Below are 201,135 nucleotides of genomic sequence, written 5' to 3'. Positions count from 1 at the left end.
GGCGCCCACCAAGGCACCAACACCCTCACCATCCACGACCTCGCCGGCAACACCACCACCTACACCTTCACCCTCAACTGACCCACCACCACACCCACACCGGGGCCCGGCCTGAACCACAGGCCGGGCCCCGGTGTCGATCGGCAACCGCTCGTCAGCGGGCCGGGCCGAACCGACCGAACCGGTCGGGGAGCCCGGGCCGACGCCCGGCTCAGCTAGGGCGGTGCGGGAGGTAGATCTCCTCGTACATCCGCTTCGCGTACGCGTCGACGTCGAGTGGCTCATCGCCGAGTTCTGCGGCCATCTCGTTCCAATCCGCATAGTCCCTGTAGCCCTCGTCCTCGGCGATCCCGGTCCACTTCTCGATCGCGGCATCGAGATCCTCACCCGTCGCCTGCGGGTCGAGGACATTGAGGGCCCCGGGTTCGCGCAGTCCGTCGATGACCTCTTGGAGCTTCTCCTCGGCCGCCGGGTCGATCCGGTGGAACCCACCGCCGAACTGATGCACCGCGTCGGTCGCGTCGACGGTCCAGGCCGCGGTCGAACTGATGTGGTCGCGGACGTACCCCTCGAGCATGTCCCAGATCAGCTGGCGGGCCGCAAGGGGCAGCTGGCTGACCTTCGCGCCCGCGACCAGGGCGGTGGAGCTGCGGCCCCAGGACACATCGGTCGGGAACGTCACCTCGGGCGCCACCTCCAGAAGACCCTGGGAGGCGGCGATCTTGAGCGAGATGATCGCGCAGTCGATGACGTGACGCTGCAGGGCGTCGTACACCTCACCCAGCTGGAGCGAGACCCCCGAGGCGCCGAGCGCCTCGGCCAGAGCGAAGTCGGTGGCCGACCCCGCGCGGATCTGCTTGCCCTTGAAGTCCTTCAGTGAGGTCACCGGCTCGGAGCAGATCAGAGAGTTCGAGAACTCGAACTCCGCCGGCACCAGCACCTCGACACCCTTGTCACGAACGTCGTCGAGGACCGGCGCGGTGTCCCATGCCACCTCCTGTCCGGCGGCGATGTGCACCATCTCGGGAAGCAGTGGACCCGGTGCGGGAGCCGCCGAGAGGGCGCTCAGGTCGGTGATCGCCGGGTACTTGGCGGGGTTGTAGATCGGGATCTCCATGCCGAGGTCGATGCGACCATCGGCCACAGCTTCGACCACCTCGTCGTAGGGCGCGATGCTCTGCCCGAAGATGACCTCGACGCTGATCTTCCCTCCCGACCACTCCTCGATCGACTTCGCGAAGGCGCGTTCCCGATCAGCTGTGTGTCCGGTGCCCGTGGAGCCGCCCTGGTAGACCAACTCGACCGGGTCCATGTCCGCCAGGGCCTCCTGATACTCCGCCTTGGAGGCGCCGTACTCCACGCCCTCACCGGCGGAGCCATCCGCCTCCGCCTGCCCGACCGAGCCTGCACATCCGGACAGCACGGCCATACCGAGGGCCGTCGTCATCGCAGTCGCGATGGTGAATCTCTTCATGGGGCGCCGTTCTCCTTCGAGTCCTGGGGGCTCAGGGTGCTGAGGTCTTCTGATGTGCGCGCCTTCCGGACCGCCCACAGCGCCACCCGACCCGGGCCGGCAGGGCCGGATTCCGCGATTCGTTGTGCGGCCTTCACAAGGCGGTGAGGCGTGTCACATAATCTGGCACCGTAGCAACGAACGTTCGTTAAGGACAGGGTGGCCGACGGGGCTTCTCGTACGACGAAAGTGTGGCGATGGCGTTTCTCTCCGGGTACCGAGTGCTCGACCTGACCGACGAGCGCGGCCTCCTGGCCGGACGGCTCCTGGCCGACCTCGGTGCCGATGTGGTGCAGGTCGAACCCCCGGAGGGAAGCACGGCACGCCGCCGCGCGCCTCGGCCGTCGGATGGTGGTGATTCCTTCGTCTGGGACACCTATGCGGCGAACAAGCGCGGCGCCATCGCCGACCGCGACTCCGCGGAGGGCCGGCAGCTGATCCGCCGCCTCGCCACCGTGGCCGATGTGGTGATCGAGTCGGCAGGGCCGAGCACGATGGGCCCGCTGGGACTCGACTACGCGGACCTCCGGGAACTCAACCCGGGCCTGGTCTACGTCTCCATCACACCCTTCGGCCGGACCGGCCCGAAGGCGGACCTGCCGGCCTCCGACCTCACCGTCTGGGCGGCCGGTGGGCCGCTCGATGAGCACCGTCCCGACGGCGGATCCCCGCTGCGGATCTCCCTTCCGCAGGCCTTCCTCCATGCCGCCGGGGATGCGGCAGCCGGTGCCCAACTCGCCCTGCTCGCGCGCGCCGAGTCGGGTCGGGGCCAGCTCGTCGACGTCTCCGCGCAGACGAGCATGGGCGCCTCGACCCTGGCCCGCATCCTCACCCACGCCGCGGGCGACACCCCGCGGGAGATGTTCGCCGGGCTGCGCCTCGAGGAGAAGCGGGTCGACCAGTCCGGCAGCGGAAGCGCCACCCCACCAGGCCTGAAGAAGTGGGAGTGCAAGGACGGACTCGTCGAGTTCCATCTGAGCATCGGCCCGGCCAGTGGTGGGTTCACCACCCGGTTCATCGCCTGGCTCGCCGCCGAGGGGGTCGATCTGGGGCGGTACGCCGAGATCGACTACCGCCTCGCGCCCCAACTCATCGCCGACGGTGAGCTCACCCAGGACGACATCGTCGATCTCCGCTCCAGAGTGCGGGCGTTCTTCACCACGAAGACCAAGGCCGAGGTGCTCGCCGCCGCCGTCGAGCACAAGCTCCTGTGCGTCCCGATCCTCGACTCCTCCGACATCCTGGCCTCCGAGCAGCTGCGGCACCGCGACTTCTGGGTGACCCTCGGCTCGGGCGAACGTCGGCGGACCATGCCGGGACCGTTCGCTGCGATCGAGGGGGAGGCGCTGAGCATCTCGCGGCCGGCCCCGACGCCCGGCGAACACACCGCCGAGGTGCTCGCGGAGTGGCTCGAGCCCACCGCGGCAGGCCCCTCCGTGGGCGAGCGAGCCGCCTCGGAGGGCGCGGCCGAGCAGGTGCCTCGCCTGCCCCTCGAGGGTCTCAAGGTGCTCGACTTCAGCTGGGTCGTCGCCGGACCCTCGATCACCCGCGCCCTCGCCGACTTCGGCGCGACCGTCGTACGGGTCGAGTCGCCGGCGACCCCCGAGACCGCCCGGCTGATGCAGCCGTACTACGGCGCAGTCCAGGATCCGGAGAACTCGGCGCTCTACGGCACATGGAACGCGGGCAAGCTCGGGATCACCCTGGACCTGAGCACCGCGGACGGGCAGCGGACGGCAGCCGACCTCGCCGCGTGGGCAGACGTCGTCGTCGAGTCGTTCTCCCCCGGCCTGTTGGCGAGGTGGCACCTCGACTATCCGACGCTCAGTGCCGACCATCCCGACCTGATCATGCTCAGCGCCTCCCTGAACGGGCAGAGCGGACCGCTGGCCAAGATGGCCGGATACGGCAACATCGGCGCGGCGTTGTCCGGGTTCCAGACACTCGCCGGACGCAACGATGGTCCTCCGCTGGGCCCCTTCGGGCCGTACACCGACTTCATCGCCCCGCGCTTCGGACTCGCCGCACTCCTGGGGGCCGTGGAGAACCGGCGGCGGACCGGCCGCGGCTGCTACATCGACCTGTCGCAGGTCGAGGCAGGGGTGTGGATGCAGGCTCCGGAGATGGCCCAGTTCGCCTACGACGGCACCATCGCCGAGCGGCTCGGCAATGCCGACCGCGAATTCGCACCACACGGCGTCTTCCCGACCAAGCCACCGGCGGGCACGGACCGGCACACCTACATCGCCGTCGCAGTGACCCAGGACGAGCAGTGGCCCGCGCTCGCCGAACTCATCGGGCGACCCGACCTGGGTGTGGATCCCGGACTTCGCCACGCGGAGGGCAGGCGCGCTCGAGCAGCCGACCTCGAGGACGCGGTCGCCGCCTGGACCGCGCAGCTCACCGGAGCCCAGGCGCAGGCCCACCTGCACAACGCCGGCGTGCCCGCGCACATCTCTGCCGACAGCAGCGACATCAGCGCGGATCCTCAGGTCGTCCACCGCGGCCATCTCGTCACGCTGCCGCACGCCCGGCTCGGTTCGGTGACCGTGGAGGGTCCGCGATATCTGCTCTCCGAGACCCCCGGTCGCGTCGCCGGACCGGCACCGCACAAGGGTGAGCACAACGACGTCGTCCTGACCGAACTCCTCGGGCGCGAGACCCAGCTACTCGCGGCGCAGCAGGGCCGGTAGGTTCGCGCCGCACACCATCACAGAAAGGCGAGGATGAACACCGATCCCGAATACCGAGCCCTGGTCTGCCGCGAGTTCGGCGACTGGCGCGACCTGGAGCTGACGACCCTGGGCCGCGCGGAACTCTCCGCCGGTCAGGTCCGGATCCGGGTGCGCCACGTCGGCATCGGGTTCGCGCTCAAGCTCTTCGTCGCCGGCACCTACCAGCGCCGACCAGCGCTCCCGTTCACCCCCGGCACCGAGATCAGCGGCGAGGTGCTCGAGGTGGGCGACGGGGTCGATGGCCTCACCGTGGGGCAGCGCGTGGTGGCGGCCCTGGACTGGGGCGGTCTGGCCGAGGAGGTGGTGACCACCGCGGACACGGTCTACCCGCTGCCGGACGGCGCCGATCCCGGGCCGGCGGCCGCTCTCCCGATCACCTACCCGACCGTGTGGTCGGCGCTCGCCTGGCGGGCCCGACTCGAGCCCGGCGAGACCGTCCTCGTCCATGGTGCCGCCGGGGCGGTGGGCACCGCAGCGGTCCAGATCTCCCGGCTGATGGGTGCGCGCGTGATCGCGACCGCGAGTACGCCGGAGAAGCGGGCCGCCGTCGCGGCCGAGGGCGCCGACGCCGTACTGCCCTCCACGCCCGACACCCTCCGCGAGGCGGTTCGCGACCTGACCCGGGGCCGAGGCGCCGATGTGGTGATCGACCCGGTGGGCGGCGCGTTGTTCGACGAGTCCGTGCGGAGTACGGCTCCTGGCGGGCGGCTGGTCACCCTGGGGTTCGCCTCCGGCAGCGTGCCCCGGGCCGCCGCCAACCACCTGCTGGTCAAGGACATCGCGGTGATCGGCCACAACTACGGCCGTTACATCGGTTGGGGCCGCATCGACGAGCGACGCGAGCACGCTCCCGCCGTTCGCCGGATGGTCGACACGATCCTCGCGGCGTACGCCCGGGGCGACAGGATCCGTCCGCGCACCGACCACCTTCCGCTGGAAGATTGGGAGAAGGCCCTCGAGATCCAGCTCTCCGGACGGGCCACCGGCAAGATGGTCGTCGATCTCTGACCCGATCCCGGCAGTCGGATCCCGGGCGCTCCGCTCGTCGCGGTCACCGTCGTGTCGGCACAGCAGACCCGGAGTCTCCTGATCGGGCGAGCCGGCCCGCGGGGACGGACACGTTCCGCATGGAACCGCCCCCGACGGGTACGTCGAGATCGGCAGCTACGGCCGACGCCAGGAGGAGACATGCCACAACAGGCCTGGAGCAGGAAGCGCGAGCGTCAGTACGAGAAGGTCAAGGCCAGCCAGCTCGACCAGGGGCGCAGCGAGGACCGCGCCGAGGAGATCGCCGCGCGCACGGTCAACAAGGAGCGCGCCCAGAAGGGCGAGTCGAAGCAGCGCAGTCGCACCTCCACCGACGATGTGTCCCCCGGCCACCGCGGCGGCAAGCGATCCGGGCACGGAGCTCAGGGACGAACCAAGGCGCAGTTGTACGCCGATGCCAAGCGACAGGGCGTCAAGGGCCGTTCGAAGATGAGCAAGGCGGATCTGGAGAAGGCCGTGGGGCGCTGAAGCTCTTACCGAACTGACGCCATCATTTTTTGATCTGTTCAAGAATTGGTGGCACGATCGGGGCATGCCAGAGCAGCCCGATTTCACGCAGATGCTGCGCGATGTGGGCCTGCGTGTGACCCGACCCCGGCTGGCCGTCATGGACGCCCTGCACCGGCACGCGCATGCCGACACCGACACGGTGATCGGCGTCGTCCGGCAGGGCCTGCCGGAGGTCTCGCACCAGGCGATCTACGACACCCTGCGTGCCCTGACCTCCACCGGCCTGGTCCGCAAGATCCAGCCGCTGGGCTCAGTGGCCCGCTACGAGACCCGGGTCGCCGACAACCATCACCACGTCGTGTGCCGCACCTGCGGCTCGATCAGCGACGTCGACTGCACCATCGGTGCCGCACCCTGCCTGCAGGCCTCCGACGACCACGGCTTCCACATCGACGAGGCGGAAGTCATCTTCTGGGGCCAGTGCCCCGACTGCATCGCCGCCAGCGCCTGACTCACCCTCGATCCCCCATCCGACTTCCATCACCGCCCCAATGGAGAGGAACCATGTCCGAGAACCACGAGACCGAGCTCGCCGACCTGAACGAAACCCAGGCCGGCAAGTGCCCGGTGATGCACGACGCATTGGTCCACCCCACTCAGGGATCTCCCAACCACGAGTGGTGGCCGAACAAGCTGAATCTCAAGATCCTCGCGAAGAACCCCGCCGTGGGTGACCCGTACGGCGCGGACTTCGACTACCGCAGCGCCTTCCTCTCCCTCGACCTCGCCGAGGTCAAGGACGCGATCAAGGCCGTCCTGACCGACTCGAAGGACTTCTGGCCGGCCGACTTCGGCCACTACGGCCCCCTCTTCATCCGGATGGCCTGGCACTCCGCCGGCACCTACCGGGTCTTCGACGGCCGCGGCGGCGGCGGCACCGGTCAGCAGCGCTTCGCCCCGCTCAACTCCTGGCCCGACAACGGCAACCTGGACAAGGCCCGCCGCGTGCTGTGGCCGGTCAAGAAGCAGTTCGGCCGTGCCCTCTCGTGGGGCGACCTGATGATCCTGGCCGGCAACGTCGCGATGGAGGACATGGGCTTCCCGACGTTCGGCTTCGGTGGGGGCCGTCCCGACGTCTGGGAGGCCGACGACGACATCTACTGGGGCCCCGAGACCGAGTGGCTCGGCGGTGAGGAGGGCGGCACGAAGCGCTACTCCGGCGAGCGGGATCTGGAGGACCCCCTGGCGGCGGTCCAGATGGGCCTGATCTACGTCAACCCGGAGGGCCCGGAGGGTCAGCCCGACCCGCTCGCCTCCGCGGTCGACATCAAGGACACCTTCACCAAGATGGGGATGAGCAACGAGGAGACCGTCGCGCTGATCGCCGGCGGCCACACCTTCGGCAAGACCCACGGTGCCGGTGACGCCGACCTGGTCGGTGCGGAGCCGGAGGCCGGCGGCATCGAGCAGATGGGTCTGGGCTGGGCCTCCACCCACAACTCCGGTAAGGGCATCGACGCGATCACCTCCGGACTCGAGGTCACCTGGACCTACCACCCCACCCGTTGGGACAACGAGTTCTTCCACATCCTGTTCGCCTACGAGTGGGAGCTGTTCCAGTCGCCCGCGGGCGCCTACCAGTGGCGTCCGAAGGACAACGGCGGCGACGGCCTGGTGCCGGAGTCCTTCGGGGACGGCAAGCGCGAGCCCCGGATGCTGACCTCCGACCTCGCCCTGCGCGTCGACCCGGAGTTCGAGGCCATCTCCCGGAGGTTCAAGGAGGACCAGGCGGCCTTCACCGACGCGTTCGCGCGGGCCTGGTTCAAGCTGACCCACCGCGACATGGGCCCCAAGGCCCGGTACCTGGGCGCCGAGGTCCCCGCCGAGGACCTGATCTGGCAGGACCCGGTGCCTGCCGGCACCGAGCTCAGCGAGGCTCAGGTCGCCGCGCTCAAGCAGGCCATCGCCGACTCCGGCCTGACCGTCTCCCAGCTGGTCTCCACCGCCTGGGCCTCCGCGTCGACGTACCGCAGCTCCGACAAGCGCGGTGGCGCGAACGGCGCGCGGATCGCCCTCGAGCCCCAGCGCTCCTGGGCGATCAACCGGCCTGCGGAGCTCGCGCCGGTGCTGACCCAGCTCGGCGAGATCGCCGCCGCCCAGGGCGTCTCCCTGGCCGACGCGATCGTCGTCGGCGGTTCGGTCGGCGTGGAGAAGGCCGCCTCCGCCGCCGGTGTCGACGTCACCGTCACCACCACCACCGGCCGGGGCGATGCCACCCAGGAGACGACCGACGTCGAGTCCTTCGGCTACATGGAGCCCAAGGCGGACGGCTTCCGCAACTTCCTGGCCAAGACCAGCAAGTTCCCGGCCGAGTTCACCCTGGTCGACCGGGCCAACCTGCTCGGCGTCAGCGCCCCCGAGCTGACCGTGCTGATCGGCGGCCTGCGGGTGCTCGGCACCAACTGGGACGGCTCCGACCACGGCGTGTTCACCGACGCGCCCGGCACGCTGAGCAACGACTTCTTCGTCAACCTGCTCGAGCTCGACACCACCTGGACCGCGACCGACGCCTCCCAGGAGGTCTTCACCGGTACGACGGGCGACGGCCGCACCTGGACCGGCACCCGCAACGACCTGGTGTTCGGCTCCAACTCAGAGCTGCGTGCCCTCGCCGAGGTCTACGCCAGCGACGACGCGAAGGAGAAGTTCGTCAATGACTTCGTCGCGGCCTGGGTCAAGGTCATGGACGCGGACCGGTTCGACCTGGTCTGAACTGAATGGCGCGAGCGTGTCGTGCTCGCCTGACTGACTAGCTCCGTACCCGTCGCCCGGGTCGGTCCCGCCGGACCGGCCCGGGCGTCGACCTATCGAGCCACCCCGGCGAAGGCCTCGACCATCGCCTCGGTGAACGCCGGCAGGTCGTCGGGGCGGCGACTGGTCACCAGCGTCCAGTCGTTGGTCCCACACACCTGCACCTCGGCGTCGCGCCAACTGCCCCCGGCGTTGCGTACGTCGGTGCGCAGGCTGGGGTAGCTGGTGAGCGTCTTCCCGCGTAGTACGTCGGCCTCGACCAGCATCCAGGGGCCGTGACAGATCGCGGCCACCGGGGTGCCGGCGTCCGTGAAACCCCGGACGAAGTCGGCCGCCTCCGGGAGGAGTCGCAGCCGGTCCGGGTTGGTCGTGCCCCCCGGGAGGATCAGTCCGTCGAAGTCGGCGGCGTCGCAGTTGGCGAGATCCCGGTCGGCCTCGAAGGTCTCCCCCGGCTCGACGTCGTGGTGGTACGCCTGGATCCGGGACCCCCCGGGGACGACGAGCACCGCTCGGCCGCCCGCGTCCTCCACCGCCTCGCGGGGAGCGGTGAGCTCCACCTGCTCCACCCCGTCGGTGGCCAGGATCGCGATGGTCCTCTCGGTGAGTTCATCGCTCACGGCCCTAACCCCCTTTCAGCCGGCGCGGTGGGCGGCGTCCTGCTCGCCCACGGCACCCTTGGTGCTGAGCCGGCCGGTGGAGTCCTCCAGGTGCGCGCGCACGAACCAGTGGAACAGCTCCAACTGTTCGGTGTTCCCGATCAGCAGGTCCTGGGTCACCAGGTCGAGCTCGTCGAGCTCCGTGATCGCCTCACGCTGACTGGTGATCACGCCCTGGTAGGCGATGTCCAGGGCTCCCAGGTGCTCCTGCGTCGGCGCGCGGCCGATGCTGTAGTCGCTCCAGCCGCGTCGCTCGACCAGGCCGCCCGGCGTACCCTGCGGCGAGCCGCCAAGCGTCGCGATCCGCTCCGCCACCGCATCGGTCATCGCCCGGACCGCGTCGACCTGCGGGTCGAGCATCTCGTGGACGGCGATGAAGTGGGGACCGACGACGTTCCAGTGGACGTGCTTGAGGGTCAGATGCAGGTCGTTGAGCGCGTCCAGCCGCTCCTGCAGCAGCTCGATCACCCGTGCCGCCGCCTTGTCACTCATGCCGGGAACAGTGTAGCGAAGCTCTTCACTCATCTCCCGCCGGTACCCACGCCGGCCGTGTCCATGCGTGTAGGGGTGAGCCTCACTCCGCCCCGGGAACGACGTGAGGCGTCGCCGGTCGGCCCGACCGGCGACGCCTCGTGCCCTATGGAATAGGAACTTCTCAGCGGTTGGCGGAGGTCGCCTCGAGAGCGGCCAACTCCTGCTCCACCCGACGGGTGTGCTCCTCAGCGTCCCGCTTGGCGGCCCGCGGGCTCCACCTGCCCTTGAGCAGAGGCACGCACCCTACGAAGAAGATGGCGCCACCGAAGCAGACCCAGTACCACGTCTGCCACTGGCCGGGTGCCTCGGCAGCGGCGTTCTCCACGGAGTCCCCGTGCTCCGCGAGGAAGCTCATCGCCTCCGGCGGGACCTGGCCGAGAGCGGTGAGCTCCGCGACCGCCTCCTCCTGGCTCACCCCCTGGGCGTCGACGATCTGCCCGACCGCGGCGGCCTGCGCGGTGGTGTCGGTCGGGTCGGCCGAAATCGCGGCCATGGTCTCGGGCTCGATCACCGCGGCCGTGGCCAGTTCGGCCTGGTACTCGGTCGCGATCTCCGCGGTCTGGGCGCCGTAGTTCACCAGCGGGGTCATCGCAGTGACCACCAGCGGCACCAGCAGGAACGATGCGAAGACGGTGAGCCGCTGGATCCAGCCCCAGATGGCCAGGCCGGTGGCGATCAGGGCGGGGTTCTGCGCCTCGACGGTCTCGGTGAAGCTCGCCATCCAGGGCGCGTAACCGAAGGCGCACACCGCCGACATCAACGCGATGATGGTGGTGAGGGTGCCGAAGCTCGGATTGCCGCCGAACTGCTGGAGCAGCAGCACGATCATGAGCGCGGTGCCGAGGCCACCGACCACCATGAAGGGCTTGCGGACGCGGAGCCGGTCGGAGAGGAGCCCCGCGGCGATCAGGGCGACGACGTTGACGCCCCACTGCCAGGTGGCCACGCTGTTGGCCTGGTCGAGGGCGAACCCGAAGATGGTCGTGTAGATCACCGTGCCGAACGCGATCGCGGTGTAGTAGGAGAACAGCAGCACCGAGACGGCCAGCGAGGAAAGGATGATGGGAGCGGTGAGCAGCTGACGGATGGGGTTCTTCAACGCCGCTTCGACGTCGATGCCCTGCGCTCGGGCCTCGACCAGGGCGCGATCCTGCTCGCTGACCATCAGCTGGTTGCGGATCGAAGGGGAGAGCTCACGCAGGAAGAGGAAGGCGATCACGAAGACCACCAGACCGACGAAGCCGCAGATCCGGAACTGCGATTGCCACTGGCTGTTCTCGTCGATGGTCATCGAGCCGACCACCCCGACGATGAGGCTGCCGAGCACCGGCCCGATCGTCCAGAACCCCATCGCGGTGGCCCGGCCGACCTGCGGAGAGAAGTCCCGGATGAGGGCGGGGGTCGCGACCAGGATCATGCCCTCCACGACCCCGACCAGCGTGGTGGCGATGATGAAGGGCCACTTGGCGTCCATCGCGGGGATGACGAACGCGGTCAGGAGACTGGTGAGCAGCAGGCCGTAGACGACGAGGTGGGTACGACCGATCTTGTCGGCCACACCTCCGGCCAATGCTCCGAACGCCCCTGCGAGGTTGCCGAAGGCGAGTGCCCAGACATAGAACTTGAAGCTCATCCCGAACTCGACCAGGAGCAGGGTCGAGACCGCCCCTCCGACGTACAGGGTGTAATAGAGCATCACGGTGATGGCGACGACGAGCACCAGGTAGCCGATCCGCGGACCGGTGCTCGGGTAATGCTCCAGGTGACGATTGCGAATGCCTGCCCAGAAGCCAGGCCCTGGCGGGCGATCGAGGGTGATGGTGCTCTCTTGACTCTCCGTTGTCACGTTGATTCCTCCTGGACGCGACCACCAAGCGGTCCCAGCGACCGCGCGTGGCCCACGTCACACCGAGCAGGAGTGTGACATTTCCCGGAAGTGTTGCAAATACCCCTTTTGGAGAGCCTCGCGGAGGTCCGGTGTGATGAGCGCCGGATTCAGGTCAGCAGTGCCTCGAACAGTGCGCGCTGGACCCGGTCGGCGGTGGCGAGGTCAGGGTGGCGATCGGCCAGAACGTCGGCGTACAGGAACGACTCCCCCAGTCGTACGAGTGCGTAGGCCAGATCGCCCGGATCGATGGCCGGCCGAAGACCGAACTCCTCCATGTCCCGGCGTACCAACTGCTCGACGAACGAGGTGACCCCCGGTTGGATCCGCCCGTGCGGATCGGTGACCAGGCGCAGGGTGAGGGTCGGCTCCTCGTTGAGGAGACGTCGCACTCCCGGGGACTTGGCGATCATCTCGTTGATGTAATGCCCGGTCCCGAAGTAATGGAACTGGTCCGGGCGCCGCTCCCCCTCCCAGCGCTTCTCCGCGATCTTGAGCATGGACTCCGTGAGCATCCACAGGGCCTCGGCGAGGAGATCCTCGCGCCCCCCGACATGACGGAACAGAGTCGCCCGGGAGACGCCGATCTCATCGGCGAGCCCCTGCATGTCCAGCCGCTGTCCCCTGACCACCCAACGCGAAGCCGCGGCGATGATGGTCTCGGCCCGGCTCGCGGCGGGTGCGGCGCTCATGGGGACATCATGCCTGTCCCTCGGTCCCCGCGCGCCGGTGCCGGAGTCTCGTTCGTAACTGGGGGCATCCGCCTAATGTCTTGGACCAGCAGGTTGATTCGCTTGAGGACCCTTCGGTCCAGAGCCTGCCACCATACGCAGTCCTCCAAGGCGTTCCGGTATACGGTGCCGCGCCGGCCAGCAGGTGAAGGAGGTCGAGCATAGGGCTGTCCAGCGGCGGTGGCGAGTACGGGTCGCGTCGGCTGCTTCGCAACTCCGCATCGCCTCCGATGCAAAGCTGCGATGATCTCGCTGTGAGCCCCCACGAGCGACTGCGGGAACTGGCGATCAGGCATGCCGCCTTCGCCTGGCTCGACCGCGAGCGCGCGGTGGGGAACGAGACCTTCACGCAGGCGAGCACAAGCAACCTCACCCTCCTCGAGGAGAACATTCGCCTGATGCCGACTCAACAGGGCATCTGGAAGCCTGGCCAACTCTCCGCGGCATTGTCGATGCGGACCGTGTACCGACCCGAGGGCTCCGATCGGCCGTACGACGATGCCGTCGGCGCCGATGGTCTCTACCGCTACAAGATGCGGGGCGACGATCCGTACCACTACCAGAACCGGGCACTTCGCGAGGCCATGGTCGAGCGACTCCCGCTCATCTGGTGGCTCGGGGTCCAGGGCGGCGGATACAGCGCCCTCTACCCGATCTATCTCGTCGGCGAAGAGCCCGCGCAGCAGCAGTTCGTCGTCGACATCGACGCGGTCCCTCAGCCCGACATCACCTGGCCATCGGTCGAGTTCGAGCTGGACCCGTCGTACCGGCGGCAACTGACCAAGATCCGCCTCCATCAGCGCCCATTCCGCGCCGCGGTGCTGCGCGCTTACAACACCTCGTGCGCGGTGTGCTCCTTCCGCCACAGCGACCTCCTCGACGCCGCGCATATCCAGGAGGACAGCGGCGGCGGACGGCCGATCGTGACCAACGGCCTGACCCTGTGCAAGATGCACCATGCAGCGTACGACCGACAGATCCTCGGGATCACGCCCCGCTACGAGGTGCGGATCAACGACGAGGTCCTACACGAGGTGGATGGCCCGATGCTGCGGCACGGGATCCAGGAGTTCCACGGCAAGGAGTTGATGGTGCTCCCGCAGCGGCGGGCAGAGCGGCCAGACTCATCGCTCCTCGAGGAACGCTTTCAGGCCTTCTTGGACGCTAGCTGATGACGAGCTTCACCCGTCAGTCGCCCGCAGCGGATCCATCTGGAGCAGGGGATACGCCTGGGAATGAGAGAAACCGCAGGATGACCCGCGGTTTCTCGTGGTGGAGCCTAGGGGACTCGAACCCCTAACCCCCTGCTTGCAAAGCAGGTGCGCTACCAATTGCGCCAAGGCCCCGCTCGTTGCGGTCAGGCGCCTTCGATGGGGTCGGTGGCGGCTGCCCACTGGGCCTGCTCGGCCTTGCTGCGGTCGAGGAGCTTCTTGCTGACGAGCGCGCCGACGAGGGCGACGACGGCGATGACGAGGAGCTTCTTCACCTTATTCCTCCAGAGGATGGGTCAGGTAGGACTGCGGGCAGCCTACCGAACGCCCGGTGGCGCCGGTGAATCGATGCCAGCACCTGCCGCGACAGGGCCGCCCTCTACCAGCCGGACATCAGTCAACGCCACCACCCTTAGTCGGTTGACGCCGCGTCAGGAACAACCAATAGGTTCGAGGAGGCAGAACAACCGGCCGCTGACTCGGCAGTGGTGGATGACGTGCTGCATGCCGTGCAGTGGCCTGACCGCATCGGGAGGCCTGCATGTCCATATCCAAGTCATCGCGCTCGAAGTCTCGACTACGGCGGCGAGGCGTCGCACTCGCTGGCGCCGCGACACTGGTCGCGGCCGGTCTGGTGGGGTCGGGGGCGACGTCCGCCACCGCGGAGCCGGACGACCAGCTGATGACCGCCCTGGAGGCGGCACCGGACACGCTTCAGACGCCGTTCGAGCAGAGCAACGGCGCGACCTGGACCACCTTCGATGAGTCGAAGCGGTTCTGGCGCCAGCTCGACGAGAGCACCGAGCGGGTCGCGGTGGAGCGGATCGGTACGACGGTCCAAGGCCGGCCGCTGCAGCTGGTCAAGGTGGGCGCACCGGCGCCGAGGTCGGTCGATGCCGCGGCGCAAGGTTCGGTGCTGATGTACAACTGCTCGATCCACGGCAACGAGAACTCGGGGCGCGAGGCCTGCATGCAGCTGGCCCGCGACCTGGCCACCTCGCCCGACCCGGCGGTCGAACGTCTTCTCCAGCGCACCACCGTGCTCTTCCTCAACTCCAACCCGGACGGCTGGGTCGCCGACACCCGGGGCAACGCCGACGGCGTCGACGTCAACCGCGACCTGATGGAGCTCGCCACCCCGGAGGGCAGGGCGATCGCCACCACGATCCGCGACTGGAAGCCCGACGTACTCAACGACCTGCACGAGTACGGCGCAGGCGAGTTCTACAACACCGACCTGCTCCACCTGTGGCCGCGCAACCGCAACGTCGACCCGGCGATCCACCGGCTCGCGCAGAGGATGAACAACGACTATTCGGCCCCGCAGGTCGAGAGCCTCGGCTACACCGCCGGCATCTACGGCCTCCTGGTCAAGGACGGCCAGCCCTTCCAGCAGGTGGCCGGCGACGGGCAGGGCCGCATCCTGCGCAACTACTCCGGCCTCCAGCACGTGGTCGGCATGCTGAGCGAGACGGCGGGCAACGCCCTCAACCCGGAGGAGGAGGCCGACGAGGCTCTGCTGAACCGGCGTCGCGTCGAGGTCAACTACAACAGTGCGGTGGGCAGCGCCGACTTCATCGCCGAGAACCGCACCCAGGTGCAGCGCCAAACGGCGGCCGCGGCCGAGCGAGCCACGCAGAAGGGGGCCGACCAGGCGAGCGTCGTCTACTTCGCCGGTCAGGACGATATGGTCCCGACCACCCAGGACGGCGCGGACCCGACCCCCATGTGCGCCTACCAGCTGGACGCCGAGCAGTTCGACAGCCTACGCAGCACCCTGCGGATCCACGGCATCACCTGGGAGCGCACCGGAGGTGGCGGGGTTCGGGTGAGCATGGCCCAGGAGGACCAGGGCCTGATCCCGCTGCTGCTCGACGAGCGTTCGGAGTACCGCCTCACCGAGGCCGCACCGATCGACGAGTGCTGAGCCAGCCACACCTCAGGGGGTACGACGGGCCGACCGGCTGACCCCGACCGGCCCGTCGTACCCCCAGCCCGGCAAGGCACCCGCCTGCGCCGTACCCCCGCCCGGGGGACGGCCACATCACCGGAAAGAGAGACACCACATGCGTCAGAAATCTCGGGTACGACGCGCCGGGCGGGCCACCGCCGCGGCGTTGTTCGCAGGCTCCCTCGCCATGGGCCTGCTGGTCTCCGCCAACCCCGCAGTCGAGGCCGCGCCGGCCGCCAAGCGCGACCGCCCCGGTTGTCAGACGACCGACGACCCGCCCACCAACAAGTGGACCTTCCACAACGAACTCGGCCGCGAGCTCACCGCCATCCAGCGCAAGAGCCTCGGACGGGTCAAGGTGAGCAAGGTCGGCGAGAGCATCGAGGGTCGCGCCATGTGGGCGGCGCGCGTCGGCTTCGGCGACCAGGTGCTGATGGTGCAGAGCGCCATCCACGGCAACGAGCGCACCGGCACCGAGGCGCTGCTCAACCTCCTCCGCGAGCTGGGCACCAAGAACGACCGCGCCACCAAGGAGATCCTGCGCAACGTCACCCTGGTGGCGATGCCGATGGTCAACCCGGATGGCGGCGAGCTCAACCGCCGGCAGAACGCGATCACCTGGGACCAGGTCGTCGAGCAGTACCCGCAGCTCGAGGGCGCCCCTCCGGCCTGGTACTTCTCCCAGACCCAGGACCAAACCGGCTTCGACCTCAACCGCGACTTCCACCCGCAGCTCGACTACCAGCCGCGGCCGCAGGATCTCCCCGGCCGACAGGTCGATGCCGGCTTCTACCTCTCCCCCGAGTCGCAGGCGATCCGCGACATGTACGTCGACCTCCGCGAGGAGTTCGACACCCCGCCGGCGGTCGTCGACCTACACCACGCCGGGCCCTGCGGCCGCCTCGAGGGTGGTCCGCAGGACGGCAAGCTGGTCTCGGTCGAACTCGACTACCCGCCGCTGGGCGTCAACGACGGCGCGGCGTACGAGCAGGAGTGGCCGCTGCTCGACCAGGACCTCTCCCGCCGCTACGCCCTCGCCGCCGCCAACGGCATGCAGGACGCCGTCGTCGACGACCAGTCCCCGCTCGCAGCCGTCGGTCGCTACGTGCACTTCGACGAGCGTGAGTACGAGGGCCAGGGCCGGTCGGCGTTCGCCCTCAACGGCTCTCCGACCGTGCTCTTCGAGGTCCGCGGCCAGGCCGACGACTTCGGCCAGAAGGGCATGAAGATGTTCGTCACCGCCGTCCAGAACGGGCTCGACGGCATCATCGAGTCGATGGCCACCGACGAGATCGAGGACCTCGACGGCGACGACTTCTTCGACCTCGCCCACACCGGTTGGGAGACCCAGGCCGACCGGGACGCACGGGACGAGTGGCTCGCGGACGCTCCGAACTGACGACGCCCCCTCGGGTCGGTGAAGCCAACCCTTCGAGCGGGCCCCGACGTGCGCGTCGGGGCCCGTTCCGTCAGAACCCAGAGAAGGTGATGCGTACCGCCCCGGACCGGCCAGACTCAGAGCGTGACCACTCGTGCGCTGCCTTCCTCCTGGGATAGGTCCACCGATCGACCCGAGAAGGGTGCGATGAAGTGGGACGGCGATCAGTGGCGTCGATGGAACGGCCGGAAGTGGGTCACCGCGGCGTACTCCGCCGATCCGGAGCGCCTCAAGGATCCCGGCCTGATGCGGACACGGGAGGGCGGGCAGGTCCTGCGCCCCACTCCCGGCCAATGCAAGCACCTGCTCACCTTGGCCGTCGAGGACCAGGTCGTCGACAACCGTGCTCGAGTGGTGTTCGAGGGCCCGCACGGGACCGTGCTCGCCTATCCGACCCCGATCCATCACGGCCTCCACGCCGTCCTGTCGGTGTTGACCGGCGGACTGTGGTTGGCCATCTGGCTCTTCCGCGTGTTCGCCGTCTCGGCGCAACGGGTGCGGCCCGAGGTGGACGAGTGGGGCGATGTCTGGGCGACCGCCCTGCGCCGCCGCTGACCGACCCCTGCCGGCGCCAGCGAACGACAAAGCCCCCGCCTGAGGAGCGGGGCTTTACCGGTGGTGGGCCTAACAGGACTTGAACCTGTGACCTCTTCCTTATCAGGGAAGCGCTCTAACCGTCTGAGCTATAGGCCCGGGTGGACGAACCTCGACGTGGAAGCCGTCTCGGTCCGACCGAGGTGGAACATTACCGGACCGTGTCCGGGGCACCAAAACGGGGGGCTGCTCTGCACATTCCCGCGCCGAGGTGGGCTGCGCGGCGGCCAGCGTGCCGCCGCGCCCTCAGCCCGGATCAGGGCTGAGGTACGCCGGCACGGACCCGCTCGCGCGAGTGGGGGTCAGTCGTTGTCCTCGGTGAGGGTGACCTCGACACCGCCGAGCAGGGCCGCAGCCATGTTGTACAGGAACGCGCTCAGGGTGCCGATCGCCGTGAGCAGGACGACGTCGACGACCGCGACCACCATGGTGAAGCCCATCACCCGTGAGGTGCCGAGGTAGGCCTCGATGTCGAAGGAGGCGGCGTCCTCACCGCCCACGATCTCCTGGACGGTCTGGTTGATCGAGGCCCAGACGCCGGCGGCGTCGAGCACCGACCAGACGATGAACACCGAGACCAGGGTCACGACGCCGATCGCGATCGAGAGCAGGAACGAGGTCTTCATCACCGACCAGGGGTCGACCCGGGTCAGACGCAGCTGGGCACGGCGGGGCGACCGGCTGGGGGAGGTTCGCTTCTGCTTGGTCGGCTTCTGCTTCGCGGGCTCGGGGTCGGCAGCGGGCGGGGGGCTGGCGGCGCCACCCTCGGTGTCCTTCTCCGGGGAGGCTCCGAAGGATGTCCGGATCCGCTCGGTGAGCGGCCGGACCGCCGTGTCCTCGGCACCCGGGGTGACGGCGGGCCGCGGGGCGGTCCGCTCCACGGGGCGTTCGGTCATCAGAGGTCATCTCCATCGCTAGCGGTCTCGTCGCCGGCACCCTCGCTCGAGGAAGGGGCCGCCTCGATTGTGGCATCCCGGTCCACATCATCCGATTCTTCGACGCCCTCGCCGTCGGCCTCGACCTCCGCCAACTCGTCCTCGTCGTCCTGACGCGCCTCGACGCTGCGGGCCACGACGGCGACGGCATCGCCCTTCTTCGGCGTGACGAACTTGACACCCATCGCGGAGCGGCCGGTCGGCCGGAAATCCTCGTTGATCGGGCTGCGCACGACCTGTCCGGACTGGGTGATGGAGAGGATCTCGTCGCCGTCCTGGACGATGAAGCCGCCCACCAGATGCCCGCGGTCCTCGTTGGCCAGGCCCATCGCCTTGATCCCCAGACCGCCGCGGCCCTGGAGCCGGTAGTCGCTGATCTTGGTGCGCTTGGCGAAACCGCCGTCGGTGATGGTGAAGACGTACTGCTCCATCACCTCGGCCACCTGCTCACTGGTCGCGGCCACGTCGGCGGTGTCCTCGTTCGCCTCGGAGAGACCGGCCGCCACCTCGGCGGCCACCTGCTCCGCTCGGATCACCGAGAGCGAGAGCAGCGAGTCGCCGTCCCGGAACTTCATGCCGGTGACACCGGAGGTGGCCCGGCCCATCGGGCGGAGCTGCTCGTCGTCGGCACGGAACCGGATCGCCTGTCCCTTGCGGGAGACCAGCAGGATGTCGTCGTCGGAGCCGGTCAGCTGGGCACCGATGAGCTCGTCGTCGTCCTCGCGGAAGTTGATCGCGATGACACCGGCCTGACGGGGGCTGTTGTAGTCGGTCAGGCGGGTCTTCTTGACCAGTCCGCTGCGGGTGCCGAGCACGAGGTACGGCGCCTGCTCGTAGTCGCGGATCGCCAGGACCTGGGCGATCTGCTCGTCGGGCTGGAAGCTGAGCAGCCCGGCGACGTGTCCGCCCTTGGCGTCCCGGGTGGCCTCGGGCAGGTTGTAGACCTTGGTGCGGTAGACCCGTCCCGCGGTGGTGAAGAACAGCAACCAGTGGTGGTTGGTGGTCGCGATGAAGTGCTCGACCACGTCGTCGCCCTTGAGCGCGGCGCCGCGCACGCCCTTGCCGCCGCGCTTCTGGGTGCGGTAGGCGTCGGCGCGGGTGCGCTTGGCGTACCCGCCGCGGGTGATCGATACCACCAGGTCCTCATCGGGGATGAGGTCCTCCATCGACAGGTCGCCGTCAGCGGCGATGATCTGGGTCTTGCGGTCGTCGCCGTACTTCTCGACGATCGCGGTGAGCTCCTCACCGACGATGGATCGCTGCCGCTCGGGGGTGGCCAGGATGTCCTTGAGGTCGGCGATGATGATCTCGAGCTCGGCCAGCCGGTCGATGATCTTCTGCCGCTCGAGGGCGGCCAGCCGGCGCAGCTGCATGTCCAGGATGGCGTTGGCCTGCAGCTCGTCGATGTCGAGCAGCTCGATCAGGCCCTGCCGAGCCTGCTCGACCTCGGGGGAGCGGCGGATCAGCGCGATGACCTCGTCGAGCATGTCGAGGGCCTTGACCAGGCCCCGGAAGATGTGGGCCTCCTCCTCGCGCTTGCGCAGGCGGAACTCGGTACGCCGTCGGATGACCTCGATCTGGTGGGTCACCCAGTGGCTGATGAACTGGTCGATGCTCAGCGTGCGCGGCACGCCGTCGACCAGCGCCAGCATGTTGGCACTGAAGTTGGTCTGCAGCTCGGTGTGCTTGAGCAGGTTGTTGAGCACGACCCGGGCGATGGCGTCCCGCTTGAGGACGACGACCAGCCGCTGACCGGTGCGCGAGGAGGTGTCGTCGCGTACGTCGGAGATGCCTTGGACCCGGCCGGTGTCGGCGAGCTCGGCGATCTTGAGGGCGAGGTTGTCCGGGTTGACCATGTAGGGCAACTCGGTGACGACCAGGCAGGTGCGGCCCTTGGCGTCCTCGTCGACCTCGATGACGGCACGCTGGGTGATCGACCCGCGGCCGGTGCGGTAGGCCTGCTCGATGCCCTCCCGACCCACGATCATGGCGCCGAAGGGGAAGTCGGGGCCCTTGATCCGCTCGATCAGCGCTTCCTGCAACTCCTCGCGGGTGGCGTCGGGGTGTTCGAGCGCCCAGAGCGCGCCGGCGGAGACCTCGCGCAGGTTGTGCGGCGGGATGTTGGTGGCCATGCCGACCGCGATACCGGCTGAGCCGTTGACCAGCAGGTTGGGGAACCGACTGGGCAGGATGGTCGGCTCGGAGGAGCGACCGTCGTAGTTGGGCTGGAAGTCGACGGTGTCCTCGTCGATCTCCCGCACCATCTCCATCGCCAGCGGCGCCATCCGGCACTCGGTGTACCGCATCGCCGCGGCGGGGTCGTTGCCCGGCGACCCGAAGTTGCCCTGGCCGTTGACCAGCGGAGCCCGCATCACCCACGGCTGCGCGAGCCGCACCAGGGTGTCGTAGATCGCGGAGTCGCCGTGCGGGTGGTACTGACCCATCACGTCGCCGACGACGCGGCTGCACTTGGAGAAGCCGCGGTCGGGGCGGTAGCCGCCGTCGTACATCGCATAGAGCACCCGGCGGTGCACCGGCTTGAGGCCATCGCGTACGTCGGGCAGCGCCCGGCCCACGATGACCGCCATCGCGTAGTCGATGTAGGAACGCTGCATCGAGGTCTGCAGCTCGATCGGGCGGATCCGCTCGCTGGGGTCGGGCGGGGGAGTGGTGCCGTCGGTGGGGGTCTCGGTCACGATCGCTCTCTCTGAATGCTTCTATCGATGTCTAAGCCGTGCTCTAGATACTCAGATATCGAGGAATCGGACGTCCTTCGCATTGCGCTGGATGAAGGAACGGCGCTGCTCGACGTCCTCACCCATGAGGATCGAGAAGATCTCGTCGGCCTGCGCCGCGTCCTCCAGGGTGACCTGGAGCAGCAGCCGGTGGTCGGGGTCCATCGTGGTCTCCCAGAGTTCGTCGGCGTTCATCTCGCCGAGACCCTTGTAACGCTGGACCGGGTTGTCCTTGGGCAGCTTCTTCCCCTGGGCCTGACCGTCGGCCATCAGTGCGTCCCGCTCCGCGTCGGAGTAGACGAACTCGTGGACGTGCGGCTTGTTCCACCGCAGTCGGTAGAGCGGCGGTTGGGCCAGGTAGACGTAACCGTGCTCGATCAGCGGCTTCATGAAGCGGAACAGCAGGGTGAGCAGCAGGGTGTTGATGTGGTGGCCGTCGACGTCGGCGTCGGCCATCAGCACGACCTTGTGGTAGCGCAGCTTCTCGAGGTTGAACTCCTCGTGCACACCGGTGCCCAGCGCGGAGATGATCGCCTGGACCTCCTGGTTGGCGAGCACCTTGTCCAGCCGGGCCTTCTCGACGTTGAGGATCTTGCCGCGGATCGGCAGGATCGCCTGGATCCGCGGGTTGCGGCCGGACTTGGCCGAACCGCCGGCTGAGTCGCCCTCGACGATGAAGACCTCGCACTCCTCCGGGTCGGTGGACTGACAGTCGGCGAGCTTGCCCGGCAGACCGCCGCCGCCGAGCAGACCCTTGCGGTTGCGGGCCAGGTCGCGGGCCTTGCGGGCGGCCACACGTGCGGTCGCCGCGGCCTGCGCCTTGCGGATGATCTCCTTGCCCTCGCCGGGATTCTGCTCGAGCCAGACGCCGAGCTGCTCGTGCACGATGCTCTGGGTGAACCGCTTCGCCTCGGTGTTGCCCAGCTTGTCCTTGGTCTGACCCTCGAACTGCGGCTCAGCGAGCTTGATCGAGATGATCGCGGTCAGCCCCTCCCGGATGTCGTCACCGGTGAGGCGGTCCTCCTTCTTCTTGATCAGGCCCCACTCCTCGCCCCAGCGGTTCATCAGGCTGGTCAGGGAGGTCCGGAAGCCCTCCTCGTGGGTGCCGCCGCCCGGGGTGTTGATGTTGTTGGCGAAGGTGTGGACAGACTCGTTGTACGTCGAGTTCTGCCACTGCATCGCGACCTCGACCGACATCATGTTGTCGGCCTCGGCGCTGGTGGCGGCTTCGAAGGAGATCACCGAGGTGTTGGCGACCGCCTTGGAGCGGTTGAGGTATTCGACGTAGTCGACCAGGCCCCGCTGGAAGAGGAAGACCTTCTCGTAGGCGCCGCCCTCGCTGCGCTCGGTGCCCATCTCGGCGTCGGCGGCCTCTTCGCCCTCGACGGCACCGGCGGACTCGCCGTCCGGCTCGGCGTCGACGGCCTCGGCCACCTCCACCATCTTGGGGCGCTCGTCGCGCAGCACGATCTCCAGGCCCTTGTTGAGGAAGGCCATCTCACGCAGCCGGGACGCGATGGTCTCGAGGCTGTAGTCGAGGGACTCGAAGATGTCGGCGGAGGCGTACCACTGCACCGACGTGCCGGGCCGCTCGCCGGGCTCGAGCTCCCGGACGGCCTCGAGGGGTCCGTCGGGGACACCGAGGGAGAAGGTCTGCTCCCACAGGTGGCCACGGTTCTTGACCCTCAGGATCAGCTTGCTGGACAGCGCGTTGACCACCGAGACGCCGACGCCGTGCAGGCCGCCGGAGACCTTGTAGCCGCCGCCGCCGAACTTGCCGCCCGCGTGCAGCACGGTCAGTGCCAACGTGGCGGCCGGGACGTCCTGGCCGGGCGCGGTGTCGGTCGGGATGCCGCGGCCGTTGTCGACCACCTTGATCGAGCCGTCGGCCTTGAGCGCGACCACGATCCGGTCGCAGTGGCCGGCGAGCGCCTCGTCGACGGAGTTGTCGACGATCTCCCAGATCAGATGGTGCAGGCCGCGCTCACCGGTGGACCCGATGTACATACCGGGCCGCTTGCGCACCGCCTCCAGGCCCTCCAGGACCTGGATCGCCGAGGCGTCGTAGTCACCGGCTGCGGCGGTGGTGTCCGAGATGCCTTCTGCGTACCCCTCTTCGGTAGGAGCGGGAGTCAGGTCTGCGGGGGTCTCGTCGGACACATCCACCTCTTGTCGTGGTGAGCGCTGGGGCCCGGGACCTGATGGTGACCTCGGCCACAGCCCCGGGATCGGCATGGAGAGGGTCGACCGGCGTGCACCTGGGTCGACCCGGGTGACAGTCTACCTGTCAACGAGCCCTGAGCCACGCTTTGCGCCTCCTGGACACCCGATCTGTGCAGAAATCACCCTCACAGCGCGATGGGAAGCCACTCAGGAGCGCCGCGCAGGGCATCGGACGGGGGCCGGTACGTGCGGACGGCTCTCAGGCGTTCCTCGGCAACAGCACGGTCCGGACCTGATGGCGCACCATCGCCACGAACACGGTCACCCCGGCGGCCAGGGCGATCCACAGTTCGGTCTGCCCGATCCGGCCCACGATCGGGAGCTGGTCGGCCTCGCCGAGGTAGAGCCCGGCGACGCCGTACATGCCGAGCGGGAAGATGATGCTCCACAGGGTCGCCTCGTAGCGGAGCGGCACCCGGCGCGCCCAGTGCCGCCACACGCCGGCCGCCACCAGTACCGGGATCAGCCAGGTCGCGAACGCCCAGAACACGACTCCGAGCCCGGCGATCAGGTCGCGGGTCACGTTGACCATCGGGGCATCGGCCATCTCCACGATCCGGGCGGCCGAGAGCACCGTGATCGCCGCGGCACCCATCGCCACCCAGTACGGCGGGTCGAGCTCCTCGGGGCCGAAGTCGTAGAGCATCAGCCGTAGGGCCACCAGGATTCCGGCCGCGGCGTACAGGAAGACCCCGATCGACCACGAGGTGACCGCCAGCAGCGCCAGCCACTGCCTCGCTCCGGTGAACACGGGCTCGATGCTGGCCGCCGAGATCGCCACCGACTGGCTGGCCACCACCCAGATGAACCAGGTGCCGTTCGCGGTCGCGACCACCGGGCGCTCCTGCCGCCCCAGGACCGCGGTCCACGGGATCACGTAGCCGAGCACCAGCCAGCCGGCACCCGAGAGCACCAGGAGGGCGGCGGTGAGTTCGGGCAGACCGGCCGCGGCCAGCCTGGTGCCGAGCACATTGGTCCCGGCGATCAGCGTGAAGAAGCCGAACGCGCGCCGCGGGTCGTGGAAGTCGGCACCCATCGCGGAGGGGTAGGCGACCAGGCGGTAGAGGGTGAGCCCGCCGAGCAGCAGGTACGCCGCGGCACAGATCGCGAGCAGGACGCCGGACAGGACGGCGTACCCCTGGAGCTCGAAGCCGACCGAGAGGATCCCGCTCGCCATCACCAGCGCGAAGTAGCCCGGGGTCAACCCCTGGGCCGCTCGGCGGAACCGGTCCAGGATGCCTTCGCCCACGGGTTCAGGGTAGGGGAGCGGCCGCCGCTCAGCCGTAGGTGTCCCGCGGCCCGCGGGCGCCCCGGATCGACCGGCGCCCCTTCTTCCACGACGGGCCGTGTGGACCCAGCACCTCGATCAGGGTGACGGTGCCGTGCCCGAGGTCCTCGTTGAGCCGGCGTACCAAGGTGGGTGCGAGCAGGGTGAGCTGAGTGGCCCAGGCGGTGGAGTCGGTGCGGACCACGAGCCTGCCCTCGGTGAAGGTCTCCGGGGTGCAGTGGTCGGCGATCTCGGCGCCCACGATCTCGGCCCACCGGCCGAAGACGCCATGCACCCGCAGGGAGAGGTCCCAGCCGTGGTCGTCGACGAGCCGGGACAGGGTGGCATCGAGCAACTGGGGATCGCGGTCGTCGGGGTGGGCACCGCTGAGCCGGGCGCCGGTCGGGCGGTCCCGCCGAGGTCCGCGGCGGCGGGTGGATGCCTTCGGAGCGGGTGTCTTGGCGGTGGCGTGCATCAGTGCTCGGGCCAGGTCCAGACCGTCGGCGCGGTGCTCATCGGTGCCCTCCTCCGGATCGGCGGGTACGCCGGATCCGGCCGAGGCGTCCGGCCGGGACTCGGGTCCGTCCCGGGAGTCGTCGCGATCCTCCGCCGGTGCAGGGGAGGGGAAGAGGGGGTCGTCGTTCACGGCGCTTCCTCCTCCCGATCGGCGATGGGTGTCCCGACACCAGTGTGCTCCAGGGTCACCTCGCCGGCGGCGACCCGATACCGGGCGCCGCGCAGAGCAGCCGGTACGTCCTCGGCCACGGCCGCGGTGACCAGCACCTGCTCCGCGTCGGCGACGAGCTCGGCCAGTTGGGTACGCCGCTCGGTGTCCAGCTCGGCGAACACGTCGTCGAGCACCAGGATCGGGTCATCGCCGTCGGCCCGGAGCAGGTCGTAGGAGGCCAGCCGCAGGGCGAGCGCGAACGACCAGGACTCGCCATGACTGGCGTAGCCCTTGACGGGGAGCCGGTCGGCACCGCCATGGCCGAGCTCGAGGACCAGCTCGTCACGATGCGGTCCGACGAGGGAGATCCCCCGATCCAGCTCGTCGCCCCGTCGGCGCTCCACCTCGGCGAGCAGGGCCTGACCCAGCGACTCCGGGGTGGTCGCGTCCTCGGTGTCGAGGGAACAGCGGTAGGAGATGGCCGCATCGTCGCGGCCGGCGCCCCGGGCCACGGTGGCATACGCCTTCCCGACGTAGGGATGGAGGGCGTCGACCAGAGCCAGTCGGGCCGCCAGGAGTTCCCCGCCGACCCGAGCCAGGTGGTCGTCCCACACCGAGAGCGTGGCCAGGGCTGCGTCCCGGGCGCCCCCGCGGGCGAAGCCGGCGGTCTTGAGCAGCGAATTGCGCTGCTTGAGCACCCGGTCGTAGTCGCTCCTGGTGCCGGCCAGGCGCGGCGTACGCAGGACGAGCAGGTCGTCGAGGAACCGGCGCCGGTCCGACGGGTCCCCCTTGACCAGGGTCAGATCCTCGGGGGAGAAGACGACGGTGCGGACGAGGCCGACCAGATCCCGGGTACGGGGGAGGACCGACCGGTTGACGCGGGCGCGGTTGGCCCGCCCGGCGTTCAGCTCCGCTTCGAGGACCGCGGTCCGGCCATCGCGGACCACCGCCGCGCGCACCACGGCCTGGGACGCTCCGGCCCGGATCAGCGGTGCGTCCGTGGCAACCCGGTGGGACTGGAGCCTGGAGAGGTAGTCGATCGCCTCGACGAGGTTGGTCTTGCCCTGGCCGTTGCGGCCGACGAAGGCGGTCACTCCTGCCTCGAGGGGCACCTCGACGGCGGCATAGGACCTGAAGTCGTGCAGGGAGAGATGGGAGACGTACACCCTGTCCCTTTCTGCCGTGGACCGATCCCCGACGCGCCGCCCAGCGCCGGTGTGGCGACTCCAGACTCTCACCTGTGGAGCGGACAGCTTAGAGGGCCGGTCCATCTCCTAGGGTGCAGGCATGACTCAACCACCTTCCTCCGACGACCCGTTCGGTCAGGGCGCCCAGCCCGAGGGGTCCGGCCAGTCTCCCGAGGGCCAGTCGCCGTACGGCCAGTCCCCCTACGGGCAACAGGCCTACGGCCAGCAGCAGCCCTATGGCCAGCCGTACGGGCAGCCCTACGGCCAGCAGCCGCCGGCCGGGCCACCAGGGGGCCAGCAGTACGCAGCCCAGCAGCCCCCCGGCGGGCCCTTCTACATCTCGGTGATGGGGCAGACCCAGGGCCCCGTCGACTACGCCGGGCTCCAGCAACTGGCCCGGGTCGGGCGGATCAAGGGCGACACACCCGTCAGCAGCGGCGGGTCGCAGTGGTTCCCCGCCTCGCAGGTGCCCGGCGTCTTCTCCAAGTCGGAGTGGCTGATCACCCTGCTGATCTCGCTGTTCCTCGGAGGCTTCGGCGTCGACCGGTTCATGCTCGGTTACGTCGGTCTCGGCGTCCTCAAGCTGATCACCTGCGGCGGGCTCGGGATCTGGACCCTCATCGACCTGATCCTGATCGCCATGCGCAAGCTCCCCGACGCCCAGGGGCGCCCGCTCGCCTGAGCACCCTTGTCGCCGGGACCCCACCCGGCGACGCTCGACGTCCGCCGAGTCTGTCGAGGTGTCCCGACCGGCTCGGGGACGTGGTGCCGCGTCCTGCGCTCCCCGCACGGCCCCGGCGGCCGGAGAGCCCGACGTGGAGTCGGTCAGTCCTTCCGGACCATGTGACCGCCGAATCCGTTGCGCATCGCGGCGATCGCCTTCATCGCGACGTCGTCGTCCTGGCGGGAGACGAACCGCTGGAAGAGCGCGGCCGAGATCGCAGGCATCGGAACGGCGTGCTCGATCGCGGCCTCGACCGTCCAGCGCCCCTCGCCGGAGTCCTCGGCGTAGCCGCGGATCTGGTCGAGATGTACGTCGGCGCGCAACTGCTCCACCAGCAGGTCCAGCAGCCAGGAACGCACCACGGTGCCGGTGCGCCAGGAGGCGAAGATCTCCGGCACGTTCTCGACGATGTCGGCCTTCTCGAGCAGTTCCCAGCCCTCGGCGTAGGACTGCATCATGGCGTACTCGATGCCGTTGTGGACCATCTTCGCGAAGTGGCCGGCTCCCGGGGTGGTGCCGCAGTGGACCGAGCCGTCCTCGGTGCCGGTGGGCTTGAGCGCGTCGAAGATCGGGGTGGCCTTGGCGACATCGGCCGCCGCTCCGCCGTACATCAGGGCGTAGCCGTTCTCCAGGCCCCACACCCCACCGGAGACACCACAGTCCAGGAACCCGATGCCACGCTCGGCGAGGAGCTCGGCGTGGACGGCCGCGTCGGTGTACTTGCTGTTGCCTCCGTCGATGACCAGGTCGCCCTCACCGAGCAGCCCGGCGAGCTCCCGAATGGTGGCCCGGGTCGGCTCGCCCGCGGGGACCATCACCCACACCGCCTTAGGGGCGGGCAGCTGCGCCACCATGTCCGCGAGGTCCTGGGCGTCGGAAAGCGCCGGATCGCGGTCGTAGCCGACGACGGTGTGCCCGGCGTTACGCAGCCGGGCACGCATGTTCCCGCCCATCTTGCCGAGCCCGACCAGTCCGATGTCCATCGAGGTTCCTCCCATGAGGGTGTCGTCCGTGCGTGTAGCGACCACGGTGCCGAAGAATCAGGAGAGCAGCCGGCGAGGCATCAGCAGGTAGCGGAACCCCGGCTCGTCCTCGCCGGGTTCGACGACACCGCTGATCACGACCGGCTTGGTCGGCTGGGTGAAGGACAGGTCGACCTTCGCCTGGGCGATCGCGCCCAGTCCGTCCAGCAGGAACTGGGGGTTGAAGCCCGTGGTGAGTTCATCACCCTCGATCGCGGCCTCCAGCCCCTCCGTCGCCTGGGCACCCTCGTCACCGGAGCCGGCGTCCAGCACGAGCTGGCCGTCCTGGAAGGCGAGCTGGACCGCGGTGTTGCGTTCGGCGACCAGCGAGACCCGCTTGACCGACTCGATCAGTTCCTTGCGATCGACGCGGGCGACGGTCAGGTGCTCGTTGGGGAACAGGCTGCGGACCTTGGGGAACTCACCGTCGAGCAGGCGGGTGGTGGTGCGACGTACGCCGCCGTCGACCTCGCCCTCGAATCCGATGATGCCTTCGCCCGCGCCCCCGGCGGAGAGGGCGATCTTGACGTCGCTGCCGCTGGTGAGGGACTTCGCGGTGTCGCTGAGCACCTTGGCCGGCACCAGGGCCGCAAGGGACTCATCGGGGCTGTTGGGCTGCCACTCGAGCTCGCGCAAGGAGAGCCGGAACCGGTCGGTGGCCAGCAGCGAGATGGTGGGACCGTCGATCTCCACGCGCACACCGGTGAGCACGGGGAGCATGTCGTCGCGGCCGGCGGCGGTGACCGACTGGGAGACCGCGTGTGCGAAGTCCTCGCTGGACACGGTGCCGGTGGCGGTGGGCATCTCCGGCAGGGTCGGGTAGTCCTCGACCGGCATCGTCTGCAGGCTGAACCGCGCCGAACCGCAGGTGAGGCTGACCCGGGCGCCGTCGATCACCATCTCGACGTCCTTGGGCGGAAGGCTGCGGCAGATGTCGGCGAGCAGTCGCCCGCTGACCAGTGCGGTGCCCTCGTCGCTGACCGTGGCCCGGGGGAGTGTGGCCCGCGCCGAGGTCTCGTAGTCGAACGTCGACAGGACCAGTCCCTCGTCACTCGCCTCGATGAGGAGGCCGGAGAGCACGGGGGTGCTGGGCCGGACCGGGAGGCTGCGGGCAGCCCAGGCGACGGCATCCGCGAACAGGTCGCGGTCGACGCGGAACTTCACGATGACTTGTCCTTCTCGGCAGCGGGAACAGGGCACACCTGTGGGACTTGAATCCTGCCATGGACGCCCAGCCGGCACGAGGGCGCCCGGGATCCTGCCGCAGAACATGTGGTTCGTCCCCAGGTCGAGGGCCGGGAGAAGTTCCACGAGTCACCGGCATGGTTGTAGTTCCGTAGATATAGGAGGGTCGGTGGAAACTGTGGAGAAGTCCCGTTTCTGCAGGTCAGACCGGATTTCAGCGTTCACACCCCCTGTGCACGGAGATGTGATTCCGCGGTACGAGGTTGTGGGGCAGGAGATCTCGTCGCTCGCGGATCAGCGGGTTGTCCACAGATCCTCACCATGTAATTCGTAGGCGTCGCCCGGAGTTCTCCACAACAGTGGAAGCACAAGTTCCCCGACTCCACGTGCGCCTGGGCCTGCTCGATGGCGTGGTGGGTGTCAGCCCTGGCGAGCCTGGAGCTTGACCCGGTTGGTGAGCTCGCTGACCTGATTGAAGACGGCGCGACGCTCGGCGAGCAGTTGGTTGATCTTGCGCTCGGCGTACATCACCGTCGTGTGGTCGCGGTTGCCGAACTGCGCTCCGATCTTGGGCAGCGACAGCTCGGTGAGCTCACGGCACAGGTACATCGCGATCTGCCGGGCCATCACCAGGTGCCGGCCGCGGGAGGGCCCGGTGAGCTCCTCGATGGTCAGCCCGAAGTACGCCGCAGTCTGGGCGATGATCAGGCCCGCTGTGATCTCCGGCTCACCGCCCTCGGGGATCAGGTCCTTCAGGACGATCTCCGCGAGGGTGAGGTCGACCTCCTGCTTGTTGAGGTTGGCGAAGGCCGTCACCCGGATCAGCGCGCCCTCGAGCTCGCGGATGTTGGTCTGGATCTTGGTGGCGATGAACTCCAGCACGTCCGGCGGTGCGGTGAGCCGGTCCATCGCCGCCTTCTTGCGCAGGATCGCGATCCGGGTCTCGACGTCGGGCGGCTGTACATCGGTGATCAGGCCCCATTCGAACCGGTTGCGCAACCGGTCCTCGAGCGCCTCGAGCCGCTTGGGGGCGCGGTCGGAGGTGAGCACGATCTGCTTGTTGGCGTTGTGGAGGGTGTTGAACGTGTGGAAGAACTCCTCCTGCGTCTGGGTCTTCCCCTCCAGGAACTGGATGTCGTCGATCAGGAGTACGTCGACGTCTCGGTAGCGCCGCTTGAAGCGATCCTGGCGGTCGTCGCGGATCGCGTTGATGAACTCGTTGGTGAACTCTTCCGAGCTGACGTAGCGGACCTTGGCACCGGCGTACAGGCTGCGCACGTAGTGGCCGATCGCGTGCAGCAGGTGGGTCTTGCCGAGGCCGGACTCGCCGTAGACCAGCAGCGGGTTGTAGGCCTTGCCGGGCGCCTCGGACACCGCGACCGCAGCGGCGTGCGGGAAGCGGTTGGACGAGCCGATCACGAAGGTCTCGAAGGTGTACTTGGGGTTGAGCCGGGTCTCGAGGGCACTGGGGGTCTCGGGAGCCGAACGGGAGATCTGGCTCAGGTACGTGGGGTTCTCGGCGATCCGGTGTTCCGAGGAGGAGTACCCGGACTCGTCGTCGATCTGCCTCTTTGTCGATATATCGATCGTCGAACGGACGTCGGTGGCGCGCTCGGACGAGCTGACACTGCCGAAGCCATCCGCACGGCTGGCTCCGCCGACCGTGCGGGATACGGAGTCGTCGTCGGTGGAGACCTCGAGCTCGGGATTGACGATGACCTCGATCCGCATCGGCCGTCCGAAACCGGCGGTGAGGGACTCCTCCAACTGATGCCGGAGCCGCCCCTCGATCTGATTGCGGGTGAAGTCGTTGGGCACGGCGATGATGGCGGTGCTCGCATGTACGGTGACCGGTTCGCTGGCATTTAGCCAAGCCTTCTGCGCCGGCTGGAGATCGGTGACGACGTCCTGCCAGGCCTTGGCCAGGTCGTCAGATCCGAGGGCGGGGGGTGGGGTGTCCAAGGAGATGACTGCCTTCCCTGTGGGGTCTCGGACGGATGGTGCCGGTGTGTCGACCCCCGGATGGGTTCCGGCAGCGGGTGACACGCTTCCACAGGTTTGTCCACAGGCTGTGAACCCGGCCCACTGGCTGTGGATGGAACCGGACCGAGACGCATCGCACATCTCTTCTGTCGGCTGTTTCAGCAGGTCAGAGCGCCAGTGCGGTCATTTCGCCCGGTGCTCACCCCGGTGGTGCGGCCGATAGAGTTATGCGACGGCAGGGAACCTCGGTAGGCCACGAACCTAACCGGTGGGGGTGGCTCGGGCAAGCCGTCATCCACAGCCTTGGGGGCACTTGTGCACAGAGGTTCAACACCCGCTTGGAGCAGCGGCCCGGCTCGGAGCGTCCGTGGTTTGACCCTGTTCCGCTCGCGCGCGTACCGTTGTTCGGTCATCCGACTGGCGCTGAGGGCTCAGCGACCGGTGCCGCATGTCCACGGGAGGGATACTCGACCGCGGATGGGCGGTGCCAGCCGACGTCCTGACGGGCTTGGCAAGACACTGCCGGACCAGTGGGGTTGACACCCCTCCGAGGTGCCCTGGAAGCGCGGCACCTGAACCACCACCGTAAGGAACGAGCTCGTGAGCAAGCGTACGTACCAGCCGAACAACCGTCGTCGCCACAAGGTGCACGGTTTCCGTCTGCGCATGCGCACCCGTGCGGGTCGCGCGATCATCTCTGCGCGCCGCCGCAAGGGCCGCAAGAGCCTGACCGTCTGAGCCGTCGACGGCTTGGCGTCGCCGTGCTGCCCGCGTCTCGACGGTTGAGGGAATCCGAGACTTTTCGAGCTGCAGTTCGACGGGGCCGGCGGGCAGGAGCTCGGACCCTGGTGGTCCATCTGGCCCGTGACGAGGAACCCGGCCCGACGAGGGTCGGGTTCGTCGTCAGTAAGGCCGTCGGCACCGCAGTGGTCCGCAATCACGTGAAGCGCCGCCTTCGTCACCTCGCCCGGGAGCGTCTGGACACGCTCCCGGGCTCTGCTGTGCTCGTGGTGCGGGCCCTTCCTCCGGCGTCCGAGGCGTCCTACGCGGAACTCGGCTCCGACCTCGACCGTTGCCTCGATCGTGTGGCGCGCTGAGCGCCGGCGGCCCCGGTCAGGGGTCGCGGGCCTGATCATCGGAGGCTTCTTGTGAAGTACCTCCTGATCGCGCTCCTGCGCGCCTACCGCACGCTGATCAGTCCGCTCTACGGGCAGGTGTGTCGCTACCACCCCTCCTGCTCGGCGTACGCCCTCGAGGCGGTCAGCCGACATGGCAGCCTGCGTGGGACCTGGCTGGCGGTCCGTCGGCTCGCGCGTTGCCATCCGTGGGCACCGGGCGGCTACGACCCGGTGCCGGACACACGCGAGCGACCATCGAGGAGTTCCGACTCCCGACAACGTTCCTCCGCCGGCGGATCTTCCCCCTCGATCACCGGCGCCACGCAACCTAGGCAAGGAGCCTGAACCCCGTGGACCTTCTGAGTGACCTCGGCAACCTGATCATGACACCGCTGTACTACGCGGTGTCCGGGATCATGCTCGCCTGGCACAACCTGTTCAGCCTGTTCCTCGACCCTGCCGGAGGCTGGTCGTGGGTGCTCTCCATCGTCGGTCTGACCGTGGTGATCCGAGCGCTGCTGATCCCGATCTTCGTCAAGCAGATCAAGTCCAGTCGCAACATGCAGCTCATCCAGCCGAAGGTGAAGGAGCTGCAGAAGAAGTACGGCCACGACCGGGAGCGTCTCGCCCAGGAGACGATGAAGCTCTACAAGGAGACGGGCACCAACCCGTTTGCCTCGTGTCTCCCGCTGCTGCTGCAGATGCCGATCTTCTTCGCGCTGTTCCGACTGATCAATCACGCCGCGAACGACGAGGCGAAGGGCTTCCTGAGTCAGACCGACGTCAACCAGTTCAGCCACGGAGAGATCTTCGGCGCCCCGATCTCGGCGACTCTGACCGACTCGATCTCTGGTCCCGATCAGGACCTCGCGGTCGTCATCGTCGCGGTCTTCCTGGTCATCTCGATGACCGCGACGACGTTCTTCACCCAGCGTCAGCTGATGGCGAAGAACATGCCCAAGGACGCGATGAGCGGCCCGTACGCCCAGCAGCAGAAGCTGCTGCTCTACGTGCTCCCGGTGGTCTTCGCCGTCTCGGGTATCGCCTTCCCGATCGGCGTGATGATCTACTGGACCACTTCGAATCTGTGGACCATGGGTCAGCAGTTCTACATCATCCGTAACAACCCCGCTCCGGGCACGGACGCGTTCAAGGCGAAGCAGGAGCGTGACCGCCTCAAGGCGGACAAGAAGGGCGGCGTCGCGCTCGCGGAGAGCGAGGTGGACGTCGAGGTTGAGCCTGAGACGCGTCGTCCGGCCCAGCGGCAGCAACCGAAGCGACAGACCCGCGAACAGCGTAAGAAGGGCGGCCCCGGGTCATCCGGGACCCAGAACCAGGGGAAGAACAAGTGACCGAGGAATCCGTGCACAGCCACGAGGCCATTGACTCCGGCTCGGCCCGCATCAAGCAACTCGAGGCGGAGGGCGATATCGCCGCCGACTATCTCGAGGAACTGCTCGACATCGCCGATCTCGACGGCGACCTGGACATGGATGTGGAGGGCGACCGGGCCGCGGTTTCGATCGTCGGTGCCGATCTGGCCCAGCTGATCGGCCGTGACGGCGAGGTCCTCGACGCCCTGCAGGAGCTCACCCGCCTGGCGGTCTACCGTGAGACAGGCGAGCGATCGAGGCTCATGCTGGATGTGTCTGGCTACCGCGCGGGCCGGCGGGCCGAACTCACCACTCTGGCGGAAGAGACGGTGGCGAAGGTGAAGGAGACCGGCTCCCCCGTCTCGTTGACCCCGATGTCGCCGTTCGAGCGCAAGGTGGTTCACGACGCCGTCGCGGCCGCGGGTCTGACGTCGTCCTCAGAGGGAGTCGAACCGCGTCGTTATGTGGTCGTAGAACCCGTGTGAAAGACGGCGTTTCACGTGAAACCACTGATACTGGTGGAGTGAACGAACGCAGTGACCTGACACCCTCCGTGCCTGACTCGGCACGGAGGGTGTTTGCATCTGACCGGTTGGAGTTGGCCGAGCGGTACGCCGAGTGGCTGGCCGATGCGGGCGTGGTGCGCGGGCTGATCGGTCCGCGCGAGGTTCCGCGCCTATGGGATCGCCACATCTTGAACTGCGCACTCCTGGGTGAAGTCCTTCCGGAGGGCGCGTCGGTCGCGGACATAGGCTCCGGAGCGGGCCTGCCCGGTCTGGTGCTGGCCATCGCTCGGCCCGACCTGTCCTTGGTGCTGGTGGAGCCACTGCTCCGCCGGACGGTCTTCCTCAGTGAAGTGGTTGCTGACCTCGGCCTGGAGAACGTCGAGGTCGTGCGGGGACGCGCGGATGAACTGGCCGGCGTACGTACCTTCGACGTCGTGACCTCCCGGGCGGTCGCTCCGTTGGAGCGGCTGCTGCGTTGGTCGATGCCGCTCGTCGCCCCCACCGGAGCGATGGTGGCAATGAAGGGACAGTCGGCAGTCGCTGAGATCGAGGGCGCGGCAGGGGTGCTTGCCAAGCTCGGTTGTGCCACGCCGGAGATCCTCGAACTCGGGGACGCTGAGGTGTCCACAACCGGGGCGGTCCGGGTGGTCTGGGCCGATCCAGCACAGGTATCTTGGCCACCGGCCAAGGGCGAGTCGAAGGCCACACGGAGTACGAGGTCAGATCGAAAGCGGTCGAGTGGATCGCGACGTCGGGATTGACGTGACGAGTTATCCACTGGATCGGAAGGGGTGCTGAGCGTGGATTTCCACAGAATTCGGCCGCTCATCCACAGATCGCAGGATCGGACAGTCGTCATGTTTCACGTGAAACGAGGAGTTGGGTCGTGACCGGATACCAGGTGAGAACCGCGGAGCAGATGGCCGGCCTAGGGTCCTCGAGTCTCGCAGACGAGGGCACTCCACTGGCCCGCGCCGCGGAGCACACGCTGTTGGCGCGACAGGGTGCTGCGATGCGGCCTCCGCTCCCCCGACCGTCCACGACCCGGGTGATGGTGGTCGCGAACCAGAAGGGCGGGGTCGGGAAGACCACCTCCACAGTCAACGTCGCGGCAGCCCTGGCCCAGCTGGGTCAACGGGTGCTCGTCATCGACCTCGATCCCCAGGGAAACGCCTCGACGGCCCTATCTGTCGAACATCATCAGGGCACCCCGGGTACGTATGAGGTGCTGGTCGAGGGAGCCGCGCTTGACGACGTGCTGGTGCCCAGTCCGGAGGTGCCCGGTCTCGACGTCGTACCCGCGACGATCGATCTGGCCGGCGCGGAGATCGAGCTGGTCAGCGTCGTTGCGCGGGAGAGCAGGCTGCAGAAGGCCCTTGCCGCCGACCCACGGGTGGGCGAGACCGGCTCCGGTGAGGACCGCTGGGACTATGTCCTTGTCGACTGCCCTCCGTCGCTCGGTCTGCTGACCATCAACGCCCTCGTTGCGGGTGCTGAGGTGCTGATTCCGATCCAGGCGGAGTACTACGCCCTGGAGGGACTCGGTCAGCTGCTGAAGACGGTGGAGATGGTCCAGGCACACCTCAATCCCACGATCTCGGTCTCGACCATCCTGATCACGATGTACGACGCTCGTACGCGCCTCGCGGCGGGGGTGGCGGAAGAGGTCAAGGCCCACTTCGGGGATCAGGTGCTGCGGACCCACATTCCGCGCTCTGTGCGGGTTTCTGAGGCGCCGTCGTACGGTCAGACGGTGATGACCTACGATCCGGGCTCCCCGGGCGCCCTGAGCTATCTTCAGGCGGCTCAGGAGATCGTTCGGCACGGCACCTTCGGTGTGCCGGCGGTGAAGGGAACTGAGGCGTGAGCAACTCCCGACCTGCACCCAGACGCGGTCTCGGTCGAGGCCTGGGTTCGTTGATCCCAACGGCTCCCCCGCCCACGCCGACCGTTCCGGCACCCGCGTCCGGCGAGCCAGAGGCAGTTGGTGCCTCGTCCGGGTCAGGTGCGGGGGCACGTTTCACGTGGAACGATCCTGCGCGGGACGCTGACTCCGCACCCCTCGGCGCCTCGCACCGCCACCAAGAGGTGGCGGCGGTCCCCGGGCCGGAGCCCACGGGTGGGGACGGCCTGGCGCCGGTGAACGGTGCCTACTTCACAGAGATCCCGGTCGGTCAGATCCGCCCGAACTCGGCACAGCCGCGTCAGGTCTTCGACGAGGAGGCGATGTCGGAGCTGGTCAGCTCGATCCGTGAGGTGGGTCTTCTCCAGCCGGTTGTCGTTCGGCCCACCGGTGGGGACACCTATCAGTTGGTGATGGGTGAGCGGCGTTGGCGCGCCACTCAGGAGGCCGGATTGGAGGTTATCCCGGCGATCGTCCGGGAGACCGACGACACCGCCATGCTGCGCGACGCGTTGCTGGAGAATCTCCACCGCAGTCAGCTGAACCCTCTCGAGGAGGCCTCGGCCTATCAGCAGCTCCTGGAGGACTTCGAGTGCACCCACGAGGAGCTCGCCACCAGGATCGGGCGGTCACGCCCCCAGATCAGCAACATGATCCGGCTGCTCCGCCTCAGTGCTCCGGTGCAGCGACGGGTCGCTGCCGGCGTGTTGTCGGCCGGCCATGCGAGGTCTCTGCTCGCGATCGCCGACCCCGAGAGGCAGGAGCACCTGGCCCAGCGGGTGGTGAACGAGGGCATCAGCGTCCGCGCCCTGGAGGAGATCGTGGCGCTGGGGGAGGACGAGCGCGAGGAGAAGCCGCGGCGGGCCCCTGCCGCCCGCCAGGCCGCGTCTGGTCTGGGTGAGTTCTCGGAGCGTCTCAGTGATCGTCTGGACACCCGGGTAAAGGTGGACATGGGCCGCTCCAAGGGCAGGATCACCGTGGACTTCGCGACCCTGGAGGATCTCCAGAGGATCGTCGACATCATGGACCCGCGGAACCGGCACGACCGCCCGATCTGAGACAGCGACAAGTCATTAGGTCGCTTTGTCGACTTTTAACGGACTTGTGCGAGGCTAGCGCGCACCTCGGGTGACGACTTCCACCGGCGCGGCCCCGGTTGGAGACTGACAACGTTCCTGTGGCGGTGTCGAGAATCGGTCGTGTACTGGCGCCGAGAGCCGGCGTGCGGCACACCTTCTGAAACAGAACGAGATTCGATTTATTCGTCAGGAGACGTTCTGAGCGTTTCGTAGCGCATGGCATGAAGTCCGGTTCGCTTCAATTTCACGCTCCGAGCAGGCCGCGTGTGCGGGATTCGGGCAGACCGAGGATCCGAATCTTCTCCGGATCTACGGTCGGGCGGTTGTGGTTGCGCGACTGGTCGCGGGGGGCTGAGCGCAGCGGCCCTGTCATTCGGCGCAGCGGGTGGGCCGAGGATTCACGTGAAACAGGACGGGCCCCGACCGTGATGGTCGGGGCCCGTCCTGCTCGTCGTGGAGGACAGTCAGCGCACGTCCGTGCCCGGCCCGTCGTAGTCCTTGGTCCGGATGACCGGGATGGAGGCGGTGTCGGTGCCGAAGGTCTGGTGCAGCTCCATCTCGGCCTCGATGACGCCGGCGAGCCGTCGTACTCCCTCGCGGATGTTTTCCGGGGTGGGGTAGCAGAAGGAGAGGCGCATTGAGGAGGTGCCGTAGCCGTCGGCGAAGAAGGCGGTGCCAGGCACGTAGGCCACTCGCGCGGTGACCGCACGCGGCAGCATCGCCTTGGCGTTGATGCCAGGGGGGAGGGTGAGCCAGACGTAGAAGCCACCGGTGGGCACGTTCCACTGGCACGCCGCCGGCATCAGGTCGTCCAGGGCGCCGATCATGGCGTCGCGCCGCTCGCGGTACATCTCTCGGAAGGCCTTGATCTGACCCTCCCAATCGTGATTGGAGAGGTACGCCGAGATGGCCATCTGGCTGAACTGCGGCGGACACAGCGTGGCCGACTCCTGGGCGAGCACCAGCTTCTCCCGGACCGACGCCGGAGCCAGCGCCCAGCCGACACGGAAGCCCGGCGCGAAGGTCTTGGAGAACGAACCCAGGTAGATGACTCCGTCGGGGGAGTCGGCACGCAGGGCGCGCGGCGGCTCGCTGTCGAAGCCCAGCAGGCCGTAGGGGTCGTCCTCGAGGATCAGGATCCCCTCACGGCGACAGATCTCCAGGATCCGCGGGCGCCGCTCGGCGGAGAGCGTGATGCCGGCGGGGTTGTGGAAGTTGGGGATCGTGTAGAGGAACTTGATGGTGCGCCCGGCCGCCTTCGTGGCGGTGATCGCCTGCTCGAGCATCTCCGGGATCAGGCCGTCGGAGTCCATCTCCACGTGCACAACGTCCGCCTGGTAGCTGCGGAACACACCCAGCGCACCGACGTAGGACGGCGCCTCACAGAGCACGACGTCGCCGGGGTCGCAGAAGATCCGGGTGACCAGGTCGACGGCCTGCTGTGAGCCGACCGTGACGACGACGTCGGCGGCGTCCGCTTCGATCCCCTGCAACCGCATTACGTCGGTGATCTGCTCACGGAGCTCGGGGACACCTTGGCCGGAGCCGTACTGCATGGCGACCGGCCCATGCTCGTGCACGAGGTCGCTGATCGCACCCCCCACCACGTCGAGGGGGAGACCGGAGATGTTGGGCATGCCGCCGGCCAGGGAGACCACCTCGGGGCGAGAGGCGACGGCGAAGAGCGCTCGGATCTCGGAGGCGGTCATCCCGGCCGTGCGCGCAGCGTAACGGTCGACGTAGGGATCGAGACGACTTGTGCTGCGAGCGGGCTGCTTCTCCATGATCCCTCTAGCATGAATGATGAGGACCGATGACGCACACCCGGGGGCCATCAGGTGGGCGCCTGGTGAGCGAGTGGTGCGGCACAGGAGCGTGGCGATGTCCCGACGTGTGGTGGCTCTCACACTGGACCGGCTGGCCGAGGTGGAGGCGCCGTGCCGTACCTGCCTGTTCTGGGAGCTCGACCCGGTACGCCGAGCTGCGGTCGAGCCGGCGGATCGGACGGAGGTCAAGGAGGCCTGGATCGGACACGTCCTACGCGAGTGGGGCTCGTGTGGCCGGGTCGTCCGGGTCGACGACCGACCGGTCGGTTTCGTGCTGTACGCGCCGGAGTCGTTCGTGGCGGGCGCGGCGGCGTACCCGACATATCCGGTCTCACCGGATGCGGTCCTCCTGACCACGATCTGGGTGGCGCCGGCCCATACCGGAGGTGGACTCGGCCGGTTGCTGATCCAGGGGATGGCCAGCGACCTCATCCAGCGCGGCTTCCGCGCGGTCGAGGCCTACGGCGACCAGGGACCGATCAGCGCCGTGCATGGGTCGCGCTGCGGTGCCCCGGCGGAATTCCTGGCGCATGTCGGGTTCAAGACCCACCGTGCACATCCGACGGCCCCACGGATGCGGATGGATCTGCGCGGCACGGCACGCTGGCGGGACGAGGTGGAGGCGGCCGTGGAGCGTCTGCTGGGGGCGGTGCGGCCGCGTAAGGTGCCCGCCACCCCGGACACCACCCGCTCGCCCCGGAGCGGGGGGATGTGACAGGGCCCCGATCCATGCGGATCGGGGCCCCGTCGTACAGGCTCGGCGCGCCGCGAGGGCGGCAGGAGACCTCAGCCGATGAAGTCGGCGAGCTCCTTGAGCAGGGTCGCCTTCGGGCGGGCACCGACGATGGTCTTCACGACCTCGCCGCCCTGGTAGACGTTGATCGTCGGGATGCCGGTGACCTTGTAGGAGGCCGGGGTGACGGGGTTCTCGTCGACGTTCATCTTCACGAAGGTGATCTGGTCGCCGTGCTGGCCGGCGATCTCGTCGAGGATCGGAGCGACCTGCTTGCACGGGCCGCACCACTCGGCCCAGAAGTCCACCAGGACCGGCTTGTCGGACTTGAGCACAGTGGACTCGAACTCGGAGTCGGTGACGGCGGAGATGTTGTCAGCCACGGATCAGCCTTTCATCGGGAGGGACTGGGGTGTGAACGCCGCAGGGGGGCGTTCTGTTCCCCGCGGACGGGTGGAGATCAGACGCCGGTGAGGGCGGCCTGGGCCCGGTCGTGGGCACGCTGAGCCAGGAAGCGCTCGGTGTCGATGGCGGCCTCGCACCCGCTGCCGGCGGCGGTGATCGCCTGCCGATAGGTGTGGTCGACCAGATCGCCGGCAGCGAACACGCCGGCCAGGTTGGTGGCGGTGGAACCGGGCTGGGTGAGCACGTAGCCCTCGGGGTCGAGATCGACCTGACCGCCCAGGAGCTCGGAGCGGGGCTCGTGGCCGATCGCCACGAACAGACCGGTGGCGGGCATCTCACGGGTCTCCCCGGTGATGGTGTCCTGGAGCGTGAGACTCTCGAGCTTCTCCCCACCGTTGATCGAGTTGACCACGGTGTTCCACTCGATCTCCAGCTTGGGCTCGGCGAGGGCGCGCTGCTGCATGATCTTGGAGGCGCGCATCTCGTCCCGACGGACGAGCAGGGAGACCTTGGAGCCGAACTTGGTGAGGAACAGGGCCTCCTCGACCGCCGAGTCGCCGCCACCGACGACGGCGATGTGCTGGTCGCGGAAGAAGAACCCGTCGCAGGTCGCGCAGTAGGAGACACCGCGCCCGGACAGGGTGTCCTCGCCCTCGAGCCCGATCTTGCGGTAGCCCGAACCGGTGGCGAGGATGACCGCCTGGGCGGTGTAGGTGTCGGTGACGGTCTTGACCACCTTGATCTCGCCGGTGAGGTCGACCTCGACGATGTCGTCGGCGACCAGCTCGGCACCGAAACGCTCCGCCTGGGCGCGCATCTCGTCCATCAGGGCCGGACCCATGATGCCGTCGCGGAAGCCCGGGAAGTTCTCCACCTCGGTGGTGTTCATCAGGGCACCGCCGGCGGTGACCGAGCCCTCGAAGACGAGCGGCTTCAGGTCGGCGCGCGCGGCGTAGACGGCGGCGGTGTACCCCGAGGGGCCAGAGCCGATGATGATGACGTTGCGGGGCTCGGTCGTGGCCTCGGACATGCGCTGCTTCTCCTCGGGTCGGTCAGATGAGGTGCCAGGCGGGTCGAGCCGGCACCGACCCAACCGATCTTAGGTGACCGACATTCCCGGGCCCGTCTTCGCGAGCATCGCTGGACGGGCCTGCCGCCCGGCACGGCCGTGGCGGCCACGGCGTCACTCCGTTCCCCGTGGCGGTCCCAGGGGGACGGCTCCTTGGGCGGTTCCAGGGGGCCGCTACATGGGGCCGCTACATGGGGCCGCTACATGGGGCGGCTGCCTGGGCGATTCCAGGCGTGGTTCCACAGGATGGCTCACCGGGGTGTTTCCACGGGGTGGCTCACGGGGCGGGGAAAGTCGTCTCCTGAAGTACCTCGGCCGTGCCACAGGCCAGGAGCTGGATCGAGCGGGTGCCGTCCTGTGGAGGCCGGAGGACGAGCACCGCAGGTGCTCCCTGGTAGCTGACCGGCTGGAGCGTGCCCGTGCCCCAGTCAGCGGGCGCGCAGGGGAAGGTCGCGCCGAACTCGGCCCCACCGCCGGTGCCCGGTTTGGTGCGGAGCTCAGCCACGCGGGCGGCGTCCGCCGCGAGGGTGTCGGCGGCCACGGTGGGGGCGCCGTAGGAGGCGTAGGCGGCGTCGAGGTCGCTGGTGCCACCGGAGTCGGCCGGATCCTTGCCCCGCTCCGCCCGGTTCTCGGCGGCGGGACCCTGCTCGTCGGGGACGGATTCGACGGAGCCGGCGCCGTCCGACCCGCTGTCGACCGGACCGAGCTGGTCGATCACGGCGGTGCCGCCGACCCCCACCGCCACGACAGCGGCAGCCGCGGCCAGCCAGGTGCGCGTACGCCGACGACGGCGCAGCGCCAGTTCGTCGATGCCGTTCCTGCCGTCGGGATCGACCTCGGACCCGTTGCGGTCGTCCTGGCCGCTGCTCCACCCGGTGTCCGGGTCGGCGTCCCGTCCGGTGACTGGGTCCGTGTCCCGTCGGGCGGCTGGGGCGGTGGCTGGGTCGGTGTGTGCTGCGGTGTCTGGGTCGGTGGGTGTGCCGGCATCCCCTGCGGCCTCCCGCTCGGCCTGGAGCCGGGCGAGGGTGTCCTCGATCCGCGCCACGACGTCCTCGGGCATGGGGTCGTCGTGGCGCGCGTCGGCGAGGAGACGGCGGATCTGTTCCTCGGCTGGATCCTGCGGCATCTCTCCTCCTCCGGTGTCTGCGGTGATGGGTGGTCGGTTCTCGAGGTGGGGTGGCGCGGTGGCCGGCGCGGGCGGAACCCGCCCACCGTGCTCAGCCGGTCGGCGGTGGTCCGCGGGCGGGGTCCGTGGGTGGGACGCGGCGCGGGGCCGGCGGGTTCCGGGCGGCGTCCGGGGCGCCCGGCGCGGTGCCGACCAGCAGGTCGGCGAGCAGGTCGGCGAGGCGCCGGCGGCCGCGGGCGCAGCGGGACTTCACCGTTCCCTCGGCACAGTCCAGGATGGCCGCGGTCTCGGCCACGGAGTAGCCCTCCATGTCGACCAGCACCAGGGCGGCTCGCTGGTCGACGGGGAGCTGCTCCAGCGCCGTGAGCACGCGGGTACGCCGCTCGACCATCTCCGCGTGCGCCTGCGGCGAGTCCTGCTCCGTAACCGGGGAGGGGCGGCCGTAGCTGCCGGGGCGGTCGGGGTCCTCGGGCAGCGGCTCGGTACGTCGGACGCCGGCCGCCCGGGCGCGATCGAGGCAGGCGTTGACGACCACCCGGTGCAGCCAGGTGGTCACCGCCGACTCCCCGCGATAGGTGCCGGCGCGCCGGAACGCGGCGATCAGGCCGTCCTGGAGGCCGTCGGCGGCGTCCTCGGGGTTGCCGAGGGTGCGCAGCGCCACCGCCCACAGGCGGTTGCGGTGCCGAGCGACGAGGACACCGAAGGCGTCCCGGTCACCGGCGACGTGGGCGGCCAACAGCTCCTTGTCGTCGGGTTCCTCGGACCGGGCCGTCATCCGCGTACGTTCCCGGTCCGGTCAGCTGCGGACCCCGAGGACCCGGACCTCGGCGATCTCGGCCCGGTACCCGTCGCTGACCTGCGGCAGGCTGGTCAGCCACACGGTGACGTAGCGACCCTGGGCGCCCCCCAGATCGACGGAGGCCTGGGCACCGGCCCGGGTGGTGGCCGCGGGGGTCAGCCCTTCGACGTCGTCCGGCTTGTCGGGCGTGACGTAGACCTCCAGCCCGTTGGGTTCGCCGTCGAAGGTCACCTCGACGGTGGCGACGTCGTAGACCTGGCGCAGGTCGATGACCAGACCGACCCCGAACTTGAGGCCTCCCGGGCCGAACTGCTGGAGGTAGGTCTGGGTGCGCCAACTGGTGTTGGGGTCGCCGTCGACGGCCAGCCCGACGATGTCGCCGCTCTCCGAGGGCGGGTCACCCTCGGGGTCGAGGTCGTCGGCGACGGTACGCCGCACCACCTGCGGCTTCGCCTCGGCCGAGGGTGAGGCCGCGTCGTCGGGGTCGTCGTCGCGACCGAGCAGACCCTGACCGCGCCCGATGTTGTAGGCCATCACGACCCCGACCAGCAAGATCACGACCGCCGCGATCCCGATGGCCAGGGTGAGCCAGCCCCGCCCGGGCTTCCCGGACGGCTCGGGCGGCGGCGCGGCCGCGGGCAGCACGGGAGGCACCGCCCCGGTCGACCCGGTGACGGCCTCCTGGGAGCCGGTGCGGCTGCGGCGTACGGGCTCGCCCTTCGGAGGATCGGGGGCGAACAGCGGCTTCTCCGGCGGCGGTTCCAGCGGCGGGGGCGGCGGCGCCTTCTCCGAGCGGGGGCTGAACCACGGGACGCCGTCCTCGCCGGTGTCATCGACCGCGGGCATGCCGGCCTGGGTGGGGATGTCGGCCTGGGTGGGCGGCGGAGGTTCTTCGACCGCCGGGACCGCCATCGTCTCGGCCGCCCACGACCCGCCGTCGAGGGGCAGTGGGATCGCCTGGGTGGCCGACCCGCTGGTGTCGTCGTCATGGCGCAACAGCGCGTCGGGCATGCCGGTGGGGTCGCCGACGAACCCGGTGAGCACCTGGTGGATCTCCCGAGCGGGCGGCGAACTCGCACCGGACGCCGGCCGGAGGACGCTCATGCACAGGTCGTCGAGCGCACCGGGTACGCCGGCGCGGACCTGGCGCGGGCGCATCAGGTGGCCGTGGTGTTCGGGGGGCCGGGGCACGCCCGACTCGGAGCGTCCGGTCCAGCGCCCGGTGAGGGCGCAGTAGAGGATGCCGCCGAGGTCGGCGAGATCGTGGTCGAGATCGTCGTCGGGCAGTTCGTAGAGGGCCGCGTCCACGGCGAAGCCGATCAGCCGGACCGCGCCCGACTCGTCGACCATGACGTTCTCCGGGATCAGCCGGCCGTGGGCGAGGTTGCGGGAGTGGGCGGCGGCGAGGACCTCGGCGACCTCCGCGGCGAGGTAGGCGGCCCGGCGTGGGGAGAGCGGGCCGCGCGCGGCGACCAGATCGTCGAGGGAGATGCCACGGCTCCACTCGTTGACGACGTAGCTGATCTCCTCGTCGGTGACCGCGTCGAGCACCCGCAGGATCCGCGCATCCGGCACCGTCGCGGAACGTCGGGCGGCCGCCATCAGGGCGGGCGCCCGGGCGTCGTCGGAGCCGATCACGTGGATCGCCACGGGGCGGGAGAGCACGAGGTCCTGGCCGCGCCAGAAGCGTCCGGGCGCGGTGCCGCCGGCGGTGAACTCGTGCAACAGGTCGTCGAGACGGTAGCGCTGGTTCAAGACGTCACCTGGCCGGTTCGAATCCATACTGCGCGCCACCTCCATCCCCGGGACATGCTAGCCAGCCGACGTGAGCGCCGGCGGAGCCGTGGTGATGTGGACTCGAGCCGCTCATCGGCGTACCCGGGAGGTGACCAGCGCCAGCACCTCGGTCACCTCGCGCAGCCGCAGCAGGGCCGCCATCGCGAGGAAGACGACCACGTCCACCACCCCGATGGTGAGCACCTGGGTGAAGGCGCCGGCAACACCGGTGTGGTCGTCCGCCCACGGCGCCAGCAGCCTGGCGACGAGGTACGCCGCCGCGGTCGAGACCGCCACCGCGACCAGCAGCCTCCCCAGGAAGCCGAGCGTGGCGGGGATCTGGAGGCCGCCGAGGCGGGCGCGGAGGACTGCGCTGGAGAGCAGGGCCCCCACCGCATAGGCGAGGGTGTAGCCGATCACCAGCGCCGGCGCGGTCATCTTGTCGTCGGTGGCCCGTACCAGGGCGGTGGCGGCCACGATGTTGGTGACCGCGACCGCGACCTGGATGAAGAACACGGTGCGGTTCTGCTCCAGCGCATAGAAGCCGCGGAGCATCAGGTAATGGATGGTGAACAGCACCAGCGCCGGTCCGAAGAGGGACAGCGTCGGTACGTAGTTGTCATAGGTGTCCTGGGCCGCGCCGTACCCCCACAGCAGCCGGGCGAGCGGATGGGCGAAGACCGGCAGCAGGGCGGCGAACGGCACGATCACCGCGAGGGCGGTCCGCAGAGTGGGCGCGAGGGTCGCCGCCATCGCCGGTCGATTGCCGTCGGCGGCCTGGGCGGAGAGCCGGGGCAGGATCGCGGTGGCCAGGCTGACGGTCACCACCGCGTGCGGGACCATGATGATCAGGAAGGCCTGGGAGTAGATGGTGTAGCCGGTGCCGTCCGGCGATCCTGCGGCGGTGCCGCTGGAGGAGAGCCGCACGATCACGGCGTAGGCGACCTGGTTGGCGATCACGAACAGGAGGGTCCACACCCCCAGCCGCAGGGTGTGGCCCAGACCGGCGTCCCGGAAGTCGAACCGGGGCCGGTAGATCACGCCGGCGGCGCGCAGATAAGGCACCAGGACCAGGAACTGCGCGACGATGCCGAGGGTCGAGCCGATACCGAGCAGGAGCTCCTGATCGGTGGTGTAGCCCACCGCACCCGAGTCGGCGGGGCCGAACACGACCAGGTAGAGGACCAGGACGCCGATCGAGATGACGTTGTTCGCGATCGGTGCCCACATCATCGGGCCGAACCGGCCGCGCGCGTTGAGCACCTGCCCGACCAGCACGAACATGCCGTAGAAGAACACCTGCGGGAGGCAGAAGCGGGCGAGGTCGACCGCCGAGTCACGGGCCTGCGCCGGCCAGTTCGGGTCGAGGAAGATCCCCATCACCTGGGGCGCGAACACGACCAGGAGCACCGTCACCAGCAGCAGGAAGCCGCCCACCAGGGTGATCACCCGGCTGGTGTACGCATCGCCACCGTCGACGTCCGCCTTGGCGGCGCGCACCAGTTGCGGGACCAGGACGGCGTTGACCACACCGCCGGCCAGCAGGATGTAGAGCATGTTGGGGATCGTGTTGGCGATCGTGAACACGTCGGCGTGGATCGCATTGCCCAGCGCCGCGGCCAGCAGGATGCCGCGGAAGTAGCCGCTGAAGCGGGACACGAGCGTGCCAGCGGCCATCACGGCGCTGGAGTTGAGGACCGAGCGTCGCCCGTGCTGATCGGGGGAGGTGGCCGGCTCGGACGGGGTCATACGGGGCCTTCTGCTCGGGGGTGTTCCTGGTCTGGCTTGGTCTCCGCGGGATCCGGATCATCGGGTACGGCGGAGGTGTCGACCGGCTCGACCGGCTGGGGGTCGCTGCCGGGGGCGGCCCCGGCGTGAGCCTCGGGCGGCGTGTCGCTGCTCCGGCGGCGCACCCGGCGGACCAGGCGGACCGCGATCGCACCGAACAGGAGGGCGGCGCCGACCCCGAGGAAGACCCAGATCACCGCGCTCACCTCGGCGGCCCGGATGGCGACCGTCGTCGTCGAGCCGAGTTGGACGCCCTCGGTGTCGGTGACCGCGACCGACACCGTGTGCAGGCCGTTGCGCTCGGCATGGGCCTCGAGCAGCACGGTGGTGCGTCCCCGCCCGGGCACCTCCACCGGATCGGTCGGGGCGACGCTGATCCCGGTGTCGGAACTGGTCTCGAGCGTGACCGTCACCGGCTGATCGAGGTCGTTCATCACCGTCACCGGGAAGGCGCCGGAGGCGCTGGACAGGGTCACCCGGTTGGCGGCGACGACGATCGAGCCGAGCTGGTCCTCGACGTACTCGAGACTGCGACGAGTGGGCCCACCGCGACCATCGCGAGCCTGGTACGACGCCCCGGTGAGCGCCTCGTCCCGCACCCGGGTGGCGATCTGCTCATGCGAGAGCACCCGCTGGAGGGTGGGCCCGGTCGTGTCGAGGTCCACCACGTCGCGGAGTTGGCCGGTGGAGAGCTCGGCCTCCTTCTCGGAGTCGGGGTAGGCCGGCTGACTCGGAGCGGTCTCGGCCGGGAGCAGACTGAGTGCCCCGCCGACGGCGGACACGGTGAGCCAGGGTTGTTCCAGGCCGGCGAACAGACCCGAACTCTCCGCAGGGTCCCAGTCCGCCGGCATGCTCACCAGCAGCGGCTGCACCGGGTCGCCACCCTGCGCGGCGGTGATCGCCCGGACGCCGGCCTCGGCGATGATCCGCTGCCGCAACGGCACCCCCGTGTCGGTCGGCTCCGGCTCCGGCCCGCCCGCGGCCGCGCCGGAGGAGCTGGTCAGCACCCGGCGGCTGTCGGTCTGCACCGCCGCGGGCACGACGCTGCCGAACGCGCTGGCGAAGGCCCGATCGGACAGGATCATGGGGGTGTCCGGTGAGCCCAGCTCCAGGGCCGCCTTGTCGGCGTACCCGCCCAGCGGCGCATCCACCGGGGTGGCGGTGATGCCCCACTCGGCGAGCAGGGCCGCGCCCCGCTCCCGCGCCTCGTCGTACAGCTCGGACTCGTGCGCTGCCACGGCCGGCAGATCGGGGTCGCCGTAGGGCAGCGCGAGCACTCCGTTGCCGGCGCGGGCGGTGTCGAAAAGGTCGAGCCAGTCGGTGGCCGCCTCGGCGGCTTGGGCCAGTGCCTCCGCCTCCTCGGGGTCCTCGGGCGTGGCGGCCGCCGAGGGTGAGGGTGCGGTGCTGGTGCCGTCTGTGGAGTCGTCGGGTGGGTCCTCGCCGTCCTCGTCCGTCGCGGGTACGGCGTCACGCGGGGGGTTGCCGGCGGCGAGCTGGTGGACGGCGTCCAGGACGGCGGGATCGACCAGCCAGTCGACCGGGAGGGTGCCCGCGGCCAGCGCGGTGTCGACCAGTTCGCGCAGCCTGCCGCCCGCGCTGAGCGAGCGCGTCCACCCGGAGACCTGGCCGACCCGGCCGTCCTCGGCCCGGACCACCCGGCGCCGGAGGGGGATGACGAAGGAGGTCGGCACGTCCTCGCGTGCCGCGGGGCGGTCGATCACGGTCAGGAAGGTGCGGGCGCGTCCGTCGGCGCGGGGCCCGAGCTCCGGGTCGTCGTTGTCGCCCAGGGCGTGGGTGCCGAACCAGTAGACGCCCTCGGTCGTGGGGAGATCGCGGTGCGGGATGGAGAGGTGGTAGTTCACCGTCGCACCGGGCTCGATGCGCGGGAGCGTGGCGTAGGTGCCCTCGCTGGTGATCCGGTCGGCGACGTACGCCTCGGGGTCGGTGGCCGCCGCCTCGGCGAGCTCGGCGGAGCTGGTCATGGGGGTGTCGCCGACGAAGGCGTAGACCCGGACGTCCTCCCAGGCCTCCTCGTCGGTGTTGGTCACCGTCCCGGTCAGGCTGAGCGGACCGCTCTGGGGAACGCTGCTCGGGCTGATCGAGCCGATCGTGACCGAGAGCGGGGTGGCCTCCTCCTGCTGGGCGGAGTTCCCGGCCGGTGCGCCGGACGCCGTGCTCGCCGCTCTTGTCGGTGCGGCGGTCGGTGCGGCGGCCGATCCGGCGGAGGATGCGGTCGTCGAGGCGGTCCCGGTCGCCCGGGCCGGCGCGGGGACGGCGAGGAACGACGCGGCCACCAGCAGCGCCAGCACGAGCGCCACGGCCGATCTTCCGGCCGGTCGCACGAGGGCGCGCGACAGCGACCGGGGAGAAGGCATGGCGATGAGGATATCGGTCGGGGTGGTCCCGCCCGTGGACCAGGACCTGCCCGCCGGGAGGCGATCCGCCCTCGCCCGCTCGATGACGACCGACCCGCTCGGCCGGCCCGAGCCCGGATCTCCCGATCGTCGCCGACCGCGCGGCTCATCCGGGTGCGTCGGCGGCGCTGGGCTCTAGGCCCGCCGACCTGCCGGCCCGGTGCCGCTCACGACGCCGCCGTTCGGCAGGTCCAGGCTTAGACTGTCCCACCGTGTCAGACGCCCCCAGCACCGAGCCCGCACCCGCCGCGCCGCAGCCCCGCATCGTGGAGGTGCAGCAGGCGGTGACCCGGGAACTGGACAGGATCGCGCCGGTGATCGACGAGCTCGGTGCCCTGTTCGAAGCGGCCGGGCACGAGCTCTGCCTGGTGGGTGGTCCGGTGCGGGACGCGATGCTCGGGCGGCGGCACAACGACCTGGACTTCACCACCTCCGCCCGACCCGACGACACCGAGGCGATCCTCGCCCGGTGGGGTGAGGCGACCTGGGACATGGGGCGCGCCTTCGGCACGATCGGCTGCCGGAAGGGGCCCTGGCAGGTCGAGGTGACGACGTACCGTTCCGAGACCTACGACCCCGCCTCCCGCAAGCCCGATGTCGACTTCGGCGACTCCCTGGCCGGCGACCTCGGCCGTCGCGACTTCACCGTCAACGCGATGGCTGTACGGGTCCCCGGCCGTCAGGTCGAGGATCCGTACGGCGGGGTGGTCGACCTGGCCCAGCAGGTGCTGCGCACCCCCGGAGCACCGGAGGACTCCTTCTCCGACGACCCGCTCCGGATGATGCGTGCCGCGCGGTTCGCCGCTCAGCTCGGCTTCGACGTCGCTCCCGAGGTGGTCGCCGCGATGACCGCGATGGCCGACCGGATCGAGATCATCTCCGCCGAGCGCGTCCGTGACGAGCTGGTCAAGCTGGTCTGCGCGCCGTACCCCCGGCGCGGGCTCACCCTGCTGGTCGAGACCGGGCTGGCCGATCGGGTCCTGCCAGAACTCTCACGTCTGGTCGCCGAGCGCGACGAGCATCACCGACACAAGGACGTCTACCAGCACACGCTCACCGTCCTGGAGCAGGCGATCGACCTGGAGGATCGTCTGGAGGGCGGCGGCCCCGACTTCGTTGCTCGCTTCGCCGCGCTGATGCACGACGTGGGCAAGCCCAAGACCAGGCGTTTCCTCGACGACGGCAGCGTCACCTTCCACCACCACGACGTGGTCGGCGCCAAGCTCACCCGTAAGCGGATGAAGGCGCTCAAGTTCAGCAACGACGAGATCGACGCGGTGGCGCACCTCGTGGAGCTGCACCTCCGCTTCCACGGCTACGGCACCGGCGAGTGGACCGACTCCGCCGTACGACGCTACGTCCGCGACGCCGGTGACCAGCTGGACCGACTCCACATCCTCACCCGCGCGGATTGCACCACCCGCAACAAGCGCAAGGCCGCCCGCCTGGCCGCCACCTACGACGCCCTCGAGGAGCGGATCGGGCGGCTCTCCGAGGAGGAGGAGCTCGCCTCGCTCCGCCCCGCGCTGGACGGCAATCAGATCATGGAGGTGCTCGAGCTCCCGCCGGGTCGCGAGGTCGGGGCGGCGTACAAGCACCTTCTCGAGCTGCGGATCGACAAGGGCCCGATGAGCGAGGACGAGGCCCGCACCGCCCTGCTCGCGTGGTGGGCCGAGCGCCGGGGCTGAGACCTCCTCGGCCCACCTTGGGATCTGACGGCCTCCGACCCTGCCCGGGTCGGAGGACCGGGGGAGGTGCGATCGATCGACCCGGCCGCAGACCGGTGGGTAGGTTCCTCGCATGAGCGAGAAGAACGACGCGACCGGCTCCCTGCTCGAGGCGAGCATCGAGATCGAGGCTCCCCAGGACGCAGTGTGGGCGATGATCACCGACGTCACCAGGATGTCGTCGTGGAGCCCCCAGGTCGTGAGGACGGTGGTGTTCGGCGGCCCGCTGCGGCGCGGCACCCGGTTCCTCAACCTCAATCGCCAGGGCTGGAAGCACTGGCCGACCAACGCCCGGGTGGTGCGCTTCACCCCTCACCGCGACTTCGCCTTCCGGATCGCCGAGAACCACTCGATCTGGTCCTTCGAGCTGACCCCCACCGAGACCGGCACCCGGGTCACCCAGCGGCGGGAGACCCCTGAGGGCACCTCGCTGGTCTCCCGCACCCTGGTCAGGATCGCTCTGGGCGGTCAGGAACCCTTCTCCGCCGAGATGCTCGCGGGCATGCGGGAAACCCTCGGCCGGCTCAAGGTCGAGGCGGAGGGCGGCGTGTCCGGCAACCGCGCGGCCTGACCCCGCTGGGTCCGGCGAGTCTCGCGGCTCGGTGCTACTCGGCGTCGAGCACCGTCCCCACGTTCGCGACGATCTCGCTGTCGGAGGCGCCGAGGAGCCGGGCCCGCTCGACGTACGCCGCAGCCTCGGCGAGCAGTTGTCCGGCCCGTCGCTGGAGAGGGCCGGCCACGAGGGTGCCGGCGCGGCCGCGGGTCTCGATCAGCCCGGCCTGCTCCAGTTCGCGGTAGGCGCGAGCCACGGTGCCGTTGGCCACGGCGAGAGTGTCGGCGAGCCGGCGTACCGGCGGGAGTCGCTCCCCGACGGGAAGGTCGCCCGAGGTGATCCGGGCCTCGATCTGGCGACGGATCTGCTCATACGGCGGCGCGCCGTCCTCGGGGTCGATGCTCACGTCCACGACCAGCAGCCAACCACACCCGCGCGGCCGAGGAAGGTGACGTGGGGTGGGGACGCCGAGGGCCGGCCCCCGTCAGGGAGGCCGGCCCCAGGTGTGGTCGGTGCTGCGGTCGGGTCGAGGACCCGGGGGTCACTCTCCGGCGATGAACTGCTCCAGGAGCCGACGGCCCTCGGTGTCCTCGATCTGCACCGGCGGGGACTTCATGAGGTAGGCCGAGGCGGGGATGATCGGGCCGCTGATGCCGCGGTCCTTGGCGATCTTGGCGGCGCGGACGGCGTCGATGATGATGCCGGCGCTGTTGGGGGAGTCCCAGACCTCGAGCTTGTATTCGAGATTGAGGGGCACGTCGCCGAACGCGCGACCCTCCAGGCGCACGTAGGCCCACTTGCGGTCGTCGAGCCACTGGACGTAGTCCGAGGGGCCGATGTGGACGTTCTTGTCGTCGATCTTGTCGGCCAGCTCACCGCGCAGGTTGGAGGTGACAGCCTGGGTCTTGGAGACCTTCTTGGACTCGAGCCGGTCGCGCTCCAGCATGTTCTTGAAGTCCATGTTGCCGCCGACGTTGAGCTGGTAGGTGCGGTCGAGGGCCACGCCGCGGTCCTCGAAGAGCTTCGCCATCACGCGGTGGGTGATGGTGGCACCGACCTGGCTCTTGATGTCGTCGCCGATGATCGGGACGCCGGCGTCCTCGAACTTCTTGGCCCACTCGGGGTCGGAGGCGATGAAGACCGGAAGCGCGTTGACGAAGGCGACGCCCGCGTCGATCGCGCACTGGGCGTAGAACTTGTCGGCCTCCTCCGAGCCCACCGGGAGGTAGGAGACCAGGACGTCGACCTGGCGCTCCTTGAGCACCGAGACGACGTCGACCGGGTCGGCGGCGGACTCGTTGATCGTCTCGCGGTAGTAGCGGCCCAGCCCGTCGTGGGTGGGGCCACGCTGCACCTCGACGCCGAGCGTGGGCACGTCGGCGATCTTGATGGTGTTGTTCTCCGAGGCGTTGATGGCCTCGGAGAGGTCCTTGCCGACCTTCTGGTCGTCGACGTCGAAGGCGGCGACGAACTCGACGTCGCCGACGTGGTAGTCACCGAAGGTGACGTGCATCAGACCGGGCACCGTGGTGGCCGGGTCAGCGTCCCGGTAGTACTCGACGCCCTGAACAAGGGAGCTGGCGCAGTTGCCGACTCCCGCAATCGCTACGCGAACCGAACCCATCAGGGCTCCTCTCCTCGGGTCACTGGTGATGACTGATCTGTATGAAGTCGCGGACTCACGGCTCCCTGGGTGTGAGCGCGGTCCCGCTCGGCGTCGATGAGCTCGGAGAGCCATCGGACCTCCCGCTCCACCGACTCCACGCCGTGGCGCTGGAGCTCGGCGGCGTACTGGTCGACCTCGGCCTGGGTCATCTCGAGCTGCTGCTGCACGCGGGCGAGCCGCTCCTGCAGCCGGCTGCGCCGCCCTTCGAGCACCCGGAGCCGGATCTCCATGTCGGTGCGACCGAAGAAGGCGAATCGGATGCCGAAGTTGTCGTCCTCCCAGGCGGTCGGACCCACTTCGGTCATCAGGCGTTCGAACTCGAGATCACCGACGTCGGTCAGCTGATAGACGATGCGGTGCCGTTTGCTCACCGAGGCGACCGGGGCGGTCGACTCCTCGATGAGGTGGGTGCGCAGCATCTTCTTCAGCGTGGGGTAGAGCGAGCCGTAGGAAAGCACCCGCCCCCAGCCGAGCATGAGGTTGAGCCGCTTGCGCAGCTCGTAGCCGTGCATGGGCCCCTCGTGCAGCAGCCCCAGGACCGCCAGCTCGATGGTCTCCCCGCGTCGTGCCATGAGACATATCGTAGCGATATATCCGGGCGTTGCGAATCGTGGATGGATCGGTCCTGGCCCAATCGCCCCTCAGACGTCTCTCAGCGCCCCTTGTGACCACCCTCAGGAACACCCGGAACGCGGCAGGGCGGGGGTCGCCGAGGAATCGGTGACACCCCCTCGGGTTGCGTACTCTCGTGGGCGGCCTTCCCCCGAGTGACGGAGTCCGATACGTGAGTGGTACGTCGAGCAGAGGCAAACGCCGGGCGAGCAACCCGAGGAAGCAGCCTGCCCAGAAGGCGCCGAAGACCTTCGGCCGCCGGGTGCGTGGTCTGTTCAAATGGGGCACCCTGGTCGGCCTCGTGCTGGCACTCGTCGGGGTCGCGCTGGTGGCGGTCGCCTACCAGCGGACCGAGATCCCTGACCCCAACAAGGACTTCGAGACCCAGACCACGTTCGTCTACTACGACAACGGCAAGGAGGAGGTCGGTCACTTCGCGGAGCAGAACCGGGAGTCGATCCCGCTCTCCGAGATGCCCGACACCCTGACCGATGCGGTGGTCTCGGCCGAGGACCGCACCTTCTGGACCAACAAGGGAATCGACCCCAAGGGGATCGCGCGGGCGGCGTTCTCCAACGCCAGCGGCAACTCGACCCAGGGCGCCTCGACCATCACCCAGCAGTACGTCAAGATCTTCTACCTCACCCAGGAGCAGAGCTACAAGCGCAAGGCCAAGGAGGCCCTGCTCTCGCTCAAACTGCAGAGCAGCAAGAGCAAGGACGAGATCCTGGAGGGGTACCTCAACACGATCTACTTCGGGCGGGGCGCGTACGGCGTCCAGGCGGCCTCGCAGGCCTACTTCGGCAAGGACGCCGCCGACCTCGACCTGCGCGAGAGCGCAGCGCTGGCCTCGGTGATCAACAACCCGACCAGGTTCGACCCGGGCAACGGCAAGGACAACCGGAAGGCGCTCAAGGGGCGCTACCAGTACACCCTGGACGGCATGGCCGACCTCGGCTACGTGAGCGAGGAGAAGGCGGCCAAGGCGTCCAAGAAGCTGCCCGTGTTCCCCGCGGAGAAGACGGAGAACTCCCTCGGTGGTCAGACCGGTCACATGCTGGCCATGGTCGAGGACGAGCTGAAGGACCTGGGCTTCTCCGAGGAGGAGATCCAAGGCGGGGGCCTGCGGGTCACCACCACCTTCGACAAGTCGGTGATGAAGGCGGCCGAGGAGGGTGTGCTCGAGGAGCGCCCCGAGGGCTTCGGCGACAAGAACCTGCACATCGGCGTGGCCAGCGTCGAGCCCGGCACCGGCGCCCTGCGCGGTTTCTACGCCGGCCAGGACTACGTCGACTCCCAGATCAACTGGGCCGTGGCCGGCGGCATGGTCGGTTCGACGATGAAGCCGTTCACCCTGGCCGCGGCCCTGGAGCAGGGCTTCTCCCTCAAGGACACCTTCGAGGGCAACTCGCCCTTCGAGATCGGCGGGGTCACCGTCGAGAACCAGGGCGAGGGGCTCGGGTCCGACTACGGCTCCCAGGTCACCCCGATCACCTCGATGGAGAACTCCATCAACACCGCGTTCGTCGACATGACCGACGCGATGGACGACGGCCCGCAGGCGATCTACGACGCCGCCCGGGCCGCGGGGATCCCCGGCGCCAAGGAGAACAAGCGGTACGGCGGCATCCCGGCGACCTCCAACGCCGACTTCAACCCCGACAACTTCCTGCTGACCCTCGGCAACGCCGTGATCAGCCCGATCAACCTGGCCAACGCCTACGCCACCATCGCCAACGACGGCGAGCGCGCCGACGTGCACGTGATCGAGAAGGTCACCGGTGCCGACGGCGAGGTGAAGTACGCCCACAAGGACACCACCACCCCCGCCTTCGGCGAGGAGAGCACCGACGTCGCGGCGGACGTCTCCTACGCGCTGCAGCAGACCGCCACCGAGGGCACCGGCAGCCCGGCCACCGAGATCGGGCGACCGGTCGCCGCCAAGACCGGGACCGCGACCAACGACAACGGCGATGTCTCCTCGGCCTGGTTCGCCGGGTACACCCCGCAGTTGGCCACCACGGTCATGTACGTGCGCGGCAAGGGTTCGGAGGCGCTGGACGGCTGGCTGCCGTCGTACTACGGCTCGGGGTACCCCGGGTCCACCTGGGCCGCGGTGATGGGCCGGGCGATGGACGGTGTCGAGGTCGAGGACTTCCCCGAGCCTGCCTGGATGGACGGCGAGCCGCCCTCCGACGGGCACGCCCCGCTCCCGACGTACACGCCGAAGCCGGAGCCGGAGAAGAAGAAGGAGCCGAAGGTCGAGGAGCCGAAGCAGTCCAAGCAGGACAAGCCGTCCCCGACTCCCACCCCGGACCCGACGCCCACGGCGCCGGAGCCCACTCCGACTCCCACCCCGACTCCGACGCCGACTCCCACCCCGACTCCGACGCCGACTCCGACCCCGACTCCGACCCCGACCACGCCGAGCGTTCCGGCCTGGCCGGACGGCAACAACGGCAACGGCAACGACCAGTAGGAGGTCGCCCGACGCCCCGCGCGGCAGGCCACTCGCCCTGGTGCCGCGGGGGATGATCCAGGGGTGACCCGAGGACCTGTCGAGCCGGAGCAGATCGTCGCGCCCTCGCGCGAGGATCCGGTGGTCGCGGCGCTGAGCCCGGCGGTCGGCGGGCAGTTCGGCACCCACGCCGGGCGGCATCCGTGGTGGACGCCGGTACGCGTGCTGCTCGCGATGACCGCGGTGGTCTTCGCGCTCGGGATGGTGCAGAAGTCCGGGTGCTACGCCACCAACTGGACCGACGAGAAGGTCCGTTACGCCCAGATGTGCTACTCGGACCTGCCCTACCTCTACGTCGGGCGGGGCCTCGCCGAGGGGGCCTGGCCGTACAGCCCGGAGACGGCCGAGCGGTATCAGGTGATGGAGTACCCGGTCGGCATCTCCTACTGGGCATGGGGCACCGCGGCGATCACCCACCTGATCAGCGGGGCCGATACCGAGACCCGGTCCGGCCTCCCACCCGATCAGCTGTGGAGCGCCGACGGCGTCCGGGACGAGGTCCTCGTCTTCGTCGTCGTCAATGTGCTCGGGTTCGCCGCGCTGGCGCTGCTCTCGGTCTGGCTCCTCGCCCGGGTCGATCCGCGCCGGCCCTGGGACGCTGCGGCGTTCGCGCTCTCCCCGGCGCTGGCGATGACCGCGATGGTCAACTGGGACATCCTCGCCGTCGTGCTGGTCGCGGGCGCACTGTGGGCCTGGGCGCGCGACAGACCGCTGCTCACCGGCATCCTGATCGGGTTGGGGGTGGCCACCAAGCTCTACCCGCTGTTCCTGCTCGGCGGGATCCTGGTGATCTGTATGCGCGAACGTCGCTGGAGGGATCTGGCGCTGAGCGCTGTCGCCGCGGCCCTGGCCTGGCTGGTCGTCGATCTGCCCGCGATGCTGACCGGTTGGGAGGAATGGCAGGTCTTCTGGACCTTCAACTCCGACCGCGGACCCGACCTCGGCTCGATCTGGCTGGTCCTCGCCCAGGCCGGCGATCTCACCATCAGCGCCCACACCGTCAACCAGGTGTCCTGGCTCTTCTTCGTCTGCTGGTGCCTCGGCGTGGCCGCGGTGGGTCTCCGCGCGCCCGAGACTCCACGGCTGGCCCAGCTGGGATTCCTGATCGTCGCCGGGTTCCTGCTGGTCAACAAGGTGTACTCGCCGCAGTATGTGCTCTGGCTGCTCCCCCTCGCCGTCCTCGCCCGGCCACGCTGGCGCGACCAGCTGATCTGGCAGGGCGCCGAACTGGTCTACCTCGCGGCGGTGTGGTGGTACCTCGGCGGTTTCCTCACCGCCGGTGCCGGCGATGACCAACCGTTCTACTGGTACGCCATCCTGATCCGCCTGGCCGGCGAGCTCTACCTCATCGCCCTCGTCGTCCGCGACGTCCTGTTCCCGCACCACGACCCCACCCGAGCCCTGGTCACACCACCCCTCGAACCCGAACCCGCTCTCCGGACCCGTTGAGAGGCCCGACTCGACGGTCCGGGAGCCCCGACTCGACTGTCCGGGAGGGCCGACTCGACGGTCCGGGAGGCCCGACTCGACGGTCCGGGAGGCCCGACTCGACGGTCCGGGAGGCCCGACTCGACGGTCCGGGAGGGCCGACTCGACGGGTGGTTCGGGGAGAGCGGGGTCAGGTGAGGACGATGCGGTCCGGTGAGGTGGCGGTGAAGCGGACGCGGACGTCGAGCTCGTCGCCGACGTTCGGCACGGGTCCGTTGCCGGAGAGGTAGAGCATCGAGGCCTGCATGTGCGGGGGTTCGGCGAACCAGAGATGCCGCCCGTCGAAGCTGTACGGCGAGCGGGTGAGCCCGAGGCTGGCCAGGCCGCCCTTGGCGAGAGTGCCAGCCCGCTGACGGAGGCCGGAGACGCTCGCCGGGGCGGACAGGCCGATGCCGTGCGCGGTGCCTCCGCTGGCGACCACCAGGTGGCCGTCCTTCGGGGCGGTGCGTCCGCGGTAGCCGAAGGGTTCCCCGCGCGCGATCCGGTGCACGTCCTGCACGGTCGCGGTCACCCGGAGCGCGCCCCGGTCGCCGAGCCACAGGGCGGTGCCGATCCGGGGGCGGAGCCGCAGGTCGGCGTAGGAGCGGGAGAGTTCGGCGCGTTCGGCGGCGGTCAGGTGGCTGACCCAGGCCGTGCCCACCTCGGCGCCGACGACGTCGTCCATCAGCGCACGGGCCTCGGGGAGGTTGCCCCCCTCGAGGGGGAGGTGGATCGAGACGCCCTCCACGACCGCGCCGGTACGCCGGGCGGCGGCCGCGGTCTCCCAGAGGTCGGTGGCGCTCATGCCGTGCCGGCGCATGCTGGTCATCCGTTCGAGCAGGACCCGGGCGCGTGGCTGGCGGGCCAGCAGGGCGGGAAGGTCCTCGGGCCGGGAGACGGTGTGGATGACCCGGTCGGCCAGGTCCGGTTCCAGGGCGGGTGCCCAGGGGCGCCAGGGCGTGAGCACCACCAGCGAGCCGGGATAGCGGGTGGCGACATGGGGGAGTTCGTCGTAGGTGCCGACGGCGAGGGTGTCGAAGCCGCCCACGGTGTCGTCGAGCCAGCCGGTCCGACGGGCGAGCCGGCCGAGGGTGAGGCCGTAGCCGTTGCCCTTGGCGACGGGGACCAGGCCGGGGGTCTGCTCGGCGAACGAGCGGAGGTGGGAGCGCCAGCGCTCGCCGTCGACGGTGAGGGTCAGGGTCATGGTGCGTCGGTCACTTCCCGCGTCGTTTCATGTACAGGTCGAAGGCCGCATACAGCGGCCGGAACAGGGGGAGATCCCACTCGCCGGCGTACTCGACCGCCCGGCCGCCGGTGCCGACCTTGAACTGGATCAGTCCGACGTGGGAGTCCTCCGCGGACAGGGTGGGCGTGATGCCTCGCAGGTCGTAGACGTCGCAGCCGCTGGCGAGGGCGGAGCGGATCATCGCCCACTGGAGCGCGTTGGAGCCGCGGACCTCCCGCTTCTCGGTGGAGGAGGCGCCGTAGGAGTACCACGCGTGGGCTCCGACGCGGACCATGATCGTGGCCGCGACCAGGTCACCGTCGTGCCGGGCGAGGAAGAGCTGGAAGCGGTCCGGTCCCTCCGAGCGCATCGCCTCCGCCATCACCTCGAAGTAGCGCAGCGGTCGCGGGGTGAAGTGGTCGCGCTCGGCGGTGTGGACGTAGAGGTCGTGGAAGGCTCGCAGCTCCTCGGTGAACTCCTGCTCACCCGCGACGGTGACCTCGACGCCGCTCTTGTCTGCCTTCTTGATGTTGCGGCGCCACAGCTGGTTCATCCCCTTGAGCACCTCGTCCTCGGTGAGGGCGGTGCCTTCGGTACGCCGCAGCGGGACCTCGTAGGTGTACTGCGGCTGGCCCGCGCCGAACCCGTCCTCCGGGCTCTGCAGCCGCCAGCCCAGGGCCCGCAGCCGGCTCACGACCCGGGCGCCGGCGGGATCACGCTCGCTGGGCGGCAGCTCGGTGAGCCGGTGGACGGCCTCGTCGGCGATCCCCGCCTTGACCTGGGCGGCCGACCAGCCGGCGGTCCTGACCGGGGGGCCCATCCGGATGCCGAAGGCACCGTTCTTCCGCAGGTACGCCGCCAACGGGCTCAGCCAGTCGGCCAGGTCTCCGGACCAGTCGATCGCCGGCCCCTCGGGGAGATAGGCGAGCGTGTAGCGCTTCAGCCTGGGCACCGGCCGATGCAGCACCAGCGTGGCGCCGACCAGGTCCTCGTCGGCGTACCAGCCGACCGACTCGCTGCGCCACTCGGTCTTCACCCGTCCCCACGCCGGGGTCTGCAGGAAACTCACCGATCGCTGCCGGGCGATGAAGGCGAGGTGCTCGTCGGCGGGGAGGGGTCGCACGCTCAGATTCACCCCGCGAAGGCTACCGGCGACGCGGATTCGGCTCACGTCGGCGGCCGAACGCACTAGTCTGAGTCGTTGACCCGAGGTGATGGCAGCACCGGGGGACAGGGGGATCGGGTCGTGAGGTATCTGGAGGAGACCGCACCGCTCCTGAGGGAGCATGACCGTGATGACCACACGGGGAGGTGGGACCATGGCCACCGCCGACCCCAGCGCTGACGTCGACGCGTCGGCGCAGGGGACTCGTGAGGTCGCGGATGCGCCGGGGAGCGTCTGGGAGCGGGCGACCGCCGCCTTCGACCGGTGGCTCGCCGATGACGAGGAGGGGCTCAGCGAACTGGTGGGTGTGATGACCCCCGTGCTGTGGCAGGTGGTCCGCGCCTACGGCCTCTCCCACGAGCTCGCCGAGGACGTCGTCCAGAGCACCTGGCTGGCTCTGGTGCGCCGTCAGTCCTCGATCATCGACTCGGCCGCGATCGGCGGCTGGCTCACCATCACCGCCCGCCGCGAGGCCTGGCGCACCGCGCAGGTGCAGCATCGCGCGGATCCGACCCAGGACGAGGACCTCGCCGTCCACCTGCCGCAGCAGCGCTCCGCGGAGAGCGCCGCGGTGGAGCGTGACGGCCAGGACCGGCTCTGGGCCGCGGTCAACGCGCTCCCCGAGCGGTGCCGGCGACTGCTGCGCGTGGTCGCCTTCGAACATCGACCCGATTACGCCACGCTCGCCGTGGACCTCGGGATGCCCGTCGGCAGTATCGGCCCCACCCGCGGTCGCTGCCTGGCGAAGCTGCGGGTCGCTCTGATCGAGGCAGGAGACGTGGATGAGTGAGATGAGTCGTGAGCGGCTGTTGGAGGTCGTGCGCCACGTGTACGACGCCCGCGACCCCATGCCCGAGGGCCTGGTGGAGCGGATGCAGGACGCCGCGGCGGCAGAGGTGTCCGGGCTGGGCCTGGACCTCGAACTGATGCTGCTGGTCGAGCAGCTCGAGGGGGCGAGTGTCCGGGGAGAGTCGGCGACCCGGCGAGCGGCCGGCACGGCGTACACCCTGCGGTTCACCCTCGGCGAGGTCGACCTGCTGGTGCGGGTCGCGCCGGGCGAGGGCGACGGGTCGCGGGTGGACGGCTGGATCGCGCCCGCCGAAGAGATGACCGTGCGCGTGCTCGCCGCGGACCAGCCCTCGCGAGCGACCGCGGTGGCCGAGACCGGCCGGTTCGAGTTCGCCGGCCTGCCCCAGGGCCTGCTGCGACTGCGGTTCGAGCCGCAGGACCTCAGCCGCCCCCCGTTCGCCACCCCCACCTTCGAGATCTGAGCGGCCGACACCCCACACCCGAAAGGCACTCCACCATGTCCGTTGCCGAGTCCGACGCCGAGTCCGCCGAGTCCGCAACCGAGGGCGGGCAGGTGGAGCAGACCGAAGAGCAGACCGAGGAGCAGGGGGAGAAGGAGGGGCGCTGTGCGTGGCGCCGGGCCCGCTACTCCCGTCGTGTGCTCGACCCCACCAAGGCGGTCGTCCCCGGCGTCAACGCGCTCCCCACGGCCTACGTCGGGGTCCACCTCACCGTGGCGCGTTCCGATGCCCGCCCCGGGCGCCACACCAAGGTGATCGACCAGCTGGTCAAGGCCGGCGAAGCGCTCGAGTGGACGGTCACCGCGCACCCGGAGGATGTCCGTACCGCCTCGCTGCGCAATGGCGTGATCACGGTCGGGGTGGACGCCAAGCCCGGTCAGGCGCAGCCCGACGCCTGGCGTCTGCTCCAGCTCGCCCGGGCGATGGGAGGGGAGGCGACCTCGAAGGATGAGTACGAGCCACTGAAGGCGGCGTTCCTCAGCCACCTGCTGTCCCCGGTCTCACCGCGTGGCTTCGCCCCGAACACCTTCCATGAGCCGAACACGTTCCACGAGCCCAACACCTTCCATGAGCCGAACACGTTCCACGAACCCAACACCTTCCACGAACCCAACCCGGTCGTGTCGGGAGCCACCTCGGTGGCGGTGGCCAGCTACCTCAGCGCCGGGCACGGCGGACGACAGCCGATCGCGTACGTCGGCCCGGAGCCGGCCCGCCTGCCGGACGCCGAGTTCCAGGAGCGGTACCGCTGCCGCCGTCCGGTGGTCGCCGTCCTCGACACCGGTTGCTGGACCCGGCACCCGTGGTTCCGCCGTACCGTCGGGGGGCGGGCGCAGACCCCCGTCGTACGCACGGATGTGAAGGTGCGTACCCAGACCCCGGACGGGCCGCGGTGGCTGCCGATCGGCTACGCCCGGGACCGCTGGGAGGCCGAGGACCAGCTGCCCGAGCCGGGCGCCGACAGCCGGCCGCTGGACGGCTCGTTGAGCGGCATCGCCGGCCACGGCACCTTCGTCGCCGGCCTGATCCACCAGGCCTGCCCGGACGCCGACATCCTCTCCTGGCGGATCATGCCGCCCGAGGGGGAGAGCGAGGAGGCCGAGCTCCTCACCGCGTTGTGCCAGATCATCGAGTTGGTCGAGCAGAACCGGGAGGACCCCGCCAAGGGGCAGGCCATCGACGTCCTCAACCTGTCGCTGGGCTACTACCACGAGACACCGGAGAACACCGACCTGATCGACGCCTCCCTGCGCGACCTGCTGCGCCAACTCGGCGAGCTGGGCGTGACCGTGGTGTGCTCGGCGGGCAACGACGCCACCCAGCGCCCTTCCTTCCCGGCGGCCTTCGGTCCGTGGCGCGGCGGCAGCCCGTTCGGGGCCGATCCGGCGGTCGCGCCGATCGTGTCGGTCGGAGCGCTCAACCCCGACGGCAAGATCGACGCGCTGTTCAGCAACGTCGGCCCCTGGGTGCGGCACTACGAGCGCGGTGCCGTCCTGATGAGCACGTTCCCGAAGCTCCGGGGTGGCTACGAGCCGATCGCGCGCACCTGGGTCTGGGACGGCAAGGAGCGCAGGGAGCGCACCTCGATGGATCCCGACGACTTCCGCAGCGGGTTCGCGGTGTGGAGCGGGACCTCGTTCAGCGCGCCGCTCACCTCCGGCAAGCTCGCCAGCGAACTGCTCCAGCTCCTGCAGGGCCAGGGCGAGCGCCACATCACTCCCGGCCAGGCGTGGACCGCGGTCCAGGTGGTGACCGGGATGAAACCCGACGACGACTGACCGGACCCATGCCGAGGAGACTGCTGAACAGTCCGCGCGGCCGCCCGAGGACCGGGCGGGGCGCCGAGAGCGTTCGCCCGTCCTGCTCAGCTCCCTCCTAAGCCATGATGAGCCCGTGCGTTCCCGCGAACAGCTCCACGAGGCCGGCGTAGCCGCCAGCACCCGGGGCCGCCATGCTCGGGCCCGTCAGCTGCTGGAGCAGGCCCGGGACGGGCTCGAGCCGGGTGATCTGCTCGCTCGGATCGAGGCCAGTCTCGCCTACGTCTGGCAGGAGACCGGGGTGGAGAACGACGGGGTGGCGCTATGTCGCGTGGCCCTCGACTACCCCGGACTGACCCGGGCCACCCGCGGCACGCTGCACAGTCAGGTCGGCCTGCTGCGCATGCTGCGCGGCGAGAAGGACGACGCCCTCGAGGCGTTCGGCGAGGCCGTCGCCCTGCTGGAGGACCAACGGCTGCTCGGCCGTGCCTACCTCAATCGCGGCAGCGTCTACACCCAGCGCGACCTGCCGCTCCCTGCGCGGGAGGACTTCGCCCTCGCAGCCCAGTGCTTCAGCGCGGTCGGCGACACCCTCGCGGCCGCCAAGGCTCGCCACAACCTGGGCTATGTCCACCTGCTCACCGGCGACCTGGTCGGAGCGCTGGGGGCGATGGACGCGGCGGCGCCGGTCTTCGCCGAGGCCGGGCCGGTCCTGGTCGCGACCGCAGCGATGGATCGGGCCGAGGCCCTGGTCGCCGCCGGGTTGGTCGACGAGGGACGTACGGCGCTGCGCGAGGCCTCCGCGGCGTACGTCGGACGCCGGCTCTACCAGCGCCGCGGTGAGACCGAACTGACCTTCGCCCGCTCGCTGGTGCACGTCGTACCGGCCGAGGCGCTGGCCGCCGCCCGGAGGTCCCGCGCCCAGTTCGTGCGCAGTGGCGCGCCGGTGTGGCAGTTACGGGCCGAGCACGCCATCCACGCCGCCGAGGTCGAGCTCGGCCGCCGCGGGGCCGCCCTGATCACCCGTGGCGACCGGCTCGCGGCCGACCTGGAGGCGCTCGGCCAGCCGCATGCCGGGGCCACCGCCCGGTTGAACGCCGCGCGGGTCGCCGGTCGGCGGGGCGACCTGGAGGGGATGCGGGAGCGGCTGGCCGGCGTACGCATGCGGGCCTCGACGCCGCTGCCGGTGCGGCTGCTCGCGGATGAGGTGCGGGCCGATCTGGCGGCCGGCCGAGGACGCCCGGGCGAGGCACTGCGGCGCCTCCGGACCGGCCTGGACGAACTGCACGAGTGGCAGAGCTCCTTCGGCAGCCTGGACCTGCAGACCAACGTGATCGGCCAGGGGGTCCACCTCGCGGTGCGCGCGCTCGAACTGGCGGTCGCCTCGCCCTCGGACACGGTGCTCTTCGAATGGTCGGAGCGGGCGCGGATGCTGGCCGCCCGGATCCAGCCGGTCCAGGCCCCCGCCGACCCGCACCTCGCCGCCGACCTGGCCGAACTCAGATCGGATCCCGCGCCCGCCCGCGAGGCCGAGCTGCGCCGCCGGATCCGGGAGCAGGCCTGGCAGAAGGAGGGTTCCGGCCGGGTCACCGACCCCTGCACACTCGACCAGGTCCGGGCGGCGCTGGGGGAGCGGGCCCTGGTGAGCCTGGTGGTCGGTGGGGGAGCCGTGGTGGCGCTCGTGGTCACCGCGGAGAAGGTACGCCGGGTGCCGCTCGGTCCGATCGAGGGTCTCCGGGCCGACCTGGGTGGCCTGCTGCCCGACCTCGACGTCGCCGCCGAACGGCTCGACGGTGCCCTCGGCGTCGCCGTCCGTGGCGAACTCATCACCCGGCTCGACCGCCTGGCCGCCACCCTGGTCACTCCGCTGCTCCCGCTGCTCGGCGACCGGCCGGTGCTGTTGACCCCCTCCGGCCGCCTCGCGGGGGTGCCGTGGACGCTGCTACCAGGGTTCTCGGGCCGCCCGGTCACGGTGGCCCAGTCCGCCACCTCCTGGCTCGCGCGCAACCGCACACCCCTGCGGACCGGCCGCGCCGGGTTCGTCGCCGGCCCGCGGGTCGCCCGCGCGGAGGAGGAGATCGCGGCGACCGCCAAGGAGTGGGCCGACTCCAGCATCCTGACCGGGCCGGACGCGACCGCTGCCGCTGCCTCCGCGCTCGCCGCCGCGGTCGATGTCCTGCACGTCGCGGCGCACGGCCGGCACTCGGCCCAGAACCCGTTGTTCTCCGGGGTCGGACTGGCCGACGGCACCTGGTACGGCTACGACGTCGACCAGTTGCCCCGGGTGCCCGACATCGTGTTGCTCTCCGCCTGCGAGGTCGGCCGCTCCACGGTCCGCTGGGGGGAGGAGTTGATCGGCATGACCGCGGCCTGGCTGCACGCCGGTGCCCGGTGCGTGATCGCCTCGCCGGCCTCGGTCGCCGACGACGCGGCGTACGACGCGCTGGTGGCCCTCCACCGCGGCCTCGCGGCCGGCCAGGCTCCGGACGTGGCCCTCGCCGCCGCCGTGCCCGCCCCCACCTGCGACCGCCCGCCGGCGCCGTTCCTCTGCTTCGCCTGATCGGCCCGACCAGCCCCCGCCCGTCCCTGCGGAAAAGATCCTCGCCGGGATGTATCAGCGGCCTCTGGGGTGACTCCTGACCTTCGACAGCGCCTCTTCTGCACTCGAGGGGAGTGCAGAAGGGTGTTCGCCGGCCATGGGGGTGTCCGGCGTGTCAGGGGCGGAGCCGCGGTGGGGGCGGCTCCGCCCCTTCGCATTGAGTGGCGCGAGCGCGTCGCCGCTCGACGGTGCGTTCAAAGGACAGGGTGCACCGTCGGCGGCGCCGCGCTGCCGCGCGGGTTGAATGGCGCGAGCATGTCTTCACTCCTGCCGGAAGATAGAAGCGTGGCACGGCGGTTCACGCCACGCTGCCGCGTGGGTTGAAACGGCGCGGGCGGGTCGCCGCAGCGGCGCCGGGAGATAGCGCGGCGTTCGATCTCGGCTCAGAGACGCTCGCGGAGCCAGGCGAAGTCGGCGACGTGCTCCTCGGCGCCGCCTGGGGTCTCGCAGATCACCGGCGCATCGGCCGAGCGGATCACCCCGGCGAGCAGGTCGGGATCGATCTGGCCGGTGCCGAAGTTGGTGTGCCGGTCGGCTCCGGAGTCGAAGGCGTCCCGGGAGTCGTTGGCGTGGACGAGGTCGATCCGGCCGGTGATCGCCCGGAGCCGTTCCACGACGGTCTCCAACTCGTTCCCGCCAGCGTGCGCGTGGCAGGTGTCGAGGCAGAAGCCCACCTGCTCGGAGCCCTCGGCCGCGCTGATCGCCTCCCACACCCGGGCGATGCGGTCCAGGTGGCGGGTCATGGCGTTCTCGCCGCCCGCGGTGTTCTCGATCAGCACCGGCACCTTGAGGTCGGTGGCCTCGATCGCCTTGCGCCAGTTGTCGAAGCCCTTCTCCGGGTCGTCGGCCTTGTTGACGTGGCCGCCGTGCACGATCAGCCCCTTGGCGCCCACCTCCGCCGCCGCGTCGACGTGCTGCTGGAGCAGCTTGCGACTGGGGATCCGGATGCGGTTGTTGGTCGTGGCGACGTTGATGATGTACGGCGCGTGCACGAACAGGTCGATCCCGGCAGCCTCCGCGTCCGCCCTGAGCGCAGTAGGCCCGCCCGCGTAGGCCACCACGGGCCCCTTGTAGCTCTGCGGGTCGCCCAGGAAGAACTGGACCACACCCGCCTCCCGGGCGCGGGCCTCGGCGAGCGGGTCGGTCTGGTCGACGTGGGCTCCGATCTGCATGATCCACAGCCTAGGAGAGAGCCCGCAGCGCACCGGCAACCGCGGCACTAGGGTGGCCGGGGTGACCTCGTTGCTGCTCGGTCTGGCCGCTGCCCTGACGCTGCTCGGAGGGGCCCTGCTCGCCCGAGACGCGCGCCAGCGCCACCAAGCAGAGCAGGATCGCGGTCACGAAGCAGACCAGCGCACCCGCCACCGCTGACGGCGAGCCGGCGCGACGCCGAGGAGCAGCCGGCCGGGGCAGGGCCAGCGCGTCCGCGACCGGGACGACGGCTTCCGGCAGGCGGTCGGGCAGGGCCAGCCAGTGTCGAGGTGCCGGGATGTCCAGCGCCCGAAGTTCGCACAGGGCCTGCGCGGCGGAGGAGGGCCGCCGATCGGGGTCGTGCGCGGTGAGTCGAGCGATCAGGTCGTCGAGCCGCCCCCGGGGCGGCTCCGGGTGATCGCCGAGCAGGGCGCGTCCGACCCGGCCGGCGGCGTACAGGTCCTGACGGAAGTCGGGGGCCGCGCCGGCCTCCTGCTCTGGGGCCATGTACCCCGGAGTGCCCACCCCGCCGGGAGCGAGGGTGAGCCGGGCGTCGGTGAGGACCGCGGCCACCCCGAAGTCGGCCAGCCGCAGATGCGGGCGGGCGGTGCCGGTGGCCTCCAGGAGCAGGTTGCCTGGCTTGACGTCGCGGTGGACCACGCCGTGGGCGTGCACGGCCCTGAGTGCCTGGAGGAGCTGGTCGAGCAGGACGGCGATGTACCCCTCGGTCAGCGGAACAGGCAGATCGGCGACCGCCCCGCCGCGCACCAGATCCATGGTGAGCACGACCAGATCGTCCTCGGCTGCCCAGCCGGTCGGTGCGACGACGTGCCGATGGTCGATCCGCAGCGACTGCTCGCGCACGAACCGGATCAATTGCGGGCTCCGGGCCGGTCCCAGCACCTTGGCGGCACAGAAGGACTGGCGGCGCAGATCCCAGGCCCGCCAGACGGTCCCGGACGCGCCAGCGCCCAGCTCGTCGACCAGCAGATAGCGGCCCGCCAGGGGAGGTCGGCGGGGCACTGGGTGGGTCGGTGGCATCCCCCGATCGTGCCGGGCTCGCGCCGGTGCCCACCAGCCCCGGATCGCCGGCTGTGGATGACGGTTCTGGATTCGGATCGGGTGTGACCGGCTTGGTACGCTTCAGCGTCCGTGTGCCCGCCTCCGTCCGGTGGTCGGCGCAGGGACACCCCGCCAGCCGACGTACGCCGGGACGTGCCGGTCGTGCCCGCTGGTGGGGACGCACAGCCCTCCTGCCACGGAGAGACCGTGGCCGCTGAGTCCGCAGGAGGTGGAATGCTATGCGTGCCTACGAACTGATGATCATCGTCGATCCCAGCATCGACGAGCGCCAGGTCGGTCCCCAGCTCGAGAAGGCCCTCACCGTCGTCAGCAAGGACGGCGGCTCGGTCGAGTCGCTCGAGGTGTGGGGTCGTCGTCGGCTGGCCTACGAGGTCAAGAAGAACGCCGAGGGTATCTACGCCGTCGTCACCCTGAACGCCGAGCCGGCGACCGTCAAGGAGCTCGACCGTCAGCTCACGCTGAACGAGTCGATCCTCCGTACCAAGGTCATCCGCCCGACCGTCTGAGTCAGGCGGTTGCGCAGCCCCCGTTCCGGGTCGGCTGTGGATGACCTCCCCGGATCGTCGGTACCGTCCGTCAGGATCGGTGGCGACACCGGAAACCAGCACCCAGGCTTCGAGGAGACCTCATGGCAGGCGACACCATCATCACCGTGGTCGGCAACCTCACCGACGACCCCGAGCTCCGCTTCACTCCGTCCGGGGCGGCGGTCGCCAACTTCACGGTGGCGTCGACGCCGCGCAGCTTCAACCGACAGACGAGCTCATGGGATGACGGGGAGACCCTCTTCCTGCGCTGCTCGATCTGGCGGCAGGCCGCGGAGAACGTCGCGGAGTCACTGACCCGGGGCACCCGGGTCATCGTGCAGGGGCGTCTCAAGTCTCGTTCGTTCGAGACCCGTGAGGGTGAGAAGCGCACCGTCATGGAGCTCGAGGCCGACGAGATCGGCCCCGCGCTCACCTGGGCCACGGCCAAGGTGAGCAAGGTCAGCCGTCAGGGCGGCCAGTCCGGCGGCTACGGCGGTGGTCAGCAGCAAGGTGGTGGCGGCTACGGCGGCCAGCCGCAGGCTGCACCGGCCAACGACCCGTGGGCCACCCCCGCCCCCCAGGGCGGTCAGCAGGGCGGCTACGGCGGTCGTCCCGGCGGTCAGCAGGGTGGCGGGGCTCCCGCCAACGACCCCTGGGCCGCGCCGGGCGTCGGCTCCGAAGAGCCTCCGTTCTGACAAGCACCACCAGTTCAATCCGAATCCCTCAACCATTCCGACGTCTGTCGGGCTTCTAGAAAGGAAGCACCACAATGGCCAAGGCAGTGATTCGCAAGCCCAAGAAGAAGGTTTGCCAGTTCTGCAAGGAGAAGGCGAAGGGTGTCGACTACAAGGACACCACCCTGCTCCGCAAGTTCATCTCCGACCGCGGCAAGATCCGCGCGCGTCGGGTCACCGGCAACTGCGTCCAGCACCAGCGTGACGTGGCCATCGCCGTGAAGAACGCCCGTGAGGTGGCTCTGCTGCCCTACACCTCGACCGGTCGCTGAGAGGAGTCCAGGCAATGAAGATCATCCTGACCCAGGAAGTCACTGGCCTCGGTTCCCCCGGCGACATCGTCGAGGTGAAGGACGGCTACGCCCGTAACTACCTGCTGCCCCGCAACGTCGCGGTCCGTTGGACCCGCGGTGGCGCCAAGCAGGTCGAGCAGATCCAGGCCGCCCGCAAGGCTCGCGCCGTCCGCGACCTCGACCACGCGGTCGAGATCAAGGGCAAGCTCGAGGCCGCGCCGGTGCAGGTCAAGGTCCGGGCCGGCGAGGGCGGTCGCCTCTTCGGCGCCGTCACGATCGCCGACATCGCCGGTGCGCTCAACGCCGCCGTCGGTGAGAACGTCGACAAGCGCACCATCGCGCTCGGCAACCCCATCAAGGCGCTCGGCGCCCACGAGGTGTCGGTCAAGCTGCACGACGAGGTGTCGGCCAAGGTCGCCCTCTCCGTGGTGCCTGCCTGAGCATGCTCACCCTGACCTGATCCGTCAGGTCGCTCCGGGGCCGTCCTTCCTTCGGGAGGGGCGGCCCCGTGTGCGTTGCGTAGCACGCACAGCCTGTGGGGCGCTCAGAACTCCTCCGCGATCGCGGTCAGTTTGGCGACGTACGCCGGCCAGTCCGTCCCGTCGGGGAGGTTGGTGGACGCCGGCCGCATGCCTGCTGCCCCGTCGATGCCTTCGCGCAGGATGTCCGCATGGCCGGCGTGCCGGGTGAGGTCGGTGAGCAGGTGCACCGTGATGTGGTGGAGGGTCGGGGCGTTGCCCGGGTCCCACCAGGGAACATGGCCGGTTGCGTCTAGGGGCAGCTCGGCGAGGGTCCTCGCGGAGAAGGCCCACACCCGGTGGGCCAGGGCGATCTGGTCCGCGCTGTTCTCCTCCGCGGTGAGGTACCAGTCGGCCTGTGGGTCCTTGTCGTAGTCGTCGGGCTCCAGGAGACCCGCGGGGTTCTCCATCATCCGGCCGAAGACGGGCCCCAGGTAGCCGAACTCGACATTGACACAGTGCCGGAGGATGCCCAGCAGGTTGGTGCCGGTGGGAGTGCGGGGAAGTCGCAGATCACGTTCGGAGAGCCCCTCGAGCTTCCACAGCAAGGCCTGGTGGACGTTGTCGAGGTAGCGCTGGAGGGTCGCCTTCTCGTCGGTCATCCTGCCAGTGTGCTGGTGCCGCCCGGGGCTGTCATCCGAGCGGATGGTGCGGACCGTCCGGTTGTTTCACGTGGAACCTGTCCGGTGCCCCGGCCGGCTGCTCCCGTCACCAGCCATCGATCGCCACGCGCGCGATGGACCAGGACGACGAACCGAGCCCCCATGAAGACCACCGTGAACAGGATCCAGATCCACACCAGCCCGGCGTCGAGCGTGACCGCGAGGGCGATCGCCGGGGCGTAGGCGACCAGCGTCCAGATGCCGCCCCAGGCCAGGTAGCGACCGTCCCCGGCCCCGATCAGCACCCCGTCGAGTACGAACACGACACCGGCCATCGGTTGGGCGATCGCGGCGACGATCAGCACCGGGATCAGCAGGGCGTGCACGTCTTCATCGGGGGTGAACAGCGGGCCGAGCAGAGGACTCGCGAGGGCCAGCAGGACGCCGACGGCGATGCCGGCCATCACCCCCCACCAGACCATCCGCGCCGTCACCGCGCGGGTGCCCGGGACGTCGCCGGCACCCAGATAGCGTCCGGTGATCGCCTGCGCGGCGATCGCGAGGGCATCGAGCACGAACGCGAGGAAGCCCCACAGCGTGAACGCGATCTGGTGGGCGGCCAGGTCCACCGCCTGGGAGCCGGAGTCCCCGATCGCGGCCTGGGTCACGGCGAACGTCGTCATCAGCAGGGCCGCCCGCAGGGTGAGGGTGCGGACCACCAGCGGCACCCCGGCCCGCATCGCGGTACGGATGCCGGGCAGGTCGGGCCGCAGGCTGGCGTCGTACCGGCGGGCCCCTCTGGCGACCACGCCGACCAGGACGACCGCGGAGAGCACCTGGGCGATGACCGATCCGATCGCCGCGCCTTCGATCCCCAGGCCCACTCCGTAGACCAGGGTGAGGTTCAGGACCACGTTGAGCAGGTTGCCGAGCACGGCCACGTAGAGCGGGGTGCGAGTGTCCTGCAGCCCCCGCAGGACGCCGGTGGCGGCGAGCATGAGGAGCAGCGGCGTCACCCCGAGCAGGGCGATGCGCAGGTACGCCGTCCCGGGCCCGGCCACGTCCTCGCCGGCACCTACCAGCCGCACCAGCGGACCGGCCAGCAGCACGCCCGGGATCGTGACCAGGATGCCGATGATGGTGGCCAGCCAGAGCCCGTCGATCCCCTGCGCCAGCGCGCCGCGGGTGTCCCCGGCACCGATCCGGCGGGCGACCGACGCGGTGGTGCCGTAGGCCAGGAAGACGCACAGTCCGACGACGGTCTGCAGGACCACCCCGGCCACCCCCAGGCCGGCGAGTTCGGTGGTGCCCAGGTGCCCCACGACCGCGGAGTCGGCGAGCAGGAAGAGGGGCTCGGCGACAAGGGCGAGGAAGGCCGGGATCGCCAATCGCCAGATCTCCCGGTCATGACTGCGATCCATGTCGGCAGGTTAAGGGTCCTCGGCTCCTCCGGCCGCGCCCGGGCCGCTCCGCACGTGGGATGTGTGGTGGATAACTTGTGGATTCCGCATCAGTCGGGTGTTTTGTCGACAAACCCCCATCCCGACGCAGGTAAAGAAGGTGTGAACTGGGTCTCAGTATGGATCTGATTTCTATTCACAATCCACAGGACTTGTTTTCCCAGGTCAGAGGCACTTTTGCGCGGATCCCGGGTGTGTCGTGCACAGCCTTCTCCCCAGCTTGTGCAGGTCATCCCAAGGGTCGTCCACGGGTAGTCACCGGTTATCCCCACCCGCCTGTGGATAACTCGTGCGACCGGACTCGCACCACCCCTTCCAGCGGACGTAGAGTCCCGCGCAGCGGTGGGCCAGATCCCCGGAATTGTCGGTGGTCCCTCCTAGCGTGGTGATCCAGACCGGTGCCCCGACAGCGGGTCGCCGGAGCAGGCACCAAGCCAGACTCGGGCGAGATTGAGGAGGAGCAGTGAGCGTCACCGAGCACGACGTCGCCGACCACCTCCCGGAGCCACCGTCGTTCGAGGAGTGGGGCGACGGGCCGGCGGCCTACGAGCCCGGTCAGCGGCCGACGTCCCCCGGAGACCGCACGCCCCCGCAGGATCAGGCCGCGGAGCAGTCGGTGCTCGGCTCGATGCTCATCTCCAAGGACGCCATCGCGGACGTCACCGAGGTGCTTCGCGGGACCGACTTCTACCGGCCGACCCACGAGACGATCTTCGACACGATCATCGATCTCTACGGCCGCAACGAGCCGGTCGACATGGTCACCGTCGCTGCCGAGCTACAGCGCCGCGGCGACCTGCCGAGGATCGGCGGTGCCCCGTATCTCCACACCATCTCGGCCATCCCGCCGACGGCGGCCAACGCCGGCTACTACGCCGAGATCGTCCGGGAGAAGGCCGTGCTCCGCCGCCTGGTCGACGCGGGCACCCGGATCGTCCAGATCGGCTACGCCGGCGAGGGCGATGTCGACGACATCGTCGACGAGGCCCAGGCCGAGGTCTTCAAGATCACCGAGAAGCGGTCCTCGGAGGACTACGCCCCTCTGAGCGACATCATGGACGGCGTTCTCGACGAGATCGAGGCGATCTCCAACCGGGAGGCCGGCATCTACGGCGTCCCCACCGGCTTCGCCGATTTCGACGATCTGACCAACGGTTTCCACGGCGGCCAGATGATCGTGGTCGCGGCGCGTCCGGCCATGGGCAAGTCGACCCTCGCCCTGGACTTCTGTCGGGCGGCCTCGATCCGCAACGGTCTGGGCAGCGTCTTCTTCAGCCTGGAGATGTCGCGCTCGGAGATCACCATGCGGCTGCTCTCGGCCGAGGCGAAGGTGCCGCTCAACCACATCCGCAACGGCAACATGACCGACGACGACTGGGCCAAGCTGGCCCGCAAGATGGGCGAGGTCTCCTCGGCGCCGATGTTCATCGACGACAGTCCCAACATGACGATGATGGAGATCCGCTCCAAGGCCCGTCGGCTCAAGCAGCGCCACGACCTCCGTCTGGTCGTGATCGACTATCTGCAGCTGATGAGCTCGGGCAAGAAGGTCGAGTCCCGTCAGCTCGAGGTCTCCGAGTTCTCCCGCCAGATCAAGCTGCTGGCCAAGGAGCTCCAGGTGCCGATCATCGCGCTCTCCCAGCTCAACCGTGGTGCCGAGCAGCGCTCCGACAAGCGGCCCCAGGTCTCCGACCTCCGCGAGTCCGGCTCGATCGAGCAGGACGCCGACATGGTCGTCCTCCTCCACCGCGACGACGTCTACGAGAAGGAGTCGGCCCGCCCCGGCGAGGCCGACCTGATCGTCGCCAAGCACCGTAACGGCCCCACCAAGGACCTCGTCGTCGCCTTCCAGGGCCACTACTCCCGCTTCGTCGACATGGCGCACTGACACACGGGTCTGCTCGCCTCGAGATGTAGGCGAGGCCCGAAGGGTCAACGGTGTCCATACCCCCGTCCGGGTGGTCGGAGCGAGCCAGCGCCGACCTTGACGACGAATCCGGCGATGCAGTGGAGTGGCCGGCAGTCAGCGACATCTCGGGAGGACAAGTGCTGCGAAAGATCGCCGGACCCGCGAGCCGGATCGTCGAACGATGGCTGCCAGGAGCGTTCGTCTTCGCGGTGGCGTTGACGTTCCTCGTCGCAGCGCTGTCGCTGATCTTCACCGACGTCGGTGCGCGCGACCTCACCCGCGCCTGGGGTGACGGCCTGATCGGGCTGCTCGCGTTCATGACCCAGGTCGCGCTCGTGCTTCTGCTCGGCTACACCCTCGCCAACCTGCCGCCGGTGCATCGGCTGCTCACCAAGGTGGCAGGTGTCCCGCGCAGTCCGCGGGCGGCGTACGCGTTCGTCGCCGTGGTGGCCGGCCTGGCCTCGTTGCTCAGCTTCGGGCTCGGGCTGATCGTCGGCGGGGTGGTGGCGGTCGAGGTCGCCCGCCGGTTCAAGGAGCGCGGGGTCCCGCTGCACTACCCGCTGCTGGTCGCGTCGGCGTACGCCGGATTCGTGGTGTGGCACATGGGCTACTCGGGCTCGGGACCGCTCAACGCGGCCACCGAGAGCGGGGTCTATGCCACCACGCTGGAGATGGGGACCATCCCGGTCTCGGAGACCATCTTCGCCTGGTGGAACATCGCGGCGGTCGTCGTGGTGCTGGTGCTGGTGGCGGTCATCATGCCGCTGATGGCGCCCGGTCCGGACGATGAGGTGCGCGAGGCTCCCGACGCGGCGCTGGACGGGAAGGAGTCCAGTGAGAGCGGGGAGGCGGTGGCCCAGGAGGCCGGCTCGCCGGCCGACCGATTGGAGACCTCGCGCCTGGTGACCACGGTGCTCGGGGTGCTGCTCGGCCTCTACCTGGTCATCTACTTCATGGACGAGGGCTTCGACCTGACCCTCGACATCGTCAACTGGACCTTCCTGTGCCTGATCCTGCTGATCGTGGCCAACGCCCGCCAGCTCGGCACCCTGGTGGCCCGGGGCGGCCGCACCGTCGTCGACGTGCTCCTCCAGTACCCGTTGTACGCCGGCATCGCGGCGATGATGAGCACCGGACTGGCCGAGAAGCTCAGCAACTGGGTGGTCGACGCGGCCTCGCCCGGGACACTCGGGCTGTTCGCGTTCCTGTCCGCCGGCCTGCTCAACATCTTCGTGCCCTCCGGCGGCGGGCAGTTCGCGCTGCAGGCCCCGATCTTCGCCACGGCCGCCCAGTCGCTGGACGTGGCCCAGCCCGTGGTGATCATGGCGATCGCGTACGGCGACCAGTGGACGAACATGATCCAGCCGTTCTGGGCGGTGCCGCTGCTGGCCGTCGCCGGCCTGCGGGTGCGCGACATCCTCGGCTACACCAGCATCGTCCTCGTCTTCACCGGAGTGGTCTTCGGCGGGACGCTACTGCTGGTCGGGGCCGGCTGACCTGATCCGACGCGCCGCGGACGCCGTCCGCGCCGCGACTGTACGCAGGCCGGAGGTTCGGAACCCGAGGTCGGTTCCGGGACGCCGGCGGGCGGCCAGCCTCAGTAGGGTGGGCCGGTCGAGGAGGTCGCAGTGGTCGCGGTGCGGAAGAGTCCCCAGCAGCAGCGTTCGCGGGAGATGGTCACGCGGATCCTCGACGCGGCCCAGGTGGTGCTGGTGGAGTCCGGGTTCGACGGTGCCTCCACGAACCGGATCGCCAGGCAGGCGGGAGTCAGTGCGGGCTCGATCTACCAGTACTTCCCGAACAAGGAGGCCGTGGTCCAGGCGGTCGTCCAGCGCTTCTCCGAACGGCTCGCCCACCGGATCGAGGAGCACCTGGAGGTCCGCGAGGACGAGTCGCTCGCCGACAACCTCGGGCGTGCGATCCGCGCTCTGCTCGACGCGCTGGACTTCGATCCGGCGTTCCTGCGAGCCGTGATCGACACGACCCCTGAACTGGGCGAGGCCAGCAAGTTCGCAGAGTTGGAGCAGCGCATCCACGCGATGATCGTGGAGCGTTGGCGCACGCAGGCTGTGCACCTCCGCCCCGGCATGCGGCCGGACACGGCGGCCTGGATGCTGATCCGCACGATCCGCCACCTCGCGGTGGACTACATGCTGGACCAGCCCGACATCGGCCGGGACGAGTTCGTCGAGGAGCTGGTCACCATGATGATCAGCTACCTCTCACCCGTCCCCGCCCCGATGCGGAGGGCCTGACCTCACGGTCGGTTGGTGCCGGTCTCAGCCCGCCTTCGTGCCGTGATGTGCGTACGACGACGCGTCGGTCTCGAACTCGGCGCCGCTGTAGCGCCGAAGCACCTTCTCCACCGTGCGGACCATCTGCCGATCCGCGAGCACGCGGAGCCCAGGGACCCGCCGGGCCCATCCGAACGGGATCACGCGGGCGGCGATGTAGCCGAAGGTCACCGCGGCCCGGAGCCTGTCGGCGCGGGTGATCGGCACGCCCATCGCCTCGGCCCTGGCCTCCTCGCCGTCGAGATAGTTCTTGACCAGGAAGATCTTGGACGCGCTTCGTTCGAACGGCGTCCGGAACCGGGTCATCCGGCTCTGGTCCCGCTCGATCTCGGCGCTCATGGTGGCGCGCACCAGCCGACCGCAGGTGTCGTCGTCGAAGTCCTGGCGCAGGGTGGCGCTTCGGGTCGCCATCGTCTCCAGGATGGCCCGCGGCTCGGTGGGGAGCAGGTCCTCAGGGACGCCGAGGAGGTAGCAGCGGTAGCGGGAGAACTCGACCCGGGCGCGCTCGTCCTCGGTGAAGGGCCGCTCCTCCTGCAGCGCCTTCACCGCCAGCAGGAAGGCCGGCATGAAACCGGCCGGCATCTGGTCCGCCTGCGGGATCGGGACGCCGTACACGCTGCTGTCCCACTTGCTGCGCTTCATGATGTTGAAGCGGACCATCGAGTGCATGAGCCGCACCATCGCCGCGGATCTGAAGGCGGCACCGTCCCGCTCGAGTGCGCCGGGCAGCACCGAGGAGATGAAGAAGGCGGCGGTCTCGTTGGCCCGCTTGCCCGCCGTACGCTCCGAGAGTGCACCGGTGATCGCCATCGGCAGCGCGGCGTAGGTGTTCATGAACGTGCCGAGCAGGGCACCGCGGATCACGAAGGGGAGGATGAACGCCGACTCCAACCGGTCCAGCTCGGCTCCCCGGCGTACCAGACCCAGGTCGATCCACGCGGGCACGTGCTCCATGTCGTGGATCAGGTCGACGAGTTCCTGCGGCGCGTCCTCGACCGAGGCGAGACCGTGGTCGCAGGCCTGGACCAGCATGTCGACCAGCGGCTTGAAGCCGCGCTCACCCATCAGCGCCGCATAGGCGTCGCCGTAGCGGTCGCCGAGCATCGTGTAGCCGGCGATGCGGGCGACGAGCTCCTCGTTGGCCAGCAGCCGGGCGCGCATCGACTCCAGCTCCGGCCGCATCTGCGCCGGAACGTCGAGGTCGGTGGTGAACCGGAACGGCAGGGTGTCGAAGTCGATGCTGCCGTAGATCTGCGGCAGGTCGATCTTCTGGGCCGAGGTGCGTCGGTGGAGCTCGGGCGTGGTGATGGTCATCGGGTCCCTTTCGGCGTGAGGGTCGGTCCCGGCACGGCCACCGAGTGGCCAGGATCACACCAGCAGAACCTAAGCGATCGCACGCATTCGGGCAATGGCCCGGAGCGCGGGCCCGCGCGCTCCCACCCGTCTGGTTCGGCGTCCCCGAGGCCGGCCGGGCAGCCGTGGCGGCCGCAGACCGACCCGGCCGGGGGCGTGCCGTCCCGATCCGACGGATCAGGACCGCTTGTTGTTGCCCTTCGCGCGTGCCTTCAGATGCGCCTTCTTGTGGGCCTTCACGTGGGCCTTCTTGTGAGCCTTCTTGTGGGCCCTGCCGGCGTGCTTGCCCTGGTCCTTCCCGAGCAGTTCGTCGCCCATGTCCAGGGCGCGGTGCCACCGGGCGACGCGGTCCTCGAGGCCATTGGTGCCACCGTTGACGGCCTCGGTCGCGCCGACGATGTCCTTGTCATCGGCGTAGGAGTTCATGTCACGGGCCTGGGTCCAGTACCAGACCACGCCCTTGAACCCCTGGCGGTCCGAGGCCAACCGACCGGGATGCTCGACGAAGTAGTCACGCGTGGGAACGAGGCCCTGGCGGTAGGCCCACCGGCTGACCTCGCGGTAGTTGTGTCGCCCGGTGACCTGGATCGGGCCACGGCCCTTGAACCGCTCCCCGTCGCCGGGATGGGTGTTGCCCAGGTCGACACGGCCGTTGTAGTCCGCGCCGGAGGCGATCTCCTCCATGTACTTCAGCCCCACCGACTCGTGGCCGACCTGGGCGGTGAACATGGCGACCCGTCGCACGGTGTTGGCGTGGGCGGCGGCGAGGGCCTTGTTGAACGCGGGCACCAGCTCCTGGTAGCGGTGCAGCGACACGGTGCCACCCATCGCCTTGCTCAGCGTGCGGGCATCCATCTGGACCGTCGGGCGCTGGGCCGGGCGCTTGGCCAGTCGCTTGACCCGAGCCGTACGAGCGCGCGAGCCGGCCGCTCCCACGGACTTGCCGGCAGCGGCGCGTGCGGGCACAGCGGCCACATCCAGGCCGCCCCCACGCTTCAGTCGGACGATCGGCGGGCCGACCCGGGTCCGGGCCGGGGCGGTGGACTCCTCCAGGTCGACCCCGGGGATCTGCGGCAATGGGCGGACGTCGGCGACGGCGTCCGGTTCGGCGGCTTGGGCGGCGGGTGTCGCTCCGGGCAGACCGACGACCGAGAGCAGGACGCCGGAGGTGGCGAAGCCGGCCAGGCCGATCCGAACCGCGGTGGGCATGGCAAAGCGGCGTGATGGGTTGGGCATGCGTGGTGTTCCTCCCCACGCCTGCGAGGTGAGCTGTCGGATTCGGGCAGAAAGGTTGCCCGGCCCACGATGTGTGGGCTTCACCCCGAGCGGCCTCGGAAGGCCGCGAAGATTGGTTCCCCCGCTCTTGTCCCATGTGGTGTCGCTGGCTACATCGGGAGCCGATACCCGGAGGGGACAAGACTCGGCGTCTCCGGGATCGACCGGTCGCTTCTGCGCGACCGCCGGAACCATAGGCAGACCGACCTGGGCTTAACCAAAGTGAGCCTCGCTGTCAAGCGCGACTCCCCGCGTGAATCGCCGTACGCGTATGAGTGACCTCACAACGTGGCCGTGGATCCGGGGCTCGGTCTTTACCGAGGGGGCGGTGGATGGATCCGGGATGCGAGGTGGTAAAGGACCCGGTCTCCGATCCCCTTCGACCCGATCGGACCGGGCCAGCCCGAAGCACCCGAACGGATCGGTGCCGCTCACCGCGGGAGGTTCTCGGTCGAGGGCCGAAGACTCACCGGGCCGGTCGGCGGGAATCTGGGCCACCCGCAGCGGACCCAAGACGGTTGCGCCGGCTGAAAATGTGAGAAGGCTCATCGGAATCCGGGGAACTCCAGCCAGGTTCCCGCGGCGAGACCGCGGAATCGGCGTGATGTGGGGGCCGGAGGATTCGGGGTGTCTCCGGAGATCACCTACCGTCGATGCCGACGTGCACCGCACCGAGGCGGGCCCCGAGGGCCATCGACCGGTGCGACGCCGCCGCCGCGCCGAGGGTGCGGCCCGGGTGGTGGCACGTGCCCTGGGGCTGGTGCGGCGCGGACGCCGGTGCGGCCCCGCGGGCGGTCCATGTCCTGACCTGGTGGTTCGCTGCCGGGCGAACTTGTTGAGTGAAGGGAAGACGCATGTCCATGCGTTCCGTCACCCGCGCCGTGCGAGGCGGCGCTTGTGTGGTCCTGGCCGGTGCTGTGCTCGCCGGCATCGGAGTGGGGCCGGCCGACGCCGCCCCAGTCGCCTCCTCGGCCGGCAAGGCCGGCTCCGCCGCGGCGCCGAAGACCGTGCTGTTGAAGGTCGGGGGGAAGCCGGTACGCCGCGAGGCCACCCGGGCGGGCTTCGCGACCGGGCTGCTCGCCCAGGAGCACATCGGGCTCGACCACAATGACTCCGTACAGATCTTCCGTGGGGGCCGTGAGGTCACCTCGGCGAAGCACAAGGCACTGCGTTCCGGTGACCGGGTCAAGGTCAACGTCGTCACGGTCAGGGTGCGGACCCACCGCAACCGGGTGAAGCCGCGCACGGTGATCCGCAAGGTGTCCTCGCTCCCGGCCGGCAAGCGCAAGGTCGTCGACCGCGGGCGCGCCGGCGTCCGTCAGGCCCGGGTCCGCCTGGAGTGGCGCAACGGCCACCGCGTCGACCGCGACGTCCGCAAGCGCTGGGTGCGGAAGCCCCACGCTCGGGTGGTCCACGTCGGCCGGAAGGCGGGCTCGGTGCCCGGCACCAACAACCTCAACTGGGGTGCCCTCGCGCGCTGCGAGTCGGGCGGCAACCCGCGGGCGGTCAACTCCGCCGGCTACTACGGCCTCTACCAGTTCAGCGTGGGCACCTGGCACAGCGTCGGCGGCAAGGGCATGCCCCACAACGCCTCCCGCGGCGAGCAGACCTACCGCGCGAAGAAGCTCTACGCCTCCCGCGGCCGGTCGCCCTGGCCGAACTGCGGCCGGCTCCTCTGATTCCGAGCTGGTGAGCTCGAGGTCGTGACCCCGAGCTCCTGACGCAGGGCCCGTTGACGCTGCCGGCGTCGGCGGGCCCTGCTGCCGTCGTCCGACCCTGCCAAGACTCGGGCGACTGACGGGTCAGCGGTCGCCGCCGGTGCGTGCCCGCTCCGCGATCGCGTAGGCGCGGTTGAGCGAGTCGCCCAGGACCGGGGTCTCGAGGACGACGTTCTCCTCGCCCAGCACGGCCAGGGTGCCGGCCCTGCTGAGCAGGTCGCGCAGCTGTGGTGGTACGCCGCAGAGGACGAACCGGACATTGCGCTCGCCCAGTCTGTGTGCGGCCTGTTCGAAGGCCTTGAGGAAGGTCGCGGAGGGGATGCCGGCGGAGCCGCGGAGGGAGAGGACCACGGAGGCGTCGACGGTCTCGCTGGCGTCGGGCCACTCGTCCTCGAGCCGGTTGATCTCGGCGAAGAAGCCGCCGCCGACGTAGTGCAGGACGGTGGTGCGGCCGCTCGGGAGCACCGCCGGCGGATCGCCCAGGACCCAGTTGCCGGCACCGTCGGGGCTCAGTTCGACGATCCGACCGCGGCGGGACGCCGAGACGGCGTAGGTCAGGATGGCGATCCCGGCGCCGAGGAAGATCGCATCCTGGAGCGGCAGGGCGGTGGTGGCCAGGAAGGTGATGATCATGGCCGCTGCGGAGAACGCCGAGGTGCGGAGCACGAGCAGGATGTCGGAGAACCGGCCGGTGATGAGTTCCCCGCCGATCACCAGCAGCAGGCCGCCGATCACGGCCATCGGGATCTGACCCGCCCAGGGTCCGACGGCCAGGACGATCAGGGCGAGCCAGACGCCGGCGAAGATGCCGGACCATCGCGTCTGCGCGCCGGCGCTGGTGCCCACTCCGGTGCGGGACAGCGACCCTCCGGTGGGCAGCGCGGAGAAGAACCCACCGGCGATGTTGGCCAGACCCTGCGCGCGGAAGTCGACGGTGGCGTTGGGCCGCGATCCATCGGGGTTGGCGACCGCGGCGCCGATGCCGGTCGCCTGGGCGAGCGCGACCAGGGCGATCGCGACCGCCCCGGGAGCCAGGTCTGCGACCGCGGAGAGATCGGGGAGCGAGAAGGGCGGCAGCGAGCGCGGGATCTCGGCGATGTCCTCGACCAGTTCGACGTGGGGCCCGATGAACACGCACGGCACGGTGACCAGGACCAGTGCGATCAGGATGGCGAAGGACTCGAGCCGACGGATCATCTTGAAACAGGCCCAGACGACGACCGTGGCGAGCGAGATCAGCACGGTCGCGGTCTGCCAGTCCCCGATGTGGGCGAAGGCGTCGATGACCTTCGCCAAGGTGTTGTGCGGGGTCGGGTCGTAGCCCGTCGCGTCCCCGATCACCCCGGTGATGATCTGTAGGGCGATGCCCGTGGTGAACCCGGTCATGACCGCGGTGGACACGAAGGACATCACCGAGCCGAGCCTCAGCAGGGCCATCGCGACCATCACGACGCCGACCAGCACGGTCAGGGTGGCCACCGCCCCGAGATCGCCAGGATCCAGACCCGCCTGGGAGAGCACGCTCTGGGATGACAGGGCGATGGCGCTGGTCAGGGTGGTGACCATCAGCACGGTCCGGGCGAAGACCGACCCGATGATGGTCGGCACCACGCCCGACCACAGCCCCAGCGGTGCCGCGAACCCACCGATGCTGGCGTAGGCCATGCCCTCGGGGATGGAGAACAGCCCGGTCACGAACCCCGAGACGGCGTCCTGGCGGGTGGGCCGGCCGAATCTCGGTCCCTTCCGGGGCGAGTCCTTGCCAGCCGATCCCTGATCGGCCGACTCGCTCCGGCTCGGGTCGTTCGGGGTCGGGCCGGTCGGTGCGCCAGTGGAGGCGTCGTCGGTCACGACGGTGTCCTTCCGTGCTCGGGGCCGGAGGCCCGGGTGTCGGTGGCTGGCTGGTGCATCGCCCCGCGGTCCGCGGCGCCGGCGGGGAGTGGGCTACGGTGCGACGACGGAGGGCGCCCGGTGGTCCGGGTGCCGCGGCCGACCAGCGACGGTTGTGCCGATGGCTGCGGGGCCCGCGAACTGCCACCGTGCACGGAGTGTGTTCCGGGGTCGGGACGCAGCGGAGGATGCCGGCTTCGAGATCGTGGGCATGCACAGACCTTCCCACCAACACCCGACCGGCGGAAGCCGGGTGCCGGCTGGCGACGCGTCGCGCCGACCGACCCGACCGACCCGACCGAAAGCCGTCGCGGAGCTGGTGCTCGACGCCGGCCTTCCCTCCGGAGGGCTGATCCCCTTGACTGGACCGACAAGGCGGCGTGTCGTTCGCCCGCGGTGGTCGGTATCCCGGAGCGGCGCGTCACACGGGCAGACACCGGAGTGAGAGGACCTGTAGATGACGGACAACCCGAGCGAGACCGGCGGTGTGGCGAACATCGGGGTGATCGGGCTGGCGGTGATGGGGTCGAACCTGGCGCGCAACCTCGCCTCCCGGGAGGGCAACACGGTGGCGGTCTACAACCGCACCCAGGCCCGCACCCAGGAGCTGATCGCCGAGCACGGCGACCTGGGCTTCGTCGCGGCGGAGTCGATCGACGAGTTCGTCTCCTCGCTCAGCACGCCGCGGACGGCGATCATCATGGTGCAGGCGGGCAAGGGCACCGACGCGGTGATCGAGCAGTTGGCCGAGCGGTTCGAGGCGGGCGACATCATCGTCGACGGCGGCAACGCCAACTTCCACGACACCATCCGCCGGGAGCGGGACCTGCGCGAGCGCGGGCTCAACTTCGTCGGAGCCGGGATCTCCGGTGGCGAGGAGGGGGCGCTGCGCGGACCCTCGATCATGCCCGGCGGGTCGGCCGAGGCGTGGGCGACCCTCGAGCCGATCCTGCGGAGCATCGCCGCCGTGGCCGAGGGCGAGCCCTGCGTGACCCACATCGGCACCGACGGTGCCGGCCACTTCGTGAAGATGGTGCACAACGGCATCGAGTACGCCGACATGCAACTGATCGCCGAGGCCTATGACCTGCTCCGCCGGGTCGGCGGGCATCGGGTGGAGGACCTGGTCGAGCTCTTCCGGTCGTGGAACGAGGGCGACCTGCAGTCCTACCTGATCGAGATCACCGCCGAAGTGCTCGCGCAGCGCGACGCCGACACCGGCCGGCCACTGGTCGACGTCATCCTGGACGAGGCGGGGTCCAAGGGCACCGGCGTGTGGACGGTGCAGAACGCCCTCGGGCTGGGGGTGCCGGTCTCCGGCATCGGCGAGGCGGTCTTCGCCCGGGCGGTCTCCAGCAAGCCCACCCAGCGCGCCGCCGTACAGCGGGTCCTCCGACGCCGCCCGGACCCGGTCGAGACGCCCGAGGGCTTCGAGGACGACGTCCGGGCCGCTCTGTATGCCTCCAAGGTGGTCGCCTACGCCCAGGGATTCGACCTGATCGTGGCCGGGGCACGCGAGTACGGCTGGGACGTCGACCTGGGCGCGATCGCCCGGATCTGGCGGGCCGGCTGCATCATCCGGGCCCAGTTCCTGAACCGGATCGTGGATGCGTACCAGAACGACCCGGAGCTCGAGTCCCTGCTGGTCGACCCCTACTTCGCGGACGCCGTCGCCCACGGCGAGGCGGCCTGGCGCCGCATCGTCGCGCTCGCGGCCGCCTCCGGCGTACCCGCTCCGGGCTTCTCCTCCGCACTGTCCTACTTCGACTCGCTGGCCTCCGAGCGGTTGCCCGCGGCCCTGATCCAGGGACAGCGCGACTTCTTCGGGGCCCACACCTATCGCCGGACCGACAAGGAGGGCACCTTCCACACCAGGTGGGCCCAGGACCGTCGCGAGGTCGAGACGGAGCCCTCCACCCACTGAGCCTTCGGGCCGATCACGCCGGGACAGGGTGGGACATCCGTGTCCCGCCCCGGGGCGCCGACCCTGCCCCGTTGTCCCTCGCTGCCGGGACACCGGGCCCGGCACCGTCAGGTCATCGCACCGACACCCGAGGAAGGACACCGCGATGACTGCAGACACCACCAACTCCCACGTCGCCCGGACCGACGTTGCCACCCGGACGACCTCGACCGAGGCTCCGCCCGACGTACGGCGCCGGCCGCGGGCCTGGGCCCTGGCCGGGCTGCTTGCCGGGCTGACCGGGGTCGGCACCGTCGTCACCTCGATGAGCGTGGACGCCGTCTACGACCCCGCGCTGGACGCCGATCCGGCCAAGATCAGCGAGGCGCTCGGCGGGATGGCACCGCAGATCGTCACCTTCCACGTGCTGGGGATGATCACCGCCGTCCTACTGCTGGTCTTCGGGGCCGGCCTCTACCGACGACTTCGGGCCACGGCCCCGGTCGAGAGTCTGGCACCGGCACTGGCTGCGCTCGGGGTGTTCGCCACCTCCTTCGTGCTCCTCCTCGGCACCGGCCTGGACACCGAGTTCGTGTTCGGTGCCGGCACCGATGAGGCGGTCGCGGAGAGCGTGGTCTTCTACAACCACTGGATCGGCACCATCCCGTGGTGCTGGGGGCTGCTCGGCCTCTCCGGACTGGCGCTGTTCGCGCTCTCCCGGAGTGGTTCGGTCACCCGCTGGCTCGGTCTGGTCGGCCTGATCGGTGGCGGGATCACCCTGCTGCTGGGCATCTCGCCGCTGCAGTACATGGCGGGCATGACCGCACCGATCGGCCTGATCGTGGTCGCCCTCGGCTTCCTGCTGGGCGACCGGGCCTTCCGCGGAACCGCCCGCGACTGAGCGGCCGGGATGCACCCGATACTGGGCAAGTTCGCCGGTCCGGCCCCGTTGGGGCCGGGCCGGCGGCATCATGTGGCGGTGCATGTCGAGCGCCGGCGCCGGGACCCGATCAGGACCGCCGCCGTACTCTCGCTGCCGGTCCTGTGCGTGCTGACCGTGCCGGTGGCCGCCTGGATCGACACGCTCGCCCCGGCGTCGGGGCCGGGGGTCCGGATCGCCGGCGGCGACGGGTGGCCGTGGGCGCTGATCGGCGCCCTGCTGGGCGTGCTCGCCGGCATCATCCTGCTCTACGACCGCCGCCAGGTCTTCGGCTGGCTGCTGGCCGGCTTCGGGCTGTTCTGGGCGCTGGACGGGCTCGCCCAGAGCTATATCCAGGCCGGTCTCACCGAGCACGACGCCTGGCCGGGCATGACCCTGGCGCTGTGGTTCCTGAACCGGTTCGGGGCCTACCTGACCGTGGTCAGCGCGATCCTGCTGATGGTCTTCCCCACCGGTCGGTTCCTCCCCGGCCGCTGGACCACGGCCTGCTGGACCGCGCTGGGGCTGATGGTCACAGGCGCCCTGACCTTCCTGGTCATCCCGTCCGAGGGGCGGATCGAGGAGGATCTGCCCGCCGGCGTCGACCCGGATCCCACCTCGATCGACGCGCTGGGCGGCATCGTCGACCCGCTCGTCCAGGTCGCCCTGGCGACCATGGTGACGTGCCTGGCCTTCGCCCTGGTCACCGTCGTGGTGCGCCACCGGCGCAGCGAGGGCGGCGCCCGCGACCAGATGAGGTGGCTGGCCTGGAGCGCCGTGGTGCTGCTGGCGACGTTCCCGCTGAGCCTCGTCATCGAGGTGCCGCACAGCGACTACCTGACCCTGCTGCTGATCACCGTGCTGCCCCCGGCCGCGATGACGGTGGCGATCGTGCGCCCGACCCTCGTGTCGGTGCAGGACCTGCTGGGCCGCACCATCGTGCTGGCCGCCATCCTCGCCGCCCTCGTGATCGCGGACGTCGCCGTCCTCGCGCTCCTCACCCTCGCCCTGGACGACACCCTCAGTCAGGCCCAGGTGGTCACCGTCGTCCTGGTCGTGGCGGTTCTCCTCTACGGACCGCTGCGCCACCGTCTCTCCCTGGCCGTACGACGCGCGATGCTCGGTCGGCGCAGCGGCCGCTACGACGTCGTCGCGGGCCTGGCCGCCACCCTGGAGAACACCGACGACCCGGCCGAACAGTTGGCCGCCGCCGTCCGGGCGGTGGTCGCCGCGTTCGGCGTACGGTTCGTCAGCCTCGAGGTCGATCACGGTGGCGGGGAGAGGATGGTGACCAGTCACGGCGAGCGGCCGGCCGCGGTGCGCACCCTGCCGATCACCTACCGCGGCAGCACGGTCGGGGTCCTGGTGCTCCCCGCCCGCGGCCTGCGCAGCAGGCTCGGTCCGCGGGACGAGGCACTGGTCGGCGACCTGGTCCGACAGGCGGTCGCCGCGGCCCGCACGAGTCGGCTCGCCGAGGAGGTCCAGGAGAGTCGCCATCGGCTGGTCACCGCACGGGAGGAGGAACGCCGCCGGATCCGCCGCGACCTGCACGACGGGTTGGGGCCGGCCCTGAGCGGGATGGTGTTCGGCCTCGAGGCCGCGCGGATGCGGATCGCCGAGGACCCCGACGGGGCCTCGGCGCAGCTGGCGACGATCAGCGCCCAGGCACAGGCGATCGTGGGCGACGTACGCCGGCTGGTGCACGACCTGCGGCCGCCGGCCCTGGACGACCGTGGGTTGGTCGGCGCGCTCCGGCAGCAGGCCGATGCCCTCGGGCTGGTGCTCGACACTCGGCTGGAAGGGGAGGATCTGGCGCTGCCCGCGGCCGTCGAGGTGGCGGCCTTCCGGATCGCCGGTGAGGCACTGACCAACGTCGCGCGGCACGCCGGGACCGACCGGGCCGAACTGAGCCTGGAGGTGAGGGAGGGCGCCCTCCTCCTCACGGTGGCCGACGACGGGACCGGCATCCCCGCCGACAGGGAGATCGGGGTCGGACTGCTCAGCCTGCACGAGCGTGCCGCCGAGCTCGGTGGCGAGGTGGAGATCGACTGCCCGGGTGGCGGCACCCGGGTCCGGGCGCGGCTGCCGCTGGCCAGTGGGACACCGGAGGCGGCCGGGACGGCAGGACCAGCCGGGACCGAAGAGGCAACCGGGACCGCACACGGAGCGAGGAGCCCAGCATGAGCGTCGGACCGCCGAGCGCGGAACCGGAGATCACCGTGGTCGTCGTCGACGACCACCAGATCGTGCGGGAGGGGCTGGCCGCGCTGCTCGCCGCACTGCCCGGGATCCGGGTCGTGGGCAGCGCCGCCGACGGCCGGGAGGCACTGCACGTGGTCGGCGAGGCGCATCCCGATGTCGTCGTGATGGACATCGCGATGCCGGAGCTGGACGGGATCGAGGCGACCCGGTTCCTGGTCGGCCGGCGCCCCGAGCTGCGGGTGGTGATGCTCACCATGAACGAGGACGACGAGACCATCCTCAGCGCCATCCGGGCCGGCGCCAGGGGCTACCTGCTCAAGGGGTCCGGTGCCCTCGAGGTGGAGCACGCGATCCGGGCCGCCGCCGAGGGCGGGATGGTCTTCGGGGCCGCGCTGGCGGGGCGGGTGGCTGCCTTCTTCGCCGGCGCCGTCGCCGTACCCGCCCCCCGGGAGGAACCGTTCGGCGAGCTCACCGAGCGCGAGCGCACGGTGCTCGAGCTGATCGCCGAGGGCCGCAGCAACGACGACATCGCCGGCCGGCTCTACGTGTCGAACAAGACCGTCCGCAACGCCGTCTCCGGCATCTACGCCAAGCTCCACGCCAGCGGCCGGGCGGAGGCCATCGTGAAGGCACGGGAGGCGGGGTACGGCGGCAACTGACCCCGCCGTCCGCGCCTGCACAGCCGGCGGGAACTGCTCGCCAGACTCAACGGGGCGGATATCGGCTGAGACGCCTGCGGGATTGCCGTGAGGGGCTCGGCCCGGACGCGCAGGGGTCAGGACTCGGGTACGGCGGAAGCGGGTTCGCCGGCAGTTCCGGCGCTGCCCGCCCGGGCCGGTAGGACGGCCGGAACGGCCCTGCCCGCGGGCGCGGTGGCGAGCACGACGAGGACCACGCCGAGGATCGCCAGGCCGACCCAGCCGAGGGGGGCAAGGCGTTCCCCGACGATCAGGACCGCGAGGACGGCGGCGACCGCCGGCTCGGTGAGGGTGAGCGTGGTCGCCGTACTCGCCGGGACCCGGGTCAGGCCGAAGCCGAAGAGCAGGTAGCCGAGGAACATCGGGATCAGGGCCATGTAGGCCGCGACCAGGAAGGCCTCGGGAGAGGCCACCAGCGGCGCACCGGTGAGGAACAGGACCGGCAGCAGCAGCGCGCCGCCACCACCGAAGACCGCGCCCATCGACGCGGCCCGGCCCAGGCCGCGGCCGATCAGGCCCTGCACGGCCCAGGAGTAGGTGGCGTAGGTGCTTCCCGCTGCCAGGCCGAGGGCGACCCCGGCGATGGTGGAGCCCGGCGAGGCGGCCGAACCCTCGAACGTGGAGGCGCAGAGCAGCACGCTGCCGACCACACCGAGACCGGCGGCCAACGCCCACCGACGGCCGAGTCCGGATGCGCGCCGGTCGACGAACCGTTCGAGCACCGCCGAGGCCAACGGCGCGGAGGCGAGCGAGACCACCGATCCGACCGCGACCCCGGCCAGATGCATCGAGCTGTAGAAGGCCAGCGGGTACACCGCGACCGACACCGCACCCACCACGATGAGCGGCAGGTGATCCCTCAGCGCGGCGCGGGAGTCCCGCAGCGCGGGTACGGCGACCGCGGCCTGGAGCAGACCGCCGATCCCGAGCGCGGCCGCGCCGATGGCCAGCGGCCCGGCGGCGGGCGCGAACGTCGCGGCCGTGCCCGTCGTACCCCACAGACAGGAGGTGATCAGGATCGCCGTCAGCCCGGCGATGCGTCCCTCGGTCACAGCGCGCCGACCAGGGACTCGGCTGGGTCACGGGTCTGGACCGGCCGGTCGTGCCCGCAGCCGCGGAAGCCGTGCATGTGGCCCGCACCTCCCACCCGGTAGATCAGTCCAGCCGGCCTGGTCAAGCCTAGGCGAAGACGATCGGCAGGCGCCACCGGAGTGGACAGCAGGACGCGCCCCCGGACTGACACCGCCCCGGTCGACCCCGCGCGGAGACCGTCCGGGGCCCCCGGTGGAGGAGAGGTCAATCGCTCGGGGGCCGAGCATGCGCGCCGGCGGCCGCGGCGACCAGTCGGGCGACGGGGACCTTGCGGATGTCGGAGTGCGCACCGGAGAAGGCGGACTGCTCCACATTGTTGATGACCGTTTCCGCGTCGACCCGGTAGAAGGTGCCGGGCGCGAGCGCGAACGGGGTGGGCTCCTGCGCCAGCAGAGCGAATCTCTCGAGGGGCTCGACCGCCCGGAAGCCGTCACCGCCCAGACCGTCCCAGCGGGAGGCGTCGGAGGTGTCCTGGGTGTCGTCGCGGGAGAGGAAGGACGCCTTCGGATACCACCGGCCGACCGCGTAGTCGTGGGGACTGTAGGTGGCCACCAGTGGGCCGTGGACGCGGTCGGCGTATTCGTGCAGGGCGCCGGCCTTGCCGAAGGGGTTGTCCTCGGCGGTGGAGAAGGCGAAGTGCGAGAAGGCGCCCTGAAGGAGGGTCAGGGAGCAGACCGGACTCGACTCGGGGGTGCCCACCGTCGAGAGGGCGAAGGAGACCAGGCGGGCGCCGAAGCTGTGGCCGACCAGATGCACCCGCAGGTGCGGAGAACCGCCCGCGAGATCCACCAACAGGGGCCCGAGGCCGGTTGCGCCGACCGTGCCGGCGCGGGCCTTCATGATCGTGAAGGACAGCACCCGGACCATGTCCTTGGAGCCGTCCAGTGCCTTGCCGAACCAGTCGCCGACCCCCTGGACGGAGGCCACCTGCGGGGTGGAGCCGAAGACCTCGGCCAAGCCCTGATAGGCCACCGTGGGCGAGCCGGCCGCGAACAGCGCGCTCTCGCCGGCGTCCTCGACCGCCACCTCCGATGCGGCCGGGGCCAACGATCGCGCCACGGCGTGGAGGTCACGGATCAACTGCTCCTCCTCCGCCTCGGTGGCGACGCCAGCCCGGAGCATCTCCTGCCCCCGGTCGATGAGGGCCCCGATCTCGCGGACCGCCTGCTGTTCGCCCGCGTCGGTGAAGGAGGGCAGCAGCGAGTCGGCGATCTCGGCACCGGAGAGCACATGGGCGCCGGAGGCCGCTTCGGTCGCTGCTCCCGCGGAGGACTGGCCCGAGCCCCCCGGTGCCGGCACGTGAGCGGGTGTCTCGGGGAACCACACCGAGGGCCACAGAACGCCGGCGAACCCGACGGGGCCGAGGGTGCCGACCCCGCCGCAGGCCTCCAGGACGAGCGGGAAGAGGTCGTCGTACAGGCGGCGGGCCGCGGCGGCGTCCTGGTTCCAGCCGTGACTGAGGACGAAGAGGTCCGCGACACCGGAGCCGGCCACCTGCGTGACCAGCTCTTCCCGGTCCGGCCCGAGGAGCCGGCCGTGCTCGTCGAAGACCAGCTCCCAGCAGGGTTCCCCGGTCACCAGTGCGTCCATGATCTCCCCCTCAGACGTTCGACAGCATCCTCATCAGGTCCACCAGCCCGGCGCCCTGTGCGTAACGCTCGCGGCCCAGGTCGGTGGCGTTGTCCATCAGCAGCTGCTTGACCCGGCGCGGGCGGCCGATGAACTCCGGCCGGGCGGAGAGGAAGGCCGCGATCACGCCGGAGACGTGCGGTGCGGCCATCGAGGTGCCCGACTGCTCGGCGTAGCAGGGTGGGCAGGTCGCCGACCCCGGCTCGGGCCCCGCCGGCAGCCCTGCCTGTGCCCGGATCCGGCCAGTGGCCGCCGAGGTGATCCACTCGCCCGGCGCGATCACGTCGGGCTTCATCCGGCCGTCCAGGGTGGGGCCCTTGCTGGAGGTCCAGGTCACCCCGAACGAGTACGGCGCATCGCGGTGCGTCGACCCGACCGCGATGCAGTCCTCGGCGTGGGCGGGCTCGGTGATCGATCCCAGGGCCGCGGAGGTGCTCACCGTGTCACCGGCCGAGGAGCGGGCGCCGAGGTTGCCTGCCGAGACCACCACGACGACGCCGGCGGCGACGAGCTGGTTGACCGCCTGACACAGGGGCGACTGGCCCGAGGCGTAATCCCTCGGGCTCCACTCGCAGCCGAGGCTCAGATTGACCCCGTGCACGCGCAGCACCGCCGGGTCGACGTTGACCTCGTTGCGCAGATAGTTCAGGGCGCGGATGACCGCGGCCGAGGAGGTCACGAAGTTGCCGCGCGGGTCGAGGCGCATCACCTTGATGCTGACGAGCTCGCACTCCGGAGCCATCCCGGAGAGGGTGCCGACGCGCTGGCGGGTCACGAACCCGCCGTCCCCCTGTTCCTTGGAGACGGCCACCGCCGGTGTGCTGCCGTCGGGCGCCCGACCCGCGATGATCCCGGCCACGTGGGTGCCGTGTCCGCTGTCGTCGATCAGTGCGGTGGGCCGGGGGACAGCGGGCCCGGGCTGCACCGGTGACGGGTCCGGTGGTCCTTCGTCGCCCAGCTGGACCAGATAGGTGAAGTCCCGGTGCAGATTGGCGGTCAAACCGTCCGCCGGCGGAGCACCGGCTGCCTCCGCGGCGACCTCGAGCCGGGAGAAGTGCGGATGCGACCCGTCCAGGCCGCTGTCCACCACCGCCCAGACGATCCCCCGGCCGCGGGCGCCGTACGACGCCCACGCGGCGTCCGCCTTGACGGTCGGGGCGGAGCGGTCGATCTGCTGCTCGAGCTGGTAGTCGGGCCACACCCGGAAGATCGCCGGGGGGCGGTCCTCATCGCGGGCGCGGGCCTGGTCGCGGTCGACCATGTGGCGCAGGGTGCGTCGGGAGAGCACGCACTGATACAGCTTGGGGCCGACCAGGGCCAGCCCTGCGGGGATCGCGGGCTCGGTGGTGCTCGGCTGCCGGGGGTAGGAGCCGCCCGAGAGGTCGGCGAATCCGTGCCACAGGTCGTAGAAGGCGCTCCGGACGGCGTCGAGGCCACCGGGGTAGAGCACGTTCAACTCGACCAGCATCGGCACCCGCGCCTCAGGATCCGGGCCGGGGCCGGTCGGGCCGTCGTGCTCCCCGCCGTCGGGCAGGTTGAGGTCCCCGACGATCGAGGACCGGAATCGGCCTGCGGACTCGTCGGACATGTCGTCCTCCTCTGGCTCCCCTGCACTCCCGTCTCGGGAGGTGATCCTCCGGGGCGGCCCGAAGATCGGGTCGTCTCGCCGTGCGACAGCTTTCGGGCGGCGCCCCAGGTGCATGGCAGCGGAGGTCGCCCGAGTAAGTCGAGTATGCGCCGGTCGGCGTCCGAGCGCCCAGGGGGTGGGGGCCCGGATGAGCCAACTTGGGTAGGCCGGCGCGGCTCACGCCGCCCACAGTGCGGCGACGTGTCGATCATCGGTGCCGCAGCAGCCGCCGACGACGCGGAGTGAGGGCAGGTGGGGTCGGAGGGCGTCATAGGAGCTGTGCAGCAGGCCGAGATCGCCGGCGTCCAGCTCCTCGGCTGCGTCGAGCTCGGCGTGGCTGAGGGTGGAGGCGTTGGGGCTGACCCCGACGATCCGGGCGCACCAGTCTCCACCCTCCGCGAGGGCGGGTGCGATGTGGATCGGGTGGGCGCAGTTGAGGATGAAGCCCTCCGGTGGGTCGACCGCGTCGACGGCCGCCACGGCCTCCCGCAGGGTGGACCCGTCGGGGAGCGTGCCGTCCGTCTCGACGGTGAACCCGACCAGCACGGGCACCTGGACGCCGCGGGCAGCGCGGACCACTCCGATCGCCTCCTCGGCGCCGGTCAGGGTGTAGGCGGCGACCAGGTCGGCTCCGGCGGAGGCCAGTGCTGCGATCTGGGGGCGGTGATAGCCCGCGGCCTCGTCGGGGTCGGGCGCTGCCCCGGCGACGTAGCCGTCCCCGCGTGGCCCGACCACACCGATGATCCGGACGTCGAGATCACCCCAGTCGGTGCGCAGGCCGTGCAGGAAGGCGACCGCCGCCCGGTTGACCCGGTCCAGGGAAGCGGCGTCGTACCCGACCCTGGCTCCCCAGTCGGGATTGGCCCGCCAGGTCGGCGACTCCAGGGTCAGTGCGGCCCCGGCGCGACGAGCCACGTCGGCGTACCCGTCGTAGTAGTCGCGCAGCAGCGCGCGCCCCTGCTCGCTCTCGACGAGCGGGAACGATGCGAACTCGGGCAGCTCCTGCCCGCGGTTGAAGATCAGGTCGGTCTCCAGACCACCGTCGCTGACGTAGCCGGCCGCCGGGAGGACGCTGTCGATGGTGTGCATGGTGACTCCGATCACGGAAACAGACTGATCAGTCTGTTTTAGCAGACCGTTCAGTCTGGTATCAAGGGATCATGCCGAGAAATGGGGCCCCCAACCGCGAGCGCATCCTCGACGTCGCCACCGGCCTGGTGATCGAGTACGGCTTCGCGGCCACCTCCGTCGACCGGGTCCTCGCCGCGGCCGGCACCTCCAAGGGCGCGTTCTTCCACCACTTCGACTCCAAGAGCGACCTCGCCCGAGCCATCACGGAGAGGTACGCCGCCGGCGACATCGCGCAGTTGCACGAGGCGCTCGAGGCCACCTCGGCGATCCACGACCCGGTCGACCGGCTGATCGCGTTCGTGCGGTTCTTCGAGGAGCGCGGCGACGAACTGATGGCGGAGCAGAGCAGCTGCCTCTACATCTCGGTCCTGACCGAGCAGCAGCTGATCGGGCTCGGCACCGCCGAGCTCATCACCGCCGCGATCGAGGCCTGGCGTGCCGAGATCGCGGCGCTGCTCGAGGCGGCGACCTCGGCCCGCGGTGTCGACCTCGGCGACCCGGCCGTCCTGGCCGACCATGTCTTCGTCACCTTCGAGGGTGCGTTCCTGCTCTGCCGCTCGACGGGATCGCCCACCCACATGCGGGCCCAGCTCGGTGTGTTGCGACGACTCCTGGAGGCCGCGCTCGGCTGAGGACTCCGCCTCCGACCAAACCTGCTGCCGTTGGCCGTTACAGCACGCGGCGTCGGGCCAGCAGCACCGCCGCGAGCCCGCCCGGCGAGGCGACCACCCAGGGGCCACGCCGCGGGGAGGAGTGATCCGCGCGGCGTGACCCAAGCCCCCGGGACACCCCAAAATCGATGATCGCTGTGTGTCGATGTCCGGTGGGTTTCGCGCGACCTCCTAGTAAGGGAGAGCAACCGAGGAGGCCGCCATGTGGGACACCGTTCAGATCAGCACCGAGCACATGTCGCACGACCTGCCCTGCCCCCACTGCGGGCACGCGTTGCACACCTTCCTGCCGTGCAGTGACACCTGCGCCTGTGTGCCGCGGCCGATGCCTGGTGCGGCCGCCGCGGTGGCGTGAAACCCGCGCCGGGGAGGCGTCCGGTGCGAAGACGGGGAAGCCGGCTTTGAGATCACTGCTGGATCGTGGGCTCGGCAGGCGGTAGAACAGCCGATGTCGTGCTGGTCACCCCAGGAGGAGCCTCATGTTCGGTCCGGTCCCGGTGGGTCGCGACGACTTCCGCGCCTGCATCGAGGAGATCCGCGCCTCGGTCGACGACCCGAAGGTGGGCCTCTTCGGACCGGACTCGCTGATGTGGGAGGTCAACCGGCGTACGGTGCCGTACCTGCTGGCGACCTCGCAGGCGGCCTTCCTCGACGTGGCCCATCCGTGGATCGCACAGGGGGTGGCCGAGCACTCGACCCTGTTCACCGACCCGCGGATGCGTGCTCGCAAGACCTACAACATGCTCACCTCCGTGGTCTTCGCCGACCTGCCGACCGTGGTCCGGGTGAGCCGCGCCGTCCACTCGCTGCACACCCGGGTCGAGGGCGAGGTGCACGCCGACAGCGGCGAGTTCGCCCGCCCCACGGCGTACGCCGCCAACGAGCTGAACGCGCTGGTCTGGGTGCACGGCGCCTCGTGGTACGCCCGGCTGGGGATGTACGAGCGTGTGGTGCAGCCGCTGACGCCCGCCGAGCGCGACCGGTTCTGGCAGGAGACCAAGCGCTATGCCCTCTGTTTCGGCATCCCGAGTGACCGGCTGCCTGCGACGTACGCGGACTTCGAGGCGTACGTCGCCGACATGCTCACCAACGGGCAGCTCGCGCCGTCGGACGCGAGTCGGCGGGTGATGGCGTTCCTGGCGACCCGGATCCCGGAGCGCTCACGCGAACGCCTGCTCGCCTTCAACAGCCTCTGCCTGCCCGAGCGGGTCCGGGAGATCCTGGAGCTGCCGGAGGAGAGCGACGCGACCCGGGCGCACTACCGACGTGTCCTCCGGATGCTCAGGGCCACCCGCGCGCTGCCGCCCGCCATTCGCGACCTCCCGCCCTATCGCGAGGCGAGGGCGCGTCTGCGCGGTCGCGAGATCGGGCCGATCACTCGGCGGATGAAGGTGAAGATCGGCGGCGACGCCGCCGCCCGTGCTCCGCGCGAGGTGCCGGCCTGAGGGTGCCGATGCGGGACAGTGGGTCGGGAGGAGTCGGACGGGCCGACCCCACCCCGCCCGATGGGAGCACTGGCAGCCGATGGAGGAGTCGATGGAGCACGAGCCGAGCGCACCGATGGCCGCTGCCTTCGAGGAGCTGACGCCGGTGGGCTTCCTGCGCCGTGCGGCCGAGGTCTTCGGCGATCGCACCGCCATCCTCGACGGCGACTTCACCTGCACCTACGCCGAGTTCCACACCCGGGCCGGGCAGTCGGCCCGGCTGCTCGCGGATCGAGGGGTGAGTCCCGGTGACCGGGTGGCGGTCCTGGCGCCGAACAGCCATCTGCTCCTGGAGGCCCACTACAGCGTGCCCCTGTGCGGTGCCGTGCTGGTCGCCCTCAACACCCGGCTCGCCGCCGTCGAGGTGGCCCACATCCTCGATCACAGTGGCGCGACCGTGCTGCTGGTGGACAGCGAACTCACCGAGCTCGCCGCGAACGCCGTCGCCCTCGCCCGCTCCGAGCCGCTCGTGATCACCGATGTCGAACACGAGGCGTCGCTGGCCGGCCGGGAGCCGCTCGCGGTGCCCGTCACCGATGAGCGCGGCCTGCTGAGCATCAACTACACCAGCGGCACCACCGGCGACCCCAAGGGCGTGATGTACCACCATCGCGGCGCCTATCTCCAAGCACTGGCGATGGCCTACCACGCCCGACTGGCGGTGGGATCGGTCTACCTGTGGACGCTGCCGATGTTCCACACCAACGGCTGGTGCTTCCCGTGGGCGGTCACCGCTGCCGGTGCCACCCACCGCTGTCTGCGCAGGATCGACCCCACCGCGATCTGGCAGGCGATGGCCGAGGGGGTCACGCATTTCTGTGCGGCGCCCACCGTGCTCGCGATGCTGCTCGCCGAGCAGTCCGCCGTACCCCTCGAGCTGCCGCTGGAGACGGAGGTGCGGGTCTTCGCGGGCGGTGCCCCGCCGTGGCCCGCCCTGATCGCCAAGCTCGATGCGGTCGGCATCAGCGTCGAGCATCTCTACGGTCTCACCGAGACCTTCGGCCCTGCGGTGGTCTGCATCCCGAAGCCGGAGTGGAGCACCGAACCGCTCGCGAGGCGTGCCGCCCTGATCGCCCGCCAGGGGGTCACCAACATCTCCGGCCACCGGGTGCGCGTCGTCGACGCCGACGGTGCGGACGTCGTGGCGGACGGAGCGCACAGCGGTGAGATCATCCTCCGGGGCAACACCGTGATGCTCGGCTACTACCGCGACCCCGCTGCCACCGCGCGGGCCACGACCGCGGACGGCTGGTTCCGCACCGGCGATGTGGGAGTCATGCATCCCGACGGCTATGTCGAGATCCGCGACCGGATCAAGGACGTGATCATCTCCGGCGGCGAGAACATCTCCTCGGTGGAGGTCGAGCGCGCCCTGACCGAGCACCCGGAGGTCAACGAGGCCGCCGTGGTCGGCCGCCCCCACCCCACCTGGGGCGAGGTCCCGGTGGCGTTCGTCCAGGTGGCCCCGGACTCCTCGGTGACCGTGGAGGGCCTGATCGAGTTCGCCCGTGGCCGACTGGCGGGGTTCAAGATCCCCCGCGAGATCGTCTTCGGCGCCCTGCCCAAGACCTCGACCGGCAAGGTGCAGAAGAACGTCCTGCGCGAGCGGGACTGAGCGCTCTCCGTCCGTCCTGTGTCCGGGTTTGCGACACGAGCGGGCCACGTCGCCGCGTTGGGCGTGGTGAGACCACGGGCCGCGCTGGGGCTCGCGGTTCAGGTGCTGGTCGTCACGCGCTGCGGCGTACGGCGATGTTCGGCCGTTGCGGCCAACCAGCGGGTCACCGCCGGCTGGTACATCAGGACGGTCGCTGCCACGACCGCCGCGACGTGGGTGCCTCGCGCCGCGAAGAACAACGCCCCCTTGTCGTCGCTGACGGTGGCATAGAACCCGCCACCCGCCGCCAGCTCGACCGCGACCGGGACCACCATCGCCGCCAGTCCGATCACGCTCAGCAGGGCGGTGATCATCGGGCGTGCGTGTCGACGGCCGACGGCGAGTCGATGGACCAATAGCGCCGCGACGGCGTAGATGGCCAATCGAACTGCGGCCTGTGCGACAAGACCGGCATCGCCGGCGCCGCTACGGAGGGCATCGCTCATCGCGACGCCGAATTCCACGAGTCCCGCCCCGATGGCCGCCCCCCACAGCACCACCGATGCCACGAGCACGCCAGGTGCGACCGGAGCGGCGTCGCTCTTCGTATCGCGGCGACCGTCGCGGGTCTCGTCGTGCTCGCCGCCAACGCGACGAGGCTCGGAGTCCCCGACGCTACGCGGATGATCCTGTCGTCGATCTCCGCGCCACCGCGGCTTCACCTCGTTCTCAAGCGCGAGGATGACCTCCGATACCGGCCCTCAGACGCCCTTGTATGCGCGTCTGCCAGGTGCTTATCGCTTGATGATTCCCGCGAACGTGGTGAGACTTGGCGGGGCCTCGCCGTATCGTGCGGACATGGCGGAGGAAACGTGGCACGCTGCTCGCCTTATCCCGACTTCGGGGATCTCCGGGGCGGAGGAGCAGGAACGGCGAGCAACTTCGGCACTCCTTGCGGTTCTGGCCGCTGTCCGGGAATTCAGCCGCTCGACGTTGGCGCCACTAGGTGCTCCGGCCGGCAACGTCGAGACCTTTATCGAGGTGCCATTCAAGCTCGGCGAGCGGGACTTCCGACCCGATGGCCTGATCAAGGTCTCGCGTGGCACACGTTCGTGGGTGGCGCTGGTGGAGGTGAAGACGGGTAAGAACGAGCTGTCGGGTGACCAGCTCGAGGCCTATCTGGACATCGCGCGGGAGCAGGGTTTCGACGCCTTGTTGACGATCTCGAACGAGATCCCGCCCAGCCCAGTGCAGCACCCGACGAACGTGGACAAGCGGAAGCTCCGCAAGGTCTCCCTGCATCACCTGTCCTGGGCGGACATCCTCAGCACCGCCGTCCTCCAGAAGGAGCACCGCGGAGTCTCCGACCCTGACCAGGCATGGATCCTCGGCGAACTGATCCGCTATCTAGAGCACCCGAAGTCGGGTGCGCTCGAGTTCGACGACATGGGTGGCGACTGGGTCCCGCTGCGCGAGGCCGTCGGCCAAGGCACCCTCCGAGGGAACGACAAGACGATCCCAGAAGTCGTTGCACGGTTCGACGCACTGCTGCGCTATGCCTCACTCCACCTGGGCCGTCGCCTGGGCACAGACGTGACGCACCAGTTGAGCAGGAAGGAACGATCAGACCCGTCGCTGCGCGCGCTGGCGCTGAAGACGTTGCTCGTCGACACGGGCACCCTGTCCGGGAGTCTTCGGATCCCGGACACGGTCGGTGACATCAAGGTCACTGCAGACCTCCGCGCCGCGAAGGTGACATGCGAACTCGTCGTCGACGCCCCGAAGACCGGTCGACCCACGACGCGGGTCAACTGGCTAGTTCGGCAGCTGAAGGAAGCCCCCGGAGCATTGCGGATCGAGGCCGCGGTGCTCAACCAACGGGGAGCCGGAGCAGCCGAACTGCTCAGCGTCGTCCGAGACGACCCCGCTGTGTTGATTCAGGATCCAACCCGGGACTTCAAGTCCTTCACCATCGCCCAGTCCGTGCCCATGGGAGCCAAGCGTGGCCGCGGTAGAGGGGCCTTCATCGACTCCGTCGTCGAGGCGCTCGACGTCTTCTACGAGGGAGTCGTCCAGAACGTGAAGGCATGGGCCGCAGCGCCACCCAAGCTCCGCGACGAAGTCGAACCGCCGCGCGAGCAACGCTCGGCATTGAGTTCTACTGCGCTGTCGTCGCAAGACGGGGCCGAGCCTCCAGCTGCACCGAAGCCCCAGCCGCCTGAAGCTGCCCCAGAGGTCCACGGCACGGAGGTGCACGCCGGCTCGGATGCATCGGAGGCCACAGCCGAGCGCAGTTCAATCCACCTAGATCCCCAAGTGGATGCGCCGCACCCGACGGGGGATACCTCTGATCGGGCGTAGCCGAGATCGCTCGGGTCGGTGGCGAGTGCCACCACCGTCGTGTCGTCGCGACCCAGCTCGAACGGTACGACGACCCGGCCGTGGTGGACCTGGTAGTCCGCGATCGGGGTGATCCTGCCCGACGCGCTGGGTCCGGCCGGGTCCTACCGCGGTGCCGAGTACCATGGCGAGGCTCTCAGCTCCGGGCGTCGCGTCGGTTCTGGAGACGTTCGCGGGCTTCGGGCAGGTAGTTCAGGCACGGGGCGGCGGCGTCGGGGTGCTTGGAGGTGAGGTGGAGGATCCATCGATCCATCGCGGCCATGTAGCCGTTGTCCTCGCCGGGACGGCGGGTGCTCCAGGCGCGAGTGCCGGTCCCTGGGCGCGGGACCTCACACTGCGTGCACGAGATCTTGTAGGCAAAGGAGTTGTCGGGGCTCACGTCGATGCGGACCACTGCCAGTGCTCCTGCTTCGGCGCTGGCCTTCCTCTGTCGGGCGGAACGGCTGGCGGGCACGCGGGCACCTCGGTTCGTGGTGGGGGACGACTCTCCCAGCCTAAGCACCCGATTGCGACCCGGGTTCTCCCCACGGCCGGCGGCAGCCTGCGCCGGCATCCCGAATGCGGTCAGGAGTACCAGGCAGGCGGCGGCCGCTGGCTGGGCGTCACCCACCTGTCCTCAAGACACTCTTGTCGAACGACCGCGGTCGGTGCTGCCCGAGTTGTTCGCCGACTACTCGTCCTCGACATCGACGACGTCGACGATCAGGCGGGAGGGGTGGGTGAGGGCGAAGACCCGGAACGGGGCAGCGCCGCCGTCGACGCCGAGGAACAGTTGGCTGTACCCCTCGAACACCCCGAGGACATTGACGTCCTCGATGGCTCCGCCTCGCTCGGGTGAGAAGTGCCGGACGCCGCGGAAGAGATCCGCCGGGGTGTCGGGATAGGCCTGGCGGAAGGTGACACCGGAGATGCTGACCGCGAGGACATCGTCCCCGCGGACCTCCACGATCTCGCCACTGCCCTCGGCTCGTGGCGTCCTTACGTAGTGGGCGGCCCAGCCGGGGACGCCGGTGCCCCGGAACTCGGCCACCACCCGGTCGAAGCCGTCGTGCCTGCCGACCCGGACATCGCGCAGCACGAGATCCCAGGCACCCTTCTGCTGCGCGAACTGCTCGGCGGTGACGGACGAGAACCGAGGGAGCTCCCCGCCGGCCGCTCCGACGGGTGTCGGTGTCCCGGTCCGTCGTGCGGGGGGCGACCCGGAGGTGGGGGCGGTTGTCGCACCGGCGCTGCGCGTGCCCGGATCTGCGCCTGGAGCGGAGCCTGAAGCGGGGCCTGAAACTGGGCCCGGCGCGGGGCCTGCATCGCCGCCGGTACCGGAACCGCAGGCCGTCAGCAGGGTCGTCGCGGCGACGAGCCCGAGCACGGCGCGGCATCTGCGTCTGCCTCGCATGATCGCTCCTCGGACGGGTGGGCCGGGTGGTCAGACACGAGGAAGACGCGCAGGTGGCCGATCCGGTTGACGGCGGCCCGCTCAGTGCTGGGTGGATCCGCTCAGGGCGGTGAGATCGCGCTCGGCGATGAGGCGGTGTTCCCAGAACTCGAGGGTGACCGCGCTGAGGCAGCGGACCATGGGGTACTCCCCGGCCATGGGATACCCGTCGCCGGTGACCGTCGTACTGCCGCCCAGTTGGTCGGGGGTGAGAGCGGCGAAGGTCTCCGACACCAAGGTCATCCGCTCGGCCAGCCGGCTCCACAGTTCGTCCAGCGAGGGGGCCACGTCCGGCGGCTCCGGGACGCCGGCGACCTCGCCCATCTCCGCGAAGGTCATCAGCCACGGGTCGTACGGCGCGGGGTCGTGCAGGACGGCGCGCTTGAGCCAGGCGTCGACCACAAACAGCAGGTGACGCAGGGTCTCGCTGAAGGACCACTCCTCGCGCACCCGGACGTGCAGGGTCTGCGGCGGGAGCGTCCGGGCGCGGCCGATGGTCTCCTCCCAGCGTGCCTCGATCGCGGCCCAGGCCGTCCGGAACGCCTCTGGGGTGGACTGGTCGCGGATCAGCGGACGATCCGGGTAGCGCCGGTCGAGCTCGGCCTCGACCAGCGGTGCGACGTCGACGCCGTTCACCAGGAGGGCTCCCTCGATCAGACCGTCCAGCTCGACGCCTCGCAGCAGGGCGCCGCGGGCGGTGAATCCGCCCAGGTCGGCGTTGCGCACGAACACCTCGCTCAGGTCGACCTCCTCGAGCCGCGACCCTGTCAGTGACACGTCGCGGAAGGTCGAGCCACGCATGTCCACCTGCTCGAAGTCCGCCATGTCTGGACGTTACGACGCCCGTCCGGACCCGGGTAGCTCTCCACTGGAATCAGTCACGGTGATGGGCGAGATCCGGTCGCGGCCGGGCGTGGCGTCGTGACCGGGCGCGACGAGGAGCCGGTGCCGCGGGCCGATTCCCACCTCCCCGTGCAGGCCGAATGGGCCGTCTCGGAGAACCCGGCGGGAGACCGAGCCGACGGTCAGGTCGAGCCGACCAGGCCGGTCTCGTAGGCGAGTACGACGAGTTGGGGGCGGTCGCGGGCGTCCAGCTTGAGCAGCAGGTGGGAGACATGCGTCTTGACGGTCAGCGGGCTGAGGACGAGGCGGCCGGCGATCTCCCGGTTGGACAGGCCCGTGCCGACGAGGGCGAGGATCTCTCGCTCGCGGGGGGTCAGGGCGTCGAGCTGGTGGGCGGTGCTCTCCCGAGCGACCTCGACCTGCGAGGCACCGGACGGGGGTGTCGCGCCGGCGGGCGGCGAGGCGACGAACGCCTCGATGAGGACCTTCGTCACCGAGGGTGCCAGCAGTGAGTGGCCCTCGGCGACGACGCGGACGGCGTCGATGAGGGCCTGCGGTTCGATGTCCTTGAGGAGGAACCCGGATGCCCCGGCGCGCAGGGCGCCGAAGACGTACTCGTCGAGTTCGAAGGTCGTCAGCACGACGACCCGGGTGCCGTTCAGGTCGGGGTCGGCGAGGATCCGGGCGGTGGCCTCGAGACCGTTGAGCCGAGGCATCCGGACATCCATGAAGATGACGTCGGGGTGGGTGGCGGCGGCCAGTTCGACGGCTTCCAGACCGTCGGCGGCGGTGCCGATGACCTCGATGTCCTCCTCGGAGTCGAGGAGGGCACGGAAACCGGCCCGCACCATCGGCTGGTCGTCGGCGATCAGGACCGAGATCATGTCCGCTCCGCGTGGGGGAGGGGGGTTCCGGACCGGTGCCGGCTCGGCATCGGCAGCCGCGCCCGGACCAGCCATCCTCCGTCCGGTCGCGGACCGGCATCGAGGGCGCCGCCGAGGGCGCGCACCCGTTCGCGCATCCCACGCAGGCCCACCCCGCTGCCGTTGGGGACGGCGTCGGGAACAGCGTCGGGCACGGTGCCGGGGACCTCCCCGGGACGCTCACCGCCCCGGTCCGCGATCTCGATGGTCAGGCCCTCACCGGCCCGAGTGAGGGACACCCGGGCCGGGCTGCCGGGGGCGTGCCGCAGCACGTTGGTCAACCCCTCCTGTACGACGCGGTACGCCGTACCGGCCACCCCGGCCGGTAGCGGTTGCCCGTCCAACTCGATCCGCAGATCCAGGTCGAGCCCCGCGGCGCGCCAGGTCGACTCCAGGTCGCGGAGCGAGTCGAGGGTGAGCGTCGGCTCGGTGGGTGCGGCCCCGCCCTCCTCACGGAGGAGACCCAGGATGCCGCGCAGGTCGGCGAGCGTCTCGGCGCTGATCCGGCGGATGTCGAGCAGGGTCTGCCGTGCGGTGGCCGGATCCTGATCGATCAGGTGGGAGCCGACGCCGGCCTGCACGTTGATCGCCACCATCGAGTGCGAGACCGCGTCGTGGACCTCGCGGGCGATCCGCAGCCGCTCCTCACCCACCCGGCGCAGAGCCTCCTGTTCCCGGTTGCGTTCGGCGTGCTCGGCCCGGTCGACCAGGGCCTGGTGCGACTGCTCGCGGTAGCGGGACGCGAGACCGAGCACGACGGGCAGCGCGATGAGGGCGAGGTTCTTCGGGGTCTCGAGGCTGAACAGTTTCTCGGTGCCGCCGTGGCCCAGCAGGAACAGCACCCACGGCACCATCGCGAGCACGGTGATGCCGGCGGCGCGGCGACCGCGGGTGCGGGCGAGCCAGTAGCCGGCGACCATCGCGGCGAACGGCGAGGTCTGCACGATCGGGCACAGGTGGGTGGTGGGCCACAGCATCAGGGAACTGGCGATCAGGGCCGCCACCGGATGGGTCCGGCTGACCAGGGCCGGGAGCGCGGTGGCGACGACGAGCACCCAGGTCAGCCAGGTGAGCTGCTGGTCGTCGTAAGGGAACCAGAACGCCTCCGCCACCATCGCCCCGATCAGAGCGAGGACGACGGCGACGTCGCGGAGCGCGATGCCGGGCGTCACCTCTGAACCGTAGGCCGTGGCTCGGTGTCTGTCATCGTCTCCTGGGAGTAGTCCACCGGGCCCGGCTCCGCGAGGCCGATCCGGTCGTGCAGCCGCCGCAGCGGCATCGGTGCCCACCAGTTCCACCGGCCCAGCAGCCCCATCAGGGACGGCACCAGGAAGGTCCGCACCACGAAGGCGTCGATCAGTACGCCGAACGCGACCGCCACGCCGATCTGCTGGATGAACGAGATCGAACTGGTGCTGAAGACGCCGATCGCCACCGCCAGCAGGATCGCCGCGGCGGTGACGACGTGACCGGTGCGCTGGACGCCGACCGCGACCGCCTCCCGCTCACCGAGGCCGGCGTCGCGCAACTCCTTGATCCGGCCGAGCAGGAAGACGCCGTAGTCGGTGGAGAGGGCGAACACGACGGCCGCGGAGACGACGAAGTCGGTCGGCTCGACGCCACCGTTGGGCGTGTAGTCCAGCAGCGAGGTCAGGCGGCCGTCCTGATAGATCAGGGTCAGCAGGCCGAGCGCGCTGCCGACGGTGAGGACGTTCATCAGCACGGCCTTGATCGGGAGGATCACCGACCCGGTCATCAGCCAGAGCACCAGCATGGTCAGGGCGACCAGCAGGCCGAGCGCGAGCGGCATCGCCCGGGCCAGGGCCTCCTGCTGATCGATGAAGGCGGCCGCCGGACCGCCCACCCGTGCGTCCACCTGGCTGTCGACGGCGCGGAGGTCCTGGACCAGCTGCTGGGCCGCGTCGTCCTCGGGCGCACCCTCGACGGGGAGTTCCAGCAGCCAGGTGTGGGGCCCGACCTGCTCGGCCGTCGCCGGGGCGCCGGCCAGCGTGCCCGCCTGTTCGGCGTACGCCGCCACGTCGGCCGATGCCTCCGATCCGGTGGCCTCGATCGCGACGGTCACCGAGGTGGTGCCGCTGCCGGAGTAGTCGGCCTCCAGCGCGTCGGAGACGGTGCGCGCACTCTGCGAGGGAGGGATGACCGACCCGTCGATCGGCGTCCAGTGCGCGCGGAGGGCGGGCGCGGCCAGGGCGATCATCACCAGCGCCGTGGTCACGGCCACCAGACCGGGCCGCCGCATCACGGCCGTGGCGAGGCGGTACCAGCCGCCGGTATCGGACGTCGCCCGTGGGCGGCGGTGGGCCAGCCGCCGACCGAACAGGGCCAGCAGCGCGGGGCCGAGCACCATCGTCGACAGGGCCGCGACCAGCGACACGACCGCGCCGGCGATCCCCATCGACTTCACGAAGCCCTGGGGGAACAGGGTCAGGGTGATCATCGCGGCCGACACCGTCGCGGCCGAGAACAGCACGGTCCGGCCGGCGGTCCGCATCGTCACCGCGATCGCGCCGCCCGGGTCGGCGCCGGCGTCCAGTTCGTCGCGGAAACGGGTGAGTACGAACAGGGTGTAGTCGATCGCCAGGCCCAGCCCGAGTCCCATGATCAGGTTGAGCGCGAACACGCTCATCGGGTACGCCTGATTGATCCCGGCGATCACCAGGAAGGTGCCCAGCACGGTCGAGGCGCCCACCGCGAGCGGTAGCAGCGCGCCGCGCAGGCCGAAGAAGAGCAGGCACAGCAGCACCAGGATCGGCATCGCGATGAGTTCGGCGCGGGCGAGGTCCTCCCCGACCTGTGCGCCGATCTGCTCGTTGGCGACCAGTGGCCCGCCGACGGAGACATCCGGTTCGTCCTCGAAGGCGGCCAGCACGTCCTCGGTCACCGCGCCGTCGTCCGCCTCGGCGGTCAGGGTGCCCGCGACGATCGCGCTGTCCCCGTCGGGCGCCGCCAGTCCGCTGCCCGGGGCCGAGACCGGGGACGCCGTCCGCGCGATCCCGTGGATGGCGGCGAGTTCGGCCTCGACCGCGGAGATCTCGGCCGCTCCCGCCGGGGTGTCGGTGCTGGTGTCGGTGCTGGTGTCGACGAGGAGCACGATCCCCGCGTCCGGGGCGAGCCCGGTGGCCTCGGCGAGCCGTTCCTCGGCCTGCGCGGACGGCGAGTCCTCCAGCACGAAGCCGTCGTCGGTCAGGGACGCGGCCACACCGCCCCCGACGAACCCGGCGACGAGAAGGAAGAGCAGGGCGCCCACCAGGGTCGTGCGCGGTCGTGCGGTGATCCGTCGGACGAGTGCGTTGGTCATGGGACGAGGCTGCCGCTCGGGGCACCGCCCGGGCATCCGACTGAGGGTGTCATCGCAGCGCCGCGGCACTCCCGTGGGACTACTCCTCCGGTAGGACGGCGCCCGCTCATCGATGGCTGCTCGACGACCCTCGACGTTCGAGGGGTACCGACTCGAGCCGGACACCGCGCCGTTCGACCCGGCCTTCGCCGTCCGGGTTGGTGCCTCGACGGATGCCGCTGTCAGCCGGCGTCGATCGTGCTTCGGGGTCGAGACCCACTGCGGGTGAGAGCGATCGCCTGAAGGTCATCGATGATGCGGCGCAGTCCGACGTCTGCACGGCGAGGCTCCCGGTACGCGAGGGCGAGATGACGTCGAAGCTCAGTGGTGGGTGAGACCAGGCGGACACCCGCGGGAACCGCGGCAACGGTCAGCTCTGGGACGAGACACACGCCAACACCGGCATCGACGAGCTGGAGTTGCACGTCGAAGTCGGCGGATTCGGCCACGACTCTGGGCCGGAAGCCTGCCAGTCCGCAGGCGCGGTCGACCATCTCGAAGCAGGTGAGGTCGCGGGTCGGCGTGATCCAGTCGCGGTCGGCGAGGTCTGCCAGACTGATGCGGTCACCGACGAGAGGATCATCCTCGCTGATCGCGACCCACACCGGTTCGGTGACCAGGTGCTCGCTCACCATGGATTCCGGCAACTCGCGCGCCACGTTGGAGTACGAGTGGACGATCGCCAGGTCTGCGCCACCGCTGAGGACAGCGGCCAACGCGGCGTCCGGCTCCAGCGTCTGCAGGCCGATTCCGATGCCGGCATCATCGCGGATCAGGCCCCGCCAGAGGTCGGCGACGAAGGTGCGCGCAGCCGAGGGGAACGCGGCCAGGCGGTAGGTGCCGATCGCTCCGCGTCGTAATGCGTCGACCTCCATGTCGACGAGCGACAGCCGGTCCATCAGGTCACGTGCGTGGGCCGCGAGCGCAGTGCCCGCGGGGGTCAGCGCGAGTCGCCGACCTCGCCGCTCGGTGAGGACGATGCCGAGCTCACGTTCGAGCGCGCCGAGCTGCATCGACACACCCGGCGCGGTCAGATGCAGCTCCGCGGCAACGGCAGCGACGCTGCCGAGCCGCTCGAGCCCGGCCAGCATCTGCAGCTTGCGTACATCCAACACAGGTTCGAGTAAACCAGGATGACGTGATGGATAACAACTATTCACTTGTGCTTACGTCAGTCAGTGCTGAGAGTAGAACTCGTGAAGGTGGATCGGGGAGTCCTGGCCGGCGTCGGTGTCGTGGTCCTGTGGGCGAGCGCGTTTCCCGCCATCCAGGTCGCCGCTCCGACTCTGGGCGTCATCGGGCTGTCGTTCGTCCGCCTGCTGGTCGCGACCGTCGTGCTGCTCGCCGTGGGCGCCAAGCTGGGCGTGCGCGTGCCGCACCGCCGCGATCTGCCCTGGATCGCCGTCGCCGGCTTCTTCGGCATGTTCGCCTACCAGCTCCTGCTCAACGCGAGCGAGCTGTTCGTGCCGTCCGGCACCGCGAGCATCATCGTGGCAGCGGCACCTCTCGTCTCCGTGGCTGTTGCGCGGATGCTGTTCCGAGAGCCGATCTCGAGATTCACCATCCTCGGCAGCGTCCTCGCCCTGTCCGGCGTCACCGCTGTCTGCCTCGCCCGGGCAACGGTCGCGGCCTCCATGACGGTGCTGATCGTCGTCGCCGCGATGGTGGTGCAGGGCATCTACCATCCGCTCCAGCGCCCGTTGACGGTCACGTACAGCGGGCTGGAGATCGCCACCTACTGCATGGTCGTCGGCACGCTGCTCACCGCGCCGCTCGTCCCCTTCGGCTGGCACCAGCTCAACACCGCACCTCTGGACGCATGGATCTGCGCCGTCTACCTCGGTCTCCTACCCTCCGCTCTCGGATTCGTCCTCTGGGCCGTCGCGGTCGGCCGATTACCCATCGCCACCTCCACGTCCCTGCTCTATCTCGTTCCCCCCGTGACGGTGCTCATCGCCTGGGTCTGGCTCGGGGAGGCACCGCTGGTCAGCGAGATCGTCGGCGGCGTGATCGTCATCGGAGGGGTGACCGTCATCGCGCAGGGATCGCGCATCCGGTCACGGATCTGCGCGCTCCGTACCGCTCGCTCGCGGCAGCGCTCCGCCCCGTCGCCGGTCGCGGCAGGACACTCCTCGGGTCCGACGCACGAGCAGCGATGAGCCGGGGACTCGGATCCCGCAACCCGAACGGTCACCGGCGTCCCACGGCGCTCTCGGACACGGAGGCATCCTCACCGATCGCCGATTCAGCTGGCGGGGATGAGTGAGTGGTCCGCGGAGGCCCGGAGGCTCTGTCGGCGTACGACGAGCCAGGCCGCGGCGAGGGTGAGCAGGCCGATCACCCACAGGTTCAGTTCGGTCCACATCCAGGAGGGAGCGGCCGGCTCCAGCGAGGCGGCGATCGTGCCGACGAGCACCGTGATGGCGAGCGCCCCACCGATGAGGGCCACGACGAGCAGGGCTCGCTGCGCCGGGTGACGCCCCGTGGACAGGGCCAGGCCGAGGCTGACCACGGCGGTGACGTGGCACAGGAGTCCAGCGAAGTAGAGAGGATTCTCCCAGGGGCTGATGCCCAGTCCGCCGGCAGTGCCGATCGCGACGGACTTGGCGGCCCAGAAGGCCACGCTCAGGGTGGCGGCGGTCAGGGCGATACGGGATGACGTGGTGGTGGTGTTCATGTGACCACGCTCCGGCTCCGGTGGGCTCGGCGTCGTCCCTCCGGGGAGTGAACCCGGCCTCGATCGGATACCTCCGAAGAGTGACGCGCCGGCGAGCCTGGCAGACCTAGCCTGACCAGGTGAGCACCACCGTGGGCGTTCAGCGCGCGGGCGGGGTCCTGCGCCGCCCGGTCATGGTGCTGAGCCTGGCGGCGCTGCTGTGCCTGCTGCCGCTCCTGGACGCCGCGGCAGGACCAGGCTGGTATGTCGCCGGCCCGATGGTCCTGGGCGCCGCCGTCTCCGGGTGCGCCGTGGGAGCGTGCACCTCGACGCGCACGGCCGTGCTGGCCGTGGCCGGGATGGTGGTGCTGCTGACCCTCGCCAACCAGCTGGCCGGCGACGAGTACCACTGGCTCGACGATGCCGCGTTCTTCCTGTTCGTGGCGGGCGGGCCCGCGGTGGCGGGAGCGCTGGTGAGCGCTCGTGCGCGACAGGTGCGCGAGCTCACCCGCCTGGTCGCCGCGCTGCGCGACCAGCGGCTGGTCGAGGTCGAGGCCGCCCGGCTCGCCGAGCAGACCCGGGTGGAGCAAGAGGTGCACCGAGGGATCTCGCAGCGGGTCGGGGCGATCGCTCTGCGGGCCGAGGGGGCCCGACGCAGCGGGTCCCCCGAGGACGCCGTGGCGGCGCTGGCGGAGGTCGAGGGCGTCGCGCGCGGGGCCCTGGACCAGCTCAGGGAGGTGCTGGGCACGCTGCGGACCTCGCCGCTGCCCGCCGACGAGTCCGCCGATCCTGCGGAGGAGATACCGTCACCGCGGCCGACGGTCGGCGCGCTCGACCTGGCGATCGCGGTCGCCTGCGGTGCCGGCCTCGCCGTGGAGACGCTCCTGGTCCCGCCGGACGCCGAACCGGGGTGGGCCGTCGCGATGTCCTTCCTGGTGGCGGCGCCGTTGGCCTGGCGCCGCCCGCACCCGCTGCTGGCCACCGCGGGCGTCGGGGTGCTCGGTACGGCGATGAGCCTGTGGCTCGCCCCGCTCACGGACCTGGTCACCCCGGTAGCGCTGATGCTGCTCGCCTCCTACGCGGTGGGGGCGTGGTGCCGCGGCCGGTGGTGGCTGGTGGGGCTGCTGGTTCCGTGGACCGCCCTGCTGGCGTTCCTCGCGGGAGGCGATCCGGGCTGGGCGGACGTCCTTCCGGTGGTCGCCTTCGCCACCGCCGCCGTCGCGCTGGGTCGGGTCGTGGCCAGCTGGCGGGGGCGGGGGCAGCGGATCGCCGGGACCGTGGCCGCCTTGGAGCGTGGCCGCGGGGCCGACCTGCGCTGGGCCGTCGCTCGCCAGCGGCAGTCGATGGCGAGCGCGTTGCACGACTCGGTCGCCCACGCGATGACCGTGGTGTGCGTGCAGGCGGGGGCCGGTCAGCGGGTGCCCGACCCCGCCGTGGTCGACCAGGCACTCGGGAGGATCGCGGCCACCGCGCGCTCCGGGCTCACCGAGCTGCGCACCGGCCTGGCGGAACTGGAGGGCAGCGCCGGCGTACTGGACCGTGACACGATCTCTGCCCTGGCCGAGGAGATCGGCGTGGCGGCCGAGGTCCGGGCGAACGGCGAGCTGACGCTGGGCCGCCCCGGCGCGCGCCTGGTGCTCCGGGTCCTCCGCGAGGCACTGGTGAACGTCGCCCGGCACGCCCCGGGCGCGCCGGCCCGGGTCGTGCTCGAGCAGGTGGGGGACACCATCCGGCTCGAGGTGGGCGATCACGGGGAACACAGCGGACCCGGCACCGAGGGCACCGGTACCGGTCTGGTCGGTCTGGCCGCCGAACTGCGGGCCGGCGGAGGCACCCTGTCCTGGGGTACGACGGCCGCAGGCGGGTTCCGGGTCCGGGCAGAGGTGCCCCTGGAAGCGGTGGTGGATCGGCGTACGGCGGGGCTGCCCCGATGACGAGCGTCCTGATCGCCGACGACCAGGAACTGGTCCGCAGCGGCGTGCGCCTCATCGTCGACTCCGAACCCGACCTGGAGACCGTCGGCGAGGCCGAGAGCGGCGTGGCCGCGGTCGAGCAGGCGCGCCGGCTGCGGCCGGACGTGGTGCTGATGGATCTGAAGATGCCCGAGCTGGGCGGGATCGAGGCCACCGGCCGCATCGTCGGGGCGGTGCCCGGCACCCGCGTCGTCATCCTCACCACCTTCGACCGGTCCGAGCTGGTCTACGACGCGCTGGTCGCCGGGGCCAGCGGCTTCCTGCTCAAGGACCTCCCCAGCCGGCAGCTGGTGGCCGGCGTGCGCGCGGTGGCCCGGGGCGAGGAGCTGCTGGCCCCCTCGATCACCCGTCGGCTGATCGCCGAGTTCACCCGCACCGGACACCGGCCGCCGCCACCGGGGTACGACCTGCTCACCGAGCGCGAGGCCGAGGTGCTCATCCTGGTCGCCCGGGGGAGGTCGAACGCCGAGATCGCCGCCGAGCTCTACCTCAGTGTCCAGACGGTCAAGACGCACGTGGCCCGGATGCTCGGCAAGCTGGGCCTGCGCGACCGCGTCCAGGCCGTCGTCCTCGCCTACGAATGCGGCCTGGTGCGGCCGGGGGAGTGAGCGCTCCTCCTCGGGAGTGCCGCTGCTCGGACCGCGCGAGGCCGCCCGCGAGGCCGCCGCCTGATCGGCGCGGTTGGCGCGCCGGGGGAATGCCTGGACTCAGGGGCGCTGGTTAGTGTCGAAGGGTGAGCCACACACCCGACGAAGACCGCATCGCCAGCCGGGCCGAGCTGCTGCCCGAGGAGAACCGGATCGGCAGCGAGGATCCCGAGGCGCAGGCGGAGGCGATCCTGGAGGAGTCCGACGAGCGGGTCGAGGACCCCGAGGGCACCCGACGCGAGAGCACCCAGACCCCCGACTGATCCGAGGGGGTCCCGTCGACGCGGTCCCGCGCGGTCGGGCGAGCCATGCCGTTGACCCGTTCCGCTGGAGGCGGCAGCGTGGGGTGGTGACGGTGGGGAGCGTCCTCGACCGTAGGCACCCGAGGGAGAGCCCATGACCCCGACCAGTTTGCCCGGCCCGGCCCGGTGGGCGGCGCGCTTGGAGGAGGCGGAGACGCTAGACGGCCCGATCGAGACTCTGGAACCGCACATCCGCAAGGCGTTCGGCACGGGTACCAAGGGAAAGGTGCTGCGCGGGGAGTGGCTCGGGCACGCGCTCCACCCGGCCCTCACCGACGTCGTCCTCGGCACCTGGACCTCTGCGCTGGTCCTCGACCTGATCGGCGGCCGGGACTCCGCGCGCGCCGCACAGCGGCTGATCGGGGTCGGGCTGGTGGCGTTCGGCCCCACGGCGTGGAGCGGCTGGGCCGAGTGGGTGGAGGCGGGCCCCCGCGAGAAGCGGGTGGGTCTGGTGCACGCGGTGACCAACGCCGCCGCCGTCGGCGGTTTCGCCGCGTCCTGGCTCGCCCGAGCGCGGGGCCGGCACGGCGCTGGCGTCGTCCTGGGCATGGCGGGAGCCGGAGCGATGGCCGGGGCCGCCTACCTGGGCGGCCACCTCGCAACGGTACGCCGGGTGGGCAGCGTGCATCCGGCGTACGACGCAGATCCGGTCGGGCCGGCGTCCGCCCCGGAGAAATAGCAGATCCCGCAGGCGTCTCGGGTCACCTGCGGGATCTGAGAGCAATCATGTACCCGCCCATCGTGTCCTGTCCGGCGAATGCCCGAATGTCTCGAAAAAAATTCGCGGCGGGTCCTTCTCGTCCTGTCCCCGGCCCGATCGATCGCGCCGCGACGCTCGATGGCGCCCGGTCCAGACGCACTCCCGGGCCGCGCCGGACCGGCTGACCGCACCGGGCCCACTTGGCTGACTCGCCCGTGGTCAGTCGACGGCAGCCTCGCGCGACCCGCGGAGGGTGCCGCGCAGGAACAGCAGGCAGATGGCTCCCAGGGCGATCGGACCGCCGATGAAGAACACCCGCCACACGATCAGGCCGGCGACCGCCGCCGCCTCGACCTCCGGCCCACCCGCCTCGACCAGCGCGGCGATGATCAGCGCGTCGACGATGCCGAGGCCGGAGAAGAAGAACACGGTGAGCGGGTAGGCGAAGAAGTAGGCGATCGCCACGTCGGCCACCGAGATCTCGCTGGTGTCCAGACCCACGAAGCGCAGGCACAGCAGGAGCAGGGTCAGGTCGGCGACCAGCATCCCGACGGTCGCGGCCAGCGACCGTGGGAATCCCCAGGAGAAGCGCGCCGCGGCGTCCTCCCGGAACCTGACGCAGCCGTCTGCCCAGGCGGCGGGGTCGAGGTCGCGGCGGAACCGACGCATGATCCGACCGCTCCGATCCCCGACGGCCCGCGCGGTGCGTTCCGCCCGGATGACCAGCAGCAGGCCCGCCAGGATCGCGGCGGCGATGGCCACGCTGAGCAGGTCGAGCCAGCGGAGCCCGGCCTCGTGGCCGGTCGTCAGGAGAAGGACGAAGCCGATCAGGGGTGCGCCGAACCGGACGATGTAGAAGGTCAGCGTGTTCAGCGTGACACCGGCGATCGCTGGAGGGATCGGCACCCCCCAGGTGCGGAACAGAGCCACCCTCGCCGCGATGTCGCCTGGCGGGGGGACCACGGTCGCCATCATCGTGCCGACGAGGTCGTTGACCATGGCGCGGAACGGACCCACCCCCGGGATGTAGAAGGCGAGCGGCAGCGCGTTGAAGAACTGCCGTACGAGCAGGACCGCGGTCAGCACCACGGGCTGCCACCAGGTCAGGTGACCCAGGGCACCGCCGACCGCGGACCAGTCGACCGCGCCGACCAGCCGGATGATCGCGACGCCCACCAGGACGGCCAGGAGGCTGGCCACCAGGAAGATCAACCACTGTCGCCTCGAGGGCCCGCCGGGTCGGGGTGGCTCCGGATCCATCAGCCTGCGACCGGGGTGGACTTCGAGCACCCGGATCGCCCCTGGACAGCACTGGTCCTCGGACCCCGTGAGCGGAGGCGGATCCCGGCGTACGCCGTCATCCAGGTCATCCCGTCCACCCCCGAACCCCGGAACCTGCCGCTGGCGCCATCCAACCAGACCCGGGGCGCCCCGCGCGCGGGCTCGGGCGCGTGGGCGGTGGACCGGAACGCCGCCTCGGACCCTGGCCTGGGGCGGGAGGTCCTGCCACGATCACGGGTATGAATCCGATCCACCACGCCATCGACTACGTCGAGTTCGCCGCTCCGGACCTCGAGGCGTCCACGAGGTTCTACGCCGAGGTCTTCGGGTGGGCGTTCAACGACTACGGCCCCGACTATGCCGGCATCCGCGCCAGTGCGGGGGAGGGCGAGGTCGGCGGGCTGAACCCGCACGCGGTCGCCGGGTCCGGTACTCCCCTGGTCATCGTCTACTCCGAGGACCTCGACGCGACCCTGGCCGCGGTGCGCGCCGCCGGCGGGCGCATCACCGAGGAGCCGTACGCGTTCCCGGGTGGGCGGAGGTTCCACTTCGTCGATCCCGGTGGCAACGAGCTCGCCGTGTGGGCTGCCCAGTGACGGCCTGAGCGGGACGCTGACCAGCCGGTCGTTCTGCTTCCCGGACCCGTCGGCCAGAATGATCGACCATGACGATCGCGAAGTCGCTGATCCTGTTCGCCCTGGCCGCGTTCGCCGAGATCGGTGGAGCCTGGCTGGTCTGGCAGGGCGTCCGCGAACACCGCGGCTGGGCGTGGATCGGGGCCGGCGTGATTGCGCTGGGGCTCTACGGCTTCGTCGCGACCCTCCAGCCCGACGCCCATTTCGGCCGGATCCTGGCGGCGTACGGCGGTGTCTTCGTCGCGGGCTCCCTGCTGTGGGGGATGGCGGTGGACGGCTTCCGGCCCGACCGGTACGACGTGATCGGTGCCGTGATCTGCCTGGTCGGCGTCGCCGTGATCATGTACTCCCCACGCTCGGCCTGAGCCCGGGGATCCGGACCCGACGGACCGGACCGGGTGCTGCGTCGGTCACCGCGGCGCTGTGGCATGGTGCTGGCGACAGAGAGGACCACCGTGTCAGGAAACGCCCAGGCCCCGGCCGCCTTCTACCTGCCCGTCGGCGATGACGAGTTCGACTCCACGGTCGCGACCTCCAGCCCCTGGGACGACACCGCCCAGCACGGCGGTCCGCCCTCGGCCCTGCTCGCCCGGGCCGCCGAGCGCTGCCGCCCCGACGACGGGATGCAGCTCAGCCGGATCACCGTGGACATGCTGGGGGCGATTCCGCAGGGCCGGATCCGCACCGAGGCCGAGGTCGTCCGCCCGGGCCGTCGGATCGAACTGATCCACGCCCGGCTCTTCGCAGACGACCGCCTGGCCGCCACCGCGTTGGTCTGGCGGATCCGGAGCGCGGAGGGTTCCACCGCCGACCTCGCCGATGTGGCCACGCCGCCCGCGCTTCCGCCCGAGCAGCCGCAACGGTCCACGCCCGGTCTCGGGCGGTCCTGGGGGTACGCGAACGCCGTCGAGTGGCGCTTCGTCACCGGGGGTGCCGACGTCCTGGGTGCGACGTCGGCCTGGGGGCGGCCTCGCATCCCGCTCGTCGCGGGGGAGACCACCTCACCGGTGGAGCGGATGTTGGTCCTGGCCGACTCGGTCAACGGACTCTCGATCCGACTGCCGGTCGACGAGTGGCTCTCGATCCCACCGACCCTCACCGTGACCATCCTGCGACCGCCGGCCGGGGAGTGGCTGTTCCTCGACACCCGCACCCTCCTCGGACCGGCCGGTACCGGACTGGCCCGCGGCCATCTGTTCGACGCGGTCGGGCCGGTCGCGGACGTCGCCCAGCCGCTCCTCGTCGACCGGCGCTGAGGCACTGTCATGATGGACTCCCCGTCACCGGCCGGACCCCCGAAGGCACCCGCAATGATTCCCAGCGCGCAGCCGCGCCCCGACGGCAGCTACCTGATCGACGGCGGCGACCTCGGCTGCGCGCGCCTGTTGATCCTGCTGCGCGATGAGGCCGCCCGACTGCCCGACGGCGCCGTCGTCCACCTGCAGACCACCGACCCGGTCGCCCCGATCGACCTGCCCGCCTGGTGCCGGATGACCGGGCACACCTATCTCGGGCCGATGCCCGACGAGGGGGTGCCGCGGTACGGCGTACGCATCTCCGCCGCCGCCGCCCCCACCCGGCCCGACGCACCGTGGCACCGAGCCTGAGCTTGGGCATCATGGGGGCATGCCGATCGAGACCCTGACCCCCGTGCCCGCGCTGGACCGCCCCGACCTGGTGGCCGCACCGGTGCGCGCCGCCCTGGCGCAGTGGCAGCATGGCGCAGAGGTGTCGGTGGTCGAGATCGACCCCGACCTCGCCGACACGGCGGCGCTGGTGGCGGCCTACGACGGTCTGCACATGGAGGACTCCGTCAACTGCGTGCTCATCGGCGGCAAGCGGGCCGGCGAGGAGCGGATCGCCGCCTGCCTGGTGCGCGCCGACACCCGCGCCGACGTCAACCGCACCGTCAAGGGGTTGCTGGAGGTGCGGAAGTGCTCGTTCCTGCCCATGGGCCGGGCGGTCGAGGAGTCAGGGATGGAATACGGCGGCATCACCCCGGTTGGCCTCCCTGCCGGCTGGAGGCTGTTGCTGGACGACAGGGTGCCGGAGGTGGGGACGGCGGTGGTCGGCTCCGGCCTGCGTCGGTCGAAGCTCCTCCTACCGGGCCGCCTGCTCGCCGAACTGCCCGGTGCCGAGGTGGTCGAGGGTCTGGCCGGCTGACCGGGCCGTCACCCCAGGAACTGGCTCGCGGTGAAGACCGCGCCCTGGGGATCGCGGACCAGCGCAGTGCGGGCCCACTCGGTGTCGGTGCCGCCCAGGACGGTGCCGCCCAAGCGCTCGACCGCGGCGGCGCTCTCGTCCCGATCGGCCACGGCGAACGTCACGTGCCAGTGCGGCCGTTCATCGGGACCGACGCCGGCCAGCCAGGCCACGGCGTCGGCGAAGCCCGGTGGTGCCTCCATGTCCGACTGGCGCTGATGGATGCCGGGATCGATCGTGGCCGCCAGGTGGTTGCCGTAACCCGGCAGCTGGATCATCGCCGCGAACCCCACATCGCTCACCACCCAGCCGAAGAGATCGAGGTAGAAGGCGATCGCCCGCTCCGGATCCTCGGCGTGCAGGTCGCTGAAGTTCCACGAGCCCGGCTCGTTGGTGGCCTGGACGCCCGGACGCCGGTTGGCCTCCCAAAGCCGGAACCGCACCCCGTCGGGGTCCTCGCAGACCACCAGGCGACCGCCCTCGCCGGCTGCCGCTGGCTTGAGGACGACGCGTCCGCCCGCCTCGGTCACCCGACCCGCGGCTCGTTCGGCGTCATCGACGGCGACGTAGGTGTTCCACACCGGCGCCGCCTCGCCGGATCCCGGGCTGAACCCGGCGACGTCGCGCCCGTCGAGTTGGGCGACGACGTACGACGGCGGCTGTCCAGGTGGCCCCATCTCCTGGAAGGTCCATCCGAACAGCCGGCCGTAGAAGTCCAATGCGGCCGGCAGGTCGGCGGGCTCGAGGTCGACCCACGACGGGACGCCTTCGGGGTAGGTGCGCACGGTGGTCATGGTCCGACGTTACGGCGAGTCCAGGTCAGATACGGTCCGCGATCGCACGGCACGCCGCCGGTCGGCTGACAGCGTCGAGACGTGAGTGTCGGCGCGGACCATGGCCCGCGCCGGCACTCACAACTCCTCCGGTCAGGTCAGGCGTTCTCCTTCTTGAACACGTGGGTGCCCCACCACACCGCCAGCACGAAGATCACCGCCGACCAGGCGACACCGGGTGCCAGGGCGCCGAAGCTGAGGTCGCCCTCGAAGGCCGAGCGGACGGCGTCCACGATGTGCTTGGTCGGGATGACGTCGGCCAGCGACTGCAGCCACTGCGGACCGAAGTCCATCGGGAGGAAGATGCCGCTGAGCAGCAGGATCGGCATCAGCAGCATGTTCATCACCGGGGCCATCATGTCCTCGCTCTTCACCTGGAGGGCGAAGGCGTTGGAGGCCGCGGCGCAGGCGCCGCCGATCACCACGGTGATCGCGATCCCGACGGGGATGCCGATCGGCTCGAAACGCATGCCCGTCACCATCCCCAGCGCGACCAGGATCAGGGCCTGCACGAAGATCTGGAGGACGTCGCGGTAGAGCCGGCCGAAGAGCAGGGCCGTCCGGTTGGCGGGGGTGACCCGCTCCGCCTCGATGACCCCCTCGCGCCACTCGCCGATCAGGGAGAAGCCGGCGAACATCGCGCCGAAGATGCCCAGCTGCACCAGCATGCCGGGCACGAACCAGTTGAACTGGTTGCCGCCCAACTGCTCGATCAGCGGCTCCAGGAGCGGGCTGAACAGCAGCAGGTAGAGCACCGGCTGCATGATGCCGACGATCACCCAGATCGGGTTGCGCAGATTCATCCGGATCTGCCGGTTGAACACGATCCAGGACTCGCGGAAGAAGGTGCTCAACCGGCTCCCCTGCGCACCCCTCGAGGCGATGCGCGGCGGGGCCGAGGAGTCGAGGGCGTTCATCGGTGGGCTCCTTCGTGGTCGAGTTCGACGGCGGCGGGGTCCTCGGTGGCGGCCTCGGCATCGCGCAGCGAGCGACCGGTCAGCTCCAGGAAGACGTCGTCCAGGGTCGGCCGGGCCACCTCGATGGACTCCAGAGAGACGCCGCTCGACTCCAGATCCCGCAGCAGGCCCGGCACCGCCGTACCCGCTCGGGTGACCCGGCCACGGACCATCAGGCCCTCGACCTCGACCTGCCCGCTGATGGAGGCGAGCTTGTCGCGGGCGATCGCGGCCTGCTCAGCGCCGGCCACCTCGAGGCTGACCAGGTCGCCGGCGACCGCGGCCTTGAGGTTGTCGGCGGTATCACTGGCCACGATGTCGCCCTTGTCGATGATGATGATCCGGTCGGCCAGAGCGTCCGCCTCGTCGAGGTAGTGCGTGGTCAGGAAGACGGTGCTGCCCTGCTTCTGGCGCAGGTCACCGATGTGCTGCCACAGATTGATCCGGGCCTGCGGGTCCAGGCCGGTGGTCGGCTCGTCGAGGAACACCAGCCCGGGGCTGTGGATCAGTGCCATCGCGATGTCGAGGCGACGCTTCTGCCCCCCGGACATGTTCTTCGGCATCCGGCGCCACATCCCGCCGAGGTCCAGCCGCTCGAAGAGCTCCTGTCCCTTCGCGACCGCATCCTTCTTGGACATCCCGTAGAGCATCCCGTGGTCGGCCACCTCGTCACCGGCGTAGGCCCCGGAGAAGGTGGAGCCGACCTGGGAGCAGTAGCCGATGCTGCGGCGCACCTTCTCCGGCTGGGTGGCCACGTCGTACCCGGCCACGGTGGCGGTGCCGGCGGTGGGCTTGAGCAGGGTGGTCAGCATCCGCAGGGTGGTGGTCTTGCCCGCCCCGTTCGGACCGAGGAAGCCGACGACCTCGCCCTCCTCGACGTCGAGGTCGACCCCGTTGACGGCGTGGACCTCCTTCTTCTCCTTGCCCTTCCCGGTCTGGAAGGTCTGCACGAGTCCTCGTGCGTGAATCATGTGGTCCCCTGACGGTGGTCCGGTCGACAATCGGTCACCCCGTAGCGTGGCGTGCCTCCGGTGGGGTGCTCAACCGGATTCCGCACCGGACCTCAGGCCAGCGGCTGGACGCCGTCGCCGCCCGCACCCGCGGACCACTCGGGGAGCTGCTGGAGTGCCCAGCCGTTGCCGTCGGGGTCGGAGAAGTAGACGAACCGGCCCCACGGCTGGTCATCGACGTCACTCACCTCGACCCCGCGATCCAGCAGCTCGGCCCGACAGCTGTCGGCGTCCGCGATCACCATCTGCAGGTTGTCCAGCGACCCCGGCGTCATCTGGGTCAGGCCGCGGCCGAACGCGATCGAGCATGCCGACCCGGGTGGGGTCATCTGCACGAACCTGACCTCCTCGCTCACGGTGTGGTCGTGGTCGAGCACGAACCCCGCCCGCTCGTAGAACTCCTTGGCCCGGTCGACATCGGTCACCGGCACCCCCACCAGCTCCAGCTTCATCTCCATGCTCCGACGCTAGGCCACCAACCGGACAGATGGTGTCCGCTGACGCTGTTTTCGGGGGTGCGGGCCTCGGCTCGTACCCTCTTCCTGAAAGTGAGTGAATGCCTGATGCCTGTGGTTCCCCTGCCCGCCCGGATCGTCGTGACCTGGCTGGCGATCTTCCCCCTCGCGGCGTTGGTCCAGACGCTGCTGCACCCCCTCACCGCCGACTGGCCACCGCTGCTGGCCACCGCGGCGACCCTGACCCTCGTGGTGCCCAACGCGCTGATCTGGGCGGTGCCGCTGCTGACCAAGCTCTACCTGCGGGCGTTCGCCCGGGCGTGAGGATCAGACGTGGGTGTGCATCGGCCCGCCGAGCCACGCGGTGGCGTCGGTGAAGGCCGCGATCACGTCCAGGTCCGTGCCGTGGTGGTCGGCGTAGGCCCGGTGCAGGTTGAGCACCAGGCGCTCGGAGTCCGCCCATCCGGCGAACTCGCCCAGGTCGGCGGTGCGCGCGGCCTCCAGCGGTGAGAGGCCAGCGGCCAGCCCGCGCTCGGCAGTGGCCGCGACGAACCCGTAGTAGCGCCGATGCTCCGCCAGCACCCCGCCCAGCCCGGTGGCCTCCACCACCGGACCGTGGCCGGGGACCACGACGGCCGGGTCGAAGGCCGCGATCCAGTCGAGGGCCCGCATCGCCCCGGTCACCGACCCCATGAACACCAGCGGGGTGAGACCCGAGAAGAGCAGGTCGCCGGTGAAGAGCACGCGCCGGTCGGGCAGCCAGGCCACCAGGTCGCCGGGCGTGTGAGCCGGGCCACCCGGATGCAGCAGGTGTACGTCGAGCTCACCGAGGTGGACGACGACGGCGCCCTCCACCGCGAGATCCGGCAGTCGGCGTACGACCGGACCCCAGTCGGGCACCGGATCCCAGAACGGCGGGCACCCGTCGATGACCGGGTCCTCGCTCAGCCCCGCGCGCATCAGGGTGTGCCCGATGATCGTCGTGGACGCCGGCAACAGGCTGTTGCCGTAGGTGTGGTCGCCGTGCTGATGGGTGTTGAGGGCCCAACGGATCGGCGTACCGCCGGCGGCGTCCGCGGCCGCGGCCAGGAAGAGCTCGGTACGTCGGGCGGTCGCGCAGGTGTCGACCACCAGGGCGGCGTCCCGGCCCCTGACCAGGCCGGCGTTGTTGACCCACCAGGATCCGTCGGGCTGCACCCAGGCGTGGACGCCGGGGACGAGTTCGTGGAGGCGGCCGTCGGCCGTGGTGCGCGCGCTCATGGGGCAACCCTGGCCGAGGGAGGCCTGCCCCACAACCCGTACCTCCTCGGTGCCGGGTGGCATGCCGAGCACGTCTGTAGCGTGGCGAGGTCTGCCGTGCCCTCGTCCAGAGGAAGGACCCCATGATCTCACCGACCCCCTCCCGGATCCTGGCTTCGCTCGGTGCGGCCTCGGCGGCCGTGGCGGCCTACGACCTGCTCCAACGTCGGCACTCGGTGCTGCGCAACTATCCGGCGGTCGGCCACCTCCGCTATCTGCTGGAGGGGATCAGACCGGAGATCCAGCAGTACTTCGTCGAGCGGGACTGGGACGGTCGCCCCTACGACCGGGCCACCCGCTCGATCATCTACGAGCGCGCCAAGGGCATCCACGGTGAGCAGGCATTCGGGACCGAGCGTGACGTCGAGCAGGTCGGCTACGAGTGGTTGGTCCACTCGGCGCTCCCGGTGACGGCGCCCGAGCAGCCGCCCAGGGTGATGGTGGGCGGTCCCGACTGTCGACGGCCGTACTCGATGTCGCTGCTCAACATCTCCGCGATGAGTTTCGGTGCCCTGTCCGGCAACGCCATCCGGGCGCTCAACCTCGGGGCGCAGCAGGGCGGGTTCGCGCACGACACCGGAGAGGGCGGCATCTCGCCGTACCACCAGGAGCATGGCGGCGACCTCATCTGGGAGCTCGGCACCGGATACTTCGGAGCCCGCACCTCTGCGGGAGACTTCGATCCCGACGAGTTCGCGGACAAGGCGGGGCAGGACCAGGTCAAGGCCGTCTCACTGAAGCTCAGCCAGGGGGCGAAGCCGGGGATCGGGGGCGTGCTGCCCGCGGCGAAGGTCACCGAGGAGATCGCCCGGATCCGCGATGTGCCGGTCGGGGAGAAGTGCGTCAGCCCCCCGGCCCATCGAGCCTTCGGTACGCCGGTCGAGCTGGTCGGGTTCCTCGCCCGGATGCGCGATCTCGCCGGCGGGAAGCCGGTCGGGCTCAAGTTGTGCGTCGGCTCGCGGGTCGAGGTGTTGGCCTTGTGCAAGGCGATGCTCGCGGTCGGGACGGGCCCCGACTTCATCGTCGTCGACGGGTCCGAGGGCGGCACCGGTGCCGCTCCGCTGGAGTACGAGGACCACGTGGGGATGCCGCTGACCGAGGGCCTGATGACGGTGCACAACGCGTTGGTGGGAGCGGGTCTGCGTGATCGGATCCGGGTGGGCGCCAGCGGCAAGGTGGCGGCCGGCAACGACATCGTCAAGCGTCTGATCCAGGGAGCCGACTACACCAACGCCGCCCGGGCGATGATGATGGCCACCGGCTGCATCCAGTCGCAGCGCTGCCACACCGGACGATGCCCGGTCGGCGTGGCAACGCAGTCACCACGTCGGGCGCGCGCCCTCGACGTGCCCGACAAGAGCGAGCGCGTACGCCGCTACCAGCACTCGACGGTGGAGGAGGCGGTCCGCATCATGGCCTCGATGGGGGTGCGGGATCCGGCCGAACTCACCCCCCATCACCTGCGTCGCAACGTCACCGGCATGCGGAGCCGCTCCTATGCCGACCTGCATGAGTGGCTGGCTCCCGGGGAACTGGTGGACCAGGCTCCACCCGGGTGGGCCGAGGACTGGCGGGCGGCGAGTCCGGACACGTTCCGGCCGTCCTCCTAGATGGCGGTAGGGAGAGAGGTACGGCGGATGAGCGCAGGCGCGGAGAGTCGGGCGGTGCGGGTGGAACGGAACGGCGACGTACCCGAGGGTGTCGACCCGCCGGTCCGTCCGTTGTCGAGCTCGGTCACAGCCGTCCTCCGGGACGACCGCTGAAGTCCCTGCACGGCTCCCTCCGACCGACCGCGATGACCGGGTCGGCACGGGCCTGGCTGGGCCGGTACGAGGTCCAGACCGACCTGGCCCAGGTGGTCAAGACGGTGCTCGCCACCATGATCGCGTGGCTGCTCGCCGTGCGGGTCTTCGACCTGGAACAGGGGTTCCTGGCTCCTTGGGCCGCCCTGCTGACCATCCACGCGACCGTCTACCGCACCTTCTGGCGCGGAGCGCAGGCGATCGTGGCCACGGTGCTCGGCATCGTGCTCTCCTACCTGGCCGTCCTGGTGCTCGGATACGGCGCGGCGAGCCTGGGCGTCGCCGTGCTGCTCGGCCTGTTGATCGCGCGGACACCGCTGATCCGCGAGGAGGGGATCGCGGTGGCCACCACCGCGCTGTTCGTGATCACCTCCGGCTACGGGAGCCAGGAGCAGCTCCTGCTCGATCGGTTCCTCGACACGCTCATCGGCGTCGCGGTCGGGATCGTGGTCAACGTCGTCATCGTCCCCCCGCTCGACGACCGGATCGCGGAGAAGGCACTGGACGCCGTCACGACCGACATCGGCCGACTCCTGGAGCGGATGGCCGAGGAGCTTCGCGAGGGCCTCGGTGAGGAGCGGGCGCAGGGGTGGGTCGAGGAGACCCGTCGAATCGACGCCCACCTGGACCAGGCGCAGGACCACCTGAGCTTCACCCAGGAGAGTCAGTGGGCCAACCTGCGGGGTCGCAGATCCCGGCGTACCGCCGACGTCGGGCTGGAGACCGGGTTGCTCCTCCGCCTGGAGGAGGGGGTGGCGCAGGCCCGGAACCTGGCGCGGGTGGTCGACGACTCGGTGGTGGGGGAACGCACCTGGGATCCCGGGTTCCGCGAGCGGTGGATCGATCTCCTGGCCCGCACCGGGCGAAGGGTGGAGGATCCCGATCTCGAGGTGGAGCACTTGCGGCACGAACTGGACGAGCTCACCAGGGAACTCTCGCGCGACGATCTGCCGCAGCTGCACTGGCCGGTCTACGGTGCGCTGATCACCTCGCTGTACAACATCGTGGTCATCGTCGATGACGTCGCCTCGCACCGCGACGGGCTCCGGCCGCGCCCGTCGTCCTCGGAGCGCTGAGGGGGCGTCAGCTCCTCCGGGATGGGCGCCGGGGTGCGACCTGGGTCACAGCTCGGTCGGTGGTCGACCGTAGGGTCCGGCCATGGACTTCGAGTTGACTCAGGACCAGCAGGATCTACGGACGGCCGTGCGTGACCTGGCGCGGAGCTTCGGCGACGACTACTGGGCGCAGCGCGACGAGCGGGGCGAGTTCCCCTGGGACTTCTACAACGCCTTCGCCGACGCGGGCTGGCTCGGCATCGCCATTCCCGAGGAGTACGGCGGCGGCGGGCTCGGCATCACCGAGGCCTCGCTGCTGGTGGAGGAGATCGCCGCGTCCGGGGCCGGGATGAACGGCTGCTCGACGATGCATCTGACCATCTTCGGGCTCAACACCATCGTCAAGCACGGAAGCCCCGAACTGCGCCGCGAGATCCTTCCCCGCGCGGCCGACGGAAGCCTGCATGTCTGCTTCGGGGTGACGGAACCCGACGCCGGCACCGACACCACCCGGATCTCGACGACCGCGCGACGAGAGGGCACCGACTACCTGATCAACGGCCGCAAGGTCTGGATCACCAAGGCGGGCGACTCGGAGAAGATCGTGCTGATCACCCGCAGCACCCCCCGCGACGAGGTCGCCAAGCCGACCGACGGGATGTCCCTGTTCCTGGTCGACCTGGACACGCCAGGCATCGAGCTCAGCCCGATCCCGAAGCTCGGTCGCAACGCGGTGGCCTCCTACGAGATCGTCTTCGACGACGTCCGGGTGCCCGCGACGGCCCGGATCGGGGAGGAGGGCAAGGGCTTCCGCTATCTGCTCGACGGTCTCAACCCCGAGCGGATCCTGCTGGCGCACGAGGCCCTCGGCATCGGCCGCGCGGCACTGGAGAAGGCGACGGCGTACGCCGGCGAACGGGTCGTCTTCGATCGCCCGATCGGGCAGAACCAGGGCGTCGCCTTCCCCCTCGCCGAATCCCTGATGCGGCTAGACGCCGCCGAACTGGTCGCCCGCCAGGCCGCGTGGCGCTACGACCAGGGCCTCCCCTGCGGACGCGAGGCCAACAGCGCGAAGTTTCTGTGCGCCGACGCCGGCTTCACCGCCGCCGACCAGGCGATCCAGACCCACGGCGGGATGGGGTATGCGAAGGAGTACCACGTCGAGCGCTACTTCCGGGAGGCGCGCATCCTGCGCCTCGCCCCCGTGAGCCAGGAGATGGTGCTCAACTACATCTCCCAGCACGTCCTCGGCCTGCCCAAGTCGTACTGATGCCCGGAGCGGACGCTGCACCGCGCGGCGTCGTTCTCGATGACGTTCCCGGTTGGGCGGTGCGCGGAGTCGGCAGCGCCGATGGCGGATTCAGCAGACCGAGGAGTCGCTTCGGCCGCGGCGGGCTCAGCTGGGCGAGGCCTTGCCGCGGCGCCAGTAGCCGGAGAAGGTGACATGCGTCTTGGGGAGCCCGCGCTCCTGGACCAGGTGGCGGCGTACGCCGGCGGCGAGGGCCTGCTCGCCGACGACGAAGGCGTACGGCGCGCCGTCCGGGAAGTCGAGCTCGTGCACGGCCCGGAGCGCGAGGGTGCCGGGATCCTCGTGTGCCTGGCGGGTCAGCCAGTGCACGTTCACCCCGGCGGGGGCCTGACAGTCCTGGCGGTCGGCGTCGTCGAAGAGTTCGATGAAGGCGTGGCCGGTGGTCTCGCGCGGCAGGTCGCGCAGGATCCCGGCGATCGCGGGAAGGCCGCTCTCGTCGGCGACCAGCAGTTGCCAGGGGGCGGGCACAGGGGCCCAGCCGCAGCCCTGGTCGATCATCGCGACCTCGGCGCCCGGGCCGACCTCGCGGGCCCAGGGCCCGGCGAACCCCTCGTCGCCGTGGCACACGAAGTCGATGTCGACCTCGGGGAGGTCCGGTCGCACCTCGCGGATGGTGTAGTTGCGGATCACCGGCCGGGTCGCCTTCGGCAGGGTGAGGAAGCGGACGTAGCCCTTGACCCCGAAGCTGTCGGCCAGGTTGTCGAATCGAGTCTCGGACGACTTGGGCAGCGCGAGCCGCACCCACTGGTCGAAGCCGCGTGCGGTGAGCCGCTTCAGATCCGGTCCGCCGAGGGTCACCCTGCGCATGTGTGGTGTGACCTGCTCGCTGTGTACGACCCGTGCCCGGATCAGACCGGAATCGGCGTGGGTCACCTTGATGTTGCTCATCCGCACCCCCAAAGAATCAGATGAGCCTAACCTAACCCAGGCCCGCGGTGGGTGTGCCGGAGCGGCCCCAGCAGCGGCCACGACAGTGGCCCGGACAGGGTTCAGCCCAGCCGCCTCCGTGCAGAGTCGCGGATGGCGGCCGAGGGGCCCGCGCGCAGGTCTCACCCGCCCCGAGCGTCACGCCACCCAGGGGAAAGGTGCGCTACCCGGCCGAAATTTCGGCCAGGTAGTCCCACTTTCCCCGGTGAACCGGGGATCCGTACGGGGCTCAGACAGGCCGCACCGTGAGGCTCTGCGCGAGCGTGCCGAAGGGGCCCTCGGTGTCGTGGAGGATGCTCGCGGTGAGGCCCAGGCCACCCGCGCCGAACGAGACGGAGGTGTCGAAGCCGACCCACTCGCCGACGGGAGCGCGGAACAGGTGGGCGGTGAGGTCGAGGTTGGGGAAGGCCACCTTGCGCGGGTCCTCCCGGACGGTCATCCCGTTGGCGATGTCGAAGAGTCGGGCGGCGTACGCCGTGGGCCCGACCGGCTCGTCGAGCAGGTCCACGTCGCTGCGTACCCAGAACCTCGCCCGGCCGGGGCGTTCCTGCGCACGGCGTACCTCCGCCGAGGCGATGAACCCGCCGGGCCAGACCTCGTCCGCCGGCCAGGCCGGAAGTTCCTCGGGCCCCGGGATCGGGGCGTGCACGGTGCCGGCCACCTGAGCCGTCTCCCCGGACCGCATCAGCCAGGCGCGCAGCAGTACGGCGGGCCGCCCGGAGTGGCTCAGGGTGGCCTCGACCAGTTCGATGGAGCGGCCGGGACGGCGCACCTCCACCCGTACGTCGACCTCCTCGAGCGGGAGCGTGCCGAGGATGTCGTAGGAGAGCCTCGCCAGCACCAGACCGTCGTCACGGCGTCGGTCGCGGTCGGCCTCGACGAGATGGGCCATCAGGCCCAGCGCCGGGGCGATGTGTTGTTCGGCGGTGTTCCAGGCGCCCCCGACGTGCGGGGTGGGCATATAGGTGGACGCACCGGTGCGGACGAAGTAGGTCGTGCTCATCGGGACGAGTCTGCATCAGGGCCGCGATGGTCTCCCCAGAGGACGGGGCGGATCAGGTAAGGGAGCTCGGGCGGCCCGCTCAGCGGCTCATCCTGGCACCGACTCGTCTACCCTCGGAGGATGGCGTCGCGATCCGCCCCCCGGGGTGCGCCGCCCGAGCCGGTGCCGCTGGCACTGCCGTTCACCGGCCGGTGGCGCGCGCAGAACAGCCCGGCCCGCCGAGTGCCCAGTCACGGATCCGACCTGTTCGGGGAGACCTACGCGATCGACCTGATCGGGGTGGACGAGCGCGGCCGCACCGCGCGCCGCGTGGACTGGCGTACGGCGTTGGCCACGGAGCCGCCGGAGCGGTTCTGGTCCTACGGTCGGCCGGTGCTGGCTCCTGCGGCCGGTGTGGTGGTGGCCGCTCACGGCGGCGAGCCCGACCACGCCGCCCGGCGTACGCCGGTGACCCTGGTCCCGTACGCCGTCGGCCAGGCGGCGCGTGCCCGGCGGGGGGTCTCAGGAGTGGCGGGCAACCACCTGGTCATCCGGCTAGCAGAGGACACCTACCTGGCGCTGGTGCATCTGCAGCGCGGATCCCTCCGGGTGGCTCGCGGCGACCCGGTGATCACGGGTGAGTTGCTCGCGGCCTGCGGCAACTCCGGCAACTCCACCCAGCCCCACCTCCACCTCCAGGTGATGGACAGCGCCGACCTGGCCGTCGCCCGCGGCCTCCCGATCGCCTTCGCCGACTTCGTCGAGCATCCGCGCTCGGGCACGCCCCTGACCCACCGGCTCGGCCTCCCGCAGGAGCACTCGATCCTCGAGCCGCTCGAGCCCGTCGACGAGCAGGAGACGGAGCGGTGAGGGAGCTGTGCGAGATCCTCGAGCGGGCGTGCAGCGAGACCCACCTGCCCGGGGCGGTCGCACTGGTCGCGGGACCGGAGGGGGAGGAGGTCGCCGAGGTCGGGTGCCGCTCGGTCGGCGGTGCGCCGATGACCCGCGACACGATCGTCCGGATCGCCTCGATCACCAAGCCGTTGGTCGCGGCCGCGACGATGGTGCTCCGAGACCGCGGCCGGCTCCGCTTCGAGGACGAGATTCGACGCTGGGTGCCCGAACTCGCCACGCCCAGCGTGCTGCGGACGCCGTCGTCTCCCCTCGATGACGTCGTGCCCCTGCGCCGCCCGATCACCGTGCGTGACCTGCTCACCTTCCAGGGCGGGTACGGCATGCCGGAGGACTTCGAGGCGCCGATCATGGCGGCCCTCGGGGACGGGCTCGGCCAAGCGGCACCATCGCCGAGGTCGTGGCCGGCCCCCGATGAGTGGGCGCGGCGCCTGGGCGAGCTGCCGCTGGTACATCAGCCGGGCGAGGGGTGGACCTACAACACCGGTGCGGACGTGCTGGGGCTGTTGCTCGCACGGGCCGAGCAGCGCCCGCTCGGCGACGTGCTCGAGGAAACTCTGCTCGGGCCGCTCGGCATGCACGACACCGGCTTCTGGAACTCCACCACCGAGCGGCTGGCGACGTACTACCGGCGCGGAGAACGGCCGGACGAGCTCGTGGTGGTCGATCCGGCGGAGGGCGAGTGGTCCGCTCCACCACCCTTCGAATCGGGAGCGGGCGGGCTGCTCTCGACCCTCGACGACTGGGCGGCGTTCGGCCGGATGCTGCTGGCCGGTGGCAACACGCCGGATGCGGCCACCGGCACCCGCGCCGGCACCCGGGTGTTGTCGGAGGAGGCCGTGCGGTTGATGACCACCGCACACGTCGACGGCGGTCCGGAGCATGTGTTCCTCGACGGCCAGGGCTGGGGCTTCGGTGGTTCGGTCGACCTGCGCAGGGTGGAGCCCTGGAACGTCCTCGGGCGCTACGGCTGGGCCGGCGGCACCGGCACGGCGGCGTACGTCATCCCGTCGCTGGGAAGAGTGGTCGTCTTCCTCAGCCAGGTGGAGTTGCGCGGCCCGCAGGACTTCGAGGCCGCCGGACGGGTGCTCGCCTATGCCGCCGATGCCTCGTGGCCCCGCGGCGGAAAGGGCCTGTGAGGTGGACGACAGCGACGAGAGCAGGAAGTTAGGTTAGGCTCACCGTTTTGTGACGGTCAGCAGCGCGCTCGCGGGTCAGGACCTCGTCCTCGGATACCAGCGCACCACGGTGGTGCACGGGGTCTCGGTGACGTTGACCTCGGGCGCGGTCACCACCCTCATCGGGCCCAACGGCAGCGGCAAGTCGACTGTGCTGCGCTCCCTGGCGCGGCTGCACCGGGTCGAATCGGGCAGCGTCGAGGTCGACGACGCGGATGCGTCGCTGCTGAGCTCCCGCCAGTTCGCACGCAAGGTCACGCTGCTCTCGCAGTCCAGGCCGCACCCGTCCGGACTCGAGGTGCGCGACGTGGTCGCCTTCGGTCGGCACCCGCACCGGCGCCGGTTCGCGCCGCTGGCCGGTTCGGATCGTGCTGCGATCGATACGGCGATGGCGGTCACCGGCATCACCGACATGGCCGGCCGAGCCGTCGACGAGCTCTCCGGCGGGGAGCTCCAACGGGTGTGGCTGGCCACCTGCCTCGCCCAGGACACGGGCGTGGTGCTGCTGGACGAGCCGACCAACCACCTCGACCTGCGCTACCAGGTCGAGACCCTCGACCTGGTCCGCGACCTCGCCGATGAGCACGGCACCGCCGTCGGCGTCGTTCTGCACGACCTCGACCACGCCGCCGCGGTGGCCGACCAGGTCGTCCTGCTCGATCACGGCCGGGTGGTGGTGACCGGTGGACCACGCGAGGTCCTCACCGCCGAGCACCTCTCCGATGTCTACGGCCTGCCGATCCACACCACGGTCGATCCCGAGACCGGACGGGTGCGCGTCGAGCCCCTCGGCCGACACCATCCGCGCCGTACCAGCTAGCCCCCACCACGCAACCCCCGAGAAGGACACGATGAAGACCCGTCGCCTCGCCCTCACCCTGGGTGCACTCCTCGCCACGCCCCTGCTGTTGACCGCCTGCGGCACGACGTCCTCGGACTCCGACTCGGGCGGCGAGGACACCGCGGCCGCCGAGCCCGTCTCCGCGGACTGCGCCGAGGACACCACCGAGACCAGCACCGATCCCGTCAGCCTCACCGACGCCTACGGTCGCAAGGTCGAGCTCGACCAGCCCGCCCAGAGCGTGGCCGTCCTCGAATGGCAGCAGACCGAGGACCTGCTCTCGCTGTGCGTCACGCCGGTCGCGGTGGCCGACACTGAGGGCTTCGGTGTGTGGGACACCGCCGAGGAACTGCCCTCCGAGGGCGTGACCGACGTCGGCACCCGCGGCGAGCCGAACCTGGAGAAGCTGTTCGGCACGAACCCGGACCTGGTGATCGTCGAGGCCTACACGGCCGAGGACGAGATCATCAAGCAGCTGGAGAAGTACGACGTGCCGGTGCTGGCGACCAAGGGCGCGGACGCCAAGGACCCGGTCGGCCAGATGAAGGACACCTTCAACCTGATCGCGGAGGCGACCGGCCGGCAGGATCAGGCCGAGGCGGTGCTCGCCGAGTTCGACCAGACCCTCGCCGACGGCAAGGAGGCGCTCGCCGACACCGAACTGCCCACCACCGACTTCATCTTCTACGACGGCTGGGTGCAGGGCGGCAACGTCTCGATCCGTCCCTTCGGCCAGGGCTCCCTGATCGGTGAGCTCGGCGAGGAGCTGGGCATGACCAACGCCTGGACCGGCGAGGTCGACCCGGCCTACGGACTGGGTCAGACCGACATCGAAGGCATGACCGAACTCGGCGACGCGACCTTCTTCCACACCGGCACCACCGACCCCGCCGGGGACATCAACGCCGAGCTGGAGAAGAACGCCGCCTGGCAGAAGATCCCTGCCGTCGCCGAGGGGCGCGACTACGCCTTCCCCGCCGGGATCTGGACCTTCGGCGGGCCGCGGTCCTCCGAGCAGGTCGTCGACGCCTACGTCGACCTGCTCACCGGCGACGCCGCCCAGTGATCCCGGCCCAGTGATCCCGGCCCAGTGATCCGGCAGTGACCCCGGCAGCGTTCCCGTCCCAGCAGTGATGATCCAGAAGCGATGACCGAGCAACCGTGAAGACCGAGCAGCAAGCCCCCGGCCGCACCGCGGCACCCCCAACCGTGGAGACCGAACTCGCACCGATCGGCACCAAGGGTGTGATCGGCGGCGCGGGGGCGCTGCTGCTGCTCACCGTCGCGGTGGTGCTGGTCGCGGGCTGGCATCTCACCCAGGGCACCTCCTCGGTCGGGTTCGGCGACCTCGTCCAACTGGCCCTGGGGCAGGGCAGCGACCATGCCGGCGAAGTTCTGGTCGGCTCGCGCATCCCGCGCCTGGCCGCCGGCATCGCGGTGGGCTTCGCGCTCGGTGTGGCTGGGGCGCTGTTCCAGTCTCTGTCCCGCAACGCCCTGGCCTCACCCGACACGCTCGCGGTCACCGGCGGCGCCTATCTCGCGGTGACGGTGGTAGCGGCGTTCGGTTTCTCGGTGCCGATCTGGGCCTCGGGCATCACGGCGTTCGTCGGCGGGCTGCTGGCCGCGGTCGTGGTGCTGGGCCTTGCCGGAGGCGCCGGTACGACGACCACCCGGCTCGTCCTGGCCGGCACCGCGATGGCGCTCGCCCTGCAGGCGGCCACCTCTGCGCTGCTGCTGCTCTTCGAGGAGGAGACGACCAGCCTGTTCGCCTGGGGCAGCGGCTCGTTGAGCCAGCTCGGTCTGGGCGGGTTCTGGATGGCGCTGCCGGTGGTGATCCTGGCGACCGGGGCTGCCCTGCTGCTCGGCCGCCGCCTGGATCTGCTCGGGCTCGGCGACGACAGCGCCGGTGTCCTCGGGGTCCCGGTCCGCTCGACCCGGGCTTTCGGCACGCTGCTGGCCGTCTTCCTCACCGCGGCCGCGGTGACCCTGGCGGGGCCGATCGGTTTCGTCGGCCTGTTCGCACCGGTCGTCGTACGCCTGTGCGGCCGGTTCGTCCCCGCCGTACACCGGCACCACGTCCTGCTCCCCGCCGCGGGACTGTTCGGTGCGCTCTCCGTGGTGCTGGCGGACGCGCTACTGCGCGCCGCGATGGGTGCCGACGCCGCCATCTCGATCCCCACCGGGGTCACCACGACCCTGGCCGGCGCCGTGGTGATGATCGTCCTGGCCCGGCGCGGCCGCGACTCCGGGCCGGCCAAGCAGCCGCGTGCGGCGCGGATCGGTGCGCGCAGCCGGCTCAGGTTCGCGGTCGTCCTGGTGATCGTGACCGTGCTCGCGGGGTCCGCCGTGGTCGTCGGCCTGTTGGGCGGCGACACCTGGCTCCGCACCGGCGACATCGCGTTGTGGCTGAGCGGCGACGCACCGGCGTTCGTGCAGTTCGCCCTCGACGAGCGTGCCCCCCGGGTGGGTGCGGCGGTGATCGCCGGCGCGGCCCTGGCCCTCTCCGGCGCGCTGGTCCAGGCGACGTGTCGCAATCCCCTGGCCGAGCCCGGCATCCTCGGCATCACCGGCGGCGCCGGGGTCGGCGCGGTCCTGGTGGTCACCAGCGGTGCGACCGCCGCCGCCTCCAACACCACGATCCTCATCGCTGCCGTGATCGGCGCGCTGGTCGCCTTCGCGCTGGTCTACGGCCTGTCCTGGCGGCACGGCCTGAACGCCGACCGGCTCCTGCTGATCGGCATCGGGACCTGGTACGGCTCGATGGCACTCACCACGTTCATCCTGGTCCGCTCCAACCCCTGGGACACCCCGCGGATCTACACCTGGCTCTCCGGCACGACCTACGGACGCAGCTGGGAGCAGGTGCTGCCGGTCGCGGTCGTGCTGGTGCTGGCGGTCCCGGTGGCCCTCCTCGTCCGCCGCGAGCTCGACCTGCTCGCCCTCGACGAGGACACCCCGCGGTTGGTCGGGGTCGGGCTCGAGCGGGTCCGGCTGATGGTGCTCGTGGTAGCGGCCCTGCTGGCAGCCACCAGCGTCGCCGCCGTCGGCACGGTCGCCTTCGTCGGCCTGGTGGCCCCTCACATGGCCAGGGCCCTGGTCGGCGGTCGGCACATCCGCGTGGTGCCGGTGGCGATCCTGATCGGCGCCGTCCTCCTGGGCGTCGCGGATCTGGTGGGTCGCACCGTGATCGCGCCGGCCCAGCTGCCGGCCGGACTCTGCGTCGCCCTCATCGGCGCGCCGTACTTCGTCTACCTGCTGGCCCGCTCGCGCGCCTGACGTCGGGGACCACAGCCAGCGTGCGAACGGCCCTACGCGAGCGGGCCGTACGAACCGTGGCGTGCGTCCCGGAGACCTCGCCGACGTGGGGCCCGCCACGTGAAGGCCTGCTCCGGGGGGCCCGACCCGACCCCCGGCTCGGGTCGGACTCCGCGTTCGGGTGTGGCTCAGTCGCGGTGACTCAGCCGCGGCGGCTCACATGCACTTGGTGATCGCCTTGGTGAGCTCCGGGTCGTTCATCGCCGAGGAGACCGCGTTCGGATCGGTCATCGCCTCGAGGTCGATGTTGTCCATGAAGGCACTGGCCATGCAGGTGGACTGGTCCTTGGAGAGGCCGGCGTCCTGATACATCGTGGCGAGGTAGGACTCGAAGCCTTCCGGGTCATCCATCGGGTCGGGGATGTCGCCCGCGCTCGGCATGCTCGGCTCCTCAGCAGGAGTCTCGGCGGCCTCATCGGTAGCGTCGCTCGTCGCCTCCTCCGTAGCCTCCGTCGAGGCCTCGGCCGAGCTCGCGGAGTCCGAGTCATCCCCCTCGCCACCGCACGCGCTGACGCTGAGAAGGAGGAGGGGCAGGGCGGCCGCTGCAGCGGTACGACGTAGCGTGAGGTTCATGGGTCAAGTTGAACCGATAAGCCCCGCTATCGGGTAGCTGACGGGGGCTCTGCCGGAAATTCGCGGATTCGTCGGCTCTGGCCGGTTGGTTGCGGGGCACGCCCGCCCGGGAAGTCGTTGCTGGGCGATCGCTGCCCATCGACCCGGAGACACGACCTCGCGCTAGCTCAGCGGACACATCCTGTCCGTCACGGCACCTAACCTGACGACCATGGCTATCGCACGCTCACCCGAAACGGTGCTCGACTGTCCCGACGCCGCAGCCCTGGCGGGGTTCTACGGCGCCCTCCTCGACTGGCCGGTCTCCGTCGACGACGACGGCAGTTGGGCCGATGCCGGCCCCGAGGGAGGGCCGCGGCTCTGCTTCCAGCGGGTCGAGGACTATCGCCCGCCGCAGTGGCCCGGCCAGGAGGCGCCGCAGCAGTTCCATCTCGACGTCGAGGTCGACGATCTCGACGTCGCGGAGAAGGCGGTGCTCGCGCTCGGCGCGACCAAGACCGAGCACCAGCCCGGCACCACGTTCCGGGTCTTCCTCGACCCCGCCGGTCATCCGTTCTGTCTGTGCCAGGCGTAGCGAGACCGCCATCCGGACGACCTCGACGAGTCCTCGCCCGGTAAGAGTAGTCTCAAATCATGAGCAAAAACGTCTCATCAGACGGACGGTATACGCACGGTCACCCGGCCAGCACGCTCGCTTCGCACGCCACCCGCTCGGCGGCGTCCTCGGCCGCCTACCTGCTCCCGCTGCTGCGCCGCGGGATGCGGCTGCTTGACGTGGGCTGCGGTCCCGGCACGATCACCCTCGACCTGGCCGAGGCGGTCGCGCCCGGCCAGGTAGTGGGCATCGAACCGGTCGAGACCCCGCTCAGCGCCTCCCGGGCAGCCGCCTCCGAGCGGGGCGACGCGATCACGCAATTCGAGGTCGCCGATGTCATGGACCTGCCCTACGACGACGATTCGTTCGACGTGGTCCACGCCCACCAGGTGCTCCAGCACCTCACCGACCCCGTCGGCGCGCTGCGCGAGATGCGCCGCGTCTGCCGGCCCGGTGGCTGGATCGCGGCTCGCGACGCCGACTACGCCGCGATGTCCTGGCACCCCGACGTGCCCGAACTCTCGGAGTGGCGAGCGCTCTATCGTGCGGTCGCGAGGGCCAACGGAGCCGAGCCCGACGCGGCCCGCCGGCTGCGCTCCTGGGCGCTGGCGGCCGAACTGCCCGAGCCCAGGGTCTCCGGCTCCCTGTGGGTCTACTCCGACGAGGCGACCTGCCGCTGGTGGGGCGAGAGCCAGGCCGATCGGTACGCCGGCGAGGTGTTCGCGGCCCAGGCCGCCGAGCAGGGGGCGAGCGCCGACGACCTGGCCCGGATCGCCCAGGGCTGGCGGCGCTGGGGCAGCACGCCCGACGCGACCTTCCTGATGCCGCACGGCGAACTGCTGGTCCAGCTCCCCGGCTGAGTCTGGACCCGCCGATCCTGCGCCTGCTGAGCGCCGCCATCCGGCCGCGTTGCTGCACCTCGATGGGCCTCCGGCACCCCGCCTTGCCGGCCAACCCGTCCGGCGACGCTCGCGACGGCGACGATCGGTGGAACCAGGCTGAGCCATCGACCCGCGTTCGAGGGGGCGACGATCGGCGGGACCGGGCTCAACCGACCGGGTGCACGGCGACGTCCTCGCACAGCATCTGCGGCCAACGCGCCACGTCGGCCGGCGTCGCCGCCACCTCCAGCCTGGCCCGTGGCATCACGGCCACCAACGCCTCCGCGGTGGAGACCGGATGGGCGGCGTCCTCGGTCCACGCGAGCACCGTCACCGGTACGTCGACCCCGGCCACGTCCTCGGGAGCGGGCAGGTCGGTCAGCGCCGCACCGCGCAGCAGTGCCGGCAGCAGCCGCTCGGTGACGTCGGGCACCGTCTCGGGCGCCCCCAGGGTTGCCGGCGGGCGGGGCACCAGCCGACCCGCCTCGACGAACGCCGCCATCCCGACGGACTCCACGACCGCGGCGGCGCGCTCGTAGTCGGCGGCCTTGGCCGCCCGTGTCTCCCACGCGGTCGGCGGCACCAGCAGGGTCAGCCCGCAGAACCGGTCGGGGTCGCGGACCGCCGCGTGCAGCAGGGTGCCGGTGCCCATCGAGGGGCCGACCCCGTGCACCCGCTCGCCGGGGAAGAAGTGATCGAGCAGGCGGAGCAGGTCCTCGGCGAGCACCGGCCACCGGTAGTCCTCTGGGACCTCCCTGCCGGTGGAGCGACCGTGCCCGCGGGCGTCGTACCGGAGGAGGCGGGTGCCGCTGAGACCGCGGCCGAGGTCGAGGTCGAGCAGGCGGTCGCGGTAGCGACTGGAGGTGAGGCCGTGGAGTTGGACGACGGGACAACCGCCCTCGTCACTCAGCTCCACGTCGAGCTCGGCCCCGGGAACGGAGAAGGTGGGCACGTCGGCTCCTGGGGTCAACGATGAGAGGCCCTAGGGTAGCCGCATGCGGCTGACCAATGTCGTGCATCTGCGACTTCCGTTCGGCCGACTGTTCGGCTACGACGTGTCGACCGGAGCCCTCGGCAGCGAACTCCCGGTCTCCTTCGACCAGGCGCGGCACGTGGGTGCCGGTGACCGGCCGGGGTCGTGGATGGCGCTCTCCTTCCGGCTCTCCGACCCGGTCGAGCTCGACGACCTGGCCGCCGCCTGGTTGGCCGTGGTGGGGCGGCACGGCACGCTGCGCTCGGTCTTCTCCCGGGCCACCGATGGCGAGGTCCAGCTGCACGAGGTCGAGGTCGCGCCGGGTGACTGGGTGGAGCACCCGATCGCGCCCGGGCAGGCGGTCAACGAGGCGCTGCGCGACGTACTGGATGCCTCCTGCCGGCCCTACGCCGCACCGGACCGGCGTCCCTCGCACCGGCTCTGTGTCCTCCAGACCGCGGATGGTCCGACGGTGGTGGTCGCCGCCGATCACGCCCACGTGGACATGTGGTCGATGCTGGTGGTGGCGCGCGACCTGCTCACCGCCCTCGCGCACGTGCGAGCCGGGCGGGAGCCCGACCTCCCGCCGGTGCCCGCCTTCGCCGCGCACACCAGGTCGTTGGCCCAGCGGCCCCAGGCGCCGCCGGAGGTGCGCCGCCGCTGGGCGGAGGTGCTGACCGCCTCCGGCGAGGTGATGCCGCGGTTCCCGCTGCCGCTCGGCGCGGTCGAGGCGCCGCAGCGCGAACGCGTCGAGGTCCGTGACGTGCTCGACGTCGACGACAGCGCAGCCTTCGCCGCGGAGGCCCGTGAGCAGGGGGTCTCCACGCTGGCCCTGGTGGTCGCCGCGATGACCGGGGTGACCCGCGACCTGGCCGGTGTCGCGTTGCGTGCGGTCTTCCCGGTGCACAGCCGCTACGACGCGACCTGGCACGACTCGGTCGGCTGGTTCATCACCAATGCGGTGCTCGAGTCCGCAGACCCGGATCCGCGGGCCAGCGCCGCCGCGGTCAAGGAGGCGGTCCGGCTCGGTTCCTGGCCGTTGGAAGACGTGCTCGCGCCCTGGGGCGGGATGCCGGAGGCACCCGGGATGTTCGCCATCTCCTGGCTGGACCTGCGCCGGCTGCCGGTGCGTGTGGACGCCACCGGGCTGGAGGCGCAGTACGTCGGCGCCGCCGTCCTCACCGATGGCGTGATGCTCTGGTTCGTGCTCGACGAGTCGGGGTTGCACCTGCGCTGTCGGTATCCGGACACCTCCGAGGCCCGTCGCCACGTCGGTGGCTGGTTGGACGCCCTGGTGGCCCGGCTGCGTGCCGAGGCCCGGGCATCGATCGGTGGCCGGCTGAGCCTGGGGATGTCCGACGGAGAGCAGGTCTACCGGGTGCAGCGGGCCCGTCGCACCGACGTCGCGGCGCTGGTCGACCTGCTCGGGGACGACGAGCTCGGCCGCACCCGCGAGGGCGCGGAGCTGGTGCACTACGAGGCAGCCTTCGACGCGGTCGCGCGCGACGACGCGCACTACCTGGCGGTGGTCCGCGACCAGGCTGATCGGATCGTCGGCACCATGCAGCTGACCATCATCCCGGGCCTGTCCCGGGGAGGGACCACCCGGCTCCAGATCGAGGGGGTCCGGGTCGCGACCGGCGAACGCGGCCGCGGCCTGGGCACCGCCATGATCGAGTGGGCGCACGACCACGGCCGCGCCCGCGGAGCCACCCTCGCCCAGCTCACCACCGACAACGCGAGGGAGCGCGCTCACGCGTTCTATGCGCGGCTCGGCTACGGCAACTCCCACGTCGGCCTCAAGCGCCTCCTGTGAAGGCCGAGGTCGCCATCGCCGGTGAACTCCCGATGAACTTGTTACTCGAGGGCGAGCGATGGCCGATCGCGGCTAATGTCGGTGGAGGCAGTTCCCGTCCGTCGACCGAGAGCTCGACCAGGAGTCCGACATGACCACACCACAGGTCGCCGATCCGTCCGCAGACCTCACCGCCGACGTGGTCGTCCTCGGTCTCGGCGTCGCAGGTGAGTCGGTCGCCACCCAACTGGCCCGAGCGGGAGTCGACGTCCTCGGCATCGAGGCCGGGCTGGTGGGTGGGGAGTGCCCCTACTGGGGCTGCATCCCGAGCAAGATGATGCTGCGGGCCGCCCACCTGCTGACCGAGGCGGGGCGCGTCCCACGATTCGCCGGCCAGGCACGGGTGAGTCCCGACTGGGCGCCGGTGGCCCGGCGGATTCGGGAGGAGGCCACCACCGACTGGGACGACACCGTCGCGGTCCAGCGGTACGTCGGCGAGGGCGGTCGATTCCTCCGCGGCCGCGGGCGGATCCTCGGCCCCCGGCACGTGGAGGTGCCCGGCACCGGCGTGGTCGAGGCCCGGCGGGCACTGGTGATCACCACCGGCACCGAGGCCGCGGTCCCGCCGATCCCGGGACTGGCCGACACGCCGTACTGGACCAACCGGGAGGCGATCGAGACCGAGGCGGTGCCGGCGACCCTCGCGGTCCTCGGGGCCGGGGCGATCGGTTGCGAGCTGGGCCAGGTCTTCGCCCGGTTCGGCAGCGAGGTCACCTTGCTCGACGCCGCCGACCGGCCGATCCCGATGGAGGAGCCGGCGGCCGGTCGGCTCCTGGCCGATGCCCTGCGCGCGGATGGGATCACGCTGCGACTCGGCGACGGGGTGGACCGGGTCGATCATGTGGAGGGCCGCTTCCGGGTGGAGACCGCAGGCGGCAAGGTCGAGGCGGAGCGGCTGCTGATCGCCACCGGCCGGCGTCCCCGGATCGACGCCCAGGCCTGGGCGGCTCTGGGGCTGGAGGGACGACCTGGCGCGCTGCCCGTCGACGACCGGCTGCGGGTCACCGACGGTGTCTGGGCCGCGGGAGACATCGCCGGACAGGGCGGCTTCACCCACGTGGCGACGTACCACGCCGACATCGTCGCCAGGGAGATCCTGGGACGGGAGGGCCCCGCCGCGGACCATCGCGCGCTCCCGCGCGTGACCTTCACCGAGCCCGAGGTCGGTGCCGTCGGCCTCACCGAGGAGCAGGCCCGCGCCCGGGGCCTGGACGTGGCCGTGGGCTCCGCCGATGTCGCCGCGACCAGTCGGGGCTGGATCCACGGGGCCGGCAACGCCGGGCTGATCAAGCTCGTCGTCGACCGCAGCACCGATGAGCTGGTCGGGGCCACCTCGGCCGGCCCGGCCGGCGGCGAGATCCTCGGCGCCCTCGCGGTCGCGGTGCACGGTCGGGTCCCCGCCAGCACGCTGGAGCAGATGATCTGGGCCTACCCGACCTTCCACCGTGGCATCCAGGACGCCCTGCGCGACCTCCGGTCCTAGCGGACAGATGCGGTCCTGAGTGCTCTTCCGACAATCGATGCAGGATGTGAGTGTGAAGACATGAGTGTCACCGAGACCACGCCTGACGCACGAGACGACTGGGTCGCCGAACCCCAGAGCGTCCTCGATCGGTTCGACCGGGTCCGGGCCTACACCGAGCAGCTGGCGGCCCCCCTCTCGCCCGAGGACCAGACGGTCCAGTCGATGCCGGACGTCTCGCCCACCAAGTGGCATCGCGCGCACGTCACCTGGTTCTTCGAGACCTTCATCCTGGCCGAGCACGAGCGCGACTTCGCCCCCTTCCAGGATCAGTACTGGTTCCTGTTCAACAGCTACTACGAGCAGGTCGGCCCCCGCTATGCCCGCCCGATGCGCGGGGTGATCAGCCGTCCCGGCGCCCACGACGTCGGGCTCTACCGGGGCAACGTCGACGACCGGATGCGGGATCTGGTCGCCGGGGTCGACGAGGGCACCCTCGCCAAGCTGCTGCCCACCATCGAGTTGGGGTTCCACCACGAGCAGCAGCACCAGGAGCTGCTGCTGATGGACATCAAGCACGTGCTCTCGCTCAACCCGCTCCGCCCGGCGTACGCCGGGGCCCCGGCGCCGAGCGGCGCGGCCGGACCCTTGTCCTGGCGCGACTACGAGGGCGGCCTGGTCGAGATCGGTCACGAGGGTGGTGCCTTCTGCTTCGACAACGAGCTGCCCAGGCACCAGCAGTGGCTCGAGCCGTACCGGCTCGCCGACCGGTTGGTGACCAACGGCGAGTGGCAGGCGTTCATGGCCGACGGCGGCTACCGGCGTCCCGAGCTGTGGCTCTCCGACGGCTGGGCGAAGATCACCACCGAGGGCTGGCACGCCCCGTTCTACTGGGTCGAGGCCGACGGGGTGTGGCTGGAGCACACGCTGCACGGCACCCGGCCGGTCGACCCGGAGTTGCCGGTGTGCCACGTCAGCCACTACGAGGCGGATGCGTTCGCGACCTGGGCCGGGAAGCGGCTGCCCACCGAGGCCGAGTGGGAGCACGCCGCCCAGCTCGAGGAGGCCGGGCGCACCCCGGCGGGCAACCTCGCCGACACCATCAGCTGGCACCCGCGGCCCGCGGGCGGCCCGACCGGCGGTCTGCGGCAGCTCTTCGGCGACTGTTGGGAGTGGACCTCCAGCTCCTACCTGCCCTACCCGGGGTTCCACCCGCCGACCGGGGCGATCGGCGAGTACAACGGCAAGTTCATGTCCGCGCAGATGGTGCTGCGCGGCGGCTGCGCGCTCACTCCTCCCGGCCACGCGCGGGCGTCGTACCGCAATTTCTTCCCGGCCGGGGCCCGGTGGCCCCTCACCGGGCTGCGACTGGCGGACGGAGGCGCCCGTGTCTGATTCCGCCCACGCGCGCCGGTCCGCACGGCGTTATCACCTGCACGCGACCTCTGCCGTGAGCGCCCCCAGGCCCCGGCAGGCCTCCCCTGACGAGCTCGCCCAGGACCGGCTCGAGGTCCTCCTCGGTCCCGACGACCTGCGTCAGGGATTGGAGCGGGATGCCCTGATCGGGTTGAGCGCGAGTCCGAAATGGCTCCCGCCGAAGTACTTCTACGACGACCGCGGGAGCATCCTGTTCGAGCAGATCACCCGGCTGCCGGAGTATTACCAGACCCGCACCGAGCATGCGATCCTCACCGCCCACGCAGCCGACATCGCGGAGACATCCGGGGCACAGGTCGTCCTCGAGCTCGGCTCGGGGTCCTCGGCCAAGACCCGGCTGCTGCTGGACGCCTTCCTGGCCACCGGGCGGCTGAGCGGGTATGTCCCTGTCGACGTCTCGGCGGGGGCGCTCCGGGCGGCGATGACCGACCTGCGGCGCGACTATCCGGGTCTGGCGCTGCACGGCGCCGTCGCCGACTTCGATCGGCACCTCGACGAGCTCCCGGCCCCGGGCACGCGGATGGTGGTGTTCCTCGGGGGCACCCTGGGCAATCACCCTCCCGAGACGCGGGGCGAGTTCCTCGCCGCACTGTCCGCGGCGATGCGCCCCGGCGAGACCCTGCTGCTCGGCGTCGACCTGGTCAAGGATCCCGACCGGTTGATCGCCGCCTACGACGACTCGGCGGGCGTCACCGCCGCGTTCAACCGCAACGTGCTCGCCGTCCTGGATCGCGAACTCGGCGGCGATCTCGACCCCTCCGACTTCGCACACCGGGCGGTCTGGGAGCCCGACCGGGAGTGGATCGAGATGAGGCTGCGCGCCGTACGCCCGGTGCGGGCGCGGCTCGAGGGGCTCGACCTGGACCTGGCCTTCGCCGAGGGCGAGGAGTTGCGCACCGAGATCTCGGCGAAGTTCCGGCGGGAGGGCATCACGGCAGAGCTCGGCGCCGCCGGTCTCACCGTGGAGCACTGGTGGACCGACGACGCCGAGGACTTCGCTGTCTTGCTCGCGCGTCGATAGCGCGGTGTCAGGAGCAGGTCAGTGCTCCTCGGGCTCGAGGGGGGAGATCAGTGCCGCCGCCTCCGGGGAGTCCTGGCGCGGCTCCGGGACCACGGCGCGCCGGCCGCGCTTGATCGCGAGGGTGAGGCCGCCCAGCAGGATCAGGCTGACGGCGCCGCACACGCCGACCACCGCCATGCCGCTGGTGACATCGCCGGTCGCCTCCTCGGCGATACCGAAGAGCACCGGACCGACGAAGCCACCCAGGAGGGAGACGGTGTTCACGAACGCGAGCACACCGGCGGCCATCCGACCCGAGACCCTGGCCATCACGATCGACCAGAACATCGGCAGGACGCCGGCCGTCACCACCGTCATGGCGAAGAACAGGACAAGCTGGAGAACGGGGCTGGACACCATGAAGAACAGCGCCGCGACCGCCATGTTCACGACTCCGTAGAGCGCGATGATCGGGAGCTCGCTGCCGATCCGCTTCAGCAGCTTGGGGAAGATCAGCACACCGACGATGGCGCCGCAGGAGATGCCACCGGCGATGAGGCCGACCAGCAGGGAGTTCGACACTCCCATCGACTCGATCACGGCAGGGCCGAAGAAGGAGCCGCCGTAGATGATCACAGCGGCGGTGAAGTAGGTGAGCGCCACCATCAGGACCACGGGGTTCCTGAAGCCGACCCACAGGCTGCCCTTGATCTCGTCCTTGGCCGGTTCAGCGGCCGCCGCCACCAGGGCGTCGGCCTCCTCGGTGGTGAGGAACTTCGCGCCGTGCGGGTTGTTGGGGAGCTTGAACCAGATCAGCAGACCGATGATCACCGCCGGGATGCCCTCGATGAAGAACAGCCACTGCCAGCCCTGCAGGCCGAGGGTGCCGTCCATCAGCATCAGCGCGCCGCCGATCGGTCCGCCGACGACCCCGGCAAGGGAGGAGGAGACCAGGATGTAGCCGACCACGCGGGCCCGGTCCTCCTGGGCGAACCAGACGGTGACGACGTACATCAGCGCCGGGTACAGACCGGCCTCGGCGGCGCCGAGCAGGAACCTCAGGATGTAGAAGGTCGTCTCGGAGTTGACGAACATCATCGCCGAGGAGAGCAGGCCCCAGGTGATGGCGATCCGGGCGATCCACAGCCGCGGGCCGACCTTGTGCAGGATCAGGTTGCTCGGGATCTCCAGCAGCGCGTAGCTGATGAAGAAGATGCCCGCTCCCAGACCGTAGGCCGCGGCGCTGATGCCCACGTCGGCCTCGAGCTGGGTCTTCGCCAGACCGATGTTCATCCGGTCGACGTACGAGATGAAGTAGGCGAACAGCAGGAGGGGGATGAAGCTCCGGATCGCCTTCTTCGTGGCGAGGGCGTGCACCGCGTTCGACATGCGTGGGCTCTCTTCTTGGGAGGGTAGAACCGGTTCTACCGGCGACTGTGAAACCTGTCACAGGTTCTGACGGGCGTCAACGGCCAGATCAGCATGGAATGGTAAAGCTCGAACGCGGTGCCCCCGCGATGCTCAGCGCTCCTCGACGTCGACCTGTGTGGCAGGTACGTCGGAGGCCGGTGAGCTGGCGCGCGGCTCCGGAATCTCCGCGGTCAGGGCGCTGCTGCGGCGTACGGCCCGGACCAGGATGGGCGTGAGGGCGAGGCTGATCACGCTGGAGATCAGGACGACGACCAGGCCGGCGGCAGGATCCCCGCTGAGGTCCTCGGCGATGCCGAACAGATACGGGCCCACGAAGCCGCCGGTGAGGCCGATGGTGTTGATGAAGGCGAGCACGGCGGCCGCCATCTTGCCCGAGACCCGGGCCATCGCGATCGACCAGAACATCGGCAGGACGCCGGTGAACATGAAGGCCGAGAGCATCAGCATCAGGTACTGCAGAGCGGAGATCTGGACGAGCAGGAAGGTCGCGGAGAAGGCCACCGTGCTGGCCGAGGCCAGGGCGATGAGCGGCAGTTCGTTGCCGGTACGGCGGAGCCACCGGGGGAAGACGAGCACGCCGAGGATCGAGCCCACGCCGATGGCGCCGGCCAACACCCCGATCGTGAAGGAACCCTCAACGCCCATCGACTCCACCACGGAGGGCACGAAGAAGATCGACCCGTAGGTCACCACCTGGTTGAGGAAGTAGATCGTCGCGACCAGCAGGATGACCGGATTCCTGAATCCGGCCCCGAGGTTGCCGCGGATCTGCTCCTTGGCCGGTACGGCGGCCTTGCGGACCAGGGCGTCGGCCTCCTCGGCGGTCAGGAACTTCGCCTCGTGGGGGCTGTCGGGCAGCTTGAACCAGATCAGCAGGCCGATGATCACCGACGGGATGCCCTCGATGAGGAAGAGCCACTGCCAGCCGTGCAGGCCGAGCGTCCCGTCCAGGGTCATCAGTGCACCGCCGATCGGGCCGCCCAGGGCGTAGGCCAGGGAGGAGGCGATCAGGATGTACCCGACCACCCGCGCCCGGTCCTCCTGGGCGAACCAGACGGTGACGACATACATCAAGGCGGGATAGAGCCCGGCCTCGGCGGCACCGAGGAGGAATCGCAGGATGTAGAAGGTCGTCTCGGAGTTGACGAACATCAAGGCGGAGGACAACAGGCCCCAGGTGATGGCGATCCGGGTGATCCAGATCCGCGGGCCGACCCGGTGGAGGACCAGGTTGCTGGGGATCTCCAACAGCGCGTAGCTGAGGAAGAAGATCCCCGCTCCGAGGCCGTACGCCGTAGCGCTGATCCCCACATCGGCCTCGAGGGCGGTCTTCGCGAGGCCGACGTTGGAACGATCGACGAAGGCCATGAAGTAGGCCATCAGGAGCAGTGGCACGAAACTGCGGATCGCCTTGCTGGTTGCGATGCGGTGGGTTGCAGTCGTCACGAAGATCTCCGAAGATGAGGTCGGGTTCAACTTGCGTGTGAACGGTGTCACACGGTTGACGCGAAGGTCAACGGCCCGGGAGAAGCGGGAACCGTCCCGTCTCGGCGCAACCGGAGGAAGGTGAGGGGATGACGCAGTCCGCGGATGGGATGAAGAAGAGCCCGGTGACCAAGCGCGGCCACCGGACCCGGCAGAAGTTGGTCGAGGCCGCTCGGGTGGTCTTCGAGAGGGACGGTTACCTCGACGCCAGGCTCAGCGACATCACCGTCGAGGCGCAGTGCTCGACCGGCACCTTCTACACCTACTTCACCAGCAAGGACGAGATCTTCGAGGCCGTCCTCGAGGCAGCGCGCGAGGAGATGCTCCATCCCGGCGTGGCCCGGGTCGGGGATGCCGAGGATCCCGCGGTGATCATCGAGGCGAGCAACCGTGCCTACCTCGAGGCCTACCGGCGCAACGCCCGGCTGATGGCCCTCATGGAGCAGGTCGCGCACATCGACCCGCGTTTCATGGCACTGCGCCAGGCACGCTCGGCGATGTTCGTCGAGCGCAACGCGAAGAGCATCGCCGACCTCCAGGCCAGGGGGCTGGCCGACCCCGAGTTGGACCCGATGATGGCCTCCCGCGCGCTCTCCTCGATGCTCAGCAGGTTGGCGTACAGCGCCTTCATCGTCGGGGACGGCGACCTGGAGGCTCTGGTGCACACCGCCACCAGGATCTGGTGCCATGGCCTCCGGCTGGCGGCGCCGGGAGACTAGTGCCTCGACCCGTGACCGCTGACCCCGACCCCAGGCGGGCGGCTGTGGACGGGGCCCCTGCAGACGCCGCGGTGGCGCGGTCCAGGTGTGCCAGGATGGTGAGTCACTCGACCGTCCACGGGGAACTGGGTGCGAGCAGCCGACCAGGGCGGCGAGCGTGACTCGCACTGCTCAGGCACGCTGCCCGGAGGAGGACTCGAGGTATGTCTGCCCCACCATCCAACTCAGATCTCGGCACCACCGCGCCCCAGCAGCCCACCGGCTGGTCCGCGATCCTGAAGCCGGTCTTCATCCCGGCCTCGATCGCGATCATCGGACTGATCGCCTTCACCCTCGTCTTCAGTCAGGTGGCCGGTGACGCCCTCGACGAGGTGACCACCGAGTTGAACCGGGCCATCACCGACGGCGTCGGCTGGTGGTACGTCATCGCGGTCAACATCTTCTTGGCGTTCACGATCTTCTGCGCCCTCACCCGGATCGGCCGGATCCGGTTGGGGCGCGACGACGAGAGCCCCGAGTTCGGGGTCGTCTCCTGGTTCCTCATGTTGTTCAGCGCTGGGATGGGCATCGGGCTGGTCTTCTTCGGGGTCGCCGAGCCGTTGAGTGACTACGTGATGCCGCCCGAGGCGTTCGGCAACGCTCCCGAGTCCCTGGGGGCAGCCCAGGACTCGGTCGGCCTGATGATGCTGCAGTGGGGTCTGCACCCGTGGGGGATCTACGCCGTGGTGGGCCTGGGGCTGGCCTACATGTCGTTTCGCCGCGGACGCCCGCTGGCGGTGCGGTGGTTGCTGGAGCCGCTGCTCGGTCGCCAGCGGGTCGAGGGCTGGCTCGGTCACGCGGTCGACACCGTGGCCATCGTCGGGACCCTGTTCGGCGTCGCGACCTCGTTCGGCTTCGGCGTCAGCCAGATCATGGGCGGTCTGGACTTCCTCGGCTGGGCCGAGCCCACCGATGGCCTGGTCATCATGCTGATCGGAGCCATCACGTTGATCGCCACCTGGTCCGTGGTCTCTGGCGTCCACAAGGGATTGAAGTGGTTGTCCAACATCAACATGAGCGTGGCCGCGCTGCTCGCGCTGCTGGTCTTCCTGCTCGGTCCGAGCATCTTCCTGCTCCAGTCGCTGCCCGAGAACCTCGGCAGCTACCTCAGCCAGCTGCCCCAGACCATGTTCCACGTCGGGGCCTTCTCATCGGACGGCTGGGAGGGGATCTGGACCATCGCCTACTGGGGCTGGTGGACGAGCTGGGCGCCCTTCGTCGGCATGTTCATCGCCAGGATCTCCCGCGGACGGACCATCCGGGAGTTCGTCTTCGGCGTCCTGCTGGCACCGACCGCGGCGAGCCTGGTGTGGTTCACGATCTTCGGTAACTCCGCGATCCGGCTCCAGTCACAGGACGGCAGCCTGACCGTGGAGGATCCGGACACCGGCGAGGTGACGGTGGACAGCACCACGTCGCTGTTCCAGTTCTTCGAGTCCTTCCCGGGTGGACTGCCGGTGGTCTTCAGCGTGGTCGCCATGGTCGTGATCGTGCTCTTCTTCGTGACCTCCTCCGACTCCGGGTCCCTGGTGATCGACATGCTCGCCTCCGGTGGCAGCACCGAGACCCCGGTGGTCACGCGGGTCTACTGGGCGGTTCTGGAGGGGCTCGCCGCGGCCGTTCTGCTCGTCGTCGGCGGCGATGTCGCTCTGACCGCACTACAGACGCTGTCGATCTCGACGGCTGCGCCGTTCTCGGTGATCCTGGTGCTGGGCTGCGTGTCGCTGCTCAAGGCCTTCCGGCACGAGGTGGCCACGATGCCCAACTACATGCAGGTCATCCCGCCCGTCGCCGAGACCGTGCCGGCGGAGCCGTCCGCCGCCCATCATCATCACGAGGAGTTCCGGGGCTTCCGGGGTGTCTCCTCGACCATCATCGGGCTTCCCCCCGAGCACCCGCGGGAGATCGATGCGACGGACGGGCAGCCCGAACCCCACATCGTGTCCTTCCGGCACATCCATCCCAGCGACATGACCTTCCACCCCGAGACCGGCGACCCGCTCCTCGCCGAGCCGAGCGAGGATCCGCTGGCCGGCGAGGTGTTCGACACCCCGGAGTTCGAATCCTCCCAGGAGTACATCAACCAGGGCTTCCCCGACCCGGAGGCGCCGCCCGAGGACACCTCGGAGTCGGGCGGTCAGCCTCCGGACTGAGAGTGGGTCCCAGGTTCAGACCGCGAGGGCGTCCCGCATCCGGCGGAGCTCGACGCGGGCGATGGTGCGCTTGTGGACCTCGTCGGGGCCGTCGGCGAGACGCAGGGTGCGCTGGTGGGCGTAGAAGCTGGCGAGGGGGAAGTCGTCGGTGACGCCGCCGCCGCCGTGGACCTGGATGGCGCGGTCGATGATCTCCAGGGCCATGTTGGGGGCGAGCACCTTGATCGCGGCGATCTCGGTGCGGGCCTTCTCGTTGCCGACGGTGTCCATGAGCCAGGCGGTCTTGAGCACCAGCAGCCGGGTGGCCTCGATCTGGATGCGGGCCTCGGCGATCCAGTCCTGGATGTTGGAGCGGTTGGCGATCGGCTCGCCGAAGGTCTCACGGGTCTGAGCGCGCTTGATCATCAGGTCCAGGGCGCGCTCGGCCATGCCGATGGAGCGCATGCAGTGGTGGATCCGGCCGGGACCGAGGCGGGACTGGCTGATCATGAAGCCGTCGCCCTCACCGGCGAGCAGGGCGCTGGTGGGCACGCGGACGTCCTCGAAGAGGATCTCAGCGTGGCCCTCGCGGTCGAGGTAGCCGAAGACGGGGAGCCCTCGGAGGACGGTGACGCCGTGGGTGTCGATCGGCACGACCATCATCGACTGCTGCCGGTGGGTGGCGGCGTCCGGGTCGGTCTTGCCCATCACGATGAGCACCTTGCAGTTGGCGTGCAGGGCGTTGGAGGCGAACCACTTGCGTCCGTTGAGGACGTACTCGTCGCCGTCGCGCTCCATCCGGAGCTGGACGTTGGTGGCATCCGAGCTGGCCACCTCCGGCTCGGTCATGCAGAAGGCGGAGTTGATCTCGCCGGCGAGCAGCGGCTTGAGCCACTTCTCCTTGTGCTCGGGGGTGCCGAAGAGTTCGAAGACCTCCATGTTGCCGGTGTCGGGGGCGTTGCAGTTGGTGGCCTCGGGGGCGAGGTGGGGGCTGCGGCCCATGATCTCGGCGAGGGGGGCGTAGTCGAGGTTGCTCAGCCCGGGGGAGCCCCACTCCTCGTTCTTGTGGGGATGGAACAGGTTCCACAGGCCGCGCTTCTTGGCCTCGGTCTTGAGCTCCTCGAGGATCGGGGGGTGGAAGTTCGGGTCGCCCGACTCGATCATCTGGGCGGTGTAGACCGACTCTGCCGGGTAGACGTGCTCGTCCATGAAGGTGAGCAACTTGTCCTGGTACTCGCGGCAACGCTCGGAAGTCTGGAAATCCATGGTCACTCCTGGCTCGGTGATGGTGCGGTGGTCGGTGGTACGGCGGAAGGTCAGTCGCCGTCGTGCCAGCCGGTCGGGAAGGTGGGCGCCTGCTTCTCCACGAAGGCGCGTACGGCGGCGACGTGGTCTGCCGTCAGGCCGGTGCCCTTGTGCAGTGGCACCTCGGCGTGCATCGAGGCGTCGAGGTCCTCGTGGGCCGCGCGCAGGAGGTTCTGCTTCATGCCCTCCAGCGCGTGCGAGGGCCCGGCGGCCAGCCGCCCGGCGATCTCGGCGGTGCGGTCGGCCAGCTCGTCCTCGGGCACCGTCCAGTTGACCAGGCCCAGGCGCTGGCAGTCCTCGCCGCGGATCTTCGGGTTGAGGAACATCAGTTCCCTCGCCTTCGCCGGGCCGACCAGTCGCTCCAGCAGCCAGGCGACGCCGTAGTCGCCGGCCAGTCCGACCCCGCCGAAGGCGGTCGCGAAGACGGTGCGCGGCGTACCGATGCGGAGGTCGGCTGCGAGGGCGAGACCGATGCCGGCGCCGGCGACGGCGCCCGGGATGGCGGCGAGCACGGGCTTGCGGCACCGGTGGATCCGGCCGACGGTCTCCCCCTGGTGCTGGCGCTGGAGTTCGACGGCCTCCTGGTCGACCTCGTCGGAACCGCCGCCCTCCCCGCCGGACTCGTCGAAGCGCTGCACGTCGCCACCGGAGCAGAAGGCGCCGCCGGCGCCGGTGAGCACGATCGCCCCCACGGCACGGGAGCTCTCCATCGTCCGCAGGGCCTCGATCAGCCCCTCGATCATGGGCCGGGAGAGCGCGTTGCGGCGCTCGGGCCGGTTCAGGGTGATGGTGCCGACGCCGTCGGTGACGTCGGTGAGCAGGTCAGTGGTCATGCCGACTCCTCCACGGCCAGGACGAGCTTGCCGGTGTTGACCCCGCGGAACAGGCCCAGCAGCGCTTCGGGGAAGCCGGCCACCCCGCCCGGCAGCACGGTCTCGCGTGCCACCAGCCGGCCGGAGGTGATCAGCTCACCGATCGCGGCCACGGCCTCGGGGTAGCGGTCCTGGTAGTCGAAGACCACGAACCCGGTCATCGAGGCGCGGAAGACCAGCAGGGACATGTATCGCTTCGGCCCCGGCGGGAGGGACTCGGCGTTGTAACCGGAGATCGCACCGCACAGCACGACCCGGGCCCCGCGTCGCAGGTTGGCCAGGGCGGCGTCCAGGATGTCGCCTCCGACGTTGTCGAAGTAGACGTCGATGCCGTCCGGGGCGAGCTCGCGCAGCCGGCGGAGAACTTTCTCCTCGCGGTAGTCGATCGCCTCGTCGAAGCCGATCTCCCGCAGCCAGGCGCATTTGTCCGCACCACCCGCGATGCCGATGACCCGGGCCCCCTTGGCCTTGGCCAGTTGGCCCACCACGCTGCCCACGGCCCCAGCGGCGCCGGAGACCAGGACGGTGTCGCCCTCGCGGAGCCGGCCGACGTCGAGCAGACCGAAGTACGCCGTCATGCCGGGCATGCCGAGCGCCCCCAGCCAGGTCGGGGCGGGGGCGAGGCCGAGATCGATCCGGCTGACCCCCGAGCCGTCGCTGAGGGCGTGCTCGGTGACACCGAAGCCGCCGATCACGGCCGTGCCGACGGGGAAGTCGGCGTTCTCCGAGGCGGTGACGACGCCGGTGGCCTGCGCACGCATCACCTCGCCCAGTTGGACCGGCGGGACGTAGGAGCGGACGTCGTTGAGCCAGCCGCGCATCGCCGGGTCGAGGGAGATGTGGTCGGTCCGTACGACGAACTCGCCCGGGCCCGGGCTGGGCACCTCGGTTTCGACCTGCGACCAGGTCTCGTCGTCGGGGAAGCCCTGGGGGCGCTGGGCCAGGACGATCTGCCGGGTGGTGATGCTCAACTGTGCCTCCGGGTCGCTTGTGATGTCGGCCACGATAAGCAAACATGAGGTCAAGTTCAATTGTGGGCCTGGTCGCGCCACGTGGCGAGGAATGACCGGCGAACATGTCGTGACAGGGGAGAGAGCAGTGGCCAACGGAGTGGACGTCATCTGGCGGCACGCGGAGGAATCGCCGGAGCGGATCGCGCTGAGGGAAGGCGATCGCCGATGGTCCTACGGTGAGCTGGCGCGGTGCATCAGCACGGCCGCCGAGCGGCTCCGGGAGCGTGGGATCGGCCGCGGCGACCGTGTCCTGATGGTCCTGCCCACGAGTGCGGAGTTCGTGATCGCCTACCACGGGGTACTGGCTCTCGGCGCCACCGCGGTGACCGTCAACCCGCTGTGCGCGCCGCCCGAACTGGAGTACTTCATCGAGGACGCCGACTGCGTGCTCGCCATCGGCTGGGCCGGTGACGGACCCGGCGAAGCCGACGCGGTCACGGCCGCCGCCAAGGTCCGCGACGTCCCGCTGTGGAAACCCTCCCTGGCGGATCTCGGCCCGGCCGACGAACTCGGTGAGGTGGCCGTCGTCGACCTACTGGACGCCGCGACCCTGATCTACACCTCCGGTACCACCGGCCGGCCGAAGGGGGCCGTCCTGACCCACGCCAACCTGGTCGACACCGGCGAGATCTTCCAGCGGGCGCTCGCCATCTCGACGGAGGACCGGATGGGCACCGCCCTCCCGCTCTTCCACATCTTCGGGCAGGGCGCGGTGATGCGGCCGGTGTGGACGGCCGGGGCGAGCCTGTCCCTGCTGCGGCCCTTCAACGGTGCTGCTCTACTGGAGCTGGCGGCCGCGCACCGGCTCACCGCGGTGTCCGGCGTGCCGACCATGTGGAACGAGATGCTGCACGCCGAGACTGACCGGACCGCCGCCGACTTCACCGCGCTCCGGCTGGCCTGCTCCGGTGGGGCGGCGCTGCCGCTGGAGGTGGCGCGCGCCTTCAAAGCGCGCTTCGGCGCCGACGTCCTGGACGGTTACGGTCTGAGCGAGACCACTGGCGCAGCGACGTTCAACCGGCCCGACGGCGACCGCAAGCAGGGCAGCGTCGGTCGCTCGCTGCCGGGGGTGAAGGTCGCGATCGTGGACACCGACGGGATCGAGGTACGCCGGGGCGAGGTCGGGGAGGTGGCCATCGACGGGCCGGTCGTGATGCGGGAGTACTGGAACCGCCCCGAGGCCACCGCCGCTGTCCGCCGTGGCGCCTGGTTCCTCACCGGCGACCTGGGCCGGATGGACGAGGACGGCCACGTCTTCATCGTCGACCGACTCAAGGACCTCATCATCCGCGGCGGCTACAACGTCTACCCCCGCGAGGTCGAGGAGGTGCTCTTCAGCCATCCCGGGGTGCGCGAGGCAGCGGTGATCGGGGTGCCGGACGAGAGGCTCGGGGAGGAGATCGCCGCCGTCGTGGCGCCCATCCCGGGCGAGGTGATCGATCCGGCCGAGCTCCGCGCATGGCTGACCGAGCAGCTGGCGGCGTACAAGATCCCCCGGGTCTACGAGTTCGTCGAGGCCCTGCCCAAGGGTGCCACCGGCAAGATCCTCAAGCGCGGCATCGACCGCGACCGGCTGCTCGTCACGGGCGCACGCCCACCGCGACCGGCCTGAGCCCGGTCACCTCCCCTGGAAGGTGGTCTGCTCGGTGAGGATCTCGAAGCCTCGCCGGAGGTCCTCGAGGGTGGCCATCGTCCCCGACTCGTAGCCGATGAAGAGCAACATGGCGGTGGTGGCGTACTCGCGCGCGACCACCGCGTCCCCTCCGATGGACACGTAGGTGTCGGCGATGAAGTCGCGGCGCTGGGCGTCCACCTCGGTCTGGATCGCGGCCACCTCGGGGTCGTGGGCGGCCCACACCCGGATCGCCGCCTCGGAGGCGTGCGGCAGGGTCAGCGCGATCTCGGTGAGCGCCTCGACCCGGGCGGGCAGGTCGGTGATCTCGCGCGCGTGCCGGATCAGCTGGTCGCTGCGGGTGTCACGCCAGTACCTGATCAGCGCCGATCCGTAGGTCGCCCAGTTCGGGAAGGCGTGGTAGAAGCTTCCGGTCGTGGTGCCCAACTCGGCGCAGACGCGGGCGAGCTTGAATCCGGCGTACCCCTCCTCGGCCAAGACGCGGAGGCCGGCCTCGAGGTAGCGCTCCTGAGCCCTGGGGGTGGGGCCGTTGAGTGCGGTCACCGGGCCATCATCGCCCACGTCCGGGCCGGGGTGAGCGCCGCCGTACGCCGGAACTCGGCTGCCGGTGCGGATCCGTCGACCTGCTCGACTCCCACGAGGCCGGTCAGAGGGGCCCGCGGGGGACCGGTCGAGGACGACGAACTGAGCGAGTAAGGAAAAGTTCGGCCCGGGTGGCTGGTCCACGGTTCCGATGTGTTCTAAATTGGATCGTGCAAATTGACAGCCCGCCGCTGGTCTGCCTCGGTTGACCGGCCCATCCGAGGAGCCGAGCCGTTGACCCCTCTGCGTCCCCTCCACCCGACGGTGGCCCAGGTGACCGAGCGGATCGCTGCGCGCAGCAGTGCGTCGCGAGCCGCCTACCTGCGCCGTGTCCGTGCCGCCTCCGAGCGAGGGCCCGCCCGTGGCCGGCTCGCCTGCGCCAACCTCGCCCATGGCTTCGCCGCCGCCGAACCCGCCGCCAAGGCGGACCTGCGCGGCACGACCAAGCCCAACATCGCGATCGTGACGAGCTACAACGACATGCTCTCCGCGCACCAGCCCTACGTCGACTACCCGCCCGTCCTCAAGGACGCCGTCCTGCGCGCCGGGGGGATCGCCCAGGTGGCCGGGGGAGTCCCGGCGATGTGCGACGGCATCACCCAGGGGCGCGACGGGATGCAACTCTCGTTGTTCAGCCGCGACGTGATCGCCATGTCCGCAGGCATCGCGCTCTCCCATGAAATGTTCGACGGTGCGCTCATGCTCGGGGTGTGCGACAAGATCGTGCCGGGTCTGCTCATCGGTGCGCTCTCCTTCGGGCACCTGCCGACCGTCTTCGTGCCCGCCGGCCCGATGGCCTCGGGACTTCCCAACAAGGAGAAGGCGCACGTGCGCCAGCAGTACGCCGAGGGCAAGGTCGGCCGGGCCGAACTGCTGGCCGCCGAGGCCGCGTCGTACCACTCGCGGGGCACCTGCACCTTCTACGGCACCGCCAACTCCAATCAACTGCTGATGGAGGTGCTGGGCCTGCACCTGCCCGGCTCCTCCTTCGTCAATCCCGACAACCCGCTGCGGGACGCCCTGACCCGTGCCGCTGCGGCGCGGGTGACGAGCAACGCGATCGAAGGTGCGCCGGGGATCGGCGAGATCGTCGACGAGCGGGCCGTCGTCAACGCCACCATCGCCCTGCTCGCCAGCGGGGGATCGACCAACCACACCCTGCACCTGGTCGCGATCGCCCGGGCCGCGGGCATCGACCTGACCTGGGCGGACTTCGCCGAGCTCTCCACGGTGGTGCCGCTGCTGGCCCGGATCTACCCGAACGGTTCGGCCGACGTGAACCACTTCCACGCCGCCGGCGGGATCGGGTTCCTGGTGCGCACCCTGCTCGACGCCGGGCTGCTGCACGAGGACGTCCTGACCGTGACCGGCCCCGGATTGCGGCGCTACGTCGCCGAGGCCCGCCTGGACGCCGACGGCGCGGCCACCTGGGTGGAGGCGGCCGACAGTTCGGCCGACCGGGACGTGCTGCGACCCGTGGCGGAGCCCTTCGCCCCGGACGGTGGGCTGCGGATGCTCGACGGCGGACTCGGCCACGCCGTGATCAAGGTGTCGGCCGTGGCCGAGGAGCACCGCGCGGTCACCGCACCGGCCCGGGTCTTCGACGACCAGGCCGACTTCCTGGCGGCGTTCTCGGCGGGCGCCTTGGACGGGCAGGACTTCGTCGCCGTGCTCCGCTACCAGGGACCGGCGGCGACCGGGATGCCCGAACTGCACAAGCTCACCCCGGCACTCGGCGTCCTCCAGGACCGCGGCCAGCGGGTCGCTCTGGTCACCGACGGACGCATGTCTGGAGCCTCCGGCAAGATCCCCGCGGCCATCCACCTCACCCCCGAGGCGGCCCTCGGTGGGCCGCTCGCGCGAGTGCGCGACGGCGATCTGGTCGTGCTCGACTCCGCCGCCGGGCGGCTCGATCTCGGGGTGGACACCGAGGAGTTCGACCGCCGTGAGCCGACCGGTCGGGCACCGATGGAAGAGGAGTGGTCCGGCACCGGCCGAGAACTCTTCGCCGCCTTCCGCGCCAGCGTCGGCCGGGCCGACCAGGGGGCCTCGGTGTTCCCCGCCCTCGGCCACTCGACCCCGGAGGTCACCCGTGTCCCGGCCTGAATCCCTGCTCGCCCTCGCCCCCGTCATCCCGGTCGTGGTCGTCGACCGCGTCGACCAGGCGGTGCCCACCGCCCGGGCGCTGGCCGCCGGCGGCGTACCGGTCGTCGAGCTCACCCTCCGCACCGAGGCGGCCCTGGAGGCGATCGCGGCGATCGCGGAAGAGGTGCCCGAGGTGGTCGTCGGGGCCGGCACCGTCACGACCCCGAGCCTGGCCAAGGAGGCGGCCGATGCGGGCGCGGCCTTCCTGGTCAGTCCGGGAGCCACCCCGGGCCTGCTGGGCGCGCTGGCCGACACCGGCCTGCCGTTCCTGCCCGGCACGGCCACCGTCTCCGAGGTGCTGGCCGCACTGGAGGCGGGGTGCCGGGAGTTGAAGTTCTTCCCCGCCGAGGCCTCCGGCGGCATCGCCTTCTTGAAGTCGCTCACCACGGTGACCCCCGCGGCCCGGTTCTGCCCCACCGGTGGGATCACGCTCTCCTCCGCGCCCGACTACCTCGCGTTGTCCAATGTCGGCTGCGTCGGCGGCTCCTGGCTCACCCCCGCCGACGCGCTGCGCGACGGCGACTGGGACCGGGTCACCGCCCTCGCTGCGGAGGTCGCGACGCTGGGTGAGGGACGGGCCGGCTGAACGACGCCCACCGGCCACCGGGCGTCAGCGCCGCTTGGCCGCCTTCCGGCGAGCACGCTCACGCTTCTCCTCGCGGTCGATCCGCTCGGCCTCCTCGAGCGAGGGGGCGCTGCCGCCGTGGGTCTCGGGAAGCCACCAGGCGTCGGGCTCCTGCAGCGGGAACGCCCGGACGCACTCGTCGAGCAGGTCGCTGAGCCGGCGATGTAGTTCGGCGGTCTCCGCGACGAGATCCTCGCCGGTGGGGTACATCGGCTCGCCGACGCGCATCACCACCGGCTTGCCGCGGGAGAAGTCGCGGGGATGACCCTTGGTCTGGATCCGGTGCATGCCGAAGTGCGTCACCGGGATCAGCGGTACGCCGGCGTCCGCGGCGATGCGGACCGCACCCGACTTGAGCTCCTTGATCTGGAAGCTGCGTGAGATGGTCGCCTCGGGGTAGATCCCGACGACCTCCCCGCTGCGGCAGGCGGCCGTGGCCACCCGCAGCGCCTCCGCACCCTGGGAACGGTCGACGCTGAGGTGCTTGAAGCCGCGCATCACCGGACCGCCGACAGGGTGGTCGAAGACCTCCCGCTTGGCCATGAAACGGGTGAACCGGCCACGGCGCTCGCCCGGGTAGCCGGCGGCGATGAAGTCGAGGTGGGAGTTGTGGTTGACCGCGAGCACCGCGCCGCCCGAGGTCGGGATGTGCTCGGTGCCCTGGAGATCGATCTCGACCTTGCCGAGCGTGAACCACGTCTTCGCCGCGGCGAAGGTCAGTCGATAGAGAAGATCGGCCACGACGGCTCCTCGGTCAAGTGATGGGGCGGGCCCAACCTACCGCCGCACACTACGGTGGGACGGTGCCGCATCCAGTGATGTTCAGCGAGGACGATCCCGGGCTGGCCGAGCTGCGCGAGCTGTGCCTCGCCTTCCCCGGCGCCGAGGAGCAGATCGCGCACGGCCGACCGGTGTTCCGGGCCGGCAAGATCTTCGCCACCTTCGGCGGCACCGAGAAGCTGCGTCCCGGCGACCATCGTCCGTGGCCCAGCGCCTGCCTGGTCAAGATCGACCCGGCCGAACTGCCCGCGATCGACGGCGATGGCCGATTCTTCGTCCCCGCCTACTGGGGGCCGTCGGGCTGGCGGGGGATCGACCTGGCCGACACCGCGGTCGACTGGACCGAGGTCGGCGAGCTGGTCGACGCGTCGTACCGGCTGGTGGCGCCCAAGCGCCTGATCGCCGAGCTGGACGCGCGCGGCTGAGCCGGCGACCGGTGGCGTCCGGCATCGTGCGGGAGCGGCCGGCGGAGGATCGACGCACCTGTGGGTGGCGGCACGCTCGCGCCATGGAGAATGCACAGCCATGAACCTGTTCGAGTACGAGGGTGTCCGTCCGACCATCCACCCCGAGGCCTGGGTCGCGCCGACGGCGACCCTGATCGGCGACGTCCGGCTGGGGCCGGGGGTGAGCATCTGGTACGGCGCGGTGCTCCGCGGCGACGTCGGCCCGATCATCATCGAGGAGGGCACCAACGTGCAGGACAACTCGGTGCTCCACGTGATGACCGGCCACCGGTTGGAGATCGGGGCGCACAGCACGATCGCCCACGGGTGCGTCGTCCACGGCCGCCGGATCGGCAGCCGCACCCTGATCGGCAACGGCGCCACCGTCCTGGACCACAGCGTGATCGGCGACGGCTGCATGGTCGCGGCCGGCGCACTCGTCTCGCCGGGCATGGAGGTGCCGGACGGACAGCTCGTGGTCGGCGTACCCGCGAAGGTCAAGGGGCCGATCGAGGAGGGCAGCAACGCCTACGAGATCCTCCAACGGAATGCTCCCGGGTACGTCGAACTCGCCGCCCGGCACCGCGCCGGGACCCGCCGGGTGGACTGAACGACCGTCGTACCGCCCGTCCCTGATCGAGCGGTGGGTGAGAAGGGTCCGCACACTGGTTCGACCCGCCGCCACCGAAGTCGGGTTCGGCTGCGTGAATCCGGGGGACCCGGCGCCACCGGTCACGCTCTTCTATCTGCGTTCACCATCAGCTGCCAGGGTGCTGGGTGTGAACCCGCCACACGAAGGCATCGCCGACCTCGGAGCGGTGCTCCGGGAGTGGGGACGGATCGGCTGCCTCGGCTTCGGCGGCCCACCCGTGCACATCCGGATGTTGCACGAGGTGTGCGTGCAGCGGAGAGGGTGGATCGACGAGGTCGAGTTCGAGGATGCCGTGGCGACCTGCAACCTGCTCCCGGGCCCGTCCTCGACCCAGTTGGCCATCTTCACCGCCTGGCGGGTGCGCGGCCGCACCGGTGCGCTGCTCGGCGGCGCGGCCTTCATCCTCCCGGGCTTCGTCCTCATCCTCGCGCTCTCCGTCCTCTTCCTCGCCGGTGCGCCGCCCACCTGGGTGCTCGGGGCAGGCGCCGGTGCCGGATCGGCGGTGGCCGCCGTCGCCGTCTCGGCCGGGTGGGCGCTGCTGGTGCCCAGTTGGGAACGCCGAGCGCACCCGGCGAGATGGATCGGCTACGTGGTGGCCGGCGGCGTCTCCGCGGCCACGATCGGGCCGTGGCTGGTGCTGGTTCTCCTCGGCTGCGGTGGGGTCGAGCTGGTGGTCCGGCATCCGCGGAGTCCCCACCGCCCCCGGGAGGTGGGCGGGCACTACGCGCTGGTGTCTCCCGGGCTGGTGGCGGGGCTGCTCGGGACCGCCGGCTCCGGTGTCCTGCTCGCCCTGTCCTGGACCGCCCTCAAGGTGGGGGCGCTGTCCTACGGGGGCGGGTTCGTGATCATCCCGCTGATGCAGGGCGATGCCGTCGAGCAGCACGGTTGGATGAGCGACGCCGACTTCCTCAACGCGGTGGCCCTCGGCCAGATCACCCCCGGCCCGGTGGTGTTGACCGTTGCGGTGGTGGGGTACGCCGCCGCTGGGCTGCTCGGTGCGGTGCTCGCCACGGCCGTGGCGTTCCTGCCGTCCTTCGTCCTGGTGCTGGGGGGCGCGACCCACTTCGACCGGTGGCGCAACGGTCCCCGGATCCGTGCCTTCCTCGACGGCGCCGGCCCGGCGGCGATCGGCGCGATCCTGGGCTCGGCCCTTCCGCTGGCGGTCGCGCTCGCTGAGCCGTGGCAGTTCGCCGTGCTCCTGGGCGCTGCCGCCCTCCTCCTGGTCGCCCGCCGCGGCGTCGTCCTCACCCTCCTGTTGGCCGCAGCGGTCGGCGTGGTGGTCGCGCTCGCCGGTGGACCGCTGCCCTGAGCCCACGCCTCATTCGACGTCGCCGAGCTGGAGGGCGAGCTCCTCGGCGGCGTCCTCCAGGACGGTCCAGTCGGGGTCCTGAGCGGGCACCAGCCGGGTGGCCCCGTGGACCGCTGGAAGCGCCGCCGTACCACCGGGGAGCAGGCCCTCGGTGCTTCCGCGGAGTACGGCGAGCGCGGCGGCGCCCCGGCCACCCGCGAAGTCTCGTCGAGATCGTCGAGGGCCACATCCGCCCCACCTCCCTGATGGCAGGAACCCGATACTTCTGCGGTATCACCCCATCCACAAGGAGTGTTGGACGGGCATCGTGGCGGAGCTTATGGTCGAAGAGTCACGCCGTCATCCCAGGAGCTCACGATGTCCCAGCTGTCTCCCACCGAAGTCGCCGAGCGGCTCGGTTCCGGTCTGTTGTCCTTCCCGGTCACCGCCTTCACCTCCGAGGGCGACCTGGACCTCGCGACCTATCGCGAGCACATCTCCTGGCTCGCGCAGTACCCCGCCGCCGGCCTGTTCGCCGCGGGGGGCACCGGCGAGTTCTTCTCGCTGACCCCCGCCGAGGTCGAGCAGACCGTGCGGGCAGCCGTCGAGGAGGCTCCTGAGGGGCTGCCGATCCTGGCGCCCGCGGGGCACGGCACCGCCACCGCCGTGGAGTTGGCGCGGGCCGCCGCGCGGGCCGGTGCCTCTGGCATCCTGCTCTTCCCGCCCTACCTCACCGAGGCCAGCCAGGAGGGCCTGGCCGCGCACGTGCGCGCGGTCTGTGCCGCCACCGACCTCGGGGTGATCGTCTACAACCGCGCCAACGCGATCTACGACGAGCACACCGTCGCCGCGCTGGCCGACTCCTGCCCGACGCTGATCGGGTTCAAGGACGGCGTGGGCAACATCGAGCAGATGACGCGGATCTACAGCCGCCTCGGTGAGCGCCTGCTGTACGTCGGCGGCCTGCCCACCGCGGAGATGTTCGCGCTGCCCTACCTGAGCCTGGGCCTGACGACGTACTCCTCGGCGATCTTCAACTTCGTTCCCCAGTTCGCCCTCGACTTCTACGACGCCGTCCGGCGCCAGGACGGGGCGCACGTGATGGCGGCGCTCAACGACTTCGTGATCCCCTACTGCGACCTGCGCAACCGCACCCCTGGATACTCGGTGAGCATCATCAAGGCGGGCCTGCAGGTCATCGGCCGCCCTCAGGGGCCGGTGCGCGCCCCGCTGACCGACCTGTTGCCGCACGAGCTCGACGAGCTCGCGAACCTCGTGGACAAGGTGAGCTGACATGACAGACCTGACCGGTACCTCCCTGATCGGCGCCGCCGACGTCACCGGCACCGCCGGTGGCGTGTTCCGCGCCGTCGACCCCGCGACCGGTGAGCACACCGGTCCCGAGTACGCCGAGTGCGGCCCCGCCGAGGTGGCCCGCGCGACCGAGCTGGCCGCGACCGCCTTCGCGGCGTACCGCCGGACCTCGCCCGAGCAGCGGGCGGCGTTCCTGGAGTCCATCGCGGAGGAGATCGAGGCCCGCGCGGAGGCGATCGCCGAGCGCTACCTCGCCGAGACCGGACTGCCGGCCGGCCGGGCGACGGGCGAGACCGGTCGCACCACGGGTCAGCTGCGGATGTTCGCGGCGACCCTGCGTGAGGGCGGCTGGCTGCAGGTCCGGATCGACCCGGGCAACCCGCAGCGGACCCCGGCGCCCAAGCCCGACATCCGGCAGCGCTCCGTCCCGCTGGGGCCGGTGGCCGTCTTCGGTGCCAGCAACTTCCCACTGGCCTTCTCGGTGGCCGGCGGCGACACCGCCTCCGCCCTCGCCGCGGGTGCGCCCGTGGTCGTCAAGGCACACCCCTCCCACCCGGCCACCTCCGAGCTGGTCGGCCAGGCCATCCGTGCCGCCGTGCAGCGGCACGGTCTGCCCGAGGGCACCTTCTCGCTGCTCCAGGGCGCCTCCAACGAGCTCGGTGCCGCGCTCGTGACCGACCCGCGGATCGCCGCGGTCGGCTTCACCGGGTCCCGGGCCGGCGGGCTCGCCCTGGTGCGCCTCGCCCAGCAGCGCGAGGTCCCGATCCCCGTGTACGCCGAGATGTCGGCGGTCAACCCGGTCTTCCTGCTCCCCGGCGCGCTGGCCGAGAAGGGCGAGCAGCTGGGCGTCGAGTTCGTCACCTCGGTGACCGGCAGCGCGGGCCAGCTCTGTACCAAGCCAGGCCTGGCCTTCGTCATCGAGGGAGAGTCCGCGGACGCCTTCGTGGCCGCGGCCGGTCGCGCGCTCGGTGAGGTGGCCGCCGCGCCGATGCTCAACCCGGGCATCGCCCGCGCCTACCGCAGTGGCACCAGCGCGACCGAGTCCACCGACGGCGTACGTCGGGTGGCCGGCGGCGCCGCCGACGAGAGCATCGCCTGCCCTGGCGTGGCCGCGCTGTACGAGACCACCGGGGCCGAGTTCCTGGCCCAGCCCGCCCTTCAGGGCGAGGTGTTCGGGCCGGCGTCCCTGATCGTCCGGGTCGCCGACGAGAAGGAGCTGGCCGCCGTGGTCGCTGTCCTGGAGGGGCAGCTCACCGCGACCGTGCACGCGACCTCCGCCGACCACGACCTCGCCGGGGAGCTGCTCGGCGAGCTCGAGCTGATCGCCGGTCGGGTGCTGTTCGGTGGCTGGCCGACGGGTGTCGAGGTGGGGCACGCGATGGTCCACGGCGGGCCGTTCCCGTCGACCTCCGCCCCGTCGACGACCTCGGTGGGGATGCGCGCGATCGAGCGGTTCCTCCGCCCGGTGGCCTACCAGAACCTCCCCGCGGAGCTCCTCCCGGCCGAGCTCCGCGACGACAACCCGCTGCAGATCTTCCGTCGCGTCGACGGCCTGCCCGAGGCCTGACCCCGGCCACTCGAACCGCCCGACCGAACGATCCGACCTTAGGGAGTCCTCGTGACCTCGCTCAGCACCGCGCGCCCGACCAGCGCGCTCACCGCCTCTGACGCCGCCGTCTTGGCGGCCGCCTCCGCGGAGGCGACCATCGACCGGATCGCGCACGTGGCGCTCTCCTCGGTGGTGCTCCCGTTGAGCACCCCGATCAGCGACGCCAAGGTGCTCACCGGCCGGCAGAAGCCGATGACCGAGGTGGTCTTCCTGATCGCGGAGATCACCACCGAGCAGGGTCACGAGGGCGTCGGGTTCTCCTACTCCAAGCGGGCCGGTGGTCCCGGCCAGTTCGCACACGCGCAGGAGATCGCGCCGGTGCTGATCGGCGAGGACCCCAGCGACATCGGCAAGATCTGGACCAAGCTGACCTGGGCGGGTGCCTCGGTGGGCCGCAGCGGCCTGGCCACCCAGGCGATCGCGGCGATCGACGTCGCGCTGTGGGACCTCAAGGCCAAGCGGGCCGGACTGCCGCTGGCCAAGCTGCTCGGCTCGCACCGCGACTCGGTCCGGACCTACAACACCTCCGGCGGCTTCCTGCACACCCCCATCGAGGAGGTCATCGAGAACGCCGGCCGCTCCCTCGAGGCGGGCATCGGCGCGATCAAGCTCAAGGTCGGCCAGCCCGACTGGCGGCTGGACGTCGCCCGGGTGAGCGCTGTCCGCGAGGCGCTCGACCCCGACGTACCCCTCATGGTGGACGCCAACCAGCAGTGGGATCGGGCCACCGCGATGCGGATGGGCCGGATCTTCGAGGAGTTCGGTCTGGTCTGGATCGAGGAGCCGCTGGACGCCTACGACGCCGAGGGCCACGCCAACCTCGCCCGTGCTCTCGACACCCCGATCGCGACCGGCGAGATGCTGGCGAGCGTGGCCGAGCACGTCCGGCTGATCGACGCGGGCGCCTCCGACATCGTCCAGCCGGATGCCCCGCGGATCGGCGGCATCACCCAGTTCCTCAAGCTGGCGGCGTACGCCGAGGCCAAGCAGCTCGAGATCGCCCCGCACTTCGCCATGGAGATCCATCTCCACCTGGCTGCGGCGTACCCGATCGAGCCGTGGGTGGAGCACTTCGACTGGCTCGCCCCGCTGTTCAACGAGCAGCTGGAGACCCGCAACGGCCGGATGTACGTCTCACAGCGTCCGGGCCTCGGCTTCACCCTCAGCGAGCAGGCCCGGGCGTGGACGGTCGCCACCGCCGAGTTCGGCCGGCGACCCTGACCGCCACACCCACCTCGACGACAAGGTCCACCGGATGACTCCGGTGGACCTTGTCGTGATGTTCCTGGCCGGGATCGGCGCCGGCCTGACCGGATCCGTGGCCGGGCTCGCCTCACTGATCAGCTATCCCGCCCTGCTGGCCATCGGCCTGGATCCCCTCGACGCCAACGTCACCAACACGGTGGCGCTCTTCGGGCTCACCGCTGGCAGCATCCTCGGCTCGCGACCCGAACTGCGCGGCCAGGGGCACCGGCTCCCCGGCCTGATCGCGCTCTCGGTCTCCGGGGGGATCATCGGCGCGGCCCTGCTGCTCGCCGCCCCTGCGGAAGCGTTCGAGGCGGTCGTGCCCTGGCTGGTGGCCCTGGGCGCAGTCCTGATCCTGTGCCGGGATCGGATCAAGGCCTTCGCGCAGAGCCACTCGGCCGGAGAGCCGGGGCCAGGCAGCTCGTGGGCCTGGGGTCTGGTGATCTTCGTGGTGGGCATCTACGGCGGGTACTTCGGCGCGGGGGTCGGCGTGATCGCGCTCGCGGTGATGATGATCCGCTACCACGACTCGTTGCCGGTCGTGAATGCCGTCAAGAACGTCAGCACCGGGGCCGCCAATGCCGTCGCCGCGGCCATCTACATCGTGATCGCACCGGTGCACTGGCCGGTGGCGGTGGCACTCGGCATCGGTGCCCTGATCGGCGGCACCCTGGGGCCGCGTCTGCTCCGCGTGCTCCCCGAGCGCCCCACCCGGTACGCCGTGGCGGCGGCCGGACTCTTCCTGGCCGTCCATCTCGCGACCGCCTGACCCGGCCCGGCGGCGCCGAGCGCCCGTGCCCGGTTCCGGCCCAGCGGGGCGGGCCGACGGGAAGCCCACCGGAGGCGTCCGGCTGATCGGGGCGGGCCGAGGGAAAGCCCACCGGCGACGACGCGCTGTGAACGCAGGGCCGGGTCCCGATCGGTCCCCGCGAGACGAAGAAGTCCGCCGACCCGGACGGGACGGCGGACACCTTCGGATGCCGCGCGGGGCCCTCCACCAGGGGAGAGCCCGCGGGGCGGATCAGCGCACGTAGCAGGGGCGCTTCGGGTCGAACTCCCAGCCGGGCACGAGCTGGCGCATCGCGATTGCGTCGTCGCGCGCGCCCAGACCGTGCTCGACGTACAGCTCGTGGGCGGCGGCCAGCGCGTCGCGGTCGAGCTCGATGCCCAGGCCGGGACGCTTCGGGAGCTCGATCGCGCCGTCCCGGATCAGCAGCGGCTCACGGGTGAGGCCCTGGCCGTCCTGCCAGATCCAGTGCGTGTCGAGGGCGGTGATCTCACCGGGCGCGGCCGCACCCACCTGGGTGAACATCGCCAGCGAGATGTCGAAGTGGTTGTTGGAGTGCGAGCCCCAGGTGAGGCCGAAGTCCTGGCACAGCTGCGCCACCCGCACCGAGCCGCGCATGGTCCAGAAGTGCGGGTCGGCGAGCGGGATGTCGACCGCGCCGGAGCGTACGGCGTGCGCCATCTGCCGCCAGTCGGTGGCGATCATGTTGGTGGCCGTGGGGAGCCCGGTGGCGCGGCGGAACTCCGCCATCACCTCGCGGCCGGAGAAACCGCCCTCGGCACCGCAGGGGTCCTCGGCGTAGGCGAGCACGTCGGCGGCGTCCCGGCACAGGTCGATCGCGTCGGCCAGCAGCCACCCGCCGTTGGGGTCCAGGGTGATCCGGGCGTCGGGGAAGCGCTCCTTGAGCGCGCGGACGGCGGCGATCTCCTGCTCGCCGGAGAGCACGCCGCCCTTGAGCTTGAAGTCGTGGAAGCCGTACCGGGCCTGTGCGGCCTCGGCCAGTCGGACGACGGCGGCGGGGTCGAGGGCCGGCTGGCGGCGTACCCGATCCCAGTCGTCGGCCGCCTCGGTCTCGACGACGTAGGGCAGGTCGGTGGCGGCGTGGCCGCCGACGTAGAAGAGATAGCCGAGCATCGGCACGCGGTCGCGCTGGACGCCCTCGCCGAGGAGTTCGGCGACCGGCACGTCCAGGTGCTGGCCGAGCAGGTCGAGCAGCGCGGACTCCAGCGCGGTGACCGCGTGGATGGTCACGCGCTGGTCGAAGGTCTGCAGGCCGCGACCGCCGGAGTCCCGCGAGGCGTAGGTGGCCTGGACGCGGCGCAGCAGGGAGCCGTACTCGCTGACCTTGTGGCCGACCAGGTCGGCGCCGGCCTCCTCGATGGTGCGGCGGATCTCCTCACCGCCGGGCACCTCGCCGAGTCCGGTGCGACCCTCGCTATCGGTGACGACGGTGACGTTGCGGGTGAAGTACGGGGCGTGCGCGCCGCTGAGGTTGAGCAGCATCGAGTCGTGGCCCGCGACGGGGACGACCTCCACCCTCGCGATGGTCGGGGGCCGACCGGTGTCGGTGCTGGCGGGCGTGGGGGAGAGCGTGGTCACGTGTCGTCCTCGGGCTGCAGGCGGTCTGGTTCCAGGGCCAGACTAAGGAGGTCGGTGATGCTCGTCCAACACGAATCAGGCATCGGGTGATAGCTGGCAGGTATTACCTCGGGCCGCTACCCGGTGGTTCCGAAGTCCGCCAGGGCGCGGAGCGCGACTCCGAGGGCGGGGTTCTGGGAGACCTTCGGCCACAGCAGGTGGAGCTCGACCGGCTGCCGGCGGGTGGTCCGGATCGGCAGGTACTCGACCCCGGCCAGGCCCAGCTCGGCGGTCGACTCCGGGACGAACGCGACCCCCCGTCGCGCACCGACCAGGGTGACCATGGTGAGGATCTGACTGACGGTGTGCACCGCGTTGTCGTGCACGACGGGCAACTGGCTCACCACCAGGTCGTAGAAGTAGCGGGCGTCGCTGGGCGAGTGCATGATCAGCGGTTCGGCGAGCAGATCGTCGGGACGCACCGGCCGGTCGAGGTCGGTGAGCCGATGCCCGGTGGGGACGGCGAGGACCAGGTCCTCCCGGCGCAGCGGCCGGCTGTGGAACTCCGCGGGATCGAAGGGCGGGCGGGCCAGACCGAGGTCGAGCTCATGGGTCAGCATCGACTCGACCTGCTCGCGGGTGACCATCTCGTGCAGGTCGACGGTGATCTCGGGTGCAGCCTCGGTCAGGTGGTCGAGCAGCGGCGTCAGGATGGAGTACGACGACGCGGCGGTGAACCCGATCCGAATCGTGCCGACCGACCCCTCCGAGATCCGCCGGGCCAGATCGGGGGCGGACTCGGCCAGGGACAGCAGCCGGCGCGCCTCGCCGAGGAAGGCGGTGCCGGCTGGGGTGATCGCGACACCACGGTTGTCGCGATCGAAGAGCCGGACGCCGATCTCCCGCTCGAGCTTCTGGATCAGCCGGCTCAGCGGCGGCTGGGTCATGGACAGCCGCTCGGCGGCGCGACCGTAGTGGAGCTCCTCCGCGACGGCGACGAAGCCGCGCAACTGCTCGAAGGTGTACATGATGCCGGGACGGTATCAGTCGGCGTCCCTGCTCCCCAGGGGTCGCATCACCTGGCAGGGCCTCGGTCGCCGAGCCCCGCGACGTACTCCTCGAACTCGCGGAACCTGTCGGCGATCAGGTCGGGGTCCTGCTCGACGACCCAGTGGTTGCCGGGGATCTCGTGGGTGACCAGGTGCGCGCAGTACGGCGCCGGGGCCTCCCGCTGCAGCCGACTCGAGACGTGGACGTCGTCGTCGGGGGCGAGCACCTGGCAGGGCACCGTGATCTTGCGTGGCTCGGGCCGGAGCGCCCTGCCGAAGAAGTTGGCCCGGTAGAGCCCGAGCCCCTGCGCGGCGTCCTGGCGGCGCAGCGGACGGTCGGTGGGCCGGGCGTCGTCGCCGGCGGACTTGGACCGGCCCACCAGCAGGTCGAGGACGCCGCGGCCGATGGCCAGTTCGGGCAGGTAGGGGAGTTGGAAGGCGAGGATGTAGGACGACTCGAGCAGTTGCAGCCCCGAGGCCGCCGGGTGCCCGCGGACGTCGCGCAGCCAGGTGGCGGCGAGGTCGAGACCGGGCCCGGAGATGCTGGTGAACGAGCTCACCCGCTCGGCGACCCGTGGCTCGGCGACCGCCTCCCACCCCGCGATCGAGCCCCAGTCGTGGCCGACCAGGTGGACGGCGCCCTCGGAGGCCACCCGGTCGAGCACCGCCTCCAGATCCGCGACCAGCTGGGTGAGCCGGTAGCCGGTGCGCCCCCGCGGCGCCTCGGAGGCGCCGGCCCCGCGCACGTCGTACGTCACGACCCGGTGGTCTGCGGCGAGGGCGGAGACCACGCCGTCCCAAACCTGGTGGTCGTCCGGGTAGCCGTGCAGCAGCACCACGGTCGGCCGGGCGTCCTCGGCCGCGGGCCCTCCGTGGAGGAACGCCGCCAAACTCAGCCCGTCGGTCGTGGACACGCGCAGGGTGTGGTCGGGACGAAGCGCCTCGGTGCTCACCCCGACGATCCTAGTGGCGCCCGGAGGTCCGGACCGGTTGGCGACCTCGCGGCGGCTGTCGCGCACGGAGGATCGCGTCGCGCCACCGGGCAGGTGGGAAATGCCCGGATCGGTGGCGCGGCCTGACTCAGCCGGGAGCCGGCCGGCCGGTCGCGAGGAGGCGGGCTGCACGACGCAGGTCGGCACGGAGCGCCGGCGGGGCGAGCAGCCGCAGGATCATCGCCGGCACTCGCCAGACCCCGGCCCCGGTGACCTCCAGTCGTACGACGACGTCGGTGGCCGCGGCCGGATCGGTGAGCCGACCGGAACCGCCCGAACCGCTCGAACCGGTCGGCTCCGTGGGGACGGGGAGGAACTCCAGCGTCACGGAGGCGGTGAGGCCACGCCAGTGGCCGGTCTCGCTCCACACCCCGGCACCGGTCGTGCCCGACGGCGGCCGCATCGCGGTGATCTCGAGGCGGGGCGCCGCGCCGATCGCCGTCCGGTCGAGCCACCGCGTGCCGACCCCCGTCGGCCCGTCGGTGAGCGCCTCGACGGTGCGCAGGCTCGACTGCCACTGCGGCCGGTTCCGCGGCTCGGCGAGGAAGTCGAAGGTGGCTCGCGGAGGTGCCGGGATCCGCACGGCGGTGCTGCTCATCCCGCCAGCCTGCCCGAACCTGGCCGACCTCCGTGACCCTGGGGGCCGGACGTCAGGCGTCGAGGCCCGAGCCGGAGCCGAGGCCGGCCCGTCGGCTCACCCGAGATCCACCGAAGGGCACCTCACGCCCGCCACCACCCGGGGGCGCCGACGCCGATCGGCGCTGCCGGAGTCAGTCCCACTGCACGCCCTCGCTGTTGCGTCGCCCGGCGGGCCCGTCGCCGAGCGCCTTCTCGATCGCGTCCAGGTCCGGTGCGTCGAGGGCCAGGTCGACCGCGGCGAGGTTCTCCTCGACGCGCCGGGGGTCACGGCTGCCGGGGATCGGGACGATGTGTTCGCCCCTGGACAGCAGCCAGGCGAGGGCGAGCTGGGCGATGGTCGCGCCCTTGCCCTCGGCGACCGAGGTGAGCTCCTGCACGATCGCGTGGTTGTGCTCGAAGTTGCCAGGCTGCCACCAGGGCAGCCCGGCCCCGGAGCGCCGGCTGTCGGTGCTGTCGTACTCCTCGGTGGACCCTTTGAGGCCTCCGGTGAGGAAGCCACGCGCCAGCGGCGAGTACGGGACGAAGCCGATGCCCAGCTCGTCCAGGACGGGGAAGAGCGACTCGACCTCGCGGGTGAACAGGGAGTACTCGCTCTGCAGGACCGAGACCGGCTGCACCGCATGGGCCCGGCGGATCGTGCGGGGGCCGGCCTCGCTCAGGCCGAAGTAGGTCACCTTGCCGGCGTCGATGAGTTCCTTGACGGTGCCGGCGACGTCCTCGATGGGGACGTTGGGGTCGACCCGGTGCTGGTAGAGGACGTCGAGGTGGTCGACGCCCAGGAAGGTCAGGCTGTTGTCGACGACCTCGCGGATGTGATCGGGGCGGCTGTCGTAGCCGAACTGTCTCGTGAAGCCGAACTTGCTGGCGATGACGACGTCGTCCCGGAAGCCGTCGATCGCGCGCCCCAGCAATTTCTCGCCCTCGCCCCAGCCGTAGAGCTCGGCCGTGTCGAAGAACGTGACGCCGAGGTCGAAGGCGCGCCTGATCGCGGCCGTCGCCTCCCGCTCGTCGGTGGGTCCGTAGGCCATCGCCAGGCCCATCGCCCCGTAGCCGAGGGCCGAGACCCTCAGACCCTGCCGACCGAGTGTGCGCTGTTGCATGGATCCGCCCCTTCGTGGATGTCGGTGAAGACCGGTACGCCGCCGGAACGGCGGGTGGGCCGTGGCGAGTCAGAACCGCAGGCTGCGCCGTGGCACCGGCGGCAACCTAGCAAGTCCGGTGCCCTGCCGGCGGGCGAGACGGTTCGTGGGCTGCTCGCCACCTCACCGGGGGCGACACGGCCCGAGCCGCTCGACGACCCAGGCCTCGAGCCGGGCGTCGAGGGGGCTCTCGGAGGAGTGCTCGCACAGATAGCGGTCGATGGAGACGAGGCGACCGCCGTCGGCGTCGGCGAGGTCGTAGGCCCACTCGCCGTCGCCGAGCACGAGCAGTTGGCGCTGCACCGCCCGCTCGAGCCCGCGACGCTCGGCCCGGCTGCCGCGGTCGTAGGCCGAGGCGAGGCGGCCCTCCGCGAACAGCACACCGTCGACGAAGGCCCGTACCGCCAGCCGCGGACCGGCGGCCTGGAATCGCTCCCACCTGGCCAGGAGCTCGGGGGGCGGGAACCCGGAGTCGTAGGACAGGGACGAGCCGTCCGCCGCGGCGCCGCCCCAGCCGATCAGTTCGGACTCGTCGTGCTGCCCGGCCAACGTGGTGAGCAGCACCGGGACCTCGGCGGCGGTCGACCCCGACGGCAGGGAGAGGACGTAGGTGCCGGCCACGTGGTCGCCGTCCGGGACGCGCTGGGTGGTCAGGTCGATGGCGGCCGAGCCGCCGTCGGGTGCGGCGGTGAGCCCGCGCAGGACCGACCGGCCGACCGCGTCGACCGAGGCCTCCGGCTCGAAGGCGCGCAGCGCGACGGTGGTCCTCCCGGCCCTGACGGCGAGGTCGGCCTCCTCGTGCTGATGGGTGCTGTGGAAAGCGTCGTAGGCCGTCTCGGTCACCCGGACGATCTGCTCCGGGGTGGCCGTCTCGGCCATCGTGGTGTGCAGGAAGAGCTTGCCGGAGTCCAGTACGACCGGTTCGGTGTAGCGCAGGCGTACCGACACCACGCCGGGCAGATCGGCCAGTTCGGCACGCAGGGATTCGGCCTCCGCCCGCCGGCTCGGGTCCGCGCACCCGGCCAGGGTGACCGCGAGGGCGGTCGCGACGGTGAACAGAGCGGTGATTCGCATGCCCTCACGATGCCGTGGGTCGGGTGCCCGGCGCCTGAGTCGTCGTACTCAACCCTGAGACGCGGGGCCCGCTCACCTCGGCGAGGCCGGCCGGCGGAGCGCGGCCAGGCCGGCGGCGTACTGCTCGGGGTCGGTGCTGGGGTCGACCAGCCGGAGCAGCATGAAGCCGGGGAGCATGCTCATCAGCGTGCGCGCGACGGCGACGGGGTCGGCGTCGGCAGCGAGGTGACCGGCAGCGATGGCGGCGACGGCATAGTCGGTCCAGGCTGCGCGGATCCCGGCGATCTCCTCATGGAGCAGTGCGAGCACGGCTGGATCGCGGGCCGCCTCGGCCCAGGCCTGGAGGGCGACCCGGATGATCTCGACATCGTGGGCCCGGCCCACCTCCAGGATCCTGGAGGTGGTGGCGAGCAGCGCCTGCTCGGGCGGAACGACGTTCTCCGGCTCGGTCAGGGCGCCGAGGGTGCCGGCCACGGCACCCACGGCGGTGCCGGCCACGGCCCGGATGAGCTCCTGCTTGCTGGAGAAGTAGAGGTAGACCGCGCCGGCGGAGAGGCCGGACTCGCGGATGACCGCGCTCATCGTCGTCTTGTGGAATCCCTCGCGCGCCGCGCAGCGCATGGCGGCGGTCAGGATCTGGTCGCGGCGCCGGGCGCGGTGCTCCTCGCTGACCTTCGGCATGCGGAGGATCATGCCACCCGCTCGGCAAAAAAAGAATGTTCGTTCTTGACGATGCCTGCCGAGCGACCCACCCTGGAACTCATAACGAACAGACGTTCTTTTTAAGGAGTGGTTCCCATGCCAAGCAGCACCCGTCCGGCCGTGGCGTCGGTGCTCGGCGCAGCAGCGGGGCTGATCGCCCTGCTGACCGTGCTCCTGGCCGCCTTCACCTGGCCGATCAGTGAGCTAGCGCCACGTGATCTCCCGGTCGTGGTGGCCGGACCCGAGCAGGCCGTCCACGCCGTCGAGCAGGGCCTGGCCGAGGGTGGGTCCGCCGAGGATGCCCTCGCGCTTCACCGGGTCGACGATCGTGCGGCCGCGGTGGACGCGATCCAGGACCGCGACGCGTACGGCGCCGTCGTGACCGGGCCCAACGGACCCAGCGAGCTCCTGATCGCCTCGGGCGCCAGCCCGGTGGTGGCCCGGATGCTCACCCAGCAACTCTCGGCCGGCTCACCCGGACTGACCGTGACCGACGTGGTGCCCCCGGCCGAGGGCGACCCGACCGGCTCGGTCTTCGGAGCCGGCGCGCTGCCCCTGGCACTCGGTGGCATCGCGGTCGGTGCGGTCACTTCGATGCTGCTCAGCCGCACCCGCGACCGCGTCGCCTGCGCGCTCCTGGTCGCGGCCGGTTCGGGGCTTGCCCTGACCGGCATCCTGTGGGGCTGGCTCGATGTGCTCGGCGGTGGCTACTGGGCCAACGCGGGGGTGGTGTCGCTGGGTGTCCTCGCCGTCGCGCTGCCGATCATCGGACTGCGCCACCTGATCGGGCCGGCAGGGATCGCCGTGATCGCGCTGCTGGTCCTGCTGGTCGGCAACCCGCTGTCCGGGGTCACCTCCGCGCCCGAGCTGCTGCCGCTGGGCTGGCTCGGCCAGCTGCTGCCGCCGGGGGCGGTGGGCAGTGCGCTGCGCAGCACCGCCTACTTCGACGGGGCCGGGGTCGGCGTACCGCTCGTCGTGCTGGGGGCCTGGTCGCTGCTCGGTCTGGCGCTGACCCTGGTGCCCCGCCGGGAGGCGCGCACGGACCAACCGGCCCCGGCGACCCCTGTCGCCGCGTGAGGCCGGCACCTTCCTCGGATAGGGTTCGCGCATGCAGGAGGGTGCCGGCGTGGTGGTCATCGGTGCCACCAACATGGATCTGAAGGCGATCAGCCGCGACCCCGTCGTCTTCGGCACCAGCAATCCCGCCACCACCCAGCTCTCCCCGGGCGGGGTCGGTCGCAACATCGCCGACAACCTCGCCCGACTCGGCACCCGCGTCCACCTCGTCTCCGTGGTGGGCGACGACCCCTTGGGCGCGGAGCTGATCGAGAGCACCTCCGAGGTCGGCGTCGACGTCAGCCACGTACGACGTCGCGAACTGCGCACCGGCACCTATGCCGCCGTGCTGACCCCGGAGGGTGACCTCGTCGTCGGGATCGCCGACACCGACGCAGCCGAGCAGATCTCGCCGCTCGCCGTCCGCGCGGCCCGCGACCTGATCGAGCGGTCCGGAGCGGTCTGTCTGGATGGCACGGTGCCGGCCGAGACGGTGCACCAGGCGCTCACCGAGGCCAGCCGGGTGGGGGTGAGCGTGGTGCTGGACCCGGTCAGCGTGCCGTCAGCCCGGCGGATCGCGGAACTGCTCGGCCCCGACGTCCCTCTCGACCTGATCACTCCCACCCGGGCCGAACTCGCCGTCCTCGCCGGCGGACTCCCGGTCGAGACGGAGGCCGACCTGGAGAAGGCCGTGCAGGTGCTGCACGGCCGCTCGGTGCGGAAGGTCTGGGTGCGGCTGGGGCGCGACGGCTCCCTGTTCAGCGACGAGGAGGGGATGACTCGTTCCCCGGCCGTCGACGTCGAGTTCCTCGCGCGGCTGGGTGCCCCCGTGGACGTGACCGGGGCCGAGGAGGCCGGCCTGGCGGCGTACATCCATGCCCGGATGGACGGGCTGATGGCACGGGAATCGGTCCGTTATGGCCTGGCCGCCTCCGCGCTCACCGTCACCAGCCCCCACACCGTCCGCACCGACCTCTCCGACGAGATCATCCGCGCCCTGCTCTGAGGTCCGGGTCCGTCGATCCCCACCATCTGCGTGCCGCTGCCCGACGGCTGGGGCGCGGATCAGTCGTCGTCGTGGACGAGCGGGCCGCGCAGGGTCTCGAAGAGTAGGGCGGTGGCGATCACGGCGAGCGGCAGGATCGGCAGGAGCGGACCCCAGTAGCCCAGGGTGATGCCGCACGGGCGGGCGGCGATGTCGGTGGATCCGACCAGGGGCCAGATCACGATCACGACGGCCGAGACCACCGAGACGAGCGAGGCCACCCCGGCGGTCACGAGCAGTCCGGCCCTCCGGTGCGGCCGGCCGAAGGCCGGCAGGGCCAGCATCGCCAGGGACACGGTGCCGATGGTGAGGAAGCCGAGCTGCAGGGAGGGGAAGACCCCCTCGGGGTTGCCGCAGTCCAGGGGTCTCCCGAGACTCTGCTCGGGACCTTGGACGAGGCCGTAGATCCCGGTCCAGATGAAGAGGGCCGCCACCGCGGCCAGGACGACGAGGACGGCCGAGCGCGCGAGTCGCTGCTGGGTCGTGGGCCGGACTGCCGACTTCTCCATGACGGGACGTTAGCGTGATCTGTGCCACATCGGGAGGACTTCCGGGCCCCGAATCTGTGGCGTGGTGTACGCCGGTAGCCGGGGCCCCGGCAGGTCGTGTCCCGCGCCGTCTGGCCCCAGGCATGAGGGCGGGTCGGGGGCCCGGCGGACGGGACTGAAGTCTCGCGTCGTTCGGCCCGAGGGGTCAGCGGGCGGGAAGCGTGACGCGGTAGCGGACGAACGCCGGCACCAGCAGCGCGACCGCGCCCATGCCGATGACGACGAGGAGTCCGCCGCCGGCGGTGGCGGCCGCGGTGCCGACCAGGGCGGCGGCGCCCCCGTGCAGGACGTCGGCGATGCGCGGTCCGCCGGCGACCACGACGGTGAAGACCCCCTGGAGCCGCCCGCGGACGTTGTCGTCGGCCGCGGACTGGAGCATGGCCGAGCGGATCGCGGCGGAGGCGACGTCGGCGGCACCGGCCACCATCAGGCAGACCAGGCCGATCACCAGCATCAGGGTGGTGAAATGGTCGGCGGCGAAGACGGTGAGACCGAAGCCGATCACGCCCAGGCCCCACACCGTGATGCACCAGAGCACGACTTTGCCCTGCGCTTCGACGCGGGAGAGCCAGCCGGAGAAGATGCCTCCGATCGCGGAGCCCAACGGGATCGCGGCGAAGAGCAGCGCGAAGATCAGCCCGCCCTCCTCCGGACCGCCGAAGTCGAGGTGCGCGATCTCCGGGAAGAGCGCGCGCGGCATGCCGAAGACCATCGCGATCAGGTCGACGACGAAGGACATCATCAAGACCGGCTGGGTCTTGAGGTAGACGAACCCGTCCAGCACCGAGCGGATGCCGGGAGCCTTGGAGCCCGCGCCCTGGACGGGAAGGCGCGGCAGCTTCACCACCGCCCACAGCGTCGCGAACAGGGTGATGGTGTCGATCAGGTAGAGCCAGGTGTAGCCCAGCAGCGGGATCAGCGCACCGCCCACGAGCGGCCCCGCGATGGCGCCGATCTGGAAGACCGTCATTGAGAGCGAGTTGGCCGCCGGAAGCTGGTTCAGCGGCAGCAGTTTCGGCAGGATCGCCGAGCGGGTCGGCTGATTGACCGCGAAGAAGGCCTGCTGGAGCGCGAAGAGCCACAGCAGCAGCCAGACGTTCTCCAGCCCGAGGGCGGCCTGCATCCAGAACAGTGCGCTGGTGAAGATCAGGCCGAGGGTGGTCACCATCATCATGGTGCGGCGGTCGAAGTGGTCGGCCAGTGCACCGCCGTACAGACCGAAGACGATCAACGGCACCAGCCCGAAGACACCGGTGAGTCCGACGTACGCCGAGGAGCCGGTGATCGCATAGATCTGCGCCGGTACCGCCACCACGGTGAGCTGGGCCCCGATCACGGTGATGATCTGCGCGCTCCACAGTCTGCGGAAGTGCGAGTTGCGCAGGGGGCGGGTGTCCGCCAGCAGGTCTCTCAGGGCCACAGCCGTCCAAGGTAAACCCGCGTCCCGCCGACGGCTCAATCAGCACCTTCAAAACGGTGAACGGCAGATGAACGTGACACCATCGGGGGATGAATTCGTGGCCGGTCGTCCTGTGGCGCCTGGTCGTCGCCGGGTGCGCGGCGGCGGGCGTGGTGTTGGCAGCGCGGGAGTACGACGTGTGGTGGACGGCGCTGAGCCAGTTGGCCAACCTCACCGTGGCCGTGGCCTTCCTCGGTCTCGCGGTGGCCGAACCGCGCACGCCCTGGCTGCGCGGCGGTCTGGTCACCCTGATGCTGTTGGTGGGACTCGCCTATCTGCCGATGCAGAACGGCAATCTGACGCAGACCTGGTCACTGCTCGAGCACGTCGTCACGCCTGCGTTGGTGGTCGCCGATTTCTTGCTGGTCGGGCGCAATCATCACCAGATGCGCTGGTGGTACCCCCTGAGCTGGCTCGCCCCGCCGGCTGCCTACCTGGCGTGGTACGTCGGCGGTGACCTCGGCGTCTACGCCGCCCTGGACCCCGCCAGGCCATCGAGCTTCACCCTCCACGTCGCCGTCCTGGTGGGGTTGGTGCTCGGCTGTGGCTTCGCGCTCTACCGCGAAGGGCTGCGCCGAGGGCGGGCGCTGGAGGCCCCGGTGCGCATCGGCGAGGCCGTCAGCCTCGATCGAGGCCGATGAACCGAGTGGAGTCGCCCGGGCCGGTGAAGGTCCAGAAGCCGGCGATCGCCTTGAACCGGTGTCGTTGGGCCCGCGGTGCGAGACAGCGATGCGGCACGACCATGACGACCCGGTCCTGCCCGGGCTGCCAGGTGGTGCGGAACCCGCGGCACGGGATCGGCGAACCGCCGAACTCCTGGTCGGTGGCGACCATGAGTCGATTGCGTTCCGAGCCGTTGGCACGTCGGAGCGCGGTGGCGAGGAAATCGCTCCTCCCGCGCGAGGGGAGGATCGCCACCCGGGTCTGTGCGCGCCGCCCGGCGCGCAGGTCGCGGAAGGTGAGCTCCAGCCGGATCGTGCGTGGCCGGTCTGCGATGCGTACCCACAAGATGTCCGCCTCGGGCGGGGTCCCGGCGGTTGGCCCGTCGCGGAGCACCTTGGACTCCGCGTGCGCCACCCCGGGGAGCAGCGCGAGCGTCAGGAGCGTGAGGAGGACGACCGCTGTCGTGCGCATGCCAAGCACGCTAGGTCGGTCTCGCTGTGCCGCTCCGAGTGCCACGCCAGCGTGCCCGGAAATGGGGAATCGCGCCGGACGACGTATCGAACCCGTCGAGTGGGTCCGGCCCCGGTCAGGAGGCTGCTGAACCGATCGCGGCGACGCGACGTCGACGGTATCGATCAGTGATTCCCTAGAGTCGTGCTGTGAACCCGTTGTCGCTGTCCTCGCCCGACGAGACCCTGGCCTGGATCACCGAGCGCAGCTCGGTGCAGATCGAGGCGGCCCGTGCCATCGCCGAGCGGCTGCGGACCGATCCGCCGGGCGACGCGCTCGAGGTGCTGCGCGCCTGGGACGACATCTCCCTGGAGCTGGGCAACTGCGCGGCGCTGGCCTCGCTGCTGGCCAACGTGCACCCGGTCGAGCAGGTGCGCAGTGCCTGTGAGGACGCCGAGGCCGAGGTCGATCGGCTGGTCACCGAGTTGAGCCAGGATCGCGCGCTGTACGACGTCGTCTCGACGCTCGATCCGGCCGAATTCGACCCGCTCGCAACGCGCCTGCTGGAGAAGACCCTGCAGGACTTCCGGCGATCCGGGGTCGACCGCGACGATGCGACCCGGGCCCGGCTGACCGAGGTCAAGGAGCGGCTGACCCAGCTCGGTCAGGACTTCAGTCGGGTCATCCGGGACGACGTCCGGACCGTCCGGGTGGCGCCGGAGCGTCTGGCCGGACTCCCGGAGGACTGGCTGGCCGCGCACCCGGCCGACGAGGACGGCCTGGTCACGGTGACCACCGACTACCCCGATGCGCTCCCGGTGCGGATGTTCTGCCACGACGCGGACGTACGCCGCGAGCTCACCGTCGCCTTCCTCGAGCGCGGCTGGCCCGCCACCGACCCGATGCTGCGCGAGCTCTTCGAGCTGCGTCACGAGCTGGCCACCCTGGTCGGCTATCCCGACTGGCCGAGCTATGACGCCGAGGTGAAGGTGATCGGCACCGGCGAGGCGATACCTGCCTTCATCGACAAGATCGCGGCCGCGGCGGCCGGGCCGATGGCGAGTGACCTCGAGGTCCTGACCGAGCGGTACCACCGCGATCGGCCCGGAGCCGTGCTGACGGGTGCCGACACCTTGTACTACGAGGAGCTGGTGCGCCGCGAGCACTACGACGTGGATGCGCAACTGGTCCGCACCTACTTCGACTTCGGCAAGGTCCGGGCCGGACTGCTCGAGGTGACCGGTCGGCTCTTCGGCCTGCGCTACCAGCCGGTGGACGACGCGTCGGTCTGGCACGAGGACGTCGCCGTGTACGACGTCCACCCGGCCGTGGAGGGGGCCCGGGCATCCCGTCTGGGCCGGATCTACCTGGACCTCCACCCCCGCGAGGGCAAGTACAAGCACGCAGCCCAGTTCACCCTCACCGACGGGGTCGCCGGCCGGCAGCTCCCCGAGGGCGTCCTGGTCTGCAACTTCTCCCGCGGCCTGATGGAGCACGACCACGTGGTGACCCTGTTCCACGAGTTCGGCCATCTGCTGCACCACGTCCTGGCCGGCCATGGCGAGTGGGTGCGCTTCGCCGGCGTGGCCACCGAGTGGGACTTCGTGGAGGCGCCCAGCCAGATGCTGGAGGAGTGGGCCTGGGACGCCGACGTCCTCGCGACCTTCGCCACCGACGCCGAGGACCGCCCGATCCCCGCCGACCTGGTCGCGAAGATGCGTGCGGCCGACGACTTCGGCAAGGGGTTCCAGGCACGCCAGCAGATGTTCTACGCCGCGATGTCCTACTACTTCCACCAGGAGCGGCCCGCGGACCTGACCGCCCGGATGCGTGCCCTGCAGGAGACCTACGCCCCGACACCGTGGATCGAGGGCACGCACATGTTCGCCAACTTCGGCCACCTGGGCGGCTACTCCTCGGCGTACTACACCTACATGTGGAGCCTGGTGATCGCCAAGGACCTCTTCAGCAGGTTCGACCACGACCGGCTCTTCGCGCAGGAGACCGCGCAGCGCTATCGCGACACGATCCTGGCCCGTGGCGGCGAGGCGGACGCCGCCGACCTGGTCGCCGACTTCCTCGGCCGGCCGTTCTCCTTCGACGCCTACGCCGCCTGGCTGGCCGGGGAGTGAGCGCTGCCTCGTAGGCCCGAGCCTGGGGTCCTCCGATCCTGAGCCTGCTGCACGCCACCATCGGGGCCCGCCGACCGCGTTCTCGCATCTCGGCGGACCTCCGGCGCGCCTTCGGCACTCCTCCTTCCAGGCACCCGCCTGGTGACGCTCGCGACGGCGACGATCGGTGGATCCCGGGCTGAGGGGTCGCGAGGAGGTTTCACCCGGAATCGTCTTGTCCGGGCCCGACAGTCGGCGTACGCTCGCGATATATCGCGAAACATTGTCGACTGTCGTAGGAGGTCCCATCATGGGACGACGTGGGTACTCCCTCCCGTGGGAGCAGGACGAGCGAGGTGCCTGGTGCCAGAGCCAGGGCCGGTCGCCGTGGAGTGACTGGGTGGACGGTCCCTGGGGCCGATGGGGCGAGTCCGGTGGGCGCCACGGGGGCCATGCCCGACCCAGCGGTCCGCCGGGCCCGCCGCCTTGGGTGGCGGGGCTGTTGGGCTTCCAGCAGCAGCCGCCGAGGCCGCAGCGCGGCCCGAGGGTCCGCCGGGGCGACGTGCGCTCCGCGATCCTGGACGTGCTCCGCGCGGCGGCCGAGCGCGAGGAGGCGATCAACGGATACCAGGTGATCCAGCAGATCGCCGAGCGCAGCAACGACGCGTGGCGCCCCAGCCCCGGCTCGGTCTACCCGACCATCCAGCAGCTCGAGGACGAGGGGCTGGTCGAGGGCGACGACACCCAGGGACGGCGCGCGCTTCGCCTCACCGAGGAGGGCCAGCGGTACGTCGCCGAGCAGGCCGACGAGTTGGCTGCGGTGTGGGGCCCCTTCGACCGTGAGCGGCAAGGGAGCCAGGAGGGTGGCCCCGAGAACGTCGATGGCGTCGACCTGCGCAGCGAGATCGGGCAGGTCATGAGTGCGGTGTGGCAGATCGTGAGCTCGGGCTCCGAGCAGCAGCGCCGTGCCGCCGTCGAGGTGCTGGTCTCGGCCCGCCGGAGTCTCTACGGCATCCTCGCCGACGGTCCGGACTCCAATACGGCGCGAGACGCCGAGGTCACCGACCCGGACGAGTCGATCGACGGCGAGATCGAGGAACCGTGATGAGCGACGACTTCTATCGGATCGCCGACGCCGACCGGGAGCGGGCCGCAGCGAGGCTCAGTGATCACTTCGCCGAGGGGCGCCTGGACCACGACGAGTACAACGAGCGCCTGGACGCCGTCTGGAGCGCGCGCACCGCCGCCGACCTGCGGATGTTGTTCCATGACCTGCCGATGGCCCCGCCGACTCCGCAGCCGCCGTCGCGCCCGCTCGGCGGGCCGCCGGTGCGGGGGATGCCTGGTTGGCTGGTGCTCGCGGTGGTCGCCCTCGGCGTGCTCCTCTTCATGGTCAAGCCGTGGCTGGTCTTCGTGCTTGCCCTGGTGGTCTTCATCCTGGTGAAGAAGCGCCGCCGCCGGATGCATCAGCAGCACGGACGCCCGGGCTCGGGTGGCGGACAGGGCTGGCAGCGAGGCTGAGGGCTCCGGTTCGGGTCGGGTCGGGGAATGCTCCCGACCCGACGAGGGCCCCGCCACGCCATGCGGCGTAGCGGGGCCCTCGCGTCTGTGCGGGTGGCGCCGGGTCAGGCGCTCTTGATCGCCGAGATGTCGAACTCGAGCTTGATCTTCTCCGACACCAGGACGCCGCCGGTCTCGAGTGCGGCGTTGAAGCTGAGGCCCCAGTCGCTGCGGCTGATGGCGGTGGCGCCCTCGAAGCCGACGCGGAGGTTGCCGAAGGGGTCCTTGGCCGAACCGGTCTGCTCGAATGGGATGGTGACCGTCTTCGTGGTGCCCTTGATGGTCAGGTCGCCGGTGACGTTCCAGGTCTCGCCGTCGAAGTCGACCGCGGTGGAGACGAAGGTGATGTCCGGGTTGGTGTCGTCCTCGAAGAAGTCCCCGGAGCGCAGGTGACCGTCGCGGTCGGCGTTGCCGGTGTCGACCGAGGCAGCCTTGATGGTCAGCTTCACCCAGGAGGCGGCGGGCTTGGCGGTGTCGACGTGGGCGGTGCCCTCGAACTCCTTGAACGAGCCGCGCACGGTGGTCACCATCGCGTGGCGGGCGCTGAAGCCGAGCCGGCTGTGGCTGACGTCGAGGGCGTAGTCGCCGCTGATGTCCTCGATGGCGGCGGTCGGCGCGTCGAACGTCTCGGTCTGGGTCGTGCTGCGGTTGAAGATGCCCATCGTTGTGTGCTCCTTGGAGTGATTGAAGATGCAACGATCCCAACGGGGTGGTCGGCCCGTTCATTCCCGACCGTACGGAAAAAGTCCAAGGGCGCGATCGGCGATCCGCGAAATCGGTCGCCGACATGACGACGCCGCCGCATCCCCGGAAACGGGATGCGGCGGCGGGAGTCGCGGCAGTCAGGCTGCCTGACGGGCGTGCACCGGGCGCGCGGCGGGCTCGACCCAGTGGGACTCGAGTCGGGCGCGACCCTGTGCGTCGACGGTACGGATCCAGCGCAGCTCGAGGCGCTTGGTCACGGCGTGGTCCTTCATGGGACACCTCCTGTTCACCTTCTGTTCACCAAAGGTACGGGGCGGTGTCACCGATGTCCAACCCATTGGTGGGCGGCACGCGCGTCCTCAGCTGCGGCGGCGCCCTTCCAGGGCTGCGCTCATCGCCTCGATGATCCGGGTCAGGATCGGCCGCGGGGTGGCGAAATTGAGGCGGACATGCCCGGAGCCGACCTGCCCGAACGGCTCGCCGTCATTGAGTGCCACCTTCGCGTGCTCGAGGAAGAAGTCGCCCGGACTTCCCTCGATTCCGACCCCGCGCACGTCCAGCCAGCCGAAGTAGGTCGCCGCCGGTGGGTGCATCCGCACTTCGGGCAGGTGCTCGGCGAGGAGTCCCGTCAAGTGGTGGCGATTGCCGTCGAGGTAGTCGACCACCGACGCCAGCCAGGCGCCGCCACGGCGGTACGCCGCGGTGTTGGCCGCGATGCCCAGGGTCGAGGCGCCGTGGGACACGGTCATCCCCAACTCCTCCACCAGGGTCCGGTCGGCGGGATTGCTGGTGATGATCTGCCCGCACTTGAGTCCGGGCAGGTTGAACGCCTTGGACGCCGAGGTGGCGGTGAGTGCGTGGGCTGCGGCCGTATCGCTGATGGTGGCGTACGGGATGTGTCTCGTCCCGGCGTACACCAGGGGTGCGTGCACCTCGTCGGAGAACACGCGTGCGTCGTGCCGTTCCACCACCTCGGCGATGGCGAGCAGTTCGTTGCGGTCGTACACCTTGCCGATCGGGTTGTGCGGGTGGCAGAGCACGACGAGCCCGCCCCCCGCTGCCAGGGCGCGGTCGAGTTCGTCGAGATCCAGAGTCCAACCCCGTTCATCGAGATGGAGCGGCACCTCGATCGTCTCGCGGCCGATGGTCTCGGCGATCGAGAAGAACGGGTAGTACGCGGGGGTGAGCAGCACCACCGGTGAGCCCGGGCGGGAGAAGTGTCGGATCGCGATCTCGTAGGCGTGGATCACGTCGGCGGTGGGCGTGACGTCATGGGGGTCGATCGACCAGGAGTAGCGATCGCGCTGCCACGCGGCGGTCGCGGTCCGGAGATCGTCGGTGAGCCACTCCGGCGGGTAGCCGGTCAGTCCGTCGCGAGCTGTCCCGGTGACCGCCTCCAGGATCGGGTCGGCGAGGCCGAAGTCCATCTCGGCCACGAACGCGCCCAGTGCATCCGGGTGGGCCCGCCACTTCAGTCCGCCGGTACGACGGAGGTCGGCCACGGTGATGGCGTCGAAGTCAGGAGCGACACCGTCGTCCGAACCGTGGGGGCTGGCGGGTTGAGGTGGGAGCAGGTCCGTCATGGTTCCCCATGGTGGCGGACCGACTCCGGATACGGAACGGGGTGATGCCGTGCGATTCTGCCCGATTTCGGGCAGAAAGTTGGCACACTGCCCTTCGAAGGCGCATTCTCGTCCCATGGAAGCCGATGCCGCGCTGGTCGCCCACGTCGTGGCGCGCACCGGGCTGAGCGGCCAGGAGGCTGCCCGGGTGATCGAGGACGTGCTCGCCTACCACGCCGAACCGGTCGACGATTTCGTGCGACGCCGGCATGCGGCGCTGCAGCTGCGGGGCGCGAGGAACGACGAGATCTTCGCCCGTCTCGAGGACGAGGTGTCCGGCCGGGTGGTCGCGGCCCCCCGGCTCACCCGACGGCAGTTGCGCCGGATGGTCTACGGCTGACCACGCTCATCGGTGCAGCAGCGTGCCGGCGGCGCCGGCCCGCGCTCACCTTCCACCCACCACCGGACCATCGACCTCGGAGGAACACATGTGCGGAATCGTCGGGTACGTCGGGGCTCAACCGGCCGCACCCCTGCTGCTGGAGGGGCTGGGCCGCCTCGAGCATCGCGGCTACGACTCGGCAGGGGTGGCGGCGGTCAGCGGCAGCGGACTGCGCGTGCACAAGAGCGCCGGTCGGGTGCGTGACCTGACCGGGACCCTGCCGAAACGGTTCGCCGGCAAGGTCGGCATCGGGCACACCCGATGGGCGACCCACGGCCCGGCCTCGGATGTGAACGCCCACCCCCACACCGATGCCACCGGCCGGGTCGCGGTCGTCCACAACGGCATCATCGACAACGCCGCAGCGCTGCGTCGCCGGCTCTCCGACGACGGTGTGGACCTGGTCAGCGACACCGACACCGAGGTCTTCGCGCACCTGGTCGGCCGGAGCGCTGCGGACACGCTCGAGGCTCGGGTGGTGGAGGCGCTGGAGGCGGTGGAGGGCACCTATGGGCTCGCCGTCGTCCACGCCGACTTCCCCGACCGCATCGTGGTGGCGCGCAACGGCAGCCCGCTGCTGGTCGGCGTGGGCGAGAAGGAGATGTTCGTCGCCAGCGACCTGGCCGCGCTGGTTCGCCACACCACGACCGTCGCGCACCTGGACGACGGCGAACTGGCCACCCTCACCGCCACCGGCTTCACCACCTTCCGCAGCGACCTGACCCGCACCGCGACCGAGGCGCACGAGGTCGACATCGACCCGGCGGCGTATTCGCTCGGACTGGACGGCGAGGACGGCGCACCGCGGATGTACGTCGAGATGCTCGAGCAGCCGGCCGCCACCGAGCGGGTGCTGCGCGGCCGGCTGGACGAGAAGTTCGGCACCGCCCACCTCGGCGGGCTGAACCTGGATGCTCGCGAGACCCGGGCGGTCCGCCGGGTGAAGATCCTCGGCTGCGGGTCGGCGTACTACGTCGGCCAGATGGGGGCCTCCCTGATCGAGGAGCTGGCCCGGATCCCGGCCGACGCGGAGGCGGCCAGCGAGTTCCGCTACCGCAACCCCGTGATCGAGCCGGACACCCTCTATGTCGCGGTCAGCCAGTCGGGCGAGACCATCGACACCCTGCTCGCCGTGGAGGAGATCCGGCGCAAGGGCGGACGGGTGGTCGGTCTGGTCAACGTGGTCGGCTCGGCGATCGCCCGGGCCTGCGACGGCGGCATCTACCTGCACGCCGGCCCCGAGATCGCGGTCGCCTCGACCAAGGCACTCACCACGATGTACGTCGGCTTCGCGCTGCTCGCCCTGCAGTTGGGACGGGTGCGCGACCTCTCGATCGCCGACGGCCGACGGCTGGTCGCCGGGCTTCGGGAACTGCCCGCACAGATCGAGGAGATCCTCAAGGGCGAGGACCACCTCGCCGAGGTGGCGGCCGGGCTCGCCGAGGCGGAGAGCCTCTTCTTCATCGGCCGGGTCCGCGGCTTCCCGGTCGCGCGGGAGGGGGCGCAGAAGTTCAAGGAGATCAGCTATCGGCACGCCGAGGCGTATCAGACCTCCGAGCTCAAGCACGGCCCGCTCGCGCTGATCTCGCCGGAGGTCCCGACGGTGGCCCTGGTCCCCGACGACGAGCTCACCGACCGCAACGTCGCCGCCCTCCACGAGATCGCCGCGCGCGGCGGCCCGCTGGTCGTGGTGACCCACCCCGGGGTCGACCTCGGTGACCTGACCGCCCGCCGGATCGACGTGCCCCGCAGCGAACGGGAACTGGACCCGATCCTGCTCACCATCCCGCTCCAGGTGCTCGCCTTCCATGCCGCCCGCGTGCTGGGCCATGACGTCGACAAGCCCCGCAACCTGGCCAAGTCCGTCACGGTCGAGTGATCCGAGCGTCGTGGCCTCGGCTGGCCGACCGGCGTACCCGGGCGGCCGGCCGAGGCCCCGAGCGGCGTCAGGGGGGCGTCAGGTTCTGTACTGAGCACGGTTGACCGGTGGGCCGCTCGTCGCAATACTTAGGTGTATGCCTAAGTATTACGACGAGCTCGACGGCGTGCTCCGCGCTCTCGCGGACCCCACCCGTCGGGCCGTCGTGGAACGGCTGGCCGCTTCCCCGGCCGTCGTGTCCGAGCTCGCGGCCCCCTTCGCGATGGCACTGCCCTCGCTCATGCAGCACCTGCGCGTCCTCGAGGACGCCGGGCTGGTCACCTCGGAGAAGCACGGCCGCGTCCGGACCGTGAGCCTGCGCCCGGGAGCCTTCGACGTCCTGCATCTGTGGCTCGACGAGCAACGCACCCCGGCCGAGCGCGGAGCCGACCGGCTCGGCGTCCACCTGACCCGTACCAGCTCGAAGGACACCTGAGATGACCCGTGTACGCATCGACCTGTTCAGCTCGCTCGACGGCTATTCGTCGAGCATCGACCAGACCGCCGGGATGGGGGAGGACTGGGGGCGCCTCACCCAGGCCTACGCCGCCACCCGCACCTTCCGCAGGCAGGTCCTCGGCGACACCAGCGGTGCCGGCACGACCGGACTGGACGACGCCCACGCCGCCGCGCACTCGGTGGGCGTCGGCGCGGAGATCATGGGGGCGGCCATGTTCGGGCTGCACTCGTTCCCCGACGACCCGGACTGGAGGGGCTGGTGGGGCGAGAATCCGCCGTTCGGCACTCCCGTCTACGTCCTCACGCACACCGCACCACGCCCCTCGATCCCGATGCAGGGCGGAACGACGTTCCACTTCCGCAACGACGCCATCGAGACCGTCCTCGCCGAGGCGAGTGCGGCTGCCCAGGGGGCGGACGTGCGTGTCGGAGGCGGCCTCCGGGTCGCTCGTCAGTTCCTTCGCGCCGGCCTCGTCGACGACCTGCACGTCATGATCGCCCCGATCCTGCTGGACCGGGGGGCGCGGCTGTGGGACGACCTGCGCGGCCTCGAACGCACCCACGAGGTCCGGACCGAGGTCGCCGAGAGCGGCACGATCCACGTCACCTTCACCCGCCAGGCGGCGTGATGCGGACCGAACGCCGGCTCGCCCGCTCCGGGTTCACCCTGACCCGGGACTACCCGGCCCCCGTCGAGCGCGTCTGGCGCGCCTTCGCCGAGGAGGCCCAGAAGCTGCTCTGGTTCGGCGAGGGCGACACCTTCGAGGCCGGCGAGTGGGTCTTCGACTTCCGGGTGGGTGGACGCGACGTGGCCGAGGGACGGTTCCACGACGGTCCGGTCTCGCGCTACGAGGCCACCTACACCGACATCGTCGAGCACAACCGCATCGTCACGACGTACGACATGTGGATCGACGGGGTGCACATGTCGACCTCGGTGGCGTCCTTCGAGTTCGAGCCGATCGATGAGGGCACCCGGTTCACCCACGTCGAGCACGGAGTGTTCTTCGACCGGTTCTGGGCGGACGGGCCGAACCGGGAGCAGGGGAGCCGAGGCCTGCTCGATGCCCTCGGTGACCATGTGGCCGGCTACCGGCGTGCGGTGCCGGGTGAGAAGGACGGGTCGATCGAGCGCATGTAGGCGGTGTCCTCGCCCACGCCTGGATCCTGTGCGGTGGCCGCCTGGAAGGGGACCGGGGTTCCGCCAGCACTCAGCGAGTGGTCGCGTACCTGGTCCGTAGGATCGGGGGACCATGGAGATCCGGCAGCTGGCGTCGTTCGTGGCCGTGGCCGAGGAGCTGCACTTCGGGCGAGCGGCGGCGCGACTGCACCTCGCCCAGCCGGCCCTGAGCCAGCAGATCCGGCGGTTGGAACGGGATCTGGGAGCCACCCTGTTCGAGCGCAACACCCGGTCGGTGCGGCTCACCGCGGCAGGTACGGCGTTGCTGGGGCCGGCGCGCGAGGTGCTTGCGGCCGCGGGGGTGGCCCGCCGCTCGGTGCGTGCGGCTACGGCGGGAGAGGTCGGGCGGGTCACGCTCGGGTACGTAGGCGCCAGTAGCTACGACGCCGTCCCCCGCCTCTCCCGGGCCGTTGCGGCGGATCTGCCCGGGATCGAGCTGGTGCTGCGCAGCCAGACCTACTCGGGTGAGGCGCTGGGGCAGATCGCGGCCGGGGACCTCGACCTCGGCTTCGTGTCGTGGACCCAGCGGCCGGGGATCTCGATGCGGGTGGTCAGGGACGAGGAGCTCGTCGTCGCCCTGCCGGATTCGCACCCGCTCGCCGACCGGGAGGAGATCGCGGTGGAGGAGTTGGCGGGGGAACGGTTCGTGACCTTCCCGGCCGCGCGCGGCTCCGCGGTACGGGAGGCGATGACCGACCTGTGTCACGAGGCGGGCTTCGTGCCGACCGTGGCGCAGGAGGTGCCCGACGCCTACAACCTCCTGACGCTGGTCGGTGCGGGCCTGGGGGTGGCCGTCGTGGTCGAGTCCTCCCGGCGGATCCAGCTCGACCATGTGGTGTTCCGGCCGCTGGCCGGCCGGCGGCGCGCTCTGCCGATCGCATTGGCCTGGCGCAGCCGGCACGAGTCGCCCGCCCTGGAGGCGGTGCTGCGGGTCGCCGAACGCGTCCTTCCCAGCCTCGATTGAGAGCAGATCCTTATCACCGGGCCGTCGATCAGGTCTTGGACAGCGGTCAATCGCCGCTGGGATCGTGGTGGGATGAACTACGCCGACCGGGATCCGGCCCTCCGACCGCTGCTCGACCAGATGCTCTCCGCCGAGGACCGCGACCGGATCGAACCGGTGCTCGAGGAGCTCGGCGCGGTCGCAGCCGATGAGGTCGACCGGCTCGCGGCCCTCGCCGACGCCAACCCGCCGGTGCTGCGGCAGTACGCCCCCGACGGCACCCGGATCGACGAGGTCGACTTCCATCCGGCGTACCGGCGTCTGTGTGAGCTCGGCTTCGGCCGGTTCGGCCTGGCGGCGATGTCGCACCACCCCGGTGTGCACGGCTGGCCCACCCGGACCCCGCACGTCGTGAAGTACGCCCTGTCCTACCTGTTCGTGCAGGCCGAGTTCGGACTGGCCTGCCCGATCTCGATGACCGACTCGGCCGCACGGGTGCTGCGGCTCTTCGATCCGGAGACCTTCGCGGCGGAGATCGCCGCGCTGAGCGCCACCGAGATGCCCGAACTCGCCACCGGGGCGATGTTCATGACCGAGAAGCAGGCCGGCACCGACATCGCGCAGACGGCCACCGAGGCCACCGACCGGGGCGACCACTGGACCCTGCGGGGGCAGAAGTGGTTCGCCTCCAACGTCACCGCGGAGGTCATCCTCACCCTCGCCCGGGTGCCGGGGCAGGGGGAGGGCACCCGGGGACTGGGCATGTTCCTGGTGCCGCGGCACCGCCCCGACGGCAGCCGCAACGCGATCCGCGTCGACCGGCTCAAGGACAAGCTCGGTGCCCGCTCGATGGCCAGCGGCGAGGTCACCCTCGAGGACGCCTACGCGCGCCCGGTCGGCGACCTGGGTCGCGGGTTCCTCCAGATGGCCGAGATGCTCAACGTGTCCCGTCTCTCCAACGCGATGCGGGCCGCGGCCATCATGCGCCGGGCGGTGCGCGAGGCGGTCGACCACACCCGGCAGCGCGAGGTGTTCGGGCAGCCGCTGTTCGACCAGCCGCTGATGCGCGCCACCCTGCTCCCGCTGATGCTGGACGCCGAGGCCGCCCTGGGCTTGGTGATCGAGGCGGCGGACCGGCTCGACGCCGCCGATGCGGGCGACCCGCAGGCCCAGCGCCTGGTCCGGGTGCTCACCCCGCTGGCCAAGCACACGGTGTGCAAGCAGGCCCGCCGCGTCACCGGCGAGGCGATGGAGATCCGCGGCGGCAACGGCTACATCGAGGACTGGGTCAACCCCCGTCTCCTCCGGGACGCCCACCTCGGCTCCATCTGGGAGGGGTCCTCCAACGTCATCGCCCTCGACGTACTGCGCTGCCTGCGCCGGGAGCGGGCACACCGCACCCTGGTCGAGGAGTACGCCGGCCGGCTGGCAGCGCTGGACCAGCCGGCGACCAAGCCGGCCACAGCCGACCTGATCGCTCGCCTCGAGCACCTCGGTGAGCGCGGCGACGCCCTGGTCGCGGCCGAGGCGGCCACCGCCCAGGCCCGGATCGCGACGTACGCCGACGACCTGTGCCGCGCCGTGATGGCGGCATTGCTACTGGAACAGGCCAGCCGCGAGATCGCCGCCGGCCGCGGCCATCGCAAGCTGCTCCTCGCGCACACCTACCTGCATCAGCTGGTCGCACCGGTGCCCGACCCGCCGGCGCTGGCGCACCTGGGGGCGATCGCCGACGGCGGCACGGTCGACGCGGAGGGCGCGGCCGCGGCCTACGACGCGATCGCCGCGATGGGTGCGGCCCGATGACCGGGCCGACCCCCCTGGCCGGGGTGAAGGTCGTGGACCTCTCCAAGATCCTGGCCGGGCCCTACGTCACCATGTCGCTGGCCGACCTCGGCGCCGACGTGATCAAGGTGGAGCACCCCGACGGTGGCGACCCGACCAGGCAGTGGGGACCGCCGTTCAACGGACCCGACGCGACGTACTACCTCTCGACCAACCGGAACAAGCGCTCGGTGGTGCTCGACCTGAAGTCGGCGGAGGGACAGGAGGCGGTGCACCGGCTGCTCGCCGAGGCCGATGTGGTGGTGGAGAACTTCAAGCCGGGCAGCTCGCTGCAGCGGATCTTCGGCTACGAGGAGCTCTCCGAGCGTTACCCCGCTCTCGTCGTCCTGCACATCTCCGCCTTCGGTGACTCCGGACCGATGAGGCTGGAGCCGGGCTACGACATGGTCGCCCAGGCGGCGGCCGGCCTGATGTCCCTGACCGGCGAGCCCGACGGTCCTCCCGTCAAGGCGGGCTTCGCGATGGCCGACCTGGGAGCCGGCCTGTTCGGCATCATCGGGTTGCTGTCCGCGCTGGTCGAGCGGGCCCGGACCGGGCGCGGCCAGTACGTCACGACCTCCCTGTACGAGAGTCAACTGGCCCTGCACATCAACTGGGCCACCGGCTACTTCGCCACCGGTGAGCGCCCCGAGCGGCTGGGCTCGGCCCACCCCAACCTGGTGCCGTACCAGGCCTACCCGGCCGCCGACGGGCACTTCGTCATCGCCGCCGGCAACGACGCGCTGTGGCAGCGGCTGTGCGAGACGATCGGCCGCCCGGACCTGCTCGCCGATCCCCGCTACACCCGTAACCGGGACCGGGTCACCCACCGGGCCGAGCTCAACGCCGAACTGGAGGAGACCCTGCGCACCGCCACGGTGGGCCACTGGTGCGACCTGCTCGGGAAGGCCGGCGTACCGGTCTCGCCGATCCGCTCGCTCGATGAGATCTATGCCTCCGAGCAGACCGAGGTGCTCGGCATGATCGGCACCGTCGAGCACCCCGAGGTGGGCGACCTGGATCAGATCCGGTTCCCGGTCAGCTTCCGCGGCGCCCGCCCGGAGCTCCGGACCGCGCCGCCCATGCTCGGCCAGCACAGCCGGGAGGTACTCGCCGAGATCGGGTACGACGAGGCCGCGATCGACCGGCTGCTCGGCCCCACCGAGCGGTCGTGAGACGCCTCGTCCGGCACACCGCGGATGACCCGGGCGCAGCGGTCGCGTGACCACGTGACGGGCCACACCGCGACGAGGAATGAGCGTGTGATAAACGCAACCACTACCGTTGTCGGGTGAGCAACGACGAGAACAGCAACCCCGAGCCGGCGCAGGGCCCGACCTTCGACGAGCTGGGGTTGGCTGACGGCGTGCTCCAAGCGGTCCAGGCGATGGGGTACGAGGCGCCCTCGGCCATCCAGGCCGCGACCATCCCACCGCTGCTGGCCGGTCGCGACGTGGTCGGACTGGCCCAGACCGGCACCGGCAAGACCGCGGCGTTCGCGCTGCCGGTGCTCTCCAACCTCGACCTCGACGCCGACCCCAAGGACGGCCCGCAGGCGCTGGTGCTCGCACCCACCCGCGAGCTGGCCCTCCAGGTCTCCGAGGCCTTCGAGCAGTACGCCGGCAAGCTGCCCGGCGTCCGGCTGCTGCCGATCTACGGCGGTCAGGGCTACGGCCCGCAGCTGACCGCGCTGCGTCGCGGCGTCCACGTCGTGGTCGGCACCCCCGGCCGGATCATGGACCACCTCGACAAGGGCACCCTCGACCTGTCCCGGCTCCGCTTCCTGGTGCTGGATGAGGCCGACGAGATGCTCAGCATGGGCTTCGCCGAGGACATCGAGACGATCCTGGCCGACACCCCGGCCACCAAGCAGGTCGCGCTGTTCAGCGCCACCATGCCGCGGCAGATCCGGCGGCTCTCGCAGCAGTACCTCAACGAGCCCGAAGAGATCACGGTCAAGTCCAAGGCCGCGACCAACGCCAACATCACCCAGCGCTACCTGATGGTGTCCTACCCGCAGAAGGTCGACGCCCTCACCCGCATCCTCGAGGTCGAGAACTTCGACGGGATGATCGTCTTCGTCCGCACCAAGTCCGAGACCGATCTCCTCGCCGAGCGGCTGCGGGCCCGCGGTTTCGGCGCCGCCGCCCTGAACGGTGACGTGCCGCAGAACGTCCGCGAGCGGATCGTCGGCCAGCTCAAGGACGGCACCCTGGACATCGTGGTCGCCACCGACGTCGCGGCCCGTGGCCTGGACGTCGAGCGGATCACCCACGTGGTCAACTACGACCTCCCCACCGACACCGAGGCCTATGTGCACCGGATCGGCCGCACCGGCCGCGCCGGGCGCAGCGGCGACGCGATCTCGTTCGTCACCCCTCGCGAGCGCTACCTGCTCAAGGCGATCGAGCGCAACAACCGCACCACCCTGGCGCAGATGCAGTGGCCCAGCGTCGACGAGGTCAACGCGATCCGGCTGGCGCGCTTCGACGACAAGATCACCGAGGCGCTGACCTCGACCGAGAAGATCGAGGCCTTCCGCGACATCGTCAACCACTACGCGCGCCACCACGACGTCGCCGAGGTCGACGTGGCGGCGGCGCTGGCGACGGTGATGCACGCCGACGAGCCGCTGCTCCTCGAGGCCGAGCCCGAGCGGCCCACCTACGAGGACCGTCGCCGCGACAAGCGTGACCGGCCCGACCGGCCCGAGCGCGGCGAGCGCCGGGAGCGGGGCGACCAGGGCGGCAAGCGGTCGCGCGACACCGGCCAGCCGATGGCGACGTACAAGATCCAGGTCGGCAAGCGGCACCGCGTCGAGCCGCGCCAGATCGTGGGTGCGATCGCCAACGAGGGCGGCCTGCGCCGCGGCGACTTCGGCAACATCTCGATCCGACCGGACTTCTCCCTGGTCGAGCTGCCCGCCGACCTCGCACCGGAGACCATCGCCTCGCTGGAGAACACCCGCATCTCCGGCAAGCTGATCGAGCTCCGACTCGACGACGGCCCGCGTCGCGGAGGCGGTCGCCCGCCGCGCAACTACGACGACCGCAGGCCCCGCCGCGAGGACGACCGTGGTGCCGGGCGGCCCGAGAAGAAGCCGCGCCACAAGAAGCCGCGCGACTGACCAGAAGCATGGACCCCGCCGGGTCGGCGTACCTGTACGCCGACCCGGCGGGGTTCCTCATTCCCCGGCGATCTGGCACGGGGTGGCGACTCATGCGCCCGTCGGGTCAGAGGAGCTCGGCCACCATCGCCGCACCCGCGACCTGACCGGCCGCGGCGGCGGCCAGGACCGAGGCCATCGGCATCGGGAGGGTCGCCTGGTGGGCGAGGTCGCCGGCGGCGAAGACGCCGGGGCGACTGGTGCGGCCCATCACGTCCACCTCGACGCAGCCGGAGGGCAGCAGGTCCAGCCCGAGCTGCTCCGCGAAGGGCGCCGCCTGCACCTGGGTGGGGGCGACGAAGAGCCCCCCGAACTCGACGTGGCTGCCGTCGCTGAGCTCTGCCCGGGCACCGCGCTCGGTGCGCACGAACCGTTCCACGGCCTCGGTGCGGATCCCCACGCCGGCCTGCTCCAGCTCGGCTCGCAGGGCGGGGTCCGGCTGCTCGCCGCCGGTGAGCACGGTGCGCCCGGCCGCGATCGGCGCGAGCATCCCGGCCACCCGGCCCACGTGCGGACCGGTGCCCAGCAGGCCCACGTGCGTGCCGGCGTACTCGTGGCCGTGACAGAAGGGGCAGTGAGCGGCCACCGAGCCGAACAACTCCTGGAGTCCGGGGATCTCCGGGAGGATGTCGCGCAGCCCGGTAGCGAGCAGGACTGAGCGGGCCGCGATCCCGCCCGACGGGGTGGTCAGCACGAACCCGTCGTCGTCCCGTGCCTCGATCGAGGTGACCTTCTCGGTGCGGAGGTCGACGGTGTCGTACGCCGCCAGGTCGGCCCGGGCCGCGGCACGGAAGTCGGCCGGGGTCTGTCCGTCGTGGCCCAGGAAGTTGTGCATGGCGTCGGCCGGGGCGTTGCGGTACTCCCCGGAGTCGATCAGCAGGGCGTGCCGATGCACCCGGGCCAGCGTGGTCGCGGCCTGGAGCCCCGCAGGGCCGCCGCCGACGATGACGACCTCGTAGTCGGGTCCGGGTGTGGGTGTGCTCATGGGTCCTCCTGATGACTTGTCCTGCTGTCGAGGATGTGACTTCATGTCGACATGAAGTCAACCCAACGGACCTGGTCGGTCGGGGAGATGGCCGACCGCCTCGGGCTGGAGACCCACGTGCTGCGCTACTGGGAGGACCTGGGACTCCTCGCACCGGCACGCGATGGCGGCGGCCGGCGGCGCTACGGTGACACCGACGCCGTCCGGCTCGCAGTCATCGTCCGCAACAAGCAGGCGGGGATGAGCCTCGAGCAGATCCGGGTGCTCCTCGACAGCGGGACGCCCGGACGCCACCGGGTGCTGGAGGACCATCTGGCTGAGTTGGAGCGCAGGATGACGGAGATGGAGCGCTCGAGGGAGATGACCGAGCACGCCCTGCGCTGCGAGGCCCACGACATCGTCAACTGTCCCCGCTTCCGCGGATACGTGGAGGATCTGGTCGGCCCCCGACAAGCGGCTTCCGGAGCACTCGCCACCGGATGGTCAGAGGCCCCTGATAGAACCTCACCATGATCCGACCCCGGGCACTGATCGTTCCGCTGCTCGCTCTTGCCCTCACGGCGACGGCGTGCACCGGGGAGGAGGACCCCGGGCCCGATCAGGCGGCGGAAGCCCTGGCCGAGGCGCTGGTCGAGGGTGGCGACTCGCCGACCTGGCAGGACGTCGGCTTCGCGACGGGCACGGCACAGGAGGCCGCGGCCGACTATCTGCGGCTGGTCGACGGGCTCGGTGGGCTGACCCCCGTCGTCGAGGTCGACGAGGTGACCACCGGCGAGGATGCCACCACCGCCACCCTTGCCTGGACCTGGCCGGTGGGCGAGGGCTGGACCTACACCAGCGACGTCGAGCTGACCCGGTCCGCAGGGGAATGGGACGTCGAGTGGGCCCCGAGCGTGGTGCATCCCCAGCTGAGCGGCGAGCAGGTGCTCGACCTGGAGCGGAAGGTGCCGGTGCGCGCCGACATCCTCGGCGCAGGGGGCACCCCGCTGGTCACCGACCGTCCCGTCTCGCGGGTCGGCATCGACAAGGCCGTAGCTGGAGACCGTGCGGTGGCCTCCGCCCGGAGGCTCGCCCGGCGGCTCGACATCGACGATCGGGCCTACGTCGCCCGGGTGCGGGCATCGGGGGAGAAGGCGTTCGTCGAGGCCGTCGTCTACCGCCAGGACGAGGTGCCCGCCGGACTGACGGGCATCCCCGGCGCGGTGTCCCTGGGTGACCGCCTGCCTCTGGGCCCCTCCCGGGAGTTCGCCGCCCCGATCCTCGGCGACGCGGGTGAGGTGACCGCGGAGATCGTCGAGCAGGCGCCGGATCGCTACCGGTCCGGCGACGTCGCCGGACTCTCCGGGCTCCAGGCCCGCTACGACGAGCAGTTGCGCGGCACTCCGGGAGCGGTCATCACGGCGGTGGCCCCCGACGGCACCGCCACCGAACTCACCAGCGTGGACCCCGTGCCGGGTCGACCCCTGCGGCTGACCCTCGACCTACGCCTCCAGTCCTACGCCGAGGGACTCCTCGGTGACACCGGTGCCGCGGCGCTGGTGGCGCTGCGACCCAGCGACGGAGCCATCCTCGCCGCGGCCAACGCCCCGGCGAACGACGGGCTCAACCTCGCCACCTACGGTCAGGCGGCCCCCGGGTCGACGTTCAAGGCGGTCTCGAGCCTGGCCCTGCTGCGCTCCGGACTGAGCCCGGAGTCCGGTGTGGAGTGTCCGGCCGAGCTGAGCGTGGATGGCAAGCGCTTCGAGAACTACGACGACTACCCGGCCTCCTCGCTCGGCTCGATCACTCTCGCCGAGGCGGTCGCGCAATCGTGCAACACCGCCTTCGTGGGCTCCAGCGACCGTGTGAGCGAGGACGACCTCGCCGCCGCGGCGGCCTCGTTGGGGTTGGGCATCGATCACGAAGTGGGCTTCCCGGCGTACTTCGGGCAGGTCCCCGCACCCCGCACCGAGGTCGAGAAGGCCGCCGACCTGATCGGGCAGGGCACCATCACCGCCTCCCCGATGGCGATGGCGACCATGATCGGCAGCGTCGTCTCGGGCCACACCGTCGTGCCGCACCTGGTCGACGGGGTCACCTCGCCGGTGCCCGACCGGGTGCAGCGGCTCACCCCGCGGGAGAGCGCGCAACTGCGCGGCATGCTGCGTGCGGTGGTGACCGAGGGCAGCGGGGCCGGACTGGCCGACGTGCCGGGCGCGCCGGTGATCGCGAAGACCGGCACGGCGGAGTTCGAGAGCGGTGGCTCGCTGCACACGCATGCCTGGATGGTGGCCGCCCAGGGCGACCTGGCGGTCGCGGTCTACCTCGCCGAGGGCGAGTCGGGCTCGGGTGACGCCGGGCCGATCCTGGAGGACTTCCTGCGGTCCGCGACCGCGAGCTGACCGGACCGTGTCCACCGCTCCTCACCTGCGGTGGCGCCGGGGCAACGGGGATGAAAGGGTTTGATGCCCGACCGGCCGGGTAGAACGAGCCCAGCCGGGCGGCGCTCTGACTTCACGCCCCCACCAGGAGGAGCCCAGTAGTGACCGTCTTCATGATCATCGGCCTGGTCGGTCTCGGGATCCTGCTCGTCTCGCTGATCGCAGGTGACCTGCTCGACGGTGTCTTCGATGCCCTCAGCGCGGACTGGTTCTCGTCTGCGGCGCTCGGCGGTTTCGTGGCGGCGCTGGGCTTCGGAGGCGGGATCGCCGACGCACTCGGTGCGCCGCCGCTGGTCACCGGTGCGGTCGGTGTCGCGGCCGGCGCGGTCGCCGCCTGGTTCGCACTGTGGCTGACCCGGCTGCTCAAGGGCGACACCGGGGAAGGCACGACCAAGCCCGAGCAGAGCCTCGGGCATGACGCCACCGTGCTCACCGCGATCCCGGCCGAGGGCTTCGGCATCGTCCGGGTGCGGATCGGCGGGCACTCGGTGCAGTACAACGCCAAGCTCGACCCCTCCCAGACCGACGGCAGTGCCATCGAGCCGGGCACTCCCGTCTACGTCACCGGCGTGCTGTCCCCGACCGCCGTCACCGTCGCGCCGTCCTGGCGAGAGCTGCCCTGAGCCGGCGGCCACCCAGCTTCCATCACCCGAACCGAGGAGAACCCGTCGATGGACATCCTGTTGCCGATCATCGGCATCGTCGTACTACTGGTGCTGCTGATCCTGCTGGTCACCAGCCGCTACAAGGTGGCCGGCCCCAACCAGGCCTTCATCGTCACCGGGCGCAAGGGCAAGGCCGTGATCAACCCGGAGACCGGGCAGCTCACCCACGACCTGTCCGGCCAGAAGGTCGTGCTGGGTGGCGGCATCTTCGTGATCCCGTTCGTCCAGAAGCTGGCGACCATGGATCTCTCCAGCCGCCGGATCTCGGTGCAGATCCGGGGCGCGGTCTCCGGTCAGGGCATCAAGCTGAACCTCGACGGTGTCGCCATCGTCAAGGTCGGCGGCAACGCCGACCAGATCCGTCTCGCGGCCCAGCGCTTCCTCACCCAGCAGCAGGACGTCGAGCCGTTCACCCAGGAGGTGCTCGCCGGTGCGCTCCGGTCGATCGTCGGCGGCCTGACCGTGGAGCAGATCATCCGTGACCGCGCCGCCTTCGCCCAGCGGGTCGCCGACGAGTCGGAGAGCTCGCTGACCGGTCAGGGCCTCATCCTCGACACCTTCCAGATCCAGGACGTGACGGACGACGGCAGCTACCTGGCCGACCTCGGTCGCCCCGAGGCCGCCCGGATCCAGCAGGCCGCCTCGATCGCGGAGGCCGAGGCCCGGCAGGCGGCCGAGCAGGCCCGCATCCGGGCCGAGGAGGAGATCGCGGTCTCCCAGCGCGCGCTCGCCCTGCGCCAGGCGGGGATCAAGGCCGAGACCGATGCCGCCGCCGCCAACGCTGCCGCGTCCGGGCCACTGGCCCAGGCCGACCGCGACCAGGCGATCCTGCTGGAGCAGGAGAAGGTGGCCGTCCGGCAGGCGGCACTGACCGAGCGGGAGCTGGAGACCCAGGTCCGCAAGCCCGCCGACGCCCAGCGATACCGTGTCGAGCAGGAGGCAGAGGCCGAGCGCAACGCCGAGATCGCTCGGGCCGAGGCCCGCAAGGCCGCCTCCATCGCTGCCGCCGAGGCCTCCGCTGCGGAGACCCGTCTCAGCGGTGAGGCCGAGCAGGCTCGCCGAGCGGCCCTCGCCGAGGCCGAGGCGATCGAGGGTGCCAAGCGCGGTGAGGCCGAGAAGGCCCGCCGTACCGCGGAGGCCGAGGCCGTCCGCGCCGAGGGTGACGCCACTGCGGCCGCGACCCTGGCGGTGGGCCAGGCCGAGGCCGAGGCGATGGACAAGCGGGCCGAGGCGTTCGCCCACTACAACGACGCGGCGGTGCTGCAGATGCTCGTCGAGGTGCTGCCGCAGATCGCGGAGAAGGTCGCCTCCCCGATCAGCGCGATCGACCAACTCACCGTGCTCTCCACCGACGGCGCCGGCAGGCTGCCCAAGCAGGTCACCGACAACGTCGTGGAGACGATGTCGATGCTCCAGGCGGCCACCGGCATCGACATCCAGTCGCTGATCAACAAGTCGGTCGGCAAGGCATCCGAGGGCCTCGGCGGAGTGCTGGGAGCCGGCACCGCCGGGACCGCCGGTGCCGACGACGCCCACACCGCCGAGTGACCTGCGGCTGACCCAGCGCGACGCCCCCGACCCGGGCCGGGTTGGGGGCGTGCTGCGTCCGGCCCCGCTCAGACCGGGAGTGCGACGTAGGTCGTCTCCAGGTACTCCTCGATGCCCTCGAAGCCGCCCTCCCGGCCCAGCCCCGACGCCTTCACACCGCCGAACGGGGCGGCCGGGTTGGAGACGAGCCCGGTGTTGACGCCGACCATGCCGTACTCGAGCGCCTCGGAGACCCGCAGCACCCGGGTGACATCGCGGGTGTAGACGTAGGCGACCAGACCGTACTCGGTCGCGTTGGCGCGGCGGATCGCCTCCGCCTCGTCCGCGAAGGTGCTGATCGCTGCGACCGGGCCGAAGATCTCCTCCCGGTTGATCTCCGACTCGGGTCGTACGCCGGTGAGCACGGTCGGCGGGTAGAAGTAGCCCTTGCCTTCGGGTGCGGTGCCGCCGGTGACCAGGCGGGCGCCGTCGCGGAGCGCACCGGAGACGAGCCGTTCGACGGAGGCGACGGCGTCCTGGTCGATCAGCGGGCCGACCTCGACGCCGTCGTCCTGCCCGCGGCCCAGGGTCAGTGCGCTCATCCGTTCGGCCAGCCGCCCGGAGAACTCCTCGGCGACCGACTCCTGCACATAGAAGCGGTTGGCGGCGGTACATGCCTCGCCCATGTTGCGCATCTTGGCGATCATCGCGCCGTCGACGGCGGCGTCGAGGTCGGCGTCCTCGAAGACCAGGAACGGAGCGTTCCCGCCGAGTTCCATCGAGACCCGCAACAGTTGGTCCGCGCTCTGCTCCACCAGCGTGCGACCGACCTCGGTCGATCCGGTGAAGGAGACCTTGCGCAGTCGCGGGTCGGACATCAGGGTGCGGGAGAGTTCGCCGGAGCGGCTGGTCGCGACCACGTTGAGCACCCCGTCGGGGAGTCCGGCCTCGGCGAGCAGGTCGGCGAGGGCGAGCATGGTGAGCGGGGTCTGCCGGGCCGGCTTGACCACCATGGTGCAGCCCGCCGCCACCGCCGGGCCGATCTTGCGGGTCCCCATCGCGAGGGGGAAGTTCCACGGCGTGATGCACAGGCAGGGCCCCACCGGCTTCCGCAGCGTCAGCAGCCGCGTGCCCCCGGCCGGATTGTGCATCCACCGGCCATGGATGCGGACGGCCTCCTCGGCGAACCACCGGAAGAACTCGCTGCCGTAGGTGACCTCCCCACGGGCATCGGCGAGGGGCTTGCCCATCTCCAGACTCATCAGCTCGGCGAAGTCGTCGGCCCGTTCGGTGAGCAGCTCGAAGGCGCGGCGGAGGACCTCTCCCCGCTCGCGCGGGGCGGTGGCGGCCCAGTCGGCCTGCGCGGCCACCGCGGCGTCGAGGGCGGCTCGCGCGTCGTCCGCGGTGGCGTCGGCGATCCGGGTGAGCTCGCTGCCGTCGGCGGGGTCGGTGACGGCCAACTTGCCACCGTCGGCCGCCGGTCGCCACCGGCCGCCGACGTAGAGCCCGTGCAGGGTGGGGGTCAGAAGATCGAGACCAGTCATTCCTCCAGCCTGCCAGCCGGCTATCTGTCGACACAGGGTGGTTGAGGTGGCAACCTGTTCGGAGTCGGCATGCGGGGGAGGGAGATCTCCCTTTCTCCGACGCGTCGCTCTATCGGTGTTCCCGAGACCCGGCAGAGCGCCCCCGGTGCGCCGTGCATCCCCCTGTTGCGGCCGCCGGAGGAGCGGGGCCCGTCCTCATGACGGGCCCCGCGTCCCGTCACGCCCACTCGAGGGCGACGTGCCCCGGGGCCCGCCCTCCGACGTGGCCGGGGCCCGGCCTGTGGTTCAGGCCGGGCCCCGGTGTGGTGGTGGGTCAGTTGAGGGTGAAGGTGTAGGTGGTGGTGTTGCCGGCGAGGTCGTGGATGGTGAGGGTGTTGGTGCCTTGGTGGGCGCCGTACCGGCCGGGTTGGACGTAGTTGAGGTCTGACCAGGTGTTGTTGCTGAGGTCCTTGATGGTGCCGTTGAGGTCGAGTTTGTCGATCTTGCCGGTGTCGTGGAGTTTGAAGGAGATGAGGTCGTAGGTCTGACCGGTCTTCTTGGTGTAGGTGGTGCCGTCCTTGATGGTGGCGGTGGGTGCGGTGGTGTCGATGGTGAGTGTGGTGGTGCCGGTCTGGGAGATGTTGCCGGCCTGGTCGTGGGCGTTGTATTTGAGGGTGTAGGTGCCCTCGGGTGGGGTGATGGTGGCGGTGTGGGTGGCCGCGGTGGCGCCGTCGATGGGGGTCTGGGTGGACTTGATCAGGGTGTTGCCCTGGTAGAGGTTGGCGACGATCTTGGCCAGGCCTTGGTTGTCGGTGGCGTCGACCTGGATGGTGAGTTGCTTGAAGGGGCCGG

181 protein-coding genes, 2 tRNA genes and 1 riboswitch are annotated in these 201,135 nt (G+C 70.7%); of the genes, 100 read left to right on the top strand and 83 right to left on the bottom strand.

The annotated features are described in order from the left end of the window. Window positions 1–211: 211 nt before the first annotated feature. Window positions 212–1,474, bottom strand: coding sequence for a type 2 periplasmic-binding domain-containing protein (locus G515_RS20640; protein ID WP_051218131.1), 1,263 nt, complete (start codon window positions 1,472–1,474; stop codon window positions 212–214). Window positions 1,475–1,710: 236 nt separating this feature from the next. Between G515_RS20640 and G515_RS23060 the strand changes: the two genes are divergently transcribed. The 5 genes from G515_RS23060 to katG all read left to right on the top strand — a co-directional run bounded on the left by G515_RS23060 (window position 1,711) and on the right by katG (window position 8,517). Beyond that, window positions 1,711–4,206, top strand: a complete 2,496-nt coding sequence (locus G515_RS23060; protein WP_084653421.1) for a CaiB/BaiF CoA-transferase family protein — start codon at window positions 1,711–1,713, stop codon at window positions 4,204–4,206. Between the two features lie 33 nt (window positions 4,207–4,239). Further along, entirely contained in the window at window positions 4,240–5,256 is a 1,017-nt protein-coding gene (locus G515_RS0109805) for an NADPH:quinone oxidoreductase family protein (RefSeq protein WP_028659997.1), read from the top strand. Between the two features lie 180 nt (window positions 5,257–5,436). Next, complete coding sequence (locus G515_RS0109800; protein WP_028659996.1) at window positions 5,437–5,763, top strand: hypothetical protein; 327 nt, start codon at window positions 5,437–5,439, stop codon at window positions 5,761–5,763. A gap of 64 nt (window positions 5,764–5,827) precedes the next feature. Beyond that, on the top strand, window positions 5,828–6,256 hold the full coding sequence (locus G515_RS0109795; protein WP_028659995.1) for a Fur family transcriptional regulator: 429 nt from the start codon (window positions 5,828–5,830) through the stop codon (window positions 6,254–6,256). Window positions 6,257–6,309: 53 nt separating this feature from the next. Continuing rightward, window positions 6,310–8,517 carry a catalase/peroxidase HPI gene (katG, locus tag G515_RS0109790; RefSeq protein ID WP_028659994.1) on the top strand — a complete coding sequence of 736 codons (2,208 nt, stop codon included), beginning with the start codon at window positions 6,310–6,312 and terminating at the stop codon, window positions 8,515–8,517. 92 nt (window positions 8,518–8,609) lie between these two features. On the opposite strand, the gene G515_RS0109785 is transcribed toward katG, so the two are convergent. From G515_RS0109785 to G515_RS0109770, 4 genes are all read right to left on the bottom strand, one after another. Further along, window positions 8,610–9,173 carry a type 1 glutamine amidotransferase domain-containing protein gene (locus tag G515_RS0109785; RefSeq protein ID WP_028659993.1) on the bottom strand — a complete coding sequence of 188 codons (564 nt, stop codon included), beginning with the start codon at window positions 9,171–9,173 and terminating at the stop codon, window positions 8,610–8,612. 15 nt (window positions 9,174–9,188) lie between these two features. Next, a complete protein-coding gene (locus tag G515_RS0109780) occupies window positions 9,189–9,704 on the bottom strand; it encodes a Dps family protein (RefSeq protein WP_245565321.1) in 516 nt (171 codons plus the stop codon). Between the two features lie 163 nt (window positions 9,705–9,867). Next, complete coding sequence (locus G515_RS0109775; protein ID WP_157571067.1) at window positions 9,868–11,592, bottom strand: MFS transporter; 1,725 nt, start codon at window positions 11,590–11,592, stop codon at window positions 9,868–9,870. Window positions 11,593–11,741: 149 nt separating this feature from the next. Further along, window positions 11,742–12,323 (bottom strand): TetR/AcrR family transcriptional regulator, encoded by a 582-nt coding sequence (locus G515_RS0109770; protein WP_036555185.1) that lies wholly within the window; start codon window positions 12,321–12,323, stop codon window positions 11,742–11,744. Between the two features lie 293 nt (window positions 12,324–12,616). On the opposite strand from G515_RS0109770, the gene G515_RS20630 reads away from it, so the two are divergent. Then, on the top strand, window positions 12,617–13,534 hold the full coding sequence (locus G515_RS20630) for an HNH endonuclease (protein WP_051218127.1): 918 nt from the start codon (window positions 12,617–12,619) through the stop codon (window positions 13,532–13,534). A gap of 98 nt (window positions 13,535–13,632) precedes the next feature. On the opposite strand, the gene G515_RS0109760 is transcribed toward G515_RS20630, so the two are convergent. Together G515_RS0109760 and G515_RS23625 are read right to left on the bottom strand one after the other, a co-directional pair. Beyond that, window positions 13,633–13,708: transfer RNA gene (locus G515_RS0109760), tRNA-Ala, on the bottom strand. Window positions 13,709–13,719: 11 nt separating this feature from the next. Then, complete coding sequence (locus G515_RS23625; RefSeq protein WP_211220997.1) at window positions 13,720–13,848, bottom strand: DLW-39 family protein; 129 nt, start codon at window positions 13,846–13,848, stop codon at window positions 13,720–13,722. A 266-nt stretch (window positions 13,849–14,114) separates the two neighbouring features. Between G515_RS23625 and G515_RS0109750 the strand changes: the two genes are divergently transcribed. The 3 genes from G515_RS0109750 to G515_RS20620 all read left to right on the top strand — a co-directional run bounded on the left by G515_RS0109750 (window position 14,115) and on the right by G515_RS20620 (window position 17,517). Continuing rightward, window positions 14,115–15,500 carry a M14 family zinc carboxypeptidase gene (locus G515_RS0109750; protein WP_084653399.1) on the top strand — a complete coding sequence of 462 codons (1,386 nt, stop codon included), beginning with the start codon at window positions 14,115–14,117 and terminating at the stop codon, window positions 15,498–15,500. A gap of 139 nt (window positions 15,501–15,639) precedes the next feature. Next, window positions 15,640–16,923, top strand: coding sequence for a M14 family zinc carboxypeptidase (locus G515_RS20625; protein ID WP_051218123.1), 1,284 nt, complete (start codon window positions 15,640–15,642; stop codon window positions 16,921–16,923). A 123-nt stretch (window positions 16,924–17,046) separates the two neighbouring features. Beyond that, window positions 17,047–17,517: a hypothetical protein gene (locus G515_RS20620; protein ID WP_157571065.1), complete on the top strand. Its 471-nt coding sequence runs from the start codon at window positions 17,047–17,049 to the stop codon at window positions 17,515–17,517. Window positions 17,518–17,578: 61 nt separating this feature from the next. Here the strand turns inward: G515_RS20620 and G515_RS0109735 are convergent. The 7 genes from G515_RS0109735 to recF all read right to left on the bottom strand — a co-directional run bounded on the left by G515_RS0109735 (window position 17,579) and on the right by recF (window position 26,549). Further along, window positions 17,579–17,655: transfer RNA gene (locus G515_RS0109735), tRNA-Ile, on the bottom strand. A gap of 203 nt (window positions 17,656–17,858) precedes the next feature. Next, window positions 17,859–18,452, bottom strand: coding sequence for a DUF3566 domain-containing protein (locus G515_RS0109730; RefSeq protein WP_028659988.1), 594 nt, complete (start codon window positions 18,450–18,452; stop codon window positions 17,859–17,861). Beyond that, window positions 18,452–21,187 (bottom strand): DNA gyrase subunit A, encoded by a 2,736-nt coding sequence (gene gyrA / locus G515_RS20615; protein ID WP_051218122.1) that lies wholly within the window; start codon window positions 21,185–21,187, stop codon window positions 18,452–18,454. Before gyrA ends, G515_RS0109730 begins: the two co-directional genes overlap by 1 nt. Window positions 21,188–21,238: 51 nt before the next feature. Continuing rightward, entirely contained in the window at window positions 21,239–23,461 is a 2,223-nt protein-coding gene (gene gyrB, locus G515_RS0109720) for a DNA topoisomerase (ATP-hydrolyzing) subunit B (RefSeq protein WP_084653397.1), read from the bottom strand. Between the two features lie 187 nt (window positions 23,462–23,648). Then, complete coding sequence (locus tag G515_RS0109715; RefSeq protein ID WP_245565320.1) at window positions 23,649–24,698, bottom strand: tellurite resistance/C4-dicarboxylate transporter family protein; 1,050 nt, start codon at window positions 24,696–24,698, stop codon at window positions 23,649–23,651. 28 nt (window positions 24,699–24,726) lie between these two features. Beyond that, window positions 24,727–25,362 carry a DciA family protein gene (locus tag G515_RS0109710; RefSeq protein WP_245565319.1) on the bottom strand — a complete coding sequence of 212 codons (636 nt, stop codon included), beginning with the start codon at window positions 25,360–25,362 and terminating at the stop codon, window positions 24,727–24,729. Further along, a complete protein-coding gene (gene recF, locus G515_RS20610) occupies window positions 25,359–26,549 on the bottom strand; it encodes a DNA replication/repair protein RecF (RefSeq protein ID WP_051218120.1) in 1,191 nt (396 codons plus the stop codon). Before recF ends, G515_RS0109710 begins: the two co-directional genes overlap by 4 nt. Before the next feature lie 121 nt (window positions 26,550–26,670). Between recF and G515_RS23790 the strand changes: the two genes are divergently transcribed. Beyond that, window positions 26,671–27,252, top strand: a complete 582-nt coding sequence (locus tag G515_RS23790; protein ID WP_028659984.1) for an NINE protein — start codon at window positions 26,671–26,673, stop codon at window positions 27,250–27,252. A 143-nt stretch (window positions 27,253–27,395) separates the two neighbouring features. Here G515_RS23790 and gnd read toward each other — a convergent pair whose 3' ends face one another. From gnd to dnaA, 3 genes are all read right to left on the bottom strand, one after another. Further along, window positions 27,396–28,277 carry a phosphogluconate dehydrogenase (NAD(+)-dependent, decarboxylating) gene (gene gnd, locus G515_RS0109695; RefSeq protein ID WP_028659983.1) on the bottom strand — a complete coding sequence of 294 codons (882 nt, stop codon included), beginning with the start codon at window positions 28,275–28,277 and terminating at the stop codon, window positions 27,396–27,398. Between the two features lie 57 nt (window positions 28,278–28,334). After that, window positions 28,335–29,480 carry a DNA polymerase III subunit beta gene (gene dnaN, locus G515_RS0109690; protein WP_028659982.1) on the bottom strand — a complete coding sequence of 382 codons (1,146 nt, stop codon included), beginning with the start codon at window positions 29,478–29,480 and terminating at the stop codon, window positions 28,335–28,337. A 441-nt stretch (window positions 29,481–29,921) separates the two neighbouring features. Beyond that, window positions 29,922–31,463: a chromosomal replication initiator protein DnaA gene (gene dnaA, locus G515_RS0109685; RefSeq protein WP_028659981.1), complete on the bottom strand. Its 1,542-nt coding sequence runs from the start codon at window positions 31,461–31,463 to the stop codon at window positions 29,922–29,924. A gap of 621 nt (window positions 31,464–32,084) precedes the next feature. Here dnaA and rpmH point away from each other — a divergent pair. The 8 genes from rpmH to G515_RS0109650 all read left to right on the top strand — a co-directional run bounded on the left by rpmH (window position 32,085) and on the right by G515_RS0109650 (window position 37,442). Continuing rightward, window positions 32,085–32,222 (top strand): 50S ribosomal protein L34, encoded by a 138-nt coding sequence (gene rpmH, locus G515_RS0109680; RefSeq protein ID WP_028659980.1) that lies wholly within the window; start codon window positions 32,085–32,087, stop codon window positions 32,220–32,222. Between the two features lie 23 nt (window positions 32,223–32,245). Continuing rightward, window positions 32,246–32,581, top strand: coding sequence for a ribonuclease P protein component (gene rnpA / locus G515_RS0109675; protein ID WP_028659979.1), 336 nt, complete (start codon window positions 32,246–32,248; stop codon window positions 32,579–32,581). Between the two features lie 51 nt (window positions 32,582–32,632). Next, window positions 32,633–32,947 (top strand): membrane protein insertion efficiency factor YidD, encoded by a 315-nt coding sequence (yidD, locus tag G515_RS23050; protein WP_084653395.1) that lies wholly within the window; start codon window positions 32,633–32,635, stop codon window positions 32,945–32,947. Window positions 32,948–32,985: 38 nt separating this feature from the next. After that, a complete protein-coding gene (gene yidC, locus G515_RS0109670; protein ID WP_036555260.1) occupies window positions 32,986–33,954 on the top strand; it encodes a membrane protein insertase YidC in 969 nt (322 codons plus the stop codon). Between the two features lie 11 nt (window positions 33,955–33,965). After that, entirely contained in the window at window positions 33,966–34,460 is a 495-nt protein-coding gene (locus G515_RS0109665; RefSeq protein WP_245565322.1) for a Jag family protein, read from the top strand. 89 nt (window positions 34,461–34,549) lie between these two features. After that, the gene (gene rsmG / locus G515_RS0109660; RefSeq protein ID WP_211220996.1) at window positions 34,550–35,242 is read left to right on the top strand and encodes a 16S rRNA (guanine(527)-N(7))-methyltransferase RsmG; all 693 of its coding nucleotides are present in this window, start codon (window positions 34,550–34,552) and stop codon (window positions 35,240–35,242) included. Between the two features lie 251 nt (window positions 35,243–35,493). Continuing rightward, entirely contained in the window at window positions 35,494–36,348 is an 855-nt protein-coding gene (locus G515_RS20605; protein ID WP_157571064.1) for a ParA family protein, read from the top strand. Continuing rightward, complete coding sequence (locus G515_RS0109650) at window positions 36,345–37,442, top strand: ParB/RepB/Spo0J family partition protein (RefSeq protein WP_028659975.1); 1,098 nt, start codon at window positions 36,345–36,347, stop codon at window positions 37,440–37,442. Before G515_RS20605 ends, G515_RS0109650 begins: the two co-directional genes overlap by 4 nt. A gap of 485 nt (window positions 37,443–37,927) precedes the next feature. On the opposite strand, the gene G515_RS0109645 is transcribed toward G515_RS0109650, so the two are convergent. Next, on the bottom strand, window positions 37,928–39,247 hold the full coding sequence (locus G515_RS0109645) for an aminotransferase-like domain-containing protein (protein WP_028659974.1): 1,320 nt from the start codon (window positions 39,245–39,247) through the stop codon (window positions 37,928–37,930). A 97-nt stretch (window positions 39,248–39,344) separates the two neighbouring features. Between G515_RS0109645 and G515_RS0109640 the strand changes: the two genes are divergently transcribed. After that, window positions 39,345–40,004 (top strand): GNAT family N-acetyltransferase, encoded by a 660-nt coding sequence (locus G515_RS0109640; protein ID WP_028659973.1) that lies wholly within the window; start codon window positions 39,345–39,347, stop codon window positions 40,002–40,004. Between the two features lie 71 nt (window positions 40,005–40,075). On the opposite strand, the gene trxA is transcribed toward G515_RS0109640, so the two are convergent. The 7 genes from trxA to G515_RS0109605 all read right to left on the bottom strand — a co-directional run bounded on the left by trxA (window position 40,076) and on the right by G515_RS0109605 (window position 49,303). Then, entirely contained in the window at window positions 40,076–40,405 is a 330-nt protein-coding gene (gene trxA, locus G515_RS0109635; RefSeq protein WP_028659972.1) for a thioredoxin, read from the bottom strand. A gap of 77 nt (window positions 40,406–40,482) precedes the next feature. Beyond that, window positions 40,483–41,457, bottom strand: a complete 975-nt coding sequence (trxB, locus tag G515_RS0109630; protein WP_028659971.1) for a thioredoxin-disulfide reductase — start codon at window positions 41,455–41,457, stop codon at window positions 40,483–40,485. Between the two features lie 316 nt (window positions 41,458–41,773). Continuing rightward, window positions 41,774–42,622 (bottom strand): hypothetical protein, encoded by an 849-nt coding sequence (locus G515_RS0109625; protein ID WP_028659970.1) that lies wholly within the window; start codon window positions 42,620–42,622, stop codon window positions 41,774–41,776. Between the two features lie 91 nt (window positions 42,623–42,713). Continuing rightward, window positions 42,714–43,397: an RNA polymerase sigma factor SigM gene (gene sigM / locus G515_RS20600; RefSeq protein WP_036555177.1), complete on the bottom strand. Its 684-nt coding sequence runs from the start codon at window positions 43,395–43,397 to the stop codon at window positions 42,714–42,716. A gap of 21 nt (window positions 43,398–43,418) precedes the next feature. Beyond that, a complete protein-coding gene (locus G515_RS0109615) occupies window positions 43,419–45,176 on the bottom strand; it encodes a protein kinase domain-containing protein (RefSeq protein WP_036555175.1) in 1,758 nt (585 codons plus the stop codon). A gap of 111 nt (window positions 45,177–45,287) precedes the next feature. Next, complete coding sequence (gene murJ / locus G515_RS0109610) at window positions 45,288–46,946, bottom strand: murein biosynthesis integral membrane protein MurJ (RefSeq protein ID WP_028659968.1); 1,659 nt, start codon at window positions 46,944–46,946, stop codon at window positions 45,288–45,290. After that, a complete protein-coding gene (locus G515_RS0109605; RefSeq protein ID WP_028659967.1) occupies window positions 46,943–49,303 on the bottom strand; it encodes a DUF6049 family protein in 2,361 nt (786 codons plus the stop codon). Before G515_RS0109605 ends, murJ begins: the two co-directional genes overlap by 4 nt. 362 nt (window positions 49,304–49,665) lie before the next feature. Between G515_RS0109605 and G515_RS0109600 the strand changes: the two genes are divergently transcribed. Beyond that, a complete protein-coding gene (locus tag G515_RS0109600) occupies window positions 49,666–51,087 on the top strand; it encodes a CCA tRNA nucleotidyltransferase (protein ID WP_425411230.1) in 1,422 nt (473 codons plus the stop codon). Window positions 51,088–51,199: 112 nt separating this feature from the next. After that, a complete protein-coding gene (locus G515_RS0109595) occupies window positions 51,200–51,697 on the top strand; it encodes an SRPBCC family protein (protein WP_028659965.1) in 498 nt (165 codons plus the stop codon). A gap of 34 nt (window positions 51,698–51,731) precedes the next feature. On the opposite strand, the gene G515_RS0109590 is transcribed toward G515_RS0109595, so the two are convergent. From G515_RS0109590 to G515_RS20595, 3 genes are all read right to left on the bottom strand, one after another. Next, a complete protein-coding gene (locus G515_RS0109590) occupies window positions 51,732–52,091 on the bottom strand; it encodes a GntR family transcriptional regulator (RefSeq protein WP_028659964.1) in 360 nt (119 codons plus the stop codon). Window positions 52,092–52,220: 129 nt separating this feature from the next. Next, on the bottom strand, window positions 52,221–53,303 hold the full coding sequence (locus tag G515_RS0109585) for an inositol-3-phosphate synthase (protein WP_028659963.1): 1,083 nt from the start codon (window positions 53,301–53,303) through the stop codon (window positions 52,221–52,223). Further along, the gene (locus G515_RS20595; RefSeq protein WP_084653391.1) at window positions 53,303–53,917 is read right to left on the bottom strand and encodes a PadR family transcriptional regulator; all 615 of its coding nucleotides are present in this window, start codon (window positions 53,915–53,917) and stop codon (window positions 53,303–53,305) included. Before G515_RS20595 ends, G515_RS0109585 begins: the two co-directional genes overlap by 1 nt. A gap of 212 nt (window positions 53,918–54,129) precedes the next feature. Here G515_RS20595 and G515_RS20590 point away from each other — a divergent pair, with 212 nt between their 5' ends. Both G515_RS20590 and G515_RS0109570 read left to right on the top strand, forming a co-directional pair. Then, on the top strand, window positions 54,130–56,436 hold the full coding sequence (locus G515_RS20590) for a transglycosylase domain-containing protein (RefSeq protein WP_157571062.1): 2,307 nt from the start codon (window positions 54,130–54,132) through the stop codon (window positions 56,434–56,436). 63 nt (window positions 56,437–56,499) lie between these two features. Next, window positions 56,500–57,924: a glycosyltransferase family 87 protein gene (locus G515_RS0109570; protein ID WP_028659962.1), complete on the top strand. Its 1,425-nt coding sequence runs from the start codon at window positions 56,500–56,502 to the stop codon at window positions 57,922–57,924. Between the two features lie 169 nt (window positions 57,925–58,093). On the opposite strand, the gene G515_RS0109565 is transcribed toward G515_RS0109570, so the two are convergent. Beyond that, window positions 58,094–59,146 carry an alanine racemase gene (locus tag G515_RS0109565; RefSeq protein WP_028659961.1) on the bottom strand — a complete coding sequence of 351 codons (1,053 nt, stop codon included), beginning with the start codon at window positions 59,144–59,146 and terminating at the stop codon, window positions 58,094–58,096. Between the two features lie 10 nt (window positions 59,147–59,156). Next, window positions 59,157–60,302, bottom strand: a complete 1,146-nt coding sequence (locus G515_RS0109560) for a lipid II:glycine glycyltransferase FemX (protein ID WP_028659960.1) — start codon at window positions 60,300–60,302, stop codon at window positions 59,157–59,159. Between the two features lie 184 nt (window positions 60,303–60,486). Here G515_RS0109560 and G515_RS20585 point away from each other — a divergent pair, with 184 nt between their 5' ends. The 4 genes from G515_RS20585 to G515_RS23615 all read left to right on the top strand — a co-directional run bounded on the left by G515_RS20585 (window position 60,487) and on the right by G515_RS23615 (window position 65,959). Beyond that, a complete protein-coding gene (locus G515_RS20585) occupies window positions 60,487–61,122 on the top strand; it encodes an RNA polymerase sigma factor (protein WP_084653389.1) in 636 nt (211 codons plus the stop codon). Continuing rightward, window positions 61,115–61,603 carry a hypothetical protein gene (locus G515_RS0109550; protein ID WP_028659959.1) on the top strand — a complete coding sequence of 163 codons (489 nt, stop codon included), beginning with the start codon at window positions 61,115–61,117 and terminating at the stop codon, window positions 61,601–61,603. The genes G515_RS20585 and G515_RS0109550 overlap by 8 nt, the downstream gene beginning before the upstream one ends. 35 nt (window positions 61,604–61,638) lie before the next feature. After that, window positions 61,639–63,420 carry a S8/S53 family peptidase gene (locus G515_RS20580; protein WP_051218114.1) on the top strand — a complete coding sequence of 594 codons (1,782 nt, stop codon included), beginning with the start codon at window positions 61,639–61,641 and terminating at the stop codon, window positions 63,418–63,420. A gap of 115 nt (window positions 63,421–63,535) precedes the next feature. Then, window positions 63,536–65,959: a CHAT domain-containing protein gene (locus tag G515_RS23615; protein WP_036555168.1), complete on the top strand. Its 2,424-nt coding sequence runs from the start codon at window positions 63,536–63,538 to the stop codon at window positions 65,957–65,959. Window positions 65,960–66,381: 422 nt separating this feature from the next. Here G515_RS23615 and G515_RS0109535 read toward each other — a convergent pair whose 3' ends face one another. Continuing rightward, window positions 66,382–67,170, bottom strand: coding sequence for a deoxyribonuclease IV (locus G515_RS0109535; protein WP_028659958.1), 789 nt, complete (start codon window positions 67,168–67,170; stop codon window positions 66,382–66,384). Window positions 67,171–67,180: 10 nt separating this feature from the next. Next, entirely contained in the window at window positions 67,181–68,230 is a 1,050-nt protein-coding gene (locus G515_RS22675) for a serine/threonine-protein kinase (RefSeq protein ID WP_084653387.1), read from the bottom strand. Window positions 68,231–68,490: 260 nt separating this feature from the next. Between G515_RS22675 and rpsF the strand changes: the two genes are divergently transcribed. The 4 genes from rpsF (at window position 68,491) to rplI (ending at window position 70,266) form a co-directional block, all read left to right on the top strand. Further along, entirely contained in the window at window positions 68,491–68,778 is a 288-nt protein-coding gene (gene rpsF, locus G515_RS0109525; protein WP_028659957.1) for a 30S ribosomal protein S6, read from the top strand. 122 nt (window positions 68,779–68,900) lie between these two features. Beyond that, entirely contained in the window at window positions 68,901–69,494 is a 594-nt protein-coding gene (locus G515_RS0109520) for a single-stranded DNA-binding protein (protein WP_028659956.1), read from the top strand. Window positions 69,495–69,568: 74 nt separating this feature from the next. Beyond that, entirely contained in the window at window positions 69,569–69,805 is a 237-nt protein-coding gene (rpsR, locus tag G515_RS0109515) for a 30S ribosomal protein S18 (RefSeq protein WP_028659955.1), read from the top strand. Window positions 69,806–69,819: 14 nt separating this feature from the next. Further along, window positions 69,820–70,266 (top strand): 50S ribosomal protein L9, encoded by a 447-nt coding sequence (rplI, locus tag G515_RS0109510; protein ID WP_028659954.1) that lies wholly within the window; start codon window positions 69,820–69,822, stop codon window positions 70,264–70,266. A 104-nt stretch (window positions 70,267–70,370) separates the two neighbouring features. On the opposite strand, the gene G515_RS0109505 is transcribed toward rplI, so the two are convergent. Both G515_RS0109505 and G515_RS20565 read right to left on the bottom strand, forming a co-directional pair. Next, window positions 70,371–70,946, bottom strand: coding sequence for a DinB family protein (locus G515_RS0109505; protein WP_028659953.1), 576 nt, complete (start codon window positions 70,944–70,946; stop codon window positions 70,371–70,373). Next, the gene (locus tag G515_RS20565; RefSeq protein WP_084653385.1) at window positions 70,943–72,367 is read right to left on the bottom strand and encodes an MATE family efflux transporter; all 1,425 of its coding nucleotides are present in this window, start codon (window positions 72,365–72,367) and stop codon (window positions 70,943–70,945) included. Before G515_RS20565 ends, G515_RS0109505 begins: the two co-directional genes overlap by 4 nt. Window positions 72,368–72,869: 502 nt before the next feature. On the opposite strand from G515_RS20565, the gene dnaB reads away from it, so the two are divergent. The 3 genes from dnaB to G515_RS0109485 all read left to right on the top strand — a co-directional run bounded on the left by dnaB (window position 72,870) and on the right by G515_RS0109485 (window position 76,570). Further along, entirely contained in the window at window positions 72,870–74,294 is a 1,425-nt protein-coding gene (gene dnaB / locus G515_RS0109495; protein WP_028659952.1) for a replicative DNA helicase, read from the top strand. 158 nt (window positions 74,295–74,452) lie between these two features. After that, window positions 74,453–75,811 carry a short-chain fatty acid transporter gene (locus tag G515_RS0109490; RefSeq protein ID WP_028659951.1) on the top strand — a complete coding sequence of 453 codons (1,359 nt, stop codon included), beginning with the start codon at window positions 74,453–74,455 and terminating at the stop codon, window positions 75,809–75,811. Between the two features lie 132 nt (window positions 75,812–75,943). Then, a complete protein-coding gene (locus G515_RS0109485) occupies window positions 75,944–76,570 on the top strand; it encodes a TetR/AcrR family transcriptional regulator (RefSeq protein ID WP_051218110.1) in 627 nt (208 codons plus the stop codon). Window positions 76,571–76,594: 24 nt separating this feature from the next. Here G515_RS0109485 and G515_RS0109480 read toward each other — a convergent pair whose 3' ends face one another. Together G515_RS0109480 and G515_RS22670 are read right to left on the bottom strand one after the other, a co-directional pair. Beyond that, on the bottom strand, window positions 76,595–77,923 hold the full coding sequence (locus G515_RS0109480; RefSeq protein WP_028659949.1) for an oxygenase MpaB family protein: 1,329 nt from the start codon (window positions 77,921–77,923) through the stop codon (window positions 76,595–76,597). A 216-nt stretch (window positions 77,924–78,139) separates the two neighbouring features. Continuing rightward, window positions 78,140–79,198, bottom strand: coding sequence for a glycoside hydrolase family 19 protein (locus G515_RS22670; protein ID WP_157571061.1), 1,059 nt, complete (start codon window positions 79,196–79,198; stop codon window positions 78,140–78,142). A 6-nt stretch (window positions 79,199–79,204) separates the two neighbouring features. Next, window positions 79,205–79,350, bottom strand: a riboswitch (cyclic di-AMP (ydaO/yuaA leader). 741 nt (window positions 79,351–80,091) lie between these two features. Between G515_RS22670 and G515_RS23785 the strand changes: the two genes are divergently transcribed. Continuing rightward, entirely contained in the window at window positions 80,092–80,916 is an 825-nt protein-coding gene (locus G515_RS23785) for a resuscitation-promoting factor (RefSeq protein WP_051218104.1), read from the top strand. Between the two features lie 123 nt (window positions 80,917–81,039). Here the strand turns inward: G515_RS23785 and G515_RS20550 are convergent, their stop codons facing one another. After that, a complete protein-coding gene (locus tag G515_RS20550) occupies window positions 81,040–82,806 on the bottom strand; it encodes a SulP family inorganic anion transporter (RefSeq protein ID WP_084653383.1) in 1,767 nt (588 codons plus the stop codon). 496 nt (window positions 82,807–83,302) lie between these two features. On the opposite strand from G515_RS20550, the gene gndA reads away from it, so the two are divergent. The 4 genes from gndA (at window position 83,303) to G515_RS0109445 (ending at window position 88,528) form a co-directional block, all read left to right on the top strand. After that, window positions 83,303–84,769 carry an NADP-dependent phosphogluconate dehydrogenase gene (gene gndA, locus G515_RS0109460; RefSeq protein WP_028659948.1) on the top strand — a complete coding sequence of 489 codons (1,467 nt, stop codon included), beginning with the start codon at window positions 83,303–83,305 and terminating at the stop codon, window positions 84,767–84,769. Between the two features lie 145 nt (window positions 84,770–84,914). Further along, a complete protein-coding gene (locus tag G515_RS20545; protein ID WP_051218102.1) occupies window positions 84,915–85,649 on the top strand; it encodes a hypothetical protein in 735 nt (244 codons plus the stop codon). A gap of 78 nt (window positions 85,650–85,727) precedes the next feature. Beyond that, window positions 85,728–87,851, top strand: a complete 2,124-nt coding sequence (locus G515_RS20540) for a sensor histidine kinase (protein WP_169570533.1) — start codon at window positions 85,728–85,730, stop codon at window positions 87,849–87,851. Continuing rightward, the gene (locus G515_RS0109445; protein ID WP_028659947.1) at window positions 87,848–88,528 is read left to right on the top strand and encodes a response regulator transcription factor; all 681 of its coding nucleotides are present in this window, start codon (window positions 87,848–87,850) and stop codon (window positions 88,526–88,528) included. The genes G515_RS20540 and G515_RS0109445 overlap by 4 nt, the downstream gene beginning before the upstream one ends. Before the next feature lie 116 nt (window positions 88,529–88,644). On the opposite strand, the gene G515_RS0109440 is transcribed toward G515_RS0109445, so the two are convergent. The 4 genes from G515_RS0109440 to G515_RS0109420 form a co-directional block, all read right to left on the bottom strand. Continuing rightward, window positions 88,645–89,619: a DMT family transporter gene (locus tag G515_RS0109440; RefSeq protein ID WP_028659946.1), complete on the bottom strand. Its 975-nt coding sequence runs from the start codon at window positions 89,617–89,619 to the stop codon at window positions 88,645–88,647. Between the two features lie 244 nt (window positions 89,620–89,863). Further along, window positions 89,864–91,249, bottom strand: coding sequence for a hypothetical protein (locus G515_RS0109430; protein WP_028659945.1), 1,386 nt, complete (start codon window positions 91,247–91,249; stop codon window positions 89,864–89,866). Between the two features lie 10 nt (window positions 91,250–91,259). After that, complete coding sequence (locus G515_RS0109425; RefSeq protein WP_028659944.1) at window positions 91,260–92,876, bottom strand: S8 family peptidase; 1,617 nt, start codon at window positions 92,874–92,876, stop codon at window positions 91,260–91,262. Between the two features lie 216 nt (window positions 92,877–93,092). Next, complete coding sequence (locus tag G515_RS0109420; RefSeq protein ID WP_211220994.1) at window positions 93,093–94,019, bottom strand: homocysteine S-methyltransferase family protein; 927 nt, start codon at window positions 94,017–94,019, stop codon at window positions 93,093–93,095. Window positions 94,020–94,075: 56 nt separating this feature from the next. On the opposite strand from G515_RS0109420, the gene G515_RS22660 reads away from it, so the two are divergent. The 4 genes from G515_RS22660 (at window position 94,076) to G515_RS0109400 (ending at window position 97,816) form a co-directional block, all read left to right on the top strand. Continuing rightward, a complete protein-coding gene (locus G515_RS22660; RefSeq protein ID WP_051218098.1) occupies window positions 94,076–94,678 on the top strand; it encodes a TetR/AcrR family transcriptional regulator in 603 nt (200 codons plus the stop codon). A 241-nt stretch (window positions 94,679–94,919) separates the two neighbouring features. After that, window positions 94,920–95,072, top strand: coding sequence for a hypothetical protein (locus G515_RS23485; RefSeq protein WP_169570530.1), 153 nt, complete (start codon window positions 94,920–94,922; stop codon window positions 95,070–95,072). A 124-nt stretch (window positions 95,073–95,196) separates the two neighbouring features. Beyond that, window positions 95,197–96,162: an oxygenase MpaB family protein gene (locus G515_RS0109405; RefSeq protein ID WP_028659942.1), complete on the top strand. Its 966-nt coding sequence runs from the start codon at window positions 95,197–95,199 to the stop codon at window positions 96,160–96,162. A 91-nt stretch (window positions 96,163–96,253) separates the two neighbouring features. After that, window positions 96,254–97,816, top strand: a complete 1,563-nt coding sequence (locus tag G515_RS0109400) for an AMP-binding protein (protein WP_245565318.1) — start codon at window positions 96,254–96,256, stop codon at window positions 97,814–97,816. Window positions 97,817–97,914: 98 nt separating this feature from the next. Here the strand turns inward: G515_RS0109400 and G515_RS23315 are convergent, their stop codons facing one another. Next, complete coding sequence (locus G515_RS23315) at window positions 97,915–98,169, bottom strand: hypothetical protein (RefSeq protein WP_157571060.1); 255 nt, start codon at window positions 98,167–98,169, stop codon at window positions 97,915–97,917. 484 nt (window positions 98,170–98,653) lie between these two features. Between G515_RS23315 and G515_RS20530 the strand changes: the two genes are divergently transcribed. Continuing rightward, entirely contained in the window at window positions 98,654–100,156 is a 1,503-nt protein-coding gene (locus tag G515_RS20530; RefSeq protein ID WP_211220993.1) for a hypothetical protein, read from the top strand. A gap of 175 nt (window positions 100,157–100,331) precedes the next feature. On the opposite strand, the gene G515_RS0109385 is transcribed toward G515_RS20530, so the two are convergent. From G515_RS0109385 to G515_RS20510, 7 genes are all read right to left on the bottom strand, one after another. Further along, on the bottom strand, window positions 100,332–100,649 hold the full coding sequence (locus G515_RS0109385; protein WP_028659939.1) for a hypothetical protein: 318 nt from the start codon (window positions 100,647–100,649) through the stop codon (window positions 100,332–100,334). Between the two features lie 216 nt (window positions 100,650–100,865). Beyond that, window positions 100,866–101,273: an AMIN-like domain-containing (lipo)protein gene (locus G515_RS20525; protein ID WP_051218096.1), complete on the bottom strand. Its 408-nt coding sequence runs from the start codon at window positions 101,271–101,273 to the stop codon at window positions 100,866–100,868. Between the two features lie 396 nt (window positions 101,274–101,669). Then, window positions 101,670–102,452: a DinB family protein gene (locus G515_RS0109375; RefSeq protein ID WP_028659938.1), complete on the bottom strand. Its 783-nt coding sequence runs from the start codon at window positions 102,450–102,452 to the stop codon at window positions 101,670–101,672. 200 nt (window positions 102,453–102,652) lie between these two features. Next, window positions 102,653–103,354, bottom strand: coding sequence for a response regulator (locus G515_RS0109370; protein ID WP_028659937.1), 702 nt, complete (start codon window positions 103,352–103,354; stop codon window positions 102,653–102,655). Further along, window positions 103,351–104,565 carry a sensor histidine kinase gene (locus G515_RS22655; RefSeq protein ID WP_051218095.1) on the bottom strand — a complete coding sequence of 405 codons (1,215 nt, stop codon included), beginning with the start codon at window positions 104,563–104,565 and terminating at the stop codon, window positions 103,351–103,353. Before G515_RS22655 ends, G515_RS0109370 begins: the two co-directional genes overlap by 4 nt. After that, window positions 104,562–106,712 carry an MMPL family transporter gene (locus tag G515_RS20515; protein ID WP_084653381.1) on the bottom strand — a complete coding sequence of 717 codons (2,151 nt, stop codon included), beginning with the start codon at window positions 106,710–106,712 and terminating at the stop codon, window positions 104,562–104,564. Before G515_RS20515 ends, G515_RS22655 begins: the two co-directional genes overlap by 4 nt. Before the next feature lie 221 nt (window positions 106,713–106,933). Beyond that, entirely contained in the window at window positions 106,934–107,866 is a 933-nt protein-coding gene (locus G515_RS20510) for a LysR family transcriptional regulator (protein WP_211220992.1), read from the bottom strand. Between the two features lie 81 nt (window positions 107,867–107,947). Between G515_RS20510 and G515_RS20505 the strand changes: the two genes are divergently transcribed. Continuing rightward, complete coding sequence (locus G515_RS20505; protein WP_051218094.1) at window positions 107,948–108,910, top strand: DMT family transporter; 963 nt, start codon at window positions 107,948–107,950, stop codon at window positions 108,908–108,910. Between the two features lie 86 nt (window positions 108,911–108,996). Here the strand turns inward: G515_RS20505 and G515_RS0109345 are convergent, their stop codons facing one another. After that, entirely contained in the window at window positions 108,997–109,428 is a 432-nt protein-coding gene (locus G515_RS0109345) for a hypothetical protein (protein WP_028659936.1), read from the bottom strand. A gap of 119 nt (window positions 109,429–109,547) precedes the next feature. Between G515_RS0109345 and G515_RS0109340 the strand changes: the two genes are divergently transcribed. The 4 genes from G515_RS0109340 to G515_RS20500 all read left to right on the top strand — a co-directional run bounded on the left by G515_RS0109340 (window position 109,548) and on the right by G515_RS20500 (window position 113,008). Next, the gene (locus tag G515_RS0109340; RefSeq protein ID WP_028659935.1) at window positions 109,548–111,341 is read left to right on the top strand and encodes an ATP-binding protein; all 1,794 of its coding nucleotides are present in this window, start codon (window positions 109,548–109,550) and stop codon (window positions 111,339–111,341) included. Beyond that, window positions 111,338–111,988, top strand: a complete 651-nt coding sequence (locus tag G515_RS0109335; protein ID WP_028659934.1) for a response regulator — start codon at window positions 111,338–111,340, stop codon at window positions 111,986–111,988. Before G515_RS0109340 ends, G515_RS0109335 begins: the two co-directional genes overlap by 4 nt. Before the next feature lie 125 nt (window positions 111,989–112,113). Continuing rightward, entirely contained in the window at window positions 112,114–112,290 is a 177-nt protein-coding gene (locus tag G515_RS23480) for a hypothetical protein (RefSeq protein WP_169570527.1), read from the top strand. A 133-nt stretch (window positions 112,291–112,423) separates the two neighbouring features. Further along, window positions 112,424–113,008: a DUF2231 domain-containing protein gene (locus G515_RS20500; protein WP_051218092.1), complete on the top strand. Its 585-nt coding sequence runs from the start codon at window positions 112,424–112,426 to the stop codon at window positions 113,006–113,008. A 240-nt stretch (window positions 113,009–113,248) separates the two neighbouring features. Here G515_RS20500 and G515_RS0109320 read toward each other — a convergent pair whose 3' ends face one another. Next, complete coding sequence (locus G515_RS0109320) at window positions 113,249–114,229, bottom strand: lysylphosphatidylglycerol synthase domain-containing protein (protein WP_169570525.1); 981 nt, start codon at window positions 114,227–114,229, stop codon at window positions 113,249–113,251. 320 nt (window positions 114,230–114,549) lie between these two features. Between G515_RS0109320 and G515_RS0109315 the strand changes: the two genes are divergently transcribed. The 5 genes from G515_RS0109315 (at window position 114,550) to G515_RS0109295 (ending at window position 117,108) form a co-directional block, all read left to right on the top strand. Beyond that, on the top strand, window positions 114,550–114,906 hold the full coding sequence (locus G515_RS0109315; protein ID WP_036555162.1) for a VOC family protein: 357 nt from the start codon (window positions 114,550–114,552) through the stop codon (window positions 114,904–114,906). 68 nt (window positions 114,907–114,974) lie between these two features. Next, entirely contained in the window at window positions 114,975–115,310 is a 336-nt protein-coding gene (locus tag G515_RS0109310) for a YnfA family protein (protein ID WP_028659931.1), read from the top strand. A gap of 90 nt (window positions 115,311–115,400) precedes the next feature. Next, window positions 115,401–116,201: a thioesterase family protein gene (locus G515_RS0109305; protein WP_028659930.1), complete on the top strand. Its 801-nt coding sequence runs from the start codon at window positions 115,401–115,403 to the stop codon at window positions 116,199–116,201. A gap of 54 nt (window positions 116,202–116,255) precedes the next feature. Beyond that, window positions 116,256–116,552: a sulfurtransferase TusA family protein gene (locus G515_RS0109300; RefSeq protein ID WP_028659929.1), complete on the top strand. Its 297-nt coding sequence runs from the start codon at window positions 116,256–116,258 to the stop codon at window positions 116,550–116,552. Window positions 116,553–116,571: 19 nt separating this feature from the next. Next, the gene (locus G515_RS0109295; RefSeq protein WP_028659928.1) at window positions 116,572–117,108 is read left to right on the top strand and encodes a YbaK/EbsC family protein; all 537 of its coding nucleotides are present in this window, start codon (window positions 116,572–116,574) and stop codon (window positions 117,106–117,108) included. Between the two features lie 8 nt (window positions 117,109–117,116). On the opposite strand, the gene G515_RS0109290 is transcribed toward G515_RS0109295, so the two are convergent. The 4 genes from G515_RS0109290 to G515_RS0109275 form a co-directional block, all read right to left on the bottom strand. Beyond that, window positions 117,117–117,941, bottom strand: coding sequence for a VOC family protein (locus G515_RS0109290; RefSeq protein ID WP_028659927.1), 825 nt, complete (start codon window positions 117,939–117,941; stop codon window positions 117,117–117,119). A 137-nt stretch (window positions 117,942–118,078) separates the two neighbouring features. Next, window positions 118,079–118,897, bottom strand: a complete 819-nt coding sequence (locus G515_RS0109285; protein WP_084653377.1) for an ABC transporter permease — start codon at window positions 118,895–118,897, stop codon at window positions 118,079–118,081. Continuing rightward, on the bottom strand, window positions 118,894–119,907 hold the full coding sequence (locus G515_RS0109280) for an ATP-binding cassette domain-containing protein (RefSeq protein ID WP_028659925.1): 1,014 nt from the start codon (window positions 119,905–119,907) through the stop codon (window positions 118,894–118,896). The genes G515_RS0109285 and G515_RS0109280 overlap by 4 nt, the downstream gene beginning before the upstream one ends. A 92-nt stretch (window positions 119,908–119,999) precedes the next feature. Further along, on the bottom strand, window positions 120,000–120,404 hold the full coding sequence (locus G515_RS0109275; RefSeq protein ID WP_028659924.1) for a VOC family protein: 405 nt from the start codon (window positions 120,402–120,404) through the stop codon (window positions 120,000–120,002). Between the two features lie 105 nt (window positions 120,405–120,509). On the opposite strand from G515_RS0109275, the gene G515_RS20495 reads away from it, so the two are divergent. After that, window positions 120,510–120,725, top strand: coding sequence for a putative antibiotic biosynthesis monooxygenase (locus G515_RS20495; protein WP_051218087.1), 216 nt, complete (start codon window positions 120,510–120,512; stop codon window positions 120,723–120,725). A gap of 3 nt (window positions 120,726–120,728) precedes the next feature. On the opposite strand, the gene G515_RS0109265 is transcribed toward G515_RS20495, so the two are convergent. Continuing rightward, complete coding sequence (locus tag G515_RS0109265) at window positions 120,729–121,661, bottom strand: MBL fold metallo-hydrolase (RefSeq protein ID WP_028659923.1); 933 nt, start codon at window positions 121,659–121,661, stop codon at window positions 120,729–120,731. Between the two features lie 122 nt (window positions 121,662–121,783). On the opposite strand from G515_RS0109265, the gene G515_RS20490 reads away from it, so the two are divergent. From G515_RS20490 to G515_RS0109250, 3 genes are all read left to right on the top strand, one after another. Continuing rightward, window positions 121,784–123,310: an FMN-binding glutamate synthase family protein gene (locus G515_RS20490; RefSeq protein ID WP_051218085.1), complete on the top strand. Its 1,527-nt coding sequence runs from the start codon at window positions 121,784–121,786 to the stop codon at window positions 123,308–123,310. A 185-nt stretch (window positions 123,311–123,495) separates the two neighbouring features. Beyond that, on the top strand, window positions 123,496–124,578 hold the full coding sequence (locus G515_RS0109255; RefSeq protein ID WP_028659922.1) for an FUSC family protein: 1,083 nt from the start codon (window positions 123,496–123,498) through the stop codon (window positions 124,576–124,578). Window positions 124,579–124,660: 82 nt separating this feature from the next. Beyond that, entirely contained in the window at window positions 124,661–125,827 is a 1,167-nt protein-coding gene (locus G515_RS0109250) for an acyl-CoA dehydrogenase family protein (protein WP_028659921.1), read from the top strand. 126 nt (window positions 125,828–125,953) lie between these two features. On the opposite strand, the gene G515_RS0109245 is transcribed toward G515_RS0109250, so the two are convergent. Both G515_RS0109245 and G515_RS0109240 read right to left on the bottom strand, forming a co-directional pair. Continuing rightward, window positions 125,954–126,754, bottom strand: coding sequence for a siderophore-interacting protein (locus G515_RS0109245; RefSeq protein WP_051218083.1), 801 nt, complete (start codon window positions 126,752–126,754; stop codon window positions 125,954–125,956). A gap of 268 nt (window positions 126,755–127,022) precedes the next feature. Next, window positions 127,023–127,796, bottom strand: a complete 774-nt coding sequence (locus tag G515_RS0109240) for a thioesterase family protein (protein WP_028659919.1) — start codon at window positions 127,794–127,796, stop codon at window positions 127,023–127,025. Between the two features lie 120 nt (window positions 127,797–127,916). On the opposite strand from G515_RS0109240, the gene G515_RS0109235 reads away from it, so the two are divergent. The 5 genes from G515_RS0109235 (at window position 127,917) to G515_RS0109215 (ending at window position 133,982) form a co-directional block, all read left to right on the top strand. Then, window positions 127,917–128,645: a M23 family metallopeptidase gene (locus G515_RS0109235; RefSeq protein WP_028659918.1), complete on the top strand. Its 729-nt coding sequence runs from the start codon at window positions 127,917–127,919 to the stop codon at window positions 128,643–128,645. After that, window positions 128,642–129,826, top strand: a complete 1,185-nt coding sequence (locus G515_RS20485; protein WP_245565316.1) for a serine hydrolase domain-containing protein — start codon at window positions 128,642–128,644, stop codon at window positions 129,824–129,826. The genes G515_RS0109235 and G515_RS20485 overlap by 4 nt, the downstream gene beginning before the upstream one ends. A 49-nt stretch (window positions 129,827–129,875) precedes the next feature. Next, entirely contained in the window at window positions 129,876–130,685 is an 810-nt protein-coding gene (locus tag G515_RS0109225; protein ID WP_028659917.1) for an ABC transporter ATP-binding protein, read from the top strand. Window positions 130,686–130,716: 31 nt separating this feature from the next. After that, window positions 130,717–131,772 (top strand): iron-siderophore ABC transporter substrate-binding protein, encoded by a 1,056-nt coding sequence (locus G515_RS0109220; RefSeq protein ID WP_028659916.1) that lies wholly within the window; start codon window positions 130,717–130,719, stop codon window positions 131,770–131,772. Window positions 131,773–131,867: 95 nt separating this feature from the next. Beyond that, complete coding sequence (locus tag G515_RS0109215) at window positions 131,868–133,982, top strand: iron ABC transporter permease (RefSeq protein ID WP_051218082.1); 2,115 nt, start codon at window positions 131,868–131,870, stop codon at window positions 133,980–133,982. Between the two features lie 195 nt (window positions 133,983–134,177). Here G515_RS0109215 and G515_RS23310 read toward each other — a convergent pair whose 3' ends face one another. Beyond that, complete coding sequence (locus G515_RS23310) at window positions 134,178–134,402, bottom strand: hypothetical protein (protein WP_157571058.1); 225 nt, start codon at window positions 134,400–134,402, stop codon at window positions 134,178–134,180. 403 nt (window positions 134,403–134,805) lie between these two features. On the opposite strand from G515_RS23310, the gene G515_RS0109205 reads away from it, so the two are divergent. Both G515_RS0109205 and G515_RS0109200 read left to right on the top strand, forming a co-directional pair. After that, on the top strand, window positions 134,806–135,168 hold the full coding sequence (locus tag G515_RS0109205) for a VOC family protein (RefSeq protein WP_028659913.1): 363 nt from the start codon (window positions 134,806–134,808) through the stop codon (window positions 135,166–135,168). A 59-nt stretch (window positions 135,169–135,227) separates the two neighbouring features. Continuing rightward, window positions 135,228–136,049 carry a class I SAM-dependent methyltransferase gene (locus G515_RS0109200; RefSeq protein ID WP_036555159.1) on the top strand — a complete coding sequence of 274 codons (822 nt, stop codon included), beginning with the start codon at window positions 135,228–135,230 and terminating at the stop codon, window positions 136,047–136,049. Between the two features lie 187 nt (window positions 136,050–136,236). Here G515_RS0109200 and G515_RS0109195 read toward each other — a convergent pair whose 3' ends face one another. Beyond that, entirely contained in the window at window positions 136,237–137,022 is a 786-nt protein-coding gene (locus G515_RS0109195; protein ID WP_028659911.1) for an alpha/beta fold hydrolase, read from the bottom strand. Between the two features lie 43 nt (window positions 137,023–137,065). On the opposite strand from G515_RS0109195, the gene G515_RS0109190 reads away from it, so the two are divergent. From G515_RS0109190 to egtD, 4 genes are all read left to right on the top strand, one after another. Then, the gene (locus G515_RS0109190) at window positions 137,066–138,859 is read left to right on the top strand and encodes a GNAT family N-acetyltransferase (protein ID WP_028659910.1); all 1,794 of its coding nucleotides are present in this window, start codon (window positions 137,066–137,068) and stop codon (window positions 138,857–138,859) included. A 130-nt stretch (window positions 138,860–138,989) separates the two neighbouring features. Further along, window positions 138,990–140,381 carry a dihydrolipoyl dehydrogenase family protein gene (locus G515_RS0109185; protein WP_051218081.1) on the top strand — a complete coding sequence of 464 codons (1,392 nt, stop codon included), beginning with the start codon at window positions 138,990–138,992 and terminating at the stop codon, window positions 140,379–140,381. A 60-nt stretch (window positions 140,382–140,441) separates the two neighbouring features. Next, window positions 140,442–141,755, top strand: coding sequence for an ergothioneine biosynthesis protein EgtB (gene egtB / locus G515_RS20480; RefSeq protein ID WP_036555157.1), 1,314 nt, complete (start codon window positions 140,442–140,444; stop codon window positions 141,753–141,755). Beyond that, entirely contained in the window at window positions 141,748–142,818 is a 1,071-nt protein-coding gene (gene egtD, locus G515_RS20475) for an L-histidine N(alpha)-methyltransferase (RefSeq protein WP_245565315.1), read from the top strand. Before egtB ends, egtD begins: the two co-directional genes overlap by 8 nt. A gap of 18 nt (window positions 142,819–142,836) precedes the next feature. Here the strand turns inward: egtD and G515_RS20470 are convergent, their stop codons facing one another. Both G515_RS20470 and G515_RS20465 read right to left on the bottom strand, forming a co-directional pair. Continuing rightward, on the bottom strand, window positions 142,837–144,186 hold the full coding sequence (locus tag G515_RS20470; protein ID WP_084653373.1) for an MFS transporter: 1,350 nt from the start codon (window positions 144,184–144,186) through the stop codon (window positions 142,837–142,839). A gap of 132 nt (window positions 144,187–144,318) precedes the next feature. Then, window positions 144,319–145,674 (bottom strand): MFS transporter, encoded by a 1,356-nt coding sequence (locus G515_RS20465; protein ID WP_211220991.1) that lies wholly within the window; start codon window positions 145,672–145,674, stop codon window positions 144,319–144,321. A gap of 128 nt (window positions 145,675–145,802) precedes the next feature. Here G515_RS20465 and G515_RS0109160 point away from each other — a divergent pair, with 128 nt between their 5' ends. Continuing rightward, the gene (locus G515_RS0109160) at window positions 145,803–146,432 is read left to right on the top strand and encodes a TetR/AcrR family transcriptional regulator (protein WP_028659908.1); all 630 of its coding nucleotides are present in this window, start codon (window positions 145,803–145,805) and stop codon (window positions 146,430–146,432) included. 203 nt (window positions 146,433–146,635) lie between these two features. After that, on the top strand, window positions 146,636–148,624 hold the full coding sequence (locus G515_RS20460) for a BCCT family transporter (RefSeq protein ID WP_036555155.1): 1,989 nt from the start codon (window positions 146,636–146,638) through the stop codon (window positions 148,622–148,624). Between the two features lie 15 nt (window positions 148,625–148,639). Here G515_RS20460 and G515_RS0109150 read toward each other — a convergent pair whose 3' ends face one another. From G515_RS0109150 to G515_RS0109140, 3 genes are read right to left on the bottom strand one after another with little or no spacing between them, the layout of a single operon-like run. Further along, a complete protein-coding gene (locus G515_RS0109150; protein WP_028659907.1) occupies window positions 148,640–149,869 on the bottom strand; it encodes an acyl-CoA dehydrogenase family protein in 1,230 nt (409 codons plus the stop codon). A gap of 50 nt (window positions 149,870–149,919) precedes the next feature. Next, window positions 149,920–150,741: an enoyl-CoA hydratase/isomerase family protein gene (locus tag G515_RS0109145; protein WP_028659906.1), complete on the bottom strand. Its 822-nt coding sequence runs from the start codon at window positions 150,739–150,741 to the stop codon at window positions 149,920–149,922. Continuing rightward, window positions 150,738–151,784: an NADP-dependent oxidoreductase gene (locus G515_RS0109140; RefSeq protein ID WP_211220990.1), complete on the bottom strand. Its 1,047-nt coding sequence runs from the start codon at window positions 151,782–151,784 to the stop codon at window positions 150,738–150,740. The genes G515_RS0109145 and G515_RS0109140 overlap by 4 nt, the downstream gene beginning before the upstream one ends. Window positions 151,785–151,878: 94 nt before the next feature. Here G515_RS0109140 and G515_RS0109135 point away from each other — a divergent pair, with 94 nt between their 5' ends. Beyond that, on the top strand, window positions 151,879–153,405 hold the full coding sequence (locus tag G515_RS0109135) for a class I adenylate-forming enzyme family protein (RefSeq protein WP_028659904.1): 1,527 nt from the start codon (window positions 151,879–151,881) through the stop codon (window positions 153,403–153,405). Between the two features lie 6 nt (window positions 153,406–153,411). On the opposite strand, the gene G515_RS20455 is transcribed toward G515_RS0109135, so the two are convergent. Then, the gene (locus G515_RS20455) at window positions 153,412–153,969 is read right to left on the bottom strand and encodes a TetR/AcrR family transcriptional regulator (RefSeq protein ID WP_036555152.1); all 558 of its coding nucleotides are present in this window, start codon (window positions 153,967–153,969) and stop codon (window positions 153,412–153,414) included. 303 nt (window positions 153,970–154,272) lie between these two features. On the opposite strand from G515_RS20455, the gene edd reads away from it, so the two are divergent. Both edd and eda read left to right on the top strand, forming a co-directional pair. Next, window positions 154,273–156,114, top strand: coding sequence for a phosphogluconate dehydratase (edd, locus tag G515_RS0109125; protein ID WP_281168299.1), 1,842 nt, complete (start codon window positions 154,273–154,275; stop codon window positions 156,112–156,114). Beyond that, entirely contained in the window at window positions 156,101–156,739 is a 639-nt protein-coding gene (gene eda, locus G515_RS0109120) for a bifunctional 4-hydroxy-2-oxoglutarate aldolase/2-dehydro-3-deoxy-phosphogluconate aldolase (RefSeq protein WP_028659902.1), read from the top strand. Before edd ends, eda begins: the two co-directional genes overlap by 14 nt. Before the next feature lie 24 nt (window positions 156,740–156,763). On the opposite strand, the gene G515_RS0109115 is transcribed toward eda, so the two are convergent. Next, window positions 156,764–157,519 (bottom strand): lysophospholipid acyltransferase family protein, encoded by a 756-nt coding sequence (locus G515_RS0109115; protein WP_028659901.1) that lies wholly within the window; start codon window positions 157,517–157,519, stop codon window positions 156,764–156,766. A gap of 62 nt (window positions 157,520–157,581) precedes the next feature. On the opposite strand from G515_RS0109115, the gene G515_RS0109110 reads away from it, so the two are divergent. From G515_RS0109110 to G515_RS0109075, 7 genes are all read left to right on the top strand, one after another. Further along, window positions 157,582–157,983: an MmcQ/YjbR family DNA-binding protein gene (locus tag G515_RS0109110; protein ID WP_084653371.1), complete on the top strand. Its 402-nt coding sequence runs from the start codon at window positions 157,582–157,584 to the stop codon at window positions 157,981–157,983. Between the two features lie 100 nt (window positions 157,984–158,083). Further along, window positions 158,084–158,614, top strand: coding sequence for a gamma carbonic anhydrase family protein (locus tag G515_RS0109105; RefSeq protein WP_028659899.1), 531 nt, complete (start codon window positions 158,084–158,086; stop codon window positions 158,612–158,614). A 169-nt stretch (window positions 158,615–158,783) separates the two neighbouring features. Continuing rightward, window positions 158,784–159,965, top strand: coding sequence for a chromate efflux transporter (chrA, locus tag G515_RS0109100; RefSeq protein ID WP_028659898.1), 1,182 nt, complete (start codon window positions 158,784–158,786; stop codon window positions 159,963–159,965). A 357-nt stretch (window positions 159,966–160,322) separates the two neighbouring features. Next, a complete protein-coding gene (kdgD, locus tag G515_RS0109090) occupies window positions 160,323–161,237 on the top strand; it encodes a 5-dehydro-4-deoxyglucarate dehydratase (RefSeq protein ID WP_028659897.1) in 915 nt (304 codons plus the stop codon). Between the two features lies 1 nt (window position 161,238). Further along, the gene (locus G515_RS0109085; protein ID WP_028659896.1) at window positions 161,239–162,825 is read left to right on the top strand and encodes an aldehyde dehydrogenase (NADP(+)); all 1,587 of its coding nucleotides are present in this window, start codon (window positions 161,239–161,241) and stop codon (window positions 162,823–162,825) included. 51 nt (window positions 162,826–162,876) lie between these two features. Next, window positions 162,877–164,088 (top strand): L-talarate/galactarate dehydratase, encoded by a 1,212-nt coding sequence (locus G515_RS0109080; protein ID WP_084653367.1) that lies wholly within the window; start codon window positions 162,877–162,879, stop codon window positions 164,086–164,088. A 34-nt stretch (window positions 164,089–164,122) separates the two neighbouring features. Further along, window positions 164,123–164,881 carry a sulfite exporter TauE/SafE family protein gene (locus G515_RS0109075; RefSeq protein ID WP_028659894.1) on the top strand — a complete coding sequence of 253 codons (759 nt, stop codon included), beginning with the start codon at window positions 164,123–164,125 and terminating at the stop codon, window positions 164,879–164,881. A gap of 252 nt (window positions 164,882–165,133) precedes the next feature. On the opposite strand, the gene G515_RS0109070 is transcribed toward G515_RS0109075, so the two are convergent. The 7 genes from G515_RS0109070 to G515_RS0109040 form a co-directional block, all read right to left on the bottom strand. Further along, window positions 165,134–166,498, bottom strand: a complete 1,365-nt coding sequence (locus tag G515_RS0109070) for an enolase C-terminal domain-like protein (protein ID WP_245565312.1) — start codon at window positions 166,496–166,498, stop codon at window positions 165,134–165,136. 116 nt (window positions 166,499–166,614) lie between these two features. Beyond that, window positions 166,615–167,505 (bottom strand): LysR family transcriptional regulator, encoded by an 891-nt coding sequence (locus tag G515_RS0109065; RefSeq protein WP_028659892.1) that lies wholly within the window; start codon window positions 167,503–167,505, stop codon window positions 166,615–166,617. 47 nt (window positions 167,506–167,552) lie between these two features. Next, on the bottom strand, window positions 167,553–168,479 hold the full coding sequence (locus tag G515_RS20450) for an alpha/beta fold hydrolase (protein ID WP_051218132.1): 927 nt from the start codon (window positions 168,477–168,479) through the stop codon (window positions 167,553–167,555). Between the two features lie 127 nt (window positions 168,480–168,606). Then, window positions 168,607–169,116: an SRPBCC family protein gene (locus G515_RS0109055; RefSeq protein ID WP_028659891.1), complete on the bottom strand. Its 510-nt coding sequence runs from the start codon at window positions 169,114–169,116 to the stop codon at window positions 168,607–168,609. A 172-nt stretch (window positions 169,117–169,288) separates the two neighbouring features. Continuing rightward, entirely contained in the window at window positions 169,289–170,257 is a 969-nt protein-coding gene (locus G515_RS0109050; RefSeq protein WP_028659890.1) for an aldo/keto reductase, read from the bottom strand. 162 nt (window positions 170,258–170,419) lie between these two features. After that, the gene (locus G515_RS0109045) at window positions 170,420–171,370 is read right to left on the bottom strand and encodes a hypothetical protein (protein WP_028659889.1); all 951 of its coding nucleotides are present in this window, start codon (window positions 171,368–171,370) and stop codon (window positions 170,420–170,422) included. A 72-nt stretch (window positions 171,371–171,442) separates the two neighbouring features. Beyond that, window positions 171,443–172,051, bottom strand: a complete 609-nt coding sequence (locus tag G515_RS0109040; RefSeq protein ID WP_028659888.1) for a TetR/AcrR family transcriptional regulator — start codon at window positions 172,049–172,051, stop codon at window positions 171,443–171,445. 117 nt (window positions 172,052–172,168) lie between these two features. Here G515_RS0109040 and G515_RS0109035 point away from each other — a divergent pair, with 117 nt between their 5' ends. Both G515_RS0109035 and G515_RS20445 read left to right on the top strand, forming a co-directional pair. Further along, the gene (locus G515_RS0109035; protein WP_028659887.1) at window positions 172,169–173,149 is read left to right on the top strand and encodes a hypothetical protein; all 981 of its coding nucleotides are present in this window, start codon (window positions 172,169–172,171) and stop codon (window positions 173,147–173,149) included. A 31-nt stretch (window positions 173,150–173,180) separates the two neighbouring features. Further along, entirely contained in the window at window positions 173,181–174,134 is a 954-nt protein-coding gene (locus G515_RS20445; protein WP_036555147.1) for a carbohydrate kinase family protein, read from the top strand. Between the two features lie 59 nt (window positions 174,135–174,193). Here G515_RS20445 and G515_RS0109025 read toward each other — a convergent pair whose 3' ends face one another. Both G515_RS0109025 and G515_RS0109020 read right to left on the bottom strand, forming a co-directional pair. Continuing rightward, a complete protein-coding gene (locus G515_RS0109025; RefSeq protein WP_028659886.1) occupies window positions 174,194–174,682 on the bottom strand; it encodes a hypothetical protein in 489 nt (162 codons plus the stop codon). Between the two features lie 184 nt (window positions 174,683–174,866). After that, window positions 174,867–176,141, bottom strand: a complete 1,275-nt coding sequence (locus G515_RS0109020; RefSeq protein WP_028659885.1) for an MFS transporter — start codon at window positions 176,139–176,141, stop codon at window positions 174,867–174,869. Between the two features lie 89 nt (window positions 176,142–176,230). Between G515_RS0109020 and G515_RS22650 the strand changes: the two genes are divergently transcribed. Continuing rightward, window positions 176,231–176,821 (top strand): hypothetical protein, encoded by a 591-nt coding sequence (locus G515_RS22650; protein WP_028659884.1) that lies wholly within the window; start codon window positions 176,231–176,233, stop codon window positions 176,819–176,821. On the opposite strand, the gene G515_RS0109010 is transcribed toward G515_RS22650, so the two are convergent. Next, window positions 176,799–177,314 carry a hypothetical protein gene (locus tag G515_RS0109010; protein WP_028659883.1) on the bottom strand — a complete coding sequence of 172 codons (516 nt, stop codon included), beginning with the start codon at window positions 177,312–177,314 and terminating at the stop codon, window positions 176,799–176,801. The two genes, G515_RS22650 and G515_RS0109010, sit on opposite strands and share 23 nt — an antisense overlap. A gap of 188 nt (window positions 177,315–177,502) precedes the next feature. Between G515_RS0109010 and G515_RS0109005 the strand changes: the two genes are divergently transcribed. From G515_RS0109005 to G515_RS0108995, 3 genes are all read left to right on the top strand, one after another. Then, window positions 177,503–179,425 (top strand): M3 family metallopeptidase, encoded by a 1,923-nt coding sequence (locus G515_RS0109005; RefSeq protein ID WP_051218079.1) that lies wholly within the window; start codon window positions 177,503–177,505, stop codon window positions 179,423–179,425. A 289-nt stretch (window positions 179,426–179,714) separates the two neighbouring features. Further along, window positions 179,715–180,509 carry a PadR family transcriptional regulator gene (locus G515_RS20435; RefSeq protein WP_084653364.1) on the top strand — a complete coding sequence of 265 codons (795 nt, stop codon included), beginning with the start codon at window positions 179,715–179,717 and terminating at the stop codon, window positions 180,507–180,509. Next, window positions 180,509–180,925 (top strand): DUF1707 SHOCT-like domain-containing protein, encoded by a 417-nt coding sequence (locus G515_RS0108995; RefSeq protein WP_028659881.1) that lies wholly within the window; start codon window positions 180,509–180,511, stop codon window positions 180,923–180,925. Before G515_RS20435 ends, G515_RS0108995 begins: the two co-directional genes overlap by 1 nt. Before the next feature lie 104 nt (window positions 180,926–181,029). Here the strand turns inward: G515_RS0108995 and G515_RS0108990 are convergent, their stop codons facing one another. The 3 genes from G515_RS0108990 to G515_RS0108980 all read right to left on the bottom strand — a co-directional run bounded on the left by G515_RS0108990 (window position 181,030) and on the right by G515_RS0108980 (window position 183,252). Then, window positions 181,030–181,626 carry a YceI family protein gene (locus G515_RS0108990; protein ID WP_028659880.1) on the bottom strand — a complete coding sequence of 199 codons (597 nt, stop codon included), beginning with the start codon at window positions 181,624–181,626 and terminating at the stop codon, window positions 181,030–181,032. Between the two features lie 180 nt (window positions 181,627–181,806). Further along, window positions 181,807–181,941 carry a hypothetical protein gene (locus G515_RS23915; RefSeq protein ID WP_281168297.1) on the bottom strand — a complete coding sequence of 45 codons (135 nt, stop codon included), beginning with the start codon at window positions 181,939–181,941 and terminating at the stop codon, window positions 181,807–181,809. Between the two features lie 87 nt (window positions 181,942–182,028). Continuing rightward, window positions 182,029–183,252: a MalY/PatB family protein gene (locus G515_RS0108980; RefSeq protein ID WP_051218075.1), complete on the bottom strand. Its 1,224-nt coding sequence runs from the start codon at window positions 183,250–183,252 to the stop codon at window positions 182,029–182,031. 115 nt (window positions 183,253–183,367) lie between these two features. Here G515_RS0108980 and G515_RS0108975 point away from each other — a divergent pair, with 115 nt between their 5' ends. From G515_RS0108975 to G515_RS20425, 9 genes are all read left to right on the top strand, one after another. Continuing rightward, the gene (locus G515_RS0108975; RefSeq protein ID WP_028659878.1) at window positions 183,368–183,631 is read left to right on the top strand and encodes a hypothetical protein; all 264 of its coding nucleotides are present in this window, start codon (window positions 183,368–183,370) and stop codon (window positions 183,629–183,631) included. 88 nt (window positions 183,632–183,719) lie between these two features. Then, entirely contained in the window at window positions 183,720–185,552 is a 1,833-nt protein-coding gene (glmS, locus tag G515_RS0108970; RefSeq protein WP_028659877.1) for a glutamine--fructose-6-phosphate transaminase (isomerizing), read from the top strand. Between the two features lie 136 nt (window positions 185,553–185,688). Continuing rightward, window positions 185,689–186,027 (top strand): ArsR/SmtB family transcription factor, encoded by a 339-nt coding sequence (locus G515_RS0108965; RefSeq protein ID WP_028659876.1) that lies wholly within the window; start codon window positions 185,689–185,691, stop codon window positions 186,025–186,027. A gap of 1 nt (window position 186,028) precedes the next feature. Next, window positions 186,029–186,679, top strand: a complete 651-nt coding sequence (locus tag G515_RS0108960) for a dihydrofolate reductase family protein (RefSeq protein ID WP_028659875.1) — start codon at window positions 186,029–186,031, stop codon at window positions 186,677–186,679. Beyond that, a complete protein-coding gene (locus tag G515_RS20430) occupies window positions 186,679–187,191 on the top strand; it encodes an SRPBCC domain-containing protein (protein ID WP_051218074.1) in 513 nt (170 codons plus the stop codon). The genes G515_RS0108960 and G515_RS20430 overlap by 1 nt, the downstream gene beginning before the upstream one ends. 112 nt (window positions 187,192–187,303) lie before the next feature. Continuing rightward, a complete protein-coding gene (locus tag G515_RS0108950) occupies window positions 187,304–188,194 on the top strand; it encodes a LysR family transcriptional regulator (RefSeq protein WP_028659874.1) in 891 nt (296 codons plus the stop codon). Window positions 188,195–188,266: 72 nt separating this feature from the next. Then, window positions 188,267–189,979, top strand: a complete 1,713-nt coding sequence (locus G515_RS0108945; RefSeq protein WP_028659873.1) for an acyl-CoA dehydrogenase family protein — start codon at window positions 188,267–188,269, stop codon at window positions 189,977–189,979. Beyond that, a complete protein-coding gene (locus G515_RS0108940) occupies window positions 189,976–191,172 on the top strand; it encodes a CaiB/BaiF CoA transferase family protein (RefSeq protein ID WP_028659872.1) in 1,197 nt (398 codons plus the stop codon). Before G515_RS0108945 ends, G515_RS0108940 begins: the two co-directional genes overlap by 4 nt. 116 nt (window positions 191,173–191,288) lie before the next feature. Beyond that, window positions 191,289–193,124 carry a DEAD/DEAH box helicase gene (locus tag G515_RS20425; RefSeq protein ID WP_036555143.1) on the top strand — a complete coding sequence of 612 codons (1,836 nt, stop codon included), beginning with the start codon at window positions 191,289–191,291 and terminating at the stop codon, window positions 193,122–193,124. Window positions 193,125–193,230: 106 nt separating this feature from the next. Here the strand turns inward: G515_RS20425 and G515_RS0108930 are convergent, their stop codons facing one another. Beyond that, on the bottom strand, window positions 193,231–194,148 hold the full coding sequence (locus G515_RS0108930; protein ID WP_028659871.1) for an NAD(P)/FAD-dependent oxidoreductase: 918 nt from the start codon (window positions 194,146–194,148) through the stop codon (window positions 193,231–193,233). Between the two features lie 51 nt (window positions 194,149–194,199). Here G515_RS0108930 and G515_RS20420 point away from each other — a divergent pair, with 51 nt between their 5' ends. The 4 genes from G515_RS20420 to G515_RS20410 all read left to right on the top strand — a co-directional run bounded on the left by G515_RS20420 (window position 194,200) and on the right by G515_RS20410 (window position 198,781). After that, complete coding sequence (locus G515_RS20420; RefSeq protein ID WP_051218073.1) at window positions 194,200–194,661, top strand: MerR family transcriptional regulator; 462 nt, start codon at window positions 194,200–194,202, stop codon at window positions 194,659–194,661. After that, complete coding sequence (locus G515_RS0108920; RefSeq protein ID WP_028659870.1) at window positions 194,658–196,529, top strand: penicillin-binding transpeptidase domain-containing protein; 1,872 nt, start codon at window positions 194,658–194,660, stop codon at window positions 196,527–196,529. Before G515_RS20420 ends, G515_RS0108920 begins: the two co-directional genes overlap by 4 nt. Window positions 196,530–196,669: 140 nt before the next feature. After that, window positions 196,670–197,191, top strand: a complete 522-nt coding sequence (locus G515_RS20415) for an NfeD family protein (RefSeq protein ID WP_051218072.1) — start codon at window positions 196,670–196,672, stop codon at window positions 197,189–197,191. Window positions 197,192–197,239: 48 nt separating this feature from the next. Then, window positions 197,240–198,781 carry a flotillin family protein gene (locus G515_RS20410; RefSeq protein WP_157571056.1) on the top strand — a complete coding sequence of 514 codons (1,542 nt, stop codon included), beginning with the start codon at window positions 197,240–197,242 and terminating at the stop codon, window positions 198,779–198,781. Window positions 198,782–198,849: 68 nt separating this feature from the next. Here G515_RS20410 and G515_RS0108905 read toward each other — a convergent pair whose 3' ends face one another. Both G515_RS0108905 and G515_RS23475 read right to left on the bottom strand, forming a co-directional pair. Further along, the gene (locus tag G515_RS0108905) at window positions 198,850–200,304 is read right to left on the bottom strand and encodes an NAD-dependent succinate-semialdehyde dehydrogenase (RefSeq protein ID WP_036555140.1); all 1,455 of its coding nucleotides are present in this window, start codon (window positions 200,302–200,304) and stop codon (window positions 198,850–198,852) included. A gap of 313 nt (window positions 200,305–200,617) precedes the next feature. Beyond that, the coding region (locus tag G515_RS23475; protein WP_036555138.1) for an Ig-like domain repeat protein at window positions 200,618–201,135 on the bottom strand (518 nt) is incomplete at its 5' end.

The organism is Nocardioides insulae DSM 17944, from assembly GCF_000422825.1.
GTDB lineage: Bacteria > Actinomycetota > Actinomycetes > Propionibacteriales > Nocardioidaceae > Nocardioides > Nocardioides insulae.
This window is presented reverse-complemented; position numbering and strand designations above follow the sequence as displayed.

Coding starts and splice junctions, on each gene's coding strand:
- G515_RS20500 (WP_051218092.1), top strand. CDS start 112,424: ATGACCCCGACCAGTTTGCCCGGCCCGGCCCGGTGGGCGGCGCGCTTG.
- G515_RS0109085 (WP_028659896.1), top strand. CDS start 161,239: ATGACAGACCTGACCGGTACCTCCCTGATCGGCGCCGCCGACGTCACC.
- rpsF (WP_028659957.1), top strand. CDS start 68,491: ATGCGTGCCTACGAACTGATGATCATCGTCGATCCCAGCATCGACGAG.
- G515_RS0108990 (WP_028659880.1), bottom strand. CDS start 181,626: ATGGGCATCTTCAACCGCAGCACGACCCAGACCGAGACGTTCGACGCG.
- G515_RS0108980 (WP_051218075.1), bottom strand. CDS start 183,252: ATGACGGACCTGCTCCCACCTCAACCCGCCAGCCCCCACGGTTCGGAC.
- G515_RS0109370 (WP_028659937.1), bottom strand. CDS start 103,354: ATGATCTCGGTCCTGATCGCCGACGACCAGCCGATGGTGCGGGCCGGT.
- G515_RS0109065 (WP_028659892.1), bottom strand. CDS start 167,505: ATGTACACCTTCGAGCAGTTGCGCGGCTTCGTCGCCGTCGCGGAGGAG.
- egtB (WP_036555157.1), top strand. CDS start 140,442: ATGAGTGTCACCGAGACCACGCCTGACGCACGAGACGACTGGGTCGCC.
- G515_RS0109185 (WP_051218081.1), top strand. CDS start 138,990: ATGACCACACCACAGGTCGCCGATCCGTCCGCAGACCTCACCGCCGAC.
- G515_RS20515 (WP_084653381.1), bottom strand. CDS start 106,712: ATGACCAACGCACTCGTCCGACGGATCACCGCACGACCGCGCACGACC.
- G515_RS20430 (WP_051218074.1), top strand. CDS start 186,679: ATGCGGACCGAACGCCGGCTCGCCCGCTCCGGGTTCACCCTGACCCGG.
- G515_RS0109730 (WP_028659988.1), bottom strand. CDS start 18,452: ATGACCGAACGCCCCGTGGAGCGGACCGCCCCGCGGCCCGCCGTCACC.
- G515_RS20470 (WP_084653373.1), bottom strand. CDS start 144,186: ATGTCGAACGCGGTGCACGCCCTCGCCACGAAGAAGGCGATCCGGAGC.
- G515_RS0108960 (WP_028659875.1), top strand. CDS start 186,029: ATGACCCGTGTACGCATCGACCTGTTCAGCTCGCTCGACGGCTATTCG.
- G515_RS23310 (WP_157571058.1), bottom strand. CDS start 134,402: ATGCCGAGCGCGGGCGACATCCCCGACCCGATGGATGACCCGGAAGGC.
- G515_RS0109310 (WP_028659931.1), top strand. CDS start 114,975: ATGACGATCGCGAAGTCGCTGATCCTGTTCGCCCTGGCCGCGTTCGCC.
- yidC (WP_036555260.1), top strand. CDS start 32,986: ATGACACCGCTGTACTACGCGGTGTCCGGGATCATGCTCGCCTGGCAC.
- glmS (WP_028659877.1), top strand. CDS start 183,720: ATGTGCGGAATCGTCGGGTACGTCGGGGCTCAACCGGCCGCACCCCTG.
- G515_RS0109805 (WP_028659997.1), top strand. CDS start 4,240: ATGAACACCGATCCCGAATACCGAGCCCTGGTCTGCCGCGAGTTCGGC.
- G515_RS22670 (WP_157571061.1), bottom strand. CDS start 79,198: ATGCCCAACCCATCACGCCGCTTTGCCATGCCCACCGCGGTTCGGATC.
- G515_RS0109145 (WP_028659906.1), bottom strand. CDS start 150,741: ATGACCACTGACCTGCTCACCGACGTCACCGACGGCGTCGGCACCATC.
- G515_RS23485 (WP_169570530.1), top strand. CDS start 94,920: ATGTGGGACACCGTTCAGATCAGCACCGAGCACATGTCGCACGACCTG.
- G515_RS0109345 (WP_028659936.1), bottom strand. CDS start 109,428: ATGAACACCACCACCACGTCATCCCGTATCGCCCTGACCGCCGCCACC.
- G515_RS0108950 (WP_028659874.1), top strand. CDS start 187,304: ATGGAGATCCGGCAGCTGGCGTCGTTCGTGGCCGTGGCCGAGGAGCTG.
- murJ (WP_028659968.1), bottom strand. CDS start 46,946: ATGACCCCGTCCGAGCCGGCCACCTCCCCCGATCAGCACGGGCGACGC.
- G515_RS20445 (WP_036555147.1), top strand. CDS start 173,181: ATGCAGGAGGGTGCCGGCGTGGTGGTCATCGGTGCCACCAACATGGAT.
- gndA (WP_028659948.1), top strand. CDS start 83,303: ATGACGGACAACCCGAGCGAGACCGGCGGTGTGGCGAACATCGGGGTG.
- G515_RS20605 (WP_157571064.1), top strand. CDS start 35,494: ATGCGGCCTCCGCTCCCCCGACCGTCCACGACCCGGGTGATGGTGGTC.
- G515_RS0109425 (WP_028659944.1), bottom strand. CDS start 92,876: ATGTCCGACGAGTCCGCAGGCCGATTCCGGTCCTCGATCGTCGGGGAC.
- G515_RS22675 (WP_084653387.1), bottom strand. CDS start 68,230: ATGCCACCGACCCACCCAGTGCCCCGCCGACCTCCCCTGGCGGGCCGC.
- G515_RS20460 (WP_036555155.1), top strand. CDS start 146,636: ATGTCTGCCCCACCATCCAACTCAGATCTCGGCACCACCGCGCCCCAG.
- G515_RS0109315 (WP_036555162.1), top strand. CDS start 114,550: ATGAATCCGATCCACCACGCCATCGACTACGTCGAGTTCGCCGCTCCG.
- G515_RS0109535 (WP_028659958.1), bottom strand. CDS start 67,170: ATGCAGATCGGAGCCCACGTCGACCAGACCGACCCGCTCGCCGAGGCC.
- G515_RS20410 (WP_157571056.1), top strand. CDS start 197,240: ATGGACATCCTGTTGCCGATCATCGGCATCGTCGTACTACTGGTGCTG.
- G515_RS0109300 (WP_028659929.1), top strand. CDS start 116,256: ATGATTCCCAGCGCGCAGCCGCGCCCCGACGGCAGCTACCTGATCGAC.
- G515_RS0109625 (WP_028659970.1), bottom strand. CDS start 42,622: ATGCCGCAGGATCCAGCCGAGGAACAGATCCGCCGTCTCCTCGCCGAC.
- G515_RS0109405 (WP_028659942.1), top strand. CDS start 95,197: ATGTTCGGTCCGGTCCCGGTGGGTCGCGACGACTTCCGCGCCTGCATC.
- G515_RS0109295 (WP_028659928.1), top strand. CDS start 116,572: ATGCCGATCGAGACCCTGACCCCCGTGCCCGCGCTGGACCGCCCCGAC.
- G515_RS0109035 (WP_028659887.1), top strand. CDS start 172,169: ATGCCAAGCAGCACCCGTCCGGCCGTGGCGTCGGTGCTCGGCGCAGCA.
- G515_RS0109335 (WP_028659934.1), top strand. CDS start 111,338: ATGACGAGCGTCCTGATCGCCGACGACCAGGAACTGGTCCGCAGCGGC.
- G515_RS0109505 (WP_028659953.1), bottom strand. CDS start 70,946: ATGACCGACGAGAAGGCGACCCTCCAGCGCTACCTCGACAACGTCCAC.
- rpsR (WP_028659955.1), top strand. CDS start 69,569: ATGGCCAAGGCAGTGATTCGCAAGCCCAAGAAGAAGGTTTGCCAGTTC.
- G515_RS0109200 (WP_036555159.1), top strand. CDS start 135,228: ATGAGCAAAAACGTCTCATCAGACGGACGGTATACGCACGGTCACCCG.
- G515_RS0109250 (WP_028659921.1), top strand. CDS start 124,661: ATGGACTTCGAGTTGACTCAGGACCAGCAGGATCTACGGACGGCCGTG.
- G515_RS0109750 (WP_084653399.1), top strand. CDS start 14,115: ATGTCCATATCCAAGTCATCGCGCTCGAAGTCTCGACTACGGCGGCGA.
- G515_RS20580 (WP_051218114.1), top strand. CDS start 61,639: ATGTCCGTTGCCGAGTCCGACGCCGAGTCCGCCGAGTCCGCAACCGAG.
- G515_RS0109550 (WP_028659959.1), top strand. CDS start 61,115: ATGAGTGAGATGAGTCGTGAGCGGCTGTTGGAGGTCGTGCGCCACGTG.
- G515_RS0109375 (WP_028659938.1), bottom strand. CDS start 102,452: ATGGCGGACTTCGAGCAGGTGGACATGCGTGGCTCGACCTTCCGCGAC.
- G515_RS0109010 (WP_028659883.1), bottom strand. CDS start 177,314: ATGCGCACGACAGCGGTCGTCCTCCTCACGCTCCTGACGCTCGCGCTG.
- trxB (WP_028659971.1), bottom strand. CDS start 41,457: ATGTCCGAGGCCACGACCGAGCCCCGCAACGTCATCATCATCGGCTCT.
- G515_RS0108945 (WP_028659873.1), top strand. CDS start 188,267: ATGAACTACGCCGACCGGGATCCGGCCCTCCGACCGCTGCTCGACCAG.
- G515_RS0109265 (WP_028659923.1), bottom strand. CDS start 121,661: ATGAGCGCGCGCACCACGGCCGACGGCCGCCTCCACGAACTCGTCCCC.
- G515_RS0109595 (WP_028659965.1), top strand. CDS start 51,200: ATGAGCGAGAAGAACGACGCGACCGGCTCCCTGCTCGAGGCGAGCATC.
- G515_RS0109190 (WP_028659910.1), top strand. CDS start 137,066: ATGCGGCTGACCAATGTCGTGCATCTGCGACTTCCGTTCGGCCGACTG.
- G515_RS0109645 (WP_028659974.1), bottom strand. CDS start 39,247: ATGGAGAAGCAGCCCGCTCGCAGCACAAGTCGTCTCGATCCCTACGTC.
- G515_RS0109055 (WP_028659891.1), bottom strand. CDS start 169,116: ATGAGCAGCACCGCCGTGCGGATCCCGGCACCTCCGCGAGCCACCTTC.
- G515_RS0109050 (WP_028659890.1), bottom strand. CDS start 170,257: ATGCAACAGCGCACACTCGGTCGGCAGGGTCTGAGGGTCTCGGCCCTC.
- G515_RS0109800 (WP_028659996.1), top strand. CDS start 5,437: ATGCCACAACAGGCCTGGAGCAGGAAGCGCGAGCGTCAGTACGAGAAG.
- G515_RS0109275 (WP_028659924.1), bottom strand. CDS start 120,404: ATGGAGATGAAGCTGGAGCTGGTGGGGGTGCCGGTGACCGATGTCGAC.
- G515_RS20595 (WP_084653391.1), bottom strand. CDS start 53,917: ATGGCACGACGCGGGGAGACCATCGAGCTGGCGGTCCTGGGGCTGCTG.
- G515_RS20565 (WP_084653385.1), bottom strand. CDS start 72,367: ATGGATCGCAGTCATGACCGGGAGATCTGGCGATTGGCGATCCCGGCC.
- G515_RS0108920 (WP_028659870.1), top strand. CDS start 194,658: ATGATCCGACCCCGGGCACTGATCGTTCCGCTGCTCGCTCTTGCCCTC.
- katG (WP_028659994.1), top strand. CDS start 6,310: ATGTCCGAGAACCACGAGACCGAGCTCGCCGACCTGAACGAAACCCAG.
- rplI (WP_028659954.1), top strand. CDS start 69,820: ATGAAGATCATCCTGACCCAGGAAGTCACTGGCCTCGGTTCCCCCGGC.
- G515_RS0108995 (WP_028659881.1), top strand. CDS start 180,509: ATGAGCGACGACTTCTATCGGATCGCCGACGCCGACCGGGAGCGGGCC.
- G515_RS0108930 (WP_028659871.1), bottom strand. CDS start 194,148: ATGAGCACACCCACACCCGGACCCGACTACGAGGTCGTCATCGTCGGC.
- G515_RS0108965 (WP_028659876.1), top strand. CDS start 185,689: ATGCCTAAGTATTACGACGAGCTCGACGGCGTGCTCCGCGCTCTCGCG.
- G515_RS0108975 (WP_028659878.1), top strand. CDS start 183,368: ATGGAAGCCGATGCCGCGCTGGTCGCCCACGTCGTGGCGCGCACCGGG.
- G515_RS22660 (WP_051218098.1), top strand. CDS start 94,076: ATGCCGAGAAATGGGGCCCCCAACCGCGAGCGCATCCTCGACGTCGCC.
- G515_RS0109045 (WP_028659889.1), bottom strand. CDS start 171,370: ATGCGAATCACCGCTCTGTTCACCGTCGCGACCGCCCTCGCGGTCACC.
- G515_RS20585 (WP_084653389.1), top strand. CDS start 60,487: ATGGCCACCGCCGACCCCAGCGCTGACGTCGACGCGTCGGCGCAGGGG.
- G515_RS0109430 (WP_028659945.1), bottom strand. CDS start 91,249: ATGGACGCACTGGTGACCGGGGAACCCTGCTGGGAGCTGGTCTTCGAC.
- G515_RS0109445 (WP_028659947.1), top strand. CDS start 87,848: ATGAGCGTCGGACCGCCGAGCGCGGAACCGGAGATCACCGTGGTCGTC.
- G515_RS0109205 (WP_028659913.1), top strand. CDS start 134,806: ATGGCTATCGCACGCTCACCCGAAACGGTGCTCGACTGTCCCGACGCC.
- G515_RS0109245 (WP_051218083.1), bottom strand. CDS start 126,754: ATGAGCAACATCAAGGTGACCCACGCCGATTCCGGTCTGATCCGGGCA.
- G515_RS23315 (WP_157571060.1), bottom strand. CDS start 98,169: ATGATCACCGCCCTGCTGAGCGTGATCGGACTGGCGGCGATGGTGGTC.
- G515_RS0109105 (WP_028659899.1), top strand. CDS start 158,084: ATGAACCTGTTCGAGTACGAGGGTGTCCGTCCGACCATCCACCCCGAG.
- G515_RS20490 (WP_051218085.1), top strand. CDS start 121,784: ATGATCTCACCGACCCCCTCCCGGATCCTGGCTTCGCTCGGTGCGGCC.
- G515_RS0109150 (WP_028659907.1), bottom strand. CDS start 149,869: ATGGATTTCCAGACTTCCGAGCGTTGCCGCGAGTACCAGGACAAGTTG.
- G515_RS0109400 (WP_245565318.1), top strand. CDS start 96,254: ATGGAGCACGAGCCGAGCGCACCGATGGCCGCTGCCTTCGAGGAGCTG.
- G515_RS20435 (WP_084653364.1), top strand. CDS start 179,715: ATGGGACGACGTGGGTACTCCCTCCCGTGGGAGCAGGACGAGCGAGGT.
- G515_RS0109040 (WP_028659888.1), bottom strand. CDS start 172,051: ATGCCGAAGGTCAGCGAGGAGCACCGCGCCCGGCGCCGCGACCAGATC.
- G515_RS20420 (WP_051218073.1), top strand. CDS start 194,200: ATGAAGTCAACCCAACGGACCTGGTCGGTCGGGGAGATGGCCGACCGC.
- G515_RS23060 (WP_084653421.1), top strand. CDS start 1,711: ATGGCGTTTCTCTCCGGGTACCGAGTGCTCGACCTGACCGACGAGCGC.
- G515_RS20545 (WP_051218102.1), top strand. CDS start 84,915: ATGACTGCAGACACCACCAACTCCCACGTCGCCCGGACCGACGTTGCC.
- G515_RS0109780 (WP_245565321.1), bottom strand. CDS start 9,704: ATGAGTGACAAGGCGGCGGCACGGGTGATCGAGCTGCTGCAGGAGCGG.
- G515_RS20530 (WP_211220993.1), top strand. CDS start 98,654: ATGGCGGAGGAAACGTGGCACGCTGCTCGCCTTATCCCGACTTCGGGG.
- gyrB (WP_084653397.1), bottom strand. CDS start 23,461: ATGCCGATCCCGGGGCTGTGGCCGAGGTCACCATCAGGTCCCGGGCCC.
- G515_RS23785 (WP_051218104.1), top strand. CDS start 80,092: ATGTCCATGCGTTCCGTCACCCGCGCCGTGCGAGGCGGCGCTTGTGTG.
- G515_RS0109770 (WP_036555185.1), bottom strand. CDS start 12,323: ATGAGCGCCGCACCCGCCGCGAGCCGGGCCGAGACCATCATCGCCGCG.
- G515_RS22650 (WP_028659884.1), top strand. CDS start 176,231: ATGAATTCGTGGCCGGTCGTCCTGTGGCGCCTGGTCGTCGCCGGGTGC.
- G515_RS23915 (WP_281168297.1), bottom strand. CDS start 181,941: ATGAAGGACCACGCCGTGACCAAGCGCCTCGAGCTGCGCTGGATCCGT.
- G515_RS20625 (WP_051218123.1), top strand. CDS start 15,640: ATGCGTCAGAAATCTCGGGTACGACGCGCCGGGCGGGCCACCGCCGCG.
- G515_RS0109280 (WP_028659925.1), bottom strand. CDS start 119,907: ATGATTCACGCACGAGGACTCGTGCAGACCTTCCAGACCGGGAAGGGC.
- G515_RS23790 (WP_028659984.1), top strand. CDS start 26,671: ATGACTCAACCACCTTCCTCCGACGACCCGTTCGGTCAGGGCGCCCAG.
- G515_RS0109255 (WP_028659922.1), top strand. CDS start 123,496: ATGACCGGGTCGGCACGGGCCTGGCTGGGCCGGTACGAGGTCCAGACC.
- G515_RS0109240 (WP_028659919.1), bottom strand. CDS start 127,796: ATGAGCACGACCTACTTCGTCCGCACCGGTGCGTCCACCTATATGCCC.
- G515_RS0109795 (WP_028659995.1), top strand. CDS start 5,828: ATGCCAGAGCAGCCCGATTTCACGCAGATGCTGCGCGATGTGGGCCTG.
- G515_RS0109235 (WP_028659918.1), top strand. CDS start 127,917: ATGGCGTCGCGATCCGCCCCCCGGGGTGCGCCGCCCGAGCCGGTGCCG.
- G515_RS0109640 (WP_028659973.1), top strand. CDS start 39,345: ATGTCCCGACGTGTGGTGGCTCTCACACTGGACCGGCTGGCCGAGGTG.
- G515_RS0109285 (WP_084653377.1), bottom strand. CDS start 118,897: ATGAACGCCCTCGACTCCTCGGCCCCGCCGCGCATCGCCTCGAGGGGT.
- gnd (WP_028659983.1), bottom strand. CDS start 28,277: ATGGACATCGGACTGGTCGGGCTCGGCAAGATGGGCGGGAACATGCGT.
- G515_RS0109565 (WP_028659961.1), bottom strand. CDS start 59,146: ATGACCCTGACCCTCACCGTCGACGGCGAGCGCTGGCGCTCCCACCTC.
- G515_RS0109025 (WP_028659886.1), bottom strand. CDS start 174,682: ATGGAGAAGTCGGCAGTCCGGCCCACGACCCAGCAGCGACTCGCGCGC.
- G515_RS0109290 (WP_028659927.1), bottom strand. CDS start 117,941: ATGACCACCGTGCGCACCTACCCCGAAGGCGTCCCGTCGTGGGTCGAC.
- G515_RS0109220 (WP_028659916.1), top strand. CDS start 130,717: ATGAAGACCCGTCGCCTCGCCCTCACCCTGGGTGCACTCCTCGCCACG.
- G515_RS0109480 (WP_028659949.1), bottom strand. CDS start 77,923: ATGACCATCACCACGCCCGAGCTCCACCGACGCACCTCGGCCCAGAAG.
- G515_RS0109160 (WP_028659908.1), top strand. CDS start 145,803: ATGACGCAGTCCGCGGATGGGATGAAGAAGAGCCCGGTGACCAAGCGC.
- G515_RS20640 (WP_051218131.1), bottom strand. CDS start 1,474: ATGAAGAGATTCACCATCGCGACTGCGATGACGACGGCCCTCGGTATG.
- G515_RS0108905 (WP_036555140.1), bottom strand. CDS start 200,304: ATGACTGGTCTCGATCTTCTGACCCCCACCCTGCACGGGCTCTACGTC.
- G515_RS0109585 (WP_028659963.1), bottom strand. CDS start 53,303: ATGGGTTCGGTTCGCGTAGCGATTGCGGGAGTCGGCAACTGCGCCAGC.
- G515_RS0109075 (WP_028659894.1), top strand. CDS start 164,123: ATGACTCCGGTGGACCTTGTCGTGATGTTCCTGGCCGGGATCGGCGCC.
- G515_RS0108940 (WP_028659872.1), top strand. CDS start 189,976: ATGACCGGGCCGACCCCCCTGGCCGGGGTGAAGGTCGTGGACCTCTCC.
- G515_RS20495 (WP_051218087.1), top strand. CDS start 120,510: ATGCCTGTGGTTCCCCTGCCCGCCCGGATCGTCGTGACCTGGCTGGCG.
- kdgD (WP_028659897.1), top strand. CDS start 160,323: ATGTCCCAGCTGTCTCCCACCGAAGTCGCCGAGCGGCTCGGTTCCGGT.
- G515_RS0109520 (WP_028659956.1), top strand. CDS start 68,901: ATGGCAGGCGACACCATCATCACCGTGGTCGGCAACCTCACCGACGAC.
- sigM (WP_036555177.1), bottom strand. CDS start 43,397: ATGACGGCCCGGTCCGAGGAACCCGACGACAAGGAGCTGTTGGCCGCC.